Source organism: Amphritea sp. GJ51-11, assembly GCF_055808735.1.
Window position 1 is genome coordinate 3,728,566 of record NZ_CM147881.1, and the last position, 230,686, is coordinate 3,959,251.

The window sequence follows — 230,686 nt, forward strand, 5'->3', positions numbered from 1 at the left end:
TGGTATTTAGGGGGAGTGTCCGTTGCCCTGCTGTTTACACTGCTACACAACTGCGCCCCCCGCATCGGCGGATGGCTCGGCTGGTGTTACGGTTTAGGCTTCTTCGGCAGCGGAGTTTCTTGGGTGTTTGTCAGTATTCATGAATACGGCAACGCATCGACGCTCTTAGCCGGCTCGATGACGGCCCTGTTTGTCGCCGCATTGGCTATTTTATTTGCTATACAGATATGGCTTTATACTCGTCTATTTCGCAACCTAATCGGTTTTTGCGCCCTCTGGCTACTATTTGAATGGCTACGTAGCTGGTTGTTCACCGGTTTCCCTTGGCTCTACCTAGGCTACGGCCTCGTAGACACCCCTCTAGCGGTGTTTGCACCACTAGGCGGCGTCTGGCTACTCAGTCTCTATGTTGTGCTCAGCAGCACCTTAGTGGTTACCTTTTTAAAACGTCTAAAACATCCACTACAGGCTGCTGCTATTCTGATGGTGCTAGGACTCCCCTGGGTTGCGGTTGATCAAAACCAGATTCCCCATAACTGGACCACCGCCGTAGGCGAACCTATTGACGTCATGGTGGTACAAGCCAACATTCCACAACAGCTAAAGTGGCGACCCAGTGAACTTGAGGCAATTTTACAGACCTACACCAACCTCAGTCAGGATAGTGACAAGGTTGACCTACTGATCTGGCCAGAAACCGCCATTCCAAGTTTCTATCGTACCGCTAGCGTGATGCTCAGCCCACTGATAACCCATCTCGAGAACAACAATACCGCTTTGATCAGTGGCATCCCGTCGATCCACCGTGATTCAGATGCTCCTAAAGGGCGGCGATACACCAATAGCCTCAGGTTGTTTGCCGGCGGTAGTGGTAGCTATGATAAGCAGCGCTTAGTGCCGTTTGGCGAATATGTACCACTGGAAAATCAGTTACGCGGTATGATTGATTTTTTCGATCTGCCGATGTCCGAATTTAGCCTTGGTGCACCGAATCAGCCGTTGCTAGAAGCCGCCAACAGTCAGATTGCTCCTTTTATCTGTTATGAGATCGCCTATCCAGAACTGGTGAGAGAACAGAGCTTACACAGCGATCTATTACTCACCGTCAGTAACGACACCTGGTTTGGCCACTCAAGCGCGCCCGCTCAGCATCTACAGATAGCCCAGATGAGAGCATTAGAAACCGGTCGCTGGGTGATTCGCTCAACCAATAATGGTATCAGCGCATTGATTTCACCTGAGGGTAAAATTAACGCAACAATACCTCAGTATGAACAAGCCGTTTTGACCGGTGAAGTTCAGCGTATGCAGGGCCTCACTCCTTATCAGGAGTGGGGCATTAAGCCATTACAGATTGTTATTGGCTTGCTGTTATTGATCGGACTCTTCACTGCTCCACGGAGCAGACTGGCGCGTAAAGGTCTCTGAACCACATTTTGGACAGACCTCTAATCGGCTAGTGCTGGTATGCACTACCAATTCGCCACAGCTAACACAGGTAAAACTCCCCGCGGCGGCTGTGTCGCCCGCATGATAATGATCTTCGCCTTCAGCTAGACGCTGCTCTAATTCGGTAATACCAATGCGGGTTCGATCAGCCAGATCCATCAATTGAGCAGCTACCGTTTGTTCCAGAGCATCCAGATCGAAATTCAACCAGGCAGCAATCCCCTCACCGGTTTCATGGGCGTAATAACCCAACTGCTTGAGATCGCGTTTAAGGTAGGCACTCAATAGATCCATCTCATCACGGGTCATATCTTCAGCAGCTAACTCTAACGCGACCGCTTCTTCAATTTTCTGCTGCAGATAATCCCATGACCAATGCTCTGCGGATTCTAATTCTTGACGTAAACGACCTAATACCCGGTCATATTGTGCACTACTGTCTTTGCCGCGACGCTCTTTATTACCCTTGTTACTCATATCACTCTCCAAAGCGGACTTAAAACTATATGTAGCATTGCATATATTGTATCCTATGCAACACACTTGAAACTATCCTTTGACCGGCATCCCATAATAGCCGGTTTTTTATCATCAGAGTCAAAATGAACGAACAATATAATCCGCAGCATATTGAGCCTGAAGTACAGAAACACTGGGTCGACAACCAGAGCTTCAAAGCCACTGAAGACCCGTCAAAAGAGAAGTTCTACTGCCTCTCCATGTTCCCCTACCCGAGCGGTCGGCTACACATGGGACACGTACGTAACTACACGATTGGCGATGTGGTTTCCCGTTACCAGCGAATGCAGGGCAAAAATGTCCTGCAACCGATGGGATGGGATGCGTTCGGCTTGCCTGCGGAAAACGCGGCTCTGAAAAACAATGTACCTCCAGCCAACTGGACCTACGAAAACATCGATTACATGCGCACCCAGCTGAATCTGATGGGCTTCGGCTATGACTGGAACCGTGAAATTGCCACCTGCCACCCCTCTTATTACCGTTGGGAACAGTGGTTCTTTACCCGGCTGATGAAAAAAGGCTTAGTCTACAAAAAAGACTCTGAAGTTAACTGGGATCCCGTTGACCAAACAGTATTGGCTAACGAACAGGTTATCGACGGCCGCGGCTGGCGCTCCGGTGCCTTAGTTGAACGCAAAAAGATCCCTCAATGGTTCTTAAAAATCACCGATTACGCCGATGAGCTATTGGATGATCTCGACAAGCTAGATGAGTGGCCTGAGCAGGTTCGCACTATGCAGCGTAACTGGATTGGCCGCTCTGAAGGGGTTGATCTAAGTTTCCACGTGGAAGGTTTCGGCGAACTCGAAGTGTTCACCACCCGTCCCGACACGCTCATGGGTGTAACTTATGTAGCAGTCGCTCCTGGCCACCCACTGGTGCAGCAGGCTATCGCCGGCAATCCTGAGCTGAGCGCCTTTGTCGACGAATGCAAAAACATGAAAGTGGCCGAAGCCGATATGGCCACCATGGAGAAAAAGGGCTTTGCCCTGGGTATTGAAGCAACTCACCCGCTCACCGGCGAAAAAGTACCGGTTTGGACCGCTAATTTCGTTTTGATGGACTACGGTTCAGGCGCGGTCATGTCGGTTCCTGCACACGATCAGCGGGATTACGAATTTGCTAAGAAGTACAACTTGCCAATCAAACAGGTCATCCGTCCGGCGGATAATCGTGACATCAACATAGACCAGGAGGCCTTCACCGAAAAAGGTGTATTGGTTAACTCTGGCGATTTTGATGAGCTAGACTTTGAAGTCGCCTTTAAAGCGATCTCGTCTGAACTGCACAGCAAAGGCAAGGGCAAAATCACCATTAACTATCGACTGCGTGACTGGGGTGTCTCCCGTCAGCGTTATTGGGGTACACCTATCCCAGTGATTAACTGCGATAGCTGTGGCGCCGTACCAGTACCCGAAGACCAACTCCCTGTCGTATTACCTGTAGATGTGACGTTTGACGGTGTTGGCTCACCAATCAAGAAGATGGATAGCTTCAAGAAAACCACTTGCCCTACCTGTGGTGGTGATGCCGAGCGGGAAACCGACACCTTTGATACCTTTATGGAATCCTCTTGGTATTACGCTCGCTATGCCTGCCGTAATGCCGATACCATGTTGGATCCGGAAGCGGCTAACTACTGGTTACCGGTGAATCAATATATTGGCGGTATTGAACACGCTATTCTGCACCTGCTTTACTCTCGCTTCTTCCACAAGTTGATGCGTGATGAGGGACTGGTTAACTCTGACGAGCCGATCGAGCGACTCCTGTGCCAAGGCATGGTACTAGCAGATACCTATTATCGCGATGATGAAAACGGCGGTAAAACCTGGATTCCACCCACTGAAGTAAAAGTTGAACGCGACGAGAAAGGTCGAGTGACGCAGGCTGTTCATATCGTCGATGGCCAACCGGTGGAATCAGCAGGCATGGGCAAAATGTCCAAGTCGAAAAACAACGGTATTGACCCGCAACTCATGATCGATAAATACGGCGCGGATACCGTGCGCCTGTTTATGATGTTTGCTGCGCCGCCAGAACAATCCTTGGAATGGTCTGATTCCGGTGTCGAGGGTGCTCACCGCTTCCTCCGTCGCCTGTGGAAACTGGTGTTCGATCACCTTCAATTCCCCGGTGACGTGGTTGCACTGCAACCGGATAGCCTTGATGATCGCCAAAAAGAGTTGCGCCGTAAAACACACGAAACCATCAAGAAAGTATCCGATGATGTTGAACGTCGTCAGACATTCAATACCGCGATTGCCGCAGTGATGGAACTCAGCAATGCCATCAGCCGCTTTGTTGATGCCAGCGATCAGGGTCGTGCCGTCGTACGTGAAGCCCTCACCGCCGCTGTGCAACTACTCGCACCGATTGTGCCGCACATCACCCATCAACTGTGGGCTGATCTCGGCAACAGCAATAACTTACTGGAAGCACCTTGGCCAGTGGTCGATGAAGACGCATTGACCCTCGCTAATGTACAGATGGTGGTACAGGTCAACGGTAAAGTGCGCGGCAAAATCACTCTACCCGCCGACTCTGAAGAAAGCATCGTCCTGCATACAGCTTTGGCCGATGAAGGTGTTCAGCGTCACATGGATGGCAAAACAATCCGCAAACAGATTGTTGTGCCAAATAAACTCGTCAACATCGTTGTAGGTTAAAGGATAAACATGACTCGCTGCCACAGCCGGCTATCGGCCACTGTATTTCTGACTGTTTGCTGTCTGCTGCTATCTGCCTGTGGGTTTCACCTCAGAGGCAGTGCAGATATAGCCGAACCACTGCGGCAGCTAACGCTGGTAACACCGGAACGTTCCCGCAGCCAGCTAGCACCGGTTCTCCGGCGGCTACTGGAAGCAAACGGTGTCAGCGTTAATCACGGTGCGACAGGCTATCTGCTCCAAATCACTTCAGAGAAACGTGAGCGAAGTGAAGCCACCCTCGGGGCAGATGCGGACATTGATGAATATGAACTGTCCACCACCGTGAGCTTCCTGATTAAAGATCCACAGGGTGAAATCGTGCTCGAACACAGTCTACAAATCGAACGCATCTACGATTACGATGCCGATGAAGAGACGGCTAGTAACGCACAGGAAGCCCAGCTCTACCTCGAGATGGATCAACATCTCGCAAACCAGATCCTGCGGTTCTACACCAACGTAAAACCTGCTACACCCTAGACGCTAACTCCAGACATCAGGTCCTATGAAAATAAAACCGGAGCAACTTGCCAGCAAACTCAGCCAGCACCCGGCTCCGGTTTATCTCGTCACCGGGGATGAAACCCTGCTGATTGAAGAGAGCTGCGATTTACTACGTCAACACCTGCACGCGATCGGCTTTAACGAACGAGAAACCCTACATGTCGAAAGCGGCTTCAAGTGGGAATATCTACTCGAATGCGCTAACGCATTATCACTGTTTGCCGAACAGAAAATCATTGAACTAAGACTCGGTAGCCAAAAACTCAATAAGCAGGCCAGCGAAATTTTACGTGAATACCTGCAACGCCCCGCCGAAGATAATGTATTGCTCATTATCGCCGACAAGCTTGATGCTTCAGCTAAGAAAAGCGCCTGGTTTAAAGCAATCGACCAACAGGGCATTATTGTCGAAATTTGGCCTGTCGATTTACAACAGCTGCCCGGTTGGATTAATAATCGCGCCCAACGGATCGGTTTGACGCTAGAAAACGATGCGACACAGCTACTGTGCGAACGTATCGAAGGCAATCTATTGGCCGCTAAACAAGAGCTCGATAAACTCAATCTACTCTATGCCGGCCAAAACGTCAGTGTCGATATGGTCATGGACAGCGTTTCAGACAGCTCCCGCTATGATATCTATGGCCTAACTGAAGCCGCTATTCTACAGCAGGTGCCCCGCTGCACTAAAATCATTGAAGTACTGCGCCAAGAAGGCACCGAAGCCTCGGTCGCCCTCTGGGCCGTCGCCCGCGATATTCGCTCACTGGTCGCCATCCAAAACGGGCTTCAAAAGGTACTCCGTTGGACACTCTCTGTCAGCGAGAACGCATCTGGGGCAACCGTAAAAACCAGATGCGTAATGCTGCCCAACGACTCTCCGCCGACAAACTCAGACAGATGCTCAGCCGCTGTTCCGAAGCGGATGCTCAAATTAAAGGTGAACTCGGTGATGCATGGCTAACACTCACCGGAATCATTCTACAACTAGCCGGAATCGAGCTGCTCCAGTACTAAAAACCGCCAACTAGACACACAGCTAATTAAACAGACGCATTTCTCTAGTCATGCGCTTCAAACAAACAACCCCTTCTCTGTAACAACGACTACACTCAACTCACTGAGAACCACTGAGCCAACCGGGCCGATACAGTTCTAGCCGCTGAAGGCTTGAGCTCTGACGCTCGAACTAAAGCAGACCAGCCCAAATCGATACCTTCCTCACCCAACCCGATCGCTGTAACGCTGCCATTTTTAATCGCTGATTGAACCGCCCAACGAGACAAAATACTGACGCCAAACCCTGCGGCAATCAATTCGATAATGGCATCGGTCACTTCAACTACCGTCACCAGATGCGGTACCACCCCTGAAGGACGAATAAAGCGCTCATATTCAAACCCTGGTTGAGTCGACTTGCTATAGGTCAAGTAGTGCTCGCCTTGTAAGTCAACCGCTTCGATAAAGGGTTTACGGGCCAATGAATGGCTTGAACCGGTTATCAACACCAACTCATCCCGAAGTACCGCGATCGAATCAATACCCGGAATCGCCAAATAACCCGGTGCCAACACAACATCAACCGTACCGTCCTGCAAATTACTAAGCGGATTTTGGGTAGCCGAAGCAACGAGCTCTAGCTGTATATCGGGCTCTTGTTGCGATATCGCGTGTAGAAATGCTGGCAACCAGTGATAACAACTATAAGCGGCAACACCAAAGCGAACCACCGTGGTTTTATTCACCGCCATCTGCTGAAAATCAAACTCCGCACGCTGCAGCGCCGGAATAACTTGATTCGCGGTCTGCGTCATCGCACGGCCCGCTGCGGTCTGCCTTAACCGTCGCCCTTCCCGTTCAAACAGTACGCCACCAAGACGCCGCTCAGCTTCAGCAAGCCGGTGGCTTAACGCCGATTGGGTAATACCAAGCACATAAGCGGCTTGCCTTAATGTTCCAGTATCATCGATCGCTTTGAGCATCGCCCAATGCTTGATATCCAATCGCATCTATTTTCCTCAGCGTTTATATCGATAGCGCGTTAATAAAGCCCACAACATGCACAAAACTCATCAATAGCGCACCTTATTCACTTTTTTCCTAATCAAACTCGCGCTATTGTGCAGCCAAATAGAGGGAATGTTAATAACGTGGACAATAAATCAACTATCAATGGTCAATATCTAGTCGCAATGTCGGCCTGTTTATATGGCTTAAACCCCTTTTTTGCCCAACTCCTCTTTCAGCAGGGGTTAGGGGCAGAGATGGTCAGCCTGTATCGGTTTATTCTGCCGGCACTCTTTTTCATTTTCTTCCTGCGCACTCCCCAAGTAAATCGAACTGAAGCTTGTCGCTCCTTAGTACTTGGCATTATCAGCGGCGTGGCCATTTTTGGTTATTTCCATGCCCTAGAAACCATTCCTGCGGCCACGGCTATCTTGATCTATTACAGTTATCCCGTGTTTAGCGTATTAATCGGCTGGTTAGCATTTCATCGCACTCCCTCACAAAACGGGTTGATCTCTGCAGCGCTCGTCGCCATAGCAGCATCATTAACTATCCGCCCTGAAATTCTGCCGCCGGGCACCCTATGGGCGATGATTGGTTGCTTTCTAGCCCCTCTCACCGTAGCCACTCAGGTACAATACCTGTCGAGCCCTAAAAAACAGATACCGACCCTCAATAGAATGGCATGGATAACAATCGGACATATTCTGGTCTTGCTGCCAATCGCTATCTGGACGGCTCCGGTGCATATATTGCCGGCTTCATTCTCGGGAGTTATCGCTGTCTTAGGTATCGCACTGCTCGCTGCAGCTATTCCTCAGATCTTATTTATGAAAGGTGCACCCCGATCTTGCGCCGATAAAAACGCCTTAACGGGATCATTAGAATTAGTGGTGGCGTTACTCACAGGGGCCATTCTATTAGGACAGCAACTCGACCGTTTAGAACTTACCGCGATGACATTGATTGTGTTAGCGTTGTTTATCAAACAGGTCAAAAAAGAACCTAAGATTGAGGCACTGCCGGGTACACGGCAGACATAGAGAGGTTGACGCTCAAAAATAGCATTAGAAAAACTAACCATCAACGGCCAAGTCAATAGCGGCCTGCGTTATCGGCGTCGATCTATTTAATCCGAAATAATGCCGAATTGAAGGCTCGACGCCGTCGCACACCCTTTAGGCTAAATGATGGCTGACCTCTGTTTCAAGCATAATATTGTCATCTAGCGGACAACGATGGCAAACCTCTTTAAAGAATTTAGCTTTTTCGACATCTGTTAAATCAGCATCTATAGTCGCTTTAACAACGATGGACTGAAAACCGATCCGATCTTCAGTCGGCTTACCCAGCAGACCCGCAGGGTTCATCGTACCATCAACCTCAATATCCATCCCCCGCAGCTCGATCTTTTGCTGAGTTGCCGCCAGACGAGCGATACTGGCAATACAGCCGCCTAATGAAAACAGAAAAAATTCGAGTGGTGTCGGGCCTGCATCACTACCACCGGCTTTTATCGGCTGATCAATGGTCACTTTATGGCCACGAATATCGGCATTGATCTGACAACCCGCTTGCATCGATGCCCGAACAGAAATCACTTTATTAGCAGACATAATCACCACCTTAAATTAACAAAGACTATATAAGAAAAACCTAATGTTAATTATTATCGCACAAGCTCATCGCCAAGATGAAGAGGAGTAGTCAAACACAAGCGTTTATAGTCCACCGGCACTGAGTTTAAACAGTGGCAGGAGGTAATCGAGAGGTTTTTATCAGATACCCGCGCGGCTAAAACCGATCGTCTAATATATTATCGCTTTATCGAAGCAGGGTACGCAGGCAAGATAGAAACATAAAAGCGCCGCTCACCACCTTTCAATACCTCCTGAAAAACTCTCATAGAGATAGAAACGGTATAGTGAGCAGCTATCTTTTATTGCAACAGGTTACTTTAGCTCCTCTTCATCATGACCATCAGATTCAGCCATGACATGTGGCTGAGGATCAAACCAGCGACCCTCTTCATCATTATTAAGCGTTTCACGCAGGGTGTAACCACGGGTATTTGAGGTTTCGAAAAAGATTCGCGACATCATTTCGGCCAACACACCGGTGGTGATAAATTGCAGTGATACCACCAACAGGAAGATACCGATCATAAAGAGTGGCCGGCTACCAATATCCTCACCCAAGAACAATTTAACCCCCATCAACCAGGTCATAATCAATGAGCCGACAACCCCCATACCTAGGCCAAGGTAGCCGAAAAAGTGGCCGGGACGCGCCTTAAATTTAAGGAAAAAGAACACCACCAACAGATCAAGAATAACCCTGAAGGTACGCGACAAACCGTATTTTGACTCACCGAACTGTCGAGCATGATGGTCCACAACGGTTTCACCAATGCGTGAGGGTTTCGTCACTGAGGCAACCCATACCGGAATAAAACGGTGCATCTCACCAAACAGACGTACCTGTTTAATCACACTGGCACGATAGACTTTAAGACTGCAGCCGTAATCATGTAAATTAACGCTGGTTACTTTTGCAATCAATCGATTAGCTTGTCGGGAAAAGAACTTACGGGTCGACTCATCTTCCCGTTGTTTACGCCACCCCTGCAACATATCCAGGTCGCGCTCTTCCATCTCCACGATCATCCGTTGAATATCCGCAGGATCATTCTGCAAATCGCCATCCATAGTGACAATAATCTCACCACGGGCAGCATCAATACCCGCTTGCATCGCCGCGGTTTGACCAAAATTACGCTGCAGCTCAACAATCCGCAGGTGGTCGCCCCACTGCTCCTGAGCCTCAATTAAACGCCCAACAGTTTGATCCGGGCTTCCATCGTCGACGCAGATAAGCTCCCACTTACCGGAATAATCACTAAGGCACTCATGCACCCGCTCTACCAGCGGAAACACACAGTCCTCTTCTTTATACATCGGTACGACGATCGATAATGATTTCATAAATTACCCGGATTCAGGACATTAAAATAGTGTTTGGACTCTATCACAAAGCCCTTTTTATATGAAGGAAAGGCGGTAGTATCTGCACTGCAGCTCATTCAGTTTCAGCTCACAGATCCTTCACGATGAAATACTTTAGCCACCAGCCAGCCTAATACAAAGGCGACAAATGACATTAATAATAGAAATAGATGTAACTGCACCGCTACTTTTAGTAATGCAGTGGTATCGATCGCATAAAACTGACCCGCTAGCACAAAGGCTGCTTCAAACGTGCCAGAGCCCGCCACTCCGTGAATCGGCAAGATAGATGAAAGATCGGCCACAGCCACACTCGTCACCGCTTGCGCTAAGGTTAACTGAGATAACTGCAGCACCACCCCAAGGAACGCCAATAGCTTGGTCAGCCACACCGCATAGGTAGTTATCACAATGGCACCGAAGTGCCCGCCACGGGTCGGCAGGTCGCTGAATGCTTGCGCTAGTTTAGCCAGTTTTACATGACTAAAACGGCCTAACAACCACACCACTAACCTTTTGCCCTGATTAAATAGCAACAGGCCCGACACCGTTATGACAGCCAGCCCCAATGAAGCCCAAGGACTAAACTGCCAGAGCGCCAAAATACCCGCCACCGATAGCAATGCCACCAGATCAAGCAATCGATATAACAGAAGATGAGAAGATGAGTGCACCACCCCAATGCCGAAATAGCGTTTGATCAACACCGGAAAAGCGACTTCACCGGTACGCATCGGTAACAGATTATTGAGTAGGTTATGATTGGTGCTGAGGTAAAACATCTGCGGATAACGCGTGCTGGGTAAGGCAAAACTCACCTTAATCCGCAACGCTCGTAAAGCATTACTGGTTAACGATAACACGACTAATAATGTCAACGTTGCACCGTCAAACCCCTGCCAAGAGGTTAACAGGCTATACCAACCGATCTGATATTCCACTACCGCCAGGGTGATTAAAAGAATCACCACTGACAGCAGTAGTTTAAGCAGTTGTGCTCGACGCATCAGCTGATTGTTTCACCTTTGGCTTGCAGATCAGCATGATAAGAGGATCTTACCAACGGACCGCTGGCAACCTGAGAGAAGCCCAGTTCTTTGGCGACCTTAGCATATTCATCAAATTCAGCTGGCGTCACATAGCGATCAATCGGCAGATGATCACGGCTAGGCTGTAGATATTGGCCGATGGTCAACATATCCACATCATGAGCGCGCAGATCTTTTAGTACTTCAAAGATCTCCTCCTTAGTTTCACCCACACCCACCATCAGGCCGGACTTAGTACGGACATCAGGACAGCGTTGCTTATACTTCTGCAGCAGATCGAGTGACCATTGATAATCAGCACCAGGGCGCACTTTACGATACAAACGCGGTACCGTTTCCATATTGTGATTAAACACATCAGGCGGTGTCTGCTGGAGAATATCCAGTGCAATATCCATCCGACCACGGAAGTCTGGCACTAGGGTTTCAACCTGAATAGACGGCACAGCCTTACGCGTTTCTGTAATACAACGGGCAAAGTGATCGGCACCACCATCACGCAGATCATCCCGGTCTACCGACGTAATTACCACGTAGCGCAAACCCATATCAGCAATGGCTTCCGCTAACTCTTTCGGTTCATTCTCTGGTAGAGCTTTAGGACGACCATGGGCCACATCACAGAAGGGGCAGCGACGGGTACAGATGTCGCCCATAATCATGAACGTCGCCGTCCCATGACTGAAACACTCGCCCAAGTTAGGACAACTCGCTTCTTCACAGACTGAGGCAAGTTTATGCTTGCGCAGTTTATTCTTAATTCCCTGCACTTTAGGCGTGGTACCCAGCGAGACTCGCAACCACTCGGGTTTACGAAGAATCTGATCCCGCTCAGTGGGGATAACCTTGACTGGGATACGGGATACTTTTTCAGCCCCCCGCAGCTTTACACCCGCTTCCGCGCGTTTCGGCTTATCGTCCGCAGACCCTGCACTTTGCACATTTACGCTATTTTCAGACATCTATACCTTCCAACGAGTTAGCATTGGCGCGCTCGTTATATTCGAGTCTTTTCACCAGTATTTCTATAAGTGAATCCTTAACGGATTCCCTGTCGAGGGTTTCGACCAGGTTTTTCAGCCGGGTAACTGATAAACCGGCATAACCACAAGGGTTAATCCGATTAAAAGGTTCGAGATCCATATCTAGGTTAAAAGCTAGTCCGTGAAACGAACAACCTTTACGTACTCGCAATCCCAGCGAGCAAATTTTTGCTTCATTAACATAGACACCCGGGGCATCGGCCTTCGCATACGCCTCAACACCATACTGTGCCAGTAACTCAACAATACTAGCCTCCATACGGGCGACCAGTTCTTTAACGCCAAACTTCTTACGGCGGATGTTCAATAAAAGGTAAACCACCAACTGCCCTGGGCCATGATAGGTCACCTGACCACCGCGATCGACCTGCACCACCGGAATATCACCGGTGCTTAACAGATGTTCTTCTTTACCGGCATGCCCTTGAGTAAACACGGGCTGATGTTCCAGCATCCAGATCTCATCAACCGTTTCGGCAGTGCGGGCGGCAGTAAAATCCTGCATGATTTGCCACGTCGGCTGATAGTCCACCAGCCCCAAATCACGAATAACAATCTGTTCAGCCAAATCCATCATATCACCATCGTGACACGGCCTGTCTCTAACAGATCCTCATGCAGTGCTTTCAGTTGCTCATGACCTGTGGCCGTAATTTTCATACGAATCGATGTAAAGGTGCCTTTGCTGCTCCCCTGTAAATCAATTTTGGTAATATCGAGATCAGGCGCATGGATACGCACAACATCAATTACCAATGATTGAAAATCCGGCCCATCTCGACCGATCACCTTAATAGGGTAATCTGGACAAGGGAACTCAATTTTCGGAGCTTCTGGTTTCGTTTCTTGTGCCATAACTATCTCTCGACTACTCAGCCGTTCATCAGATCATTTTGATAACGCGTAAACAGCTCAAACATTCTCGCCCATAAAGGGCCTTTTTTTCCATCAGCGACGGGTTGACCATCGATTTCGATCACCGGCACCACCGCCCGGGTTGAACTACTTACCCAAACCTCGTCGGCCGCTAGCAATCGAGCATAGCTGATATCCGCTTCCCGCATCGCAATGCCATCTGCAGCCGCCAGCTCGAGGATCAGTTCTCGGGTCGTTCCACCGAGAATCTCTGAGCCGCGTTTAGGCGTAAAGATAACGCCCTGCTCTACTAACATCAGGTTACAGGAAGCACCTTCCGTCAGCAGGCCGTCGCGGATCATCAACGCCTCCTGCACACCCATCTGTTTCGCCTGTTGCATCGCTAATATATTGGGCAGCAAGCCGGTACTTTTAATGTCACAACGTCCCCACCGCAGATCCTCGGTAACGATTGCTCGAACGCCAGATACCGCATCAGGCCCCGCATTATAAATATCCTTGATCGGATTACAGCAAGCAAAGATAGTCGGCACCATCTCGGCATCATAGATATGGCTACGACGCCCCGAGTTACCCCGGCTAATCTGTAAATAAACCGACAGATTACCACCACCATTCAATGTCACTAAGCGGGTAAGAATGGCCTCCCAATCTTGCTCAGCCACAATCTGTATGGCCTGCAAGCTATGCTGCAATCGCTGTAGATGCTCATCCAAGCGAAAGCCGACACCGCGATAAAACGGAATCACTTCATAAACACTGTCACCAAACAAAAAGCCTCGGTCAAAAACCGATACTTGGGCTTGGTCTTCTGCAATATAGTGACCGTTCAGAAATACTGTCTTCATCTTCCCTTAACGACAGAAGCCCGAACTCAGAAACAGAGTTCGGGCATCCGTGCCTCAAAACCTATCGATCAGTTGATCAGGTTATAAAAGAATAACGCTATGGCATCCCATATACGTTGCAACAATCCAGCCTCAGCAATACTTTCCAAAGCCACCACTGGCGCTTCTGCGACGACTTTATCTTCCAGCATAACTTTCAAAGTACCAAAGCTCTGACCTTTTGCAATCGGCGCCTTAATCACTTTATCCAGATCTAAAACGGCTTGTAACTGTTCGCCTTCACCACGCGGAATAGTAATCGCCATCGCATCGGTCAAGCCGACTTTCAATTGACTTTGCTGACCCGCCCACACCTTGGTAGTTTCCAATACTTGACCGGCATCATACAGCTTGTGAGTACGGAAATAACGGAACGAATATGCCAGTAGTTTCTGGCTTTCCTGGGCACGGGCCTCTTCACTGCTAGTGCCCATCACTACGGTAATCAGGCGCATACCTTCCCGTTTAGCCGAGGCGACCAAACAATATCCTGCCGCATCGGTATGGCCGGTTTTCAAACCATCAACAGAATCGTCACGCCACAGCAGTTTATTGCGGTTTGGCTGACGAATCTTGTTGTAGGTAAAATACTTTTCAGAATAAACGCCATACTGCTCGGGATAATTCTGGATAATGGCCCGTGCTAGCAAAGCCAAATCAAACGCCGATGAGTAATGATCATCCGCGGGCAACCCGGTCGCATTCAAGAAATGGGTATTCTCCATCCCAAGCTGTGCGGCATGCTGATTCATCATATCGGCAAACGCCGCTTCACTACCGGCAATATATTCAGCCACCGCCACGCTGGCATCATTACCCGATTGAATAATGATACCTTTGAGTAGGTCACTCAATAGAACCTGGGTACCTTCTTGAATAAACATCCGTGAACCCGGTGCGCGCCACGCTTTTACAGAGATAGGCACCAGATCATTCTTACTGACATTACCTTTGGTCAGCTCACCTTCGAGGATATAGCTGGTCATCATCTTCGTCAGGCTCGCGGGAGGGAAACGCTCGTTCTCCCGGCTGGCCATGATAACCTTACCAGTATCGGCATCCATAACAATATAAGCCCGGGCGGCCACTTGCGGTGGTGCAGGGGTAATCTTAGCCGCCTGAACCGGCAGCGCAAAGATGCACATGGATAACAACATAAGGCGAATCAGAGTAGAGCGAAAAACTAATTTTCTAATCATAGTGTTATAGATACTTTTTTACGGTTACAGAAGGTCTAGGTACTGCTCAGACCTAAAAACAGGCTAAAGGTTCGCGAACAATTCAGCGGTTTCCCATAGCAGATCCATTTAAGCGCGCCTAGTCTACCAAATGTGGACGCAGATAGCCTGCCGCTTCAATCCTTGATACGATTTCTGCCAAGTTTGCGTTTAACTTAACCGGCCCAACTTGAACCCGATACAGTGTTCGGCCCGGCCGCTGCAACGGCACAATTCTCACTTGATACCCCGGCAGCATTGTCTGCAACTCTTGCTGCGCTTCAATCGCCGTTGTTTCCAGTCCAAAAGCCCCCACTTGCAGATAACGCGTACCGTCCCCTGGGGTTATCTTTTCCGGAGCGGCTGGTGCAGCACTAATAACCGCTGCAGATGAATGACTCCAACTGGCGGGATCAATTGCTTCAACCTCGACATTGGCCGTGCCTTGACCCAACATATCCAGTTTCGATGCCGCCGCATATGAAAGATCAATGACCCGCCCACCATGAAACGGGCCTCGATCATTAACCCGCACAATCACCTTTCGGCCATTTGCTAAGTTAGTCACCTGCACATAACTCGGCAAGGGCAACGACTTATGCGCGGCCGTCATGGCATACATATTGTAGGTTTCACCATTCGAGGTTTTATGGCCATGAAACTTCTTGCCATACCATGAAGCAACACCACGCTCTTTATAACCATTGCCAGAGGCCATCACATGGTAGGTTTTACCCAGTACCGAATAGGGGCTCTTATTACCCCCACGGCTTTTAGCTTCGACTCTAGGCACGGCATTCGGCACATGGGATACATCAACCTCGGCCGATGGGCCGTAATCCTTATCCACAGCATAGCGCCCTCCCGATGAAGAACAGCCCGCCAATAGTGCGATCAATGACAGCACCAGTAGATTGAGGATAACTCGGCTCATGTTAATTAACCTGCGTTTGCTTTATGTTTTTCAGCAACAGCCTGACCCAGTTCATAAACAGCCATGGCATATAACCGACTATGATTGTAGCGGGTAATCACATAAAAGTTATGTAATCCGAACCAATGTTGAAACTCGCCGTCTTTTTCTAACCGCATCAGCGTCGCTTTGCTATCAAGATTCAGGTCTTTACGGGTGCGAATACCCCGCTCGGCCCACTCGGCCAAGGTCACTTCTGGTTTCAGGCTACTATTGATCCAAGCCTCATCCGCCATTTGCTGCATGACCACATTAGAGCGTACCGCTTCACCTTTTTTCCAGCCGTGGGCGCTAAAATAGTTTGCCACACTACCAATCGCATCAACCGGATTGTTCCAGATATCTTTTTTACCATCGCCGTCAAAATCAACCGCAAAACTTCTGAAGCTACTCGGGATAAACTGACCATAACCCATCGCTCCGGCATAAGAACCTTTCAACGCAAACGGGTCGGCTTTTTCTTCACGTAACAGGTAAAAATACTCTTTTAACTGCCCTTGGAAAAACTTACCACGCGGCGGGTAATCAAATCCGAGGGTCGATAGTGCATCAATCACTCGATAGCTGCCCATATTACGGCCATAACGGGTTTCAACGCCGATGATCGCAACAATGATATGGGCCGGAACACCATATTCTTTCTCAGCCCGCTGCAGAGCAGCACTGTATTGATGCCAGAACTCAACACCCTGCTTAATGCGCGCATCCCGCAAGAAAATATTACGGTATTCACCCCAGTTCAGTCGCTTTTCAGCTGGCCGAGTGATCGCCTTCAGAATGCTTTCTTGACGTTCAGCCGAGCGCAGAATCGTTTTAACCTCAGCCTCGTCAAAGCCCTCTTTTGCCATATTGGCAATAAACTGTTGTGCAGCAGGATGATCACCATAGCCATGAGCGGCAACCTGTGTACCCCATGCCAAGCCGCTACAGAGCACAACGCCAGCTAGCAATCCTGAAAATTTAGTTCTGAACATATCACCCTACCTTAATTTGCCACCATCTTCATGATGGCATTCCTAAACATTTGTGGCGCTATTAAAAGTACTCTCAGCAGTATCCTGACTTTATCACAGAGTCACAACAACAAAACGGCTGAGTTATTATGTTTATTTATGCCCCGGCTTAATGACTGATCATCTGCCGGTGTGCTTGCACCGACATTAGCAGCCCAAAGCCCGCCATGAGCGTCACAATGGAGGTACCACCATAACTGACCAACGGTAGCGGCACACCAACCACCGGCAAGATGCCACTAACCATACCGATATTAACAAACACATAAACAAAAAAGGTTAGCGTCACACTGCCAGCCACTAATCGACCAAAGCTGTCCTGCGCTTTCACCGCGATCACCAACCCGCGGCTGATAATCAATAGATAGATAAACAGTAACAATAAGATACCGATCATTCCGAACTCTTCGCCCAATACTGCGATAATAAAGTCCGTATGACTCTCGGGAAGAAAGTCCAACTGCGATTGGGTGCCAAGCATCCAACCTTTACCCTCAATCCCCCCGGAGCCAATAGCCGCTTTAGACTGGATAATATTCCAGCCAGCGCCTAGCGGATCACTCTCCGGGTCGAGAAAGGTCAATACCCGCTGCTTTTGATAATCTTTCATCACCATCCACAATCCCGGCAGCCCTGCCGATGCCACCAGCAAGGCGCCAAAGATATACCGCCAATAGATCCCCGAGAGTAACAACACAAATACCCCCGATGCGGCAATCAGCAAGGATGTACCAAGATCTGGCTGCTTCATGATCATCACGACCGGCACAAAGATCAGTACCAGCGAAATCGCAATATGACGAAAGCTCGGCGGCAGTGGCCGACTGGCCAGATAACAAGCCACCATCAACGGCAGCACCAGCTTAACAATCTCGGCCGGTTGGAAACGAAATCCGGGCAGGGCAATCCAGCGCTGCGCCCCTTTAGCGCCTACGCCAACTAGCAACACCGCCAATAACAAGCCGATACAGACGACATACATCGCGGGAGCCCAACGGGCGAACAGCTGCGGTCGCAACTGCGCCAGAATCGTCATAATCACCAATCCGGCCCCCATGCGAATTGCTTGCCGGATGACATAGCCCATATCGCCACCGGATGCGCTATACAGCACCAGCAAACCATAGCCACAAAGAATCAAAATAAACAGTAACAACCAAGCATCTAACCGAGTATAGGACCAAAAGCCTCGACGTCTGGCTAGATGGGGTTGGGCATCGGGCATAGTACGTTGGAAATCAGCCACCGGTTAAACCCTCTGTTACCGCGTCAGCTTGCTCTGTCTGATCGTTGTTTGCGGCTTCAGCATCCTGCTTTTTAAGCGCCATAAAAGCATCAATGACCTTGCGCGCTAAAGGTGCCGCGGTGCTCGAACCACCACCACCATTTTCAACGATCACCGACACCGCAATTTCCGGTTTATCTGCCGGCGCAAAAGCGAGAAAGAGTGCATGATCCCGGTGCCGTTCAGCCAAGCTTTCTGCATCGTAAACTGCATCCTGTTTAATACCGACCACCTGAGCGGTGCCGGTTTTACCCGCGATCTGAAAATCCAAGCCACGGCCAACCTTGCGCGCCGTGCCTCTCGGCCCATGCACAACCGCCACCATCGCATCGATAATGCGCTGCCAATACTGATTATTTTTCAATTTAATATCCGGTAGCACCGCACTGGTTCCCTCCAGCCCGCTAATCTCAACAACACTGCCCTCAACTACCTTGTGATCCCGGTTTTCATTATGAGTCATCACCCCTTTGAGCATCCGAGGCTGTTTCCAAACACCACGATTGGCCATCACCGCCGAAGCCGTTGCCAGTTGCAATGGGGTTGTCAGCATCCAGCCTTGACCGATACTCAAGTTAAGGGAGTCACCAGAAAACCAAGAACCACGCCCGGTGCGTTTTTTCCAAGCTTTAGAGGGCAGAATGCCCGGCAAGGCTTCCGGCAGATCCAGACTCGTCACCTGACCAAAGCCAAAACGCCCCAAATAGTCGGAAATAATATCCACCCCTGCGCGGTTGGCAACATCGTAAAACCAGACGTCACAAGATTGATAGATCGCCATCTCTAACCCAACCTTGCCGTGACCGCCGTGTTTCCAATCACGATAGCGTCGCCCGCCATTGGTTAACGTATAGAAGCCCGGATCAAACACCGTGTGAGAAGGACTCACTGCCCCACTGTCAATAACGCCCATGGCAACCATTGGTTTGATAGTAGACCCAGGCGGGTATTGCCCTCGCAAAGCCCGGTTAAACAACGGCAGATCGGGAGATTCACGCAGTGCTTTGTAAGCTTTGGTACTAATACCGGTAACAAACAGATTAGGGTCATAGCCGGGATTACTTACCAGCGCCAAAATACCGCCAGTTTTCGGATCGATAGCCACGATCGCCGCCCGCCGCCCCTCGACCAGTTTTTCTGCCGCTTGCTGCAAGCGAATATCGAGGTGCAGAACAATATCTTTACCCGGCACCGGGTCGGTCTGCTCAAGCACCCGCATCACCCGCCCACGGGCATTGGTTTCAACCTTGTGATACCCCACTTCACCGTGCAACAGTGGTTCATAAAAGCGTTCAATTCCCAGCTTGCCGATATAGTGCGTACCACTGTAGTTTTTGTTATCGACCCGCTTCAACTCTTTCTCGTTAATACGGCCAACATATCCCAGTGCATGCACTAAGCTGGCGCCAAAGGGATAATAACGAATCAGATCTGCTTCGACCTGAACCCCCGGCAAACGCTGATAATTAACCGCGATACGGGCAATTTCATCATCGGTCAGACGAAAACGTAGCGGTACCGTTTCGTAAGGACGACGCCGCTGTTTCAACCGCTTACGGAACGACTCTAGCTCTCGCTCTGAAATAGGAATCAGGGTTTGCAACTCGGCTAAAGTCGCCTCAAGATCGCTCACCTTCTCCTTCAACAGCGTAACACTGTAACTCGGTCGATTTTCAGCCAACAACGTGCCATTACGATCGTATATCAGCCCCCGCGTCGGTGCGACCGGTTGTAGCTGAATACGATTATCGTCTGAAACAGCGGCGAGTTGATCATGCTGTACGACTTGCAGGAAATAGAGTCGGCCAATAAGAACACACAGCAGTAATAGCACGATCACAAACGCAACCACCGACCGTGCCAAAAACACCCGTCCCTCTTTGGTATGATCTTTCAGGCTATCAAAGGCTGACATCGAAGTAACTCGTCACAGAATGGGATTCACAGGTAGGTAATAATCGGTTATTTATGATAAGGGTGGCCCTGCAAAATACTCCAAGCCCGGTAAAGCTGTTCAGACAGTAGAATGCGCACCAAGGGATGCGGCAGTGTCAGGCCGGACAACGACCATTTCTGATCAGCTATGGCGACACACTCAGGCGCCAGCCCCTCAGGCCCACCGACCAATAAACTGACATTTCGCCCAGACATCTGCCACTGTTCCGCCTGTTCTGCCAGTTGCTCGGTGCTCCAGTTGCGGCCACCCACTTCAAGAGCTATCACCTGATCGCCCTTAGGGATCGCCGCCAGCATCAGTTCGCCTTCTTGACGTTTCGCACGGGCTAAATCAGCCCCTTTGCCTCGATGTCCCAAAGGGATCTCCACCAGTTCCAAAGAAAATTCGTGCGGTAGGCGTTTCTGATACTCATTAAACCCTTCGGTGACCCAGCCAGGCATCTTGGTGCCTACGGCAATAAGGCGTATTTTCATTCTAAGACCAGTATCCTTCTCTCTCTGGTGACAACTCGACTAAGTCAACCTGAACTAAACAGTTTCCTGCTCAGCCACGCTATCAAAGCCCCACAGTTTCTCAAGGTCGTAGAAGCTACGAGCATCTGGCATCATCACATGAACCACTAGGTCTCCGAGATCCACCAACACCCATTCACCGGTGTCCACACCTTCAATACCCAACGGCATGACACCCTGACGCTTCATCTCTTCTTGCACATGTTGTCCTATAGACATCACATGACGCTTAGAGGTTCCGCTGGCAATCACCATCCGGTCAGTCACTGTTGATTTATTGGTGACATCAATCTCGACAATATCCCGGGCTTTCATATCATCAAGGGCTTCACGTACAGCGATGATCATCTGATCCATTTCCATTAGTAATTATTTACCTTCAGTTGGTTGCTCATAATCATAGAGCTTGTTTTGTTTTATATAGTCCCACACCGCATCCGGTATCAGATAGCGAGGCGAGTGGCCGGCACGGATCAACGCTCTGATCTGTGTCGCAGAAATTCCCAGCGGCGTCAGTTCACGAAAAATCACTTGGCCAGCCGGTAACTGCAGCATGGTATCGATATCATGAACTTCGTGATTCATGCTTATCTGCTGCATCTGTTCGCAGGGCTCATAAATCCATCCCGGACGTTTGACCACCACAATATGACAAAGATTAAGGAGTTCCTGCCAGCGATCCCATTGTGGCAGAGAAAGATAGGCATCCATACCCAGTATCATACAGATCGGGACCTTTTCACCCAGTTCACGACGAAAAGATTCCAGCGTCAATACAGTATAGGAAGCATCAGCCGAGATAACCTCTCGATCTTCGGCCACCAACGCTCGTTCGTCAGCAACGGCCAAACGCACCATATCGAGACGCTGCTGACCGCTACGCTCGGGTTGTTTGCGATGCACCGGTGCCTTTGATGGCATCAATGTCACCTGTTCAACACCTAACCACTGTTGAATTTCCAGCGCAGTGCGCAGGTGACCATTATGGATAGGATCAAAAGTCCCACCCATAAAGACCTTTACCGATTGGCTCATCACGTATTATTGACGGACATGACCATCACCAAGCACCACATATTTTTGCGAGGTTAAGCCTTCCAGCCCAACTGGGCCTCGGGCATGTATTTTGTCGGTAGAGATACCGATCTCAGCCCCTAGGCCATATTCAAACCCATCAGCAAAACGGGTCGACGCATTTACCATCACGGAGCTGGAATCAACTTCGCGTAAAAAGCGACGGGCGCGGGTGTAATTTTCAGTAATAATGGAATCAGTATGATGGGAGCCGTAACGATTAATATGCTCAATCGCTTCATCCATATCGCTAACCAGTTTAATCGACAACACCGGCCCTAAGTATTCGGTTTCCCAATCGGCTTCGGTGGCAGCGTTAATACCTGGCAATATTGCACAGGTTTTCTCGCAGCCACGTAGCTCAACCCCAAGTGAGCGATACTGGCCTGCTAACTCGGGCAAAATATCTTCAGCCCGGGCCTCATGTACCAGCAACGTTTCCATGGTATTACAGGTACCGTAACGATGTGTTTTAGCATTAATCGCCACATTGATCGCTTTAGTTTTATCGGCATCATTATCAATATACACATGACAAACGCCATCAAGATGCTTGATGACCATCACCTTCGCATCACGACTCACCCGCTCAATCAGGCCCTTTCCACCTCGCGGCACGATCACATCAACATATTCAGGCATGGTAATAAGTTCACCCACTGCCTCGCGATCCGTGGTCTTCACCACCTGGACGGTATTTTCTGGCAGCCCAGCAGCCTTCAAGCCCGCTTGAATACACTCAGCTACCGCTTTATTACTGTGAATAGCTTCGGAGCCGCCTCGCAAAATGGTTGCGTTGCCAGATTTCAGGCACAAACTAGCAGCCTCAACGGTCACATTTGGCCGAGATTCATAAATAATACCGACCACTCCGAGTGGCACTCGCATTTTACCCACCTGAATACCACTCGGCAGATAATTCATATCGGTGATCGCACCGATCGGGTCCGGTAGTGTCGCCACCTGACGCAAACCTTCGATCATCGTGTCGATTTGAGAGGGTTTCAGTTCCAAACGATCCAACATAGCATCATCAAGACCATTCACACGGCCCTGTTCTAGGTCTTTAGCATTCGCCGCAACCAATGTTTCGCGGGCAGCATCAATCGCCTCCGCCATCGCCAGTAGCGCACGGTTCTTTATGCCGGTGTCAGCTTTCGCGATTGCACGTGAGGCGACACGCGCCTGCTGCCCCAGTTCTGCCATATACTCTTTAACGTTCATAACCTTCCTTCCCCCTCGAGACCGGGCATTATAACCTGCCCGACAGCGGGGGTCATCGACAGAGAAAGCAAAACAGAAAAAAACCCGTTTTTGCAGGGTAACTTAGCTGCTATCATCTGCAGGCTCTACTACCCCGGAATAATTACCGTCGGAATATGGATAAACCGCTACGCTTTTCAGTCATGATTCATCAGCGCACCCAGTTGATGATCACACTCGCCTGCATTTTGCTCGCAGGCTTGCTGCTGTCTGGCATCTACCTATCCGTTGTGGCAGGCAAGATAGCCCAACAACAAACCCGACAGCAAGGCACGCTGCTAGGCCAGCAAACAGTAACGATGATCAAACCTGCCCTGATGGCAGGCGACTCGGTGAGTCTCAATTTCATTCTCAACCAACTTGTGCAACAGCCCAGCATTGACGCCATTATCCTTAATGACCCTAAAGATCGCCTATTAGGCCGGGCTGGCGATATCAAACACGATAATCTTATTCACCAAGAAATACTCATTCGGCAGCAACAAGAGACCCTCGCAATTCTGGAACTGCGTCTTAACCCCGCATCAAACAAAGCCAATCTCAACGCCATTCTGATGCAAGCCGCCATCCTAGCCCTAATTACCGTCATTTTAGCGCTGCTGGGCTGCTGGCTTTTCCTTAATCGCAACAGCAAGCTTGAGCAAGCCAACAGTCTGCCAACAACTCATACGGGCAATACTCCAAACCACAGCCCGAGCAACATCCCTAACAGTACAGAACACCCCCTAATAGCGACACCTCAGCAGAAAAGCAAAAAGAAAAAGAAGAAAACGCCTGATAACGAAGCACTCGTTGATCTACTCAGACCCGCAGATGACGCCCCCCATATGCCAGACTTCGCGCCTTTTTCTGATCATAAAGAGAGTGCGCCAGAGGAAGAATATGACGCCGATATAGAGTTCACTCTGATCGAAGAGGTCGAACTGGAAGCGCCACCGCGTCACAAACGCAACCCACTATTTGAAAACAGCAAGCATGAAGTTCAGCTCGACCTTTATGCCTTTGAGCAGGAACTGGAGCTAATCGTCCCGGCTGACCAAGCCGGCTACCTACTCTATCTCGACCTATCATCCGGCCACTCCGATAACCTGCAAAGCGAAGAATTACAAACGTTACAGGCATACTATTATCGAATGCTCGATATGGTAATCACCATTTACCAAGGCGAAGTCGCCCGCCTCGATAACGGCGACCTACAATTGGCCTTCCTAAAACCACATAAAGATGATGCCCACGGCATCAACGCTATCTGCGCTAGCCAACTATTTAACCGTCTATATAAACTATTTAATCAGCAACGCATTCGCAGTTTTCAACCTGTGCTCAATTTACATATGGCATTAGTGCGGGGGCATTACCAAAAGCTCGCTCGCATGCAGGAAGAGGCTCGCTACCTCACCCACAGCACCGACAGTAATGAACTGATCACCCACACAACGCTGAGCGAAGCCCCTGACCTAAAAGTGAGCTTACTGGCGGGTGCCGAGATCGTCCGTGCCGAAGAAGATAAGGTATTGGTTAAATCCGTTAACGAGAACTATCAAAAACTGCTAGATAAACAAGCACGACACCTGCTTAGCAAGCTGCTTCCATAGACGCTAACGCAGGTCAAGAAGCCTAACAGGCTAACCTTGGAGCAACCCCAATCACTGCTTATGCTATACGATTAAAGCAGTACAGATCGACCTCGTTTTTTATTTATCGTGTATCTGTATCGTTTACTTAAGCTCACCTATACTCACCCCTCTTCATTTGTACGCTCTGACCTAAGGTAACACCATGTTAAACGACCTCATTATTCTCTTTATCGCGGGTTTTCTTGGCGGTATCTTAAATTCAATTGCTGGCGGCGGCAGCTTTATCACCTTTCCCGCTCTACTATTTGCCGGCGTACCGCCGATCAGCGCTAATGCCACCAACACCTTCGCCTCATGCTCTGGCTACATGAGCGGCACCTGGGCCTTTCGCAAAGACCTTGCAGAGATCAAAGATCAACTGCCTCACTTTATTATCATTAGCCTACTGGGCGGCATCAGCGGCGCTTGGTTGCTATTACAAACACCGGAAGCCTCATTCGAAATGGCCGTGCCTTGGCTGCTACTATTTGCCACCTTGCTGTTTATTTTTGGCGGCCACCTCAATCGCAGCCTCAAAAAGCTCAGCACCAAACATCGCCACGCCTCCTCAGCCGGTGCTGCGCTGCTGATCATTCTATTGTTTGGCGTCTGCCTGTATGGCGGTTTTTTTAATGCGGGCCTAGGCATTATTTCATTAAGCTATCTCGCCCTCGCCGGGCACACCGATATCAACCGGATGAATGGATTAAAACTGCTGATCTCAACCTTCGTCTCACTGATCGCTATCGTTTTGTTTGCCTATGATGGCGTCATTGCTTGGTATGAAGGCTCAATTGTTCTGGTCGGAACTGTGCTTGGCGGCTATATGGCTGCTCACCTGTCTCGCAGACTGCCACAACAACTCGTGCGCAACTTCGTTATCATCGCCAGTATCGGTATCACCCTATACTTTTTCTATGATGCCTATCTGGTCAAACCGGTCTTAGGGGGCTAGCATAACGCTAAACAATAAAGGTCTAAAAAGACCGGGCATTCAACCATGGAAATGATAACACTGCTGCTGTTTATACCCACCTGCTTTGCATTAAATATGTCACCGGGGCCTAACAACCTGCTGGCAATGAGTAACGCAAAACGCTATGGCTTTCGCAGCGCTGTTATCGCCGGCGCAGGCCGCTTACTCGCTTTCTGCGGCATGATTTTCCTCGCCGCGACTGGGTTAGCGGTGGTGCTACTGGCCTCGGAAAAAGTATTTATTGCTGTTAAGGTCGCCGGGGCCTGCTATCTGTTCTGGCTAGCCTTTAAGCTCTGGCAAGCCGACACAAGCCAATCGAACGAAATACCCAACAGCACAAAAAAAACACTGTTCGGCTTAGCCCAGCAAGAGTTTTTGCTGGCGGCCGGCAATCCTAAAGCGATACTGTTCTTTACCGCCTTTTTGCCACAATTCACCAACCCGGCGGCGCCTACAGGCCTACAGTTCTTCCAGCTCGGCATCACCTTTCTGATACTGGAATCCATCGCAATAACCTCCTATGCACTGTTCGGCATCTATCTGCGCCAGTGGTTTGCTCAACCCCACAAAAGACGCTGGTTTAATCGTAGTTGCGCCACCTTACTTGGCAGTGCTGGAATCGGCTTACTAGCCAGCCGCCAACACTAAGACAACCCTGCTAGAACGCCAAGATATAGCCTTTCGCCTAGCTCGACGGGGTATTCAATGCCAACAGAACACCTGCACATTAGTAATATAAAGCACAAGAGACTCTTAAGATGAACCTGATGAATAGGCTAGCAAGGAATTCATAAAGACGGATAACGAGGCGGGTACACAGGCACAAGACCATCGCGATAAAAACACAGGAAGGAACTGAAATAGCTGAACAGGGAAACAACAAGTACTGAGGGTTTTACAAACAATACCGATGCTTGGCAGCCCGGTAAAAAATCAAAAAAAGGAGCGCATCAGCGCTCCTTTTTTATCAGCTTAGAAGTCTTACTTCTTAGCAGCCATCTGTGCCTTGATCAGGTCACCGATAGTAGTAGGTCCAGCCGTTTCAACCGGTGCATCAGCAACCGCTTTGATTGCCGCTTTCTCATCTGCCTGATCTTTCGCTTTAATAGACAGAGTGATTGAACGGTTACGACGATCCAAGTTAACGATCTTCGCTTCAACTTCTTCGCCTACTTTCAGGACAGTAGAAGCATCTTCGATGCGATCGATGCTGATGTCAGACACTTTCAGGTAACCTTCGATGCCTTCAGCCAGCTCGATGTTAGCGCCTTTAGCGTCTACAGACTTAACAATACCTTTAACGATAGTGTTTTTGTCATTGGCAGCAGCGTACTCAGAGAAAGGATCGCTTTCCAGTTGCTTGATACCCAGAGAGATACGCTCTTTCTCAGCATCAATAGACAGGATAACGGCTTCAACTTCTTCGCCTTTCTTGTATTCGCGCAGTGCAGTTTCACTATCCGCATCCCAAGAGATGTCAGACATATGAACCAGACCGTCAAGATCATTTTCCAGACCAACGAAGATACCGAAGTCTGTAATAGTCTTGATAGTACCAGTCACTTTATCGCCAGCAGCGAACTGCTCAGCAAAAGTAGACCATGGGTTAGGGATGCACTGTTTCATACCTAGAGAGATACGACGACGCTTCTCATCAACATCCAGAACCATAACTTCAACTTCGTCGTTCACTTGAACAACTTTAGAAGGATGGATGTTTTTGTTTGTCCAAGACATTTCAGAAACGTGGATCAAACCTTCAACGCCATCTTCAATAGAAGCAAAGCAACCGTAGTCAGTCAGGTTAGTCACACGTGCAGGAACTTTAGTTCCAGCAGGGAAACGAGCCAGGATAGAAGACCAAGGATCTTCGTTCAGCTGTTTCAGGCCTAGAGACAGACGGTTAGTTTCTTTATCAAACTTGATGATCTGAACAGTGATCTCATCACCCGGAGTCAGCATATCGCTAGGGTGAGAAATACGCTTCCAAGCCATGTCAGTGATGTGCAGCAGGCCGTCAACACCACCCAGATCTACGAATGCACCGTAGTTGGTCAGGTTCTTAACGTAACCCTTAACTTGCTGACCTTCTTCCAGAGTAGCCAGCAGCTCATCACGTTGAGCGCTGTTAGCTTCTTGAAGAACAGCACGACGAGATACAACGATGTTGTCGCGCTTCTGATCCAGCTTGATCAGTTTAAATTCCAGCTCTTGACCCATCAGGTGGTCAACGTTTTTAACTGGACGAACATCTACCAGTGAACCTGGCAGGAAGCCGTTGATCTTGTTAACGGTAACGGTGAAGCCACCTTTAACAGTACCACTGATGAAACCTTTAACCGTTTCTTCAGCTTCGAATGCAGTTTCCAGAACGCCCCAAGACTCAGCGCGTTTAGCTTTTTCACGAGACAGACGTGTTTCACCGGAACCATCTTCAACGCTTTCCAGTGTAACCTTAACCATGTCACCCACTTGAACTTCAAGTTCTTGGGCATCATTAAGGAACTGGCTGCGGGCAATAACAGCCTCAGATTTCAGGCCAGCATTTACGGTAACCCAGTCACTATCGATGTCGATAACTTCACCCATAACGAGGGTGCCTGGCACCATAGCAACGAGTTCAAGGGATTCTTCAAATAAGTCAGCAAAGCTTTCGGTCATGCTTTTTCCTATACAGCAAATCCGTAGGTAAACAGGATTCACAGGGGGTCAACCTGTATTGTCAGTTGATACAGGGCAGTTTAATTATCTTGTTAGGTTGCACAGACTGACTAAAAAACAACCAAACAAGAGAGGTAGGGGCGGTATTATACAGATAACTTCTGCAATAAGAAAGCAGGTAGGTGATTGCAATAGTGCTGCCGCTGTCATCATCGCACACAAAAACCACACAGGCCTGCATTTCGATAAACAAAAAAAGAGCCCTCGATCATGGCTCTTTCTACTTAGGCTTTATCTTCTGTCTTGAGCTTAGGTACGACTCAGCAGACTCAACTCAGCGGCTAGTCCGGTTCATCGGATGAATCCGTAGACGGCTTCACGATCACTTCCAGAGAATCCACCCGTTGATAGCCCCGCGGCAGTTTATTACCTCGGCGGCCACGCTCACCACGGTAATGCTCCAAATCAGACGGTTTCATTTTCAGATGCTGACGACCAGAGTTCACCTGCAGAGTATCCTGCTCAGACAGCGTCACCATCGCAATCAGTAACTCCTCCCTCGCAGCGGCTCTGGCAGATGGAATGTTGATAATTTTATTACCCTTGCCACGACCTAACTCAGGCAGGTCTTTTACTGGGAACACCAGCATCCGACCTTCGTTTGTCACCGCCACCAGCAGATCACTATCTTTGCTAGACAAGGCCATCGGCGGCATCCCTTTCGCGCCTTTCGGCAATGTCAGGGCCGCTTTACCGGTACGGGTTTTACTAGTCATATCGGCAATCTTGGTGACAAAGCCATAACCGGCATCCGATGCCAGCAGCACCGCATCATCATCCTTACCCGCAATCGCGCCATCTATCGTCGCCCCTTTTGGAAGCGTTAGCTTACCGGTCACCGGCTCGCCCTGTCCTCGTGCAGATGGCAGCGTATGCGCTTCCAACGAATAGGCACGCCCGGTACTGTCGAGTAGAATAATCGGTTGATTCATCCGCCCTAAGCAAGCCAGCTTAAAGCCATCACCGGATTTATAGCTTAACCCTTCAGGATCGATATCATGCCCTTTCGCAGAACGAATCCAGCCCTGCTTGGAGATCACCGCCGTAATTGGGTCGGCCGTCAGCAGCGCTTTCTCATCCATGATTTTCGCTTCTTCACGGGCCACGATCGGAGAACGACGATCATCACCATACTCTTTCGCATCAGCCTTCAGCTCATCACGAATCAATTTACGCATCAGCTTTTCAGAACCCAAAATCTCTTCTAGGTAGTTGCGCTCTTCGGTGAGCTCATCAATCTCCCCGCGAATTTTAATCTCTTCTAGCTTGGCTAACTGGCGCAGACGAATTTCGAGAATAGCCTCGGCCTGCGTCGCGGTAATGCCAAAGCGTTCGATCATCACCAGTTTAGGCTTCTCTTCGGTGCGGATAATCTCAATCACTTCGTCGATATTGAGATAGGCCACCATTAAGCCTTCAAGAATATGTAATCGGGCCAGCACCTTGTCCAAGCGAAACTGCAAACGGCGGCGTACGGTTTCTGTGCGGTACACCAACCATTCAGACAGGATCTCCTTGAGGTTTTTCACCTTCGGGCGACCGTCGATGCCGATCATATTCATATTGACGCGGTAGGTACGCTCTAGGTCAGTACTAGCAAACAGGTGCGCCATCAACTGCTCAACATCGATGCGATTTGAGCGGGGTACGATTACCAAACGAGTCGGGTTTTCATGATCCGACTCATCCCGCAAATCAGACACCATTGGCAGCTTTTTCTGCTGCATCTGCTGGGCGATCTGCTCCAACACTTTTGCCCCAGACACCTGATAAGGCAGCGCAGTAATCACAATATCGCCCTGCTCTCGACTATAGACTGCACGCGCTCTGAGACTACCTTTACCGGCCTCATACATCTTCTGCAGTTCTTTGCGAGGAGTGATCAGTTCAGCATCGGTGGGCATATCCGGGCCGGGAATAATTTCGCATAACTCATCGATGCTCATACTCGGCTTCGATAGCAGCTTGATACAGGCTTGCGTGACTTCGCGAAGATTATGGGGCGGAATGTCGGTCGCCATGCCCACCGCGATACCGGTGGTACCGTTTAACAAGATATTCGGCAGCCGAGCCGGCAAGGTCAATGGCTCATCAATGGTACCATCAAAGTTTGGCCCCCACTCGACGGTGCCCTGCGCTACCTCTTTAAGCAACACCTCGGCGTATTTCGCCAATTTAGACTCGGTATAACGCATCGCCGCGAAGGATTTCGGATCATCCGGTGAGCCCCAGTTACCCTGACCATCGATCAGCGGGTAGCGATAGGAGAATGGCTGCGCCATCAACACCATCGCTTCATAGCAGGCGCTGTCGCCGTGTGGGTGGAATTTACCCAACACATCACCCACGGTACGGGCCGACTTTTTGTACTTAGCGGTTGATTTCAACCCGAGTTCAGACATCGCATAGACAATGCGTCGCTGCACCGGTTTCAGGCCGTCGCCGATATTTGGCAGCGCCCGATCAAGGATGACGTACATGGAATAATCCAGATACGCCTTCTCGGTATATTCTTTCAGTGACAGGCGTTCAATGCCTTGATCAATATGTACTGTTCCGCTCATTTCTTATCCCGGCGCTCATCAAACTCAACTATTGCTTCAGCGTACGCATCAATATAATCACGAGGTCACTAAACCCCGACATTATACGTCTGCCAGATTACCCTTGCTCTCCAACCACTCTTTACGGTCCGGGGAACGTTTCTTCGCCAGCAGCATATCCATCACTTCATTGGTACCATCGCCCGGCTCGATGGTCAGTTGAACCAAACGACGGGTATCACGGGACATGGTGGTTTCACGCAGTTGCAATGGGTTCATCTCACCCAAACCCTTGAAGCGCTGCACGCCGATCTTGGCATTTTTGCGCTCCTTCTTAATCCGCTCAACGATACTGTCTTTTTCGTTATCATCGAGGGCATAGAAGACATCTTTCGCCACATCGATACGATACAGTGGTGGCATCGCCACATAGACATGACCAGCGGCCACCAGCGGTTTAAAGTGACGCACAAACAGCGCACACAATAGCGTGGCGATGTGCAATCCATCGGAGTCCGCATCGGCAAGGATACAAATTTTGCCATAACGTAAACCGTCAAAATTATCGGTGCCGGGCTCTACGCCAATGGCGATGGAGATATGGTTAACCTCCTGAGACGCCAACACATCATGATGATCGACTTCCCAAGTATTAAGGATCTTACCCCGTAGTGGCATCACCGCTTGGTATTCACGATCCCGCGCTTGCTTGGCAGAACCACCTGCCGAATCCCCTTCCACTAAGAAGAGTTCTCCTTGCATCGCATCGTTACCGGTGCAGTCTGCCAGCTTACCCGGCAGCGCAGGCCCTGAGGTGACTTTCTTACGGATGACTTTCTTATTTGAACGCAACCGCTTCTGCGCATTGCTGATCACCAATTCGGCGATCTTTTCGCCGTCTTCAACATGACGGTTAAGCCACAGGCTGAAGGCATCTTTCACCGCGCTGGAAACAAAGGCCGCGATTTCTCGGGACGACAGACGCTCTTTGGTTTGCCCGGAGAACTGTGGGTCCTGCATTTTCACTGAGAGGATATAGCAACAACGTTCCCAAATATCTTCGGCAGAGATCTTAACGCCACGGGGCAATAAATTACGGAATTCACAAAACTCCCGCATCGCTTCCAGCAGTCCGGTACGCAAACCGTTCACATGGGTGCCGCCCTGTGCCGTCGGAATCAAGTTAACGTAGCTCTCGCCGGTCAGTTCACCACCTTCCGGCAGCCACTGAAGTGCCACATCTAAGCCGTCGCGTTCACCTTGAAAAGACACCGTAAACGGTTCTTCCGGCAGAGTATCAAATACCTGAGTGGTACCTTTAAGGTAATCCACCAAACCATCTTCGTAATACCACTCATCTTTTTCTTTGGTGCTACCTGAAGCGTCGGTAAAGGTCACCCGCAAACCGGAACAAAGTACCGCTTTTGCGCGCAGCATATGCCGTAGTTTAGTCAGATGATATTTAGGCGTATCGAAATATTGAGGATCGGCGAGAAAGCGAACTTCGGTGCCGGTATTACGCTGCCCACAACTATCGATAATTTCAAGATCAGATACTTTTTCGCCGTCGGCATAGGTCATACGATAAACATTACCGCCGCGACGAATGGTGACTTCTAAGAGTTTCGATAGGGCATTAACCACCGAGACCCCCACGCCGTGCAAACCACCGGAGTAGTTGTAGTTTTCATTGGAAAACTTACCCCCAGCATGCAACCGAGTCAAAATCAGTTCAACACCGCTGACGCCCTCTTCGGGGTGGATATCCACCGGCATGCCCCGACCATTATCTTTAACACTAATGGCGCCATCTTTATGCAGGGTAACATCCATCTGGGTCGCATGACCGGCCAGTGCTTCATCCACACTGTTATCGATCACTTCCTGGGCCAGATGGTTGGGGCGATCGGTCTCAGTATACATACCTGGACGACGACGCACCGGGTCCAGCCCACTCAGTACTTCAATTGCATCAGAGTTATAGGTATTACTCATCGGAAGTTTCAGTCCTTATTTGCTCGGCGGTCAGATCAGTGATCGCTGGCAACTCAATCCGGCCTTCGGCAAATGCCAGAATCGCCGGAATAACAGATTCAAATTGGTCAAAACCATGACTGCCACCCGTCTGAACCAACATGGGTGACGCCTTAAATTTACTCACCGCTTCGCGATAATCGAGCGTTTCATCGCCGGTTTGGGTCAGCAGTAGATAGCGGGATGGATCTTGCAAATTGTCGCAGTTAATCGCTAGCAACTGCTCTAGATGCTCTCCGGTTAGCTCATATTTTTCATCGCTATAATAGTTGCCCTGCTCACCCAGCATCTCCGCCAATAGTTCAAACGGACGTACCGCTGGATTAATCAACACCGCCCGCAGGCCATATTTTTCGACCAACCAGGTGCTGTAATAGCCCCCCAGCGAGCTGCCCACCAGCACAATGGTGCGTTCAGAATGATTTTCGATGAGTTGCTCAAGCAGCGCGATGGCCGCAGCAGGCCAATGGGGCAGCGCAGGCACTATGACCTCATCCCCACGCCCGGCCGCCATCATCCAGTCGACAAAAAAACGCGCTTTAAAAGAGTCCGGCGAGCTGTTGAAACCGTGAATATAGATAAACAGTGGTTGGGCCATTAATAACCTTTACTCTCTGCTATAAACTTTATCTGTATATATATACATGCTTTCAGTAAATTACCGGAGAGCGCTGAGTGTTGCAACCTTAACAGGCGACTCTTTTGACCGAGGTCGTTATCCGGCCATCAGGATAAAGCTGCAATAATCGATAGCCCGGCAACTCTAGCACCGGGGAATCCTCGAGGGTCATTTGCCGACATCGCGCCTTAAACTGCACCGAACTCGCGGGAGTCATCAACACACGAACCCCCTGATATAAGTGATCACCCGGTTGGTGAACATGGCCATGAATGACACCTTTGACCTGTTGATGCGAGGCCAGAATACGCCAAAAGGCACCGGCATTCGCCAGCATGATACTATCTTGCCATTCGCTATCGACCGGTAGTGGGTTGTGATGCAACCCGATCAGGCAATGATAATCCTTATACAGCTGCAGTTGCTGCTCCAGAAAACTCAACTCCAGTGACGCTAAACATCCACCACCCTGACCGTCTGGCTCAGAAGTACTATCGAGCAGAATAATCGCCCATCCCTGCTTAACAAGCGTCCGCTGATTCAGTTTGCCACCCAGCTGTCGCATCAGATCAGCATCATCATGATTACCGGGAATCCAATAGCTCGGCAACGGCAATGCAGCAAGCCGTTCATTTAAACGGTGATAACCCTTCTGCGCACCGTGATGGACTAAATCACCGGTCCATAGGATTAACTCAGCTGCGGGGGTTTGAGCCAACAGATCATCGACCACACAATCGAGCTGCTGCTCGACATCCCGGCCTCGGTAATCTTGCCTTGGATCATTTTGCAGATGACAATCAGTAATCTGCGCAACAGTGATCGGGTTCATGAAAAGCTATACGCCGCTTCAGTGGCTTGCCCATGACTGAGACAATGGCTCAGCCATTCACCAAGATACTGATTCAGCTGCGCTTTCTCATCTTTTTGATGCATCTGATCATTCGGGTAACTATAAACGCCACGAAAGTGACGCTTACTTTTCAGGCAGATAACTTCCGCTGCACGGGCATCATGATACATCCTCACGATCAGACTCGGAGCTTCCAGCCAATGGTGATCGAAGCTCTGCGAGACCAAGACCGTGGTCGTATAGGTAAAACGTTCCTCAACCTGCAGGCGAACAGTGCTCTGCTGTTGATGACAATGAACATCGAACGCACGCTCATCGCGCTGCTCGATATCCGGCATCAACCGCATTAGACGCAGATAGTTGGCCTCACAATCGGCCATCTGCTTAACCAGATCAGGAATATAACGTTTTTTCATTTTCGACAGCTCTTAAATCTACAGCGTTTAAAATTTAAGTTTTACTCTTCACCGCTCATGCACAGTCATCATTTAGCTTCTAGGGGTGGCAGATAACCCCAGCCTTGCAGCAGCGTTTGCCGGTTCAATTGTAGCCATTGTACCGCAATGATGGTGGCGGCATTATCGATCACGCCGCTGGCTACCAATTCACAAACCTCAGCAAAGGGTAGCACATGCACTCGAATATCTTCGCCTTCCTCAGCAAGCCCATGTACGCCACCGACGATCGTGCTATCCACGCGGGCACAGAGTAGATCAACATATTCGTCACATCCCCCAGCGCTAGGCAAATAACGGGTAATCGATACAATATTATCAATATAGGCGCCGGCTTCCTCTTGCGACTCACGCAGAGCGACATCCTTCGGCGTTTCACCCGGCTCAACAATACCCGCCACCAGTTCTAACAACCACGGGCTATCAGCTTTACCCAACGCGCCAACACGAAACTGCTCCACCAGCACCACGGCATCATGATCGGGATCAAACAACAACACACAGACAGCATTTCCGCGCTGAAACTGCTCCCGCACAATCTCAATCTCTCCACCTTCAAAAAGCGCATGACGGATAGTTAAGCGACGGATTTTAAAAAAGCCATCACAGGTACGCTCCTGCGCAATGATGGCTGCATCCGCAGCGGTAAAGGTAGGTTGCCAGTTAGCCATCGCTAAGCTCCCAGTTAAGTGCTAAATGTTACGTTTGAGTGGAATGCTAGGCTGAGGACCGAACACTGGCACGACTCAACTCAGCGCCAACAGTGTGTATCGAGCCTTAATAAGGCTTGGGGCTAGAGCACCTCAGTGCATCAACAATGCAGCCATGATAAACAGTGCGCCAATATACCATGACTGGTCAGGCACTCTGAACAGGAGTTATAATGTTGAGCAATATCGATATTCTATTTAGTACTATCAACCATTCAATACAAGGTCTGTCTCGATTTAATGCCATCACCCCAACGCTTAGCAACATTACGTCATTATTTTCCGCTGACTCGCTGGTTAAGCGACTATCAACGGAGCGACTTCATTAGTGACCTTATCGCCGGGATGGTCGTCGGGGTACTACTGATCCCTCAAGGCATGGCTTATGCTTTTCTGGCCGGCCTACCGCCGCAATACGGTTTATATGCGGCGATTATTCCGTTGCTAATCTATGCCCTACTCGGCTCAAGCCGAAGTTTAGCGGTCGGACCCGTGGCTATCGCCTCATTAATGGTCGGTTCCACTATTGCCGATGCCACCGCTAGCGGTCTGGGTGATCCGGTATCGATCGCTATCAATCTATCACTCTTGGTTGGTACGATTCTTATCTGTTTACGGATTCTGCAATTGGGATCGATTGTGAACTTTATGAGTCACTCGGTCATCTCAGGTTTTACCAGTGCTGCCGCCCTATTAATCGGCGTTAGTCAGCTACGCCACCTGACCGGCCTAGCGATCCCCAACGACGGCTTCATCACCGACTCCTTAGGCTTTCTACTACAACACCTCAGCAGCATCAACGGCATCACCCTATTGCTGGGTTTACTCGGTTTATTGGTACTATGGTTTTGCAAAGCAAAGCTGGCCGGCATCCTCAGTCGATCGCCGTTGCCAGACTGGCTGATCCAACCACTCTGTCGTGCCGGGCCAATGTTTGCCATGATCATCAGCATCCTATTCGTTGCCAGCTCCGGCTTGGCTCAACACGACCAGATCGCCATTATCGGCAAAATACCGCAGGGACTCCCCGTTATTGGACTGATCAGTATCGATCTACAGCTTTGGCAACAGCTGTTAACCCCTGCCATATTGATCGCCCTGATTGGCTTTCTCGAAAGTGTTTCCGTGGGTACCACACTCGCCAGCCGTGAACGGGAAAGGATCGACCCCAATAAAGAGCTCGTCGCACTCGGTGCAGCCAACCTAGGAGCGGCTTTTAGTGGCACCTACCCGGTTGCCGGCGGTTTTGGTCGTTCAATGGTGAACTTCGCCTCAGGGGCGCGTACCACAATCGCTTCAATCATAGCGGCACTGATGGTGGCGATAACGGTTAGTTTTTTAACGCCGCTGTTTTATTACTTACCCAAAGCCATTCTGGGAGCCGTTATCATTATGGCGGTTCTACCATTGATCGATATCCACGCCTTTCGTGCTAGCTGGACGTTCAATAAAGCCGATGCACTCACCATGTTCAGCACCTTTATCGCCGTACTCACACTGGGGGTTGAGCTTGGTATTCTCTGCGGTATCGGGATCTCTTTCCTATTGTTCATCTACCGTAGTAGCCAACCCCATATCGCCGTTGTCGGCCGTGTTGGCAACAGTCAGCATTTCCGTAATGTTGCCCGCCACGAAGTAACCACTGATAAACATATACTAGCGATTCGTGTGGATGAAAGTCTCTATTTTGCCAACACCCGCTTTGTGGAAGACTTTATTCGGGCACAGTGCGCCACGCAACGAGAGGTCGAACATGTCATTATGATCTGTAATGCGGTTAACTTTATCGATGCCAGCGCTCTAGAAAGTTTAGAAAACCTAACCCTGCAACTCGCTTCAGAGGGTGTCACCTTGCACCTCGCCGAGGTCAAAGGCCCGATTATGGACCGCTTACAACAAACCACCTTTCTACAACAACTCAGTCCTGGGCAGGTGTTTTTTACCGCGGATGAAGCCATGTGTGCACTGACAAAAACGACCGCCGAGGGACAGCCGAGTAAGGGTCAACTCAGTTAGGACGTATTTTTCGCCGTTGAGAGATAAACAGATAACTACCCTCACGCTTTTTAGCTTCTTTCTTAGCCTGCGCGGCCAACTCAGCGACTTCATGATAACTGACGCAGCAGTAGGGGTCGGGATGCACTACACCACAGGAAAGACTAAGTACCGGGTAGAAGGTTGAATCACCGTTACGACTAGCCGCCCAAATTCCTCCCTGCTCTAAATCTTTTGGGTTATAAAACTCCCGAATGGCTTGATCAAACTCCTGCAAAATCAACTCACAGCAGGCCTGCCAATCGTCCGTGCGAAACACGACCACGAAGTCATCACCGCCCACATGACCGGTAAAATTTTCGCCGTTCGCATGGCGAGTCAATAGCTCACCGAGGAGCTGAATAAGGCGATCCCCCTTCACATAGCCATAGCTATCATTGAATGGTTTAAAGAAATTGATATCAAAATAGGCAACACGGAAGTTTTCCGTCTGTTTTAGTAGCCCATCAATCTCTCGGTTGATCGGTACATTACCCGGCATTAGGGTTAACGGGTTAGCATAGCGGGCATTGCGAATTTTCAATTCAGTGATATTTTTCAACAGATCCCGAACATTACCAATACCCTGATAATGACCATCCTTGGTAATCACCAACCCCTGATGCAGATACACCGCATCCTGCTCGGTGATTAACCGCGACACCTGCTCTAGACTGGTGTCCGATTCAATAATAATCGCCTTGCTATCCAGAATTCGAGTAACCGGACGGTTTTCATATAAAGCGCGACCGTACTGGGTGGAAAACAGTTCTAGCAGGTCAGAACGATGAACAGTCCCGATCGGACGCCCCTCTTCCAAAACCGCCAAAATATCATACAGGGGATTATCGCTAAACAGCTGAGCGGTATATCCCATTTGATCATCAAAACTAAGTGCAGGCGCTGGGTGAATCAGCACCGCAGCGGTCTCGGCCATATCTTTTTCACTGCCCGCACGGCGTTTACGGGGTAGCCATTCTTCGCTATCGCACTCCATTTTCGGCTGCTGTGTGGGCATCCCAAGATAAAAACCTTGCCCGATTGTTGCCCCTAACTCTTTTAGGGTGACTAGCTCTGAGCGGGTTTCTACCCCCTCAACAATCACCTTCGAGCCAACCCCATTGGCAATGCTACAGATCGATTTCACAAACTGTCGCTTAATCGGCTCGCGGTCGACATTGTGGATAAAATGACGATCAATTTTGACATAATCTGGCTGCAGTTCAGACCAGAGCTTCAACCCTGAGTAGCCCGTGCCGAGATCATCCACCGCGACTTTAAAACCCATCTGTTTATAATAGTTAATCGCGTCCAGCGTTAGCCCGTAATTATCAAACGGATGCTGCTCGGATATCTCAATAACGATGGAATCTAATGGGATATTAAGGGATTTAAGCCACTCAGCAGTTAAACCCTTGCGGTGTTCTGGCGTCCCCAACAGAGAAGCACTGACATTCAGAAACAGCTTACCTTCCAACTCTTGGCGCGCATAGGCTTCCAGTGAAAGCCGACGACACAGCAACTCTAGCCGATGCTCCAAGCCACATGCCATGGCGGTGCTAAACAAGACCAAGGGTGAATGCAGCTCACTATTTTCCGGCCCCCGAATCAGCGCTTCATGGCCCAGTACTTCGCCCCGACGTAGATCCACGATGGGTTGAAAATGAGGATATAACTGTTCCGTTTCAATCAGTTCCTGAAGCTGGGCATAACGGTCGGGTATAATCTGCGAAACGGTCATATTCAAAGTGTCGGCAATGGCGGCTAGTTCCGACAGCTTATTAAGCGCAGGTGACAGTAAGATGACAAGCGGAGCTTTTACGCCAGCGGGAAGCACACTTGCTAGGTGCTAGGCGGGCCTCCCGCCATCAGAACACCCCGTTCAAAGCGTCCGCTACTCGCCTAAAGAAAAGCTCCGGAGCATCTGAATCTCCTCAGTCCAGATAGTCTCATCTATTGTTTCTAAAACTAGCGGAATACCTTGAAAGCGCTCATCAGACATAATAAAACGAAACACTTCCAAGCCTATTTCACCCATCCCCAAACTATGGTGGCGGTCTTTATGGCTATCGAAAGCCGCTTTTGAATCATTCAGATGCATGCCTTTGAGATACTCAAAACCGACAATACGAGAAAATTCAGCAAAGGTGTGCTCGCAATCCGCCCGGTCACGCAGATCGTAACCCGAAGCAAAGGTATGGCAGGTATCAAGACAAACACCCACTCGGCTTTTATCTTCAACCCGGTCGATAATATGCGCCAGATGCTCGAAACGACAACCTAGGTTACTCCCCTGCCCGGCGGTGTTTTCAATGACAGCGGTCACACCGGTTGTTTTATCCAGCGCTAGGTTGATCGACTCGGCAATAGTATTCAGGCAGGTCTCTTCATCCACCTTACGCAGATGACTGCCCGGGTGAAAATTCAGATAACACAACCCCAGTTGCGCGCAACGTTGCAGCTCATCAATAAAAGCGGCCCTCGACTTGGCCAACGGTTCGGCTTCAGGATGACCTAAATTAATCAGATAACTGTCATGGGGCAGAATCTGCTCTGTTTTAAAACCTAACCGTTCACAATTATCACGAAACGCTTTGATACTGGCGGCGGTAAGCGGTTTCGCCTCCCAGCGACGCTGATTTTTAGTGAACAGAGCAAAGGCATTCGCCCCCAATTTGGCCGCATTCAGCGGAGCATTTTCAACACCGCCGCTGGCACTGACATGAGCGCCGACATAATACATCGCTAACACCTTACAGAGTTTATTAAATGGCCGTTAAACGGCAGAGGCAACGTTTAAATAGGCTCAATAGTACGCAACCGGTATCCCCGATTGCGCCGAGACATTGATGGTTACAGCTTGCAGCCGCCGCCGAGGCAATCATCAAAATCCATGCTTTCCAGTTCGGCACGTTCCGCTTGTGCGGCTTTAACACGACTAAACATCAGGGCTTCAGCACTACCATCATCACTAATACCGGCTTTCTCAAATACAGTAACCAGTGTGTTTAGTTCGTCTAGGGTAAAATCATTCATCGTTTTGCTCTCATTAAAAAAATAGCCGCCTTAAAGTGGCAGCAGGTGATCAATCATTAATTGCAGGCTACGCTGCCCGCGAAATTCATTCACATCCAACCGATACACAGCGCGCACCCGCTGCACGCTATCATTCGGCCAGATCTCCATATCAGCATTAAAGTGGATCGCATCGATGGCGGTGCCACTTTCGGGCTCCATCAACACTAATTTTAGATGGCGCTGCCCTACGATACGTTGCTGCAACAGGGAAAACTCACCATCAAACAACGGCTCCGGAAACTGGTGCCCCCAAGGGCCCGCTTCGCGCAGTAGCTCGGCCATCTCCATGGTCAACTCTGCTGCGGATAAACTACCATCGGTCAGCACTGCATGCTGCAGTTGTTCGGCACTCAACTGCCGACGCACTTCGGCATCAAACGCTTGCTGAAACAAACCTAGATTTTCCGCCGCAATGGTCATTCCCGCAGCCATCGCATGGCCACCAAATTTCTTCAGCAATTCGGGATGTTTTGCTGCAACGGCATCAAGACCATCTCGAATATGAAACCCGTTAATCGAACGGGCCGAGCCTTTCAGTTCGCCGGCATCACCTACCGCGAAAGCAACCACCGGGCGATTAAACTTTTCTTTGATGCGCGAGGCCAAAATGCCGATAACCCCTTGATGCCAATCCACATCATAGAGGCACAAACCAAACGGCAACGCACCTTCGGCCTCCAGTTCCAGCTCCTCGAGCAGAGCATTTGCCTGCTGCTGCATCTCTTGCTCTATCCCTCGACGCTCTTGATTGAGACTGTCGAGTTGCAATGCAAGTTGCTGAGCCCGCTCAGTGTTATTGGTTAACAGGCACTCGATACCGATCGACATATCATCTAGGCGCCCAGCGGCATTCAAACGCGGCCCCAAAGCAAACCCCAGATCGGTCGCCGTTAAACGGCTACGTTGCCGACCACTGATATCAATTAACGCCATAATACCGGGGCGCGCTTTAGCCGCACGGATGCGCTGCAAGCCTTGATAAACCAGTGTACGGTTGTTCTGCTCTAACGGCACCACATCCGCCACGGTCCCCAAGGCAACAAGGTCGAGTAAGGCCGCAAGGTTAGGCTTAGCCAGCCCGCGTTTCTCAAACCACTGCTGTTCATCCAGCACTCGACGCAGGGCAGTCATTACATAGAAGATGACGCCCACACCACAGGTCGATTTTTCACTAAACTGACAGCCCGGCTGATTAGGATTAACAATGGCACATGCCGCCGGCAGTATCTCACCAGGCAGGTGATGATCGGTAACCAGTACATCGATGCCAAGACTGTTGGCTCTGGCAACGCCCTCGACGCTGGAGATGCCATTATCTACCGTAATAATCAGATCCGGCTGTTGCTTGGCGGCAACATCAACAATTTCTGGGCTAAGCCCATAACCATACTCAAACCGATTGGGCACTAGGTAACTCACCCGGTTCGCCCCCATCATCCCCAGCCCAAGCATAGCGACGGCAGTACTGGTCGCACCATCGCAGTCAAAATCGCCGACAATCAGAATCTGCTGATCCTGCTCTAACGCCAACACCAAACGCTCGACTGCTGCGGCTAACCCCAGCATATCCCGACCAGTTTGCAACTGCTGCAAACTACGTCCTAATGCGGCAACATCATCCAACCCTCGACTGGCGTAAATACGCGCTAACAGCGGATTCACCTGATTAAAAATAGGGCTGTTCGCGTCCGCCTCTCGGCGACGAATGATGATGTCACTCATTAACACTGATATCCAAATTAGCTGATGGAAATAACGAATCGGTTTTTGCTGTTACATAGTAAGCCACTAGGCCAATCCACTCGCGTACACCGATTGAAAGTTCATAAAGGTTACGCCCTAAGTCGGCACGCCAACTACTTAAGCCGATAGGCCGGGAGTAATAATCCACAGGATAGGGAATAACATTCCAGCCCTGCAGCCTAAAAATTCCCACCGAACGCGGCATATGAAAGGCCGAAGTGACTAACAACCAACCACGAGGGTCATTAAAATCGACACCGGCCGGGATTACATCCTGACTGTAGATCGCGTTTTCGAAGGTATTACGTGAATCCCGTTCAAATATCACCCGATGATCAAGCTGCTGCGCAGCAAGCCACGCTTGTTGAACATCTGCGCCGCGATACTCGGCGTTAAGCACCTTGCCCGAGCCTCCGGTCAGAATCACCGGCGCATCACTATAACGCTGTAACAGCGGCAAAATAGCCATATCTCGTTCGGCAGCCATATTAAACTGTGGCTGCTGCCAAAGGTGGCTTAATTCCGCCTCTTCGGCACCGCCGAGCACCACAATACCGGCGATCTCTTGCGGCATAGACGTCGGGGCTGAAAAGCGCTTTTCCAACGGTTGCAAGAGCAGATCCCCTGCCGGATAGAAGGTGATCAATAGCAAACAGACCGCGACCCCAGAAGAGAGAGCACGCCAACCTTTCAATAGCCCAAGGGCCAACAACAGAATGAGAAAGTTTCCCGGATTGGCTAACACCCAAAAACCTTTCGACAACAGAAAAAACAGGTCCATGCTTGTTATCCCCCAATAAAAAGCCCGTTAAGGTCAGAGACTCTAACGGGCTAGTATCAAAGCAGCAAGCACTTAGTCGCTGTGGACATGCTCAGCGACAAACTGCTGTACGGTCGTCAGTTCATTAGGCAGCACGGTGAACTGCTCTTCACGCTCAAACAGGTCCGCCATATGGGCCGGCAACTGAGGTGACTCCAACCCTGCCTTTAGCACTGCTTCGGGAAATTTCACCGGATGCGCCGTCGCCAACACAATCATCGGCACACTAGCATCTCGCTGACAGGCACGACCGGCAGCCACACCAATCGCGGTATGTGGATCTAGCAGATAACCGGTTTCAGCGGCCACCGTGGCAATAGTATTGCAGGTAGCTTCATCATCACAGGCAAAGCTATCAAACAATTCACGAACTTTTTCCCAGCGCGGCTGATCGAGCTGCACTGATTCCGTTTTAAACTTGGCCATTAAGTCGCTAATCGCCGCACCATCGCGACCATAGACATCAAACAGCAGACGTTCGAAGTTAGACGACACCATGATATCCATAGAAGGCGACAAGGTATGAACCAGCTCACCTTTACTCATATCATTACCGGAAATCACCCGATGAAGGATATCGTTTTTATTGGTGGCAACCACCAACTGACTGATCGGCAAGCCCATCTGCTTAGCCAGATAACCGGCAAAGATATCGCCAAAGTTACCGGTTGGCACTGAGAACGCTACATCGCGATGCGGCCCACCCACCGCCAGAGACGCCGAGAAGTAATACACGATCTGCGACATAATACGTGCCCAGTTGATCGAGTTTACTGCCCCCAGCTTACGACCACCGAGGAAATCCTGATTTGCGAAGCTGTCTTTAACCATCTCCTGACAATCATCAAAATTGCCTTCTAGGGCAATATTGAACACATTATCTTCAATAATCGTGGTCATCTGTTTGCGCTGAACTTCCGACACTCGGTTGTAAGGGTGCAGAATAAAGATATCCAGATGCTCACTATGACGACAACCTTCGATCGCCGCAGAACCGGTGTCTCCAGAGGTTGCCCCCATGATAACCAGACGCTCTTGACGCTTAGTCAGGGCATAATCCATCAACCGGCCTAGCAGCTGTAGCGCAAAATCTTTAAAAGCCAAGGTTGGGCCGTGGAACAGCTCCAACACCCATTCGTTAGTACCCAGCTCTTTCAACGGCGCAACAGCAGTATGATTAAACCCAGCATAGGTTTCATCGATCATCTGTTTTAGGTCAGCATCGGCAACACAATCACCGACAAATGGCTTAATGATCTTATACGCTAATTCGCTGTATGGCAGACCCGCCCATGAGGCGATCTCCGCTTTACTGAAGGTCGGCAATTCCTCAGGGACATACAAACCACCATCGCTGGCAAGACCTGCCAACAACACTTCTTCAAAATTCAGCGCTGGGGCCTGGCCCCGGGTAGAGATATATTTCACGATCTAAATTCCTACTTTTGCGGTTGCCTTACAGATGTTCAACGCGGATACGAGTCACCGCTTCATTCACGTCAGCCAACGCTTCAATTTTAACAATCGCTTCGTTCATCAGTTTTTCTTTCACATCCTGGGTCAGGATAATGACGGGCACTTGGCGCTGATGAGTTTCTTTCTGCACAATCGCATTAATACTGATTTCAGATTCGCTAAGAATAGAGGCAACCTTAGCCAACACCCCGGGGCGCTCATTAACAGTCAAACGCAGATAATATCCACTCACGACCTCTTCGACCGGCAGGATTGGCATCTCAGACAGACTACCCGGCTGGAAGGCCAAGTGCGGCACACGGTTATCACGGTCTGCCGTTAATGTCCGGACCACATCGACGATATCCGCCACGACCGCAGACGCAGTCGGTTCAGCACCGGCACCGGCACCGTAATACATGGTTTGACCGACCGCATCGCCATCGACCAACACCGCGTTCATCACGCCATGTACATTAGCCAGCAACGCCTTCTCTGGAATCATGGTTGGATGCACCCGCAGCTCAATACCGTTTTCGCTACGACGGCTAACACCTAAGTGTTTAATTCGATAACCCAACTCTTCAGCATACTGCACGTCGGCCGCGGTAATGTTGCTGATACCTTCCGTATAGGCCTTATCGAACTGCAACGGAATACCAAAGGCGATTGAAGCCAAAATAGTCAGTTTATGGGCAGCGTCGATGCCTTCCACGTCAAAGGTTGGGTCCGCTTCCGCGTAGCCCAGCGCTTGAGCTTCCGCCAACACATCGGCGAAATCACGGCCCTTGTCGCGCATCTCGGTCAAGATAAAGTTACCGGTGCCGTTGATAATACCCGCCAACCAGTTGATTTTGTTACCTGACAGTCCTTCACGGATCGCCTTGATGACGGGAATACCACCCGCAACCGAAGCCTCAAACGCCACCATCACATTCTTTTTCTGCGCGGCTTCGAAAATCTCGTTACCGTGTACCGCGATCAACGCTTTATTAGCCGTAACAACGTGCTTACCGTGCTCGATAGCCGTCATCACCAACTCAAGGGCGATGTCATAACCACCGATCAGTTCAACAACAATATCTATCTCGGGATTGCGGGCAATCTCAAAAATATCCGCTGTAATATGGGTACCCCGGGTGTCGCAATCAGGATTTTCACGACGGGCGCCAATCGCTTCTACAACGATGCTACGACCCGCACGACGGGAGATCTCTTCCGCGTTGCGTTTGAGTACATTGAACGTACCACCACCAACGGTGCCAAGACCACAGATACCAACTTTTACAGGTTTCAAACCATTACCTCACGCTATTACTAGGCTATTCGAGCGACAGACATTTCTGCGGTTAAAAAATAGGCACGCATTATAGCTAAATCCAAGCCTAAGCTCTACGCAGCGCCTTATCTCTGGCCAAAAAAAATCATCTTTGCAAAATCTAAAGACAGAAAAAGGAGCCTAAGCTCCCTTTCTATTGAAATTGTTATCTCAACGGCGACTACACCCCTTAGTTAACAACCCCCATCCGCTTAGCTAAATCAGCGGCAGGCATATAACCCGGTACCATCGTACCATCTTCCAACACCAGCGCAGGCGTACCGGTTACCCCAAGTTTTTGCCCGAGCAGATATTGGCTCATAACCGGGCTATCTTCACAACTAAGCATCGGGATGGTCTGCCCAGACTTCGCTTTATTCATCAGCATGGCTTGATCTGACTTATCAGCACACCAGATTGCATCCATCACATGCTGAGTTTTAGACCCCTCACCCGCACGAGGGAAGGCTAGATAACGCACTTCGATACCGCGCTTAGTAATCTCTTCCATCTCACCGTGCAATTTACGGCAGTAAAAACAATCGGTATCAGTGAATACCGTCAGATGAGCTTTGGTTTCACCTTTAGCAGGGAAAATAATCATATCGTCCCGGCTAATAGCATCCAACTGATCAATACGGCCAGACTTGCGCGCCTCTTCTGTCAGGTTCATCAACTGACCATCGGCCTGAACCTTAAATACCTCACCAACAATAAAGTGACTACCAGTATCATTTACATACAGTGTCTCGCCGCTAGCCAATGTGACCTCGTAAAGCCCAGGAAAAGCGGCATCCGCAACAGCAACAATCGGCACTTTGCTGTTCAGCGCGCTCAATGCAGCACGAATAGTGGCTTCTTTATCGGCGTCAGCGGCTGACACATTGAAACTCAGCAGTGCCATCGCCACTAAGCTGAAAAATAATTTTCGCATAATATCCTCTAATATCCGGCACTTGCGGACATCTTGATCAAAAAAACTTTACTCTACAGGCTCTAATGACAAACCCCAACAAAAAGACCTGCTTTTAAGACGCCAAAAGCGCCGCTTAGTTTCCAGCCTAACCCTTAAAACTGAAAATAACCTGAAAAACGCGCAGTTTCATCCGCGTGGGTGATGCTGCTTATGCAACGATTGTAAACGATGTTGGGCAATATGCGTATAGATCTGAGTAGTCGATAAGTCGCTATGCCCCAACAACAGCTGTACGACCCGCAGATCGGCCCCGTGATTCAATAGATGAGTAGCAAAGGCATGCCGCAACACATGAGGGGATGGCAACTGCTCTATACCCGCCGTTAAACCATGACGTTTAATACGATGCCAAAAAGTTTGCCGCGTCATCTGCTGCCCTCGACGACTCGGAAATACCACTTCATTGGCATCATCGTGTATCAACGCAGGGCGCGCCTCCTTAAGATAACGCACCAACCAATCAGCCGCTTCATCTCCCAAGGGCACTAAGCGTTCTTTATCACCCTTACCTACCACTCGAATAACACCTTGGCGAAGGTTTATCTGTGATAACTGTAGCCCTACCAATTCACTGACACGCAAACCCGATGAGTACAGCATCTCTAGCATCGCCCGATCCCGAAAACCAAGGGCATCGCCGGTATCAGGAGCCTGCAACAGCGACTCAACATCAACCTCACTCAGGCTTTTCGGTAGAGGCCGGCCTCGCTTGGGACTTTCAACCTGCAAAGTCGGGTCTTCACTTAATACCCCTTCTCTTAACAGATAACGATAAAACCCCCTTAAACAGGAGAGGAGACGGGAGGTAGAGCTCGCTTTCATTCGCTGACGAACACGCCAGTTGAGATAACTCAGTAGATCGGTACGACTCGATGGTAAAAGAGAGGATTGACGACTATTGAGCCAGCAGGCATAGATACACAGATCGCGACGATAGGAACTCAACGTATTCTTACTTAACCCCTTCTCCAACCAGAGCGCATCGACATACTGCTCTATCCATTCAACATCAGCAGGGGATGGACGTTCTGCGGTCTTGCGACCATCAACCGAAGGCTCAGCTGTGGATAATTCGCTCGTCACTCAGGTGCATCCTTTAACAAACAGAATCAGCGTAAGACTTTGAGGCGGGACAATTTGGTTTTATTAATCGGATAGGTCGCGTTGCCTCGCTCGACATACTCATCAATATAAAGAGTATCGCCTTTCACACGCCGAAGCACACCTTCAACCTTGCGGCCGAAATAGGTTTCAAGCTTTACCCAGCAACCGATATATTGGTCAACTTCTTCATGACTGATCGATTCATAACGCTTTTCAAACACGGCGGCATCGGTAACATCGCCCCGCACAGCCCGTCGAATCGCTTCACGGGTCGCCTCTCGGCGCAGCTTCTCTTCTGTCACCTTTACTTTTGGCGGCTCAACCTGCATCGCTTGTTTATCGTCGCCCGCATAAGCGCCGCCGATAACTACCAGCAATAAAGCAGAGCTTAGTCCGATCAATAGTCTCTTCAAAGCCTCAACCTAAAAGCGATAGTTTAGTTCATAATCTGGCAGTGCCATATAACAACAACAGCACAACACTATATACAGCAATCATACCATTTTACTGTGAGTTCACTCTGAGCGCGAATTTCAAACGCAAAAAAGGCGGCCTAAGCCGCCTTTTCATACTCAAACCGGGTAAGTGATTACTTAGCCAGTTTCTCTTTGATACGTGCAGACTTACCACTACGCTCACGCAAGTAGTACAGTTTAGCCTGACGTACGTCACCGCGACGCTTAACTTCAATGCTATCTACAGTAGACGCGAAAGTCTGGAAAGTACGCTCAACACCAACACCGTGAGAGATTTTACGTACAGTGAACGCAGAGTTAACGCCACGGTTACGCTTACCAATCACAACACCTTCAAACGCCTGCAGACGCTGACGGGTGCCTTCAACTACTTTTACCTGAACAACAACGGTGTCACCCGGTGCAAATTCTGGCACTTCTTTATTCATCTGTTCAGCTTCAATCTGCTGAATGATAGAGTTTTTGCTGCTCATCGCTCGCTCCTAAATACTAACCCTGAGACGCTTCTGTCTCACGGATAAATTCGTTTAACAATGTTTGCTGCTCTTTGTTTAACTCAAGATCTTCCAGCAGCTCAGGACGCCTTTTCCAGGTTCGACCCAATTGCTGTTTCAGACGCCAGCGTCTGATCGATTCATGGTTACCGCCAAGCAACACATCAGGTACGGACATATCGTCAAGTTTTTCCGGTCGGGTATAGTGCGGACAATCAAGCAGCCCATCACTAAAGGAATCTTCGGCAGCTGAATCCTGATGGCCAAGCACGCCAGGAACCAAACGGGATACCGCATCGATCATTACCATTGCTGGTAGTTCGCCGCCACTGAGCACAAAATCACCCAACGACCACTCTTCATCGATTTCGGTTTCCACCAGACGCTCATCAATACCTTCATAGCGCCCTGCAACCAGAATTAACCGCTCTTCAGCAGCTAACTCCTTTACCCCGGCATGATCAAGTCGGCGCCCCTGCGGTGATAGATAGATCACTCTAGCCTTACCACCAGCAGTCTGTTTCGCTGCCTGGATCGCGTCCCGCAGCGGCTGCACCTTCATCAACATACCGGGACCACCGCCATAAGGACGGTCATCCACCGTACGATGCTTATCCTGTGTGAATTCCCTAGGATTCCAACACTGCACATCCAGCAAGCCGTTGCGCACTGCCCTACCGGTAACGCCGTGGCGGGTGACCGCCTCAAACATCTCCGGAAAAAGGGTAATTACACCGATCCACACCGGTTAAAACTCCGGATCCCAATCGACCCGAATCGTACCTTCTTCAAGGTTTATCTCTTTCACCACCTGATCGGGCAGATAGGGAATTAATCGCTCACGGCGATCAATGCTGTCTGCGTTACCCTTCACTACCAATACATCGTTAGATCCGGTAGCGATCAGATGACTTACCTTACCCAGCTTTTCGCCGGACTCGGTTAATACATCAAGCTTTTCTAACTGGCTCCAGTAGAAATCACCCTCTTCCAATTCAGGAAGCAGACTGGTTTCTATCGCGATATCAACGCCACAATACTGTTTCGCGAGATCCCGATCATCGACTCCGGCTAGTTTTGCGACCAGCCCCTTACCATGTTTTTTACCATCCGCTATTTTGAACGGTAACCACTGACCATTAATATTCAGTAGCCATGGTGAGTAATCGAGGATGCTCTCCATCGGCTCGGTATGGGAATAAACCTTAACCCATCCCTTGACACCATAAAGTGTGGTGATGCGCCCGACGGTTGTTATATCTTCAGACGTATAGCCACTCATCACTCAAACCCGACTGATTGCTTCAATATGATTACTTAGCTTCTTTCAGCAGCTTAGCAACACGGTCAGACATCTGAGCGCCTTTAGCAACCCAGTACTCGATGCGCTCTTGATTGATGCGCAGAGTCTCTTCCTGACCCTTAGCCAGCGGGTTGAAGAAACCAACACGCTCAATAAAACGACCGTCGCGCGGATTACGAGAATCAGCCACAGTCAGGTGATAGAATGGACGCTTTTTAGCGCCGCTACGAGCTAGACGAATAGTTACCATGCGTAGGTCCCTTTATTAAGTGAGTTTTGATATCGCTCACAGTTTACAGATAACAGTCTCATTCCGACTTTTAAGAAAGCCGACGCAGACTGCACCCATTTAAAAAACAGGCCGGCATATTACGTGAATTTGCCGGCCCTGTGAAGCTTTTTGATTATAAAATAAACATTCGAGATGAGCGCAAAAGAGCGGTTACATCCGCGGGAAGCCACCTGGGCCGCCCATACCACCTGGCATCATACCTTTCATGCCGCGCATCATTTTGGCCATACCGGCTTTAGAGGAGAACTTCTTCATCATTTTGGCCATCTGCTTATGTTGTTTCAGCAGACGGTTAACATCTTGAATCTGAGTACCTGAACCCATCGCAATACGTTTTTTACGTGAACCGGAAATAACATCCGGGCGTTTACGCTCATGCGGTGTCATTGAGTTGATAATCGATTCGAACTGTTTAAAACCTTTCTCGGCACTCGACAGATTAGCCCCTTGCATCGCTTGGCCCATCTGCCCCATACCCGGCAGCTTATCCATCAGCGAAGCCATACCTCCCATATTGTTCATCTGTTCCAGCTGATCACGGAAATCTTCCAGATCAAAGCCTTTACCTTTCTGAACTTTTTTCGCCAGCCGCTCAGCTTTTTCTTTGTCGACTTTCTGTTCGACTTCTTCAATCAGGGAGAGCACATCCCCCATACCGAGAATTCTTGAGGCGATACGATCGGGATGGAACGGTTCAAGAGCATCAACTTTTTCACCCACACCCAAAAACTTAATCGGCTTACCGGTAATATGACGCACCGATAACGCAGCACCACCACGGGCATCACCATCGGTTTTGGTCAAAATCACACCGGTCAGCGGTAACACATCATTGAATGCCTTAGCCGTATTGGCAGCATCCTGACCGGTCATCGCATCGACCACAAACAGTGTTTCAACAGGCTTAACCGCCGCATGCAGCGCTTTAATCTCATCCATCATGTCGCTATCGACATGCAAACGGCCAGCGGTATCGACGATCAGAACATCGAAGTGCTTAATCTTGGCATGATGAATTGCCGCATTAACAATATCGATCGGCTTTTGCTGGATATCCGACGGAAAGAAGTCCACCTCAACTTCAGCGGCCAAGGTTTCCAACTGCTTGATCGCAGCAGGGCGATAAACGTCAGCCGACACCACCAATACTTTTTTCTTTTCCCGCTCTCGCAGGAAACGAGACAGCTTCGCCACCGAGGTCGTTTTACCCGCCCCTTGCAAGCCTGCCATCATCACCACGGCAGGCGGCTGAACCGCAAGGTTGAGACCTTCATTGGCCTCACCCATGACTTTTTCCAGTTCCTGCTGAACGATCTTAACGAATACCTGACCCGGACTCAGACTCTTGCTGACCTCGGTTCCTACGGCACGCTCTTTTACGTTGTTAATAAATGCTTTAACAACCGGCAACGCTACGTCGGCTTCCAGCAATGCCATACGCACTTCACGCAGAGTGCCTTGAATATTGTCTTCGGTCAGTTTTGCCTGGCCCGTCACCGCTTTAAGCGTTTTCGCCAGACGATCCGTCAGATTCTCAAACATAGTTACGCCTTGAGGTGTTAATCCGCTACTGTATATGCCAGAGCCAGCCTTGAATCTGCTCTGTGACAGTAAAATAAAGTCGGCTATTATACAGCAGCCGCGCCCTTTAGGAACCTGATAATAGTGCCCGACCGACTATTAAATAACCAGCGAGCCCGAACAACGACTAATTGAGCCCGTATCAATATTTCATCACACTGATATTTATGACACACTTAGCTCCTGCAAATTCTATGGAACTGACGAGCTAATCTCTGATGCACACTCTGCCCGCAATTATCGCTATTATCTGTTACCTGATCGCTGCTGTTTTACAGTGGCAGAATGTAAGCGGACGCAGGATAAACCCACTTACCATTCGTTTGATCGGTTTGGTTGCTGTTATCTCTCACGGTTATTCCGCTTATCTAGACCTACATCGCCCTAGCGGAATTCATTTAGAATTTTTCAGCGCCGGCTCACTGATCGGCTGGCTGGTTGCCGGACTGGTGTTGCTAAGCTCTCTGCGGCAAAAAATCGACAACCTGTTTATTGGCATTTTTCCGCTCGCAGCCATAGCCCTCTTCTTTACTCTGTTCGGCCTCGATGACTCAGTCGGGCGGCACTACGATGCCGGTTTGGTTATCCATATCCTGATCTCCATCTTAGCCTATAGCATCTTTACACTGGCAGCCTTTCAAGCGGTTCTACTGGCCAAACAGGAATATCACCTTAAGCATCATATGACCAAGGGATTACTGCGTTCACTACCGCCCTTACAAACAATGGAAGCCCTGCTATTTGAGATGATCTGGACCGGGCTTATCCTGCTAACCCTGTCATTAATTACCGGCGCCATCGTTTTCGACGACCTTTTTGCTCAGCATCTGGTGCACAAAACGATCCTGTCCATCTTCGCTTGGCTACTCTACGCCACACTTCTGGTAGGGCGTCACTTCCTCGGCTGGCGCAGTCATAAGGCGATCCGCTGGACGGTCGGCGGCTTCATTGTGCTAATGCTCTCCTTCTTCGGCAGCAAATTTGTCGTCGAACTGCTGCTATAAAGCGCTTTAATTCACGAAAAAGCCCTTAGAAACCCTCCTATGCTTGACAGTTTCAGGGGTTAACCCGACAATGTCTTTCCTACTAGCAACCAAAGGTTTACCGTCTTGGAAGGCGCATCGATTGAGTCCCTTGTGGGACTGCTTTTTTTTCTGATCCTCTGTTCAGCTTTTTTCTCGAGTTCTGAAACAGGCATGATGTCACTTAACCGCTATCGGTTACGACATCTAGTCAAGAACCGGCACAGAGGAGCCATCAAGGCTAATAAGCTTTTGAAACGCCCAGATCGACTGATCGGCGTGATTCTCATCGGCAACAACTTCGTTAATATTCTAGCCTCTGCAATTGCCACGATTATCGCGGTGAAAATCTGGGGAGAAAGCGGCATCTTTATCGCCACTGCAGCACTTACGCTGGTGATTCTGATCTTTGCGGAGGTCTCGCCAAAAACGGTTGCCGCACTACACCCTGAAAAAGTGGCTTTTCCCGCGGCTTATGTACTCCAGCCCTTGCTGAAACTACTTTACCCGCTGGTATGGATGGTCAACTTGATCACCAATAACCTGCTCAAACTACTGGGTATTAAAGTCACCACCGGCGAGAATCATCACCTCAGCACAGAAGAGCTGCGCACCTTAGTGAATGAATCCGGCGCGGTCTTGCAACAGCGTAACCAATCGATGCTGCTTGGCGTACTAGAGCTAGACGATGTCACCGTTAACGACATTATGATCCCGCGCAACGAAGTTGGCGGCATCGACATGGACAATGACCTCGAAGAGATTATTGACCAGCTCAGCAAAACCGCCCATACCCGCATGCCGGTTTACCGTGGCGAGCTGAATAAAGTTGTCGGCATCCTGCATATGCGTAACCTAGCACAGGTGTTCCGCCAAGAGTCGGTCACCAAAGCCGCTATTCTGCAGGTGATTCACGAACCCTACTTTGTCCCCGAAAGTACTCCGCTGCAAACCCAGCTGCTAAACTTTCAGCAGGAAAATCGTCGCATCGCTCTAGTGGTAGATGAATATGGCGACATTCAAGGTATTGTCACGCTCGAAGATATTCTCGAAGAGATCGTTGGTGAAATGTCACTCAACGGTAAAGAAGATAATCAGGACATATATCCGCAATCTGACGGCAGCTTCTTTATCGACGGCACGGCTAACATCCGTGATGTTAACAAGTCGCTCAATTGGAGCCTGCCCACCGATGGGCCAAAAACCATCAATGGTTTGGTAATGGAAATTCTAGAAGCCATTCCGGATGCCAACATCTGTATGCTAATAGGCAACTATCGGATCGAAACGCTGCAAGTCTGCGATAACCAGATAAAAACGATTCGCGCGATGACTCACGACAGCGAATATGAGGAAGAGGAGGAGTAACGCTCCTGTGACACTACTCCGCTAACTTAGATTTAACGCTGTTGATCTTATCATCAATGGTTTGCTCCCGGTCGGTGCGGGTGCCGATACGCATACTACTGCTAATCCGCACCGCACCCATTTCATGCACCACTTCATGGCAACGTTTTACCGCCGCAAACACCTCATCCCACTCTCCTTCGATATTTGTGCCATAACCATGCATTTGATGGGATAACCCCGACTCCTGCAAAACCCGCTGACAAGCGGTGACATAAGCCGACACCGAAGTGCCTACCCCTAACGGGATGACACACAGATCAATCATTACCTTCATTATTATCTCCCTTTCAGGTGAGTTTATCTTCCGCTTCACGTTGGCGAATCAAAGCCCATACCGCTCGCTTTTCCTCATCCGTCAAACACCCCCACTCAGCGATCTCCATGCCACTTCGGCGACAGGCGATACAGAGATCTTTTTCATCAAGGGCACATACACCAATACAGGGTGAGCGGATAGGACGAGAGGGTGTATTTTCAGTGGTCATATTTTCAGTTTTATCATTTTAGGTGGTGCCATACTCAAGCTACATGGCTCAGGCGATACTGTGTTCCGGCCGCACCTTCATAGGAATCTGCGCATCAAAACCAACATTTAAAAGTTCAACCAGCATATAGGCCGTCAGCCCCCAGATGATATCACCCTCAAATTCATAGGCTGGCACATAATGGGTCATACCGCGAAACTTGATCTTATCAGTATGGTGACGGTGATCTTCGAGAAAAAGCTCAAAGGCACCCGGTGAATCCGATCCAGCTCATCCAAATTAGGAATCAACTCCGTTTCCATCGGAATAATGCCCACATAGGGCCTGACCTGAAGTTTGTGTTTCGACAACACATCCCCCAATGGACCAACGATATCGACCCGGGCAGGGTTCAACCCAACCTCTTCTTCAGCTTCACGTAAGGCAGTAAATAGCAGATCCGGATCGGTCGCATCGCGCTTACCTCCCGGAAAGGCAATTTCACCACTATGGGTGCTGAGGTTATCACTGCGACGGGTCAGGATCACTTCCGGGCCGGCAGGGTTATCCGTCAACGCAATCAACACACTCGCCTGAGGGCCAGCGCACTGAAGCGTCCTCGGGGAATACAGGGCTAATTTTCGTTTCAACTGATCTATCATGGGACGTTAGACTAAATACCAATGCGTATAATGATTATTGTCACAACATCATACCGTTGCTTACGGCGAAAGTTTAGCGCTGTTGCGCAATTTCAACGCATTTCGGTTCAACTCGGCGCGTATAATTCGGCCCAAAAGCCGACGATTTTACTGCCAAATATCATATTTATGCCATAGATCATTTGAGCCACTGACCACAATTGCAGTACAGTTGAAATAAAGGCGACGCCATAACAGTGCGTTTCTATTATCGCCCTGTATTTTGAAGGACATACTATGAAGTACTGCAACCTGTGCGGATCGACGGTCCGGTTTGAAATTCCCCCCGGCGATAACCGTCCTCGGCACATCTGCAACCAGTGCGGTGAAATACACTACGTGAATCCAAAGGTCATCGCCGGCTGCCTCCCTGTCTATGACGGCCAAGTACTGCTATGCAAACGCGCCATTGAACCCCGCGTTGGCTTCTGGACCCTCCCCGCAGGCTTTATGGAAAACGGCGAATCCACCCGCCAAGCCGCCGCGCGCGAAACCCTCGAAGAAGCGAATGCCCGGGTGAGCGAATTACAGCTGTATACCCTCACTTCCATCGTGCCGGTTAGCCAAGTCCAATTCATCTACCTGGCACAGCTTGATAACCTAAACTTCTCAGCCGGTGATGAAACCACCGATGTACAGCTATTTACAGAAGAGAATGTTCCTTGGGACAATCTAGCCTTTCAAACTATCCGCAACGCCTTAAGGTTTTATTTTGCAGACCGCAAAAAAGGCCACTACCCATTACATCACGTTGACCTTGAAACACCACCCGGTCAATATGTTGATAAAGTCTAATCCCAGCATAAAAAGAGCAACCCATGGATAACAAACTGATTCTTATTATTCTTGCCATCTTACTACCACCAATTGCCGTTTTTCTGAAAGCCGGCCTAGGCCTGCAGTTATTCATTAATATTGTGCTCTGCCTGATTTTTTATATTCCGGGTATTCTGCATGCGCTCTGGCTGGTGTTAAAATAACCGCATCCTGTTTCCATAACGGCTTAGCCTAGGTTTCAGCGACGAATAACGGCCCATCAGGCCGTTTTTTTTATTTGACGGCACCTACCCGGCGCACATAATGAGATTCATCAATGACTCTGTTAATCACCACCTGGATTAAGTTCTTTATCCTTTTTGCACCCTTCTTTGTGGTGTCTATGTTTCTATCGCTGACGCGTGGTGACACACCAGCAGAGCGTCGTAGCACCGCTAACAAAGCAGTGCTGGCCGCCGCTTTAGCAGCGCTCGTCTTATTTTTCTTCGGCTCACCGCTGTTTGAACTACTCGGCATTACCATCGATTCATTTCGCATTGGCGCTGGTATTTTGCTATTCCTCTCAGCTATCAGCTTGGTCAAAGAAGGAGTGCGCACCAATGCTCAGGTGCCTGATGCTATTCGTGAAGATACTTCGGTCGTGCCCTTAGCCATCCCCACGATTATCGGCCCAGCAACCATCGGTGCCATATTGGTGTACGGCTCAGAACTTCATGGGGTCGATATGCTGTTCGGCCTCAGCGGCATGTTCCTCGCCCTGACTTCGCTGTTGCTGCTGCTCCATGTCGCCAACCGATTAGAGCGCGTACTAGGCAAAACAGGCCTGAACATTCTCAGTAAGATCACTGGCCTAATTCTGGCCGCTATGGCATCGGAAATTGTGCTGACAGGTATCACGGGGTTTATGACCCGCATCGGCCACTGAACGATATTACAGCAACTTCGCAGACCCCAGCAGCCACGGGGCCTGCGCGCTTTACCCCACTGATACCCAAGCTTAATCCACAAATTTATCCACAGAATTTGTGGCTAGTTTTGAGCCTTTTTAACAGGTTATTTTTTACCCTGAACAAATTTAACACACTACAAATTAAGCCAATAATAACAATAGCTTAAAAGACTACCGCAATGGTTATCCATACTTAACTAACCGCTTTACCCACAGGATATGTTCATAACTATCTCAGTTATAATCATGATCATAAATCAGCCAGCTGCCAAACATCATAGGCCACCTCTTCATAAGGGTGCGCCTGCTTGAGTGCCGCAATCGCCGCATGAATCAGATCATCCTCGCACACTAATTCAACCTTCCACTCCGACAGCTGCTCTAAAGTATTCTCCCGACCAATATGAGGCTGACTGCCCGGCATGGGCCGAAACTGCCCCAACCCTTTAATCTGCCAGCAGCAACTCTCGTACTGCCCTATGCGGCCAGCTCCACTCATAAACACCGCTTCTTTAACGACTTCTAAAGCCTCATCCGGAACAAAAAACGCTAACTTATACATCGCCTTTCCTCTTCTATATTCATGATTTCTATACGCCATAGGCGGCGAATTAAGCCAAAAAAAGCGGCCAGTGATTGCTCACCGCCGCTTATTGATAATCATGGTTTGATTTATAGATCTTCCACGAGCCGGCGCAGATCTTCCACCTTACGAGACACTACTTTTTCAAGGTGCTCGATCTCATCCAGCAGATGCTGCTTTTTGTCTTTAACCGTTTTCTCTGCAGACACCAGCATTTCCAGCTCGTCGATCGCCCGCAAGAAATATGGCGAAGGTTCGGTGCTTGCACGGTATGGTACCAAGCCACCCTCAACCGATACGTTGGTATGCTTACGCTTGAATTTGAATTTTTTACTTTTCGTCATCCACTCACCATGATGACGATGTAAATACACCTTCAGCACATCAACATCATTTTCAGTGCGGGTGGTGAATTTTTCAATTTCATGGGGATTCTCAAATCCCATTTCTGTTAAAGTCCGAAATTTATCGGCAGACATTGGTTTACTCCATAAGCCATTAGCGGAAAACTTCCTTGAATATAGATGAAAAAATCTAAAACGGGAGTTTTTCTTAATCCCATAATGGGATGTTAATACAAGGTTGCTATCACGGGATAAAAAAAACCGCCGGACGGCGGTTTTAATAAGCCATCAATAAACGATGTTAATTTTTCAGGTTGAGCACATCCTGCATATCGTACAGCCCATTCTCTTTACCGGCCAGCCAACTAGCAGCACGCATAGCACCTTTTGCAAAGGTCATACGAGAACTCGCTTTATGGGTAATCTCAACGCGCTCGCCTTCAGTCGCAAATAATACCGTATGATCACCCACCACATCACCTGCGCGGATAGTCACAAAGCCAATTTCCTCTTTGCTACGGGCACCTATCTGCCCCTCACGACCATAGACAGCACACTGGCGTAGATCACGACCTAACGCATCGGCAACCACCTCACCCATGCTCAGAGCAGTGCCAGAAGGCGAGTCCACTTTGTGATGATGATGCGCTTCGATTATCTCGACATCATAATCATCACCCAACGCCTTAGCCGCATCGGCCAGTAGCTTAAAGCAAAGGTTCACCCCCACGCTCATATTAGAAGCAAAGACCAACGGCATGGTTTCACCAAAGCTGCGCAACTCATTACGCTCTGCTTCATTCAAACCGGTGGTGCCAATGACCATCGCTTTTCCATTAGCGGCACAGAGCGCCAGATTTGCGAGTGTCGCTTTCGGGGCGGTAAAGTCGATAAGCACATCGAAGTCATCGATCACCTGCTCTAGTGAGCCGACAATCGCCACACCTAGTTTACCCACACCGGCAACTTCGCCAGCATCGGCACCGATAAGACTACTGGTCGACTCAACGATGGCCGCCCCCAATGTTAGCCCATCGGTTGCCTGAATAGCTTCGATATTAGTTTTTCCCATACGCCCAGCGGCGCCGGTTACGGCAATTCTAATCATTCTCACTTCCTGATCTGATGCCGGGCCTTCGTTAACTTCAGCCCCGCTCATGAATCTTAACCCTTCGAACGACTGACACTCTGGTCCATATCAAAGGCCGGTTTTTCACACTCAGGCCGACCAACGATCTTAGCTGGCACACCCACCACCGTGGTATGAGGAGGTACATCTTCGAGCACCACAGAACCGCCACCGACTTTAGCGCCGACACCGACTTCGATATTCCCGAAGATCTTCGCGCCCGCGGCAATCATAACCCCTTCACGAATCTTAGGATGACGATCACCGGTCTCTTTACCCGTGCCACCGAGTGTCACTGATTGCAGAATAGAGACATCATTTTCAATAACGCAAGTTTCGCCGACCACAATACCGGTCGCGTGATCAAACATCACTCCACAGCCAATCCGCGCCGCCGGATGAATATCCACCTGAAAAACTTCACTCACGCGGCTCTGAATATACAGTGCCATTGAGTGCCGTCCCTGCTTCCACATCCAGTGAGCGATACGATAAGCCTGCAGAGCATGAAAACCCTTTAAATACAGTAATACCGTGGTAAAACTAAACACAGCGGGGTCGCGGATACGTACAGCACTGATATCTTTACAGATGCACTTGAGGATTTCAGGATCACCACTCAGGGCCTCTTCAATCAACTCACGCAGGGTAATAGCGGCCATCACCTCATCAGACAACTTATTAGCCAAGAGGTAACTCACCGCCTCGCAGAGGCTGTTATGCCGGATAATGGTGCTGTGAAAGAAACTCGCCAGAAATGGCTCAATAGCCATCTCGTCACGTGCTTCTTGTTGAATCAGCCGCCACAACTCTTCCGGGTGAGTGGGAAAATCACTCATGTAAGACTCCTAAAAGTCGAAGGGGCTGCAATGCAGCCCCTTGGGATATTAGGTCATATCCTCAAAAAATTTCTTAACGCTATCAAAGAACCCATGTTTCTTTGGCCCATGGTGTTTTTGGCGTTCATCCATCGCGGTTTCAAACTGTTTCAGCAACTCTTTCTGCTTGCTGTTCAGGTTCACCGGCGTTTCAACAATCACCCGTACTAGCAGATCACCAACACTACCACCACGAACAGGCTTAATACCTTTACCTCGCAGACGGAATAGCTTACCGGTCTGGGTTTCAGCAGGTATCTTCAGTTTAACACGTGATTCTAGCGTCGGAACTTCTAGTTCACCGCCAAGCGCGGCATCGATAAAGCTGATTGGCACTTCACAGTATAGATGCTTGCCATCACGCTCGAAAATCGCATGATCACGTACATTAACCTGAACAAAAAGATCACCTGATGGGCCACCATGGCCACCCGCTTCCCCCTCACCTGAGAGACGAATACGATCGCCGGTATCCACACCCGCCGGAATTTTAACCGACAGTTTCTTGGTTTGTTGCTTACGGCCCTGACCATGACAGCTAGTACATGGATCAGAAACCACTTGGCCTTCACCATGACAGGTTGGACAAGTCTGCTGCACAGAGAAGAACCCTTGCTGCATACGTACTTGACCAATACCACCACAGGTACCACAGGTTTTAGCACTGGTGCCGGCTTTAGCGCCACTACCATCACAAACATCGCAGGGTACTAACGTCGGTACGGTAATGGTTTTTTCACAGCCACGTACCGCTTCTTCCAGGCTCAAGTCCATGGTGTAGCGGAGGTCGGCGCCGCGCTGTACATGACTACGACGACCGCCATGACCTTGCTGGCCAAAGATATCGCCAAACACATCACCAAAGATATCGCCAAAGCCACCCTGACCGCCGCCAAAGCCCTGACCACCCATGCCATTCTGATCTATACCTGCATGCCCATATTGGTCATAAGCAGCTTTCTTCTGCTGGTCGGACAGTACTTCGTAGGCTTCGTTAACCTCTTTAAAGGCATCTTCCGCGGACTTATCATCAGGATTACGGTCCGGGTGATATTTCATCGCCATACGACGAAAGGCCTTTTTAATATCCCGGTCAGAAGCGTCACGGTCAACGCCTAACACATCATAAAAATCTTTCTTCGACATAATCGGTATCGCAATCCGGTTAACTAATTCTTTAAATCAGCTCAGAATAAAAACAAGACAACGCGGGACCGGCCCGCGCTGTCAATTTAAGCTTGATTCACTTCAATCCGACTTATTTTTTGTCGTCGTCTTTAACTTCTTCAAACTCAGCGTCAACAGCGTCGTCAGCCGGCTCAGCTTGAGCCTGCTCACCCGGTTGACCTTCAGCCTGTTGTGCAGCTTCAGCATACATCTTCTGAGCCAGTGCAGAAACGGCTTCAGTCAGTGCGGCTGTTTTGCTTTCGATGGCGTCTTTATCGTCTTCTTTAAGCACGCCTTCCAACGCTTCGATTGCACCGTTGATCGCTGTTTTCTCTTCTTCAGTTGCCTTATCACCGGCATCTTCCAACGTTTTCTTAGCGGAGTGAATCATCGCATCCCCCTGGTTACGGGCTTGACTCATCTCTTCAAACTTCTTATCCGCTTCAGCGTTGGCTTCAGCATCACGAATCATTTGTTCAACTTCATCATCACTCAGACCTGAAGACGCTTTAATGATAATTGACTGCTCTTTACCGGTCGCTTTATCTTTCGCAGACACGTTCAGGATACCGTTAGCATCGATGTCGAATGTTACTTCAACCTGTGGCATGCCACGTGGTGCTGGCGGAATATCGGCCAGGTCAAAACGACCCAGTGATTTATTGCCTGAAGCTTGCTTACGCTCACCCTGTACTACGTGAATGGTTACAGCAGTCTGGTTGTCTTCCGCCGTAGAGAACACCTGAGACTTCTTAGTTGGGATAGTCGTGTTCTTCTCGATCACTGGTGTAGCAACCCCCATAGTCTCGATACCCAAGCTCAGTGGGGTAACGTCCAGCAGCAATACGTCTTTAACATCACCGGCCAGAACCGCAGCTTGGATAGATGCGCCAATCGCAACCGCTTCATCAGGGTTAACATCTTTACGTGCTTCTTTACCGAAGAATTCTGTTACTTTCTTCTGTACCAGAGGCATACGGGTCTGACCACCGACCAAAATCACTTCATCGATATCAGCAGCAGACAGATCAGCATCTTTCAGTGCCATACGGCAAGGCTCAAGAGAACGATCAACCAACGCTTCAACGAGGGATTCCATTTTTGCACGGCTGATCTTAACATTCAGGTGCTTAGGACCCGTTGCATCAGCAGTGATGTAAGGCAGGTTAACATCAGTGCTCTGTGCAGATGACAGTTCAACTTTGGCTTTCTCAGCACCTTCTTTCAAACGCTGCAGTGCCAGTGGATCACTGTGCAGATCGATACCAGATTCTTTCTTAAACTCAGCCGCCAGATATTCAATCAGACGTGAGTCGAAATCTTCACCACCCAAGAAAGTGTCACCGTTAGTCGCCAACACTTCAAACTGGTGCTCGCCATCAACTTCTGCAATTTCGATAATAGAGATATCGAATGTACCACCACCCAAGTCGTATACAGCGATCGTTTTATCGCCTTTAGATTTGTCCATACCGTAAGCCAGTGCAGCAGCTGTTGGTTCGTTGATGATACGTTTAACATTCAGACCCGCAATTTTACCGGCATCTTTAGTTGCCTGACGCTGAGAATCATTGAAGTAAGCTGGAACGGTAATAACCGCTTCAGTCACCTCTTCACCTAGGTAATCTTCAGCAGTTTTCTTCATCTTCTTCAGAATTTCTGCAGATACCTGTGGTGCAGCCATTTTCTTATCGTTTACTTGAACCCAAGCATCGCCGTTGTCAGCTTCGATAATTTTGTATGGCACCATTTTAATATCTTTCTGTACTACATCGTCTTTAAAACGACGACCGATCAAACGCTTGATCGCGTACAGTGTATTGTTCGGGTTAGTCACAGCCTGACGTTTAGCCGGCTGACCTACCAGAATTTCACCATCATCCGCATAAGCAATGATAGACGGGGTGGTGCGTTCACCCTCTGCGTTTTCAATAACCCGTGGCTTATCACCGTCCAATACTGCGACGCATGAGTTTGTAGTACCCAGGTCAATACCAATAATTCTACCCATCTCAATCACTCCAATCATTCTGTGCCCGATCTAGCGGGCAAATTCTTTTTTCTTGCTAGCTATATTGGTGCATATTTATCAGTTTCAAGGCCTGACTTATTCAGCACCTTTAGAAACAATCACCATCGCTGGACGAATCAAGCGGTCATTCAAGGTATAGCCCTTCTGCATCACCGCCATCACATGGTTAGCCGGCACATCGGGGTTCGGCACCATTGACATTGCCTGATGTAATTCAGGATTAAACGCTTCACCCACTGGGTTATGCTGTTCCACCTTAAATTTACCCAAACCAGTGATAAACATATTCAGCGTCATCTCAACCCCTTCACGCAGGGCGACAACCGCTTCATCATCACTATTAGATGCTTCAATTGCCCGTTCCAAGCTGTCCACGACCGGCAGCAGCTCATTGGCAAATTTGTCCAGCGCAAACTTATGCGCTTTCTCAACATCCATCTCGGCCCGACGACGCACGTTCTGCATCTCGGCTAAGGTCCGGAGTTCCTGTTCTTTCAGTTCGGAAATCTGATCCTGAGCCTGCGCCAATTGAAGCTGCAATGCGTCCACATCAACCTCGGCTGCGGTAGCGCCTTCAGCGGCGGGCTCAACGGTTTCGTCAGCGGCTGCGGTTGCATCAACCGCATCCGTTACTGTGTCCGGCTGCTGCTCGTCAACCTGAGTCTTATCTTCGCCTGCCATCACTTTCTCCAACCATCTGATATGTGAATTTTCTGTTGAGCTTTATATGGGGCTAAGCCAACAGGATTCAAGTGGTTATTTTTGATTTTTTTATGCAAAGGAGTAGTTATTGATTGCGCTAGGGTAATTATTGGCTTATATATTAACTACTGTATAAAAACACAGGCTTGAGGCCATGCTGACTCAACTCAATATTCGCAATTACGCCATCGTTGAACAACTCGACCTAGAACTAGACAAGGGTATGACCGTGGTTAGCGGTGAAACCGGTGCCGGTAAATCGATCATGCTCGACGCACTCGGCCTTACCCTTGGTGATCGCGCCGATATGGGCTCAGTGCGCAAAGGCGCGGAACGGGCTGAAATTATCGCTAGCTTCGATATAACCGATATCCCCACGGCTAAACAGTGGCTAAAAAGCCAAGAGCTAGACGATAGCGAGTGCATACTTCGCCGGGTGATCACCAGCGAAGGGCGCTCTCGTAGCTATATTAACGGCAGCCCCTGCCCTATTAATAAGGTCCGTGAACTCGGTGAACATTTGATCGAAATTCACGGCCAGCATGAACATCAGCGACTACTAAAGAAAGATCATCACCGGCACCTTCTCGATGCGTACTCCGGCAAAGGCGAACTGGCCAGCAAAACCCGTACATTATTTCGTCACTGGCACAGCCTGAATCATCGCCTACATCAGTTATCGGCTCAGAATGAAGAGCAAACCGCTCGCTTACAGCTATTAAGCTACCAAGCCGAAGAACTAGAGCAACTGGCCCTCGATGAGGGTGAATATGAGAAGTTGGTTGAAGAGCAAAGCACCCTAGCCAATGCTGAAGATATTCTCCATTCAGGTCAGCAAATACTCTTGCTCACCAGCGACGGCGAAGAAGTAAGCTGCCTAAGCCTACTAAATCAGTGTCAAAACCTACTTAGCAAGATGAAAGGCACCTCCCCTTCTGTGACACAAACCATCGAAATGCTGAGCAGCGCACAGATACAGATAGAAGAAGCGTCGCAGGAGATCAGTCACTATATGGACCGGGTTGAGCTTAACCCAACCCGTCAAGCCGACGTCGAAGAACGCCTCGGCACCATCTTTGATTTAGCGCGCAAACATCGTATCCCGCCCGAGCAACTACCGCAGTTCCAACAAGACATTCAACAAGAACTAGAAAGCCTCAGCATGTCAGACCAAGCCTTAGAGGCACTGCATCAAGAAACCGAACAGGCGCGTCAGGCATTTCTAAGCAGCGCCAAGCAGCTCAGTAAAACTCGTCACAAAGCCGCATCGAGCCTCAAAAATGAAGTCAATAAGCAGCTACATAGCCTAGGTATGACCGCTGCCGAGTTAAGCTTGTCGCTGACCCCTTATGCCAAAGACCAACTTAATGCCCACGGCCTCGAAGAGGTCGAGTTTCTGATCACCACCAACGCCGGTCAACCGCCTCGCCCACTAAACAAAATAGCCTCTGGTGGTGAATTATCACGCATTTCACTGGCGATTCAGGTGATTACAGCTCAGTCCTCTAGCACACCAACGCTAATCTTCGACGAAGTTGATGTCGGTATCGGCGGTGCCATTGCTGAAGTTGTCGGACGCTTGCTCAGACAGTTAGGCGAAAATAATCAGATTCTGGTGGTCACTCACCAGCCTCAGGTCGCATCTCAGGGGCATCAGCACCTATTCGTTAGCAAGAAAACCGTTAAAAACAAAACCATTACCCATATCGACCCACTCAGCATCGATCAACGGATCGGTGAAGTGGCCCGGATGCTGGGCGGTATTGATGTCACCGAAACATCACGGGATCATGCCCGCGAGATGCTCGGCCTCGAAATAGCGCGGTGCTATTAATAGCCTTATGGCTAAACTCAACACCAAAAAAACCGGCGATGCCGGTTTTTTTAAGGTTTTGTTATTCTTACTTTTTAAGATTACTTCGGTTCACAACCATCGGCACACTCACCATATAGGTACAGTGTACGATCAGTGATTTTAAATCCCAATTCACGAGCAACTTCATCCTGACGCTCTTTCAGCCGACGATCGCTAAATTCCCGCACCTTACCGCACTTCACACAGACGATATGGTCATGCTGCTCATCCTGAGTCAGCTCAAATACGGAATGTCCTCCCTCAAAGTGATGGCGGGACACCAGCCCGGCGCCTTCAAACTGAGTGAGTACACGATACACGGTGGCCAGCCCAACATCCTCGTTATGTTCCAGCAGAAGCTTATAAATATCTTCAGCACTGAAATGATCACCTTCACCAGCCTTCTCAAGAATCTGATAAATTTTTACCCGCGGCAGGGTAACCTTCAATCCTGCGTTACGTAATTCCTGATTTTCAAGTCCCATAATCTTTCTCTATGATGTTTATCTAAACGAATGTTAGACTTGCGTTCTCAATTATCTGATTTTATACGCGAAAGTGGAAGTCATTTACTAATGCAAAAAATTCTTATTAGCGTTATCACTGCTATTTTACTAACCGGGTGCTCTGAATTCCCTGGTGTTTACAAGATCGATATTCCACAGGGTAATGTGGTCACTCAGGAAATGGTCGATACACTTCGCCCCGGAATGACTCAAAACCAAGTTCGTTACGTGCTAGGCACCCCGCTGATTACCGATAGTTTCAACAGCAACCGTTGGGATTACATCTACCGTAATCAGTCTGGCGAAACCGGCATCATCACACAACAGACACTAACAGTCTTGTTTGACGAAAGCGGTAAACTCTCTGGCCTCGCTGGCGATTTCCGCCCTGGTGCTACACCTCAGCAGTAACTCCATTCTGCACTATCAAAGCCAACACCGGACAACCTCCCGTGTTGGCTTTTGTCGTTTCAGTTTAGCACTAGCCTTGCCGTTCTGCTTTCGCTTTAGCCGCACGGCGGGCGCGTACCTCTTTTGGGTCAGCAATCAACGGACGATAGATCTCCACGCGCTGATCAGGCTTGAGAATATAATTCTTTGGGTCAGCAATGGCCTTACCAAAAATTCCCATAGGATCATGTTCAATATCAATCTGAGGAAAAATCTCGGCAATGCGCGATTGCGCCACCGCGTCATAAGCTGAACACCCTTCTTCCACCTGCAATGAAACAATCTTCTGCTCATTCGGCAAGGCGAATGCCACCTCAACATTTATCATGCCTGTCACCTTCGACTATTCTCTACTCAATGTTTAGCCATACACCTGATCAGCACGGCTAACAAAGGCCTCAACCATGGTCACTGCCATCTGGTTAAAGACTTTACTCATGGCCAGGTTGGCCAATCTGCCTGAAAAATCAAACTGCATACTCAAGCTCACCTTACAGGCTTCATCACTCAACGCTTTAAACGTCCACTCGCCGGTAAGACTCGAAAAGGGCCCCTCAACCAACGCAATACGAATAACGTTAGGACGCTCCATCTCATTACGGGTGGTGAAGCTGTACTTAAGACCCGCCTTCGCCACCCGCAGCGTTGCCTGCATGGTCGTATCAGTAGACTCGATTAAGGTACTACCGGAACACCAAGGTAAGAACTCGGGATAACGCTCCACGTCATTAACGAGATCGAACATCTGTTCTGCCGTATGGAGCACCAATGCGCTCCGGTCTACCTGTGTCATGCTATGAACCTAGTTTGTCGATCAGGTTGAAAATAAAGATCACCGCCACCGCGAGTGGTGCCACATAACGGATCATAACAGACCAAGCCCGATAAACGCCCGGCGACGCAATCGCCAACTCATCTTGTTTAATACGCTGAGTCAAAACCCAACCGACAAAGAGGGCCACAAACAAGCCACCGAACGGAAGGAAGACATTCGCGGTAATGAAATCAAGGAAGTCGAAAATATTCATCCCCAAGAGGGAGATATCGCTGCCAAAGTTAAATGAGCTCAACGCCCCAATACCTAACAGCCATACGATTAGACCCAACATAATACAAACCGGCCCACGCTTCAGGCCGAACCGCTCGACCATCCAGGCAACACCCGGCTCCATCAGCGATATTGCCGAGGTCCAAGCCGCTAACGCAACCAGTACAAAGAAGAGAAAGCCAAATACCTGACCGCCCGGCATATGACCAAACGCCACCGGCAGAGTAATAAACATCAACCCTGGGCCTGCTGCCGGATCCAACGAATTAGCAAAAACAATCGGGAAAATCGCCATCCCTGCAACCAATGCCACCACTGTATCCAGAGCAGCAATCGTCAACACTGTGCTGCCGATAGAGGCACTCTTCGGCATATATGAGCCATACGCCATAATCGAACCCATCCCCAACGACAGGGTAAAGAACGAATGGCCTAAAGCCACCAATACCGCATTCCATGATAATTCAGAGGGATCGAAATGAAATAGGAAATCCAGCCCTTCACCAAAGGAACCAGACGACATCGAATAGCCCAACAGTAACAACAACAGCACAAACAGTGCCGGCATCATGATCTTAGTGGCCCGCTCGAGGCCCTTATTAACGCCGCCCAGTAAGACCGACATCACGAGCACCACAAACACCGTATGCCAGATTAATAACGCCTGCGGATCGGCCAACAACTCATTAAACACTTTACCGGCCTGATCACTGCCGATCTCCAGAAAATCACCGTTAGCCATCGCTGCAACATAAGCCAACACCCAACCGGCGACCACAGAATAAAACGAAAAGATCAAAAAACCCGCCAGCGCACCAACCCAGCCGACCAAAGCCCATTTCGGTGAGTGATTTGCTTCCATCGCCACTTCGCGCATCGAATTGATCGGGCTTTGACGGCCACGGCGCCCCACCAGCACCTCTGCCATCATGATGGGCACACCGACCGCTAAAATACATACGAGGTAGACCAACACAAACGCACCGCCACCATTCTGACCTGCGATATAAGGAAACTTCCAGATATTACCCAAGCCAACAGCTGAACCGGTCGCAGCCATTATAAAGACCCAGCGACTGGCCCACGAACCATGAATATTTTGACGATCTTTCATGTAAATCTCTTCAAGTAGACGGATATTTCAAACAACGAATAGAAAGCACTCACTCAAAGCACTAAATAGCCCGGCATTGTCCATATTTTGGCCACCTAATTCAATGATTCACATTAACCGCTGCCAAAAAAGCCCTTTTATCAACACCAGGTAAACAACAACGCCTCTTGTCGCTCAATTCTCTTTCCTTGAACTGTAACGCTCTATATAATCCCGCTCCATGGCAAAGAAGAAAGCAAAAACCAGTGGCAATACCATCTGCCAGAACAAGAAAGCCCGACACGAGTATGCAATTGATACTAAGTTCGAGGCTGGACTGTCTCTCACCGGATGGGAAGTAAAAAGCCTCCGCGAAGGTCGCGGCCAGCTTGTAGACTCATATGTAGTTCTACATAACGGCGAAGCGTGGCTCGTTGGCGCCCATTTTACACCACTTAAAACTGCAGCAGCCCATGTTGTTGCTGAACCTACTCGACAGCGTAAACTGCTGCTGCATCGGCGTGAGATTGATCGCCTAATCGGCGCAGTTCAAGCGAAAGGCTTCACCTGTGTCGCACTCGCCCTTTACTGGAAGAACGACCGGGTAAAATGTGAAATCGCATTGGCCAAGGGTAAGAAGCAGCACGACAAACGGGATTCTGAAAAAGAGCGTGACTGGAACCGTCAGAAGCAACGCGTACTGGCGGCAAAATAACGTTTTATTGCGGTAAAGCTATACTCTTGCTGTAAACCGGCTATAATGCCGGCCCGTCTTACATAATTATCTAACGATGTTGCTGCAATAGAACTCTTAAGATAATGTGTGGTCGGAAATACTATGGGGGTGACTTGGCTTCGACGCCGATTGCGAACCCTTTGGTGCATGTCGTGAGTGTAGTGAATCACGTAAATCAATTACTACACAGTTATAGTTGCAAACGACGATAACTACGCTCTAGCAGCTTAAGTCTGCTTGCGCTGCTCCTTCAGGTGTCTATAACTAGAGGATTTTGCAGTGTCATTCGAGATAGAATCGCCCGGAAGCTTTGTCTCAAGACGAAGGGTTAAAACTAAAGAGGCTCGCCCTAAACGCCCTGACCTTCGGGCCGTGCTGGGTTAACTGAGTAGAAGTGTCTAAACATGTAGATCTAGAGGCAGAGGATTGGCGGACGCGGGTTCGAAACCCGCCACCTCCACCAAATTGATAAACGAAGACGTCCTAGGGCGTCTTTTTTTATGCCTGAAGCCCTTGAATTTCCTCACTTTCGTGCCTATTCTCTTTCCTACGGGTTCCGATCAACCTTCATAAAATACCCCCATATCAAGGGGTACTTCTGGGGGTATTTAGGGGTACTTAAAACAGGTACCCCCAAACGGCATACCCCCAACCAAAAGGAATGGGTTAGTTATGGCGATTACTCACAAGCAGGTTCAAGCAGCGAAACCAAAAGATAAAAGCTATAAGCTCACTGACGAGAAAGGCTTATATTTACTGGTTAAGCCTAACGGGGTAGGTACTGGCGTTTGAAGTACCGCTTCAATGGTAAAGAAAAACTGTTATCTATCGGCGTCTATCCTGATATCACACTAGCCAAGGCGAGAGAGGTACGCACCGAGGCGCGACAACAGCTAGCCAATGGAATAGACCCCTTAGCTCAAAAGAAAGCACTTAAGGCCGCTGACAAGCTCAACACTGAAAACAGCTTTCAAGCTATCGCCCTTGAATGGTTCAATACCAAGCAAGCAGACAAAAGCGAAGGCCACCAGCGAAGAGTTAAGCGCAGCATTGAAACCTATTTATTCCCTGTTATCGGCCACCACCCTATCAAAGACATTACCGCCCCTATCATTCTTGACGCCCTTCGACAGATTGAGCAGCGCGGCACAATAGAAACCGCACACCGCACCAAACAGATTGCTGGCCAAATATTCCGTTTTGCCATTGCTACCGGCAGAGCTGAACGCGACCCCACCCCCGATCTGAAAGGCGCATTGAAAACCCCAGTTAAACGTCACTTTGCAGCGATCACCGAACCAAAAGACGTTGGCCGCTTGCTGGTGGCTATTGATACCTTCACCGGCACCTATACCGTTAAAGCCGCTCTTCAGCTTTCAGCCCTGTTCTTTTGCCGCCCTGGCGAGTTGCGCGGCATGAAGTGGAACGACATTAACCACGATGAGCAACGGATAGAGATCACCGCAGAGAAGACCCACCAGCAGCACATCATTCCCCTAAGCCAACAAGCATTGGCAATACTGGAAACCTTACATCCAATCACGGGTAACGGAGAGTTTATTTTCCCGTCAGCCCGTGGTCGTAGCCGCTGTATGTCTGAAAATGCCGTTAGAGTCGCTTTGCGCTCAATGGGGTATGACAACGAGACAATGACACCTCACGGCTTCAGGGCAATGGCTAGAACACTTCTCGATGAGGAATTAGGCTTTCGCGTGGAATGGATAGAACAACAGCTAGCACACGCTGTTAAAGACGCTAATGGGCGAGCCTATAACCGCACCAAGCACTTAAAGCAACGAACAGAGATGATGCAGAAATGGGCTGATTATCTGGATCAGCTAAAAACACAGTCATTAGCTGGAAACATCATTACAGCCAACTTTAGAAAGGCTTAACAACTTATCGACTGACTTTCAAAAAGCCAATCATTACAAAATTATTTGAAAAATATTTTTTACGTTAACAGACACCCCCTGGAAACTCATGTTTTTATAGCCCTGTATTCCGATAACGAAGCAGGACATTCGAGCATGACCATACGCATCTTACGCCGCCCCGAAGTTGAAAAGCTGGTGGGCCTATCCCGAAGCACTATCTATTCCAGACTCGAACAGGGAACCTTTCCTAAGCCGGTACCTTTAGGTGGCCGCTTGGTTGGCTGGGTAGAGCAGGATATACAAAACTGGCTCAAAGAACGCATAGAAGAAGCAGGGAGGGTGTAACGATGAATAAGCTAGCAACTCCCGCCACAGGAGCCACCAGCTATAAAAAACAAACGAAGCTAATTGTAGCACTAAAACTACTATTAACGCGCTCTCTGATTCAGCCAGAGGCCCACAAAATATATGGAGAAACTTGCCTTCATTCAACGATCAGCACCTTGTCTAACAAGCATGGTATAGCCTTCTCTCGAAAGTCTGAGAAATACGGGCTGTATGACTCTAGGTTCACTCGGTACACCCTTCAGGAGGATAGCCGTAACAAGGCATTGGAGCTGGTGGCTCTTTACGAAAGAGAGAAAGCCGCATGATGTCAAAAACCAATACCGACTATGTGCGCCTATGGCACCTCAATATTGGTACCCATCAAAGATAAAGATTCTTTATTTTTTATAGGCCGTATAAAGCACGATAGGTCAACAGCTACAAACCGACCCCAGTCGTTTTTAAGGCCGGGCGGGAGTTCTATTTATGGGTTATAAAACAGTCGATCACATACTTGAGCAGCAGCTTGATATTACATCCAGCCAAAAGATGGTGTTCATAGCATTAGCTCAACATGTGAAAGACAACAAGAAATTTCAGAATCTTGAGTGCTGGCCGGGCATTGATCGCCTGTCCAAAATGGCGAGTATGAGCCGACGAACGGTTACAAGGGCAATTAATGATCTATCCGAGCTGGGTTATATCTCAATAACTAAAGCTGGTGGAGGAAGTAAAAGCCATCGATATAAGCTTAACATCAAGCCAGCTAAAGCGGCCGATCCCGCTTCTGCACCCATGACAAATTGTCACCCCTCGACTTCTGCACCCATGACAAATTGTCACCCCTCGACTTCTGAACCCATGACAAATTGTCACCCCTCGACCTCTGAACCCATGACAAATTGTCCAAATACCCATGACAAATTGGCGCAACCCATGACAAACTGTCCAAATACCCATGACAGAATGTCATATGAATCTATAAAAGAACCTATAAAAGAATCTATAAGTGAAGCTGACACACAACTAAAACAAAAAACGGCTATCAGTTTCAATTCTAACCGACCAAACAAAACACCAAAGAAACCGCCACCCGCTGAATGGGGAGAGCTAAAAAAATCAATGAAGTATAGTGGCTAAGTCTTATCTGATTACCATAGCAACACCTGACCACCAGCAAATATAAGATCAAATGCCTGTTAACAGTACGTGACATGTCACGATTGCAGAACGGAGAAAGAACAGCGTTGAACACTAAGCAGCGCTAGTAACACACCAGCCCAACCACAACGAACCAACAGCAGGAACTACCAAAAAAGGTAGGGAAAAGAATCTCTACTACCTCGGGAAAAAATCCCCACAAGGTAGGGAAAAATCTCCCACATATCATATTACCAATGATCAGTTAAAAAAGAGCGAACCAGAACCGGTAAAAGCGGCTGATCGATTCGCGCTGGATCAATCAAACCTTGCAGTATCAAAGCCTGATAACAGTCACATTAAATTTAGAATGGATTGGGGATGGGTACTAGGCAACGGCTTTCTTGATCGGTGCCGCATGATGGGTATTAACCTGTCTAACTTTTCTGAAGAAGATCAAACAGCAGCTCAACAATAGTCAAAGCGTCACAACGAGCCACAGAAGACAGCCTTATATCACACCGATCACCACAACGGATAGCAAGGCCCAAGGCCAATACCAGCAAGCACCACGGCATCAGCACAGCGCAATATAGGAGCAAGGCAAATCATAGGCGCGTAGCGTTAATGTGGGCGCGCTTATGAATATTTTACTAATGCGTAGCCAATGACATTGGCTGCTATGTTATCAGCTCGTATACGTTATCTGACGGGGTATGGTGGGCATCTCAAGCCTACCCCTCATTAGGTTCTATTGGAGGAAATGACCTCACTGCGAGGGCGTAGACCCGCAGAGAGTTTAGAGTCAGGTGGCAACGATAGGTTGCCAATCCCATCCCCTCAAAACAAAAAGCAACTTGAACGTTTTTGTCATTAATTATTCGCTTTTATAGCATCAAAAAACAACCATTAAGGATGGCAACATTATTAATGCGTTGACCAGAAATGTCTGACCGGCTGCCCCCTTTTGAGGAATGTTAAAAAATCAGACAAGCTCTAAAGGCCGCTCATCCAGTGTACGCCACCAGCGCATCCCCCCTTGAGTTTTGAAACGCAGGGGCTAATTATTAGCCCTAGCAGATAACTGTAATTTTATTTACTTACGATCCACTCTAAAGCTCTACCGTGCGTCTAAAGCGGACGTAAAAATACCGTGGTTCACTCTCGAGTAAAGCAAAGAAAAACAGCAGATGTAGTCATCAATAGGGCTACTAGGGTATAGTTAATTCAGGTGGTAATTGGAGTACCCGTATGTAGTCTATAATTTTGATTAGCCTGTGTAGCTCGGCTAGGCACTTAAGACAGATATTCAGGATGAATACCATTGATCCTTTTTCCTCTCTAGCAGCCCTGCCTTTCCATATTTAGTCAAATATTTCTGATACTTACGACTGCTTCGATACATCTTTTACCCTTCCCTAGATATAGATATAGATATGCCTTACAAGACAGAGCTTGTCTGGGCCCAATAATAAATTGTTAGGAGCTTTTCTTATGAGTAATTCTGCATTTGAATATGCTATAAAAATTGATAAAAGAATTGAGGAGCTATCAAATGAAGATTTTCATCTTAAAAAATCACAAGGTAAAGTATTGTTAGAAGAGTTATATCCTCTGAGCCGTCTTGCTCTTTTCTTTAAACAACCTGGCCTTGATGTTCTAGTTGAAGGATTTGAAAATTGCGGGCGTGCTGATGGAAAAATTATAATCACAGGTTTTAAATCTCTAGAAGCTGAAATCCAATTAACTTTCGCTGGTTACATTCACGAAGACCACTTGCGCTCAGAACTACTTTTTTCGAAAGGATGCTCACCATGTTCAGGTGAAATAAAAAGAAGAAATGGTGAAATAGAAGCAACAATAGGAACCGTTAATCTTGATGAAGATATTGGATCGCTTGCGGATTCAATCGTCTCAAGATATGAAGGTAAGTCTAAAAAAAATTATTCATATGGTACTATTTTGTTAATAGCATTTGATGATCCAAAGATATTTAGCAATAGAAAATGGAACGAGCTATTTTCTAAATCAACAGAAAAAATAACAACAAATGGAACGCCATTTTCCGCTATTTATCTTTTCAACTGTTGGACTAATCAATTAAGATTGGTTTCTGGAAAACCACAATATAAAACAACAGCACTGTAAAACCTCCTAACAAAAAAACAGAAAGGAATTAACTATATAAGGCTTCAAGTCGGAACAAAACCGTTGGCTACGCTACGCAATTTTAGCAAACAACTTTTTGCCCGCTTCAGATTGTCAGGCAATCTTTTTGGTTGAATTTTGATCAGTTCCGTTAAAATCATCGAAGGTTACTTAATCGTAGATATCCTAACAAGTGTAACTTGTCGATACCTCGAGAAAGGCTAGAAGCACCTTTACCGCAGACATGGAAAAACTGCTAATTCGACCTAAACAGCGCGTTTCTTGCCCTGAATAAGAAAAAATAAACTTTAAGCTATTGATATTTATGAATAGCAATATATTATTTAATAACAGGGATTGGTTATATTGAGCAAAGGAATGGCTCGTTTTCGTAAAGTTCACGTCTGTTCAAACACTCCTATCTCTTTGAATCAATGCGTATGTGTTTGGTGATCCAGTCACCTTTTTCACTGCGAAAAAAGAAAGAAAAAGTCATAAACGTCTCCCTAACGGGAGAAGAATGATGTTAGATATTCAAAGGATATATTGATGGATGAGATTCAATTTGGTTTTGATATAGCAACTTCTGTTTCCGTAATCGCGGCAGCACTAGGCTTTCTGCTGACACTGATTACACAAACAAAGTCCACAAGGGCCCTTGCGGTAAGACAGCAGAGAATTAAGCAAATGTCACGACTTGTAGCAGACTTATCAACTATTTTGGAAGCAGGAGATGACATAATCTTAAAAGTTCTAAAAGCGCAAGCAGGAAGAAACGTTCCTATATCACCTGACGACTATACTGATTTTTGTATTAAAATAGACAGCTATATCAAAAGAAATAGCAAATTACAGTTTGAGGTATGGGCCACCGAGGAAGAGAAGAACGTATTGAAATCAATTGTCGACCTTATTAATAAATGGCATAAAGAATTTAATGATGCTCATGAAAAACAGGATCCGTCGTCTGTCCCAAGCTTCGATCAACTTGTTGATGACATAGGAGAAAAGGTGGCAAAACTATCCTCTCTTTTAAGACAAGAGGTTGAGAAAGTAAATACCTAACTCGGCTTAGCTTAGTGTTGAAGTTATGCTATAAGCCTAGGGAGGGTACGAATAAGTCCCTAATTCAGTTTTCAAATTCCTAACTACCTGGCCTGTAGAGCTAAGGCTAGCACTTGCTCACAGGCTTTTTAGTGGATTTCATATACCCTTTACCAACTGAATCAAGCATAAACCTTGGTTCATCATAATTACCTATGATTTAAAGCAGGAAGACCCAAAACAAAATCTCCTCACAGATTCTCCTAGTTTTAACACTGATTATTAGGGGGTACTTCTGGGGGTACTTGCAGCAAAAACAAAAACCATAATCCATATTTATCAATCACTTACAAAAACTATTCAGTAGACGCCACCCCACCATACGCTTATAAGTCTTTGTTTTATAAAGAAACAAAGACTTGCTAAAGGCTTCGAGTGGCACAATGGACGATTCCGTGTGCCACTCGAGGCTTTTTTTATGTCTGCACATACACCACATCTTTTTCGTCGTCCGTCCGGTATTTACTACATTCGGCTGACAATACCCAAACCCGTGCTCACCAAGTTCACGCGGAGCTCGCGGGATATCCGCCTTTCACTCAAAACGACTGACAAAGCAGAAGCTTCCACCCTATCCTGCTTATTGAGATACCAGTTCCCTCAGATACTTGACTGTATCAACAAGGACAGTTTTACTAACACAGCGATCAACATTACGCAGTTTGTAACGCTAAAGTTCAAAGAACTCATTCTCAAGTATCACGTTAAGGACAAGGATATGTCAGACGAGCTATCTAACCTCATCCTCCCCGACATTGAAGCTGCAGCAACAGCCTCACAGCGAGAGACGGTGGAAGAAACGCGCGAAAACACCGTCACTGTGACGACTTATAGCGAAAAACGCCGCCACGTAGCCCCGAGTAATGAGATCGTTATTGAAGTTAACGGTAACCCTGTCACCATCAATCACCCCGGCAATCCTGACTTAGAGCTCGAACAAGCCACCAAAATACTCCAGCGGTTCGGCGGCGGTGGTGGCAATGGACCGGATAATCAGGACACTGAATATCCGGTTCGCTTTGTATTCGATGTCTACATCAAAAATAAAGTGCGTACCAATCTCAAAGCAAACGCCCAAACACAGAAAGAACACATCCAAATGCTCGAAACATGCGTCGAGCTATTAGGCCCAGAGACTAATTATTACACCCTGACGTTTGATGATGCTGAAGAGCTCAGAGACAAGCTCTTAACCTTGAAAGACGGTCGCGCAAAAAACTCAGCAACGGCGTCAACCATTCATCCATCGCGGGCGAAAAAAATACTCGACCGGTTCAAACAACTGGCCAAATACGCGAAACGGAAAAAATATAACCCCGAAGACCTCGGAGAGGATCTTCAGATCATCTTCAAGCAAACCGAAAAGTTAGATGAAGATAAGGTCTACAGCGAAGAAGATCTGAAAAAGCTGTACGCAGGCTACCCATACTCTCAAGTAACGCTCGACCGCGCGAGAAACCTATTTGATTATCACTTTTGGCTCATTCCTGTACTGATGTACACAGGTGCACGCTTAAATGAGATCTGCCAGCTAAAGGTCCGCGATATCAAGCAAGAGATCCAAAAGACCAATAAAGACTCACAGGAAGCCCTAGCCCCTATCCATTACATACACATCAAGAACGAGTTTGACGAGCAAGGCAATAAAACCCAATCAGTAAAAACCGACTCATCAAGACGTAAAGTCCCAATTCACAAAACCCTTATTGAGCTAGGATTCCTAGACTGCGTATTTCGGAGCATTCCGAACAGCCATTTCGGTATGACCCGAACACCTATTTCGGTTTAATCCGAACGCACATTCCGCGATTATCCGAACACTTTTAAGCGAACTCCGAAATCAGCGTTCGGAATAGCGAAAACCGCGTTCGGAATGCCCGAAATCCTTCCTTTTTCTCTTTTAAATCAATAGCTCGCTATTCTTTACTTCTTAAAAAAGAACGTAAGGAAGCGACAATGGCTAAAAAGAGAACGCCAATGAACAAAATCAAAGAGGTATTACGCCTTAAGTACGAGTGTGGGTTGTCCTACCGTAGTATTGCCAGTTGTCTCAATGTCAGTCTTGCAACAGTCTCAGAACTTGTCGCTCGCTTTAAGCAAAGTCAGATAGGCTGGCCTCTCCCAGAAGGTTGCAGTGATACAGACCTTACTAAAGCTCTTTATCATTCGAAGAAAGCCAGTCGACACAAGGTCATGCCAGACTTCGCTCAGTACGCTGTCGAACTCAAGCGTAAAGGCATGACAAAGATGTTGTTGTGGCAGGAATACCATGAGCAATATCAAGAGCAGGCTTACGCTTACACTCAGTTCTGCGAGCACTTCACTCGCTGGTTCAAAACCCAAAAGCGCAGCATGCGTCAGCTCCATGTTGCAGGTGACAAGCTGTTTATCGATTACTGTGGGCCTCGGCTTCAAGTCGTCAACCCTGATACAGGTGAAGTGCGCGAAGCCGAAGTGTTCGTAGCGACCTTAGGCGCGTCAAATTACACCTATGTTGAAGCCTTCCCTAGTCAAGGTAAGTCTTACTGGTTAGAGGCGCATGCGAATGTGTTCGAACACTTCGGCGGTGTACCACAGCTCTTGGTTCCCGATAACCTGCGTAGCGCGGTCACCAAAGCTAATCGCTATGAGCCGAGACTTAATGACAGCTATCAAAAACTGGCAAATCACTATCAAACTGCTGTGATGCCTGCTCGCCCCTACAAACCGAAAGACAAAGCCAAGGCAGAGAATGCCGTGCTCCTAGTGGAACGTTGGATCATGATGCGGCTACGACACCAAACCTTCCATACCTTCAAAGAGCTGAACTTGGCCATCCGTGAGCTTATGAATGACTTAAATCAACGTGAGATGAAACAGTATGGTGCAAGTCGTAAAGCGCTGTTCGACAAACTCGATAAACCTGCATTGAAGCCACTGCCTAAGCAGCGATACCTATATACCGAAACCAAACGAGCCAAAGTGGGGCCTGATTATCACATCGAATATCGCCGCCATTACTACTCGGTTCCTCATCAGCTTGTTGGCCATCATGTCGAACTGGAAGCTTCCAACCGTTTGGTGCAAATCTACCATCAAGGTAACTTGGTCGCTCAGCACCCACGTAGCCAAAGGGAGCACGGAAACAGCACTCAACCAGAGCACATGCCGAGTCATCATCAACATCAAAAGTGGTCGCCTGGACGCTTACTCAACTGGGGAGCCAATATCGGCCCAGCCACACGAGAAGTTGTCAATAAGATGCTTAACTCCAAGCCTCATCCAGAGCAGTCTTATCGTTCTTGTCTGGGGTTACTCAACCTAAGCAAAGCCCATGGTGAATCGCGCCTAGAGCAAGCCTGTAAAGATGCACTGATGCTGACAAAACCCAATTACACCTTCGTCAACAATCTACTCAAGAACAATCGTGAAGGGCAACTGAGTAAAGACAAAGCGAATACGCCGAACCTTGTTCACAGCAATGTTCGAGGCCCGACCTGTTATCACTAGGAGAAAAGATATGAACGCACTTAATGATCAACTCAAAAGCCTCCGCTTGAGCCATGCGGCGAAAGCGTTAGAGCAGCAACAAGAGCAACTGACCACTTACGCAGAGCTGAACTTCGAGGAGCGGTTAAGCTTGCTTCTGGAAAGCGAGATCTTGAACCGTAATCAGAGCAAAATACAACGCTTAAAACGACAAGCTAAGCTGAGAGTGGATGCGCAACCGAGTCAACTCATCTACAAGGAGGGACGAAACCTCAATCGCAAACAGATGAGCGAACTTCTGACGGGGAGTTATCTGCACAAGCACCAGAATATCTTGATTACAGGCCCAACAGGTGCAGGAAAAACCTATCTTGGTTGCGCTCTGGCAACCAGCGCCTGCGACCAACAGCAAACCGTCAGATACTACCGCTTAACTCGCTTGCTTGATGATCTGACCGCAGGTCGTCTGGATGGTAGCTATCAAAAGCAACTTCAGTCTCTCGCTAAAAAAGCCCTGCTTATCCTAGACGACTGGGGGATGGAAAAACTGACTCAAGAGCATGCTGGTCACTTGTTAGAAGTGCTTGAAGACCGCTACCAAAACAGCAGCACAATCGTCATCAGTCAGTTACCTGTCAAGGAGTGGCACAACATGATCGGCAACGCCACCGTCGCAGACGCTCTAATGGATCGTCTAGTTCACAATAGTCATCGAATAGAACTGGGAGGAGAGTCAATGAGAAAACTGGCGCAATCCGAACACTTAGAGTAAAAATAGGGAAAGAGAAAAAGTGCTGGTTCAGGTGTTCGGAATAAACCGAAACAAGCGTTCGCAATCACCGAAATACGCACTAGACTTTGTGGCACAACGAAAACAACAAGTCGGGCCAGCAGAGCAACTGTTTGAGGGCCTGTATTACAGCACAAAAAATAAGTGGGCGAAGAAAGCCAGCGATTGGTTTAACGGCAACGGTAAAATGAAGTCTTACCGTGAAGAGTGCCACATTGATCATCCCAAACTGAAAAACCTACATACCTTTAGGCACACATTCATTGGCGCGATGACCGACTCCATCGGCGTTGAAGTCGCCTTAATTTCTCGCATCGTAGGCCATGAACTCAGCCAACAAACCGCCAAGTATGGGCGCAAACAAGTCTCGTTAGAGCGTTTAAAATCCGAAATCGACCAGCTTGATTATGATATCGATCTATCGCATTTGGATTACAAAGCGTTCCTTGCTTATAAGATGAGGAAGGGTAAATAAAAACGACATCCATAAATATGACGGATGTGGAATTTACCCCGACACGACAGCCCCATACTTAGCTCGCTAAAAAAACTGAGTATTGGACTTGTTCGTACCTTCCCTTTACTCTACCTCTCCTATTTTTATTAGCGGGTAGAGTAAAGGCTTAGTCTCAAGGTTCATATTGGGCACAACTAGCGTTAAACAGATCATATGATCGCCTAGTCTAGCGGCCTTATTCCACAAACCTCATCCACCACACTGATACAATTTCATAAGGACTATCCATAATGGAAGTACGAAATAAGCACAACCGCCGCCTACGCAAAAAACTGTACCTAGGTGAATTTGCCGTTAATCTCTTTGAGATACATGTAAAGCTATCCACTAGCAAAGAGAGTGATCTGGACGCATTCATTGCGAGCTTTGTTGACCAACTTGAAAAGCAGGGGCTGACCTACTTTGGTTACTCAGATCCTGATGGCATTCAGGGACATGTACTCTCTCAACAGCGCTATGAGTCCCCAACAGAGAACCAGAAACAAGCGTTATCTGAATGGTGTGGTACTTACCCTACTATTGAAAGTTACGAACTGGGCGAGTTGGTAGACATTAACCAAGCTTAACGTTCTGCCTTCTGCTGTATTAGAGGGCAAAGCCACCGACTAAGCGGCAGAATCTAAACCGCATCCCTGTAGAACAGCAAGAACCCTACAATGGGTGTCGAATTTTACGACCCCATTTTCAAAAGAATGACTCTTCCCGACTGATTAGCTGCACCTATTTCAACCAGGAACAGGCTGAGCGGTTAAGAGCAGATATTCTCTTTGGCGCTATATCACAAGTGACGGCAGCCAAATGGTTACTCACAAATCCTGTGGATAACTGTGTGGGGACGCTCTGGACTTCTCTGTTATAACCTTGCTGCATAGTCGCTATAAGGGACTGGATGAAATCCAACCAACGCCAACTCAATAACCTCTAGCTTTTGACTGGTTTCTTTTGCTGCTCCACAGCTTTAGCAGCCATAACCGCAGCACCTCCAATCAAAAGAGCCCCACTTAAGAATTTGATTAACTTAGGGTTTTCAGATAATAGAGCTACCCCTGCAAGGCCGACAGCCGCTCCAGTTACACCGGCTTTAACTTGAGTAGAACTAACGTCAAGCCCTCCAGCCCATTTAGCAAAATGTTCGCAGTTCTTAGATGTAACGCTATATTTCCACTGACCTATTTGGCTACGTGCTCTTTGTAACACAACCGGAAGAGGATCTTGAATATCTACGGCTATAACGTAAGTTCTTCGCCCCTGTGTAACTGTATCCCAAAGCTCTTCGGCAACAGTTCCAAGCCTTTTTGTAGCAGAAATTAACATCAATTTCCCATCACTGCCGATACGATCAGTCGCTAAAGACCAGTGTTGATAAGCTCCAAAATCTGTAGCCACAATGTGCCCGGGTTGTACTTCAATCTCATCCATACGTGGTAATTCCTTTTATAAATAGCAAGTCGTTAAAGTAAACTGAAGATTCTATATATCTGCACGGAAGACATAAGCTTCAACCCCAACGTATTATTAAATGCTACTTTTAGCATTATGACTTACTCAGATAATCTTAAGAAGGTTCAGAAGCACTCGAAGTGACAGAACCGCAACGCCTATAGTTCTAGCTGATGGCTCTTTTGTAGGAGGCTCGCCTCCTACCGATTAGATAGCGGACAACCAAGCCCGTGGCGCTATGCCAAGTGCTTCATAGGCTGCCAATCATCAACGGTGGGTTCGCAGGCTCACCAAGCACCCTGCGCGACAATCCCCAGCTTGAGCGGTTTATCCAACGGCTTGTTCCACCAGCGCATCGGCCAAGTTAAGTTGGGCTTGCTGGGCTTGTTGCAGACGGATTTTAAGCTGGTCACAGAGAGTCATAAGTTGATCGACTTTGGCGACAATCTCACACTGTTCCTCTATTGAAGGAACTACTACCGGTACACCTTCTACTACTTTCTTACTAATTTTCGGCATTGTTCCTGATGTGCCAGTCATACGGCTCCACATAAAAGCCCTAGATTCTGGTGACAACAACCACATAGAAATATATTCGGGCCTTACAGATTCATTAACGCAAATCTTCATCATTAAATCTGGATATATAACCCCAACGATATCTGAAGGTATAAGTAAGTTAGAGCCAACATAATTAGCAGAGTTACCCCGTTGTATTAGGATATCACCAGCTTTCAGCCATAGATGAGAATTTTTTCCCAAATCAATATCAACAAATTTTGTCTGTTCTAAATCTAAATAACCATATGTTGTAGCGCCAAGTTTAAGTACTTTAATATCGGTTGCAACCGGTGATTCTTTAGGTGAGAGTCCATTCCTTGGCCCGAAGGATAAACATTCTTTTAATTGCACCTTTTTAGCGCTAGATCCCCACTTACAAAGTTTGCCCATCACGGCCAATTGCAGGACAGTTTGTTTCAGCTGGTCGATGCTCTGTTCGGTGGTGAATAGGGTATCGAAGTGGTCGGCAAGGCGAGTCCAGTTCTGTTCCAGCTCGGCAGCATCGGCGCTGTTGGTCAGGGTTGTGAGCAGGGTTTCGACCAGTGTGGCGTGGGCATCGATACTGACTTCTGTTTGCTGTTCCAGTTGATCGCATAGCGCCATCAGCTCATCGACTTTGGCGACGATGCGGTTCTGCTCGGCTAGAGGTGGTAGCGGAATTGGAATTTCTTTGAGCTTAGATGCTTTTATGCCCATTGCTGTCATTCCTGTCGCATTCAAAAGAAGCTGCTTTTGAAATGAACGAGACATGAGGAATATCTTTAGGAATACAGTGCATGCAGACTCATGCAACTGAAAGCATATGGCTCGTTGTGCCAAAGCAAACTTCTCAGTGAGATCAATAATAGCAACATTCCCTAAGGGGGCTTCTGGAGTGAACAATAAATCCCCCTTTCGGGGAAATCCTCGAGTCATCCAAGCAGTAAATTCATCCTCCGAAATAAACTCTTCAGGCTGAAGAGATATGTGCCCAAACCTAACGTTTTTAGCAGTAATCAGACGCACCCCCTCAGATATTTTAGTTGGCGTCTTACCTCTATAGTCAATAAACTTAGCTAAATTTCCAAGACGGATATACTCCCACGTCTCAGGCACCTCTATATATTTGTCTTTATCTGTAATCTCAAGCTTAGCTTTCGTCCTAAGCCCTTCTTCCTGTACAAGTCTCTCCCGCTCACTATTAATACCTCTCAATAGAATAGCCGCAAGTTCATCGTTGGAGTCTTGCGGCACCAGCTTGCCGCGCACCGCCAATTCCAGAATCAATTCACGCAGTTTCTTGATGCCATACAGATCGAGTTTTTTACTGCTGCCCCGCCCCGCGGATGATCGGGTTTTAATGGCCGAGGTCCAGATATCAATATTGTCGGTAATCATATCCATGCTCACTCACCCTTACCGAGGGCATCACCCAGAATCGCTTTAAGCTGATTGCGCAATTCGCCGATCTCTTGTTGCTGTGTGGCGAAGTCAGTCAGCAGTTGATCGGGGTCGTGAATAATCTGTTCACCGACGTGGGGGTTTTTAATATCGAGGTTAAAGTTGCGGGCGATCACCTCGTCGATACTCACCTTCCACGCCTGTTCGTTTTCGACCCGTGCGACAAAGCCATCAGCTTCATCACCCCACCAGTCGATCTCGGCCTGAAACTCTTCAAAGCGCATCGGCTTGGTTTTGTTGTAGTTCTTTACGCCTTCTGGGTAGGGATGTTCATAGAACCAGATATCTTTTGTCGGCTCGCCTTTGGTAAAGAACAGAATATTGGTCTTGATGCCGGTATAGGGGTTAAACACACCGTTCGGCAGGCGCACAATGGTGTGCAGATTGCACTCTTCGGTGAGTAGTTTTTTGATCTTGGTTTTTACGCCTTCGCCAAATAGCGTGCCGTCGGGCAGCACCACGGCTGCACGTCCGCCCTTGCCATTCGCCGTGCCTGCTAGCACTTCGATAATCAACTGCAAAAACAGATCGGCGGTTTCACGGGTTTGTAGTTCAGCGGGAAAGTTCTTCTCGATACCGTCCTCTTCCGTGCCACCAAAGGGCGGGTTGGTGACGATGACATCGATCTCTTCATCCCAACTGGAAAGCGGTTTGTTCAGGGTGTTGCCATGGCGTACTTGTACCGGCACTTCGATGCCATGCAGCAGCATATTGGTGGTGCAAAGCAGGTGCGGCAGCTGTTTTTTCTCGACCCCGTGAATCTGCTGTTGCAGGGTTTGATGATCGGCAGCGGTTTTGACGTAATTCGCTTTGACATGATCGAAGGCACAGGCCAAAAATCCACCAGTACCGCAGGCCGGGTCCATAATGCTCTCACCCAGTTTAGGATCGATGCGGTTGACCATAAAGCGGGTGACAGCCCGTGGCGTATAAAACTCACCGGCGTTACCGGCGCTTTGTAGATCACGCAGAATTTGTTCGTAGATATCACCGAATAGATGACGTTCGCTGGAATCGGTAAAGTCGATCTCGTTGAGCTTATTGATCACTTGGCGTAGCAAGGTGCCGTTTTTCATGTAGTTAAAGGCATCGCTAAACGCCTCTTTCACCACAAAGCCTCGTGGGTTTAGATCCACCGGCGCGGCTAGGTTTTTCAGATCACCGAACAAATCATCGTTGACGAAATCGAGCAGTTCATCGCCGGTGATACCTTGATCGTCAGCGGCCCAATTACGCCACAGATATTTCTCGGGAATAGGAAAACGGTAGTTATCCAGCTCCATCTCTAGCTCCTCTTCCTGAGCATCAAACACCTTGAGAAACAGCATCCATGAAAGCTGGCCTAAACGCTGGGCATCGCCATCAACGCCGGCATCTTTACGCATAATATCTTGGATAGATTTAATAACAGAACTGATCGACATAATTCTCTCTTAGAAAGCTTTCTTTTAAATAGCCACGTTTAAGTAGCAATAACCCACGTCGCCTGATGGCTGCCACGTGGGATGTAAAATAGATTGTTAGGCGGTACGCGGTTCGGGGCTATAGATCTCAGCCTCTAATTCACTCACCGCTTCGAGGTAGGTTTGTTTGTTACCAAAACCCTTTTTGAGGATCTCGATAGGCCGCCCGAGCTGATCAAAGGGCTTCACCTTGAGCACATGGATGTTTTCGATCTCCTGCACGCCTTCGTCCGCGTACTTCTCCAATAAGGTGCTGAGCACGGTCTGAGCGGTATCGCTGTACTTGGTGAAGTAGTTGCGTTTTTTAACGTTATCGGCCCGCTCTTGACGGGTGAGCGGCGGCTGATCATAAACCACATGGCAAATCAGGTCGAATGGATCGAGGTCTTTGCCGACCTCTTGTGCCAGTACATCCCAGAGAATCCCCTCGCCTTCTAACTCATCGATGATCACCTGCTTACGTTCGGCGTCATTCCAGCGTTTGGTAAACTCATCCAGCGAGGTAAAATGCTTGGCCATTGTTTTACGGGTGTAATCTTTAAATGACTCGGTGACTAATTTCCCATCGGTGTCGTAATACTGCACCCGTTCGGCAATGGCTTTTACCTTGACGCCATTGACGTAGTATTTGGTGATTTTAGGTTCGTCATCATCCCATTCGCCATTACCATCGTTATTGCCCTCAAGAGATGAGTCGTAAACGCTTGGTGGTTCACTCACTAGGCCTTCGTCCTCATCGACGGTGCTATCGGTATGTTCCGTATCAGTCCCGTTAATGATGTCATCCAGCTCAGGGCTGCCCTCGATAATATCTTCTGGCTCGGCAGTCATGACCCGCTCGGGAATGCCATCGAATCGTTCATCGGCAAATAGCTCGGTAGCCTTTTTAAAGTCGAGGATGGTAAACCACAGCTTGTTATAACGATCATCAATACGGGTGCCGCGCCCGATAATCTGCTTGAACTTGGTCATCGACTGGATCGTTTGGTCCAACACCACCAATTTACAGGTCTTGGCGTCCACACCGGTGCTCATCAATTCTGAGGTGGTGGCGATCACAGGATAGGGTTTTTTAGGGTTGATGAAGTTATCCAACTGCGCTTTACCGATCTCATCATCACCGGTGATCTTCATCACATACTTTTCATTTTTGGCGACTTGCTCGGGGTTCAAATTCACTAATGCACGGCGCATTCGGTCGGCATGGTCGATGTCATTACAGAAGACGATGGTTTTAGCCATCGGATCGGTGCGTTGTAGATAACTGGTGATGGTTTGCGCCACCAACTCGGTGCGCTCATCAATCACTAACGTGCGATCAAAATCTTTCTGATTGTAGATTCGGTCTTCGAGTATTTCGCCCTTTTTATCCACCTGCCCTTTGGTTGGCCGCCAACCTTGCAGATCGATATCGATATCCACCCGCACCACCTTGTAAGGCGCCAGAAAGCCATCTTCGATGCCCTGTTTAAGGGAATAGGTATACACCGGCTCACCGAAATAATCGGTGTTAGACACCTCTTCGGTCTCTTTAGGCGTAGCCGTCAAACCCACTTGAGTGGCGCTGCTAAAGTATTCCAGAATCTCACGCCATGCACTGTCATCCGCTGCACTACCACGATGGCACTCGTCGATGATGATCAAATCAAAGAAATCGGGATCAACCTGCTTATAGGCTTTCTGTGATTCTTCTGGGCCGGTGAGTGCTTGATACAAGGCAAGGTGAATTTCATAGGCCGGATCAACTGTGCGACCGGTAATTTTGGTCATCGCCTGACCAAAAGGCTGAAAATCATTGATGCGGGTCTGATCGACCAAAATGTTTCGGTCGGCCAAAAACAAAATGCGTTTTTTATAGCGTGCCTTCCACAAACGCCAGATAATCTGGAATGCGGTATAGGTTTTACCAGTGCCCGTGGCCATCACCAACAACACACGGTTTTGACCGAGGGATATCGCTTCTAGCGTTTTATTGACGGCTTGCAACTGGTAATAACGGGGCGACTTGCCACTGCCGTCATCATGGTAATCTTGGGTAATAATCGGTAACTGAGCTTCAGTGAAGCCGCGCCATGCACAGAATTTTTGCCAGAGTTGAGCGGGGGTTGGAAAATCGTCTAGGCTGATCTCGGTTTCTAGAGACTCGGGATTGGTTTTATCGTGGAAGATAAAACCATCACCATTGCTAGCAAACACAAAAGGCACTTCCAGCAGGCCCGCATAATCCAAGCCTTGCTGCATCCCCTTGCCAATCTCATGTTTATTCGCTTTGGCTTCAATCACCGCCAATGGCAAACCCTGCTTGTGATAGAGCACAATATCGGCTGACTTAACTTTCTTACGTGCCGCTGCCTGACCACGCACAACGACCTTACCATCACGCAGCTTCACCTCTTGGCGAATCTGACTCATATCGTCCCAGCCTGCCGCTTTGACTGCCGGTAAGATAAACTTACTGATGATATCCGTTTCGCTAAGTTGCTTTTTATCCATGCCCAACGTCCTGTTTGCTCACAACACTACCCTAGTCGATAGATGAATATAACACTGGTTGATGCCAATCTAAATTACTCGACAGCAAATAGCGCGACCACTATTGTTAACCAAGGGACTGGCACAACGGTTAATCAGCTTGAGTGGAATCAATCAGCCCCCTGCTGACTGAGTTCACTCAAGCTGATAACCATAATACGGCAGACGTTTACGCGTTAAAAATTAGCGCGGGTAGCTTGCCAGCCAACAGTCGGCAAGCTACTGTCATTGGCATCAACAACGACAAAATTTTGCCATCAACAGGCATACTTGCACCCAACCGCTCTACCCATACTTGCCTTGGCAAGTATGGGGGTGTTCGGCGGGTACCGACGACGGAACCCCCGTAGCGACGGAGGAGCGAAGAGGGGTGAGAACCCCCGTAGCGACGGAGGAGCGAAGAGGGGTGAGAACCCCCGGCCCTGGATGTAAATAGCGCTGTAGAGGGTCAAGCTGGAACGCAAAAAATCACGCTGTTTGTGATTTTTGAGTAGAGCTTGACACTCGGAATCGCTATTGAAAGGAAGGGCGCAGCTCACAGAGCTGCTGGTTGAGTGCAACAAGCGGTTGAAAGCAACGAGATCATTGAAGACAACAAAAAACGATTACATTAGGCGTACGATTTAATTTTTCAGAGCGGCAAAGGCAACACCTGTGCCAGTGACCATGAGCCCTTGAACATGTATTCATCCAAAAATATTTGGTTTTGAATATAGTCCGATTTTGTAATCTCTGTCATTGCTGGCAAGCTGAAATCATATTTGTATCCCAACATCATCAAGTCATCGGTGAGCTTAAACAGCGTACACAATTGATAATATTGCTGCCTAGTGAGTAACTTATTCGCCATCTGAATAAACCCTGTCACTTCATGCAATGCGAATGGTTCAGGTCTCGAGAGTCGCCTAGAAGAGTGGGTCATAAAATAAAAGCGGTTGCCATCGAGCCTGCAAACCTCTTTCATAACATGAATTAGTTCCGCATAAACGATACGCTCATATAGATCGCGCAATTCAGGACATATCCAGGCATTACTTGGAAATTTTGCCTTTTTTATACTGTCAGACAGCGCCTCTATATGCGCAGAGTCAACGCTACGCACAAGCGTAACCGTACATTCGCCATCTCTGTAGTTGTGCTTTTCATACATGTCATCTTTATAGTGAACCAGCCCTTTTTCTGTGGCGTGATCAATAAGGTCATAGAAATACGCTTCAACCGGTGTAATACGACGCCGATTGAGTTCGTTCACCGTCAAACATCGGTCGTTAGGACCAAATGCCCTTAACAGAGTCAATTCATTAATTCTCTCGATCAACTTTAATTGCTTAGCGCTCAATACCCTTCTCCAAAACTGCTCCGATATCGGAGCAATTAAAGCAACATTTATTGCGACAATCAAGCTCCGCTATCGGAGCAATGAAATTGAATATTATTGGCCCTAACGTTCGAAAATTAAGAGAACATCAACATTTGACCCAAGACGAGCTAGCTGCGAAATGCAATATATGCGGTTGGGATATCAGCAGAGGGACGCTGGCAAAAATAGAGTCTAAAGTTCGCAAGGTCAGTGACTATGAAGCACTGACATTAGCACAAGCATTGAACGTCAACATTGACCAGCTATTTTAATTGAGCTGTCGCGTATTGTTGATTAGCAACTACGACCTCTTTAGTAAAACAGTTCCCCACCCACGTTATTTGATGCACCAGCAATGCTCCTCAAGCAACAGATGCTATAACGAAATAAATTTATTAAAAAAATCCAAGGCATTGATAATTAAGCACTATACTAGTGTACAACGACAAGGATTGTTGCCAAAAGCTTAATGACAAGGAGTGTCACGATGAATGAAAAAACGAAAAATGAATACAGAAAGCGAGCAAATCACTTTTACAATATAAATGGAATCGAAAAACCGACTGCAAAAACCGTAATCGATGCGCTACAACAATGTGCAGCAGACTATCGTCCTGATTATTGGCGTCGCCTGCGTACCGCTCTAGCGCTCGTTGCAGAAGAAAGCGGCTTTTACAAAGCAGCCGATAAGATTAGAGCAACCGTTAACCCCATCACCGCCGATCGCAAAAAACGCAGTCAAATCAAACCGAAGCAGAAGCGGCAAAAAACCGTTAATACCGCCGATCAAAAGCAACTTCTCGATTATTTAGTAGATAAAAAAGAAAGAACGGTTTTTGCCGGAGTCGAGCTCGTTAGCCTCCTAGGTTGTCGCCCAGCGGAGCTCAGAAACCTCCAGTTCGTAGGGAGCTGCTATATAGCTATCTCTTCCGCTAAAAAAACCGAGGATGGTACAAGAGGGCTTGATCGCATCCTTGAGATAAAAGACAGCTCGATTTTTAACAGTCTCAAAGAATGCCATGAGATGCTCATAAACGCGCCTTACACAGACCCCATCCGCTATGTGCAAAGACGGTTAGACACGCTGACTCAAAGATTATGGCCGAAACGTAAAGTACGCCCGTCTCTATATTCATGGCGACATCAGCTTGGGGCAGATTTAAAAGCCAGTGATATCCCCCCAGAAGAAATTGCCGCCATCATGGGCCATCAATCTATAAGCAGCGTAAAAGTCTATGGAAACCCTCGTAGCGCGCAGTCTTCACGTAGTTACATGAAACCAGACAAAAAGGCCGTTGAAAAAGTAAAACAACGCAATAGCCATAGGCTCACTCAGCAAATTGGAGAAGAACTGACCTTACAAAAGATAAGCGAAGAAATTAAAATTAAACAAAAAAAATACTCCGCAAGGCACACATCGGTATCAGGCAGTGGACCGGATCAACTTCTTTAATTCCGCCGATCGCAGTAACCCGTTGACGCCTATCTGACGAGCAATGCTCGCTTGTGAAAAACCCTGAATGATCCGTAACGGGTGCTCTACTTTCGCTCGGATACTGGCTCGGAGATATTCCGTTCGGATGGATTGCTTATTCTCGGGTGTTTCTTGATAAAACGCACCTTGCTAGGCCCTTTCTTTTTATAAATAGCGCAATTAGCCAATCCGCTTCGATGTCTTTCAGTTCTCGCTTTTGTGCGCCCCGATAACCTGAATCCGCCGAGATAAAGGTCTCCTCGCCATGAAGCAGATTTTCTGTTTCTGTGATGTCGTGTACGTTGGCGGCTGTCGTACTTAGGCTATACGTCAGGCCCGTTCTTGCGTTTACTCCAATATGGTTTTTATCCTGCCGTCAGACAATTGATCATGCATGAAGTCGATTGACCATACTTGGTTTGAACGCAACGGTTACTTTAATAGTTCAGACTTGTGACTTTTAAGGCGTCTGCGGGGCCGCATTCTCAGATTCAAAGCCAGCTCACAGTAGATGCGATAAATCCGCTTATGGTTCCAACGAAAGCCTTTAACGTTGCAAAGATAGTCAAAGCGGCTCTAGCGCTCTTTGCACAAGAAAGCCGCTTTTACAATGCAGCCGATAAAATCAAAGCAACGAACAACCCAATTACAAATCAGCACTCACCCGCCGACGGCGGAACTTTGCTGGAGGCTCACCGTAAACTTTTTTATACCATTGAGAAAAGTGCGACGCGTCTGAAAAACCTGTCTCGTAGGCTATGCTAGTAATTGGCTTCGAGGTATTGAGCAGTAAATTACGACTATGTTCTAAACGAAGTTTTCGCCAATAAGCTGCCGGAGATGAGTGCATAAACACCTTAAATAGACGGTTCAATTGACGTTCAGTAGTATCAATCTGCTCCGCCAAATTACGAATAGGATATGGCGTACTCAGATTTTGCTGCATCAGTAAAATTGATTTCTCAATAAGCTGATTTTCATAGTAGACATCACCTAAGGGCACCGATTCCTGCTCTACAGCATCACCTTCATTAGGAGAAACTAACAGGTAATCTAACCCCTTCTTCGCCCGAGACTGTCCACAATGACGGCTGATAATATCTGCCGCCAAATCGATAGCAGTGCCGCCTGGACAAGTGGTTATATTCTGGTCAGAAATATGGCCTGAATCCACTACAGCCATAACACTCGGATAGCGCTTCTTAAAGTATTCCCAAATTGTAAAATGTACAGCGCAGTGGTGCTGATCCAATACACCCGCCTCTGCCAAAACGACAGTACCAGAGCAAAGCCCAATAAGAGGCACCCCCTTTTCTACAGCAAGGCGCAGGTAAGCTTTAATCGCTTCTGACGGATGGGTTGCTGTTTCCAACAATCCTGCCGCTACCGCAATATAGTCAAACTGAGTAGGATCCACCAAACCGAGCTGTGGTGTAATTTCCATTCCACAGCTCGCCAAGACCGGCTGCTTATTTTCAGACATCCATGACCAACGACAAAACAGCTGGTTACTACGAAAAGAGTGATCTGCTGCAAAACGAAGTGATTCAACAAAGCCTGCAACCGGCATCATCGTGAAGTCGGGAATAAGCAGAAAACCTACTGTCAAATCAGGCTCTAACGTTGGATCTATAACTCCAGTATCAAATACTCCTGGATGATGAAACGCCACTAAATATTACTCCGAAGATATAAAAACATGCCTTGCCCGTTCAAAGCTACCGCTCCGAACCGGCACACCATTGCTTAAATTTCAGTGTGGCATTAACACCAACAGAGAGCAAAGGCTCTGGTGGATTTACCGCAGGGTCTGCCAGAGAACTGATGTAACTCAACAAACCAGAGGGTTGATCACAGATCAGATCTGCCAGCAGCTTACCGGTGATCGTTCCCTTAGTCACTCCCAGACCATTATGGCAAAATGAGCCAAAAACATTATCCCGTAGTTTGCCAAAAAATGGCGCATGATTTCTGCTAAGACACATCACCCCACCCCAGGTATGCTCAAGTTCCGCCCCTTGCAGAAACGGAAAACGCTTATCAAAACTCATCTGATGATGAACTTTGACTTTATCCCGTGTGCTCTGGCTACTCTTTCCCGTTGGATTAAAAGTAAACGAGTTACGAATCAAGACTCGCTGATCCGCTGTACGACGTACTGTTGATCCAAAGGGATCTGCAGGTATCACTCCCCAATAGGGGTCTCCTCCAAACAGAGACTGCTCTTTTTCATTAAGCTTTCGGCTCATACTGGAATAGGTAAAGACCGGCAACAATCGCCCTTTCATAAACCCAAACTCTTTAGCAAATGCGTTATTTGCAAGAATCAGGTTTGATGCTGTGATTGTCGCTGCCTTGCTCTGCAACTTGATCTTATCCCCGTACTCAATGGTATTAACCGGAGACTGCTCATACAAAGTCACATTCTCAGGTAAAGAATCAGCCAACCCCCGTGCCAGAGCAGCCGGCTGAACCAGCACAGAGCCAGGTGTATACATTCCTTTAAGATAGTATTCAGTCCCCAGTTTGCGTTTCATCGCACTCGCATCCATCAGAGAATACTCTGCACCTAGTCTATCTAAACCCTGCCGGTAGGCTTCTAATACTTTTACGCCACGTGCATTAGCCGCACCTTGAATCTTGCCACACTCACGCCAATGGCATTCAATACTGTGCTCGTTAACTAAGCGTTTAAGGTAGCTAATACCAGCCTCATTCAAAGCCATCTCATTACGAGCAGTTTTCAAGTCACCTATATAATCAGAAGCCCCAAGATTATGAGGAAGATCTATCAGAAAACCCGAGTTACGACCTGAAGCGCCCTCTGCCACTTGCTGTGCATCGATAAGAATAATTCGATCCTGAGGACGATGTTCAGCCAACTGTCTGGCAATTCCTAGCCCAGTAAAACCTGCACCTACAATAACCCAATCTGCCTGTTCATCCCGATCTAAGCTCTGAATGCTACGCACTGGCAAGGATCTTAACCAGCCGCAGCTTTTATCGTCTGAAGGTAAATTTATAATTTGCTGCTTCATACTTATCTCAACCACTTCAGCAAACTTTATGCTTGGACTTTATGAATGACATAGTGTTTTTTCATTGGTGCAGTCACTTGCCAACAACCAACAAAACCCGCCGGTATAACAAAGGCATCTCCTGCTGTCAGCTCAGTGCGAATACCATCTTCACGAATAAGCGCCATGGTTCCTTCCAGCAGGTAGCAGAACTCATTGCGATCGTTGTAATCTACTTTCCATGTACCTACGTCCGAAGACCATGTCCCGGATAACAAGCTTTCGCTGCTATCAATAAACTTATTCCATAACACCTGCTCAGGCGCGCCTTCAACTCGACGTTCACTCGCGACTACAGAGACCTGTGGCTGTTCAGTGGTGGTTTTAAAATTAATTACTTGTACTTGATTCATCATCGACACTCCGTGTGTTGGATTGGATGACCCAACACACTTAAAAAATACTTACATTGGCAGCTGGTAAGCGGTTTTCACTTTGGTATAGAAATCGACAGCATAACTACCTTGTTCACGAGGGCCGAAGCTGGATGCTTTAGTACCACCGAAAGGCACGTGATAATCGACACCCGCAGTTGGCATATTCACCATTACCATGCCCGCAGAGGCATGTCGTTTATAGTGTTCAGCATGCTTCAGCGAACTCGTCACTATGCCCGCCGACAGACCAAACTGCGTATCTTCGGCTTGGGCCAGTGCGGCCTCATAATCGGTAACCCTAGACAGGGTAACAACAGGACCAAACACCTCTTCCTGACAGATTCGCATACTGTTATCTACATCACTGAACAGAGCAGGTTGCAGGAAGTACCCCGGCGTTTTCGCATTAACTAAGCCTCCACCAGCTATCAAGCTTGCGCCTTCCTCTTGCCCTAAGCGGATATAGCTCAGATCTTGCTCCAACTGTTTACTATCAACGACTGGGCCGATTTGTGTCTGTGGGTCTAGCGCATGCCCTACACGTAAAGCTCGGGTACGCTCGGCAAAGAGTTGTGCAAAGTCCTGATAGATACCATCAGTCACAATAACTCTAGAACTGGCAGTACAACGTTGACCTGTAGAATAGAAGCTTCCCTGAACAGCGATATCAACAGCCAATTCAAGGTTGGCATCATCCAGCACGATGAGAGGATTCTTTCCTCCCATTTCAAGCTGAACCTTTGCCATACGAGTGGCACACTGTTGCGCAATGCTGGCCCCAGTTCCTGCTGACCCGGTAAAACTTACCGCATCCACGGATCTGTTTTTAATGATCGCATCGCCTACAGCGGAACCTGGACCGATCAGCATATTAAATACACCATCGGGCAGCCCTGAACGGGAAATAATCTCCGCTAACGCCCAAGCAGATGACGGTACTAATTCAGCCGGTTTAAATACTACTGAGTTGCCGTAACACAGGGCTGGCGCGATCTTCCATGCTGGGATTGCGACAGGGAAGTTCCAAGGCGTAATAATGCCAATAACGCCTACTGCTTCACGAGTAATATCGACCGTTGCCCCTGCTCTAACAGAATCGAGGCGCTGTCCAGGAATGCGTAACGCTTCTCCGGCAAAAAATTTAAATAGATATCCAGCCCGAGTAACTTCACCGGTGCCTTCAACCAGCGTTTTACCCTCTTCACGAGAGAGCAACTCACCTAACTCTTGTTTTCGAGATAAGATTTCTGAGCCAATAAAATCCAACACATCAAAACGCTTTTGTGGATTTGACTCTCCCCAATCAACCGCCGCTGCCTTTGCTGCACTTATTGCTAGATCAGTTTCTTCACGGCCTACTCGAGCAAATTCATCAATCAGATCATTGGTGTCGGATGGATTGATATTACGTAGGACATTGTCGTTTTGGCCCTGAAAAGCACCATTTATGAAGCTTGTTTTCATCATTAATCCTGAACTAAAACCTAAACCAGGTTGGTTGGAGTCTTATCAAAAAAGTTATTGATATTATCGATCGCTCGATCCATCAAACCCTGCATCGCCTGCTGACTACTCCAAGCGACATGAGGTGTCATAAGGAAGCTAGGATGCCCGAGTAGCTCTAATAGAGGCTCATCTGCAGTCAAGGGCTCATTTTCAGTCACATCCAGCGCAATGCCCGCAATCAAGCCTGACTTTACGACTTCGACAATATCCTTCTCATTGATCAACCCACCCCGAGCAGCATTAATAATAACGGCCCCTGGCTTCATCCTTATCAGTTCATCTTTACGGAACATATCGCGGGTAGAGTCAATTAACGGACAGTGCAATGAGATTGCATCGGACGTCTCTAGCAATTCATCAAAGGAAACAAGATTAATATCGGTATTCGTTAATCCTGGATTGTAATAAACAACCTCCATACCCAGGCCTGAAACAATTTGGCCCATGGCTCGACCAATTTCACCAGCACCCACAATACCCAAACGGCTGCCTTGCAGATCTCTAATGGGATAATTCAAAAACACATTGGTTTGCCAATCATCGCCATACCACTGATCCGTTTTTAATAAATCATTGTATGAACCGATCTGACGGCGTAGCGCTAGCAATAAACCCAGCGCATGCTCAGCCACCGTTTGTGGCGAGTACGCAGGGACATTACAGACAGCTATTCCATTCGCTTTGCAGTACTCAAGATCGACATGATCAGTGCCTGTCATCGCTACAGAGATCAACTTAAGGTCCGGTAACTGAGCTAATTCAGTTGCTCTAAGCGGTGCTCCACAAGTGATAGCAACAGTCGACCCCTGCATCCGCTCAACCAATTGTTCGGGTTCTGTATACGAGTACTCATCCCAATAATGCTCAAAGGATGGACTCTTGAGGCTAACCGTATCTGCTACCGCCTCTTTATCTAGAAATGTAATTTTTTGCATCGTTTTTCTTCTATTTATTATAAGGACGAGTTACTTCTTCTTCGTCGGTACATAACCTGCTGGCGCTAGCGCTGCAAGCTGACGCGTAATAAATCCAGCATCCCCGCCGGTGTCTTCAATAGCCTCTTTACGCACCAACGCATCGCGCACCATCCGGCCACCGACATAACGGAATGGCTCAATAGGGAAACGTTTGATACGCGTATTAACCAGACCACAACAGGCCCATTCATCATCTTTTTCTAGTACAAGAGAAGCGACAATTCGACTAGCAAACACCGTTGTACCCACACCGTTACCGGAAAAGCCAATGCCATAGACAATATTTTCATGGCCATTAAGGTGACCAAATGTCGGCAAACCTTTCATGGTTCGATCGATCGGGCCTGTCCAACTACTAACAATTGGGATATCAGATAAATGAGGGTAAAGCTCATTAAATGAATCAGTAACTGGGCCCACAGCGGGTGATGGTTTTTCATACATATTGCCCACTCGGCCACCAAAACCAAATTCCCCCAAAGGCTTTCCGAACACCACTCGGCCATCTGGCGTATTTCGATAGTAGTTCAGTACAATACGAGAATCTGTCATACACTCCCCACCAACAAAACCGGCCTCTTTCAAACGCTCAGGTGCTTTTGCAGTGGCGATCATGTCGCTGGAAACTAGGGCAATGTTACGACGCAGTTCAGGGAAGATTGCACCCCAAGCGTTCATGGCAATGACAACTTTCTGGGCTGTCACTCTCCCCTTTTCAACTTTAACAACGGGAGTTTTGGAACGTTCTAGTGTTTTCATTGGCGTATTTTCATAAACCTCAACACCCATTTCTAAAGCATGACGGCGTAGGCCCCGCGCCAACATCGCAGGCTGGACCGTTGCAGCATTCGGGTCAAAGATACCGGCCAAATTCCGTGGAGTACCTGTACGTCGCGCTACATCCTGTGGGTCTAATGTTTCAAAAGGATTAACTTGATACTCGGTCAGTTCTTTAACCAACACATCCCAAGAGCCTTTCTGTTTCTCAGAACTGGCAGACCAGATCCACCCTTCTTTACGGTATTGAGCATCGATATTGTTCGCTTCACAGAACTCACCAATTTCATCAATAGCCGACTCTGCAGCAGAACAGATTCGAAAAGCTTCATCACGTCCGCACAGATCAACCAGTGATAAAAACTTAGCCCACCAGTTAGTCGCAATACCACCATTCCGACCACTAGCCCCGGAACCACAAAGGTCGCGTTCAACAATAACGACTTTAAGATCAGGATTTTCACGTTTCAGACGGATACTGGTCCAAAGGCCCAAATAACCTCCGCCAATAATGCAAACATCCGCTTTGATATCCGATCGCAGCTCAGGCGCAACTGCATTATCATAATCCAACGCCTGCGCGTACCAGTAACCTCTGTACATACCCTTCCTCATTCAGTCTTTAACTTGCTTCACGTTTGACCTGCAACGACAACTAGACATCCTTACAAATGATTCAATCCGCGAATATCTAATTGGAAAACAGATATACGCTTTCATCTCAGATATCGAATATAGAGAAGAACAGACACTCAAAGATAGAAACAATCAGACAATAAAGTGTAGATTTAGGCAGAATTGACACATTTAGACATTGAAGATCCTTTTGACTACACATACTTAAGACTAGGTTAACCCCAAAATACCACTTGTCTTAAACATACAAGAATCAGACATAAACCTCATATCGCCTCATCCAAACTAAACATAGAATTTAAGCAGAATTTAGTTATCACAATCATTGCTAGTGATCACTTAATACTAAAAATATTTAACTCAGATGAATATACCGTCTGATTATAAAAATATTTGATCCATATAAAACAAAAACAGGATGAAGTTTTTATGTTTAATAATAAGTTATCCATTTTAAAATACCTCACTCTATCAACTGTTTTCGCCTTTTCCTGTAGCCAGCTGGCACAAGCGGAGACTCTTAAACTCGCGATCGGCACCTCACCTAAAGATGCTCCAGCAGGACAGGCCCTTTATGAGTGGAGTGAGTTAATTGAAAAATATTCCGATGGCGAAATTGAAACAATTGAATATTACCAAAATGAATTAGGCGGTCAGCAAGAAGTATTTGACCTACTCGTCAGCGGTGAAATCGATGGCATGTTAACCTGGCCTATGACCTCTTATGATAAACGTATTGGAGTCATCTACACGCCATATATGGTTACCAGCTGGGACGAAGCTTTAAAAGCTTACTCAGATACAGGTTGGTTGAGTGCTACCCTGAATAGCGTTTATAAAGATATCGGTCTGAAATTCATGGGCCCATGGCCAGAGGGCTTCAATGGCGTAGCAACCAGCAAGCATTACGCCACCGACAGCGCAGCCGCTAAAGATATTAAAGTACGTACTATTCCTGCGTTCCCATTCCCTCAAACTATGCAGGCTCTGGGATACCAGACTGCTTCTATCGACTGGGGTGAAGTCTATACAGCACTTCAGACAGGCGTTGTTGATGGTGATGCTGGCAACGTAATCTACTGGGACTACGAATACTTCCGCGACACCCTAGATTACTACGTTCGCACCAAGCACATGTTTATGACTGCTATGTTCCTCATGAACGATGAGACCTTCGCTGACCTTACTGAAACTCAGCAAGCGGCAATCCGTCGCGCATCTAATGAGATGGTTGCTAAGCAGTTTAAAGAAGCTAAGAAAGTAGATAATTTCTATGTCGCTGAAGCGGTTAAATCCGGCATGAAGTACATAGAGCTGAATGATGAAGAACTTAAAGCCCACGCGACACTAGCCCGTGAAAAGGTATGGCCTGTAATGCGTGAAGAGTTAGGTGCTGAAATCATGGATATCGTTACGGAAAACGCTGAAAAACTGTGACAGGTTTAATACTCCTCCCTTGGCAGCTCTGTTTTTCAGAGCTTCCTTATCTTTGAGAGAATAACTATGCAGAGCAACAATTCCACAAAACATAGTTTCATAGATAAACTCCTTAGCAGCATCGTAATCATTTCCAGCTTAAGTATCGTCGTACTCATGATTTTTCTTATTCTGAGTCGTTATGTTTTTGGCTGGTCTGTCGTCGGTGTTCTAGAAGTTATTATGATATTTGGTATCTGGTTATATATGACCGGCTCCCTTATTGCCAGTAAGCGAGATGAACACTTAGTTGTTGATCTACTATCTTTAAGTCTCAAATCAGATAAAGCAAGAGTTATTCATCAAGTTATTGTTTATTCAATAACAACGATCATCTGTGCTTTCTTTATTTTTTGGTCATACAAGATGCTGGCCTGGGGATTAAAAAGACCACAAGTAACACCTGGCTTATCCATTTCTTTACTGGTTCCCCAAGCATCAATCATGGTTTGTGCTGTTGGTACTTTTATTTATTCCATCAGAAACATCTTGATAAATATAAAAACTATTAGATCGTTAGGTTAATATTATGGAAGCACTACTGGGACTCGTTTTATTACTCGTATTCATGGGCATTGGAATACCAATAGCTTGGTCATTTGCCGGCGTTCTGGCTTTTCTGACTTTCAGCTACGATACCGGGCTGAACACCTTAATGATGCAAGGTTTTCGTTCTATTAATTCCGTCGTTTTGATCGCATTGCCGCTGTTTGTCCTAACCGGTTACCTGATGCAAAGTGGTGGTATTGCCCGGCGACTCGTTGAATTTATCGAAACGCTAATGGGCCATAAGCGGGGTGGAATGGGTACTTCAATGATCCTTGCCTCAGGTATCTTTGGCGCGATTGCTGGCACTTCAACGGCAGCCGTTGCCTCCATTGGCAAGATCATGATCCCTCCCTTAGAGCAAAAGGGTTATCCTCGAGGATACTCTTCTGCACTGCTGGGTATCTCATCTCTATTGGGTATATTGATCCCACCTTCGATAATTATGATTCTGTTTGCCGTAGTTACCCGACAATCGGTGGCCGCTTTGTTCGCAGCATCAATCGGGCCTGCATTACTACTTATTGGTTTTCTAATCCTGCTGAACAGATTTTTCTCTAACACTTGGTTTAAAGAGATTAACGATGAAACTAGAAAAGCCATTGCAGCTAACAACTCTAAATCCAAAGCCTCGTTAAAAGCGGCCCCTGCCCTTTCATTACCCGTGATTATATTAGGGGGTATCTACGGTGGTATCTTTACACCAACTGAAGCTGCTGCAGTTGCTGCTTGCGCAGCAATATTTATTGGCTTTTTCATCTACAAAGATCTTACGATGCGATCCTTTGGCCGAAGCATTGTTGATGCTTCAGAAACCACTGGCTCAATCATGATGATTTTGCTGTTCTCGTTTATGATCGGTCGAATACTCTCTGCTGAGAAAATCCCTCAGGAGCTAACGAAATCCATCAGTAATCTAATCACAGACCCCATACAGATACTGATTGTGATCAATATATTCCTGATCATTGCTGGCGCTATCCTTGATGATGTCTCAGTAACGGTAGTTATTGCTCCTCTGTTTCTACCACTAATGGTTAGCAGCGGCATTGACCCAATCCATTACGGTTCTATTGTTGCCTGTTCAGTCGTAATCGGAGCCAACAGCCCACCGGTTGCACCGATACTCTATATGGCCTGTCGGATAGGTGATGTCTCGATTCACAAGGCTGTTGTTCCAGCGCTGGCGTTTATTGCATTTGCCGGTATCCCGGTGATGCTAATCACTACCTTTGTACCAGAACTATCCTTGTTTATCCCCCGACTACTAGGCCTGATCTAACCCAATATATAATTTATATTTGCCAACCCATAGCGGCCTCACCGCTATTCTTTACCGCCCTAATCCCAGGGCGGTTTTTTTGTAATTACGATGATGTGCGAAGCTATAAAACACAATGAAAAAAAGACAGTACATCAACACTGTGTACACATGTACGATGTAGATACAAAGTTTTGCTGAGAGGCAAAGTCACTACCTACGCCAGTGAGTATGTGCCCTTGAACATGTATTAATCCAAGTAATATTTGACTTTAAATCACAGAGCTTATGCTTGACTGGTCGAATTTTGAACTTTAGTATCCAAAAAAGATGTAAATAAAAAGGCCACTCTAATACAGCAACCTGAGTATTCAGGGAGCCAAAACACTTATGGGTTTAAGGTTTAGATTATGAAACCAGCACTGAATTTTCGTAAGACCGCCTCAGTAAGTCTGCTTCTCGTGCTATTCATATTACAAACAGGCTGCTCAATAAACGCAAGAGATTATGCTTGGTCTTCGTATGAAGGACGTGATCCCTCGATAGACAAATGGGAAATGCTTGAGCCTCGTAGCCAACGTACGCTGCTGCTCGCGACCTATGCATCCACCAAATATATTCGCTCCAATAAACTTGCCTCAGATGCTGAGCTGGTTTCCGGAGACACACCAGTATTACTAGCATGGATAGAGTTCAAAAATGAAGAGCAACTTATCCCGCTCTACCGATATATTATTATTCCACTCAAATCGATCACTACAAAAGAGTTACTCACACAAGGAAAGTACATCGCCAACTTAACACTCTCTTCAAAAAGCCTACCGGCAAAAACACCCAAAAAGGCAACCAATGGAGCCCTAATAACTGATTGGCAATATTGTTACGACTGCGTTACAGCACGACCTCTGGAACAACTTAACGCAGCAAATATTGCCTACATTCGTGAAGAAGTAAAGAAAATGATGCGAAGTAAACCTCTCGATCATCTCTACTTTATCAACGATCCTAAGCAAGCTCCCTATTTGAAATCCCGCTCATCGATAACTGTGTATTCAGGCAGTGAAGCTCTACAGCAACAAGAACTACTTGCTAATTATATTGCAGAGCAAGCGGGAATGATCGCCGAGGCGAAAGAATACGACGAAGCCTATCGTCATTTTACTGAAACCCAACATAAGCCCCTCACGTTTTCTTATTGGGCAGAACAAGCAGGATGCCCTTCAGAAATCGCCAACCCTCGAGAAATACACGGCGATCGGCGCAGTCAATCTAACGCTATTATCAAGCTGAACAAACACTATATCGAATGTAATTCTAAGGTGCTCGAAAACTATGACCTTACACCTTATGCGGCAGCCTATGAAAGCCTCTATACCCGCGAGAAAACCTTATGGCAGCGCTCCAGCAAACCTAAGCGCTATATTGTCCGCAGCCCCAACGATACGATTAACAGTATCATCTACGATATGAACCAGGCAGCTCAAGCGATTGAGTCGGCCTACAACGAACTTGACCTTGCTGATAGGTTAGATGCCCGCAATCGACAACTCGACACCTACAGTCAGCAAATGTGGAGTAATACTCTCAAAAATATACAGGCGCGTACAAACACCATTCAAGCACGACTACAGCAAACTCAAAATATCATACACAATGCAAAAACACTTCAGCCTAAGACCACCACACCAACTAGGTCTTCGTTTGAAAACAAACCTTCGAATAACGCTAAGTTAGAGAAAAGCCATCCAGCCAGTAGCGCTAAAGCCTCGTCAACATCGATAAAAGCATCCACAGCGAGCACAACAAAAACACAACCTACAACTAATAACACAAAGTCACAACCGACAAGCAAACCCGCTAATGCCACAGAAAAACAGAATAAGTACGTCGGCTCAGCCCGTGATTACAAATTTACAGGCACTTCGCAAGCATACCACGCCCGCGAATTGTCCGAAGACTTAGCGAAAGACAACCTTATGAATCAAGCATCTAAATTCTGTGGTAGCGGTTTGAAAACTGAAATACTCTGGTCCGATCAGCCTTATTGCAAACTTTCCGCTTCAGAGAAAGACAATTATAAATGCTCAATAGATGCGTTGGTAAACTGTTATGAGAACTTCTGTGATGAAGCGTTTTGTGGTACGGCAAAGTAAATTGATGCCACCCGCCTTGATAAAGTTCAACGCTAGACTTGGTAAGTTGCTACGTCATCGTCGAAAAATAATCGATGTTGTACAGATATCTCGTCCAGTTTCCGTTTTGCTAAACCCCTTGTAAGTATTTCTTGATACCTTCGCTTGGATCTATCTTCAGCATGTCGCAATATTAAACATATTCATAGATATCTAGCTTTCGCTCAAGCGTCTCTACTTTCTGTATATAGCTGTGTGGCTCGCATACTCAACCCTTGATGCTGACGAGCATTTTTCAGCCAAGTGACGTAAGCGTCCGGCAAGCCCATCTTGAGCCTGGTGCGACAGGCGTCATGAAAGTGTCCACTTATTCGTTAGTGGACACTATAAATGAACAACGTAAGCGTAACTCGCCCATACCGCAAACGCCGTCAATACCCCCCTGAATTCAAAGCCCAACTGGTTGCTCAAAGCCAGCAGCCCGGCACGTCTGTTTCACGCATCACTTTGGATAATGACCTTAACACTAACCTGCTTCGACGCTGGATCAAGGAATCAAAGATCATGGATCAAGGCTCGTCGCCAGCCTTTGTACCCATTCGTTTGCCGGCAACGGTTGACAATGCAGCCCATCCTATCAGCAAGACGCACACTATCTGAATTGAGATCCCCCGTGCCGGCGGCCCAGTGGTGGAGTAGCCCGCCGACCAAGCCCAACAGTGCGCGACGTTTCTACGCGAACTGCTGCCATGATCCGTATCGACGTGATCTGGCTGGCCACCGAGTTAATGGCCTCGCTGGAATCTCAGGAACACGCAATGAGCCAGAAAGATCGGGCGCTGGTGCGCAGTAATGCCATCATCGAGAAACTGACTCACGAAGTGGCCATCCTGAAACGTCACAAGTTCGACCGACGTAGTGAACAACTGGGCGCAGTTCAAGGCACTTGCTGGATGAGTTGATCGATAGCGATCTGGCCGCTATCGAAGCTGAACTGGCTCAAGCCATGTCTGATGAAGAGAGAGCGGCTCAATCCAAACAATCACCTAAGAAGTGGTCAACGTACGGCGGCGGTGATGACGTTGATCCAGTCGGCCAAACTAAATGGGCACGATTCGTATGCCTACCTGAAAGACGTGTTGTCGAAGCTGCCAACGCAGAAAAACAATGCCATTGGTGAGCTGCTACCGCACAACTGGGCGTCGGCGGTTCTTAGCAAAGTGTGATAACCGGCCGCTTACAACCAATACATATGAAGGTAAGCAGCACGACGATTACCCACTTACTAAAATGTCCGGCAATTGATTAAGCGCACTGATCCGCTGAGTATTCCAAGGATGAGCGTAACTAATACGTAAGCAATGACTAAACTGCCCTGAAATAGAAAATAGTGGCCCAGGAGTAATGACCACCCCTGCCACTAAGCCAGCACCATAAGCGATTAGGGTATCTATCTGCTTGGGAAGCTCTACCCATACTGCTAAACCACCCTTGGGCGTACTCACACGAATATCCAGCGGCCAAGCATGAAGCGAAGCAATTAGCTGATCACGATTAAGCTTAAGATCATGCCGCTGCCTACGTAAATGTGTCTTTAATCCCCCTCTTCCATGAAGTCAGCAACACCTCTTTGCAAATATCGACTACTCGCTAGTTGTGTTACTAACTTAAGATGCAAAATCTTCGCATGCCACCTAGCGCCCGAAATCCACCCTAAGCGTAAATCACGAGATAACGATTTTGAAAAAGAGCTGCACAGAATAACACGCTCATTTTCATCTAGGGCCTTGAGTGGGTCAGGTACTAAGGACAACGCTGTATCCGCGTAAATATCATCTTCAATTATCGCCAGATCGTGTCGTTCAGCTAACGACAATAAGCGTTTTTTATTTTCGAGAGGCATTAGCGCACCTCCTGGTGTAGAAAATGACGGCGATACGAAACACGCTTTAACCTTCCAACGTTCTAACACCTCTTCAAGTGCATCCATATCCATGCCAGAACTCATAGACGTTGGTACCTCAACCACGCGCAGACCCAGTTGTTCTAATAATTGAAGCACGCCATAAAATCCTGGCGATTCAACAGCAACCACATCGCCTTTCTCACAACTCGCCATCAAAGCTAAAAAAAGTGCATGCTGACAACCTGAAGTAACACACAGCTGATCGTTAGGAATCGTCCAGCCACGACGTGCATAGTGAATAGTGAGTTGCTCTCGTAAGCGCTCATCGCCGGCGGGTTCATCGTAATACTGATAATCCTCACCTCTCTGACGCCGAAGTGAGCGCCCAATAGATCGATTAAGTGCCACTATGCCGGGGGGCAAATCTCCCGAACGAAATGTGGGAAGTAAATCAAAAGCAGCACTACGGCGCATGATGTCTTGCAACAGAGCACTCACACTTACCTGTCTTGGCGCATCAATGATGGCCCTAGCCTGCGGCTTTCTTACAACATCAGGTTGAAGAGTCACAAAGTAGCCCGCTTTCGGGCGTGCCTCAATCAGTCCCTGCGCCTCAATCCGCTGAAGTGCATGCTGAACCGTTGCCTTAGAAAGCTTTTGTTCTTGACACAATGTCCGAATCGATGGAAGACGCTCTCCCAAACGCCACCGCTGCTCTTGAATGCCTTGTAGCAACCATTTTTCTAACTGCTGATAGCGGTATTCCGATTCCACTTCACTCTCGATCTGTATCTATTAAATTTTACTTTTTTAAACCTGACCCTATTAACTACACGAGTTTACTTTAGCCAAGACCTAAAAGTAAACGGGTTATCTCTCGTTGAAAACATACCAAGTAGTAAGCGAGAAAATGAAGCAACAAGGTCATGATCTAGACATAGACAGAATAAACACTTTTAGTTGAGAAACTTTAAAATGCTAATCAAAAATACGTATCTGTGCTTAACCTATCGAGCGACAGCCCAACCCAAGAGCTTAGCGCCGAAGCATCTGGCACTTTCTGACGATGCATCATTGTAATCTTCAACATGCATAGACGGATGCACCTGCCCTTTTTAGCTGGCTCTAAAAGTAATCTCCGATGCCACCCATACGATGGTGCTCGGCTGTGCAGAAGTTTTGATGCGCCCATACTAATCTCTCAGCATTAATGACGCAGACGATACGAAAAAAGATGGAGTGGGTCGGTAAGACTAGCTGGCCAAACAGAAAGTAGTAGTAGATATGCACAATATAGATTTCTTCCTACACACATCCTTATTTGTCATGAGAACGTGAACCCACTAAAAACGTCAATGGAGTATTACGGCAGTTCATTCAAATGAGGATCCACGCCAGATGACAGATAAAGATGCACGACAAGCAGAATAACCACTATCTTAATAAGGATAGAAACTTCAGGTTCGCAGCCTGTTGCGATCTTTCTGAAATCAATTTTGGCTGCATGAGAGCATCACTCCCCTAGAACCTTTTAAGTAGCATTCTTTCGCCTAATGAGAATCATGAGTAACGGAATAGTCATACTCATAACCAACATGCGAAACAACTGATGGGTGGCAACAAACAATGCATCGACATCCTGATTCATCGCAATGGCGATCATCACTTCCATGCCACCAGGCGCATAGGCCAGCATGGCCTGAGTCCAGGGAATGGCGGCAACATAGTGAAGAATAGCCGCGAATCCTGCAGAGACCATCAGGGTAATAAGCAAGCCGACTGAAGCGGCCTTAATCTCCGCGATTGACTCATGGATATCGATATTATTAAAACGTGACCCAATTGCACAACCAAGAAACACCATTAAGGAAAGCAGAATCATATCAGGGAAACGCCAGTCCCAATCCATACTCTGTTTCAACAACAAGGTTGCCAGAATCCCACCCACCAGCATCGGGGCGGGGAGTTTAACATGCTTCAGAACCCAGCCAATCAAGGCGGCCAGCGCGATAGTGATGAGCATTCTTTCGGGATGCTCAATATGGAACCCCTGCAGGGAGACGCTGCGTTCTGCGACGGGCAAGAACAGCGGTATACAGAACACCAAAAATAATAAGCGTATGCCGTGTATCAGCGAAATACGGCGTACATTGGCATTCATTTCAGCGGCCATGCTTAGCATAATGGCCAGATTTCCAGGCACTGAACAAAACAGCGCTTCATCTCGACGCCAGCCATGCTGAGCCGCATAGAAACGATATAATATCCACAACAGCGAAGCCAGCATCAAACACATAAGTAAAATCGAACCGGCCCAGTGTAGCAACTGATCTACCAAACCACTTTCTATATTGAGTGCGACAGAGATCCCTAGAAATAGAGTAATTACCGAGGAGGTTGAGGCGGGCATCACCACCTGAATCTTAGTCGCCCCGACCAGAACGACTGCCAGTAGAGCGCCAATAAGCCAAGCCGATGGCAGTCCGAGCCAATAGGCGACACAGCCACCTAGGGCACCAATAATTATCGTTCGAATAACGAGCAACATATTGATAACGTCCAAAAAAATGGGGGGGCCGTAGCCACCCCCGAATATTACATGTTTTACCTAACAATCATGCGTAACTCAGCAAGCAGGTTCAATCCTCAACCTCATTGGCTTTTGCCAGCAGTTTACGCATTTTGATTGAACGCATCAGACTCGGTGCAACAACCGCAACGATCGTAGCAATGGCCATGACATAGGTTATCGGCCCATCAAGTAGTACTGACCAGTCTCCGCCTGAAATAGACAGCGCACGACGCAGATTAACTTCCAACACCTCCCCAAGAACTAAGCCCAGAATGACAGGGGCAAGCGAGAAATGAAGCTTACGCAAAAGAAAGCCAACCACGCCCAGCAGCACCATAAAGAACAGGTCAAAACTATCGCCATGAATGGAGTAGATACCCACAAAAGTCAGCATCGCTATCACGGGTACCAGATACGCCTGCCGAATTGAAAGTAAGCGAACAAATAGTCCGATCATAGGCAGATTCATCACCAGCAACGCGATATTACCGACAAACATCGAAGCGATCAGACCCCATGCAATGTCAGGCCGCTGCTCGAACAACAATGGTCCCGGTGTGATGTTAAACATCATCAACGCACCCAGCAAAATCGCCGTCGTGCCACTCCCCGGAATCCCCAGTGTCAGCATCGGCACCATCGCCCCCACCGCAGACGCATTATTGGAAGCCTCCGGTGCTGCCAGACCGCGGATATCGCCTTCACCAAAGTGTTCGTTTTTACCTTCGGCAAAACGTTTCTCGGTGCCATAAGCAACCGCACTGGCAATCGAAGCCCCCGTACCCGGCAATACGCCAATCAGGAAGCCCATAACCGTAGAACGAAATACCACCCACTTAACCGCCAGCAGATCAGCGACCGTTACAAAGCTTTTGCCTAGCGGACGGACACCGAGGTCATTACGAGCCCAAGATTCAAGCAGAACAAAAATTTCACTGATAGCAAACATACCGATAACCACGACTAAAAAGTCGACGCCATCAAAGAAGTTCGGTATCCCCATGGTGAAACGTAACACGCCACTGCCAGAGTCAATGCCAACGGTTGCCAGTACCAAACCGATGAGCACGCCCACAATGGTTTTAACTGGCCGAGAGCCGACCATCGTAGCAAGACAAGTAAAGGCAAAAATCATCAGCCAGACATATTCTGATGGCCCAAATTGAACCGCAAACTGACTCAGAATCGGCGCGCAAATCACCATCATCAGCAAAGCGCCCATACTACCCGCAAAGGAGCTAATCGCTGACAGCGCCAGTGCACGACCACCTTCCCCTTTACGTGACAGCGGATAACCATCAAGGGTTGTCATGATGGCCCCTGCGTCACCGGGAACATTAAGCAGAATACTTGAAATACGGCCACCATACTCAGCGCCATAATAGACGCCCGCCAACAGAATCAGTGCAGATTCCGGTGGCAACCCGAGGGCATAGGCCAGCGGCAACAAAATCGCCACACCATTAATTGGACCGATCCCCGGCAGAGAACCAATCAACGTACCAATAAAACATCCCAACAAAACCAGTAATAGGTTGAGCGGGAGGAAGGCAACACTAAATCCGGTTGCCAGATGACTGAAAACATCCATAGATCTACTCCCTAAAAAACGCCGGCCCACCAAGTGCCAGAAGGTACATTAAGCTGAAGCAGCAAGGTCAGCAGAAAATAGCTGATGACGCTCATAACCAGCGCAAATAACGCAGCACGCTTCGGCGTTTCGCCAAACAACCAGCTAAAGACACTCCCCACGAGAAAAGTGGCCAGAATAAACCCGGCTTCTTCAAATAGCGCTGCATAGACAATCATTAACACCAGCCCGGCCAGCAGTTTCTTCAAAATGTCGGCGGTCGGATGCCAGCTGTTTTCATCAGGCTTAATAATTAACCAGACGGAGAAAATCGTTAATAAAATTCCCAGAATAACCGGGAAGGCTTTTGGCCCTAGGGGCTCATACTGGAAGGGTACATCAAACTGAAGGGCCGCCCAGACGATCAGTCCGGACAGCACCAGCAATATACCCGCAAGAATACGGTCATACATTGCAAATCTCACTTAATAAGGCCTGATTCTTTTGCCAGATCACGCATGTAACCGACACGGTTTTTAACGTAGCTGTCGAACTTCTCGCCAGACATTTTAAAAGGTATCAGTCCTTTTTCATGCACCGTGTCAAGGAACGCTTCGTTTTCATACGCCTTATCAAACTGACCGGCCCAATAGTTGTAAGCGTCATCAGAGACATCTGGCCCCAGATAAAAACCACGCAAGATGGTCCACTCAGCATCAAAACCCTGCTCTTTTGCAGTAGGAATGTCAGCAAACTCACCTTCAAGGCGTTCAGACGCCATAACTGCCAGCATTTTCAGTTTCCCGGCATCCATCTGTCCAACCATCTCACCCACATCACCAGGATAGATCTGAATATGATTGCCCATCAGTGCAGCAGTCGCCTCACCGCCACCCTCATAAGGCACATAACGCATCGTTTTTGGATCAACACCGGATGATTTCATCAGAATAGCCGCTTTCATCCAATCCTGACTGCCGACACCTCCGCCCGCACCGAGAACATATTTTGTCGGATCAGCTTTGACTGCAGCCACCAACTCAGCCAGAGTATTCCAAGGCGCATCGGCTCTCACAATAACGGCACCGTAATCGACACCGGCAGCACCGACCCAGCGGGCAGCGTTTTCATCAAGCTTTTTGCCAAACTTACCTTGAGCAATATTCAGCAAAGAACCGGAGCTGAACGCCACCAGCGCATTGCCATCATCACGACGGTTAGAGTTGATATAGTTGTACGCTACGGCACCAACACCACCCGGCATAAAGGTAACCGCCATTGGCGTACTCAGCAGATCCGCATTTTTGAAGCCGTTGGATACGATACGACAGGTTAAATCAAAGCCACCGCCGGGTTTTGCAGGGGCGACACACTCGGGTTTAGATGGTTCAAATGCAGTAGCTTGCATTGCAGTTGCCAAACCAGCAGCCAGTGCTAGTATACGAAGCTTGAACTTCATGGGGCTCTCCAAATCAGGTTTTTTGTTATTTGTTTTTTTAACAGCGCTCCTAAGAGTCAGTGAAATATAGCCCTGTTAACTGACAACGGTCTGACACGAGCAAAAAAAACACACTGAGAGGTTGCTTGTTGTTACCTCCCGACAGAGATTATTAGCGTTATGCGCATACTCCTTATAGAAGATAATGAAGCGCTGGCCGATGCTACTCAGGAATACTTCCGGCAGATTGGGCATCCTCTTGACTGGACAGTGTCAGTCGAACTAGCAGAACGCACCCTGTCATGGGATGATTTTGATATGCTGATTCTGGATATCAATCTCCCCGGCCGCAGCGGTTATCAGTTATTACAATCGCTGCGTAAAAAAGGCCGGACGATTCCCGTACTTATTCTGACAGCCCGAGCTGAAATTGATGATCGGGTTAGTGCCCTTGATCTGGGCGCTGATGACTACCTAGTCAAACCAGTAGACTTCAGAGAACTGGCCGCCCGCTGCCGAGCGTTATTACGCAGAGAGCGCGGTGCCGCCAGTAATATAATGCTCTGCGGCAATCTGATTTTTAATCTGGCAACCCATCAGATAACGGTCAATAATCAACCTGTCGAGCTTCGGCTGCGGGAACGACAGCTGCTCGAGCTGTTTTTGAAAAACCTAGATCGCGTATTGACCAAAGAAGATATTGCTAACAAGTTATATACCTTTGATGAAGCCAATACCCCCAATGCAATTGAGCAAACATTAACTCGCCTGAGAAAAAAACTCTCAGAATCATCCCTGCATATAAAAACGATTCGCGGCCTTGGATACTTAGGTCACATCGATGACTAAAGCCGTTTACTCTCTGCAGCAACACCTAATTACCCGCACTGTGCTGTTAATGATAATTGTATTTGCAGTTCTGAGTGCAGGTGTATGGGATTACGCCAGACGTGCTGCAGATCTTTCCTATAACCGACTTCTGAACAGCGCCAGCTTATCGATTATAGAAAGAATCTCTGTTCAGGAATCTCAGATTGACCTTGATTTGCCCTATGCCGCCTTATCGATGCTGGAATTAGCGCCTGATGACAAAGTCTACTATGAAGTCATTGATCATACCGGCCAACACCTGACCGGCTATCGTAAAACCCCCTCTCCGAGAAATTATCAGCCTCACAGTGATCCCCAGTTTTTTACCGCAAAGTACAAAGGCGAAGTGGTTAGCTGGGTCGCCCAGAGCAAACAGTTGATTGCACCAGCCGCCAACGGCTGGGTGGTGATTAAACTGGGACAAACAAGAAAGGCCCGCAACGAGCTGTCTGGCGAGATTTTTTTCAGCTCGCTGGCGACACTCTCTGGCATTTTATTGTTAACAACCTTACTGGTGTGGCTGGGTGTCAGGCGGGCTTTACAACCATTGAGTATCATCTCTGAAAACCTGAAAAACCGTTCGCCAAACGACCTACGCCCGCTAAATACCCCTGCCATTAAGGAGGTTGTCCCGTTGGTAGACGCGATCAATAGTTATCAGCAACAACTGCTGCACAATCTGGACACGATGAAAGTCTTTATTGCCGATGCCTCCCACCAGATACGCAGCAGTTTAGGTGGCATACAGGGACAGTTGGATGTAACGCTGCAGGCCTCTGATACTGAGGAGATCAGAAGCCGGTTAATCAACATTCGCCAGCAACACAAAAAGCTGACACGCCTGACTAATCAATTACTGGCGCATGCATTAGTGACTCACCGAAGTGACAGCATTGAGCCTCGTTTGATCTCACTAAACGCGCTTGTCGAAGCGTTATTAACGGAGACGGTCAGAGATCAGGCGCATACTCAGATCGATTTTTCATATACTGCCAAGACTGACGACATTCGTATTCCGGGCGATAAGGTCAGCTTGAAAGAAGCGCTCAAAAACCTACTTGAAAATGCGGTGCGCTATGGCCCTGACATTAATCAGATTGATATCACCCTGCGCCCCTGCGATGAAAACCTAGTCGAAATTATCATTGATGACAGCGGCCCCGGCATTCCGGGTCATCAACGCCGTCAGGCGATACAACGCTTTTCTCGTCTAAGTTCCGATGTCTCCGGTTCAGGTCTTGGCCTCGCCATTGTCGAAACCGTTATTCAGGCGCATCAGGGCATTCTTAAACTTGAACGCAGTCCATCCGGTGGTCTGCGTGTCCTCATTCGCTTACCCGGTGCACCTCTATGAAACTGCTGTTGCAACGCCTTGCCCTGATTATGGCCCTGATTCCCTATGCAATGCTGAGTCATGCAGAGGAAGCGACCGACCAGCCGTCATCACTGGTCATCTTCAGCGCCACTGATACCTCCGCCATGCAGCCGATCATTGATGCATTCAAACAAATCTCACCGGCGATAAAGATTCACTACCACGAGTTTCAAACCAAGGAACTGTTTCATGCGATTCAGCAGTTACCGGAGGATCAGTTACCGGATCTGGTCATCAGCTCAGCGATGGATCTACAGATCAAACTGGTGAATGATGGTTATGCTCAGCCATTTACTGACCCAGTCACCGAAACTCTCCCCCACTGGGCTAACTGGCGAAATGAAGCCTTTGGCTTCACCTATGAACCGGTGGTGATGGTCTATAACAAACCCGCTTTTCAGGGTATACCTCTGCCAAACACCCATGAAAAGCTGGCACTGGCGATTCGCAGCAACAACGATTTTTTCATGAATCGTATCGGCACCTACGACATTCGGTTATCTGGGGTGGGCTACCTGTTTGCCTCACAGGATGAAATCAACTCCAGTATCAGCAGCCGACTGAAAGAAAACTTAGGTCGTGTCGTCACTAACTTACACTGCTGTAGCAGCAACATTATCGAAGAGATCGCATCGGGAAAACTCGTATTTGGTTATAACGTGATCGGATCGTACGCTATAAAGTATGCCCAAACGGACCCGGCAATAGGTATTATCTTTCCAGAAGACTACACCCTAGTTATGAGTCGAGTCGCCTTCATAACTCGCCAGGCTCGTCATTCAGAAAACGCTCGATCATTCCTTCGTTACCTACTATCGCACGAAGGTCAGCAAGTTATTGCTGATAAAAGTGGTCTCATTGCTCTCCACCCCGACGTAAAGGGACCTCTTACTTACAACCATCTCCAACGAGACTATCCGCTGCGCTTTAAACCCATCCCATTAGGTCCTGCGCTGATGGTTTATCTAGATCACCTGAAACAACGGCGATTTATCCATGAATGGAATAATGCGATCTTATATGATGTATTTGTTCCCTAAAAAACCACGGTGACGCCCTCAACTCCGTAAGCATACCGCACCATTTTGCTTTCAAGGCGGGATACACACCGAATGAGTGCGGGTTTTGTCTAGCTACATTGTCACGACGCGGCTATTTGGCTGCTATACCCCAAGCCCAATGTACTAACAGCCAGGTTCATGTTTTCATCAATTATCTTCTCGAATAAATAGGTAAACATGCCGTTTAAGTGTGGATCTGAATAATTAGACAAGGCTAAGGGATGAATAGCTCCTCACACCGGCGTAAACCGCTAATGCACAGCTTAAAACGGGGCATAGTCGTCAAGCGCTACTGTTGGCAACGTCCAGCGTTTTTCGGCATCGATAGCAACACGCGCAGCCGGTTGAGGTGGGAGTTGCCCACGATCCCCATACAACCAAAATATTAAGTTAGTGCGTTGACCACTTGTTATCGGTTGAGCAGCATGAGCAACTCTGCCACGGTGAATCATAGCAATGCCCGGTTTGAAATTTAGACCGTTCATTTTGTTCGTGGTTGGGTCGAAAAAATCGACCGATGAACCGGTAAACTCTTCACCTGGCAGGTTCAGATTAATGTTAAGAGTAACGGCAGAAGCATCGGTATGCAGCTGAATTGATGCATCCGTGCTTGGCTGGTAATGAATAGAAAAACCGAGGGTCTGTGTGTCGTAACCCATCGTTTCAGGGAACAAAAGGCGGGCGATCGGGCGCATATAGGTATTCAGCAGTTCACCATAAAAGGCTTGAAAACTTGGTGCTGCAAGATACCCCTCAGATCGGCGATCAAGCATCGCTCCGCCCCGGTTGAGCACAATACCATAGGGCGGTCTTAACGGAATTTGCGCATCCCATACATGGTCTAGATAGCCTCGTAAATCTGCAAGACGATCCGGGTCGAAGAATTGGCACTGAAAAACATCAGGAGCAACTTCCTGCCACAGTTCTTGCACACCAAGCTCTTTCTCTGGATGTTCCCACGCCAGCATAACCGCATTGTGCAAATCTTTATTCAGCAGCGAGCTGTCCAGAGGAATCAAATTACCTTTCTCATCGCCCTCCCACTCTTTCCACGCATGGCTGAGTAATTCTCGATTTTTATTCCAAAACTGCTGTACTGACGGTTCGCGGTAAAGCATTGCTGCTCTCGAAGGCAGATCTAAAGCCCGTGCACGCTGTAATTGTTTGAGTGACATAGTCAGTTTTGCTCCCGATAGCTCACTAGGCAACCGCTCTTGCCTCAGTGGAAAACGCCATACTACATCGACTACTACGAATAAAAACCGCCCCTTATGAGAAACAGAATTAGGATTTTACATATAATCAATCTGTAACAAACATTCTCATTCTGGAATCTAGGGAACCAGTGATAAAAGCCCAGGTTTACTTAATTCGCTAACGTCTCTTCTGCGAATAACTTTCGAGCTAAACCTTTGCCTGCTAGCACATGAGGGAAGTTCATAATGATTGCGTAGGCCAAATCGAGGGAACCCCAGCAAGAGTACACATAGAAGTAATTTCGTAAACGTATATCCTTTACGGGCTCTCAGACTGTACCCGTTCGGCATGCAATGAACCCCCAGTATCGTGGAGAGTGTATATGGGCGCTGACCATTTCCAGCCTTAAGATAATGTGATGTAATCGTTTTCTTAGAGCACCCCAGGAGGAGGGGCTTATTCACAACGTGCCTAGCGTCGAGATATTCACATTGATCTGAGCTCTATTAACAACATGTAACGCCTAAATTAGTTAGCTATAACAACGATATTTCGTTAATATCAACAACATAATACGGCGATATATCTTTATATCAGCTATCAATAAATAGCGTTTAGGCTCAAAACATGGACAACTCAAGTCTCAACTATTTAAAGCTACAACAATTAATCGCGTTTAAACTTACCACCTTGGCCAACACTATTACCCGTGCTGTTAGCATTGAACTCGAAAAAGATTTCAGCATCGGTATTACCGACCACCGAATCTTAGCGGTAATTGCCCAGAACACGACCGTTTCAATCTCAGAAATCACCAACCTGACTAAAATCGATAAAGGCTGGATTAGCCGATCAGTCAACAGTTTATTAGAACAGGGCATGATTACCAAAATGCCCGATCAAAAAGATGCCCGTCGTGTAAAGCTTGCATTAACGGATAAAGGTCGAGAGTTACAGCAACAACTTTACACACAAAGCGTTAGACGCCATGAGCTCTTACTGGAAAAATTCACCCCCGGCGAAACAGCCATGCTATTTGAGTTAGTTGAACAGTTGCAAGGGCAATCAGATATTCTATTGAAAGAAGCTGAAGAAAAGTAAAACGCTCGTATCACAGGCGCGCAATGCGCCTGTACCTCGCTGTTATTCGGCCATCCCCTCCTTCGTTAATACACCTTACCGCTAGCGCCTCTCTCAACCATAATGATGTTTTATTCAATCATTTTCATATCAAAAAATATTGTTGACAAAACAACCAATAACCAACTACACTTTTTGTTGTTAAGACAACATAATATCTATCAATACACTCCGCTATCTTTTATGAAATTTCTTAGGAGCCCGTATTAATCTGAAGGATGTAGAGGCTACATAACATGCAAAAAAAACAACCCAATATATTAATCATCACCTCCGATCAGCATCGAGGAGATTGTTATGGATTTGAAGGCCGAAAAGTTCGTACTCCCCATCTAGATGAGATGGCCAGTATGGGTACGCGTTTCAACGCCTGTATAACTCCCAATGTTGTCTGTCAGCCATCGCGCGCATCAATCTTAACGGGGCTTCTGCCAAGAACTCATGGCGTGCATGACAATGGGATCGACCTCAACCCGGCAATCGGCGAAAAAGGATTTGCCGGCGCACTCGCAGCCGCAGGCTATAACACAAGCTTTATTGGCAAAGCCCATTTTGCGACCTATCATACGTTTCAGCCGACCGGTACACCGGAATGCACCACCACAACTCGCTCCATGTCTGAAAACTGGAACGGCCCCTATATGGGCTTCCAGCATGTTGAGCTGATGATGACCGGCCATAACTATTTTCTTCCCAATAAGCCTCCTGAAGGCCAACACTATGAGCGTTTTTTCCATGCCAACGGCATGGGCGAACGACGCATTGAGCAATACCATACAAAACTGCCGCCAATATCAACGGCTGCACAAACATTCAATTCAGCCCTACCAGAAGCCTTTCATAACACTACCTGGGTTGCAGATAGAACTATCGATTACATTAAAGACGCGGCAAAAAGCGATCAACCGTTTTGCATGTGGGCCTCTATCCCCGACCCCCATCATCCTTTCGATGCGCCTGCCCCTTGGTGCTATATGCACCACCCCGACGAAGTAGACATCCCAGAACATAGAACCCGGGATTTTGACAAACGCCCTTGGTGGCACCGTGCATCCGTCGAAACAGATCCTAAAGGTGGTACTGCAGAGTCAAGACGAGTTCGGCGAGAATTTAGCCGGATTGACCCACAAACCGATCAGCAACTTCGAGAGATGACCGCCAATTACTACGGCATGATCTCTCTGATTGATCATAATGTAGGACGAATACTACTGAGCCTTCAAGAGTCCGGGCTAGAAGAAGATACCATCGTTATCTTCACCACCGATCACGGTGATTTGATGGGTGATCACGGTCTCTATCTAAAAGGACCAGCTCATTATGAAGGCTTGTTAAGAGTTGGAATGATTGTCAAAGGCCCAGGCGTACCAAGCAATAAAGTGGTAAGCGAGCCCGTATCAACAATGGATTTGAGTCCGACACTCATTGACTATGCCAATGCGTCTCCACTATCTGAGCAGCATGGTCAATCGCTACGCCCGTTAATTGAAACAGACAATGCATCCCGTGATTTCGCCTTAAACGAATGGGACCTGTTACCAGGACGTATCGGTTTAAACCTAACCCTGCGACTGGCCAGAACCAAAACCCATAAGCTAACTCTTGAACAACAATCAGGCGCTGGTGAAATGTATGATCTGGTTAATGATCCTCATGAGATGCAAAACCTTTTCGACAACCCCGATTACAAATCAGTGCAGCAAGAATTAACCGATATGATTAACGCTAGACCCGATGATATGTTGCCACTTGGAACGCCATCAGGTCCTGCCTAAACGACTAGCAAATCGATTCACAGGGTGGATATCCACCCTGCCTTTTAACTACTTGTTTAAGCACTCCCACATTAAAAGCCCTTAAACTACTCAAACCTGTGCGGTAATTCCCACGACCTCTGACACTATGGCAAAACTAAACTCGAACAGCTAGAAGCATCTGTCAGCCATGCAGGTGGTAGGAAGGATGAGCTAGAAAGGGTAAACGCAGTGTTAAAATACGGGTGATATAACCCAATACTCGTTTGCCCGCACGCCCCAGATTTCTTAGGTTTATAAGTTGTTGCCGTAGTTCAGGATTAGCACGCAACACCCTCATCATATTTCGGTTATGATTATCCATATAGTGACCACTTTTGAGTTTATTCAATAACTTGATAATACCTCTATTTCTACGTATAAAAAGCGAGCTATTCTTACTTAAGACATTAAAAAAACTAATCTATAACACCGATACTATTTTTCTTATAAACTAACGAAAGATGACATTTCAACAGAGTTTAAAGACAGTTGAACAGAAGACCAATGATAAAAGCGGTAAGAATAGAAGGTTGAACAACAAATAAAACAGAAAACAGAAACGCCTATTTCGACTCTACAACATATAACCTGAAACAACGTTAACTTATAACTCTATTTTTTTCATATAGATAACTCATTTTTATCCCAAAAAAAGCCCTACATGAGCAGGGCTTCAAAAATAGTTGCTTGATCAATCATTAATACGTTTGCGAATATGCTGAGGACCAATTTCTTCCAGTGAAGAACAACCGGCTAAGATCATACAACGCTCAAATTCAGACGTGAGAATATCTAATGCTTTCTCAACGCCTTCCTGCCCGCCAGCTGATAGCCCCCGCACATAGGCTCGACCAATGCTGCAGGCATTAGCACCTAACGCAATCGCTTTAAAAATATCGGTTCCACGACGAATACCGCCATCAACTATAATTTCCATATCAGGACCAACAGCGGCGCGAACCTCTTCAACAAGCTCAATTGGCGCCGGTGTACCATCAAGTTGACGCCCACCATGATTCGATAAAATCACGGCAGTTGCTCCGACCTCTTTTGCTTTAAGCGCATCAGCGACTGACATAATCCCCTTAATGGCAAAGGGCCCTTCCCAGCTATCAATCATCTTCTTCGCATCGTCCCAAGTTAGGTCTTTTTTGAACAGCGTGCCAAGGGCTTGCGTAAAGGCTTGGGAGTCACCCATTGATGGTTGTGGCAACTCGGGGAAGTTCCCCAATGACATTGAGTTCGAACTCAACAAGTATTTAATCGTCCATGCTGGACGCATCATATACTGAAACATTGACTTCAAGGTTAGTCGCGGCGGAATAGCCAACCCACTTCGGGCATCCCGTTCGCGATTCCCCCCACGACCGTATCCACTGTTAAGCAGAGACCTTTATATCCCGCTTTCTCAGCCCGTTCCAATAATTTACTACTCAATGCTTGATCATTAAGAACATACACCTGAAATAACTTGTTGCATGGGCTAGCCTCGGCAATATCCTCAAGTGGCAGATTGGAAAAAGTAGATGCTGTGTATAACGTGCGACGAGATGCTGCAGCTCGAACTCCCGCTAATTCAGCATCCGTTGGACACATCATGCCAGAGAAGCCGGTTGCCGAAATATAAAAAGGATGCGGTATCTTGCAGCCCATCACCTCTGTCGCAGTGGTCAGCGCACTGATATCCTGTAGCACCTTAGGCACAATTTGATAACGACTAAATGCAGAGATATTATTGGCCAACGACACCTCATCATCAGCGCCTCCTTCCACATAATCAGTCACCGGAACCGGAAGACGCTTTCTAGCCAGACGTCCAAGATCATCAATATTGAAACAGTTTTTTAGTGTTGTCATAATTAAAACCTAAATACTAATAATGGTTAAAACGCCCAGCTAAATAGCCATCGCGTAAAGTCAGTCAATCCGGATTCCCTATCAACCCTAAACGAATGCCTCGATCATATTTATTGCTCGTGAGGCCTCAACGTTGGTACCGGTGTCGCCCCTTTTGGTCCACCCTCAAGACATGCCTCGCGACCTCCATATTGTTCGATCAAAGCTGCCTGATCTGACTTTGCTTTGGCATCAATCGCTTCTGGGCTGAGCATACTTCTTAACTTTTGCTCAAAAAACATAAGAGTTTTTGCATGTTCAGCTAAGCCGGCAAGGTTATCCTCCTCGCCTGGATCATTCTGCATATCAAATAACTCAGGTTCGTAATCGAGGTAATAGATATACTTATACCGCTTGTTGCGCAGCATATAGGCAGCAGAGCGAGAGCCCACTGCGTGATATTCAGCTAATATAAGGCGGTCTGCGTCATCGGAATCATTTGCCATTTGTAACAACGAGCGGCTATGGCTACGATCGTATTGATCCGGGGTTCGGTCTTCTACCCCGACCGCCTCCAATACCGTCGGGTATAAATCCACCAGCGTAACTGGCGTATCGACTTTATGCCCTCTGGGGATGCCTGGGCCACTAATAATCATCGGAATCCCCGCCGACTCATCATTCATAGTGCACTTACCCCACAAGCCTCGAACCCCCATATTGTCACCATGATCACTGCTATAAATGATTCGGGTATTATTTACCAAACCCGTCATTTCTAGCTGATCAAGAATCAAGCCCACCTGACGATCCATAAATGAGATCAAGCCATAGTAGCTAGCCAACGCCATTCTTCGCTCATCAGCAGACAGGCTTTCATCTACCGGTTGGCTGTAAGCCATATCAGCCACCCAGTGGTGGCGTACATAACCAGATTCTGGACGTAATCTCGGCTCGGGGAGGTCCATCGCCAAATAGGGTTTAATAAATGATTCGGGGACGGTCAATGGAAAATGAGGCGCAACTAAGCCAACAAACAGAACCCAAGGTCTCTCCGTGTTTTCACGACTCACCTGCTCAAGCCAATGACAGGCTTTCGCAGTGATGCTTTCGTCATATTGATTGTATTCCGAATAACCAGCCCCAATAGGCCTAAGCATGCCTCCCGCTTGTTTTTCAAATACAGGAAGCGGGTTACGTAATAATCCCCAGAGCATTCCTGGACCTTTAACGTGCATCGGCAAATGTTGCTGGTCAAAACCACAAGGATCTTCTGCACTTTTATAATGAAGCTTTCCTATCGATTCGACCCTCACACCTTCTTGCTGAAGCACATGACCCCATGATCTTTTCTTACCATCATAGCCAAAGGCATTATCCCAGTACTCATTCTGATGAGTATGCAAACCGGTCGCTAACGCTGCACGAGCAGGCACACAAATAGGTGAATTACTGTAAGCCGCTGTAAAGTGCGTTCCCTGATTTGCTAAGCGATCTAGGTTTGGCGTAGACACAAAAGGATCATCACGAAAACCAGAGACCAAAGGACTGTGCTCATCGGACAATAATATGACTAAATTTGTGTTTTCCATGATTCACCAGATAGCAAATAAATTAAGAAAGGCGCTGTTAAGGAAAGCAATCAACACTATATTTAAGTTGTCTTGACAACTATTATCACCTAATTAAGTACTGACCGCAACATTTATCGCTTGCCTGCTCATACGAGCGCTATGTGTAGATAAAGAAATTTAGCGCCCAAATACTTAATAAATCGCCGTCACCAACGTGAATATCGCATACAGGCCACAAACGCCTAAAATAACAGGTCTGAAACGTTGATTAACAAAGTGCTCAACCAGAGGCGCCATTTTCATTCCGATCAACAGTCCAGGCAATAACCCCACGGCATAGACAAGGCTTTTCAAGGTAATTAAGTGATAAAACACCAGCACAACCAACGAGACAACACCACCAAAAGCAAGAATCGCATTCAATGTACCTCTTACTTTTTCACCCGAACCATGCTGGTAAATCAATCCCATAGGCGGGCCTCCAAGCCCAGCAACTGTTCCGGTAATACCAGAGACTAGACCTGCAGCGAAAAGATTGCGAAGACTCAACACTGGCGATATACGAAAGATGCTCAGCAGTACAATCAATAGAATTACAACCGAAAAAAGCACCTTAAAAGACTCGGGGCTAAGCAATGACGCCATTAATTGCGCCGCAACCAACGATCCAACTAAACGGCCGATAAGTGCTGACTTCAACTCGCTTACAACAACAAAAGCTCGATCTCGCCAAGTCACCCATATGCCTAATGGCACACCAATAATCAATATGACACCCGGTACTAGTGCCGGATCAATCAACAAGAATACGGGTGCCGCCAGCATGCCAAATCCCATCCCAACGGCACTTTGCATAATAGTTGCTAAAACAATCACTATAAACGCAATGCAATAGAGTAAAGGGTCAAACTCAATCAAGCTTATTACGGTGCTGTAGGTCATTGATAAATTAACCTCTTAATGTGACATCAATACTGGAATATTCGCTTTTCTAACCAGAGTATCCGTCACACCGCCGACTAGATCTTCTCTAAACATACTATGTTCATAAGCCCCCGTTACGAGCAACCGAGCACCTACCTGATCACAGTAATCGAGAATACTGTCGCCAACCGAGCGTCCCTTTGGTGAGATAGTCACCAACTCAACCTCAACATCGTGTCGCCGTAACGCTTCGACAACATCGATGCCCTGCAAAGGCTTACATGCCTTCCCTGTTGCCACCGTCAAAACGGTAATCCTTTTTTTGGTTTCAAGAATCTGCATGGCATCAGCTAATGCTCGAGTTGCTGTACGTTTTCCATCCCAAGCGAGCACCGCATGATCCGGTATTTCGTTTTGATCCCACCCCCTTGGAAACACCAACACCGGACGGCCACTTTTTAAGGCGATCTGATCGGGGTGTAGCTCGAGGTGTTCACGGCCGAGTAGCGGATCGAACTGGCCAACAACGGTAACATCAAATAAACGGGCATATTCTGCCACAGTGGCATCTGAACGGCCTTTCTCAGAGATCCAGTGCAACTTATCCGGCGCAACCTGACCTTCAACACTGGCCAAAAACTGCTGCTTAACTTTCGCATTAAAACCCGACTCAACCTGCAACACAGATTCACATAATGCTTGAGGCATCCATGAACGCAGCCCGGTATCAACACTCAAGCAACCATGAGCAAAAAAACCAGTCAGATGTGCCGCATATTTTTTATGCATCAAAATTGACGCTTTCAAAGCCGCTTCAGATGCTGGGCTTCCGTTATATGCGCACAGAATATTCTTAACAGGCATAAGACCTCCTTAAGTGACGGTATGCAGAAACACTCATAACAGAAAGAGTCTTCCAATCAATTGCCTCTAAAAATACCAGCCATTAAGTTGTCCAGTCAACAAATAAACCTGCTATGATTGACAATATGTAGTTAATTAATCGTAAAATTAACGACTAAACATGATCTAATATTCATTTAACAGCACACTTTCAGAGCAAATAAAAACAAACATAAGCACTTGATTTATTTAAAATATATTATAAAAAAATCAGAATATATCTAAAACAATACTAACTCTAATATGCTGACAACATACCCCACCATAATTATTGGTTGACAAAACAACAGTTAACATCTAAATTGATTTACAACGTGATTGCTTAGGCGTGGCCCGCAATCAGTAACCTAAACAAAAACGCCATTGATAATGGCGACCTCAACGTTTTAACTTAACAATAAGAAATAAAAGCGAGAATAAAATGAAAAAACTACCGCTTCTCTCAGCCGCTCTATGCCTCTCATTCTCATTACTACTAGGTATGACAAGCACTTCAGCCATGGCCGACTGGCAACCATCAGGCCCCATCACATTAAAAATTGGATTCAAAGCTGGCGGCGGTGCCGATACGCAAGCGAGACTCATTGCAGAAGCACTAGAATCCCGTTATGGCTGGCAAGTCATTCCGGAACAAGCGACCGGAAAAGGCGGCTTAAACCTGGCCGCGTCCCTAAAAAAATCACCCAATGATGGTACCGCTATCGGGATGGTCGTTGCTGAAACGATGGGATACAACATGCTAGCAGCGCCTCGAGCTAAGTTAAAACTTGAGGACTTTACTCCACTAGCCTCAACAGCAAGTTTCCAAACCGGCATTGTGGCCAAATCTAATCGTGGCTGGAACAGCATGCACGATGTGATTGCTGACGCGAAAGCCGGTAAACAAATCAAGTTTGGGGTTATGGCTCCCATGCTAGCCGACCTCGCGTACTTATTGGGCAAAGCCAATGATGTAGAATTTAATATCATCAGTGTTAAAGGCGGCAAAGCTGTCATGAACGGTATTAATGCCGATGATATCGATGTGGGCTTAGTTGCAGGCATTCAAAATAAAGCTGTTGCCGCCGGAGACATGGTCAACCTCGCCTCAGCCATTGGCGAACCGCTGAGCATTTCACCAAATGCGCCATTGTTAAGCGACCTTGGATTAAAACGGTTCAATGCCTATGGCTACTTCCTATTTATTGCCCCAGCAAACCTGCCTGAAGAGGCCCGCATTGCACTGTCTGAGGCGATAAGCACAGTTGTTCAAGACCCATCAACCAAAGCACATCAGTTCATCACCAAGGTGTTTTCTAAAACCACAGTATTAGTCGGTGACGAGCTCAATAATAGCCTCGCTACAACATCAACTAACGCTAAAGCCTTGCTGGCCGCCGCTGCAGAGTAATCGATCTCGGGTTTTATTCACTGTTGTACTTTGCTAATCACCATTGGCAACGTACGACAGTAATTAACCGATATCGCACATTATTGTTCAAATATTTTCATTAGGTAATCATATGATCAGCCTGTTTAAAAGAAATCCAAATCTGGCAATAGGACTCTTAACAATTGCTCTGGGCTGCATAATTTTATTTGTTTGGATCCCCGCAGATGTTGAAACGGGCCTGTTCGAAAAGGTTCGTTCAAGAGTCCGTCTAGGTGACGCATTAGCTCCTTCTATAGCTGCAGCATTACTAATCTTTGCCGGTCTACTCTTGTTCTTTCAATCGTTACGAGCCAATACCGATATCGAGCTGTCTTTCGATAACATGAAATATCTACTGCTATTGTTCTGTCTATTTGTCGTAACGATTAATGTCATGCATTGGTCGGGAACCTGGATCGTCGAAACGGCTAAGCTACTGGGGATTTTAAACGAAGAGAGCAGCTACCGCCTGTTGCGCGATAGTGCACCATGGAAGTATATCGGCTATGTCACCGGCGGACTCTTTATGCTGTTCAGTCTAATCTGTTTGATGGAACGCAAGTTCAGCCTAAAAGCGATGTTTATCGCCCTTGCTGCCGTAGTGACTCTGATTCTCATCTATGACGTGCCTTTTGATAATATTTTGCTGCCTCCTAATGGTGATTTTTGATGGATACTCTAGATTATATTTGGATGGGTGTGCTCGCGGTCTTTCAAGGTCCAGCCATGTTCGAGCTATTCGGTATCGGCATCCCAGTTACTATCGTGATGGTCTTTGGCGGCCTACTATTAGGCATCTTAGTGGGCGCCACACCAGGACTCGCCGGGCCAATGGCAATGGCGGTTTCGCTACCAATACTCATCTCCGTGTTTGGCTATAATCCTGATGCGTTACTACCCGTGATGGGTTTTTTGATCGGGATTATGAAAGGTTCTACTATCGGAGGAGCAGTACCGGCGATTCTATTTAATACACCAGGAACGCCCGATGCTTACATGACCACTCTCGATGGCTATCCTATGACCACCAAAGGACAATCCGGAAAGGCGCTACGGGTGGCTCATTTTTCATCCGTCTCCGGTGATACCTTTTCTGACCTAGTACTTTTTACCTGCGCACCGTTTTTAGCCATTTTGGTCGAGTCCTATCTAGACTTTCCAGAAAAAACAGCATTAATCATTTTGTCGCTGTCGTTTATCGCCGCAATTGTGGGTAACTCAGTCGCGAAAGGACTTATTAGTATGAGCCTAGGTATGCTCATCGCTTATATTGGAACCGGTGAGGATTTCTATCCTCGGCTAACCGGCGATATAGAGTCCATTTCATCAGGCTTCCCAATTGTCTCTGTTATTTTGGGGGTACTGATTATCGGCGAAGTATTTAAAGGTATTGAAGAACTATGGTTAGATAAATACCCACGGACCAAACCCCAGAATGCTGTTAACTCAACATCAAACAAGCTCACCCTCGCTGATATTATTATCATTCTGCCCTATATTCGCAATTCAGCCATTATTGGCACTATTATTGGGGCTCTGCCTGGTATCGGCTCGACATTAGCAGCAACTCTGGGCTATGCAACCGGTAAAAAACTTTATCAAAACAGAAAGCACGCCGATGACCCCGAGTTTGGTGAAGGCGCCATCCAGGGCATCGCGTCAACCGAAGCGGCAAATTCGGCAGTGTCTGGTTCGAATCTGATTCCTGTCTTATCTTTAGGTATTCCAGGTAATGCTGCCGCCGTATTTCTCATCCTAGCAACAGAGACCATAGGCGGCTTCAATCCTGGCCCCTCAGTCTTTAGATTCACGGTAGAAGAGATTAATCCAGAACTGGTGATCGCTTTTGGCTTATTTACCATCATGCTATTCGCAAACTTTCTAAACTGGACCATTGGCGGTGCCTTCATGCGCGCCATGGGCATTATGACCAGAGCCCCAAAACAGTACATTTTACCGATTGTATTGCTGCTCTCGCTCACGGCAATCTATTCACAAGAAACCGATATTAATGCTATCTGGTATACATTGGGCTTTGGCGTACTGGGTTATCTATTTAGAAAAACTGGTATCTCACCACTGCCATTTGTTATCGCTTATATGCTTGCAGGCAAGTTAGAGTCAGGTGCCCGACAAGCTTTCGATTCAACCGGCGGTGACCCATGGTTTTTATTCAACAGCCCAACGTCTATTGGATTATTAGCACTGTCCGTTTTTGTCATTTTCTTCTTTGCTAAAAGCTCAAAGAATTAACCCTAGTAGCACCCCGCACCAACGGGATTTTTGGCCAGTACAGAACGATCTGTACTGGCCTTTTTATTGTAAACTGATTAATCAAGCCACTAACCACAGTGCCTTTCCATCGATGAGCTCGACAGAGACCTAAAAGACCAATCGATAATATCCTCTAGTCGCTCCTTTAGTTCGTTACATCTCACAGTAGCAATAATCGATTATCCACAACGCTATTCCGACATCTCAGCGGATACAATAACGCTCGAGCGAACAGGTAACCCTGATCGAAAAGCACATTAATCTCGCCAGTAAAGTGTTAGGTGAGCCCAGCACCAATTTAGTCTCTAGCGGCTTAGCCCCATGACATTAGGCTACCTACATATTTGTGCCTTTCCTTAAATACAGGCATACCAACGACACCAAAGCATAACGATTTAACCGACTCAAATGTCATCAAGAGTAAGTGCGTTTTCAGCCCCCCCCAAAAAAAACTGCCACCCCTAAAATGTCGGTAAACGATAACTTCAGCACTAATGAAGCGCCTTAAGGTTTGCCGGTTAAGCCTTCTATTGGAGACGTAACATCCACCTGAAAGGGTATTCATCTATATCAATAATACGTTCTGGTAACGCTCGGTTTTGTGGTTGAGCATTTTAGTGAAACACTCTATTAGGATTGCGGATAATAGCTTCTCGACCAATTAAACCGTTATTCAATAAAGTATTATTGTCAAACAATCGACACAGACAGCGTAAGTTTCTGGAGGCAAAACAGAGGATGCGAACCAATAAGATCAAGGCAGGATAATCAAGAGAGATGGTGTTTATCGATGGTATCGCATGGCTTAATTTGGCAAAGCAGACCTAATAGATCTAGTGTCAGTGGCCAGAAGAGCCGGTATGGGGTGGATCATAGAGGGAAGCATGCCCCCGCTCAGCAGGAAGGTCGATGCTATAGATTATGGTATCAGTCTCACTGTTTGGATAAAACACGGCTTCGGCTAAAAAGTTCGCTCTTCAAACAATGCCACCTGAATTAAAGTTTTCGTCGTTCCCGACAGTCAATACATACTTATTGCTTTTGTATTAAAAAGCACCTGCCCAAAGGGATGAACCAATCGACAGGTGAAACCAAGAAATCGAAACTAACGCTGAACTTTAATCGTTTGTATCGTAGTACACTCGTTAAGCCCGTAACTGCCGAACTCAACACCTATACCCGATTGTTTTACCCCACCAAAGGGAGCATCCGGCTGTAAACCACCATGGCCGTTAACCCAAGCAATACCACATTCAAGCTGTGCAGCTATTTGTGCTGCAGCTCGCTCATCTGAAGACCAGACAGAGCCCCCTAAACCATTAGGGTTGTCATTTGCCAATTGAACGGCCTCTTCAATAGTGTGATATTTAATCACCGGTAAGATGGGACCAAACTGCTCTTTATCTACCAGTTCACTGCCGTTGGTCAATCCCGCAACAATAGTCGGTTGATAGAAGAAGCCATTCCCTTCTATTCGCTTCCCCCCGGCAAGAAAACGTCCACCATCAGCTTTTGCTGATGCAGCCAAGGCTTCAACAATTTCAAGTTGCATCTGATTTTGTAACGGCCCGAGCGCAGTCGTCTCATTAAGTCCATCACCTACTCTCACTTGGGACGCCAATGATGCCAAGCCTGAGCAAATTTCATCATAAAGAGTTTCATGAACATACAGACGCTTTAAGCAGGCGCAGGTCTGACCGTTATTGTGAAAAGCCGCCGCAAAAAGGTCTGCCACCACCGCTGCAGGCTCCACATCCGGCAATACAATCGCCGCATCGTTACCACCTAATTCCAAAACCATACGTTTGAGATTACTGGCACCACTGGACATTATTTTCTTGCCCGTGCCGGTAGAGCCTGTGAAAACAACTTTATTCACATCCTCATGACTTGTAAGCGCATGACCAATATCGCCATAACCATTCACTAAATTTAAAACCCCAGGCGGCAGCAACGTGCTAGCCAACTCAACAAATCGAGAGGTCGCTAGTGGTGTATTCTCTGAGGGTTTAATAACGACCGTATTCCCCACTCGTAAGGCTGCCACTATATGCCAGATAGCAATCATTAGAGGCCAGTTCCAAGGGGTAATCGAGGCAACTACGCCAATCGGTTTACGATGCACCTCAACTAAGGCCTCATCGTCATCCTGAATCGTATCAACCTTAAGTGTTAAATCAGCAGTAGCATGACTCCAACCAATCGCGCCCATCAGTTCCATATTAGCGCCCACACCATTCAGCCCTTCCAATGGCTTACCTGTTTCCAACGTAAGTAGTTCCGCCAACTCAGTTCTATGCGCTTCAAGCAAATCACCGAGTTGATGTATTAAAGCCTGACGGTCTTCATCGGGTAACTTATTCCAAGCTGGAAACGCTTGACGCGCAGCCATAACCGCCTGTTCAACTGTCTCAGCAGTCCCTTGTGCACAGGTTGCAAAAACGTTACCCGTTGCAGGGTTAATAACACGAATAGACTCATGACTATCCAGCGACTGCCCATTCACTGTCATCCGATAATGCTTCATATTGGCTCTCTCTGGTGGTTTAGCTATATTGACGCTCTAGTAAAAGTCAAAACTGACGTTTACATCCGCATATCTCGTCTCTATTTATTTATCCTGGATACGTTTATTCATATGGATAAACTCCCAAGGAGAGGTTTCAGCACCTCGCTCAACGACTACCTCAATTAACGCCGGTTTATTTGCATTAATACAACGCTCTAGCACCGGTTTCAGTGTTGCTGGTGAGGTAACCCGATAACCCGCAACGTTAAAACTCTCCGCCAACTTAACAAAATCTGGCGTTTGCAGTTCAGAGCCACAAAGACGACCACCAAAGCCCATTTTCTGATCCCGACGAACATTACCGTAGGCCTGATTATTAAATACGATTGTCACCAAACCTATATTGTTTTCTGCTGCCGTTATCAATTCCTGTACGCCGAACATAAAGCCTCCATCACCACAAATAGACAATACTGCCTTATCCGGATGGGCCACCTTAACCCCAAGAGCTGTTGGAAAACCGTATCCTAGAGTTCCTTGATAACCACCTTCAATAAAGGTTCTAGCACCTAAAATAGGCAAAGCTCCGGTGTAGGCCGTAAAGCCCATCTGCGATAGCTCAGGAATAAACAAACCATCTCTAGGCATAACCTGACGAATAACATTAAAGTAATCCAACTGCGGACTAAGCTTCTGAATGGCATCCCAAGCAACTGCTTTAGCAGTAGCAATCTCATCGATGCGATTGGCATCCGGTGAAACACGATTCGCCAATTTATCCACCAGCAACCGGCAGACTTCAGCCGTATCAGCAACCACACCGACGTCTGGGATAAACACTTCCATTTGATGTGCGTCGATATCGACACGAATTAGCTTAGGGCCACCATCAGGTTTCTGTTTATATTCAAGATAGTTTTGCCAGCGCATATAGGGCATCTCTAGACGTGTGCCTAAGCCAATTAATACATCCACATCGTCCCATAATTCTCGGGCTGCAACCGGCGCAACCCCCAGTGGATGGTCTTCCGGTACAATCCCTCGTCCACTTCTGAAAGCAGACACTGGTGCATTCAATAATTCAGCCAGCGCCATCACTTCTTCAGCCGCATGTTGTGCGCCCGAACCGCACATAATCATTGGTTTTTTAGCTCCGGCCAACAACTCAACAGCAGCATTAACTTCGTCAAGGTTAATAGCCGGATACACTGGAGTCTGATCCGCAGCTTCAATGGCAACATCATAATCCGCCGCCATCGTATCCCAGCACATTTCAACTGTGACCGGCCCAGGCCGCCCACTACGTGCAGTATGAAAAGCACCATTTACCTGCCGAGAAATAGATTGGTTATGATCGATATGTACGGCATCTTTAATTAATGTTTTCAGCGTGCCAGCTTGATCACTCAACTCATGCAGATGGCCACGGCCCTTACCCAGAAAAGAAGTTGGCACATGACCGGTCAGCCCCACCATAGAGGCGCAGCCGCCCATTGCAGTCACCAGTGCAGCGGTGGTGTTGAGAATCCCAGGTCCCGGCACAACGGAAAACACACCCGTTTTACCCGTAGATTTGGCATACCCCATCGCCATATAGGCAGCACTCTGCTCATGTCGAGGTACAATCAAATTTAGGTTGGCTTTAAAAATCCCGTCATACAGAGGATAGATTTGCGCACCAGGTATACCGAAAACAGTATCAACACCATTCTCGACAACCGACTGAATAATCGCTTCGCCACCCGTCATTCGCTTTGTCATGTCATCTAATCCGTTTGTTATTCTAGCCTGAAGAGTACGCGATAGATTGAGAGTATCTATCGCCAATAATTAGATGTTAAAACAACTAAATAATTTACACAAGTCTAAGTCTTAAGATGACTTTCAAGCAATCTCATATATAGAGCCAAACATAGACAGAGCTACTTCAACAGATGGACTACCATTTACAAACACAGAGACAATCGAGGATAAATGACTAAATACGATCCGAAAAAACAAATAAATAATTGATAAATATATATTAATAGTGAATCGCCACAGCCTACCAAAAGACCTATGCACATTAATATTATGTGGTCAGTTGCTACCGAATCGAAAGTATACGCATTCAAAGCCACTGCTATCTGAATATCAGCATTTACCAGGCCCAATAGTTTTATAGTTGGTAGAACAACTTAAAATAAATATTTTAAGATAACCCCCTCTCAATAGACCGCTCTGCTTAGGTTTAAGCGATAACGGAGCCTCCTTCCGAATCCATCACAGTCACAATCATGCAAAATCCACATTTGATATCCAGATCATAGAGTGATAAAAATAGTTGTCTTAACAATTAAATTAATTGATCATCCCTCCCTGAACAGCTTTTTAGAGAAGACCGAGATGAAAAAAAAACCAAACATACTCTTTATTATGGCTGATCAGCTACGTGCTGATTACCTAGGTTGTAACGGCCACCCCACGATAAAAACACCGAATATCGATAAGTTAGCGCAGCGGGGAATGAATTTCTCCAGAGCCTATAGCCAGGCCCCCGTTTGCGGCCCATCTCGAATGTCTTTCTACACGGGCCGATATGCATTCAGTCATGGGGCAAGCTATAACAATGTGCCATTAAAATTAAGCGAACGTGGATTAGGTGATTATTTAAGACCTGAAGGCTACCGTGTTGCGGTTGTCGGTAAGACCCATATGCGGCGAGATGAAGAGGGAATGTCTCGTCTAGGCGTAGATCCAAATTCTTCACGAGGTGTATTAATCAGTCAGTGTGGCTTTGAACCCTATGAAAGAGATGATGGTCTTCACCCTGATCAGATAGTTAACCCGGAACTAAAATACAATAAATACCTCAGAGAACAGGGTTTCGAAGGCGCAAACCCGTGGCATGAATGGACAAACGCAGCAGAGGGTGCAGACGGCGAGATCCTAAGTGGCTGGTATATGCGTAATAGCCATTTACCTGCCCGTATCCCCGAACAATACTCAGAAACAGCATACACCACCGATCGAGCGATGGCCTTTATTGAAGAAACAGGTGATCAACCTTGGTGCTTACATCTGAGCTACATCAAACCCCATTGGCCTTATATCGCCCCCGCCCCTTACCACAACATGTACAACGTAGATGATGTTATTCCCCCCTGCCGCAGCCAGAATGAGCTCGATAATGTACATCCGGTCATAGAAGCCTTTATGCACCATGAAGAATCCGTCGAGTTTTCAAAAGAGGAGGTTCGCAACAACGTCATTCCGACCTATATGGGCCTGATTACGCAAGTAGACGATCATATTGGACGAATGGTTGCCTTCCTAGAAGACAAAGGAGAACTCGATAACACCATCATCGTGCTCACCTCTGACCACGGTGATTATCTTGGCGACCACTGGCTCGGAGAAAAAGAACTTTTTCATGAAGCCAGTGCACGGATTCCACTGATTATTGCCGATCCCTCTCGTAATGCCGATTCCACTCGTGGAACCATCTCCAATGATCTTGTGGAATCAATCGACCTTGTACCTACATTTTTAGATTTTGCCGGCGCACCAAGCTACGATCATATTTTGGAAGGACGCTCGCTACTCGACCACTTACATAACAAGCCTATCGATTCATGGCGTTCCTTTGTCTTCAGTGAGGCTGATTATGCATGGCGTGCAGCGCGTCTTGAGCTTGATATGAAAGCTGATGAAACCCGCGCATTGATGGTCAGAAATGAGCGCTGGAAATACATACATTATGAACACTTCCGGCCACAACTGTTTGATATGCTCAATGATCCACAGGAGCTATCTGACCTAGGCAGTTGCGATGAGCATGCAAACGTTAGAGAACTAATGGAAACCGCACTCAATTCTTGGTTACGACACCTAAAAATGCGTACCACTATCAGTAACCAGACAGTTGAACAACGCACTAATAAATACCGAAACAAAGGGATGTTGTTTGGCGTTTGGTAGGTGTATGGACACCAACCCCTAATTTTTACCCCCTCATATAAAAAGCTAAAGACGACCCGATAACCAACACACCTTTTGATGACAAACAACGCGACAACAGCCTCGTTGTTTGTCATTACCTCTAAAAAGCCAGTTATAACCACACAAAAAAATAGATTGTTAAAACAACTATTTTTTAAGAAGTATCAAAAAAAACACAACAGATAATATAAATCTAAAGCAATTAAATAAATTTAATATATATAACAACAACTTAAAAGAACAATGCAATACTCTAAAACATATAAAGCCTTCTTTGTATTGTAAAAATCGCTAGAAAAAATGAATGAAAACTGATCAAAAAGCTTAACAAGTTAACTTTATTTGTTGACCAGACATCTATTAAGTGCATAATTGTTGCTTAGACAACTTAGATCATCGATATCCATTAGGACCCCTTCAACCTGAAATGGCATACCGATTGTGACGTACTGAAACATCAAATTGTCAGTCAAGCGGTCTAGTTCAACTACAAAAACAACAAAGGTTTAGTCATGATGAATGTAAAAACACTCACTAAAGCCAGCATACTCATCGGTGCTACAGCACTCTCTTCTACCGCCTTCGCTGGATTATCAGGAAAAATTAATGATACTGAATGGAAAGTTGGTGGCTTTGTAGAGCTAGAAACAACGGTTCAGGACACAAAAGGTGCTGGAAGTGTCTCTGATATGACCGCCAGACGGACCCGAGTTGATCTGAGAACTTCAACCGATACCCCAGAGGGCAAAGCCACGGGGCGTCTCGAGTTTGATTTCGCAGGCAAAACAAAAGATAAAGATTTAGTCCCCCGTATTCGTCATGCAGTTATAAACTGGAATGGCTGGACCTTTGGTCAAACACTGAGTACCTTCAGTAATTTTGAGGCGTACCACAAGTCAGTAGATGATGCGATGCCCGCGCCACTAGTGCCGAGTACTGGGTACATTCACTCGTCAAACCCTCTCGAACGTAATCCACAAATAGCCTACGGGCAAAAGTTTGGCGAAGGCTTTAGCTATAAAATTGCTGTTGAGAAAGCAGATAAGCCCTTAAGAACTGAATCATCGACGGATTTCTTTTATGCTGGCCGCTTAGCCTATAACAACAAAGGTCCCTTTGCCGCGTCTATCGCGCTCGCATCTTATAAAGATACCAGCGACGAAAACCAATGGCGTGCTGCTCTCGGTGCCCGTTATCAATTAGGCAAGGTCAGCTTTCGCTTAGGGCATAACTATGATGATGGCGTTGACGGTACAGTAACCTCTGGCTCTGTCCGCTATAACTTTGATAAAAACAACTGGGTTAGCGCAATCCATGAACATGCGGAAATCGACGGCCCCATCGGCACTGGCGAAGGAGACCGTAGCTACCTCAACTATTATCGCCAGTTAACCAAGACTGTACAGGTTGGCTTTGAATATATGGACTTTAATGGCAGCACAACCGAATATGATACTTACCGTGTTGATATTAAAAAGACTTTCTAATGATTAAGGTCTTCAATGAAAGGGGGCCGTTGACAACGCGCCCCCTTTTCCCTTATTCCATACACTAACCTCTCTTTTTGATGAGTACTAAAAGCAAACATTAAACGGCATTAATAGTGGCCTGCGAATATGAGTCTCACGTGATCATTCCAGTTACTTTACTGCTGTACTAACCAGATCAGACATCCTGTTTTTTTGGCCATAGCAGCCATTTAATATCGTTTTTCATGATGGCAAGGCTTTCGTATGATGTCTGCCTCAGCTTAGGTACACACCAACAGCCCGTCCGACCAACCCAAAAAATGATAAGCCGATAGCAAGTATGAGCCATAAAACTGTGACTTCTGATCGTTCTAAACGCCCTGCATATCGCACTGTGCAAAACTGGATGCCGTTTCTCGTCTGGGGACGTCGTATCAACCGTGAGTCACTCATCGCAGACCTTCTCGCTGGGCTTACCGGTGCCATTATGGTGTTACCTCAGAGTGTCGCCTATGCCATGATTGCCGGCTTACCGCCAGAGTTCGGACTGTACACCGCTATCATTGTGCCCATTATTACCGGCTTATTTGGTTCATCTCGACATATGATTTCGGGACCTGCCGCCGCTATTTCTATCGTTGTGCTCAGCGTGGTCAACAATATTGTGCCTCAAGGCACCGATGCTTATATACCCGCAGTGCTGACTCTCACCTTACTTGCTGGTCTCTTTCAATTTGGCTTTGGCCTCGCCCGGATGGGCACGTTAGTCAATTTTATCTCTCATACCGTGGTGATTGGTTTTACCGCCGGTGCCGCGATTCTTATCGCCTCTAGTCAGTTTAAGCATATTCTCGGGCTGGCTGTCCCTTCGGGTATGCCTTTTTACGCGGACTGGGACTTTATATTTGATCATCTGTCATCTTTTAATGGTTATTCACTCAGTATCGCTCTGGTCACCATTCTCAGTACCCTATTGATCAAGAAAATCAGTAAGAAAATCCCCGCCATGCTGTTCGGTATGATTATGGGCAGCCTGTGTTGTTGGCTCTTAAAAGGCGAAACCCAAGGGGTGCCGATGGTGGGAGAATTATCCGGCCAATTGCCGACTTTTTCCTGCCTGACTTATCCGCCAACACCCTCAGTGCTTTGCTACCCGGCGCTTTGGCGATCGCCATTCTAGGGCTAGTCGAAGCCGTTGCCATTGCACGGGCTATTGCGATTCATTCAGGACAGCGTATCGACGGCAATCAAGAATTTATCGGTCAAGGCTTAGCCAATACGGTTGGCAGTTTTTTTACCTGTTTTGTCAGCTCGGGCTCATTCACCCGCAGTGGCGTGAATTATGATGCAGGGGCCAAAACACCGTTAGCGGGGATGTTTGCCGCACTTATTTTAGTATTGATCCTACTTTTCGCACCGCATATCACCCGCTATTTGCCCTTACCGGCAATGGCTGGCGCAATACTGCTGATCGCTTGGAATTTAATTGATATTCAACATATTCGGCAGATTCTTCACAGCAATAAACAGGAAGCATCGATTCTACTGGTAACCTTTGGCTCGACGCTCATCGTCGCCTTAGAGTTTTCAATCTATCTCGGCGTACTAATCTCACTGATATTCTATCTGAAACGTACCTCTACCCCTACCATCATGGAGGTCGCCCCAAAATCGATTTCACAGGGAACGGATCTACGCAGCGTCCAACGTTTTCAGTTACCGGAATGCCCGCAACTTAAAATCATCCGGATTGATGGTTCTATCTTTTTTGGCGCAGTGGATCATATCCAGAAGAATATGCAGCGCTTTAGTGAAGAGAATCATGGTCAAAATCATATTCTGATTAACTGCAGCGGCATCAACTTTATCGATTTCGCCGGAGCGGAGATGCTACTAAAAGAAGCTAAGCTGCTTCAGAAAAAAGGTTTCAGCCTTAGTTTCTGTGCCCTTAAAAACACCGTAAAAGACGAACTAGCCGCATTGAACTTCCTTGATAAATTGGGGGAAGAGAACTTTTATGCAACCGTTGATGATGCGCTAGCCGGCCTGACACCCCGCTTTAACTCCGATATCTGTAGCCAATGCCGCCACAAAGTATTTAAGCAATGTCCTTAAGTATCCGCTTATTAATCAAGAACCGCCTTAATTGAGGCTTGTCGTTTGCAGAAGAATATCTGCTCTGTAAGGTAAAGGCATCCGGCCCTAATAGCTACACTCAAAATGTAATTGTCAGAAATGAAGTAATCCTGCTCTTGCTCTCCCCCCGTAGCTCTTCGAGAACGGCTCACTCAGCCAGATTAATGTCATTAGAAGCCGCAACAAATCCAACCTGCATAAATTTTTAGAATACAAAAGCAAAGTTAATAATATTTTAACAATACAGGCGATTCTCATAATCTAAAACTGCAGGGTGAGAGGCTCTTAAATTTATATTTTTGAAATCGTGTTAAACGCTCCCGCAATTCCTCTTATTACTGCAGCAAGAGTCAGTGGCGTAACAAACGGATTGATAGATTGAATTATCTCGATGAAATAATCCAAATAATCACATCCTAAGCCGCTCAAATTGGCCAAACGAGCAGATAGTGGCGATTATGCGGCCGGACGGCTTTGATTATCGATATCGCTCAATAAGCAGGACTTAATAACAGTATCCCTAGTCGAATTTGTGTGGCAGTTCTAGCCCCTGCACCACGGGTAGCCTTTACTTAACTAGAAATTACCTGAAAGCTCACTAAAGATCGTTTGCCCCCTGTATCTCCGTTATTGCATCATCGGCTGTATCAAACCTGAGCACTGCGATTAACGAGGATAAAAATAATGCGATTCAAAAATCAGATTACTGTGATCACTGGAGGTGCCGGTGGCGTTGGCCGCACTCTGGTAAAGCTGTTTGCCAGCGAAGGGGCGCGCGTCATGATTGCCGATATGGACGAAGCCATTTGTCGCGACGTTGCAGAAGAGGCTCGTAATACAGGTGCTGAAGTTGCCTTTTATGCCGGTGACCTGCGGGATAAGAACTACTGCGCTCAACTGATCGAAGCCACTGTAGAGACTTTTGGCGGTGTGGATATTTTACTTAACAATGCCGGTATCATTCCACGGGGCACTATAGAGGAAACTACTGATGATATGTGGTCTCTGGCGATGGACGTCAACCTCAACGCAGTCTTCTACCTGTGCCGTGCGGCTATCCCCCATATGAAAAAGCGCGGCGGCGGGGCCATCGTTAATACCTCTTCCGTCTGGGGCACCCATCCGGGTCCTGCCCACGTTGCCTATTGCACTAGTAAAGGCGCAGTCGCAGCACTGACCAAAAATCTGGGCCGTGATTGTGCACCACTGCAAATCCGGGTAAACGCGGTCTGCCCCCACGAAATCAATACACCGATGATTCGTAGCGGCTTTGAACGCCGCGGCCTTGATCCTGATAAGGCAGTAGAAGAACTGAATAAGACGGTACCTTTAGGTCGTATTGCCGAGCCGGAAGATATCGCCGATGTGATCGCATTTTTAGCGTCAGACCAGTCCCGTTATATCGCCGGTGAAACCATTGAAGTAACCGGAGCAAAACCGGTATCCGGTTGAGGATTTAGAATGAATTTACAAAATAAACTCGCCATCGTCACAGGCGGTGGCCGAGGTATCGGTCGTGGCATTACTGAAAGACTACTGGCCGCAGGCGCCAGAATACTGATCGCACAGCGCCAAGCGCTGGATGTTGAATTGAGCAGTCGTGAAAATGTTTTTTTTATACAGTCTGATCTGATGGAAAAAGACGCACCTTATCAGATCGCTGCCACAGCTGCTGAGTTAGGTGGCGCCGATATTCTGGTAAATAACGCCGGTTTTATGTTCGAGCAACACATAGAGGATATGGATGAAGCAAACTGGGACAGGATGATGATCGTCAATATGCGGGCACCGGTATTCCTTGCCAAGGCAGTACTGGAACAGATGCGAGCCAAAGGTGCTGCCAGCATCATCAATATCGGCTCTATCGAAGGCATCAGTGCTAATCCTTACCATGCCGCCTACTGTGGCTCAAAAGCTGGCGTTCATGGCTTCACCCGCGCTCTGGCAGTGGATCTGGGTAAGGACGGGATTCGTTGTAATACTATCGCTCCAGGTTGGATCAACTCCGACCTAAGCAATGACTACATCAATGCTCAGGATAACCCACAGCAAGCCCGACAAGATCTACATGCTATGCATCCGATCGGACGCACCGGTGAACCGTCGGATATCGGTAATATGGTGGCGTTTCTGGCGTCTGCTGAGGCAGGTTTTGTAACCGGACAAACCTTCGTCGTTGATGGCGGCAGGACGGCTAAGTTACCCTTGCCTTTCTAATTTCCAGTCATAAACAACCGGTAATAAGCATTACCGGTTGTTTTATGGAAAGAAGTCCAGGCTGACCTTTTAGATAAGTTCTTCAGTTCTGAAAATTGCGGTTTGTTCCAGCAGCCAGCGACGTAATAACTTTATCTCTGGCTTATCCACCAGGTCATTCCGACAGACAAAATAATGTTTTCGACTTGGTGCCGAATAGCTTTCTCTCACTGGGCGAATCAGCTGCCCTTCATCTAATAGATTCTGCACCAAATGACACCAACCAAGACCGACACCCACATCCTGTAATACTGCATCAAGCAGCATTGGAAAATGGCTGAAAGACATCTCAGCGGTTACCGCTTTAGCGCCCAAGCCTTGTTGATCTAACCAGAATGGCCAGTCCACCGCAGACCACCATTTTGCGTTCCAGAACTTAGCATCCAACTCAAGCAGTGGTTGTTGCATCAACCCCTCTAGGGTGCAGGCAGCTGGATTGGCTTCAATAAACGCCGGCGTACAAACAGGAAAAACCTTCTCTGAAAAAAGAAAGTCAGACTGATAACCCGCATTATCCTCCAACCCAAGGGTAATACCGGCATCAAATTTATCCGCCATTGCTGGGCTTTCTTCTACGCTGGTCAGGTGCAGGTGAATCTCTGGATGCGCCCTGCGCAACTGGCTAAGTCGCGGTACAAGCCACAATCGCGAGAAAGAACTGGTAGCATACAGATTAAGATGATTCAGGCTAGAATCAGACTGAATTTCCCGGGCTGTAGTGGCGATATCGACCAGTGATCGGTTCACCGTGTGAAACAGTTGACGCCCCTGTTCTGTCAGATCGACCCGGCGATGAGTGCGCAGAAACAGGTTAACCCCCAGCCGCTCTTCCAACTGTCTGATCTGCCGACTCACCGCTGCCTGAGTAACGCATAATTCACCCGCTGCTTGTTTGAAGCTGCAATGACGAGCCGCCGCTTCAAAGGTTCGCAACGCCGTCAGTGGTGGTAAATTTGTCAATTCATGTTGCATAATTCATCCAGTGTAAGACCCTGTAAGGCATCCCCAACATATCAACATTCTATCCCAGCGGGTACTGACAAGTTAACGTCATCACCCAAACCAGAATCAAGCGAGAAGCCTTAAGCGGTAACTTCCCCCCATTCATTAAACGCACCTTCCCTAAAATTCCGATAGTTCGATATTGAAACCATCCCTCTACCAAGATTGAAAAGGTTATAACACAGCATAAGCACTTAAAAATCTCTGCGCCTGACCTATTGATTTAAATCGCCGCATACCACGTTCTCTTACCCTAACGGTGACGTTTGTACTTGGACAGAGGTGCATTCACCTCTAGATTATCTCGTAGTTCGAGTTAACCTGTCAGCACCGTTCTATTTTAAGTATGAAACAGCGGCAATACTGATTTACCGATCTGTTCAAAGGTTTCCTCCAGCAGTCGCTGGTTGCGACGGAAATGTAATCCAATATGATCCACCCCCGCTGCTTTCATGGATTCCAGTTCTTGAATCAACCCTTTCACACCGGTACTGACACCAAAACGATGGCGTCTAATCGGTGCGTCCGGGTTATCCACAAGATCAAGATGAATAAAGCTGATATAAGGTTTGTCTCCGGCAACGTCGCGCCATAACCCAACGCGTTTAACATGGTCCTCTGGGGCGCCCGGATAGGCCAACCAGCCCTGCATGTTATCCCCAACCCAAGCGGGATTTTGCTGAGCTAAACCGGCAACCAGTAAAGGAGGCTGCGGTGCATCCGGTAATACCTGCATACCACTGGCCAATTTGTTGTCCTGTTCCCCGCGCAGAATCTCTACAGCCTGGCGGAAGCTTTCACCCCGACTATGAAAATCAACGCCGAAAACCGGATATTCACTAGGACGGTCACCACTGGCAACCCCCAACAACAAACGCTGATTACTTAACGTTTGTACCGTTGCGGCGGCCTTACGCACCAGCCATGGATTACGCAATGGCAGTACCACAGCCGCAGTTCCCAGTAGAATATTTTGGGTATGGGACGCTAAATAACCCAGATAAGTAAAGGTTTCGAATATTTGTGCAGCATCACCAAAATCAGGGTCATACAAGGGTACATCACGCACCCAAGCCGCGCGGAATCCAAGATCATCAGCCTGTTTAATCAACTCCGCATGGTGTTGCATATCCGGAACACCAAAGGGACGTCCATCGCGCTTTCGATTAGCATCGCCGCTTGTTGACCAGTCATTATCTAGAGGCAGTTCCACTCCGATGGAAAAGCCGCCCTTAGTCAGTTTTTCAATATTCATTTAAACAACTCCCGAGCGAAGCTAGGCTTCGCCCTTGTACTCTCATATCTTCAGATGGTCTTGGTCTGCAGCTGGTCACGCTTGTCGAGAAAACCGGACAATCGAGTAAGCACGAGTGCCAATGCAACGATCAGCGCTCCAATCCAAGCGGTATCCATCAGCGTCATTCTTTCGATAACAACCCCTCCGAGGATTGAACCCAATGCAATACCGACATTGAACGCTGCGATATTCAGCCCCGAGGCCACATCAACTGCCTGCGGGGTGTACTTCTCTGCCAACTGAACTACATACACTTGCAAGCCAGGTACATTGCCGAAGGCAAAGGCTCCCCAGATTAAAATGGTGATAACCGCAGCAATCTGATTTCCGGCGGTAAAGGTAAACGCTAACAGTACAAGTGCTAGTGCAGTAAAGATTATATGTAATGCCTTAATCGGTCCCATACGATCCGCCATACGACCACCCCAAATATTACCAACGGCAACCGATACACCGTAGACCAGCATGATTAGGCCTATAGCACCCGATTCAAAGCCAGATACCTGTTCCAAAATCGGAGCAAGAAAAGTGAAAGCGGTAAAAGTGCCACCGTAACCAACCGCAGTCATGGCATAGACCAGCAGCAGGCGCGGTTGAGTCAATACGCTTAGCTGCTGGGCAATACGTGCTGGTGGTGCCTGCTTGAGATTCTTTGGCACAAGCAATGCACTACCGATCAGCGCAATTAACCCCAGAGCAGCCACAACCATAAAGGTCGCACGCCAGCCGAAGTTCTGACCAATCCAGGTCCCCAAAGGCACACCCGTGACCAACGCGACCGTCAAGCCAGTAAACATGATAGCGATAGCACTGGCCTCTTTTTCACGTGGTACCAAACTAGTTGCGATGGTTGATCCAATTGAGAAAAACACCCCATGGGCCAAGCCGGTCAAGATACGCGCAGTAATCAGTGAGCTGTAGGTAGGCGCCATCCAAGCCAGCAAGTTACCGACTACGAACAATGACATGACCGCCAACAACACACTTTTACGCTGCCAACGCCCAGTCAAAGCGGTGAGGACAGGTGCCCCAATAGCAACGCCCAATGCATAAAGACTAACTAGCAGCCCCGCAGAAGGCAGGGAAACGCCCAGATCTTGGGCGATAGTAGGTACCAGACCAACAATCACGAACTCGGTGGTACCGATTGCAAATGCGCTGAGTGTCAGCGCAAAAAGAGCAATAGGCATTTAAATCTCCTTGTATGTTTTAGTTGCTGCGGAGTATGCCTACTGCTATCTTTTACAGAAACAGCATTAGTAGCAAAATACCTTTGCATATATGACAATAATATCCCGTACTGAAGATCTTGAGATCCTGCTAACCGTGATTGATAGCGGCAGCTTCTCAGCCGCCGCACGCATCCTAGATATTCAAGTTGCCAAGGTGTCGCGCGCTGTCAGCCGACTAGAAAAGGATTTAGACTGCACGTTGCTGAATCGCACCACCCGCAAGCTGGAACTCACCGAAGAAGGCCGTATTTTTACCGAGCAGATCAGAAACGGACTACATCAGCTAGCAGAAGCGGAAGAAAAGATCAGAACTTTAAAAGGTATACCGGCAGGTCGGCTCAGAGTGGACGCAGCTACTCCCTTTATCCTGCACCAGTTGGTTCCACTGGTACCGGGTTTTTGTGAGAGCTATCCAAAGATTGAATTAGAACTCGTTACCAATGAAAACATCATTGATCTGATTGAGCGCAAGACGGATCTGGCCATTCGCATTGGCACCCTGCAGGATTCAAACTTGCATGCCCGCTTTCTCGGACGCAGCCCTCTGCATATCGTCGCTTCGCCTTCATATCTTGCTCAACAAGGCACACCGGAAACCCCCGAAGCGCTAGAGCAGCATCAGATCATCGGTTTTGCCGATGCGCCCCATCTGAATCGCTGGCCTCTGACCCGTCATGTTGCATTGCCCACAACCCTAAGCAGTAGCAGCGGTGAAACCATTCGCCAACTTTGCTTGGCCGGACAAGGCTTGGCACTGCTATCTGAGTTTATGATCTGTGAAGACTTAGCCAACGGACAGTTGGTTAAAGTGCTAGATAACCATATCACTAGCCCAAATAACCGCGAGTTGGTACATGCGGTCTACTACCGTAACACCACCCTTTCCAGCCGCATTACTGCTTTTCTGGACTATATCCACCCTCGAATGCAGTTGTAAGGCAGTGAAACCAAGCAGGCTTGCCTCGCAGAGATAGAATCACTGGGGCTTTGAACATAGGAAAGCCCTCCACCAGCTTGATTGCAGAAGGTTAAGTCATCTACCCCTCGCGAAACAGTTTGTTTTACATCAACACCGTGTACACATGTATGATGTAGATATACATCGACAGCCGTGTTAAATAACATCATATAAATGTTAAAAAGTCGGCGCAGTTCAACAACTTCTCTTTAGTGTCGCCTGCTCACAAATACTCATCTCTACCGCAAAAAAAAACAGAATGTAGTGGCCCAATAAACTTGGCCACCTAATTCGAGGTGATAGACTCATCTTCATGGATGGGCTTACCGGACGCTTACCCTTTTTTGAGGCGCTGATTTAAGACGCTGGCACAACAGTTCAATATCAGTTCGCAAACACTACGGCGCAAACTTAAACGCGAGGACTGTTCTTATCCACAGATTAAAAATGAGATCAGGCGGAATCTTGCCCTTGAAAAACTGCTTATCCAAAAACTGAGCATATCAGAGATCGTACACACATTAGGTTATAGTGAATCACGCTCTTGTACCCCGGCATTCAAAGTGTGGACGAGGCGAACGCCAACCAATTACCTGCTATGAAATGTGAATAGACCAACGAACTAAACACATCAGGAAATGAAAGTGCATAACGGTGTTCGGTCTAGGCATTCGGGGGCAGTCATGAACCACTGTCGACGATGCGACAGTGGCTGAACAACTATAGTCCTAAATGCTTCTGAACCGCGCTCAAACCGTTTTCGCCATCCATGGTAGTAACCCCTGTTAACCAAGCATTCAGTACGCTGGGGTTCTGCTTAATGTATTTTTGTGCGGCGTCAGTAGGCGACTGTCCATCATTCATGATGAATCCCATCATCTGATTCTCCATTGCCAGAGTAAACTTCAGATTCGTTAGCAGCTTACCTACATTACCGCATTCCTCCCGATAACCTTTACGCGTCACCGTCTGAATGGTAGCTCCGCCGAAATTGGCACCAAAATATTTATCACCACCGGTCAGATAGACTATATCAAAATTAGAATTCATCGGATGAGGCTCCCACCCTAGGAACACGATGAACTGTTGGCGCTTGATCTCACGTTTAACTTGGCTCATAACGCCCTGCTCGCCGGATTCAACCAGACGCCACTTGTGCAGACCAAAATCACCACTATCGATCATATTTTGTAATAACTGATTAGCCGGCGCACCGGCCTCAATGCCGTAAATACGTTGACGAAACTTTTCGCTAAACTTAGCTAGATCAGCAAAGTCTTTTACCCCAGCATCATATGTATAACGGGATACCGCCAGCGTAAATTTAGCACCAACCAGATTTTCACCAACAATATCTATATCACCCGGTATTGCGTACTTCTCGATAAACTTTTGTTGCGCAGGCATCCAGTTACCCAGAAACACGTCGATCTCGTTACTTTTTAGCCCCTCAAAGCCGATCGGCACCGCCAAGGTATTCACCTCAGTGCGATAACCCAACCCCTCTAACACCGTGCTAGCCAGAGCGTTTGTAGAACTAATATCAGTCCAGCCGGGGCCAGTGAATCGCACCGTTTCACATTGTGCAGGTTCTGCGGCTACGACATGGCCCGTCGACAAGCAGCTTGCAAGAACGATAGCACTAACTCGTTTGTTCACTTTGGAATATGTAAACATAGAACATTCCTTTCATTTTTATTGAGTCTCTTAAGGGCCGGCATCAATTACACCGTAGGTTTAAGCTGAACTCGCGCAAGCCTTTCCCTCTTTCGTTACACGTTGTTAATCGCTGACCTGAGGAAAACGCGCACGTTTTTCAAGATCATCTAGGTCAACGTTATTGCGCATGTACATCGTGCTGGCATCAAAAATTGGCTGATAATCCCACTTAGGCTCTTTACCCTGCTTATGGGCAGCCGCGATCAGGCGACGGCGCTTCTGGCTGATAATGACATCGCGAGTAATAGCATCAGAATCCCAACGCGCCTCGGCCTCTTCTCTGAACGCATTCAGCAACGCTACATGCGTTGAGGTGTCTGCCAGATTAACGCGTTCCTGAGGGTCTTCTTTCAGGTTAAAAAGCTGATCAGGGTCCGCCTGGCTACAAATAAACTTATAATCACCGCGCCGAATCATAAACATCGGTGCAATAACACCTTCACCCATATATTCACCTATCACCTCATCGTGACCTTCACCACCGGTAAGGTGCGGCATTAAACTACGGCCATCAATTGGCATCGCATAATCTGGAGCATTCCCCTTATTAGCAAGTTCAGCAAAGGTTGGTAGTAAATCCATAGTGGAAACAGAAGCTTCAACACGCTTAGCATCAAAGTGTTTAGGCGCACAAACCAACATAGGTACGCGAGCAGACCATTCGAAATAACTCATCTTGTACCATAGGCCTCTCTCTCCGAGCATATCCCCATGATCGCCAGAAAAAACTATGATGGTATTATCAATAAGCTTGGTATCCTCCAACGCTTTCATCAACTTACCGATCTGATCATCGACGTAGCTGATCGCCCCATAATAGGCACGACGGGCGTTACGAATTTGTTGATCACTGACATTATTACGGTCCATCTGGTAAACGTGTAATAAACGTTTAGAGTGCGGATCCTGCTCTTCTGGAAGTAGCTCAAAGGACGGTAGTTCAATCTCTTCATTCGTATAGCGATCCCAGTATTCCTGTGGAATCGCATAAGGATCATGAGGGTGTGTCATAGACACGGTAAGGCAGAAAGGACGCTTATCAGGCCCTCGGACATGATCGAACAGATAGCGTTCGGCGTGAAAAACGACTTCATCATCGAAGTCCAACTGGTTTGTGCGAAGGGTCGGCCCAGCCTGAGTGACCGATGACATATTGTGATACCAAGTTGGGCGATTTTCAAAATCGTCCCAATTTGGAAACCAACCATAGTCGGCCGGATAGATATCCGTGGTAAGACGATCTTCAAAACCGTGCAACTGATCTGGGCCACAGAAGTGCATCTTGCCGGAAAGCGCCGTGCGGTATCCAGAAGAGCGCAAATAGTGTGCGAAAGTAGGAATATCGGCAGGAAACTCCGCTGCGTTATCGTATGCACCGATCTTACTCGGTAGTTGCCCACTCATCAGGACGTAACGACTAGGTGCACACAATGGGCTGTTACAATACGCAGAATCAAACACAACCCCCTTTTCAGCTAATGCATCAAGATTAGGTGTTTTTGCCGTTTTTCCGCCATACATTGACAGAGCTGGGGCCGCCAACTGGTCCGCCATGATAAATAAAATATTTGGTTGATCCTGACTCATACCTTTTAAACCCCGTATACAGTGTGTCGATAGCTTTTTAATTTACGATCAGTTTTCATGTTGATGAGTTAGATTTTTAACAGAAAAAAAGATACTGTAAACGGGTTGAAATTTAATAATAAATATAAGTTGTACTTATGTTATTTTCAGAACGTTTACCATCAGCTCAGAGCTTACTCATCTTTGAGGCCGCCGCTCGCCACAAGAGTTTTACTGGGGCCGCACACGAGTTAAAGTCCACTCAATCAGCCGTTAGCCAACAAATAAAAGGGCTTGAGACCCGTTTAGGCCTCACACTATTTCGTCGCATCTATCGAGGTGTCGCGTTAACTGAAGAAGGAATCCAGCTATATAACGCAGTTCAGGAAGGCTTTCAGACGATAGTTACCTGTCTGGAAAAACTGCAAAAAACTCGTTTACATCAAGTAATAAATGTCGCAACTGATTTTGCTTTTGCCGCATTTTGGCTATTGCCTCGGCTGCCTCGTTTCAGGGAATTACACCCGACAATAGATGTACGAATCATTACATCTCAAGGGCAGTACGACTTTACAGGGCAGAATGTCGACGTTGCAATTGTCTTTGATGGACCTCAACCAGTACAGCCATATTCATTTAAGCTCTTCAATGAAGAAGTATTCCCCATCTGCAGCCCATCATTTCTGCAAGATAATAGCCCCGTTGCTAGTCATAAAAAGCTAGCATCCATGCCTTTACTAAAGCTGAAAAGCGATGCTGATCAGCAATGGCTTGACTGGCACAGCTATTTTCAGAAGCGGCGCAGCCAGATCGTTCCGGGGGAGCCAGTCCTGACCTTTAATAACTACACCTTACTTATACAAGCAGCCATTGCCGGCCAAGGGTTGGGGTTAGGATGGGGCACGCTAGTCGATGATCTAATTGCAAGAAAAGTTCTGGTTGGATTGAGAGAATTTAGCCTGAGCTCTGAAAGTGGCTACTATGTCATCGAGCCTAAACCGGGGGAGCAGTTGAATGCTAAACAGCACTTTCTTGATTGGTTGCTGACAGAAAAGCCTGAGAGAATAAAAAGCGAGCTAGATTAAGCGGCGCAACAAGGCAAAGTTTAATCGTCCAAAATCAAAAACCATCTAGTGAAATAGAACAGGTCCACTTTTCGTAGCCGTTAATCACTTATGGCGCATAACGAATCTAGTTACAGTGCCCACTACTCATCCCCTCTCTATCAGAGAACCGTCAAATCAAAAACGCTCCCTATTGGATAATCAAGGAGTACGCGCAGCGTTAGTTATGATAAAAATAAGGACGCCCTAATAGAAAAGAAGCATAAATAGCTAAAAACCATTTAACAGAAATCGACTGAAATCGCAGGCCTTCTTAGCGTAATCGGCTACGTCCGTGTAGAGCCGTGAGTCACGATCAGCACGATAAATTGCAGCATATCGAACCTGAGGGAGTTTAGGGTGGATGTCTAAGGTTCGAAGCTGCCCTTGCTCAATTAATGAGTTCATGGCCTTTAATGGTAAATAGGTAATACCGAAACCGGATAATGTCAGACCAAGCTGTGCAACTAGATTACTGCTAATTAATGCCTGGCTGGCTTGTACTTTATTTTGTGAAAACCACCGATCGTAGATAAGTCCTGTACCAGACCGCGCACCCTGCATAAGCACGTTAAACTGAGCAATATCTTGCAACGCTATTGGCGCCTGAATATCAGTGTAATCAGGTGTACACATCCAAGCATTTTCTACGGATCCGAGTGGTTGCACCTTAAAACGTGCATCCTCATGAATATCAGGGACAATAATAAAGTCTAGTGAATCATCGCTCATCTTATCGAACAACACAGAACTCAGTTCAACTTGCGGCTCAAGAATTAAGCGTGGATAGTTCTCTTCTATCAATTTTACCAGTTTTGGTAACCACGTTAGTGCTGTCAATTCCGTAACACCAATCCGGAAACGCTTATGCAGTACTTGCGGATTAGCCATACGCTCAAGCATTTCGTCTCGCATCTCAATTAGATCTTTTGCCATCAGCAATAGCTCACTACCTTTTTCTGTAAGCCTGGCATTGCGGCGGGAACGATCAAATACTGACATACCGAACGTCGCTTCTAACTCATTGATTCTTTTTGAAATTGCAGACTGCGTCGTATGTAGTTTTTCAGCGGCTGCTGCGAAATTACCCAACTCTGATATCCAGAAGAGCGCTTCAATTTGTTTGAATGTAATCATTATCCGATCGCCTTTTTCTCTAAAAACCCCACTGCGCAACGAGGATCAAGACACTGAATATTTTGGTATATGTCTCAATATTATGGAATCTAGCTATAAGTAGCAGTTCTTTTCCCTAAAGAGATGCTTAAGGATAAATATATATCACTTTTTTCGATGATTAGTCTAAGGCTAATTGTAAGGGTTATGGGTAAAGGTGATATTACAAAACCAATATATGAAAAAAAGACTCAAAAAATATTCTAACTATTCGCTTTTTTTATGCATTAGCTTTTTTAGACTGATTACCAAGGTTATACAGCATTCGGAAAATCTCAGTTGAGTACTTGCTTTATATCCACCATATCAGTCAGCAGGGTTTATCCATGAAAAACGTCCACTCGAAAACTAATGAAGAACTTTATACCTCTCCGTTAAACGCCGACCTGCTAGAGCAGGTTCGTTCCCAATTCCATTATGTTGATCATTGCCCTTATGCCGGTAAACGAGTCTATTTTGAAAGCGCGGGCGGCTCCTTAACCTTGAAGTCTGTCATTAAACGTACGGCTGAGATAGGAGCAGTACCGGATAATGAGCACCGGAACAATGCAGCCTCAAAAGCGATGAGTACTACGGTTGAGGAGGGGCTAGATAACCTTAGAATGCTTTTTGGTGCAAAAAGCGGCGTCGTCTTTGGTGGGGAAACGGGTACAGAGTGTCTATTCCGGTTGGTACAGAAGTGCAGCAATTGCCGCTGCCGCTGGAGGTTCCATTCTATCCAGTCCGGTCGAGCACCCTTCAACTTATAGTGCGACACAGCTCTGGGCCGAGAATACTTCACGAGAATGGATTGAGGTCCCGTTTGATACACAAACCGGTGTTGTCAGTGCCCAAGACTACGCCTCTTGTGTAAGACCCGATACTCGTGTTGCCACAGTTATCCACACTAACCCGGTAACAGGAGTGGTAATGGATGTTAAGTCTATCATTGAGGCGATTCGAGCCACGGCCCCTGAGTGTTTTGTGATCGTTGATGGTATACAGCATGCTCCCCATGGCTATCTAGATGTGGAAGATTACAACGCTGATGCTTACGTCATATCGCTATACAAAGTGTACTCCAAATTTAATAACGGATATGCGTGGCTCTCCGATCGAATGAGCCACATTCCTCATGATCGGCTGATAGGCAAACCAGATAATGTCTGGGAGCTTGGTAGTCGTGACCCGTCTGCTTTAGCGGCTATTACAGAGGTCGTTAAATATCTATCTTGGTTAGGCAAACAGTTTACCCAATCAACAAATACAAGAGATCAACTTCGTGCTGCGGGTAAAGCAATGCTCCAGCATGAGCATGTACTTATTTCGACGCTTCTGCACGGCAATAAAAAGCACAAAGGTCTTTTAAATATAGAAGGCGTGACGGTCGTTGGCACCACCGATATTAATCAACGTGAAGGGGTTGTTTCATTTGGTGTCGAGGGCTGGGACGCTGTCAATCTTGTCTCCGCACTGGATAAGTATGGGATACGTATCCACGCACGATCAAATGATCTCTACTCCGGAAATATTCTGCGGCCCCTAGGCCTAGAATCTGTAGCTCGATTTTCCATGGCTCACTATAACACCGAAGAGGAGGTAGAGTTTTTTCTAGCACAGCTTCTAGAAATTATAAAAAAATAAAAACACATCTTTTTTTGTTAATAATAAGGATAAATTTCATGACTACAATAAATAAACTTTCAAAACTAATCATCTCAACCGCTATTAGTTTAACCGCCGCTCTCAGCACTACGACAGCCAACGCTGAGCAGAACTACATGACTATTGGTACGGGTGGTCAGACAGGCGTCTACTATGTTGTTGGTCAATCAATGTGTCGCTTGGTTAACCGAGGCACTGAAGATCATGGAATCAAATGCACAGCTCCATCAACTGGAGGGTCGGTTGCAAATATAAATGCTATCCGTCAAGGCCAACTAGATATGGGGGTAGCCCAATCAGATTGGCAGTTTTATGCCCTTAACGGCACTAAGCATGACTCTTTCATTGAACAAGGAAAGTTCGAAGATCTACGCGCCTTATTCTCTATTCATAGCGAACCATTCACCGTAGTTGCTCGTGCAGACTCCGGTGTTGAAACGTTTGATGATCTGGTAGGCAAGCGAGTTAATCTGAATAACCCAGGATCGGGCACTCGCGGTACGATGGAAGTGATCATGGCGAAAAAAGGCTGGACCCGCGATTCTTTCAAGTTGGCGGCTGAGCTGAAATCATCTGAGCAGTCACAGGCGCTGTGTGATAACAAACTCGACGTCATATTATCAAATGTAGGTCACCCATCCGGTATCATCAAAGAAGCAACAACGTCTTGTGATACAAAACTGATTCCAGTGACGGGGCCGATCATCGATAAACTAATCGCTGAAAATGACTTCTACGCTCCAGCCATAATTAAGAGCGGTCTTTACAGAGGAAATGATGACGATATACAGACCTTTGGCAACGCTGCAACAATGGTTTCTTCAGCAAAGGTTGATCCCGATACTGTTTACCAGATAGTTAAAGCGGTCTTCGATAATTTTGATAAGTTCAAACGCCTTCACCCTGCGTTTGCCAACTTAGATCAGAAGCAAATGATAACAAACGGTTTGTCTGCACCTTTACATGAAGGCGCAATTCGTTACTACAAAGAACAAGGCTGGATGTAATTTATAACTAGCCAAAGAAGGGGTTCCGCACCCCTTTTTTCTTGTTCCTGATTCCAACGCTGGGAGATGAATATGACGAATTTGAACAAGCAAAACAGTAATATGCAAACAGCCATTGATGAAACAGAACTGCAAGAAATGGTGGCCGCTAATGATACCGGCGCACGTGTTCCGCACGGCTGGCAGGGTAAAATTCTGTTAGGAACCGCGCTGGCGTGGTCTCTTTTCCAGTTATGGATAGCATCACCACTTTCCTTTTATGATTGGCCATTGATTGGTAGTTTTGGTATTTTCAACGACACAGAAGTCCGTGCCATTCACTTAGGCTTTGCAATATTTTTAGCCTTTACAGCCTACCCGGCCTTCACCCGCTCGCCACATCACCGCGTACCACTCAACGATATGATACTCAGCCTTGTGGCTGCTTTTTGTGCTTCCTATATCTTTCTGTTTTATGACCAGCTCGTTAGCCGCCCAGGCCTTCCGAATACACAAGATTTAGTAATCTCTGTCGCTGGACTTATCTTATTACTCGAAGCTGCACGCAGAACGCTGGGACCACCATTAATGATGGTGGCTGTTGTGTTCTTAACCTATTCGCTAGCCGGCCCTTATATGCCGGATATCATTGCTCACAAAGGCGTAACGCTTAAAGAACTTATCAACCACCAATGGCTAACCACTGAAGGCGTTTTTGGTATTGCACTCGGTGTGTCTTCTGGTTTTGTATTTCTGTTTGTTTTGTTTGGCGCACTGTTGGATAAGGCGGGTGCCGGTAACTATTTTATACAGGTAGCATTTTCCTTATTAGGACACATGCGTGGTGGCCCAGCCAAAGCGGCGGTCGTTGCTTCAGGTCTTACTGGTCTTATATCAGGTTCATCCATTGCCAATGTGGTAACCACCGGCACGTTCACCGTTCCGATGATGAAACGTGTTGGATTTTCTGCTGAAAAAGCCGGCGCAGTAGAGGTTGCTTCATCTGTTAACGGACAGATTATGCCTCCGGTCATGGGTGCCGCTGCATTTTTGATGGTTGAGTATGTAGGTATCTCTTATGTAGAGGTTATTACACATGCATTTTTGCCAGCACTCATTTCATATATCGCGCTGGTCTATATTGTGCATTTAGAAGCGCTAAAATTAGATATGCAGGGTCTACCTCGTCGCGGCGCGATCAAACCTTGGCACCTTCGCGTTATCGGCTTATTAACAGGCTTCATGGTAACGGCCGCCCTCGCCGCTGTCGTATATTATGGCATTGGCTGGATCAAACCAGTCTTTGGTGAAAATGCGGGATGGATAATCGCTGCATTATTAGCGATAACGTACCTTTACTTGATACGCTATGCCGCAAAAGTGCCCAGCCTGAAATTAGATAGCGCTGATTCGCCTATGATTGAGCTCCCAGAAGTGGGGCCGACGGTTAAGTCCGGTCTACATTTTCTACTCCCCGTGGTTGTGCTGGTATGGTGTTTGATGATTGAACGCTTGTCTCCAGGGCTATCTGCTTTCTGGGCAACGGTATTAATGATCCTTATACTCGTGACTCAACGACCTCTCATAGCTTACTTTCGTCAAGAAGGAGCGTTACTTGATCAACTAAGGAAAGGCGGTAACGAACTTGTTGATGGGCTGATCGTAGGGGCTCGCAACATGATTGGTATTGGTATCGCGACAGCAACGGCCGGTATCATTGTGGGAGCCGTATCACAAACCGGCGTTGGTTCTGTGTTAGCCGACTTGGTTGAGATTCTTTCGATGGGTAACTTGTTACTCATGTTGATACTGACCGCAATATTAAGCCTGATTCTCGGGATGGGATTACCCACTACCGCTAACTACATTGTGGTTTCAGCATTATTAGCACCCGTTGTTGTTACCCTAGGTCAAGAGTCTGGTTTAATCGTTCCGTTAATTGCGGTCCATTTGTTTGTGTTTTACTTCGGTATTATGGCGGATGTTACACCGCCAGTCGGCTTGGCCTCATTTGCTGCAGCAGCTGTTTCCGGTGGTGACCCGATTCGTACAGGCTTTGTTGCCTTTAACTACAGTATGCGCACCGCAGTTCTACCTTTCTTATTCATTTTCAACACCGATCTTTTGCTGATCAATGTGACATGGTCTCAAGGAATAATGATCTTTATTGTTGCCACAGCCGCCATGCTGATATTTACCGCAGCCACTCAAGGGTTCTTTCTTGTTCGCAGCCGTTGGTATGAGTCGATGGCGCTAATGCTAGTCGCATTTTCTCTTTTCCGCCCCGGCTTTTGGATGGACCAGATAATACCGCCTCATAAACAAATAGCGCCAACAGAACTTATTCAAGCGGCTAACTCGATGGTAGCAGGCACTGAATTACGGTTATGGGTTCAGGGTGAAGATGACGTGGGGGACAACCGTTTATTTATGGCTAGCATGGCATTAGGTAATGGAACAGATGGCGCAGCACGGATAGAGTCATCCGGATTAGCCTTGCTCACCAATAATGGCAAAACGGTAGTTGATTACGTCGGTTTTGATAGTCCTGCAGAAAAAGCTGGGCTGGTCTTTGACCAAGTCATTACTTCAGTGGATATACCCCAAGTACAGCCTGCTAAAGAGTGGATCTACATACCTGGATTAGCTTTATTTGCATTGATTTTTTTGCTTCAACGTCGCCGTAAAACAGCTAGAGTAGTGTTCTCCAATACAGTGAATGCTAACTAACGTTTAACCAACCTGACAGATAAGAAATCTGATAACCAGCTATCCACGCTAGGTTGTCAGGTTTGCAGGAGATATGAACGATGTTTAAAAAAGTACTCGTTCCCATTGATTTAAATGAACCCGAATTTGCAGAACATGCATTGAAGCTAGCACTACGTGAAGTAACAGAAAACGGATCTGAGCTACACATGCTCACCGTTGTGCCCGGCTTTACTAACTCATTTATCGCAGCCTATTTTAGTGAAAAAAATCACATCACCGCAGTTAAAGATATCGCCCGTAAATTACAGGATTATTCGCATAGAGTGATACCAGAAAGTGTCCATCCCGTCCTCCGTGTATACGAGGGCTCTACACCAGACACTATTATCAATTACATCACAGCTAAAGAGATTAATCTGGCGATTATGGCGGCTCATCATCGCCCAAAAATCGATGATTTTTTCTTGGGCTCGGTATCTGCCAGAGTGACAGAGCGGGCTAAGTGTTCGATCATATTACTTCGAGATTAAAGACAATCAAATGGACTATACAAGGTCTATCAACGTCGCATATACCCTTACTATTGTGCTTGAAATCTAGAGCGTATCAATGATGTGAGAAAGATAATCACCTTTAAGTTACTGCTATCCAGGATAAATAATGAAGATCATAAATACTGAAAATGCGGAGCGCTATAAATGGGGAATTAACTCCGTTGGCTGGCACTTGCTTAAATCTGATAGTTTAAGTGTAATCGAAGAGGAGGTGCCTCCAAATGAAAAAGAAGAGCGACATTATCATAACGAATCCCAACAGTTCTTCTATGTGCTTTCGGGCGTAGCCCATATAGAAATATCAGGCAATATTGTCGAGATCAATTCTGGTAGTGGTATTCACGTTCCAGCTCAAGAACCTCATCAATTAATGAATAATGGCACTGAGAGCTTACGTTTCTTGGTGATATCACAACCCAAAAGCCATGGAGATAGAATCAATGCAGAACCTGAATCTACCTAGATCCTTTCATCGAAGTCGACTCAATTTTTTCTGCAGCCTGATGTAGTCACAACAGACCACTTCTAACTGACCAATCCTGAGTAAACATCTCTTCGAAACACCGGATGAAGGTAAGCGTGGACTGCTCACACGTTGCCTGAAAATAAGTGAGATGCGAAGTTCCCATTTAAAAATAGATGGGAACGTAACATGCATAAACCCACACTACCGCCACGACGTCGATATGTAGTGGCACAATAAATTTAGCCACCTAATTAGAAGTGATAGACCCACCATTACCACTATCAATGATTCCAAGCTCAAGCGGAAAATACCGCCAAAATACTTAGTCCCGCTTTACGGGAATATAGAAGTTTATAACAGCTAACCTTCTGAAAAACCTATCATTTCCCGACTTAAGCTTATTTATTTTTTGTTTTTAACAAATATCTATAGGTACAGTCTGGAACTATTTTTCTTATTTTATTCATTTCGTTATCTCGAAGAAGTTTACGTACATGTGATGCACTAATAACAGAATCTTCAAAAGAAACTCTAGGAATTATATCTACTTCTATTTTATGTTTTGGCAATATTTCTTTCATTTGCTGATTGTACTGATTGGTTACTTTGCATATAGGCTCCTCTCCTAAAAATATAACAGATATATCCAAGGCCTTTGCTATATATTCACAAAAAAACCATGCCTCCATAGAAGCATCTGCAATAACATTAGGGGACTCTTCTTTAGAGTAATATTCTGGATAAGTAAATTGGGTGCAAATATAACGCCCTCCACGAAGCACAGTTACATTCGAAAGGTGTGCAAGCCCTTCTTGAACTAATTGCAATCGTACTCGAAAAGGGAAAAATGATAGATCTTCCTCTATGACAAAAACATACAAATGGTCTACATTACTTGCAGCGTATTCTAGTAGGTGAATATGTCCACTTGTTAGGGGATTACAATTTACAGCTACACTTCCAACTTTACCATCAACATTAATTTTTATATTCTTGATATAGTCAATATAATTTTTCACTTCGCCTTTTTCACATGTTTCAGAAGACTTTTTATATATAAGATATTTTATAAGTTCTATACTAGCGTTTGCAAGATCCAATTTCACACTTGGTTTAAAAGTATAATTTTCAAAATTATTTTCATCTTTTTGACTAAATAGATACTGGAAAATTTTATTCGCAATTACTTTATTACCATTCCATCCTGGGTGACAGTAATCAATGAATATTTCTCCATGAGAGTGCGGCCTGGATAGGTTACAGTGAAAGTTTTCAAGTTTTTCTAGCTGAGGAGGAATACTTTTAAGCTTTGGGTAACCAAATAGAACAATAATATCACCCTGAGATATCTTTTGCTGTAACAGGCTATTTATACAAATCAGAAGTGGGTGTCCAAGTAACCCATGATTTTCAACTTTATATGTATCAACTGAGCTATCTTCTAACAGTTTCTGCTGTAAGAAACTTGAAATAGTATGAGCATCTTCGCAACCAAAGCCAAAAACATCAGAGCCACCCAAAATTTTAATTTTGTTAGAAGCCTTTTCAAGGGAAGGGCTTGTTTTACGTAAATTTTTCTCTACATTAACAAATTTCGAGGTAAATGAAGCTGGTACAATTTTAGTCCCTTGAACAATATTAGATGGATTAGGAAGGATATTATGGATATAGTCGATAGAAAACTGAGGTAACTCTCCATACATCTCTATCATATGTGGTGGACAACTCCGCAACCATGGGAACCATGCGAAGTCTGGCTTAGGATCCCATATTTTTAGCGCCAATAATTCTTTTTCAGTTGAGCTCTTATTCTCAACCATAAACACGTTGTCCATACTTATATAAACAAAACGTCCACCGTGATCAGTAACGTATTGATTAGCAATTCCAATATATTCGTGAAAAAGACTTCCCATGAACACATTAGAAATCTTATATAAAAAATCTACATTATCTTGAACAGCATGCTTAATGAAAGACAATTCTGAAAAATCAACACTAGAGAAATATGGAAAAGCCTTTGTTCTAATTAGTCTTTCTATAAGTATAAAAGCATCATCAGAGTTTAACTTTTGCTGTGGATAATCCTCAAACCTTTGACAATATAGAAGTTCAACTTCCTCGAAGTTTTCAAGTGCAATTAAAGCTTCCATGCGACCTAAAAATCCATCGTTATTTTTGGGAATGTTATTTGACATTTCCTCATAAACACTAAGAGCCTCAAAGTAATCTCCTCTTTCCATAGATTTTTTCCCAAGCTGTAGATAGGGCCATGGATGATTCGGAAACTCTTTTTTAGCCGCTAATAGAAGTACCTCTGGAGTTTCATAAGAATGTGAAGGAAAGCCTTCAGGGGTCTCAGAATCAAAATATTTATTAAAATATGAAATGTAAGCAGAAATATCATAAAAATTGGACATAGGCATCTCAAAACTGTAGGCAATAGTTTGTCATTTCATTTTTAATAACTAAGATCTATTATAATTATCTCTAAAATTTCCAATAAAACAGGCCATAGTTTTTTAGTTATTCTAATATGACTTTTTACTAGTAGATTCAACTTTTATTGTACCTACAATTATCTACCAATCCTAGGTCGAGATCGCCATACTTGTTAGGGAAGATGCGAATAAGTCCTTCTCATGAGACAATTAATTTTTAATCTTCGAGCTTGACCATGTCACATCAACTTACTTTTGCCGACAGTGAATTCAACAATAAGCGTCGTAAAACACGCAAAGAAATTTTCTTGACTCGAATGGACGAACTGATGCCGTGGGATCAGCTTGAAGCCGTTATTGAACCCTTCTATCCCAAAGCAGGGAAAGGAAGAAGACCGTATCCGCTGTCTACTATGTTTCGTATTCACTGCATGCAGCATTGGTACAACATGAGCGACCCCGGGGAAGATGCACTTTATGAAATCTCTTCAATGCGTTTGTTTGCCAGGTTGTCATTGGACAGTGCAATTCCTGACCATGCTACCATTATGAATTTTAGGCACTTATTGGACAAGCATAAGCTCTCCCGTCTGCTGTTCAAGGAAGTAAATAAATGGTTATCCAATGCAGGAATTTATTTAAAAGAAGGGACGATCGTTGATGCCACTACTATTGAAGCGGCTAGCTCAACGAAAAATAAGACGAATACACGCGACCCTGAAATGCATCAGACTCAGAAAGGAAAACAGTGGGTTTTCGGGTTAAAAGCTCATATTGGCGTCGATGCCAGAACAGCAGTTTAAGCACGACAGCCGCCAAAGTACACGACATCACAGAAACAGAAAAGCTGCTTCACGGGGAGGGAACCTTTATCTCGGCGGATTCAGGTTATCGAGGCGCACAAAAACGAGAAGAGCTCAGAGATATCAAAGCGGATTGGCTGATTGCAGAAATGCCAAGCAAGGCGCGAATTCTCAAGAAACACCCGAGAATAAACAAGCAACCCATCAGAACGGAATACCTCAAAGCCAGTATCCGAGCAAAAGTAGAGCACCCGTTTCGGATCATAAAGCGTCAGTTTGGTTTTAGGAAAGCCATCTATCGAGGACTGGCTAAAAACGATAACAAGTTGGCGATGCTGTTTGCCTTAGCCAATGTGTTTAGAATTGACCAGATGATACGAGCCGCAAGGGGTTAATTCGTTCAAAATCCACTAAACAAGGCTAAATTCGCTTGTTTAGTGGTGAAAAGCATCAAAACAAGTAGCATCCTGTGCTTTTTTATTCGAAAGAGAGAGGTTGAGTGTTCTGCGACTTCTTAATCGTAGTTTCCTTAATACAATCCTCCTATTGATTCAAATCGAATGACCCGTGCCTTCTTTTAATAACTCTTTAGCAAAATACTTTCGGTACCGACTTTAATAAGGCTTCCGCCCGCTTAATCAGAGGCAAATCAATCATACAACCATCCACTTTAAACACACCTTTACCCTCAATAGCTGCTTGCTCGGCAGCCTCAAGAATACGCTTTGCTTGGCTAATCTCCTGCTCAGTAGGGGTAAACACTTTATTGAGCACTACTACCTGACCTGGATGTACAGCATAACCGCCCACCGATCCCAAGGCTTTACCATACTCAGCCGCTCGTTCCAGTGCCTCGAAGTCACTAAAATTCGCCATTGAAGCCGGTACGACCAAGGGTGATACCCCTGCCGCTCTCGCCGCTTGGATCACGTTATAAGCGGCAGGCCTTAACAGGCTTTCGGTGGCCTTGGTACCCATTTCAGTGGCGTAATCTTCAACACCCAGAGTCAGGGCTACAACTCGCTCGGAAGCTGTAGCGATCTCATAAGCTTGTCGTACTCCAGCCGGACTTTCCAACATCGCCACAACCTGAATGGCTCCGGGTTTAAGTCCTCTGACCTGTTCCAACTCAGAGATCAGGCCATCAATGGCCTCAATCTCAGCAGGGGACTGGCAGTTAGCCAGATGTACGGCAGAAACCCCTTCAATTATGCATGCCTCTAAGTCTTTATAGGCATCCAACCAACAAGAGTTTATACGCACTGTCACTTGAGTATGGGGTCGTAAATGCTCCACCGCAGTAAATAGAGCTGCTCTGGCCTCATCTTTGCGCTCATGTGCGATACTGGCTTCCAGATCCAGAACGATGGCACTGGCACCCCGCTCAGGGGCTTTGGCTATAAAACGTTCCTCAAGCACAGGAATAAAAAGCAGAGAATTCCACATCAGATAACACCTTGATCCACTAACTCAGACTGTTGTGCTGTACTAAAGCCCAGCTCGGATAAAATCTCACGATTATGCTGTCCCAGAGATGGAGCAGGAGCCCGTACAGCACCAGGGGTTTCACTCAAGCGAGGAAAAACGTTATGCATGGACACCTGCCCCATATCAACATCGGCGAAGTCCTGTAATACCCCACGACCCCGCACATATTCATGGTTCATCAGATCCGAAATATCACAAATAGGCCCCACGGTGACGCCTGCTTGTTCGTAGTAGTTCAGGTTCTCTTCCAGGGTCCGGGTTGCCATAACCGCCGAGATAATCTCATCCAGCACTTCGGCGTTGTCGATACGAGCACCAGGGGTAGCAAAACGAGGATCATCCAACAGATCAGGCCGATTTATCGCCTGAGCTAGTTTCTCCCACATGGATTGCATCGACGCTGACATCGCTAGATGTTTACCGTCTTTACAGGGGTAAACATTACGCGGGGCTGCCACATCACTGCGGTTACCCTGGCGCTTGGGCACTTCTCCTGTGACCTGATAGGTCGCTGCCCAAGGCCCCAGAATGCCAAATAGCGGTTCAAACAATGACAGATCGACAACCTGTCCCTTAGCTTGACCCGACTTGATCGCCAACAATGCCGCCAAGGTGCCACCAAAGCCTGTCATGCCGGAGACCATATCTGCCAGTGCCAATGGCGGTAGCAGAGGATCACGATCTTCCCAGCCGGTCATAGAAGCAAAGCCCGACATACCTTCAATCAGGGTACCAAAACCCGGTTTATGGGCATAAGGACCTGTTTGCCCCCAACCGGAGATACGGGCAATCACCAGATTCTCCTGATGCTGCCAAAGCTTTTCCGGGCTCAGGCCCCACTTTTCCAAAGTGCCTGGTACGAAGTTTTCCACCAGTACATCGGCGGTTTCGACCAGTTTAAGCAATAAAGCTTTACCCTCATCACTGCGGATATTCAGGGTCAGACTCTTTTTCGAGCGAGCATAAACTTTCCACCAGGTCCCCCCGCACCAAAGTAACGTAGATCATCACCCTTGCCAGGGCGCTCAATTTTGATCACATCGGCACCAAAATCTGCCAGCATATGGGTCATCATGTTACCGGCCGCCAGACGTGTCATATCCAGCACTCGAATGCCCTCCAGAGGGCCTTTAGTGTCAGGTTGATAAGGCGTTATCATGTTTTTTACTCCTTTTGGTTGCTTCCCGCGCGCTTACGGTCTCGAATAAGAATCCAAGCCACCATAGGTGTGGCACATAGTAGGGATAGCGCAAAAACATAGTCAAAAATGGAAGATGGGCTCTGGCTTAACAGCACCACAGACTGACGAATCGACAGCTCAATCATGGGACCCAAGACCAGACCGATAAGAAAACACACCACCGAGATATCCAGCTTGATCATCAGATAACCTAACACTGCAAAGCCCAGCATCAGCCATACTGCAAAAAAACCGCCCTGAGAGACATAGATACCCACCACACAGAGCAATAAAACAACTGGGTAAATCACGTAAGGCGGTACCTTAGTAATCAGAGCAAAAAACTGTAGCCCGGTACGACCGATCAACAGCACCATCACATTAGCCATAATCATGGCGGCAAACAGGCCGTAGATCAGATCCGTATCCCGCTCAAAAATCAATGGTCCCGGGGTCACACCGTGAATCAGAAAAGCCCCCACTAACAAAGCCGCGGTTAAATTGCCAGGAATTCCCAGGGTTAACAGAGGGATCAGGTTAGCTCCTGACACTGCTGAGTTGGCACTCTCCGTAGAAGCAATGCCTTCTAGTGAGCCTTTACCAAACTGTTCCGGCGTTTTAGAGAAACGTTTGGCCGAAGCGTAACTTAAAAAGGCTGCCAGCGTAGTGCCTAGTCCAGGTAATGCACCAATTACTGTACCTATGGCAGCACCGCGAAAAATAGTTTTACGTAAGCCGAAAAACTCTTTCGTTTTTAATTGATCCTCACCTTTATGTTGATCATGTAGAGTTGGCTTATGTTTGCCGTAATGTCGACCCTCTTCTAGGCGCATAATAATTTCAGGTACGGCTAAAACACCAATCGCAATGGCAGCCAATGGCAAGCCATCAAACAGCTCAACATAACCAAAGGTGAAACGCGGTGTCGCCGTCTCAGGATCCATCCCCACTGTAGCCAGCAATGCACCAAAAGCGGTCGCAAAAAAACCTTTTGCTAGGGAGTTTCCCGACAGCGAGGCGATTAAGGTCAGTGACAGTATTAGAATCGCCGCTAACTCAACCGGACCCGCTTTCAAAGCAAAAATAGCTAGGGTAGGTGCCAATAAAATCAGCACAATATCTGAGCAGCTATCACCAATCACCGAGGAGTAAAGCGCAGTTTGCAACGCTTTACGGGGCTTACCAGATCTAGCCAATGGATAACCATCCAAGGTGGTGGCTGCCGAATGAGGCTCACCGGGGGTATTTAATAAGATAGCCCCTACCGCACCACCAAAACCGCCGCCTTTCATCACCCCGATCAACATACCAATGGCAGACAGCGGTGACATGGTAAAAGTCAAAGGGATCGCAATGGCAATCGCCATAGGAGCATTCAAACCAGGAATGGCACCAATTATAATGCCCAGCACTACACCCAATGCCACGGATAGTAAGGTTGCCAGAGATAGGGTGTCTAAAATCGCATTAATCATAACGTCCATCAGGCAGTTCCTATGGTAATGGCAGGCTTAAGCCCAACCAGAAAACAGAAAAGATCACCAAGGGCATCACAACCGAGTTAAACAGGTAGGCTTTCAGTGGTGCGCCACGGTGAATTGCGGTGAAAGCGATCAACCCCAGAGGAGCTGCTATCAAAAAGCCCCAGTTGGCTTGCCCTGATATATCTCCAATCACCTTCATCAGCAGTAACATTCCAACCCCCGAGCCGATACACAATGCTAGATGTGCTAGGTTGGCCAGAGTCAGCTCCTGTGCTTTTCCTGTTTTATCAGATATCTGGTTTGGTGTTTGTTGCAGCGCTGGCTGCTGTCTCGAGCGCTGTGGTATCAGAGCCCAGAAGTTACTCAACACTAAATAACTACCCAGAATAAGAATCAAGCCACTGAGTACCCGTGGTGCAAAGCTGGGTGGTACGCCAAAGCTACCTCGATCTGAAATCTGTGCCGGTATCCCCCATAACAGCATTAAGCCAGAAAACAAAATCATAACGAGACCAATCCAAGCATCTCTTTTTGATCCTGATAGCTCCCTACGGGGGCTATCAGGTGGTAATGATGCGGAATCGTTATACACAACTTACTCCTCCGTCGCTTTAAGCAGATGACGGAAGTCCTTTGCTTGCATCTCAAGCTCTGCCTTTAACTCATCACCGGAAAGAAATATCTCACGGCCACGGAATTTATTACGCACATAATCAGAGTAAATCGGGGAACGCACGGCACGAGCCATAGCCATTTCTAGCTTTTTACGGGCCTGTTCATCGATATCTTTTGGACCAAAAAATACCGCATAGTTACGAGAGTAAATGTCATAACCCAGGGATTTTAGAGAAGGGATATCAGGATAATCAGGCATCCCCGTCGGTAAAGCAGATGCGACAATTCTTACTGCGCCTTGTTCGTGCATTGGCAATGCATTTGAACCTGAGAAGCTAACATCCACATGTCCACCCAGTACTGCCTGACGGGCACCAGAGCCACCTCGGGTCGGTACGATATTGACCTTCAGCCCCTCTTGCTTGCCGATATAATTCATGATCATACGATCCAGAGGAATAATAGAAGCGTAGTTCAGCCATCCGCGCTCTTTTGCGTAGCTGATCATTCCTTTAAAGTCCTTGTAAGGGGCATCAATCGGACTGACAAACACACTACGATAACCATGGGGAGCCGCAATATAGCTAAAATCGTTTAAACCGTGAGCCACATTACCCAATAGGGGGTCAAATGCAAAGGTCGTCGCGACGGCAAAACCTATAGTGTAACCATCTTTGGGCTGCTGGCGAATATAGGCCGCCGCGACACCGCCACCAGCACCGCCTCGGTTGGTAACAATAATTTTCTGGCCCAGGGATTTTTCTAACTCAGAGGCCATTAAACGGGCTGCCGTGTCACTTCCACCACCGGCTTTAAAACCTACGACCATAGTGATCGGCTTTTCTGGAAACTCAGCCAACGCAGGGGCAGCCATACCAAGAATTAAAGAGGTACCCAGTACACCCTTCATCAATGTCATTAGTTTCATTTTTATTATCCTTCTATCTAATGGGAACGATGCATTAGCTCAGCATCTCACTTCTAAACTATATAGAGTTATCTACATATAAAGAAATACAATATTAAAATACTAATTATTTTAATTTGAAATAATAGATCGATCTGATAATTTGAATAAATTAACCAGAAACTAAGGGGAAGTGGAATGGAACTAAAACATATCAAGAGCTTTTTGCGGGTACTGGATCTGGGTAGTTTTTCCCGTGCGGCACGCTCACTTAACATCGCCCAACCCGCATTGAGTCAGCATGTTCGTATCCTAGAGGATCGTTTAGGAATCAAACTACTAAAAAGAAGTCCCAGAGGGGTAAGCGCAACACCTGCCGGACAAAAATTTTCCATTTGTGCTCGACAGATTGTAGCGCTAGCTCGTTCCGAAACTCTCTAATCCAGTTCGACAACATATTTGCGTTGATGTCATATTCACGCGCAATCGCCGCCTTAGACTCAGGGCCTGTAATCGCTTCATGAACTATCTTGAGTTTCAGTTCGGGGGGATATCGACGTCGTGGTGGTAGTGTGGATTTACGCATGTTACGTTCCCATCTATTTTTAAATGGGAACTTCGCATCTCACTTATTTTCAGGCAACGTGTGAGCAGTCCACGCTTACCATCAAAAAGAGAGGTTAGTGTATGCAATAAGGGAAAAGGGGGCTCGTTGTCAACGGCCCCCTTTCATTGAAGACCTTAATCATTAGAAAGTCTTTTTAATATCAACACGGTAAGTATCATATTCGGTTGTGCTGCCATTAAAGTCCATATATTCAAAGCCAACCTGTACAGTCTTGGTTAACTGGCGATAATAGTTGAGGTAGCTACGGTCTCCTTCGCCAGTGCCGATGGGGCCGTCGATTTCCGCATGTTCATGGATTGCGCTAACCCAGTTGTTTTTATCAAAGTTATAGCGGACAGAGCCAGAGGTTACTGTACCGTCAACGCCATCATCATAGTTATGCCCTAAGCGAAAGCTGACCTTGCCTAATTGATAACGGGCACCGAGAGCGGCACGCCATTGGTTTTCGTCGCTGGTATCTTTATAAGATGCGAGCGCGATAGACGCGGCAAAGGGGCCTTTGTTGTTATAGGCTAAGCGGCCAGCATAAAAGAAATCCGTCGATGATTCAGTTCTTAAGGGCTTATCTGCTTTCTCAACAGCAATTTTATAGCTAAAGCCTTCGCCAAACTTTTGTCCGTAGGCTATTTGTGGATTACGTTCGAGAGGGTTTGACGAGTGAATGTACCCAGTACTCGGCACTAGTGGCGCGGGCATCGCATCATCTACTGACTTGTGGTACGCCTCAAAATTACTGAAGGTACTCAGTGTTTGACCAAAGGTCCAGCCATTCCAGTTTATAACTGCATGACGAATACGGGGGACTAAATCTTTATCTTTTGTTTTGCCTGCAAAATCAAACTCGAGACGCCCCGTGGCTTTGCCCTCTGGGGTATCGGTTGAAGTTCTCAGATCAACTCGGGTCCGTCTGGCGGTCATATCAGAGACACTTCCAGCACCTTTTGTGTCCTGAACCGTTGTTTCTAGCTCTACAAAGCCACCAACTTTCCATTCAGTATCATTAATTTTTCCTGATAATCCAGCGAAGGCGGTAGAAGAGAGTGCTGTAGCACCGATGAGTATGCTGGCTTTAGTGAGTGTTTTTACATTCATCATGACTAAACCTTTGTTGTTTTTGTAGTTGAACTAGACCGCTTGACTGACAATTTGATGTTTCAGTACGTCACAATCGGTATGCCATTTCAGGTTGAAGGGGTCCTAATGGATATCGATGATCTAAGTTGTCTAAGCAATAATTATGCATTAATAATTTTCTGGCCCAGGGATTTTTCTAACTCAGAGGCCATTAAACGGGCTGCCGTGTCACTTCCACCACCGGCTTTAAAACCTACGACCATAGTGATCGGCTTTTCTGGAAACTCAGCCAACGCAGGGGCAGCCATACCAAGAATTAAAGAGGTACCCAGTACACCCTTCATCAATGTCATTAGTTTCATTTTTATTATCCTTCTATCTAATGGGAACGATGCATTAGCTCAGCATCTCACTTCTAAACTATATAGAGTCATCTACATATAAAGAAATACAATATTAAAATACTAATTATTTTAATTTGAAATAATAGATCGATCTGGTAATTTGAATAAATTAACCAGAAACTAAGGGGAAGTGGAATGGAACTAAAACATATCAAGAGCTTTTTGCGGGTACTGGATCTGGGTAGTTTTTCCCGTGCGGCACGCTCACTTAACATCGCCCAACCCGCATTGAGTCAGCATGTTCGTATCCTAGAGGATCGTTTAGGAATCAAACTACTAAAAAGAAGTCCCAGAGGGGTAAGCGCAACACCTGCCGGACAAAAATTTTCCATTCGTGCTCGACAGATTGTAGAGCTAGCCAATCAGACACAACGGGAGTTCAGTGCGTCATCTGACACCTTATACGGAGAGGTTAAAATAGGTCTACCGGGGTCGATCTGTCCTATCTTTGTGCCAGAGCTAATCGTCACAGCAAAGAAAAAATACCCAGATATCAAGTTAATCGTTTCCGAATCAATGAGTGGTGATTTAGCAGGCTTACTGCGAGAAGGACGGCTGGATTTGGCCGTATTATTTAACGTCAGTGAAACCGACGATTATTATGCGGAGAGTCTTCTGAGTGAAAACTTACACTTAGTTGGACAACTCAATGACCCCCTACTGCAAAGCGGCAGTATTGAAGCCAAACAACTGATTCAATTACCCATTGTATCGACTCGCTCTCCTCATGGTTTGCGTCTGGTTCTGGATCGTTGGGCTAACGATGCCAGCATTAATCTCAATGTTGTATATGAGATGGATACATCCTATGGCCTATTAACAATGGCGTTAGAGGGCCATGCCTACTCCATTCTCTCTCACGCACCAATTCGTAACTATATAGAACATAACCTACTTTCTAGTGTGGCCATCGAGAATCCACCTGTACAACGTAAGGTCTGTCTGTGTGAAAGCAAACGCCTAATGACAGATTCACCACGACAAGCCATCCGTGACTTAATGAAGGAAATTATGCTCAACATTACTGAGAACGAAGCCTGGCAGTTTGACCGCATCACAGAAAAAGAGTTTTGATCCACACTCTTTCAGCCTGATATTACCGACAGGAATCGCCAACAGCTTAGATAGGATCTAAAACCTCATTAATGTAAGCGTAGACTGCTCACACCCTAGATCGCTTCGGTTACCTGAGAGTCATTGAGATTGATATTCCAAGGCAGCAGACTTTCAATATCTGTGGTCTTGATATTGTTGATCCGTTTTAGCACGGCTGTCAGGTAGGCTTTTGGGTCGATACCGTTGAGCTTCATGTGTAGACATGTAGCATGCTATATGAACGATTGGCTTCCTGAATTCCGTCGTCGGTACCCGCTGAATACCCCATACTTACCATGGCAAGTATGGGTAGACTGGTTGGGTGCAAGTATGCCTGTTGATGCCAATGCGGGTAGCTGGCCGACTGTTGGTTGGCAAGCTACCCGCGCCAATTTTTAATGCGCCAACAGCTGTCAGATCATGCGGTTTTTATGTCTGCATCATCGACTAAGTGAACAAAGCTCGAGGTGTCTTTCCATCACTGCAACGGTATAAGAATTATCTCTATAAGTTACTAAGTTAGAAGTGGATTGATTGTTCTTAGTTGCTGGCTTTGCTGTCTAGTAGTTCTCGAATAATCTTCAGCGCCTTCTCTAACTCGAAGCAGCTCTTGGCTGAACTGATGGCGATTCTTATATGGTGGGAGGCAACATCTCGTGATACGGAGAATGCGCTACCGGGTTTAACTAATACTTTTCGGGCTTTCAAGGCTTCACAAAAGTCATGTTCGCTCCAAGGAGAAGGCAGGGGGAGCCAGATTTGGGGGGCCGTTGGATAAAGTACCTCGACATAGTCCCCTAGGCGCTAAGGCTGGAGCCGTTGGCGTTCCTCTGGCTGCGGTGTACCTTTCAGGCTCTGTTGTTGGAATGTCGGCTGCTGGCCTTACTTCTGGTTTGGCGACTATTGGTTTAGGAGGTGTTTTAGGCTTTTCAAGTATGGCCACAGGTATTGGCGTTGCTGTCTTAATCGGGGTTGGTGCATACAAAGGCATTAAGCACCTGACTGGTGCGAATGAGCTCGATAAAACAAAGCGCAGGGAGCTGATGTTGAATGAGGTAATCAAACAAACTCAGACAACCGTCACTTACTTGATGGAAGACATTAATTTCATCGCTATAAAATTGAACGATGCCATTGTTGCTCACGGTGCTCAGGATGAAAAAGTTAAGCTACTTCTGAAAAAAGTTAAGCTATTAACTTCTGCGGGTAATGTACTGACACAAAAAGGCGAAAAAACGCAAAGAAAATGTTTTAAATTGAAGTGTCCTTCTGAACTTAATCACGAAAAGCTCCAATCGCTCACTCGAGAAGCTACCAAGCAGCAAATTTACACTGTGGTTATGTCTTTCTATGAAGAGAAAACCGTTGAAAGGGAAAAAGATGGTGAAACGGTTACAGTGAATGTTCTGGTTCTGAAAGAAGACATCTCGACCATGGAAACGGAGAAGCTGGCAAAAATATTTGAAGCGATAGGGTATTACAAAGCCGCAGATGTTATGTAAGCGTCGACTGCTCACACGTTGCTTGAAAATAAGTGAGATGCGAAGTTCCCATTTAAAAATAGATGGGAACGTAACATGCATAAATCCACACTACCGCCACGACGTCGATATCCCCCCGAACTGAAACTCAAGATAGTTCATGAAGCGATTACAGGCCCTGAGTCTAAGGCGGCTATTGCGCGTGAATATGACATCAACGCAAATATGTTGTCGAACTGGATTAGAGAGTTTCGGAACGAGGCTCGCTGGGTGAAGAAAGCAAACTCGCCCATGATACCTATGATTGTTGTTGATGATTCAACTGATCAGCACGCGCCAAATCACCAACCATGTGCGCAGACACCAGAGTCGACACGGCCCTCTATGTCAGTTATGAGTATCCGGTTTAACTCAGGCCATCAGCTCAATTTGAGTAATCCGACGGATACCCAGCTCGGTCAGATCTTGAGGGCACTGGTATGATGGGGTTACCTTCAGGTACACGTGTTTGGCTGATCGCCGGTCATACGGATATGCGCAAAGGCTTTGATGGTCTTGCTGGTGTTGTCCAATATCAGATTGATAAAGATCCCTTTTCAGGGCAGCTCTTTGTGTTCAGAGGAAGGCGTGGTGACCGGATCAAAGTGCTCTGGTGGGACGGTCAAGGACTCTGCCTGTTTTATAAGCGTCTTGAACAGGGCCGATTCGTTTGGCCTCAGGCGAAAAATGGCGTTATTCACCTATCGACTGCGCAGCTCTCTATGCTGCTCGAAGGGATAGACTGGAGAGCTCCCAAACGTACTAATCGACCACATTTGTCTGCTTGAAAATCTAATAAATACGGGGATTTCAGAGGGTATTCTGATAAAATATACCTCATGAAAATGACCGCTGATTCCCTGCCCAATGATCCTGAACTGCTCAAGCAGATAGTGCTTTCTATGCAGCAGAACCTGACGATGGAGCGGACCCGAAATGAGCATCTTGAGCTACGTCTTGCTGCGCTGCTTCGGAACCGCTTTGGCCGTTCCAGTGAACGCACGGATAGTACTGATCAGCTTGACCTTCTGATCGAAGATACCGAAACAGCGATCGCTCAGATATCGCCAAACTCCATAGTGTCTGCGCGGTCATCTTCCACCTCGCGCGGCCGTAAACGCTTTAGCGAATCACTCCCGCGTGAAGAGCGCCGTCATGAACCCGCAAGCTGTCACTGTCCTGACTGTGGAGGGAAGATGAAACTAATCGGGGAAGACCTCTCTGAGATGCTGCACGTGGTGCCGGAACAGTATGTGGTTCTGCAACAGGTTCGCCCTAAGTATGGCTGTAGTGCTTGCGATCAGATCGCTCAAGCACCTGCGCAAGAACGCGTCATTGATAAAGGGATCGCCTCGGCTGCACTGATCGCTCAGGTCATCGTTGATAAATACGCAGATCACTTGCCACTCTATCGTCAGGAAGGACGCTTCAAGCGTTCAGATATCGAACTGGATCGTTCGACGTTAGCGGGTTGGGTTGGCCGTGCCGGTGCGCTGTTAGAGCCCTTGGTGCAGGCCATCCGCACGCATGTGATGTCAGCACACAAACTCCATGCAGATGATACAACGGCACCAACGCTCAAGCCCGGAAATAACAAAACCCTAACGGGGCGCTACTGGAACTACGTACGAGATGATCGTCCCTGGGGCGGTGATGCAGCGCCTGCTGTTTGGTTCCAGTACAGTACCACCCGGTCAGGAAAAGAACCTGCCGCTCACTTGAAGGGTTATCGCGGGATCATCCAGACTGATGCTTATGCGGGTTATAACCTTGCCGTTCAGTCCGGCATCACGCGAGCGGGTTGCTGGGCTCATGTCCGCAGAAAGTTCTTCGAGCTTGCTGAATCGACAAAAAGCCCTGTTGCGCTGGAAGCCGTTGAACGAATAAACGCGTTGTATCAAGTTGAAAAACAGATCAAGGGTAAACCGCCGGATGAACGGCAACATGATAGGCAGAAAAATGCCAAACCTTTGATGGACGATCTGTATACCTGGTTAGATCAGACCCTTCGACAATGCTCTAAAGGCTCGGCTTTGGGACGAGCGATCAACTATGCTCGCAAACAATGGGATAGCCTGACGCGGTATCTTGATGATGGCCGTATAGAAATAGACAACAACGCCGCTGAGCGGGCTATTCGCCCACTAGCGCTGGGGCGGAAGAATCACCTATTCGCCGGTTCTGAGGATGGGGGGCATTATGGTGCTGCGCTTTATAGCATCATGGGCACAGCGAAGATCAACGGTATCGACCCAAAGGCTTACCTGACAGCCGTGCTAAAACGGATCAACAATACCAAGACCACAGATATTGAAAGTCTGCTGCCTTGGAATATCAATCTCAATGACTCTCAGGTAACCGAAGCGATCTAGGGTGTGAGCAGTCTACGCTTACGATTACTAAGTGTAGCTCCTTGGAAGAACTGCTCGCGATATCTGATATTATTTCTCTTCATACGCCACTATTACCTAAAACAGAGAACATGATAAATGAAGAAACATTCTCACAGATGAAAGATGGCGCCATTTTAATCAACACAGCGCGCGGTGGACTCATTGATGAAGAGTCATTAATCAAGAACCTTCGATCTAAAAAAATATCGGCAGCTGGATTAGATGTGCTCGCGGATGAAGCCAACCACAACAGTCAACTGATCTCGCTAGAGAATGTCATTGTAACGCCTCATGTCGGTTTTCTATCGCAAGAATCTCTAATGGAGAGCCGAAGAATTGCGCTTGAGCAGATAGTCATGAGTCTCTCTAAAGGGCTAAAACCAACCTACGCTGTGAATAAAAACATCGTCACTCGAAAATAGGTCAGGGCCTAGATGCGTATGAATTATGCCCATATTAATGATCTAAATATTGTCAATATAATATCAATTTTCGAATTCAACGCCGAAGTGTGACACATTTATGCAGTCTATGACTTGAAGGAGCACTCAGCGTAAGTTCAACCGACGCTGATGCTCTTCATTCATTGGGTTGTCTGCTAAGTAACGCGGCCAATCCAAACATATCTCAAACTCGTAATTCAAAGGATCACGCTCTCCTATTTTGTTCTTCCTCGAAGTCGGCGCTTCAACGATGGTCGTATCAACCAGCTTTCCATCCTTTACCAAGCACTCACGACGAACAGCTATAATGAGACATGCCCCCAAGTTCAAAAAACTCAGCCGGTTTCAGCCTATAGTATTTATCTTCCACCGCTTGCGATTGTTCAGCATAAGGCTGAGTCATCACCTCTTGCAGTTCTCTTAGCAGCGCATAGTTACCCACAGCGGCCTGCTGATAAGCGGGCACCACTAACCACTCACGCAAGCTGTATTTTGGATTAACGCGCTTCATCTGCACTGAGATCTCATCACGGGAGAGAGACTGACTGTCGATCAGTGCATTCCACGCTGTCAGCCACTCAGCCCAGCGCTGATCCAACACTGCGGAGTCTGTCTGATAGCTTGGCCCTTTATAAAAGCTTTTCTGGAGTGGACTAATATCGTCAGGCAGATGCGACAGTTCACGAAAGAGGATGGTGTAATCCACCGATGTTTCCATCATCAGCGCCGCTAGCTCTCTAAACAATGGCATATCAAATGTGTCGAGACCCAACTTTTCAGCCCACATCTTTCTCATTTTCGTTTGCATCACGGTTTCAAAGTCGCCGCGAATCTCATCGAGCTGCTGCAGGGCCGCTTCATCCGCAGCAAGCAGAGATCGTAGGGCGGTCCAGAACATATGGAAGTTCCGTTCTGCGGCTACCGGTTGATTAAGAAAGGAGAAATGCTGTCCGCCACCGGTCCAAGGCTGATATTGGGGGTCGAAACGTTCACAGAATCCAAAGGGACCGTAATCGAGAGTGAAACCACCAGCGGCACAGTTATCACTATTGAAATTGCCCTGACAGAAACCCACACGAACCCAGTTCGCCACCAACGAGGTCAAACGGTCGCGGAACACATCTGCGAGCAACACCACTTTTTCAGCAAGGGGCAGAGTGTTATCAATAACATCGGCGTACTCACGTTCGATGAGGTGTCGCACAATCATCTCCAGTTCCTGCAGCGCGTGCGGATGCACCTGCCTGCGGGCACGGCGACTAAAGAGTTCCAACTGACCGACACGCAGGAACGATGGTGCGACACGGGTCGAGATAGCAACAGCCTCAGATACCATCGTGTCAGGATCCATCGAATGCGAACCTTCGGAATACCAGGGACGTCTAACTTGCTCAGTCTTTGACACATACAGACTCAGTGAGCGTGAGGTTGGCACGCCAAGGGCATGCATATGCTCCTGCGCCAGAAACTCTCGTACACTGGAACGCAGCACAGCACGACCATCACCGCCGCGGCAGTACGGTGTCCTGCCGCCGCCTTTGAGTTGCATCTCCCAGCGTTGACCGTTAATAACCGCCTCAAGCACGGAGACTGCGCGGCCGTCACCGTAACCATTTCCGGTTTTGAACGGGCACTGCTGATCGTATTCGGTGCCGTAGATAGACAGCGCGTAACCACAGGCCCATCCAACTTTTCGCATCGGCTCCGGCACCTGAGAGATATCACCCGAGAACATCCGCACAAAATCGTCAGACTGAGCCATGCTGTCAGCGAAACCCAATTCGTTAAACAGTCCAGAGCTATGAGCGACGTACTCTGGATCGGCAATCGGCGTGGGTTTTACCGGTACATAGTGACCCGAAAATACTTGGCGCTGATAGTGATCATCCCCGTGGGGTGTTGCGTCCGGATCGGCATTGAGGCAATCCATCAACGAATAGCTTACCAGCGGCGCCAAATCGTCGAGAGTCGTAATGGATGGCAAAGTTTGCTGGGGTTGTCGATTATGCATTGGAACTCCTCATGACGCGGTCAAAATAACGGTACCCCTCGATGTGAGGTGTATTATCAGGATCGATTTTTCCATACACCTATTCAGGGCGCACATCATTCATCCATTCTCTCATATTAAACCGGTGTACTGATGCTGAGTAAATAAAAGAAAAGAGTAACGTTTTAGCCCAAGTTTTTCATAAAGGTCTAAATACGGCTGAAAGCCCTATGTAGTGGCTCTTAATTCATAGCTTTTTACGCAACGCCATCGTGCTTACAAATCAGTTTTCTATGAATTATTTCTATAAGCTTTCTGCCGTTATCGAAGAGACACCAAACCTAGACTAAAAAGTGGCACTTTGTGTTGATTTGTGCCACTTTGGTGTGCCATTATTGAATTACAGCTTCAATTCAACTCAATGAAAACAAGTAGTTAGCTACACGGGGTCGCCACCCGCCGCTTCCACCAACACAAAGGAAAGATACTTATTAAGTACCTTTTTCACTTTTCCCAAAACCACCATCTTTAAAAACCTTGCCTAAAAATATCGCGTTCACTGTGCGTTGTTGTGAATTGGTTTATTGAATAGCTGCTTGTATGACATCACTGAATGCTTTTCCGCCAATTTAGCATTGTGTAGCAGCACAATAAATTATCCCGCCCCCCATAAGAGCATCTATTTTGTCGTGATAGATCTATTGCTGAGTAAATATAGCCTCATAAGAAAGAGCGTCTGGACTATCAATGACAACTAACGAGCCACCTTTTTTTGAGTAAACCGCCCTAATAAATTAACGATTAAATCTCGATGTTCGCCGTGCAAATTATAGGCAGCATAGGCTTTCATCTCGATTATCGGCGCGCTATCAACACGATAAAGCCGCCCATCGTCTAGCTCTGATTCAATCGTCGGTAATGGTAAGTAGGCTGCTCCTCCACAACTTAGAATCAAGTTCAGTGCCACCCTACCACTATTCACTCTTACCGGTGCTAAGGGCCGCTGAGGAAAATGTGCTTCGTGAAGCGCAGCGAAAGTTGTTCCCCACTCTACCCGCACATAACCTTCAGACACCGCCTGTTCAACGGTTATCTCCTGTTGGCTCGAGACTAACACCAGCGGCACACTAACGACCTCTTGTACTGCCATCCCTTGCAGTTGAGGTGGCTCATACATAAAGCCGACATCTATCATCCCTTGTTCCAACTTCTCGACCACCCTAAGCGGTGTGCTCTCTTCTGCCCGTAAGCCTAACGCTGGCACATTTTGATAAATATCGTTGAGCCAATCCTGCAGAAAAATATCCCAAAGACTCGAAACTCCGGCAATCACCAACCGTCGCTGGTGTCGCTCACTCAGGGCTGTATCTTCGTAGGCTCGTTCCCAAGCGCTAAGAATGAAGCGTGCGTGACGCTCCATACGCTCTCCCGCCGGCGTCAAACCAATCTCGTGGTGTCGGCGAACAAACAGGGTCAGACCAAGAAGCTCTTCTAATTGCTTAATTCGCGCGCTGATGGTCGATGAAGAAACACATAGATTGCCTGACGCCTTATTGAAGTTGCGGGTGCGGGTTACTTCCAGGAAAGTCTCCAGCAAAACGGTATCCATAGCTAATATCCAGTTTTTTTGGTCATTCTTGCCAGTTTATATCGTTTTTCCGGATTATCAAAAGGTCATAAGGTTCGTGCTTCAAAGACATCCGCTGCGATTCACATGAAAAGTCAGTTAATGAGCACTATTATTTTTCGAGGATATGGTGAAGCGGTGATGACTCGCTTTCAAAACGAAATAAGAGTTTGGTTGTTCAGCTTCACTCAAAGGTATCGGTAATATTAGATCCGCTGCAAAATGAAACAACCTGGACTTAAAAAGACGCTTAAGCCAAAAGTGGCTAACTTCTGACTTAAGCGGTAAAAGCCTACATAACGTAGGGGGGCAGACAAAACTATTGCGGCCTGTGACATAACACGCCACCATCCTGCTAAGTGATTTTTAAACCGGCACTCAAGGTAGTAACACTTAGCCACTAGAAACAAAGCAATCCGCTTTAGTCTCTTAGTAACTCTTTCCAATTTCCCGGATAGACGGCATAAAAAACAGTCGCGTTTTCACCTTCATACCGCAGCTCCGTTCCTTCCGGTATCCAAATAACATCGCCAGCTTCCCCTTCGAGTACCGCATCAGGCGTAACCAAACGAAACAGCCCCTCAACCACATAAACCACCTCATCATAGAGTACTGTCCATGCAATCGAGCAGTTATCAAAACGGGCGATTCCAGCCCCCATACTAGAACTTATATCGGTTGAGATTGCCCGCCCGACTTCAGCATGTCCCGGCGGACCACCACGATGAGTAAAACTGATCTCGCTCCCTTTAACTAAACGCGCCTTTGTCATAAATTACTCTCTAAATAACGATTAGACTTCACTGCGGCTTTGCCACTCAGCCAACTTCAGGCGGGCACGCACACCGATACCCAGAAAAGGTTGCGGTGGCACCAAGGCAGGCATTCCTGAAACCTCTTGCATATGCCGCTGCAACTCAGAGTCTCCGCCTGATGCCAACTCGGCTAATAGCTTTCCGGAAATCGTGCCCCGCGCGGCCCCTACACCGTTATGACAGCATGACGCGAATAACCCAGACTCCAGCTCACCAAAGAACGATGTGTAATTACGCGACAGAGCACAAACACCACCCCAGGTATTTTCGAAAGGCACATTTTGCAACATCGGGTAGCGAGCGACCATGGCATGCCGGTGTAGGTCATGAATTTTGCTACGCTCCTCTGCATGACTACCGTAATTAGGCACAAAACGATATTGGTTGCGTACAATCAACCGTCGGTCTTGAGTCATTCTCAACGTCGTACCCGCATGGTCTGCGGGCGTCAGCCCCCAGTCTGTCGTACCGCCATATGCCTCAAACTCGGCATCCGTTAGCGGTCTCGTCATGCTGGCAAACGTCATGATCGGCAGCATCCGCGATTTCAAAAAGCCCAGCTGCTCAGTGAATATATTGGTACCAAGAATCACATTCTTCGCATGAATTTCGCCCTCAGCGGTCTTTGCAACCCACTTTCCACCAGCAGCTCGTTCCAGCTTAAGTACGGGCGTATTCTCCCAACAAGTGACATTTTCCGGCATGTGCATCAACAAACCACGCATTAATGCCGCGGGTTGCATCAGAATACAACCAGGCGTAAAGAGGGCCTGTTCATAATAGCTAGTACCCACTTTATCTTTCAGACTCTGCCCATTGAGCATCTGATAGGGTTCATCTAGTTCTTTTAACAGATGCTGAAAGTGCTCGAGAAATTTTACTCCACGCTCACTAACCGCTCCCTGTAGCTTACCGGCATGGGACCACTGACAATCAATACCGTATTGGTTTACCTTCTCTTCCATATAGCTAATCGCAGCTCGGTTGAGTTGGATAAACTTCTTCTTCCGCTGAAGATCTGGCCCTTCCAAGTCGCCTTTGTGCGGCAGGTCGATCACGAAACCCGAGTTACGGCCGGAAGTTCCGTGGCCAATCTTCTGCGCATCCACCAGCACCAGCCGTTGTTCAGGATTCAGCTCAGCCAACCGACGGGTGGCAGCCGTTCCCACAAAGCCACCACCGATCACTAGCCAGTCCGTTTGCTCAATATGGGTAACAGGCGTTGTAGCCGATAAATGTTGTCTGTATTCCGGCGGCAGAATTTCAAACCAGCCACAGCTACTATCATCAGCAGGTAGTTTTATCTTTTTCATATGACGATCCAGCTATCTAATTTTCTAATTATTGTTCATAACCTGTTACGACCTTCAGCATAGAACTGGACAGTAGGCGCTAACGCCCACTATCGAATCGACAGGTATCAAATCATCTAAACTCAGGGCTAAAAGATTAGGCGACCGATAGTGCATCGGCGGCGGCTACTTTATCTGTCCACTGCTGGCGCTCTCCAATAAGGTCACCCGCCAATGCATAACCCAGAACCCGACCATCACTCGAAACATACAAGCCACGCATCCCCGTTTCGGTCGATTCAACCTGCCATTCGCCCGTTTGATTCGGTGCCGGTGTTAACAACGTCAGCGGTAGAGCGGGCGTTTTCACCATGACCGGCATCAACGGATACTGCGCCATGGTTGGACGCCCTAAAAGACAGTCGGCCAGTGCCCGCACCCCAAAATTGATCGGTGCGATATACGGCAACAACTGCCCCTGAATCTCCGCGCAATCGCCCAAGGCATAGATATCAGCAACGTTAGTACGTAACCCGCCATTAACAACAATCCCCCGATTGCAGGTAACGCCCGCCGTTTCAGCTAAGTCAGTACGAGGTTTAAGCCCTACGGCAGAGATAACCAGCCCGGTATCAATGACCTGTCCATCTCTCAGGGTCAGACGATATCCTTCGCCCTGCTTAGCAACGTTCTCAACCGTATTGTCCAAATACCAGTCAACGTTCTGTGCTGACAGATTGGTTTGAAGTTTTTGCCCAATCTCTTTCGGTAGCAAACGATCCATCGGCCAACCGGTCAAACCGATCACCGCCACCGAATAGCCTCTACTAGAAAGGTCATTCGCAAACTCACATCCAATAAGGCCATTACCAATAATGGTGACATGCTGACACCCATCCAACTGATCACGAAAATGGCGATAGTCATTCAAATCATTGATACTCAAGACGTCTTCAGCCCCACTACCTTGCAGCGGTAACCTAATCGGTGCAGCGCCTTGCGCCAGAATTAACTTACTGTACTGTTGTACGCCTAAGTCGGTATGCAACAGATGTTGATCCGCATCGATATGCGTTACTTTACAGCGAGCATGTATGCGTATATTCAGTCGCTGTTCGATCTCCAATACCGTTTCAGAGATGAGGTCGACTGCACGCTTATCCCGCGCCAGTGCATTCGATAGCCCAGGCTTAGAATAGTTGGCGCCATCATCAGCAGTGAACAGCAGAATGTCCTTATCGGGAGAACGCTGACGTAGCGCCTCTGCTAAGTTATATCCCGCATACCCACTGCCAATGATAACGACCGGTGCTTGTTTCTGTGGCGCTGCTTCAGCCACCGCAACCGCTGCTGCATCAGCGGTTATTTCTATCATTTCAAAATCGGCTTTACCGACACCACAATCAGGGCACAGCCAGTCTTCTGGAACATCTTCCCAAGCGGTTCCCGCAGCGATACCATCCGCCGGCCAACCTTTCGCTTCATCGTAGATAAGACCACAGATCACACAGAGCCATTTTTTCATCGGTATTCTCCTGCTTTCGACGACGTGGATTTATTGAGAAGGATTAGTAACGCGGATCGCGACATTTTTAGTGTTAACGTAGCTATAGAGTGCTTCCTGGCCTTTCTCTCGACCAAAGCCGGACAAACCTAGCCCGCCAAAGGGCGTTTCGACACCTCCGGCATACCACTCATTAACGAACACTTGCCCCGCTCTCAGCGCCCGACTGGCACGAATCGCACGCGTCAGATCATGGGTGAAGACACCCGCTACCAAACCGAAGTCTGTCCCATTGGCAAGAGCCCACGCTTCCTCTTCAGTATCAAATGGCGTGATGGCCAATACCGGACCAAACACCTCTTCGGTAAACAGATTCATCTCAGGTGTTACATCGGCAAATACGGTTGGCTCGATAAAATACCCTTTCAAGTCAGCAGGCGCCTGACCTCCTGTCACTAGGCGAGCGCCTTCACTGGCAGCCCGGTCACAAATACGTAATATCTGCTGTTGCTGTTGTCTTGATACCACGGGCGTTACCTCAGCATTATCCATCCCGGGACCAATACTCAGCCCGTTGCCCAGCTCGGCTACTTTAGTCACGACCTCTTCATAGATATCACGATGAACCAGCAGGCGAGACATGGCTGAGCAGACCTGCCCTGCGTTAAAGAAGATCCCCCAGCGGACACTGTCCAATAGCTGATCAATATCCGCATCCGGGAAAACAACTGCTGCAGATTTACCACCCAACTCCATAACACTGGGTATTGCGTTTTCTGCCGCCGCTTTAAGGATGGACTGACCAGTCGGAACCGAGCCAGTAAATACAATTTGGTTAATATCAGGGTGAGATACCAGCGCATTGCCTACTTCACGACCGGGTCCGCAAAGAATACTCAGCGCTCCATCAGGCAGCCCCGCCCGTTTGCAGGCAGTGGCCAGCCAGGTCATCGCCAGCGGTGTGATTTCTGGGGATTTAACAATGACGGCATTCCCTGCAGCCAGAGCCGGTGCCAATGAACGAGCACAGATATCCACAGGGAAATTCCAAGGTACTATTTGAGCCGAGATGCCAACCGGTTCGTAATAAGTGAAATCAATATAATCTTTACCCAAAGGGATAGATTTACCTTCAATTTTATCGGCCATGCCGCCGTAATAATCAAAATAACGGGCGGCGATCAGAAACTCTTCCCGGGCATCATTCAGTGACTTACCATTTTCACGCGCCAGTAACGGCGCCGCTTCATCGGCGATATGACGAATCTCATCGGCAATGCGAGACATCATCTCAGCACGTTTTACCGGACGACAGTCGGTCAATACGCCGGAATTCACACAGCGGCGAGCCGCAGCGACAGCACGCTCAACATCATTTGTGTTAGCGCGTGCAATGGTGGCAAACACTTCATCAGTAGCAGGGTCATAAACCTCAATTTTATCGGCCGCATCCACCCAGTCACCGCCAATAAAATTAAGCCAGTTTTCAGTCATCTTAGTCATGGCATCAATCACTTTGTTGTTATTATCAGGAAGGTACGCAGTGGCGCACCTCCCTCAGCACAGTCTGTATAAAACTAATTATTGCTCGGCATCACGCCCATACTGCTTCGCGACCCACTGATGAAAGTGATGCGTCGGGCCATCCAATACCGGCGAGAAAACACCGCCTTGGAAGGCTGGAGATTTACGCCCATTTTGCATCCCTTCAACCGCGAATACGTCTTCGCCAAACACCACTTTCCAGCTTTCAAGAACAGCAGAGCGACAAGCTTCATAGCGGTCACCAGTTGCCTCTTCACCGACATAGGCCAGTTCAAGTTTTTCCAAAGTACGGCTATTCGTTTGCGGCTGCAGAATGATCGAGAAAACATGGTCTGCTTGCACACCTAATAGAACATTGGGATACAGAGAGATATACTCAGCCTGACGGATTTTATCGGCAGGCCAATCGCTGAATTGTGGCAAACTAGTGCCCGCAACATCAGACAAGTTATAGGTATAACTACCCTGTCCCGACATATCATCGTTAACAATCAGGTTATAGTGCTGATCGAGTGGTGAGTAAGTATTCAGGCTCGGATGAACCCATGGCAGATGATAAGCTTCGCAGTAGTTTTCCACCGCGAGTTTCCAGTTGGCCTCAACCGTCAACTCCATATTGCTACCCGTATGGGCAACATTGACCAGATCAAAACCACCTTTACCGGTAAATTCTTCCCAGCGCTGAATCAACGGTTGGATAAAGCTATCGAAGTCCTGCGCATCACCAGACAAGTTAATGAATACAATGCCATTCCAAACACCCGCCCGGATCTCTTTCAGACCATGCTTCTCACAGACAAAACCCTCGGCGGTATGTACACCGACACCACCGATATGCGGTGTGCCTTTCAAGTTACCGTTGAGGTCATAAGTCCATGAATGGTAAGGACAACGAACCATGCCTTCTACTTCAGTCTCTTCACGCAACATAATCATGCCGCGATGGCTGCAGATGTTATGAAACACTTTCAGCTCACCATCACGGTTACGCATTACCGCCAGCGGCAACCCCATAAAATCGACCGGCTTCGCAAATCCGTTCTTGGGTAGTTCACTGGCAAATACCAGTCCCGCCCAGTTTTTGCCCAGCACGTTATCACGTTCATACTCAAACAGAGATGGGTCGTCATACACAGCATTAGGCATACCATTAGCTTGGGCTATTGGCTGGCGCACTGCATCTAGGGCAGTCATAGGGATACGATGTTTTACTGTAGTCGTCATCTTAAGAGTCTCACCTTAAGTACCATCCGCACTGGACAGATAGAATTTATTTTTATGGTTAACGGCTCATTACGATTTCTTAAACTAGCTTATGGAAACCGGTCAAAGCAGCGTTTTCAGAGTGGATAATACTGACGACAAAAAGCCTGAGACAAACGACTTTTCTGACAGGGATACATGACTAAAACTCATTACCTCTCAACCCAGACAACTTAAACGAGGGAATAAAACCTTTAAAATGGGTAGCTTGAAGTCACTAAACGCAGAAAGTACAACATAAAAAATCAACCTATCTTTATCTCCCCTCACTCATATTTTTTCAACTTTAGCGGATGTTTCGTTGTTCTGAAGCAATAAGTTAATGAGCATTGGTAATGAGGCGATGAGTAGTTGTCGTTTTACAACCACCCAGCCAATACACCTAAATACGCGCATAAAAATAAATCCTATTTCTATGCGAGATAAAACAATGACCTTAACGCGTAACGATCATTACCAAAACGAATCAAACCTGATTAATCCTGTCACTGATGCCTGCCATAAGGCAGCACGAAAATACCGACTAGAAAGAGTCAAGAAACAGCTCATAGAAAAAAACTGTAGTGCCATCTTGCTCTATGATCCGGTCAATATTCGTTATGCCACCGACAGCTCGAATATGCAGGTCTGGACAATGCACAACTTTGCCCGCTACAGCTTAGTTTTTGCAGAAGGGCCCGTCATTCAGTGGGAATTTCACAACTGCGAGCACCTCCTCGAAGGAAATGAACTCATCGATGAAATTCGCACGGCGATTAACTGGAGCTATTTTGGTGCAGGCTCTCGTATCAACGAAAAGGCTCAACAATGGGCTAGCGAGATCACGAAACTTGTACAAAAACATGGGGGTGGCAATCTAAACTTAGCGGTCGACAAGGCGGACCTTGAGGGATTAGAACTTCTTCAACAACAAGGCCTTACCCTAATCGAAGGCCATAGCCTGATGGAGGAAGCCCGCAAGATAAAATCCGATGAAGAGATTCAATTAATGCGCTGGACCATCGAGGTGTGCGAACAAGGTATCCAGCGGATGCATGACGAACTACGGCCAGGCATGACCGAGAATGAGCTCTGGGCTTGGCTGCATTTTGAAAATATACGCCATGGCGGTGAATGGATAGAGACCCGCTTGTTAGCCAGCGGCCCACGCACAAATCCATGGATGCAAGAATCCAGCGACAGGGTAATGCAGGAGGGTGAAATACTCTGTTTCGATACTGACCTGATTGGTCCCTATGGCTATTGTGCCGATATTTCACGCGCTTGGACCGTCGGCCATGTGCCACCGACCGATGAACAACGTCGCCTCTACTCACTCGCCTATGAACAAGTTCAAACCAATATTGCACTATTAAAAGCGGGCCTCAGTTACCGAGAGTTCTCTGAAAAAGCGTGGCAAATCCCAGCTGAGTTCTATCACAACCGTTACTGTTGCGTCAGCCACGGCATCGGTATGTGCGATGAATATCCAGCCATTGCCAATCAAGGTCACGACTGGGACAGTGCCGGATACGATGGCGTATTCGAAGAGAATATGGTGGTCTGTGTCGAGAGTTATATTGGTGCTGAATGTGGCAAAGAGGGCATAAAACTTGAGCAACAAGTGCTGATCACGTCACAAGGTGTCACTGAGCTTTCTAGCTATCCATGGCAGGAAAATTGGCTCCTCTAACGCCCTAACAAATCGGCACGTTTATTTAATTCATTACAAAACCTCATCTATACAAGCCCAAAAAGTAGTTTGATACATATCAAGCTTTTCAAGAATATACGTTGCACTTCTGAAATGGCTCCGGCTTCTATGCGCCGGAGCTATCTTCAGCAGAAGCTGATATAGACCTCACTTTAGTGGATCAGTATCAACAATCAATAACGCACAAGAATCGACTGTCTTACAACAAGTCAAATAATAACGGAGACTTCACAATGCGTACTGATAACGGGATGTTCCGAGGAATCGATCCTACGGTAACCCTCATTTCAAAAATAATCATCATCGGTTTTGTAGTCGTTTGTGGTGTTTTGGCCGATAAAGCCGGCGCCCTCTTTACTCAGATGTCCGGTAATATTCTGCACCACTTCAAATGGTTCTACCTGGTCATGGCATCAGGTATTCTGCTGTTTCTGCTTTATCTTATGATGAGTCGCTTCGGCAATGTAACACTGGGTAAAGATGGCGAAAAGCCTGAATTCAGTATGGGTTCATGGCTTTCAATGCTGTTCAGCGCCGGGATGGGTATCGGGCTACTGTTTTGGTCAGTTGCTGAACCGATGTGGCACTATGCTGGAAATCCGTTTTCAGTCACCAGTCTAAGTGAAGAGTCAGCTCACACCGCTATGCGGGTAAGCTTCTTCCATTGGGGTCTACATCCTTGGGCGCTCTATATTATGACCGCCTTAGGCCTCGCTTATTTTTCCTACCGTAAAGGTAAACCGCTCACCATTCGTTCAGCCCTGATTCCACTTTTTGGCGAAGAGCGTTTGAACGGCTGGTTCGGTAACGCCATCGATATCATGATCGTTGCAATCACTGCATTCGGTATCGCCACCTCTTTTGGTCTCGGTGTTGTCCAGATGAGCACCGGTATGGAGCGTTTACTCGGCATCGAGGTTAGCATCGTTAATCAGATTATTATGATTACCGTGATCTCAATGATCGCTATTTTATCTGTCATGTCAGGCGTCGGCCGTGGCATTAAAATACTTTCCGTCTGGAACATGATCCTGTCATTAGTCATTCTGGTCGGGGTTTTACTGTTCGGACCCACTCGCTATATTCTGCATACCTATCTTGAGGGTACCGCTGACTATGTGCAGAACATTGTCGGTTTGAGCCTCTGGAGTGATGCACAGGCCGATTCTCAATGGCAAAACTGGTGGACCGCGTTCTATTGGGCATGGTGGTTAACCTGGGCTCCTTTCGTCGGTATGTTCATTGCTCGCATTTCCCGTGGACGTACGATTCGTGAACTGATTGGCGGTGCGCTGATTGCCCCAACACTCTTCGGCTTCTTCTGGATCGCAACCTTTGGCGGTGCCGCCTTAAACTATGAGCACGCGGATCGTAAGGCCCATGAAACTCAGGTTGTGGCACAGCAACTGACTGGAGAAGCCGCTGAATTCACCGGCGGTGATATTCTACTGGCAACCAAGGCCGACTCGACTCAAGCCATCTTCACCATGTTCGACAAAATTGAAGAGGCGTCTGGTGCAAGTGTCAGTACTATTTTCAGCGCACTGGCCACCTTACTGCTGATTACATACTTCGTCACATCAGCCGATTCAGGCACCTTGGTACTCTGTACCCTATGCTCACGAGGTAGCTTAGAACCACCCCAAGCCAGTCGCATCGCATGGGGCATTATGGTCGGCGCTATCGCGGCAGGCTTGCTCTGGGCCGGTGGTCTCAAAACGGTACAAACAGCGACTATCTGCGCGGCCTTACCTGCTGCAGTATTGGTCATCATGATGGCTATGTCGATACAGCGAGCGTTACGCGATGAGCCGATCGCCCAGCTCAATCAAGCCATAAAAGAGGAGGCCAACGCACCAACCCTGTAATTTCATCTAGAAATACAGCCCGTCGCTTGAGGCCACGGGCTTTTCTGCGTATAAGCATTACTAATAAAAATAATGATGGCGCAGATCATACTGCCCAGCACCTGCCATTCTAGGTGAGGATACATAATGTCGATTAAACCATTACCGCCTTTAAATAGCCTAGTGGCATTCGAGGCTGCTGCCCGTCACCTTAGCTTTACCCGCGCTGCAGATGATCTCTGTGTCACACAAGGTGCGATCAGTCGGCAAGTCCGCCATTTGGAAGACTATCTTGGCCGAGAACTTTTTATTCGTGACAAACGTTCGCTCTCTCTTACCCAAACCGGGAACGAGTATTATGTCAATATTCAGCAATCCCTATTACTGATAGCCAATGCAACCGGCGACATTCTTCAATGGCAGGGTGACCAGCAAGTGACCGTTATCACGACAAATGCGATGGCGTCGTTCTGGTTATTACCCCGCTTTACTAAGTTTCAAGAACTCCACCCAGAAGTCGATCTGCGCATACTCGCGGTCGACTCAATCGGAGATGTGAAAAACAGTGAATTTGATATCGCACTGTTCTACTGCCGCACGCCGCCCCCGTATTTAGAAGCCTCACCTCTGTTTAGTGAAACCGTGTTTCCAGTCTGCAGTCCTACATATCTGGATAAGCATCCTGATTTTAAGCAACCTGAAAATCTGCTTAACGGCACTTTACTGTCATTAGAAATTAACGAGGAATGGGTGACCTGGCAGGACTGGTTCAACGAGTGTGGAATCAAGCATATACCCGATACTTGCCGACGGTTAAATATCAATAATTATCCCTTGGTCATTCAGTCTGCGTTGAATGGCCAAGGTCTGGCGCTGGCATGGGCCAACCTAGTCGATGATTATTTAGCCAGTGGCTTATTGGTGAGGCCTGTTGATAAAGCGATGGCAACCACCTCACAGTTTTATATGTTGCAGAAGCCACAATCCATTCGTCCTAAAAAAGGCGTCGTCTGCTTCAGGGAATGGCTGCTATCTAACATCGGTGAACAATAACCCGCTTTACGAATCTTCTTAAAACACGAAAACGGCGGTTTAATTCGTTAAACGAGCAAAATCCACGCTGACTTCAAAGCCATCGGTTCGCCCCCTCGCGGGAGAGTTAAATGTCATCGTTGCGCCCACGCCTGTGACGATGGCATCGGCAATCGCTAAGCCGAGCCCTAAGCCTTGCGCCTTGGTCTCTGATCTAACAAAACGGTGCTGCAGTCGTGCCAAAGTTTCAGCAGGAATCACCCGGGCAGCATTAACAATATTTAATATCCCGTTGGCAGAAAAGCTAACCTCGATCGGCTGGTCTGAGTCCCCATGTTTGATGGCATTGTCGATTAAATTGCGCACTAAAATAGCAAACGCATCGGGATCTATCGCCGATTTAAATTCGCTGGGCGGTAGCGTTAACCTAATGGTTGCCGCGGGAGCCGATCGCTGGCTGTCATCAACAATCAGCTGCAATAGGTTTATGAGATCATTCTGCTGCGTTGATAACAGACCGCCCCCTTCCGCCTTGGCTAACTGCATCAGTTTTTCTGACAAGCTGGATAAACCTTTTATGGTTGCTTCCACTTTCTGCACTTTATCTTTGAGGGGGCCTGCCGTGACGTCCTGTTGTAGATATTGAATCTGGGCCAATGCCGTTGCAATAGGCGTGCGCAATTCGTGGGCACTATTTGCAGTAAAGGATCGCTCCGATTCTAAGGCTCGGCGTAAGCGTTCCAATAAGTCATTTATTGAGGTAGCGATTGTGTGAAGCTCGGTTGGCAGGTCTTTGGTTTCGATCGGTGAGAGGTCGCCACTACCACGGAATTCAATGGCTTTTCTATACACCAACACGTGGCGCAAACTGTAACGCACAAAGGCCCAGGTCCCGATAAAACAAAGTGGGATCAACAAGATGAGTGGCCAGAATAAACTAATGCCCATTGCAAAGATGGCTTCTCGCCTTTGAGTTAGAGGCTCGGCAACCTCGATGTGTAATGTATTTTGCACTGCCCACGCCCCATAGAATCGGTAATTTGCCGATGAGCTAAAACCTTCCAGTAGGGTTTTATTGAACATCAGCGGATCCGCATTATGGGATTGCAATAAAATCGTGCCTGACGCATCACGTACAAGGTATACCAGCGGCTCATCGTGGGTTTCGAATGACATGATTTGTTGTAATTGCCCTGGCTCCTCTCGGTTGGTTATCTCAACCACTGCGAGGGGCATGATACGTTGAGCAGTTTCGGCCAATGCGCTATCGAAGAGGGTATTCAGCTTATTCTGTGATACATAAACGGTGCTCAATAGCGCCAATAACCAGAGAAAAGTCACACCTACGGTTAAGCCAATACCTAAGGTTTTTTGGAGGCTTTTTGGTGCCTTCAACTGCGTTGATCTCATGAGGCCCTCATGCGATAGCCTAGTCCGCGCACCGTTTCTAACTGACCTTTATCCAGTTTTTTCCGTAGCCGACTGACATAAACTTCAATGGTATTACTTTCGATCTCGCCGCCAAAAGCATAAAGGTGATCTTCCAACTGTGACTTCGAGAGGACGTTGCCTGGATGTTGAACAAAGGCTTCAAACAGCGCCCACTCACGGGCCGTTAAATTGATGGCCACACCCTCACGAGAAATACTGTGCTTGTTAAGATCAACATCTAATGTGCCGACCTTAATGATAGGGTTTGGGTTGCCACTGTAACGCCGAGACACTGCCGCGATGCGAGCGGAGAGCTCTGATAGGTCAAAGGGCTTTACCAGATAATCATCTGCGCCAGCATTTAACCCTGCGATGCGATCAGATAGCTGATCTCTGGCGGTTAGAATAATCACGGGCGTTGTTTCACCGGATCTGCGTATCTTTTTTAACAGATCGATACCGTTGCCGTCCGGCAACATGAGATCAAGCAGAATCAAATCATATTGGGTGATCTGTAGGCTGGCGTCTGCATGGGACAGATTTTTAACCCAATCGACCGCGTGACCTTCATCGGTTATCTGATCTCGTATGACTTCCCCTAAACCCTCGGCATCCTCTACCAGTAATAATCGCATCTCTTATCCTTAGATCTTTGCAGTCAGGCTGATCATAACCAAAATTCCTGACAATAAACTGAAAGCGCCGTGATTAATAATATCAACACATAAACTCTCTTACAGTTTACGCCTCACTGATTGATTAGGCTCGATTAATCCAGCTAATGCCTTCAGCTGATTGTCAGGAATAGGCGATAACATACGTACTAAATGCAGTACTGGATGGCTAAGATGAAACCGAAAAAACTCAACATTACGCTGGCATTGATTACCGCCGGCATTCTGATTATCTGGGGCTGGAGCTATCAGATGAGCACGACGGCAAAGGCTACACTGCCTTGGGAAATTTATGACAACGGCCTCTATCTGAGCGGCTTGTTATCCATCGCATTCATGTCAGTGACCATGATGCTGGCTACTCGCCCAGCTTGGTTAGAAACCTCCTTTAATGGTCTCGATCAGATCTATCGTCTGCATAAATGGGCCGGTATTCTAGCGGTTATTTTTGCCCTATCTCATTGGTTAATTGAGATGGGTGACGATCTAGTTAAAGCGCTCTTTGGCCGAGCGGGACGTTTGCCTGATCAAGACTTTTCAGGTTTTACCCATATGATGAGAGAGGCGGCAGAAGGGATTGGCGAATGGGGCGTCTATCTGGTGTTTGCCATGCTGATACTGACGCTCTGGAAACGCTTTCCTTACAACCTCTGGCACTATGTACACCGAGCGATGCCGCTGATTTATCTAGCACTCGTATTCCACTCTGTCTGGCTGGCCCCTTTGGTTTGGTGGCAACAACCCATTGGCTGGCTGATGGGGTTATTACTCGCAGGCGGAAGTTTCGCGAGCCTCTTATCGATCAAAGGGCTGATAGGCAAATCACGACGGGTGCAGGGCAGCATTACCTCGATCTCAACATCAACCATGGGTATCACCGAAGTGAAGTGTCAGTTGGAGCACCCATGGAAAGGTCACCGTGCCGGCCAGTTTGCATTTGTAACCTTTGAGCCTAGCGAAGGCGCGCACCCTTTCACCATTGCCAGCGCAGACCATGGTAATGGTCAGATCACCTTTTACATTAAAGGGCTGGGCGACTATACGCGGCAGTTGGGTTATCGGTTAACAATCGGCGATCCCGTCACCGTTGAAGGGCCTTATGGTCAGTTCAACTTCAAACATCGTAAACACAATGCGACACAAATTTGGATCGCCGGCGGGATTGGCGTCACCCCTTTTTTAGCATGGCTTGAAGCACTGCAAAACCAGCGGGAAGACTCTCTCGAAGCTGAACTGCATTATTCCACCCATGATGGCGCGGCAGATCCTTTTGTTAAGCGATTACAGGCAGCCTGTACCGGCTTAAGCGGCATCCAGCTTCAGATACATGACAGCAGTCAGGGCCACAAACTCACGGCTGAGCAACTCCTCACACAACACCCTAAGGCAAAAGCGATGGAGGTCTGGTTTTGTGGCCCCTCAAGCTGGGCCAATACCTTAGAAAAAGAGCTACGTGAAAATTTACAAGGGTCTCTCTCGTTCCGACAGGAAGCGTTTGAACTGCGCTAAACCTATAACACTGACCGCCTTCAGCTGAATGTCAGCAAAGAGGTTTAGGATAAACACTGAAGCCATTAGGAGGTACCAACATGAAAAACACACTAATTACTGCCTTTTTAAGCACCTGCTTGATCAGTGGTGCCGCGCTAGCCAGCGATGATTGCACCGACCCAACCGTCGATTGGCAACCTAAAGAACGTCTCCGTCAGATGATGGTAGACAATGGCTGGGAGGTAAAGCGCATCAAAGTGGACGATGGCTGTTATGAGCTCAAAGGACGTGATCGCAAAGGTCATCGAGTTGAAGCGAAATTCTCACCCGCTTCACTAAGGATTATGGAACTTGAAATAAAATTTGATGATTCAGATGACGCATCTGACTACCTGAACTTAGGTAACCAGGCCCAACCATCATCAACTAGCGACTTAAACTCCGGTAGTAACACGCCAACAAACAAACCAAAAGTCACGATCGAATAAGTGTAAGGAAGATAAAATCATGAAACGTTTAGCAATAACCCTGTGTTTGATGGCTGCAGCTTTACTATCTTCACAATCCTATGCACGTGATGTCACCTTGACCACTCAGCTAAAAAACTATGGCGGTGACGGTGCTTATCTAGCCATTTATTTAACCAATGCCGACGGTCAGTATCAAAGAACGTTATGGGTGGCTGGCAAGAAATCAAAATATTACAAGCACTTGAGCGGCTGGGCGCGGGGGAGTGGGCAGCGCAAAAGTGAGTACGATGGACTATCCGGTGCCAGCGTTACCGAGGGTAAGACATTAACGGTCACCCTTGATCTGCCCGACACCTATATTGATGCAGGGTTTCAGCTCCACGTTGATACCGCTGTCGAAGATATGCGAGACAACCGTAATGATGTTGTCGTGCCATTCACCAGCGAAGGGGTCGATAAACCCAATAATGGCCGCGGTTATATCAAAACGTTCACCTATTCGTTTTAAATAACTGCCTAGGAACCCCGTTATGTTACGTCAGTTTCACTCCCTGTCTGGCTTGATAGCAACACTGTTCGTTGTGCTGCTCACCATCTCCGGTGCTGTGCTCTCGCTTGATCCGATTCTCGAACGCTCACAGGCTAAAATCGCAGGCACATCGTCAATCAGCGTGGCGGAGTTAGCGGGAAAACTTATCACTCGCTACCCTGGCACCGAGCAAATACAACGACATCCGTCAGGCAGTATCATTGTTTACTTTACTGACGGCGACCAAACAGGAGCGGACCTAATCAACCCACTAACGGGGGCAACGATTGGCGCCTATTCCAGCTCACCCATTATGGTGTGGATAAAAAACCTGCATCGGTCTTATCTGTTGGGGACACCTGGACGAGTTGTTGCTGGGGTCGCCGCTTTTTTTATGCTGCTGTTAACCTTTTCCGGTGCCGTCATGTTGATCAATCGACTCGGCGGTTGGCGTCATATTTTTCGACCGATCCAAGGGCCCTTTAAGCAACGTCTGCATACAGAGGTAGGTCGAGTGGCGGTACTGGGCCTGATATTATCAGCTTCTACCGGCCTGTATATGTCAGCCATGACTTTTGAGTTGATACCCGACTACTCATCGGCTGAGCCCGACTTTCCAACCCATGTAAATGGCGGTGCGCCTGCACCCATTGATACCCTATCGGCATTAAAAGCAATCCCGATTACCGAGTTCAGAGAGCTGGTTTATCCCTATCCAGACGACCCAATGGGCGTTTACTCAATTACCACCAATCAAGGAAGCGGCTTTGTTGATCAAGCAACCGGTCAATTACTCTCTTATCAAGCTTACGGTAACCCACAAAAACTCTATGAGTTTATCTACATGTTACACACCGGCGAAGGGCTATGGTGGCTTGGCCTATTGCTTGGTTTGAGTGCGCTCGCTGTGCCATTGATGGCATGGACCGGCATCCAGATCTGGTGGAGCCGTAAACAATCCGCCACAACCATTAACCATAATAGCGCTGCTCGCCTTGCCGATACCATCATTCTGGTTGGCAGCGAAAGTAACAGTACGTGGGGCTTTGCCAAAACCTTGCATGACGCCCTTCATCGCTTAGGATTTCAGGTTCACACCGCCCCCATGAATCAGATTGACCATCATTATCCACAGGCAAAACGGATGTTTATGCTCACCGCCACCTATGGGGATGGTGACACACCTGCATCGGCGAATCATTTTCTGACACGATTAGCGAAAATGACGAAGACACCTGATGTTCCTGTTGCTGTATTAGGTTTTGGTGATCGACAGTTCCCTGAATTCTGCCAGTTTGCAAAAGAGGTTGAGGCCGCGCTCATCACCAAGGGCTGGCCACAGCTACTACCACTCGAAACCATCCATCGACAATCGCCACAGGAATTTGCCCGCTGGGGGCAGGCGGTGAGTAGCGTTCTAGATAAGGAATTAACACTCGTCCATATCCCGGTTCATCCCGCTAGCACGACGTTGACGCTTGTCGAACGCGTCGATTACGGTACAGCGGTGCAGGCACCAACGGCGGTATTACGCTTCAAGTCACCGGAAGGGAGTCATAAAGGTCTATTAAATCGTTTACTGAGACGCTCCGGCTTACCGCATTTTGATGCAGGCGACCTTGTGGGTATCTTACCGCCAGGCAGCAGTGTGCCGCGATTCTACTCGCTGGCATCCGCATCGAAGAATGGCGTGCTCGAGATCTGCGTTCGTCATCATCCTGACGGGGCATGCTCCGGCTTTCTTCACGGGCTAGCTATCGGCGACACCGTTGAGGCTTTCATCAAGCTTAATCCGAGCTTTCGCCCAGCATCGGGCAAGGCACCGATAATACTGATCGGCGCGGGCACCGGCATTGGGCCTTTAGTCGGTTTTATCCGCAACAATAAAGCACATCACCCGATACACCTTTATTGGGGCGGTCGCTCTCCACAGTCTGATTTTCTCTATGAGACCGAACTCAAACGCTACCTAAAAGATAAGCGGTTAACTAAATTAAATCCGGTTTTCTCCCGCATCAACCAAGGCGCATATGTGCAGAATAAGATTACTGAAGATGACGTGGTGCTACGTCAATTGATCGAGGAGGGGGCGCAGTTTTTAATATGCGGCGGTCGTAACATGGCGGGTAGCGTTGCGGTTGCAGTGGACAAGGTAATTGCCCCGCTGGGGATCGATGTCGCGACACTGAAAGCTCAGGGGCGCTACCGTGAAGATGTGTACTAGCCTATTCAGACTGAATCAGTCTCGCACTAAGCGGCTTCTTAAACAGGTGCATTCGTTGAGGTGAGGCTTCCTTTCCGCGCCATCGGTACGGTTCACCAACTCCTTGACTGCTTGCTATCTGCAGAGGTTAAGCATAGAAGCGCAGCCACCCCCAATGATGACCTGAAAGCGCTAGATCGGTGGGTTATCAAAAAATCACACCGATTACCAACTCAGCTGAACGCCGCAATGAACCAGGATAAGAAAACCAACAAATGGGGATAAGTGTACCTAAACGATATAATATCAACGAAAATATTGATTCAAGCGCTAGCCAAAACGCTCTGCGATGATCAGAATACTATACATAAGCGCTTAAGCCGCGTTTGATTCAACGATATACGCCAACTATTGGAGTCGACTGTCGTGCTATTTGGACTATTTGGTAGAAAGAAAAAGAAAACCGCTGACAAGAGGCCGAAGACCACCAGGCAGTCTAGTGAGTCAACATCGAAACCCTCGAAGCCTCTGGGAAAACTTTTGGATGAGTCGGGTCATTGGGGCACGGCTGAGTTACCTCAAGTACCACAAGAGGAACAAGCGTCTCTCATCGATTTCGATCTGTTAGTTGCGTCACAGATCGATGAAACACAAGCCGCTAAAGCACAACAGTTGTGCGAAAAGTTGCCAGACCCTCACCCCGTGCAATCAAAGCTAGCCAGTGGCTTAGATACATCTAAAGAATTGGTTGAAACACTCGCGGCGGATCCCGGTCTAACAGCGACGGTATTGCGAACGGTCAACTCTGCAGCCTTTGCCTTAACCTCGCCGATTTCAAGCGTCCAGCATGCGGTTAATTACCTTGGGGTCAGCTTTGTTAGAAGTTTAGTCTCCCAAGCCGCTACAGCTAACCAAACTAAAGACTGTTCTGAAGCACAAAAAACAGCATTACAGCGGGTGTGGATATCTACCGCTGTTGCAAGTGCTTTTGCCAGTTTATTAGGACAAAACGCTGGCCACTCCCGCCCGTCGGTCCTCGCAACCAAAGCGTTATTTTTTAATCTCGGTGACCTAGGTTTGATCCTAGGAGAGGACGGTGCAGACGCTTGGTATACAGAAGGTATGACGGTCATGGACAGAGTTAAAGCGCAGCAACAGGGTTGCGGTTTAAACTCCTCTATCGTTGGCTCGACGTTAGCTCGAAATTGGGGTTTGCCCGAAGAGATTGAACGCGCCATTGCCAACTCACTGCTCCCACTAGCCAAAGCCCCAGGGCAGTTGGCTTTAAAAGATGATGAGTTAAAAGATACCGTGTTACTTTACTTAGCTGGACGTATCGGTGACCGTGTCGCGTATAGAGGCCTTCGTGACCTGTCTGAATTCAATCTCGAAGCAGCAGAAGAACCTGGCACTCATTTTCTAAAAGGCCATTTAGAAGCGTCTGACCAAAAGCTCGTTCTTCAGCTACTGTCAGATACCGCATTCCGTAAGAAATTTAATCGCCTACTGGCATCATTAGCTATTTGATTAAAGGTTGAACAGAGCCTGCTCTGAAGCGGTATAAGCTGGAAGCGCGTTGCAAATGTTAAAGACATAGGTTGCGTGGCATCCAGCGCTCTGTTTGCATCACTGCAACAGAGGCATCAGTATAATCCCAGCAATATGAACGTTATTAAGTTATGTTTACTATATCACCAGACATAGTGATCACTAACAAACCATCGCCATTACCACCTTTTATGCACGAGTCTGCCGGCGAATTTCACTGTTTAAGGCAGCCCCCAAACGATTAAAATAACGCTGAAAGGCTAGATTAATACGTTCACGTTGCTCGCCTCGCGGATACAACCCCTGCTCCGCCTCAGCCGTCATTTTAGTCCCCGAAACCAAAAAGTTATTGGTGATAGCCGCATCTTGAACAAAGGCTTCAAACGCTCTCGCGCATAACTCCTCAGCCTGACTGTAATACACTTGATTCATCGCTCTATCGACCCGCGCTGATACCTCAAATAACGGGCTAGGGGAATCGCCGTCTTCAGCTAACATAATATGCCTGAAACAGGCGTACAGATCATCATTCAAAGGATGAACCACAGGCGTTGCATCTGCTAGCCAAGCTTTTGAGGCAAACATGCCTGCCGGCGCATCGTCAAAAGCAGTACCACCGAGATAATGATCGAGTGCATGAAACCACTCATGTGCAATGCTGCCTGGGCCTGCATTTTTGGCCAAAGAAAAGCACCGCATCGACGGTTGATAATGGGCGGCAACACCGGGACGTCCACCGATACCGTATTGTAACGACAAGGTTCCGCGCAATGAGATCAGCGGTTCGGGGCATTTCAGGATGGTCATCAGGTCAACCAAGGCATCGTAAAACAATCCCGCCGCTCGGTTTTGTTCCGCCTGCGTCACCCAGCGACCAATACCGATAAACCTGAAATCAAACCGCTTCCTCACTTCAACAAAGCTAACGGGATTACCTTGCCGTACATCCGGCCCGTGGCGATAAAATTCACGCGATAACGTCATACGACTACAATACCCGCTCTACCCTATTTCTAAATCAGAGGGGTCATTGTACTCCCGTAACGAGATCGTGAGCAGTGTTTCATGCCAGAACCTAGGCTTAATCTAAAGTGTCAACAACTTGCATATCTGTCCTTAAACACAAAAAAGACAGCCTAGATAATATTACCTAATCCGCTCAATAATCAGTGCGATGCCTTGGCCACCACCAATGCACATCGTCACCAATCCATAACGTCCTTCGGTACGTTCCAGCTCCGCCATTGTTTTGATAATAATAATCGAGCCTGTCGCCCCCACAGGATGACCTAATGCGACAGCTCCGCCATTCGGATTAACCTTAACCTCAGGCATCCCCAATTGTTCAGTCACCGCCATCGCCTGAGCGGCAAAAGCTTCGTTGGATTCGATCACATCGATATCCTGCATTTGTAGCCCAGCATTTTTTAGCGCTTGTTTAACGGCGGGTATCGGCCCCAAGCCCATCAACTCCGGAGCAACACCGGCAAAGGCATAACTAAGAATACGACAACGGGGAGATAATCCACGGCGTTGTGCTTCAGCCATCGTCGTCATAACCATCGCCGCCGCACCATCATTTAGGCCCGATGAGTTACCGGGGGTCACAATGCCATCTCGCTTAAATATTGGCTTCAGTTTTGCCAAGCTTTCGACAGTAGTGCCTGCCCGAGGATGCTCATCGGTATCAAAGATAAATTCTTGACGGCCTTGTTTAACAGTAACAGGAACGATCTGATCGCGAAAATGCCCCTGCTCTATCGCCATTAATGCGCGTCGATGACTCTCTGCAGCGAACCGATCTAGGTCGTCTCGTCCATAGCCCTGCTGCGCAGCAATATTTTCAGCTGTCACGCCCATATGACCACTGCCAAACGGATCACTAAGAATCCCTTGAGTCATATCGACCACACGACTGTCGCCCATCCGCGCGCCATAACGAGCATCCGGCATCAGGTAAGCACCACGGCTCATACTCTCGGCGCCCCCAGCCAACGCGATCTGGCTATCCCCCATCAGCAACAGCTGGGCGGCAGAAATAACCGATTGCACCGATGAACCACACAGGCGATTCACATTAACGGCGGCGGACGACGCGGGTAACCCTGAATTAAGTGCAATATGGCGAGACAGATAAACATCCTGCGGAGCCGTGGTGATGATATGGCCAAAGACCGCATGATCGATCGCCTCAGCGGGAATTCCTGAGCGACGAATCGCTTCGGTGGCCGCTACGGTTCCTAATTCCGCCGGCGATAAACTCGACAGGCTGCCACCAAATGTACCAATCGCGGTACGTACCCCATCAACAATTACGATATCACTTAATTTCATAGTGTTTATTCCTTCGTGGTCCGGTTAACGACCGAGCATCGGGCGCGCAATTACCTCTTTCATAATCTCTGAGGTGCCGGCGTAGATAGTCTGAACCCGGGCATCAACATAGAACCGGGAGATAGGATATTCGGTGGTATAGCCATAGCCACCGAACAACTGCAAACATTGATCGGCAGCCTGACACTGCATCTCGGTGGCACTTAGTTTAAGCAGGGCAGCCTCTTCAATGGTCATCTTGCCGTGATTATAGTGATGCAGACATTGTTGATAGTAGGCGCGGCATAGTTCTAGCTGGGTTTTAACTTCGGCTAATTTAAAGCGAGTGTTCTGAAAGCTGCCCACCGTTTGACCGAATGCCTTCCGCTCCAGAACGTAGTTGAGGGTGAGCGCCAAGGCACCATCGGTCGCGGCAATAGCTTGCGTGGCACAGCCTAGCCGCTCTCTTGGTAACTCATCCATGAGGTAGAAGAAGCCGTGATTTTCCTCGCCCAATAGAGCATCGGCAGGGAGCCTAAGGTTATCGAAAAATAGCTCGGCAGTATCGCTGCAATGCTGACCAATTTTACTGATGCCTTTGCCCCGTGAGAAACCGGGTAACGAGGCATCCACGAGAAACAGAGAGATTCCCTTCGCCCCAGCAGCAGGATCGGTAGAGGCACAGACAATCACCAAGTCAGCCAATAAGCCGTTGGTGATAAAGATTTTCGAGCCATTAAGCACCCACTCATCGCCGTCGCGAACCGCGCGGGTACGCAGGGCTGCCAGATCACTGCCAGAACCCGGCTCGGTCATGGCAATAGCCCCCACCACCTCGCCACTGACCATCTTCGGTAACCAGTGTTGCTTTTGCGCATCGGTTCCCCGATGCAAAATATAGGGCGCGACGATATTTGAATGAATATTAAAACTACTGGCAAGACCGCCATACCCTAGCTGCGCCATCTCACCCAAGACTAGCTGCGCCACCTCAAAGGGAGCGCCCGCCGCACCATACTGCTCTGGCAAATCAACACAGAGCATACCCGCCTGTCCCAATGTAGGCCAAATAGTCCTAGGCATAATGCCGGCACGTTCCCAATCATCGTAATAGGGGGTTACTTCTTGTGCCAAAGCTCGCTGGGTCATATCTCGAAACAGGGCTAATTCAGCGCTATCCGCTGCAGTATATGAAGCATTCATGGTTAGGCTCCTTACTTCGATTCCATCCGAATACCCGCATCGAGACGGATCACTTCAGCGTTAAGATAGGGGTTAGTAATAATGTGGCAACAAAGATCGGCGAACTCTTCCGGCAGACCAAAACGTTTCGGACACTGCACCATCTCAATCAACGGCTCGCGAACTTTTTCCGGTAACGATTGCATCATAGGAGTATCAAATAGCCCGGGAGCAATCGTCATTACACGAATATGGTGTGGGCCTAAATCCCGAGCCAGTGGTAGCGTCATACCAGCAATAGCCGCTTTACTGGCACTATATGCAGCCTGACCCGTTTGACCATCGAACGCAGCCACCGAGGCAGTATTGATAATCACGCCCTGCTCTTCGTCTGCCCCTTTTGCCGCCATCTTTTCGGCGGCGACCCGCAGCACATTAAAGGTGCCGTTAAGATTGATATTGATCGCATGGCTAAACTGCGCCAGTGGCAGCGCGCCTTCACGCCCCAAGACCTTACCGGCAGCGACAATGCCGGCGCAATTAACACAGATATCCAAACGGCCCCACTGGCTTACACCATCGCTAAGTGCTTGCTCAACCGCATCGGCATCGGTGACATCCACTGGGTAAAAACGCACTTGCTGCGGATACTGCGCTTGTAGCGCCTGGCCCGCCTCATTATTCATATCCAGTACTAAAACCTGCGCCCCTTCTGCTAATAGACGTAGGCTCGTTGCCAACCCTAATCCGGATGCGCCGCCACTGACGACCGCCACTTTATTTCTGATATTCATCGCCACTCAACTCTCGTATTACTTATCTTTATTGTCCGAGGAGTATCCGCTGAACGTCGACAACTGTGCTATGACCAATACAGACAATCGGTTTGATAAAAACGACCAACCACGACCTCTGAGTGGGCGGCGCCACTTTTTGTACCATAGGCAGCGATAAGGTATGCTCACTTAACTAAGGGAAAACCATGATTAACCATGAAAAAAAACTGGTCTCCAATCACTACATACAAGCGAGCCTACGAGGAGCCATCAACCAGGGAATTGATCCGCTGCCGCTGCTTGAGCGAGCCGCCGTCCCCAGCGAACTGCTGCATAAACCCCGGGCCCGCATCACCGAAGTACAATTAGCCAACCTGATCAGAGCCGTTTGGCGCGCCACCGGCGATGAGTTTATGGGCCTAACCGAGCACCCCAGCAAAAACGGTGTGTTCGCCCTGATGATGGAATCGTTATTCCAGTTGAAAACGCTCGGGGCGATGTTGCAACAAAGTGTGCGTTTCTATAATGCCGTGCAGTCTGAGGCTAATTTTGCCCTCCATATCGAAGCCGATAGCGTCAACATCGATATCACATTGATGCAGCCAGAATTAGATCCAGACCACCTATTACAGGAGTTTTTGTTACTAATGTGGCAACGCTTCAGTAGCTGGTTGGTCAATAGTCAGTTGGCGATTCAGACCACCCGCTTTAATTACTCAGCCCCCGCCCATCAAGATGAATATCCACCAATGTTCGGCGAGCATTTACTGTTTGACCAACCCACCGCCGGCTTCAGCTTCAGCAGTAAATTGCTGATGCTGCCTCGGGTGCGAGACCCACTTGAGCTAGATTCTTTTCTGCGCCGTTCGCCCCTTGAGGTGCTTCGTCGCGTTGGGGATAACAATAGCCTTAGCATTCAAGTTCAACGCCTTATGCTAAATAAGGGATTAGAACAGGCAGCGACACTGGAAGATATTGCCCACGATCTACATATGACCTCCCGCACATTGCGCCGCAAACTCAAGGAAGAAGGCCATAGTTATCAACAGATCAAGGATCGAGTTCGTTGCGATACCGCGATCCGCTTACTCACCGAAGAATCCCTCAGCGTTGCCGAAACCAGTGAATTGGTCGGTTTCACCGAACAGGCCGCATTCTGCCGAGCATTCAAAGGCTGGACCGGTGTCGCACCCAGTGCCTATCAAGCGACACACCATTAGAGCAACGCCCCACTGACCGCTTTTATCAAATGCTTTGGACAGTTTAATCATTGCTTCCAACGCGGCGAAAAAAGACACTCTAAATGACAAAACAAAAATAAGAAGGTCTGCATCAATGCTATCCGACATCCAAACCGCCACAGTGAACACCATCGGTGATGGACTGCGCCGCGCCGCAAAACGCTTTGCCGCTAAAGAAGCCATCATCTTCCAACAGCGCCACTGGACATATCAGCAGCTCGACCGCGCCGTTAACCGCGTGGCCAATACCCTGTTGCAAAGTGGTTTACAACCCGGCGACCGTATTGCGGCATTTGGTAAAAACTCTGATGCTTACCTGATTCTCTTTCTGGCCTGTACCCGTGCTGGCATGATCCATGTACCGATCAACTATGCTCTCGTCAAAGACGAACTGCTTTATCTATTGAAGCAATCCGGTGCAGCAGCAATTTTTATGGATGACGATCTGGCTGTTAATGTCGCTGCCGTTGTACAGGATACCGCGATCACCACTACCGGCTCACTGCACACACCGACACCCGATTCACTGCTCGATATTCTGCAGATAAGTCAGTCAAATGCGGATCATCAACCACCCGACGTCAAGGTGCAGGATACCGATATCGCCCAAATTCTTTACACCTCCGGCACCACCTCGCATCCCAAAGGTGCGATGCACACCCACCGTGGCTTTATGGCCGAATACAGTAGTTGCATCCAACATCTTGACCTGACCGCTGATGATCGTTGCCTAGCGGCGTTGCCGCTGTATCACTCCGCGCAGATGCATGTTTTTACCATCCCCGCACTCATGATCGGTGCCATGAGCTATATCCTGCAAGCGCCACTACCGGAGCTAGTCTTTACGGCGATCAGCAGTGAACGGCTCAATTCAGTGTTTGCACCACCAACTGTTTGGATCGGGCTGTTACGTCACCCAGGTTTTGATCAACACGACCTCAGCTCACTGGTGAATATTTACTACGGTGCCTCCATTATGCCGGAGCCCATCGTCGCCGAACTGCAGCAACGCCTTCCCGGCTGTCGTCTGTTTAACTGCTATGGCCAGAGCGAAATGGCACCACTGGCCACCGTGCTGGCACCGGAAGAACAAACAGGCCGACTCGCCTCGATAGGTAAACCGATCATGTCGGTGGAAACTCGGATTGTTAATCCACTGACAATGGAAGATTGCTCGCCAGGGGAACAGGGTGAGATTATTCATCGCTCTCCCCATGTGATGGTGGGCTACTGGGATAAGCCGGAGCAAACAGCCGAGGCCTTTGCCGGCGGATGGTTCCATTCAGGTGACTTGGCATATGCCGATGAAGAGGGTTACATCTTTATCGTCGATCGAATCAAAGATGTCGTTAATACCGGCGGCGTGTTGGTGGCCAGCCGCGATGTCGAAGAAGCGCTATACCTGCATCCCGCTATCGCAGAAGTTGCGGTCATTGGCACACCCCACGAAAAATGGATCGAAGCGATCACCGCTATCGTGGTCTTCAAACAGGGAGAAGATGCGGACAACGATGAACTCACCCGCCACTGCCAACAGTATTTGGCTCCGTTCAAAGTGCCTAAAGCCTTTATTGTGGCCGATGCGCTACCGAAGAATACAGCGGGGAAATTGCTTAAGCGAAAATTACGTCAACAGTACAACGAAGCACAACTAGATGCCGCGTTATCGGTTTGAATAGGGATAGCTATAACGAAGATAAAACACAAAAAACCAAAAGTGTGCGTTAACCAGAGGGGTCATCAAGCGGAATAGGGTTATCTCTTCAAGCGGATGTAAAACAGATTAGAAGACGTAAAAAGCAGGGATGCAAAAATGAGCTCTTGGCTCGGGTTTGCTTTAAAAAAACGTTCATACTAAAAAGATGAATACTTGCGGTAATCACTTTAGAGCAGGCGCAGGTTGCTAGGATATTTTATCCCAAGCAACATGCTTAGTTACCGCAGATCAACAATTTATGGCCGTAGCTTTTACCCGGAATATTAGGCCCATCAACGATTTTCACTTCTTCGTTGTTGTACAGCCCGGTCATTTGAGCGTCGATATAAACAACTTGGTCTGAATCAAAATTAGCTGAAGCACCGGCTGCGCCGGCAACCAGTGCTAATGCGATGCTAACCGTAGTAATAGATGTTCTCATAGGCCATTCCTCTATAAATGGTTTCAGTAAAACCCTCTTTCTTCATGATTTTACGATGACTAACGAATTACTACTTAGCGGCTACTTATTTATTACCGACAAACAGATCTGAGCTATAGCTGCTGCCTGGCAAATTAGTGGTCTTAACGACTTCACCCATTGCGTGATGACGAGATGCGCCTTGAGTATTAACGCTGTCACCCAGTTGGCCCACATTGAAGTTAGTTGCAGACGCTGCGCCAGCGGCCAGAGTCGTTGCCAGTGCGATCGATGTGATAAGTGCTTTCATGATGTATTCCTCAAACAATTAAATGAACAATGGTTACCAATAGATGGCGAGTGCTGACTTATTTATTACCAACAAACAGATCTGAGCTATAGCTGCTGCCTGGCAAGTTAGCGGTTTTAACAACGTCACCGGTTGCTTGATGGCGAGATGTACTTTGAGCATTAACGCTGTCACCTAACTGACCTACATTAAAGTTAGTAGCGGCAGATGCTGCGCCAGCGGCCAGAGTCGTTGCCAGTGCGATCGATGTGATAAGTGCTTTCATGATGTATTCCTCAAACAATTAAATGAACAATGGTTACCAATAGATGGCGAGTACTATCTTATTTATTACCAACGAACAGATCTGAGCTATAGCTGCTGCCTGGCAAGTTAGCGGTCTTAACAACATCACCGGTTGCTTGATGGCGAGATGTACTTTGAGCATTAACGCTGTCACCTAACTGACCTACATTAAAGTTAGTAGCGGCAGATGCTGCGCCAGCGGCCAGAGTCGTTGCCAGTGCGATCGATGTGATAAGTGCTTTCATGATGTATTCCTCAAACGGTTAAACTTAAAAATATTTACAAACGGTGATTTGGGCTGACTTATTTATTGCCAACGAACAGTTCAGAATCGTAACCATGGCTCGGCAGGTTAGCGCTATCCACCGTGACGATCTCTTCGCTGCTATAGTGGGAAGCGGTCTGAATGGTTGTGCCACCACCCAATTGGTCTACATTAAAGTTAGTAGCAGCAGACGCTGCGCCAGTTGCTAAAGTAGAAGCCAGTGCGATGGTTGTGATAAGTGCTTTCATGATGTATTCCTCAAACGGTTAAACTTAAAAATATTTACAAACGGTGGCGTGTGCTGACTTATTTATTGCCAACGAACAGTTCAGCATCGAAACCATGGCTCGGCAGGTTGGCGCTATCCACCGTGACGATCTCTTCGCTGCTATAGTGGGAAGCGGTCTGAATGGTTGTGCCACCACCCAATTGGTCGACATTAAAGTTAGTAGCAGCAGACGCTGCGCCAGCAACCAGAGTAGAAGCCAATGCGATGGTTGTGATAAGTGCTTTCATGATGTATTCCTCAAACAGTTAAACTTAAAAATATTTACAAACGGTGGCGTGTGCTGACTTATTTATTGCCAACGAACAGTTCAGCATTGAAACCATGGCTCGGCAGGTTGGCGCTATCCACGGTTACCAGCTCATGGCTGCTATAGTGGGAAGTGGTCTGAATGGTTGTGCCGCCACCCAGTTGGTTGACATTAAAGTTAGTGGCGGCAGACGCTGCGCCAGTTGCTAGAGTGGAAGCCAGTGCGATAGTTGTGATAAGTGCTTTCATGATGTGTTCCTCAATATTGGTGCAATCATATATTCATGCTAAGATCTGGTTATTGATTGAGCACTATTAACTTGTGCGCTATCAACTTGCAAACAATGTTATTTCAACTTAAGCTTGCATGCAAGTTAATTGTGAACAATCAATATATAAAAATTAGGAATAAACTAATGACAAAAAAAATAGAAGAGTCGACGCCACTACTAGAAAACTTAGCCTGCTTCTCACTTTACAGTGCAGCAAACGCGATGGTCAGAGCCTATCGGCCTGTATTGGATGAGCTAGACCTTACCTATCCACAGTATCTAGCTATGCTGGTGCTCTGGAGTGGCGATGCACTTAATGTGAAAACATTAGGTGAACAGCTGCATATGGATTCAGGTACAACCACCCCTTTGCTTAAACGAATGGAGGCAAAAGGCTTAGTCTTACGGGAGCGTTGTAAGCAGGACGAGCGTTCGTGCATTGTCCATCTGACTCAATCAGGTAGAGATTTAAAGCAACAAGCATTGAAAATACCTGCAGCGATGGGCGGTAAGATCTCGATCACCCAAGAAGAAGGGGAGAAGCTGAAGTATTTGTGCGATAAGTTGCACGATGGGCTTGTCGCTAACTAAGGCTAATCTGAGACCAAAGCTAGATTAGTCTTAGTGCGTATTGATACCAACCTCATCTACAGCTGAAGCCTGATAGTAGTAAACACTAACTATCTGTCAATGTGATAGATCACTTCAGGCATGGACGCTTAATTATCAGCTCGGGGTTCTCTTTCTCTCGATATGGATCATGAAATTCACTTGATGAAAGGTGCTTGGGATACAGCATTAGAGCGCTTCTATCGGCAGCAATGCCGCCCGTGGGATGATTGCAGATACCTTATTGCATGAGGCATGCGTACATAATTTTGCACGCAAAATTGAAAATTTGATCGTTGAATAACGATTGGTAACTGCGTTTAGAAGAAAAGCAAAAGAAGATCTCCCTCACTGCAACATCATAAGCGCTGACAAATGGCGGCAAACAATATGGCCGTTGATAACAGCCTGAACTAAACGGATGCCTCGGCTAACGACTTTACCGACAGCCCAGAGGGCCGTCGATTTATCCATTCTCTCCGTTGTTAGGGGCAATCTTTGCGCTTACCCAGAGTATAGTTTTGTGTTTGATCTGAACTAATGGCGGTATATGTCTTGGGATTATCTGCGGGGCTACAGACAGTTTGATTGGTTGACACCGTAATATTCCCCGTCCAAGTATCACCAGCATCTATAGAACCAACGTAACATGCATAATAATTAGAGGTATTAGTACATGATACGGCGTAATTACCACTACCGGACACACCGTTAAATTTCACTCCGTTACTCATAATTGCCACACTACCGCTGATAATCAAACTGTAATCCGAGTCATTACTATTATCATCACTCTCCTCAGTCTCTCCGTCATCATTGCTCCCACCGGTATTGTCATCAGTGGGTGTATCATCGCTGTCGTCAGCGTTGTCATCACTCGTAGTATCATCGCCGTCGTCAGTGGAACCACCGCTCGATGAGCTTGGTGGAGAACCGCTGAGTGAGAAAAGTAACTTCCCGGCTTCAACCGGATCATCTTGCGCCACAATAGAAGATAACTGCACCGACTGAGCACCAAAACGATCTTCCCAGCTGACAGTCATCTCAATCGTTTTATAATCAGGTGCAGTATGGTTTGTCACCACCCAGTTGTCGGTATAGATCGCATTCGTGCCGGTCACCGATGAGCTACCCGTGACAATGCCAGAATTATAATCACTCAAGGTGGCAAAGTTGCGCATCTCTTCAAGCTTTTGCTCGGCAATCACCAAGCCCTCGGCCATCGCTTTACTGTAGGTACTTTTACCCATGGTTTTGTTTTGCATAGCACCGAGTGCTATCACACCAAAAGCTAGAATAAGCACAGCAATAACGAGTTCTAGCATCGCTATGCCTTGTTGCGAATGAATATTACGTATGTTTTTCATAAACCCTCTTAGAAATCTTTCCAGGTACCCGGAAACTGCGGGGCTGTTTCTGTTTTAAGACCGCCAGTATCTCCGTTACTGACTTCACTCCAATCATAAATTTCAGTATTCGCGGTCATTTTCGATATACCACCGTTAACACCAACCGTGCCATATACGGTGGTTCCGCCCCAGCCATTGGAGCCCGCACAATCACTATCAATGAACACAACACCATAAAATGTTGGGTTGCCATTAATTTTTGGACAATCCGCTACAGCATCAAAAACAACAATAACGGGAGATGTCGCAGATCCCCATGAGGTATGATAATTTGACGTACTCGTGACCCATACAACGGTACGATCAGCATCAGCAACACCATCTGCGACCTCCTGATCGGCGATAGCTTTCATTCCGCTTCTAGAAACACTGAACAAGCTATCCCAAATATCGCCGGTAAAATCACTTGTGGCTATCCCGCCGCCATGCACATCTAAATGCCCTAGCTCGACACAACTACTGCCATCGGATTCTGTCGCTGACTGTGAGGTCACAATCGCATCCCCATAGGGGCCAGCCCCCGAACCACTATCATAACCAGCAGGATAAATATCCGGGTTGCCTTTAGCATCATCAAAACAGCCATCAATCATCATCGGCGGCCCGGTCGTGCCAGGGTTGGTTAGCAGACTGTTCGTGTATATATATCGCTGTACCTGCGCGGTAATATTCGCCTCGCTCGTAGCTGACACCACGGCGGTTACCAAAATGTAATTTGGCTCAGCCGTAGCTCTTTGGTAACGAATGACCGCCGAGTAAATATCTGTATTTGAACTACTAATCGTCGGCATCGCTATCGTTGGACTCGCCGTTTCAACGCTCCCAGAAACGGTCCAGCTAGGGCTATTCTCGGTATACCAAGCAATACCGAAATCCAAAGCAGAATCTGCAGCGTGGCGAACCTCTTTAGCCCGCAGGTCGTTAACGCTAATGCGCTGCTCCATTCGGCTGGATTTAACGAGGGCAAACGAGGCTAACGAGGCCGCAAATAAGATAATCAAGCCGATCGTCAATGTCGTAAAGCCCCGCTGAGCACCAGTCGTGCCGCGAGCGCGATAGAGTATAGACTGTCCAGATTTTTGTTTTTGCATCATCACATGCTTACTCTATGGGGCCGAAGAAGTGTATTTATCGTTACGAATTTTCACCGTGTCCGTCAGCGAAACCGAGCTTTCAGTATGGCTCTTTAACCTACCAGACAGGTTCATATCAACATCCCGGATATACTGACAAGGATCACCTGAGGTACATGGGCAGCCCACTGTTTCTGTATTGATATTTAAACAACTGGTATTAACCGTGAATGTCAGCGATGTCACCTCAATTTCAGGCGTCGTTAGGTCTTCCCACCCCGCCGTATCTGTACAGGCAAAGGTGTTACCGCTGGTTCTCATTTGCAGTACTGAAGCATTAAGTCGATAACCAAACTGCTCCATATCACTCGCGGTAACCGTGCCGTCATCAACCGTTTTATCACCGTCGAGATCATAGCTAAGCAAGACACACGAATTGGCTGCCTCGCCGGTAAACTGTGCGACTGACAGATCATTCACGCCACTAACAAAGGGATTATTCGTAAAGTCATCGGTGCCCGGCACTCCGCCAAAATACCCCGCTCGACGAATATCCTGAGCTATCACAGTCGCCGCCGTGCGGAGTTCTTCTACCAACCGTGTTTGGTTGATGGTATTTGCGCTAGCAGTCACCATCGATACATACACCTGCAATATAGAGCTGATAACCAAGAGTCCCAGCGTAATACTGATCATTAACTCAACGAGTGAGCTACCTCGTTGTGCAGCCATAGGCTTCAACATGCGGAGTACTTCGTCATCGAAGCATTAGGCGTACAAATGCGAACCCGCCCAAGCGCGGTCACAGAGATCTGTAACTGTTCACCGGAAAGGGTTGCTAAACTAACCAGACCACTTGTGGCTTTACTTCTAATCGCCGAAAAACGAGTGAAGCTATCTGCGCCAAACACAGAAGACGTCATATTCACGCCATCAAAGCTGCTACTGTTAACCGTTTTAAGTGTACTCACACCGCCACGATCCAAAACACAGGCATTCGCATCGGTGATATCGGTAAGAGCGCAATTACAGTTGCCATTAACACTCAAGCCATAACACCAATTATTGGCACCATCAGTGGTAAAACTAACGCTGACTTCCGCGCCACTACCCCGCGTTATCACCTCAGTGCGAGCAAAGTTCAAATCACTATAAATAGCTTCACCAGCCACTTCTAAACGATGTTGGCCGATAAAAGTGCTAAAAGAGGGAATCACCGCTGTTATTAAAATGGCCAATACAGTTATGGTCACTAACAGCTCGATTAATGTAAAACCGGCATTTAGAGGCCGATTTATGGGGTTAATCATATACATTTCAGTGAGTTACCAAATCAATAATACTACTCAACCAAGTGATCCAAATACATATTGGTTAAGTAAAAGAAATTAGCGTAGTCTTCACGTTCCTTGTTAGGCGTATATGTGGCCCGAGAATGGTGTAACACACAAGGACGCGCCCATTGTACCCTTTCTCGTGCCAAAGTAAGGTGTAGGATCTGACATTTTGAGTAGTAAAGGGTGAGTTTAGTGCGTTTGAGAAATCAACAATCCGGTTTTACATTGATGGAACTACTGATTGCCGTCGCCATTGTCGGCATTCTTGCAGCAATTGCGCTGCCGAGTTATCTGGACAAGGTGCAGCAAACCCGTCGGGTCGATGCCATCAATAGCTTGATGGCCATTCAGCTAGATCAAGAAGAGTGGCGGGCTAACGATATAAACTATGGCACCTTAAGTGAGATCGGCTGGTCTGCATCTTTAGATGGCTACTACAGCATGGCCATCGTTTCTCAGTCAGCTGTGGGCTTTATTGCCACCGCGACACCGGTTGCTGGCAGCAGTCAAGAAGATGATGACTGCGGCACATTTGCCATCAACCAAGACAATCCACTCCATACCGGCAGCTACGCCAGCACCTCATGCTGGAATAGATAACAGCCACCGCTAATTAATACTCAAGCAGATATGCGGGCTGGCAGCATAAACAGGCGGTTAGCCGATGGCCTATAGCACCTCATGCTTAGGCGATATGCCGGCGATAACCAATCGCCATTAATGCTCTTCAGGCTCCAGTAGAAACTGGGTCACAAAGAGGCGAACTGTCGGCGCCACTACCACGAAAAGCAGCAGAGCATAGGGGATAATCTGCCCTATCACCGCTCCCCAAGTCGCCATAAAATCCCCTCCTACCGGCAACATCCGATAACTCATAATGGCTGTCATTCCCAGCAACATCGTTGGTAACACCATTGATGCCATCAACGGGTATTGAAATTTTCTAGGAAATTTTTTCATCGGATCGTTCCTGTTGTTTAAATAATGATGAAAATATAACATCGGCCATATCGTTTCAAAACAGCCAATAAAGAAACCCAAGCGTGCATATATGAAAGCTAAGGATATGACCAATTTATATTGGTTTTGCCAATCAGTAGAGTACGGTAGTTTTGCCGTGACCAGTCTGCATACAAAGGTATCAGCGCCAACGCTTTCCCGTGCGGTAGCTCACTTAGAGGAACAATTAGGGGAAAAGCTACTACACCGGCATGCCAAGCAATTTCAGCTCACGACCGCCGGTAATGAGTATTACCAACGTTACGCACCCATTTTCAAACAGCTACACGAACAGTGGCAGCAGTTATCCAATCGGCAGCCAACATTAACCGGGGATATTCGGGTCTCTTGTCCAGAAACCTTTGCCGATAGTTTCTTACAGCAAGCCGCCATTGAGTTCATGGCGATTCATCCTGAAGTCAATATACATATCGACTTTTCCTCCGACACTGAGAGTTTTTTTGATGATCAAATCGATTTAAGCATATCGACTAATCCGCCCAAAGCCCCACATCTTGTGCAACGCCGCCTGTTTGATATGACATTGACCCTAGTAGCATCACCAAGCTACTTAGCTAAACACCGATCACCAACGTGCGTTGAAGATCTGCTGCAACATGATTTATTGGCCGGCAACACTATCCCCTATTGGGAGTTTAAACAGGCCAACAAGCCCCTGCGCATCCCATTAAAGCCCAAGTATTCGATCGATAGTTTACGGCTTATCATTCAGGCCACATGTGCTGGGGTTGGTATCTGTATGATACCCAGCATTATTGTCGCTCCACTGGTCGAGAATGGCCGCTTAGAGATATTGCTGCCGCAAGTCGAGTGCCCAACCGGTATTGCCTATATCGTCTGGGCTGATCGCAAACTACTCTCAGCACGGGTGCAGGCATTCCGAGATATGATCATTGAGCGGATGAAACAACCGGCAAACTTTTTATCGACCATCTCCCCTCAACAGCCATGATCATCACCGCTTCAACCGATACAGCGGCACTTCATCTCGCCCGGCCATTGAACCTCGCTAATGAAAACCTGAGATAGTGAGCCGGGCGATACCATCCATAAAGCGAATGACTAGACGGTCTGTGCTTGTTCACGTTTATCGAGAGTGCCCGATAACCAGGTGAGTAGCAAAGCCACCAGCACGATCAACGCGCCAATCCAAGGAGTATCCATTAGCGACATAGTATCGATAATAAATCCGCCCAGTAACGAGCCTAAGGCGATGCCAACATTAAACGCTGCAATGTTAAGGCCGGATGCCACATCCACCGCCTGCGGTGTGTATTTTTCCGCCAACTGCACAACATATACCTGCAATCCCGGCACATTACCAAAAGCAAAACCTCCCCACAGCAACACGGTTAGTACTGCAGTCAATGGATTTCCAGCCGTGTACGTAAAGGTCAGCAACACTAATGCGAGTGCACTAAAGATGATATACAGCGCTTTGATCGGCCCGATTTTGTCGGCTAAACGACCACCCCAGATATTCCCCTCCGCCACCGAAACACCATACACCAGTAAAATCAGGCTAATCACGCCGGTATCAAAACCAGATACCTGCTCCAAGATCGGAGCCAAATAGGTAAAGGCAACAAAGGTACCACCATAACCAACAGCGGTCATTCCATAGACCAGCAACAACCTTGGCTGGGTCAAAACACTCAACTGTTGAGAGATGTTCGCAGGTTTCGCCTGCTTTAAACTGGATGGCACCAACCATGCGCTACCCAGCAACGCAGCAAAACCTAAACCGGAGACAACCAGAAAGGTAGCCCGCCAGCCAAAGTGCTGGCCAATCCAAGTGCCCAATGGGACACCGGTCACCAAAGCGACGGTTAGCCCGGTAAACATAATCGCAATGGCACTGGCTTCTTTCTCCTTGGTTACTAGGCCGGCGGCAATCGTTGAGCCGATAGAGAAAAAGACACCATGTGCGAGACCGGTAATAATCCTAGCGGTCATTAATGAACCATAATTTGGAGCTAACCAAGCCAATAAATTACCCACCACAAACAGTGACATAATCGTCAGCAAAACCGTTTTACGATTCCAACGGCCCGTCAACGCAGTTAATACCGGCGCACCGATAGCCACACCCAAAGCATATAAACTAACCAACAAGCCCGCTGATGGTAGAGAGACGCCCAGATCCTGAGCGATCGTAGACACCAATCCGACAATCACAAACTCGGTGGTGCCAATAGCGAAAGCGCTGAGAGTCAGCGCAAATAGAGCAATAGGCATAAAATGTTCCTCTTGATTTAGATTGCAGAGGATTATGCGCAGCGATAATTTTGCAAAAAACAGTAATAATCACAAATTACTTTTACGAATATGACAATAGTGTCCCGCACCGATGATCTCGAAATACTATTAGCCGTGGTCGACTGCGGTGGATTCTCTGTCGCGGCACGCAGGCTAGATCTTCAAATTGCTCGGGTCTCACGGGCGGTCACCCGACTGGAAAAAGAACTCGATTGTACATTACTGAATCGCACCACTCGCCAGATTGATCTCACCGAAGAGGGGCGTTTATTTATCTCCGCGATACACGACGGTCTCGGCCGATTAGCAGAAGCGGAAGACCTGTTACACACTCTCAAAGGATCGCCCAGCGGCAGGCTTAGAGTCGATGCCGCCACGCCCTTTATCTTGCATCAGATGATCCCTCTTATGGCAGGCTTTAGATCCACTTATCCTGACATCCAGCTGGAATTGATCTCCAACGAAAATATAATCGATCTTATTGAACGACGTACCGATATCGCCATCCGCATCGGTGCACCTAGCGATTCCAACCTGCATGCTCGACAGCTCGGACGAAGCCCCGTGCATATTGTCGCCAGCCCGGATTACTTCGCTTGCGAGGGTCAACCCGCCAGCGTAGATGATCTCTCTCGTCACCAACTGATCGGCTTTACCGATAGCCCCACGTTAAACCGCTGGCCATTACAAACACCTCTCACTATTCAGCCGACCCTCAGTGCCAGCAGCGGAGAAACCATTCGTCAACTCTGCTTAGCCGGCCAAGGTATCGCCTTACTGTCAGGATTTATGATTAACGATGACCTCAAAAACGGTCGACTCATCGAACTTTTTGATCGGGCCATTATCAGCCCGAATTCACGTGAGCAGGTGCAGGCAATGTATTATCGTCATACGGCCTTATCGTCTCGCATTAGTGCTTTTCTCGATTATATTCAACCTCATCTAAGCCTCTAAAATAACGACATAAAAACAGCAACATAGCCGGTCAAGATAGCCGACTAGCAGTCAGTATTTCTGTCCCCCAAAGCCAGCCACCGCCCTATTGCACTAGTTCATATCTCGCAAGCTAAGACCATTGTTTAACCCCTCTGCATTGACTCTGTGTACTTTTTGACCTTATATTAGATATATCTAATAAATATAAAACTGACAGTTTCTCTGGAGACAATGTATGGCACATATCATTATTCTCGGTGCGGGTCTTGGCGGTGTTCCCATGGCCTATGAAATGAAAGATCTCGCAGGGCCAGACGATACAATAACCGTTGTGAGCGATAAAGATTACTATCATTTCGTACCGTCTAATCCATGGATTGCGGTCAACTGGCGTAAGCGTTCAGATATCACCGCTGCCCTAGCGCCACCGCTAACCAAGCGCGGTATTAAGTTGGTCGTTAACGCCGCCAAACGTGTCCATCCCGAGAGCAACGAATTAGAGCTTAGCGACGGCTCCAAACTGTCATATGATCATCTGATTATCGCCACCGGCCCCAAATTAGCCTTCGACGAAATCGAAGGTCTCGGCCCGCAAGGTTTCACCGCCTCTGTTTGCCATATCGACCATGCCGAAAAAGCCTGTGATCAATGGATGGCATTAGCCGAAGAACCCGCCCCCATTGTGGTCGGCGCCGTTCAGGGTGCCAGTTGTTTCGGCCCGGCCTATGAAACCGCCTTTGTCATGGATGCCGACCTGCGCAAACGAAAAATCCGTGATCAGGTTCCCATGACCTTCGTCACCTCAGAACCCTATATCGGGCACCTTGGCCTAGATGGCGTGGGGGACAGCAAAACCATGCTCGAAAGCGAGCTACGTAAACACCATATCGACTGGATCTGTAACGCTAAGATCGACCGTATTGAAGATGGCCTCATGCACGTTATCGAGTGCGACGAACAGGGCGAAGAAAAACAGCGTCATCAACTACCCTTTGGCTATTCAATGATGCTGCCCGCCTTTACAGGTATCGACGCCGTGCGAGATATTGACGGTTTGGTCAACCCTCGCGGCTTTATTATTATCGACAAGCACCAACGTAATCCCGCCTATCCCAATATTTGGGGCATCGGTGTGGCCGTTGCGATTGCACCGAAAAAGCCCACTCCCGTCCCTACCGGCGTGCCCAAAACCGGCTTTATGATTGAGAGTATGGTGACCGCCACCGCCCGCAATATCCGCGCAACCTTGGATAACCAGCCGCTTGAAAATGAAGCTAGTTGGAACGCCATCTGCCTAGCGGATATGGGTGATAATGGCATCGCCTTTGTCGCCATGCCGCAGATCCCCCCAGAAACGTCAACTGGATGAAATCTGGAAAATGGGTTCATCTGGCCAAAGTCGGCTTCGAGAAATACTTTATGCACAAAGTCCGATCTGGCGTTAGCGAGCCCGTTTTTGAGAAATTCATTATGAAAACGCTAAGAATTGACAAGCTAAAGCACGAGCGTCACAACCCTTAATAGCTAGAGGTCACTGGGCCTGAGGCGAACTAACCCTTGCAATATAGGCCGATGGCCGAAGATCGCATAGCTGCTCTAAACAGCCCTGTAAGGTAAATACGCGAGGAGCATCTCTAAACCGGAATACCCGATACAAGTGATAGCGCGTTGCATGTTGCTGCGACAAACGAAGCTCATTCGGTGTGATATAAAAAAGTGTGCTTGGCTGTTTTGACTTCAATTAAGCGATCAGAACCATCTTCCCCTGAGAAGCGAATATCAGAAAGTCATTCTGATATTCGCAAAACAGCGTTATTAACGGCTGCTCATGATGTATCCCATGCGTTTCATAAGCCTATAAAACAATCAGCACCAAAATGGAGCAAATCAACCTTACCTCCATCAACCTTCGCACCAAAACAAACCATTCAATTTATCCGGAAGATTGTTTCCACACGCAGCCGCCCTTTTTGCTATGACGGCATAATAATTGCTTAAAATATCTCATATATTTTTTATACACTGTCTGAGGGTAGTCGTCGTCATGGCTCAGCTTAAAAGTAGTTCAATGAACCTCAGCGCGCAGGAAAGAAAGTGGCTTAACTGGTTTGGCAGCACCGGTAAATTAGCGATGTATAAATCCTGCTTTCTAAACCGTCATACCTATTCATCGGTGGAACAAACTTTTGAAGGCATTGCCGCCACTCGGGTGAAAATTCTCAACCAGTGGGTCGAGCATCAATGGGATCAGTTAGCCTTTATCGCTGAACATCTGGCACCAACCCTTGCCAATATCGATCTGTCTTGGCTCAATCAGCGCCTGTCATCGAGCCGTGATTTTTCTGAGCTGTTTGTTATCGACTTGCAAGGCAAGGTAATCAGTTCGACCCATAGCGCTCATATCGGAGCCTCCGATCTTATCCACGCCGCTTGGTCTGAAGGAGTTAAAAAACCGTTTCTGCACGGCCCTTACACCGACTCTCTAACCTTAGATATCGGCGCCTCTAGCTCTAACTTCCACGATGAAGTTACCCTGATGTTCTATCAGCCCATCGAGCAAAATGGCGAGTCTATCGGGGCTATTTGTGCCCGCGTCCCGAACGATGTGCTCGGCGACCTAATCCAACGGGAAGCCGGCCATATCTATCCGGAATCCGGTGACAACTATATTTTTATGGTCGATTCTCATTTCGACCGAAGTATTCAGCAGGGCACCGCGTTATCCCGCTCCCGCTTTGAAGATGATACTTTTTCCCACGGCGAAAATTTAAAAAGCGGTGTCCACACTCGCTGGGGCACGGTCAGCGTCAGACGCCATACCGAGCTAGAGTTACGCTTTACCGATCCCGCCACCGGCCAACTCCATCCGGGTGTGCGCGAAACCATTCGCAACGGTGACAATCTATTTATCACCTACCCGGGTTATTCTGATTACCGCCACATTCCGGTGATCGGCAAGGGAGTCACCTTTCAACTAAAAGGCTCACCCGACCGCTGGGGCATGATGTGTGAGGGTGATTTAGAGGAGGTCTATCGTCGTCGTTCTATCAACCTTAGTTTAATGAAAGGCTTTGGCTTTACCGCCGCGGCGATTCTGGGTATTAACAGTGCCCTGCACACCTTCACCGAGCTGCCGCAATATGCGATTGATGTTTTGTCGCTGCTGCTATTGCTGGTAACCACTCTGATGTTTCCTAAACTCAGCACCAACCGGCTAGCATCGCGACTCGATGGTATGACCGAGGTTATTCGCACCATTGCTGAGGGTGAGGGCAACTTACGACAACGTATCGCGCCCCACCAGCTAGTCGCTGATGAGACCGGTGATATGGCACGCTGGATTAATAGCTTTATTGATAGCCTCGATGGCATCGTCGGCCAAGTAATCACGTCCAGTAGCCATGTGAAACAGACCAACCAAGCGATGCTTGATACCAATAAAGAGGCCTACCAAGTGTCGGCGGAGGTAAGTGACGCGATTCAAGAAATATTGGTACTGCTCGAAGAACAACTGACTGAGATTAGTCAGGCCTCAACCACGGCAGAATCCCTCAAAGAGGCGATGGACAGTGTCGTTTCAGAGGCACGCCAACAATTTGAATCGGTGCGGGCAGGCACCGAAGATATCCGTAATATTGTTGAAACATCGGCAACCAAGGTTAATTCACTGAATAGCCGCACTGTCGAAGTCGGAAACATTATCGGTGTGATTAGTGATATCACCAACCAAACTAATTTATTGGCCCTCAATGCGGCTATCGAGGCCGCCCGAGCCGGTGAACATGGCCGGGGCTTTTCGGTGGTCGCTGAAGAGGTACGTGGCTTGGCCCACCGCACCGCCGCCTCGGCGAATGAGATTCAGCAGATGATCGAAGGGATTCAGCAAGAAACTCAAAGCGCCGTGGATTTTATGGAATCGGGGGTGCAGGATGTTGATCGCAGTTTAAGAAAGACCGAACAAGCCTCGAGTGAAAACACCCGACTGCACAATCTCGTGGAACATATGTTCCTAGCCATCAAACAGTTAGATGAGAACAGTCAGCGCCACGGTGATGCTGCTCGGCGGGTGGGTGTCTCAGCAGAACAGATGAATGGCTCGATTGGTACGCTACAAGAACGCTCCACCTCGGTGAAAAACACCGCCCATAAGCTCAATCAATTGGTCAGTGTGTTCCAAGTCAGTGCACACTAAAGTGCAACTCAAACAACCCCCGTTGCAGCAAGCTATTGCAACAGGGTTGATGCGTTTAATCCTCTTCGCGATAACGATCATGGCAGGATGAACAATTATCAACCAGCATCTTGAACACCGCATGAGAGGACATCTGCCCTAGGATTTGCGGATCTTCCATCCCCTGTTCAGACAGATTCGCTGATGCCATGTTGTTACCGATCTGATTATCGGCGGCGAGATACAACCCTTCAGCTATGCGAGTCTGGCGCTCGGCCAAGGTTTTAAAACGCTGCCACTCATCCCAGATCAGTGGTTTAGCTTCCGAGTGCCTCGATAGACTTCCTTCGGGAAACAGCGCTGTAATAGCATCACCCGAGTGAATTTTAATCGTCTCAGCCGCCTTACGGATGGTGTCTGCGTTATAGTCGCGTCTACCCTTAAAAATAGCCCCTGCCGCTTTCACCGAGTCTTTCATCTCTTCCATCGAATCCATGCGCTGCTTCACTATGCCCGTGGCACCGCCATGGGCCAGCACCTGCTGTGTCGTAAGCGCGGCAAATGCCATAAGGCAGATGGATAAGATTATTTTTTTCATGGCTCTATGCCTTCCTTTATCAATCAAAACTCGACCGTCGACAATGCCGACCAGCAAACAAAATAGTGGTGAGTATAAAGGTTTAAGTCCTATCAATGCCAATCGAATCAAGGCCTCACAGCCTTAATCCGTGCGTCGTTTAATCGCCACCGCGGTTCTCAGCCGACCACTACCAAAGGCAGACATCTTATCAAAATCCTGACGGGTGATAGGTAGGTATTGGCTGTCGATGGCTAATTGGCTAAGTTCACCGGCATCAGGGTCATGCACATAGAAACAGCGTTCATCAATACCGGTCACCGCGACCCAATGGGGTGCCTTCTTACCATCGAGCCTAAAGGTGCTGATCAACACAATCACGGCATAGTCCGCCTGCAACCAGTCAGAGATCCGCTGCGGCCCCACTTCATCATAGATCACATCGATATGCGCATCGTTAGCCGCTTTTTCGACAAACTGCTGATGCACCACTTCCATAACCTCTTTCTTATGCGCCGAACGAACACCGTCAACAAACAGTGGCGCTTCGGTATTCATAAACACTTCAGCACTGAAGCCCCGCTGGCTTGCGGCTAAAGCCAATCCCAACGGATGACAACCGCCGTGTCCGGTCGTCATAAACACGGTTGTCGCTTCTCGCCAGATATCCAGTTCTTCCTGCTGATCCACCAGCCGTGTCTCATCGAGACTGGCCATCGCCATCATCAGCGCCGCTGGGCCACAGGTAAAATGGGTGGTTTGCTGATACCAGGGTGTTAAACGCTGGGTTTTATCAACACTGAGGTACTGAATTGTTTTCTGCATCCGCAGGGCATCGGTGTGATCTTCGTAATAATCATGATATTCACCGAACACTCGATAACCCCGGCGGCGATACAACTCCATGGCCGCTTGATTCGACTTAGCCACCTCTAGCCGCATAAACAGATAACCCCGTTCAGCCGCTCGCGCCTCTAACTCACCCACCAGCCGCGTCGCAATGCCCAAGCCTCGTTCATGGGCTAGCAACGCAAGGGAGTATAGACGCGCCAAGCGGGTGCCTTTATGGCACCAAACTAGCCCGTAACCCACCACTTTCTGCTTTACTAAGGCCACGATCAAGACCCCATGCGGGGCTTTAATCCAATGGCGCAAGCTACGTCGATGCAGGCGGTCGCCAACAAAACAATCATTCTCGATCTGTTCCAAGCGATCTAAATCATCGAGATTAGCCAGACGAAACAAGACCGCTGTTGCCTCTATTGCGGGCACTGCCGCTATTATCGTCATCGCTTAACGGCCCCGTAATTCAAAGCGCCGCAGAAACTCATGCATCACCTGCATATACAGTTCTTCCCCTAAGTAAAGATCTTCCACACCGCTATCAAGGCTAGGGTTATCGTTAACCTCAATAACATAAGCACAATCATTCACCTCTTTAATATCAATACCGTACAGGCCATCACCCACTACAGCAGCAGCTTTTAACGCAGCATCCAACACCGTCCGCGGCACTTCAAAGGTTGCCAGGGTATCGAAGCCACCGGAGAAATTACGCTTCGATCCGTGGTTATAAATCTGCCAATGGTTGCGCGCCATATAATACCGACAAGCATAGATTGCCCGGCCATTTAGCACCCCAATGCGCCAGTCATAATCGGTAAACATATACTCCTGCGCGAGCAATAGTGCAGACTCTTGGAACAGCTGATCCAACAAGGTTTTCAATTCATCACGGTTGCCAGCTTTAAACACCCCCTTGGAGAATGAACCCTCCGGCAATTTAAGCACCAGTGGATAGCCAAACGCCGTTTCAAGACCGTTTAGAGTCGCCTCATTCGCATCGGTAATAAACTGCGTTTTCAGGCTCGGAACCTGTTTGTAATTAAAGGCATCATGCAGATACACCTTATTACAGCACCGCAGTATCGAGCTGGGATCATCCAATACCACTAGGCCGTTTTCCTCCGCTTCGCAGGCTAAACGATAGGTATGATGATCGATCGCCGTGGTTTCACGGATAAACAGACCATCAAAACGATTCAGATGGCTTAACTCATCCGCCGTGACCGTTTGCGCTCGAATACCAAACTTTTCTGCCGCTTTAACAAACCGGGAGATCGCCCGCTTATCGCTGGGGGGAACCTTCTCCTGTGGATCCACCAAAATCGCTAGATCCCAGCGATACTTTTTACCCGGGCCTTTTTTGTGCCAGCTGATACGGGCATAGTCATCCATCACCCGTAATGCAAAGTTAAGCTGCTCAGGGGTCAGCGAAGTCAGGGAGCAACGACTCAAGTGAATACCGTTGCCCGCATCACTCACATCACAAGTCATTTGCAGCAACGGTGCCGGAAACTGCTGAAAAGCGTGGCGGGCGATTTTTTTAAACCGTTCATCGGCGATTTCCCCCATACAGATTAGCTGTGTGCCCAGTGCTGCCAATTCACCATCGTACAATGAATGACTTATCCACAGCGGAGCATCACCACGACTTCGCAATGCATTGATCACCTTAACGCTGGGCAACACCTGATGTTGACGAGCTTCGGCCAATAAAGAGCAGTAATAGCCCTTACTCAGATAGCGCTCGGTATCACAAAGGTTAATGATGCGGATTTTGGGTTCGCCCCGTTTAGGGTAGTCCCGCAAATAGGTTTCAAAGGTTAGAGTGTTGGATGGCAAACCGGATAACGAAACGTCATCATCTACCACAAAAAGCGTTTTATACATCTGTCAGTCCAAAAGTTTAGGGTGATGCTTGAGCACATCATTAACTGACGGTTTGGGCACCCCACATTCACAGGGTTGTTAAGTCGTTTTGATTCGCGTATTTCAGAATCGATTTGTATGCGCGTTACGATAGTTGACCGACAACGCGCAGATCCAAAGCGCAGTTACTGCGCAAATTTTTTAAGGTGAGCCAGCACTTCGGCTAATATCGCAATGCCCTCATCCACCTCTTTTTCAGTCAATGTCAGCGCCGGCATAAAGCGCAGTGAATCTTCCCGGGGTGCGTTCAATAACAGGCCGGCGTCTCTGGCTAATTCCACTATTTTTGACGCACTAAACGCGCCGGTGTTAATGGCCAACAACAGCCCCTTACCTCGCGTAGCCCCCAACCCAAAGTCGCTTGCTAGCACCGCCAACTGTTCGCAGAAATAGTCGCTAACCCGCGTAACCTGAGTTAAAAAGTCAGCCGCCAAGACCTCCTGCAAAACCGCACCCGATACGGCACACATCAATGGGTTACCGTTATACGTACCACCCTGATCGCCATAATCAAAACAACTAACTGCTTCATCGATCACCATGGCGGCAATCGGCACACCACCACCCAAGCCTTTACCCAGGGTCATAATATGTGGTTCAGCCTGGTACTGCTGATAGGCAAACAGACTACCGGTACGGCCAATGCCGGTTTGTACTTCATCGACAATCAATAACACATTATGCTGTTTGCACAGCGCATCGAGACCAGCAACAAATTCAGCATCAGCCGGAATCACCCCCGCCTCGCCCTGAATCAGCTCTAACATAATAGCCACGGTTTGCTCATCAATAGCCGCTTCAGTGGCAGCTAAATCATTATAGGCAATCTTGGTAAAACCACTGACTTTCGGCTCAAATAAAGGGCCGAAGGCCTCTTTGCCGGTGGCCGACATGGTAGCCAATGTCCGGCCATGGAAACTATGGTCGAAGGTAATGATTTTATAGGCGCCTTGTTTGTGTTTTTGGCCCCACTTGCGAGCCAATTTAATCGCCCCTTCATTGGCCTCTGCACCGCTATTGGTGAAAAACACCTGATCAAACCTTGAGTTGTCACACAACAACTCGGCCAGCGCCAACATCGGCTGATTATAAAAAGCCGGGCTCGGGTTAATCAGTTGTGCCGATTGCTTGATCAATGCCTGCTGCATCACCTCAGCACTGTGGCCTAACGTATTCACCGCCCAACCCTGTATCCAGTCAAGATAGCGTTTACCATGTTGATCAAACAGATAGTGACCTTCGCCGCGCATAAAGCAGAGTTCCGGCCGTGGGGTAATGGGAATAAGGTAGTGCTGCTTCTCTGACCATCCATCTGCAGATGAACTGTTCATCTAGGTATTCCTTTTCAATCATTTATTTAAGACAAAAAAAACCGCAGGGGTTACCTGCGGCTTGTTTAGAATTTCGTGGGCTTAGACGGTTATCGTCGTCGGCCTTCAACACCCCAACAGACACAGGTAATCGATACACGGCGTCGCAATGTATTGAGGTAGTCGGTGACTGATATCTGTGTGTTGCTCTGTGATTTCATCATTCTGCGAGTATCGGACTAATTATGTTTGCGGTCAATACTATTTTGGGGATTTTTTAACCTATTCTTGCAACGCTGTCATCGACAAACACCGCAGCTTTATTTAGCCATCGGCATGGTTAACTGATCCTTTAAGACACTCTGCATCAAGGCGGTAAAGTCCGCTTGAGGGTAATACCCTAAGGTTTCCGCCGCAACAGCCAGTGAACAGCTATCCTGATGTGCCTGATGCACAATCGCCGAAGCAACATCATAGCCAAGCTGTGGGGCCAGCAGTGTAATGACCGACAGGTTATCCGCCATGTGCTGTTCAATCTGTTCCCTATTTAACGCTAACCCCGCTATACAGTTGTCGGCAAAGGAAACCATCGCGTCAGTTAGCAATTGCAGGCTTTCCATCAGGTTATGAATAATCACCGGGCGGTAAGTATTCAACTGTAGCTGCCCCTGCGAGGCCGCCATTGAAACGGTCAAGTCATTACCGAAGACCTGCAAACACACCATACTCAGCGCTTCGCACTGAGTTGGATTAACCTTACCGGGCATAATCGAACTACCGGGTTCGTTGGCAGGCAGTTGCCACTCATTGAAGCCACATCGAGGGCCGCTACCTAATAGGCGCACGTCATTAGCCAGTTTCAGTAGCGCCGCAGCTAACTGCTTTAATCCAGCGCTAAAACGTAACGAAGCATCTTCGCCGGACACCGCCGCATAGCGATTTTCATGAGCACTGAAGGGCCAACCGTACTGTTGTGCCAGCACCTTGGCGACCTGCTCGCCAAACTTAGCCGGGGCATTACTGCCTGATCCCACGGCAGTGCCGCCTATCGCCAATTTATAAATAACGCTAAGGCTATCATTCACCGCGTCTCGTGCTTCTGTCAGTTGGGTAATATAGGCAGATAACATTGCGCCGATCGTCAGCGGCAACGCATCCATCATATGGGTACGGCCTACGGCGTAAACAGCAATAAATTCTGTTTGTTTTTCTTGCAAGCGCTCGATCAGGTGATCGATGGCAGGTAGCAATTGATGATGACTCTGCTGCGCCACTACCAGATGCATCCCACTGGGAAACACATCATTAGATGACTGTGACATATTGACGTGATCATTGGGATGAACCGCCTCGCCGGCCGGTTTATCCGTGCTCGCTTGAAAACGGTTTGCCAGGGTGCAGATCACCTCATTGACGTTCATATTGGTCTGAGTGCCGGAGCCGGTTTGCCAAACGCTTAGCGGAAACTGATCTCGATGCTCGCCTTGCAATAAGGTATCACAGGCTTGAATAATAGCCTCATAGTGCCCCATCGACAAACGCCCTTCGCGATGATTCACCTCGGCGCAAGCACGCTTTATCGCCACCAGCGCGATTATAAAGTCCGTCTCAAAACATTGTTTACCAATATTAAAATTGATCAGTGAACGCTGCGTCTGTGTGCCCCAAAGCGCTCCTTTATCGACCACGACTGGGGCGAAATGATCCTTGGCTTGCCCCTGTTGATGGCTATCCTTGCTATTTTTACGCTTGCTTTTCATAGTCTCGCCTCAGTTTGTTAGCCACACGCTAAATCGCAGTTTGCTAACGCTTTAACTATAGGCTAGACGAGCCCGTTTCTCTATTTAATCGCATGGGTAATAAACTGTTGAATAGCATCATTTTCGACCGGATTGGAGATCGCCGGACTGATCAATTTAGGCTTAATCAGATAGCCCTTATCGATAAGGCGAGTAACCAGTGACAATTGGGCAATCGACACCTTACCGCTCAATAGATTGCTAAAATCTTCACGGGTTTCATAGGCGTTGAGCATCTGGTGCAACCCTTGCAGATAGAGATAGTCTTTAGTCAGGCCGCCACCTCGATAGACCCGCGCAGTGATAGTGAAGGCTTGCTCATCGGCAACATGGTGTTGCTCTTTTAGTAACAGGAAGGTTTTTTTAAAGTCGTTCTCTTCAATCATCGACTCAACCGCCAGTACCCGTAGCGCCAACACTTTCAAACGGGGCAGCGTCATGAAACCAGCCAGATATTCGCTCAGAATTGCCAGCCCTTCTTGGGTCATGGTATTGACCGGGCAACCCATCGCCAACACTCGCAGGGGCTGACTGCGCGCATTGAGTGTCGTCACCAGATGCACGCCTAGCTCATGATGCGCTAAGGCATTAACCTCGGTAGACGAGATCAATGCCGAACTATTCACCTTAACTGTGGTGCCCGACACCAGTGCATTAGCGATCAGGCTATCGTCCAGTTTAATCTGATATTGATAGCTTTCCCGCTGCGCGAACGCTTCAAGGTTGGCCACAATATCCGCCGCACCGAGCAGCCTATCGCTGCTCTCTTCCGTATCAGGCAAGTGCAGTATGAAGTTGGCATTGCGACTATCTTTCTCACTCGGTTCACCGTAATAACGCAACGAATCATAGAGAAAGTCTGGCGTGCCGATCGATTTATATTGATCGATTTTATCCACATAGGATTCAATAACACTGCTGTAGAGCGTGAATAGATCTTCGTCGCCCAACTTATCTACCGGTAAATTAAATAGATCCCGCTTCAGCCGGAATGAATCGATTGGCCTCGTTGCGTAACTAAAATTTGGGCTTTGGGAAAAATTAGAGGCAAAAAAAGCCAGCTTCTCTTGGCGAAAATTCTGCGGTGATACCGCATCAAGAATATTGATCCCCTTAATCTGTTCAAACAGGGCGGTATCTAAGGTTTGTATCCGAGCCATCTCTACTGTATCGACACTCATTATTTGATCCTTGCTGAACGCGCTGACGAGGCGTCGACTTTACGGTGAACTCCGCGGGTAAGCATGGTCAGCCGGGCTTCAAGCAGCTCGACCCCGGTCAAAATAATCACCACGAGAAATGACAACTTCACTGCCGGTAAGCGATACCCCAAACCAATCAGCACCCCTAAAGCCGCCAACATCCAGATAGTCGCCGCCGATGTTACGCCGATGACCTCGCCATGCCGGGCAAGCATCACACCCGCACCAAGAAAACCAATACCGGTAATCACCTGCCCGATAATCCGGGTTGGGTCTATCGTTTCGCCTTGCAGCAAAAAAGCGCTGGCAAGAAACAAGTAAGTGCCCACGACAATTAACGCCGAAGTACGAATACCGACCGGTTTGCCGCGAATCTGACATTCACAACCAATCAGGGCACCACAACCAATGGCGGTGCCAATAGAGCCCCACTCAAACGGTTCAATACGCACTAGCGCATACAGGATTTGCAGCCATTCTGATTGGATATCCATCACCGTTATCGTTGCCCGATGTCATTGAACAACAACTGCTTCGAGGCTAAAAACTGCTGCCCCAACTGTCGAATAGCGGTAGCATTATCCTGCTGTAACACCTGCGCCAATAGCTCTTGCGCTTCAGTTTGAGAAATCTCTCGAACGATCCATTTAATCAACGGAATTTTTGCCGCACTCATGCTCAACTGTTTAATGCCCATCCCCAGCAATAACACCACCGCCACGGGATCGGATGCCATCTCACCACAGACACTGACCGGCAAGTTCAACTGTTTAGATGTGGTGGCGATCCGCATCAGCTCATGTAAAACAGAGGGGTGCAAAGGATCATACCATTTACCCACCAGCGGACTATTACGATCCAGAGCCAGCAGGTATTGACTCAAATCGTTAGTGCCAATGGAGATGAAATCCAGTTTTTTACGCCAGAATGGCAGTAATGCTATACAGCTAGGCACCTCGACCATAATCCCAATCTTCGGTAAACAGACCGGCACACCTTCATCCACCAGCTGCTGATGAACCTCATGAAGTACCGCCAAGCACTGATCTAACTGTTCGGTTGAAGCGATCATCGGCAACATCAGATGGACCTGCGGGTTGCCAGCGGCAGCGGTTAAAATAGCCCGAAGTTGAGTGATCAACAGGGGTAAGTTATCCAGTGTATAGCGAATGCCACGCCAACCCAGTGCCGGGTTATCCTCTTTCACCACCGGCAGATAAGACAGCGGCTTATCGGCACCGATATCTAATGTCCGGAAATACACCGGCTTATCCTTATAGTGGCTAATCAGGTTGCGATAGATAATCTCCTGATCATCTTCCGATGGCAGGCTCGAACGGATCATAAACGGCACTTCGGTACGGAACAGACCAATCCCTTCTGCACCATATCGCAAGCCGGGCAACACATCTGCTTGTAAGCCCGAGTTCGCCAACAAAGTAATTCGAACACCATCGGTGGTCACTGCGGGTAACTGACTGTCCGCCTGTAAGCGCGTTTCCAGTGTGCGTCTTTCGAACAGTGTGCGCTGATACTCTTTGAGCGTGCTCGGGCTCGGGGAACAGATCACCTGCCCAGCATCACCATCGACAACCAGTTGATCTCCGGTCAACACCGGCACTTCCCCGATCCCCATGACCGCAGGGATACCTAAAGCATTGGCAAAAACGGCAATATGCGATAGTGAACCGCCGGCAAAACAGACAATACCGGCTAACTGTTCGGTGGTCAGGTTAACGATATCCGACACACTAATATGATCACCCACCAAAATCAGTGGTTCATTACCGGCGGGCATCTCCGGTTCAGCGGTTTTCTGCCAGATCTGATACAGCTTAGCGCCTAACTGCTGTATATCCTCATGCCGTTCGCGCAGATAGGGGTCTTCCATCGCCTTAAACTTATCAGAAAAGAACCCAACCGATTGTTTAAGTGCCCAAGGTAGCTGAAATCCCGCCGCTATCTCGTCGAAGATCCGCTGTTCAAACGTAACATCTTGCAAAAGCATCTGATAGGCGTCGAGCACCGAAGCGAGGCCTTCGCCTAGGGTATCCTTAATCGTATTGCGTTCGTCCTGAAGTTGCTTAACAGCTTCAGCTTTGACACTCGCCCAACGGCTATATTCCAACTCGGCATTCGAGGCTTTTAGCTTTTGAATATCGGCAAGCCTTGGTAACTTGCGCATAAAAGCACGGCCGATAGCGACGCCCTGAGCACCACTGATACCGGGATAATGCTTCGCTTTAGAACGGCCAGGAAACACCTCTTTCGGATAGGTGGCCAGCAACATCGCCAGATGGGTCGCTAGGGTTGAAAGTAACGCCACATAATCAGAGGGCAACACTTCGGCACGACGGCTTTGTACCACCAAGACACCGTACACTTGGGCACGGTAAACCAACGGCACACCGCAATAACTATGAAAACGTTCCTCTTTAGATTGGGCGACGAAATAATATTCAGGATGCTCGTGAGGCTCTTTAATATTGATAACACTTTGCAGCTGCATCACGTGACCAACCAAGCCTTGCTTAGCCGGGATAACCACCGAATGCTTACGCACCAAGCCGTGACTGGCGACCAACCGCATACTCTCATCCCGCTGTTTGAGATAGAGACTGCAGACATCGACCAACAGCGTTTCACTGATCGCATCAACAATATGTTGAATCTGCGCCTCGATAGTATTCGCTTTCGCTGCTGATTGAATAATTTGAGTGAGTTTGACTAATGCACTCTCACTAGAATCCTGATTCATAACTCCCGCCTTGATGCTGTCACCGACTCTAATTCGACACCCAAGCTAGCCCACACCTAGATAGCATCATCAGACCGACTAAAATGAGCACAGTTAATGCTGTGCTATAAGCTAAAAAATACGTCTCTCATCTCGGTAAGCTAACGTGGCTTAATTTACCTCGATATTGCAGGTCGCTTCCGAGCTAAACAAGAAGTAACCGATACGATGTTCGCCACGCTCAGTATACTGATAGGGCGCACTGACATAATGCTGTTTTGCTGCGCCGACAACAATCCCTTGATGACGAAGATAAGCCGCCAGCGAGGTGGGCATCTGTTCATCTTGCTTCACATGCCAAGCGATCAAGCACTGCCCCAGGTCCTCTGCGGGTCGATTATCCGCAATGAAAAATTCGGTTTTAGGGCTTAATAAGCGCGCATCATCGAAGTAGAGGCCGATGTTCGCCACGGTTAAATTGCTATCACCAATGATAGTGCCGCCGTTAAATCCTTGCTCTCTGAGTTGCTCGGCGATATCAGCCGAAGGGTACTGCATGCGGTTCACATTGCGCTGCATATAGGGCGCCAGCCAAAACTGACTAAAACGCAACACAATAACGGTAACGGCGAAAAAGATAATCACCGAACGCAATAACATCTCCCGCCGGGCTGTTACCCCCATGGCATCGGCGCGACTGAGGAAATACAGCGGGAAGATAAACAGTAGCGGCTGAAACCAGCGGCTCTGAAAATGCGTCGCCCCCATCACCATAATCAAAGCAATACATACCAGCAAAGCCGCCAATAAAAAACGTGCCGTAAGTAACCGGTGAATATTCACATTATCAGCGGGTAATGCCCGATAGGCAGACGGAAATAACAAGGTCAACACCAGCCACACAAGGATCAAGAACTCTACGGCACTCTTTATCAGACTCGACAAACCACTGATCACCCCAGCTAGATAATCCGTTTGTTGTCCTTCACCGACCTGATTAGCGATAAAGCCACTAATCTGATCCTGATGCGCCAAAGCCCACAGCAGATGAGGTGTTACAAGTAGCAACCCCAGCACGGCAGATATGAGAATACGTCGATCTAACAATAAACGTCGATAGCCCGGCAATGACACGGCGGCCAACAGGAGACTCAAGGCAAACAGCGCAAAGCTGTATTTCGCCAACATACCACACGCCAACAACACACCCAGAGCCAAATAGCCACCGAGAGAGCGTTGTTGATAAATGCGGATAACCGTATAGAACGTCGCCGCGGCAATCGCAGTGGCCAGTACCGAGTGAGTCAGATCTCGCACGGATTCCCAAGCGATAC

The 230,686-nt window shown here is 47.6% G+C and carries 212 protein-coding genes, 1 other RNA gene and 8 pseudogenes (2 of these 221 running past the window's edge); 85 read left to right on the forward strand and 136 right to left on the reverse strand.

Going from position 1 to position 230,686, the window contains the following annotated elements; translation table 11 throughout:
* Positions 1-1,428: the 3' portion of an apolipoprotein N-acyltransferase gene (lnt, locus tag AC0L4K_RS16750; RefSeq protein ID WP_417223571.1), read on the forward strand. Its footprint begins 93 nt before the window's first position; only the last 1,428 of its 1,521 coding nucleotides appear in the window; its start codon lies off the left edge, out of view; the stop codon is at positions 1,426-1,428.
* Here lnt and AC0L4K_RS16755 read toward each other — a convergent pair.
* Positions 1,372-1,926, reverse strand: coding sequence for a zinc ribbon-containing protein (locus AC0L4K_RS16755; protein WP_473267274.1), 555 nt, complete (start codon positions 1,924-1,926; stop codon positions 1,372-1,374). The genes lnt and AC0L4K_RS16755 overlap by 57 nt on opposite strands.
* A gap of 125 nt (positions 1,927-2,051) precedes the next feature.
* Here AC0L4K_RS16755 and leuS point away from each other — a divergent pair, with 125 nt between their 5' ends.
* The 4 genes and pseudogenes from leuS (at position 2,052) to AC0L4K_RS16775 (ending at position 6,203) form a co-directional block, all read left to right on the forward strand.
* Positions 2,052-4,640, forward strand: coding sequence for a leucine--tRNA ligase (leuS, locus tag AC0L4K_RS16760; protein ID WP_417223566.1), 2,589 nt, complete (start codon positions 2,052-2,054; stop codon positions 4,638-4,640).
* A 9-nt stretch (positions 4,641-4,649) separates the two neighbouring features.
* The gene (locus AC0L4K_RS16765; RefSeq protein ID WP_417223563.1) at positions 4,650-5,162 is read left to right on the forward strand and encodes an LPS-assembly lipoprotein LptE; all 513 of its coding nucleotides are present in this window, start codon (positions 4,650-4,652) and stop codon (positions 5,160-5,162) included.
* 25 nt (positions 5,163-5,187) lie between these two features.
* A pseudogene (gene holA / locus AC0L4K_RS16770) lies at positions 5,188-5,919 on the forward strand (DNA polymerase III subunit delta); the annotation flags it as partial.
* Positions 5,920-5,990: 71 nt separating this feature from the next.
* Positions 5,991-6,203 carry a hypothetical protein gene (locus AC0L4K_RS16775; RefSeq protein WP_473267275.1) on the forward strand — a complete coding sequence of 71 codons (213 nt, stop codon included), beginning with the start codon at positions 5,991-5,993 and terminating at the stop codon, positions 6,201-6,203.
* A gap of 95 nt (positions 6,204-6,298) precedes the next feature.
* Here AC0L4K_RS16775 and AC0L4K_RS16780 read toward each other — a convergent pair whose 3' ends face one another.
* Complete coding sequence (locus AC0L4K_RS16780) at positions 6,299-7,195, reverse strand: LysR family transcriptional regulator (RefSeq protein ID WP_473267277.1); 897 nt, start codon at positions 7,193-7,195, stop codon at positions 6,299-6,301.
* A 141-nt stretch (positions 7,196-7,336) separates the two neighbouring features.
* Here AC0L4K_RS16780 and AC0L4K_RS16785 point away from each other — a divergent pair, with 141 nt between their 5' ends.
* Complete coding sequence (locus AC0L4K_RS16785) at positions 7,337-8,236, forward strand: DMT family transporter (RefSeq protein WP_473267279.1); 900 nt, start codon at positions 7,337-7,339, stop codon at positions 8,234-8,236.
* Between the two features lie 135 nt (positions 8,237-8,371).
* Here AC0L4K_RS16785 and AC0L4K_RS16790 read toward each other — a convergent pair whose 3' ends face one another.
* From AC0L4K_RS16790 to AC0L4K_RS16865, 16 genes are all read right to left on the reverse strand, one after another.
* Entirely contained in the window at positions 8,372-8,809 is a 438-nt protein-coding gene (locus AC0L4K_RS16790; protein WP_473267281.1) for an OsmC family protein, read from the reverse strand.
* Positions 8,810-9,145: 336 nt separating this feature from the next.
* Positions 9,146-10,177 (reverse strand): glycosyltransferase family 2 protein, encoded by a 1,032-nt coding sequence (locus tag AC0L4K_RS16795; protein WP_417223548.1) that lies wholly within the window; start codon positions 10,175-10,177, stop codon positions 9,146-9,148.
* 104 nt (positions 10,178-10,281) lie between these two features.
* The gene (locus AC0L4K_RS16800) at positions 10,282-11,205 is read right to left on the reverse strand and encodes a lysylphosphatidylglycerol synthase domain-containing protein (protein WP_473267283.1); all 924 of its coding nucleotides are present in this window, start codon (positions 11,203-11,205) and stop codon (positions 10,282-10,284) included.
* On the reverse strand, positions 11,205-12,209 hold the full coding sequence (gene lipA / locus AC0L4K_RS16805; RefSeq protein WP_417223543.1) for a lipoyl synthase: 1,005 nt from the start codon (positions 12,207-12,209) through the stop codon (positions 11,205-11,207). The genes AC0L4K_RS16800 and lipA overlap by 1 nt, the downstream gene beginning before the upstream one ends.
* Entirely contained in the window at positions 12,202-12,864 is a 663-nt protein-coding gene (gene lipB, locus AC0L4K_RS16810; RefSeq protein WP_473269243.1) for a lipoyl(octanoyl) transferase LipB, read from the reverse strand. Before lipB ends, lipA begins: the two co-directional genes overlap by 8 nt.
* Positions 12,864-13,145 carry a YbeD family protein gene (locus AC0L4K_RS16815; protein ID WP_417223537.1) on the reverse strand — a complete coding sequence of 94 codons (282 nt, stop codon included), beginning with the start codon at positions 13,143-13,145 and terminating at the stop codon, positions 12,864-12,866. Before AC0L4K_RS16815 ends, lipB begins: the two co-directional genes overlap by 1 nt.
* Before the next feature lie 17 nt (positions 13,146-13,162).
* Entirely contained in the window at positions 13,163-14,014 is an 852-nt protein-coding gene (locus AC0L4K_RS16820; protein WP_473267285.1) for a D-amino acid aminotransferase, read from the reverse strand.
* A gap of 68 nt (positions 14,015-14,082) precedes the next feature.
* Positions 14,083-15,252: a D-alanyl-D-alanine carboxypeptidase family protein gene (locus AC0L4K_RS16825; protein ID WP_417223532.1), complete on the reverse strand. Its 1,170-nt coding sequence runs from the start codon at positions 15,250-15,252 to the stop codon at positions 14,083-14,085.
* Positions 15,253-15,370: 118 nt separating this feature from the next.
* A complete protein-coding gene (locus tag AC0L4K_RS16830) occupies positions 15,371-16,204 on the reverse strand; it encodes a septal ring lytic transglycosylase RlpA family protein (protein ID WP_473267287.1) in 834 nt (277 codons plus the stop codon).
* Between the two features lie 5 nt (positions 16,205-16,209).
* A complete protein-coding gene (gene mltB, locus AC0L4K_RS16835) occupies positions 16,210-17,217 on the reverse strand; it encodes a lytic murein transglycosylase B (protein WP_473267289.1) in 1,008 nt (335 codons plus the stop codon).
* 148 nt (positions 17,218-17,365) lie between these two features.
* Positions 17,366-18,481: a rod shape-determining protein RodA gene (gene rodA / locus AC0L4K_RS16840; RefSeq protein ID WP_417224012.1), complete on the reverse strand. Its 1,116-nt coding sequence runs from the start codon at positions 18,479-18,481 to the stop codon at positions 17,366-17,368.
* 13 nt (positions 18,482-18,494) lie between these two features.
* Positions 18,495-20,456, reverse strand: coding sequence for a penicillin-binding protein 2 (gene mrdA, locus AC0L4K_RS16845; RefSeq protein WP_417223526.1), 1,962 nt, complete (start codon positions 20,454-20,456; stop codon positions 18,495-18,497).
* A gap of 47 nt (positions 20,457-20,503) precedes the next feature.
* A complete protein-coding gene (rlmH, locus tag AC0L4K_RS16850; protein WP_417223524.1) occupies positions 20,504-20,971 on the reverse strand; it encodes a 23S rRNA (pseudouridine(1915)-N(3))-methyltransferase RlmH in 468 nt (155 codons plus the stop codon).
* Positions 20,972-21,025: 54 nt separating this feature from the next.
* A complete protein-coding gene (rsfS, locus tag AC0L4K_RS16855; protein ID WP_417223523.1) occupies positions 21,026-21,373 on the reverse strand; it encodes a ribosome silencing factor in 348 nt (115 codons plus the stop codon).
* A gap of 6 nt (positions 21,374-21,379) precedes the next feature.
* Complete coding sequence (gene nadD, locus AC0L4K_RS16860) at positions 21,380-22,045, reverse strand: nicotinate-nucleotide adenylyltransferase (protein ID WP_417223520.1); 666 nt, start codon at positions 22,043-22,045, stop codon at positions 21,380-21,382.
* Between the two features lie 6 nt (positions 22,046-22,051).
* A complete protein-coding gene (locus AC0L4K_RS16865) occupies positions 22,052-23,308 on the reverse strand; it encodes a glutamate-5-semialdehyde dehydrogenase (RefSeq protein ID WP_417223518.1) in 1,257 nt (418 codons plus the stop codon).
* Positions 23,309-23,463: 155 nt separating this feature from the next.
* Here AC0L4K_RS16865 and AC0L4K_RS16870 point away from each other — a divergent pair, with 155 nt between their 5' ends.
* The 3 genes from AC0L4K_RS16870 to AC0L4K_RS16880 all read left to right on the forward strand — a co-directional run bounded on the left by AC0L4K_RS16870 (position 23,464) and on the right by AC0L4K_RS16880 (position 26,587).
* The gene (locus AC0L4K_RS16870; protein WP_473267290.1) at positions 23,464-24,942 is read left to right on the forward strand and encodes a hypothetical protein; all 1,479 of its coding nucleotides are present in this window, start codon (positions 23,464-23,466) and stop codon (positions 24,940-24,942) included.
* 184 nt (positions 24,943-25,126) lie between these two features.
* Complete coding sequence (locus tag AC0L4K_RS16875; protein ID WP_473267291.1) at positions 25,127-25,918, forward strand: sulfite exporter TauE/SafE family protein; 792 nt, start codon at positions 25,127-25,129, stop codon at positions 25,916-25,918.
* Positions 25,919-25,963: 45 nt separating this feature from the next.
* Entirely contained in the window at positions 25,964-26,587 is a 624-nt protein-coding gene (locus AC0L4K_RS16880; protein ID WP_473267293.1) for a LysE family translocator, read from the forward strand.
* Between the two features lie 333 nt (positions 26,588-26,920).
* Here AC0L4K_RS16880 and rpsA read toward each other — a convergent pair whose 3' ends face one another.
* The 7 genes from rpsA to AC0L4K_RS16915 all read right to left on the reverse strand — a co-directional run bounded on the left by rpsA (position 26,921) and on the right by AC0L4K_RS16915 (position 35,835).
* Complete coding sequence (gene rpsA / locus AC0L4K_RS16885) at positions 26,921-28,600, reverse strand: 30S ribosomal protein S1 (RefSeq protein WP_215953921.1); 1,680 nt, start codon at positions 28,598-28,600, stop codon at positions 26,921-26,923.
* Between the two features lie 341 nt (positions 28,601-28,941).
* Positions 28,942-31,224: a DNA topoisomerase IV subunit A gene (parC, locus tag AC0L4K_RS16890; RefSeq protein ID WP_473267295.1), complete on the reverse strand. Its 2,283-nt coding sequence runs from the start codon at positions 31,222-31,224 to the stop codon at positions 28,942-28,944.
* A gap of 81 nt (positions 31,225-31,305) precedes the next feature.
* Positions 31,306-33,198: a DNA topoisomerase IV subunit B gene (gene parE, locus AC0L4K_RS16895; RefSeq protein ID WP_417223508.1), complete on the reverse strand. Its 1,893-nt coding sequence runs from the start codon at positions 33,196-33,198 to the stop codon at positions 31,306-31,308.
* Positions 33,191-33,835 (reverse strand): YqiA/YcfP family alpha/beta fold hydrolase, encoded by a 645-nt coding sequence (locus AC0L4K_RS16900; protein ID WP_417223505.1) that lies wholly within the window; start codon positions 33,833-33,835, stop codon positions 33,191-33,193. The genes parE and AC0L4K_RS16900 overlap by 8 nt, the downstream gene beginning before the upstream one ends.
* Before the next feature lie 88 nt (positions 33,836-33,923).
* Positions 33,924-34,688, reverse strand: a complete 765-nt coding sequence (locus AC0L4K_RS16905; RefSeq protein ID WP_473267297.1) for a metallophosphoesterase — start codon at positions 34,686-34,688, stop codon at positions 33,924-33,926.
* Positions 34,685-35,125 carry a DUF1249 domain-containing protein gene (locus AC0L4K_RS16910; RefSeq protein ID WP_417223500.1) on the reverse strand — a complete coding sequence of 147 codons (441 nt, stop codon included), beginning with the start codon at positions 35,123-35,125 and terminating at the stop codon, positions 34,685-34,687. Before AC0L4K_RS16910 ends, AC0L4K_RS16905 begins: the two co-directional genes overlap by 4 nt.
* A 68-nt stretch (positions 35,126-35,193) precedes the next feature.
* Positions 35,194-35,835, reverse strand: coding sequence for an NUDIX domain-containing protein (locus tag AC0L4K_RS16915; protein WP_417223498.1), 642 nt, complete (start codon positions 35,833-35,835; stop codon positions 35,194-35,196).
* 279 nt (positions 35,836-36,114) lie between these two features.
* Between AC0L4K_RS16915 and AC0L4K_RS16920 the strand changes: the two genes are divergently transcribed.
* Complete coding sequence (locus AC0L4K_RS16920) at positions 36,115-37,890, forward strand: SulP family inorganic anion transporter (protein ID WP_473267299.1); 1,776 nt, start codon at positions 36,115-36,117, stop codon at positions 37,888-37,890.
* Here AC0L4K_RS16920 and AC0L4K_RS16925 read toward each other — a convergent pair.
* The 15 genes from AC0L4K_RS16925 to ffh all read right to left on the reverse strand — a co-directional run bounded on the left by AC0L4K_RS16925 (position 37,883) and on the right by ffh (position 52,509).
* The gene (locus AC0L4K_RS16925) at positions 37,883-39,649 is read right to left on the reverse strand and encodes an EAL domain-containing protein (RefSeq protein ID WP_473267300.1); all 1,767 of its coding nucleotides are present in this window, start codon (positions 39,647-39,649) and stop codon (positions 37,883-37,885) included. The two genes, AC0L4K_RS16920 and AC0L4K_RS16925, sit on opposite strands and share 8 nt — an antisense overlap.
* Positions 39,650-39,802: 153 nt before the next feature.
* Positions 39,803-40,651 (reverse strand): deoxyribonuclease IV, encoded by an 849-nt coding sequence (nfo, locus tag AC0L4K_RS16930; RefSeq protein WP_473267302.1) that lies wholly within the window; start codon positions 40,649-40,651, stop codon positions 39,803-39,805.
* Between the two features lie 110 nt (positions 40,652-40,761).
* Entirely contained in the window at positions 40,762-40,944 is a 183-nt protein-coding gene (locus AC0L4K_RS16935; RefSeq protein ID WP_417223489.1) for a hypothetical protein, read from the reverse strand.
* Positions 40,945-40,974: 30 nt separating this feature from the next.
* Positions 40,975-42,708, reverse strand: a complete 1,734-nt coding sequence (gene recJ / locus AC0L4K_RS16940; RefSeq protein WP_417223487.1) for a single-stranded-DNA-specific exonuclease RecJ — start codon at positions 42,706-42,708, stop codon at positions 40,975-40,977.
* A complete protein-coding gene (locus tag AC0L4K_RS16945; protein ID WP_473267303.1) occupies positions 42,701-43,510 on the reverse strand; it encodes a YdcF family protein in 810 nt (269 codons plus the stop codon). Before AC0L4K_RS16945 ends, recJ begins: the two co-directional genes overlap by 8 nt.
* A 72-nt stretch (positions 43,511-43,582) precedes the next feature.
* Positions 43,583-44,977 (reverse strand): threonine synthase, encoded by a 1,395-nt coding sequence (gene thrC / locus AC0L4K_RS16950; protein ID WP_473267304.1) that lies wholly within the window; start codon positions 44,975-44,977, stop codon positions 43,583-43,585.
* A gap of 28 nt (positions 44,978-45,005) precedes the next feature.
* Positions 45,006-46,301, reverse strand: coding sequence for a homoserine dehydrogenase (locus AC0L4K_RS16955; protein WP_473267305.1), 1,296 nt, complete (start codon positions 46,299-46,301; stop codon positions 45,006-45,008).
* 211 nt (positions 46,302-46,512) lie between these two features.
* Entirely contained in the window at positions 46,513-47,256 is a 744-nt protein-coding gene (locus AC0L4K_RS16960) for a DsbC family protein (RefSeq protein WP_417223476.1), read from the reverse strand.
* 168 nt (positions 47,257-47,424) lie between these two features.
* A complete protein-coding gene (gene xerD, locus AC0L4K_RS16965; protein WP_473267306.1) occupies positions 47,425-48,381 on the reverse strand; it encodes a site-specific tyrosine recombinase XerD in 957 nt (318 codons plus the stop codon).
* 26 nt (positions 48,382-48,407) lie between these two features.
* The gene (locus AC0L4K_RS16970; protein WP_417223474.1) at positions 48,408-48,815 is read right to left on the reverse strand and encodes a hypothetical protein; all 408 of its coding nucleotides are present in this window, start codon (positions 48,813-48,815) and stop codon (positions 48,408-48,410) included.
* A gap of 176 nt (positions 48,816-48,991) precedes the next feature.
* Positions 48,992-49,351, reverse strand: coding sequence for a 50S ribosomal protein L19 (rplS, locus tag AC0L4K_RS16975; RefSeq protein ID WP_215950319.1), 360 nt, complete (start codon positions 49,349-49,351; stop codon positions 48,992-48,994).
* Between the two features lie 16 nt (positions 49,352-49,367).
* Entirely contained in the window at positions 49,368-50,117 is a 750-nt protein-coding gene (gene trmD / locus AC0L4K_RS16980) for a tRNA (guanosine(37)-N1)-methyltransferase TrmD (RefSeq protein WP_215950318.1), read from the reverse strand.
* Positions 50,118-50,120: 3 nt separating this feature from the next.
* On the reverse strand, positions 50,121-50,654 hold the full coding sequence (gene rimM / locus AC0L4K_RS16985) for a ribosome maturation factor RimM (protein ID WP_417223468.1): 534 nt from the start codon (positions 50,652-50,654) through the stop codon (positions 50,121-50,123).
* Between the two features lie 31 nt (positions 50,655-50,685).
* The gene (gene rpsP, locus AC0L4K_RS16990) at positions 50,686-50,925 is read right to left on the reverse strand and encodes a 30S ribosomal protein S16 (protein ID WP_126157587.1); all 240 of its coding nucleotides are present in this window, start codon (positions 50,923-50,925) and stop codon (positions 50,686-50,688) included.
* A gap of 192 nt (positions 50,926-51,117) precedes the next feature.
* The gene (ffh, locus tag AC0L4K_RS16995) at positions 51,118-52,509 is read right to left on the reverse strand and encodes a signal recognition particle protein (protein ID WP_417223465.1); all 1,392 of its coding nucleotides are present in this window, start codon (positions 52,507-52,509) and stop codon (positions 51,118-51,120) included.
* A 257-nt stretch (positions 52,510-52,766) separates the two neighbouring features.
* Between ffh and AC0L4K_RS17000 the strand changes: the two genes are divergently transcribed.
* A complete protein-coding gene (locus AC0L4K_RS17000) occupies positions 52,767-53,552 on the forward strand; it encodes a cytochrome C assembly family protein (protein ID WP_473267307.1) in 786 nt (261 codons plus the stop codon).
* A gap of 105 nt (positions 53,553-53,657) precedes the next feature.
* A complete protein-coding gene (locus AC0L4K_RS17005; protein ID WP_417223459.1) occupies positions 53,658-54,938 on the forward strand; it encodes an HlyC/CorC family transporter in 1,281 nt (426 codons plus the stop codon).
* A gap of 13 nt (positions 54,939-54,951) precedes the next feature.
* Here AC0L4K_RS17005 and AC0L4K_RS17010 read toward each other — a convergent pair whose 3' ends face one another.
* Genes AC0L4K_RS17010 through AC0L4K_RS17025 form a run of 4 tightly spaced genes read right to left on the reverse strand, consistent with a single transcriptional unit; the run spans position 54,952 to position 56,094 of the window.
* On the reverse strand, positions 54,952-55,254 hold the full coding sequence (locus AC0L4K_RS17010) for an MTH1187 family thiamine-binding protein (RefSeq protein WP_417223456.1): 303 nt from the start codon (positions 55,252-55,254) through the stop codon (positions 54,952-54,954).
* Between the two features lie 13 nt (positions 55,255-55,267).
* A complete protein-coding gene (locus AC0L4K_RS17015; protein WP_473267308.1) occupies positions 55,268-55,465 on the reverse strand; it encodes a DUF1289 domain-containing protein in 198 nt (65 codons plus the stop codon).
* Positions 55,466-55,513: 48 nt separating this feature from the next.
* Positions 55,514-55,654 (reverse strand): hypothetical protein, encoded by a 141-nt coding sequence (locus AC0L4K_RS17020; RefSeq protein ID WP_473267310.1) that lies wholly within the window; start codon positions 55,652-55,654, stop codon positions 55,514-55,516.
* On the reverse strand, positions 55,651-56,094 hold the full coding sequence (locus AC0L4K_RS17025) for an NUDIX hydrolase (protein WP_473267312.1): 444 nt from the start codon (positions 56,092-56,094) through the stop codon (positions 55,651-55,653). Before AC0L4K_RS17025 ends, AC0L4K_RS17020 begins: the two co-directional genes overlap by 4 nt.
* Before the next feature lie 288 nt (positions 56,095-56,382).
* Here AC0L4K_RS17025 and AC0L4K_RS17030 point away from each other — a divergent pair, with 288 nt between their 5' ends.
* The 3 genes from AC0L4K_RS17030 to AC0L4K_RS17040 all read left to right on the forward strand — a co-directional run bounded on the left by AC0L4K_RS17030 (position 56,383) and on the right by AC0L4K_RS17040 (position 57,847).
* Positions 56,383-56,940 (forward strand): NUDIX hydrolase, encoded by a 558-nt coding sequence (locus tag AC0L4K_RS17030; protein ID WP_473267313.1) that lies wholly within the window; start codon positions 56,383-56,385, stop codon positions 56,938-56,940.
* A gap of 23 nt (positions 56,941-56,963) precedes the next feature.
* Complete coding sequence (locus AC0L4K_RS17035) at positions 56,964-57,125, forward strand: YqaE/Pmp3 family membrane protein (protein WP_417223446.1); 162 nt, start codon at positions 56,964-56,966, stop codon at positions 57,123-57,125.
* A gap of 113 nt (positions 57,126-57,238) precedes the next feature.
* The gene (locus AC0L4K_RS17040; protein WP_417223444.1) at positions 57,239-57,847 is read left to right on the forward strand and encodes a MarC family protein; all 609 of its coding nucleotides are present in this window, start codon (positions 57,239-57,241) and stop codon (positions 57,845-57,847) included.
* A gap of 274 nt (positions 57,848-58,121) precedes the next feature.
* Here AC0L4K_RS17040 and AC0L4K_RS17045 read toward each other — a convergent pair whose 3' ends face one another.
* From AC0L4K_RS17045 to grpE, 7 genes are all read right to left on the reverse strand, one after another.
* Positions 58,122-58,433, reverse strand: coding sequence for a YqfO family protein (locus AC0L4K_RS17045; protein WP_417223441.1), 312 nt, complete (start codon positions 58,431-58,433; stop codon positions 58,122-58,124).
* A gap of 110 nt (positions 58,434-58,543) precedes the next feature.
* Positions 58,544-58,933: a DUF3461 family protein gene (locus AC0L4K_RS17050; RefSeq protein ID WP_473267315.1), complete on the reverse strand. Its 390-nt coding sequence runs from the start codon at positions 58,931-58,933 to the stop codon at positions 58,544-58,546.
* Positions 58,934-59,099: 166 nt separating this feature from the next.
* Entirely contained in the window at positions 59,100-59,906 is an 807-nt protein-coding gene (gene dapB, locus AC0L4K_RS17055; protein ID WP_417223435.1) for a 4-hydroxy-tetrahydrodipicolinate reductase, read from the reverse strand.
* A gap of 56 nt (positions 59,907-59,962) precedes the next feature.
* Complete coding sequence (gene cysE / locus AC0L4K_RS17060) at positions 59,963-60,766, reverse strand: serine O-acetyltransferase (RefSeq protein ID WP_417223434.1); 804 nt, start codon at positions 60,764-60,766, stop codon at positions 59,963-59,965.
* Positions 60,767-60,814: 48 nt separating this feature from the next.
* A complete protein-coding gene (dnaJ, locus tag AC0L4K_RS17065; RefSeq protein ID WP_417223433.1) occupies positions 60,815-61,951 on the reverse strand; it encodes a molecular chaperone DnaJ in 1,137 nt (378 codons plus the stop codon).
* A gap of 112 nt (positions 61,952-62,063) precedes the next feature.
* Complete coding sequence (gene dnaK / locus AC0L4K_RS17070) at positions 62,064-63,983, reverse strand: molecular chaperone DnaK (RefSeq protein ID WP_473267317.1); 1,920 nt, start codon at positions 63,981-63,983, stop codon at positions 62,064-62,066.
* A 96-nt stretch (positions 63,984-64,079) separates the two neighbouring features.
* Complete coding sequence (gene grpE / locus AC0L4K_RS17075; RefSeq protein ID WP_417223427.1) at positions 64,080-64,685, reverse strand: nucleotide exchange factor GrpE; 606 nt, start codon at positions 64,683-64,685, stop codon at positions 64,080-64,082.
* Positions 64,686-64,860: 175 nt separating this feature from the next.
* On the opposite strand from grpE, the gene recN reads away from it, so the two are divergent.
* Positions 64,861-66,540, forward strand: coding sequence for a DNA repair protein RecN (gene recN, locus AC0L4K_RS17080; protein ID WP_473267319.1), 1,680 nt, complete (start codon positions 64,861-64,863; stop codon positions 66,538-66,540).
* 80 nt (positions 66,541-66,620) lie between these two features.
* Here recN and fur read toward each other — a convergent pair whose 3' ends face one another.
* Positions 66,621-67,046 (reverse strand): ferric iron uptake transcriptional regulator, encoded by a 426-nt coding sequence (fur, locus tag AC0L4K_RS17085; protein ID WP_417223422.1) that lies wholly within the window; start codon positions 67,044-67,046, stop codon positions 66,621-66,623.
* A 90-nt stretch (positions 67,047-67,136) separates the two neighbouring features.
* Between fur and bamE the strand changes: the two genes are divergently transcribed.
* Positions 67,137-67,478 (forward strand): outer membrane protein assembly factor BamE, encoded by a 342-nt coding sequence (gene bamE / locus AC0L4K_RS17090; RefSeq protein WP_417223420.1) that lies wholly within the window; start codon positions 67,137-67,139, stop codon positions 67,476-67,478.
* A 70-nt stretch (positions 67,479-67,548) separates the two neighbouring features.
* On the opposite strand, the gene AC0L4K_RS17095 is transcribed toward bamE, so the two are convergent.
* From AC0L4K_RS17095 to AC0L4K_RS17105, 3 genes are read right to left on the reverse strand one after another with little or no spacing between them, the layout of a single operon-like run.
* Complete coding sequence (locus tag AC0L4K_RS17095) at positions 67,549-67,845, reverse strand: RnfH family protein (protein ID WP_417223417.1); 297 nt, start codon at positions 67,843-67,845, stop codon at positions 67,549-67,551.
* 33 nt (positions 67,846-67,878) lie between these two features.
* On the reverse strand, positions 67,879-68,310 hold the full coding sequence (locus AC0L4K_RS17100; protein WP_417223416.1) for a type II toxin-antitoxin system RatA family toxin: 432 nt from the start codon (positions 68,308-68,310) through the stop codon (positions 67,879-67,881).
* A gap of 1 nt (position 68,311) precedes the next feature.
* The gene (locus tag AC0L4K_RS17105) at positions 68,312-69,679 is read right to left on the reverse strand and encodes a sodium-dependent transporter (protein WP_417223413.1); all 1,368 of its coding nucleotides are present in this window, start codon (positions 69,677-69,679) and stop codon (positions 68,312-68,314) included.
* 220 nt (positions 69,680-69,899) lie between these two features.
* Here AC0L4K_RS17105 and smpB point away from each other — a divergent pair, with 220 nt between their 5' ends.
* From smpB to AC0L4K_RS17165, 12 genes are all read left to right on the forward strand, one after another.
* Positions 69,900-70,373 (forward strand): SsrA-binding protein SmpB, encoded by a 474-nt coding sequence (gene smpB / locus AC0L4K_RS17110; RefSeq protein WP_417223411.1) that lies wholly within the window; start codon positions 69,900-69,902, stop codon positions 70,371-70,373.
* Between the two features lie 125 nt (positions 70,374-70,498).
* Positions 70,499-70,857: a transfer-messenger RNA gene (ssrA, locus tag AC0L4K_RS17115) on the forward strand.
* Between the two features lie 325 nt (positions 70,858-71,182).
* Positions 71,183-72,289, forward strand: coding sequence for a tyrosine-type recombinase/integrase (locus AC0L4K_RS17120; protein WP_473267320.1), 1,107 nt, complete (start codon positions 71,183-71,185; stop codon positions 72,287-72,289).
* A gap of 135 nt (positions 72,290-72,424) precedes the next feature.
* Complete coding sequence (locus tag AC0L4K_RS17125) at positions 72,425-72,616, forward strand: helix-turn-helix transcriptional regulator (protein WP_473267321.1); 192 nt, start codon at positions 72,425-72,427, stop codon at positions 72,614-72,616.
* A 468-nt stretch (positions 72,617-73,084) separates the two neighbouring features.
* The gene (locus AC0L4K_RS17130; protein WP_473267323.1) at positions 73,085-73,738 is read left to right on the forward strand and encodes a helix-turn-helix domain-containing protein; all 654 of its coding nucleotides are present in this window, start codon (positions 73,085-73,087) and stop codon (positions 73,736-73,738) included.
* Between the two features lie 1,494 nt (positions 73,739-75,232).
* The gene (locus AC0L4K_RS17135; RefSeq protein WP_473267325.1) at positions 75,233-75,886 is read left to right on the forward strand and encodes a hypothetical protein; all 654 of its coding nucleotides are present in this window, start codon (positions 75,233-75,235) and stop codon (positions 75,884-75,886) included.
* A 549-nt stretch (positions 75,887-76,435) separates the two neighbouring features.
* The gene (locus AC0L4K_RS17140) at positions 76,436-76,951 is read left to right on the forward strand and encodes a hypothetical protein (RefSeq protein WP_473267326.1); all 516 of its coding nucleotides are present in this window, start codon (positions 76,436-76,438) and stop codon (positions 76,949-76,951) included.
* 457 nt (positions 76,952-77,408) lie between these two features.
* Complete coding sequence (locus AC0L4K_RS17145) at positions 77,409-78,779, forward strand: DUF6538 domain-containing protein (protein ID WP_473267328.1); 1,371 nt, start codon at positions 77,409-77,411, stop codon at positions 78,777-78,779.
* A 167-nt stretch (positions 78,780-78,946) separates the two neighbouring features.
* Positions 78,947-80,479 carry an IS21 family transposase gene (istA, locus tag AC0L4K_RS17150; RefSeq protein WP_473267329.1) on the forward strand — a complete coding sequence of 511 codons (1,533 nt, stop codon included), beginning with the start codon at positions 78,947-78,949 and terminating at the stop codon, positions 80,477-80,479.
* A gap of 10 nt (positions 80,480-80,489) precedes the next feature.
* Entirely contained in the window at positions 80,490-81,230 is a 741-nt protein-coding gene (gene istB, locus AC0L4K_RS17155) for an IS21-like element ISVch3 family helper ATPase IstB (protein WP_473267100.1), read from the forward strand.
* 19 nt (positions 81,231-81,249) lie between these two features.
* Positions 81,250-81,723, forward strand: a complete 474-nt coding sequence (locus AC0L4K_RS17160; RefSeq protein ID WP_473267331.1) for a site-specific integrase — start codon at positions 81,250-81,252, stop codon at positions 81,721-81,723.
* A 272-nt stretch (positions 81,724-81,995) separates the two neighbouring features.
* The gene (locus AC0L4K_RS17165) at positions 81,996-82,331 is read left to right on the forward strand and encodes a 50S ribosome-binding protein YggL (RefSeq protein ID WP_473267333.1); all 336 of its coding nucleotides are present in this window, start codon (positions 81,996-81,998) and stop codon (positions 82,329-82,331) included.
* Positions 82,332-82,686: 355 nt separating this feature from the next.
* Here AC0L4K_RS17165 and AC0L4K_RS17170 read toward each other — a convergent pair whose 3' ends face one another.
* From AC0L4K_RS17170 to AC0L4K_RS17190, 5 genes are all read right to left on the reverse strand, one after another.
* Positions 82,687-83,184, reverse strand: coding sequence for a lecithin retinol acyltransferase family protein (locus AC0L4K_RS17170; protein WP_473267335.1), 498 nt, complete (start codon positions 83,182-83,184; stop codon positions 82,687-82,689).
* 348 nt (positions 83,185-83,532) lie between these two features.
* Positions 83,533-85,149 (reverse strand): restriction endonuclease subunit S, encoded by a 1,617-nt coding sequence (locus tag AC0L4K_RS17175; protein ID WP_473267336.1) that lies wholly within the window; start codon positions 85,147-85,149, stop codon positions 83,533-83,535.
* 2 nt (positions 85,150-85,151) lie between these two features.
* On the reverse strand, positions 85,152-86,630 hold the full coding sequence (locus AC0L4K_RS17180; protein ID WP_473267337.1) for a type I restriction-modification system subunit M: 1,479 nt from the start codon (positions 86,628-86,630) through the stop codon (positions 85,152-85,154).
* A 96-nt stretch (positions 86,631-86,726) separates the two neighbouring features.
* Positions 86,727-89,162 (reverse strand): EcoAI/FtnUII family type I restriction enzme subunit R, encoded by a 2,436-nt coding sequence (hsdR, locus tag AC0L4K_RS17185; protein ID WP_473267338.1) that lies wholly within the window; start codon positions 89,160-89,162, stop codon positions 86,727-86,729.
* Positions 89,163-89,832: 670 nt separating this feature from the next.
* On the reverse strand, positions 89,833-90,540 hold the full coding sequence (locus AC0L4K_RS17190; RefSeq protein WP_473267339.1) for a hypothetical protein: 708 nt from the start codon (positions 90,538-90,540) through the stop codon (positions 89,833-89,835).
* Positions 90,541-90,620: 80 nt separating this feature from the next.
* Here AC0L4K_RS17190 and AC0L4K_RS17195 point away from each other — a divergent pair, with 80 nt between their 5' ends.
* Together AC0L4K_RS17195 and AC0L4K_RS17200 are read left to right on the forward strand one after the other, a co-directional pair.
* The gene (locus AC0L4K_RS17195; protein WP_473267340.1) at positions 90,621-90,833 is read left to right on the forward strand and encodes a helix-turn-helix domain-containing protein; all 213 of its coding nucleotides are present in this window, start codon (positions 90,621-90,623) and stop codon (positions 90,831-90,833) included.
* A gap of 215 nt (positions 90,834-91,048) precedes the next feature.
* Positions 91,049-92,014 carry a hypothetical protein gene (locus AC0L4K_RS17200; protein ID WP_473267341.1) on the forward strand — a complete coding sequence of 322 codons (966 nt, stop codon included), beginning with the start codon at positions 91,049-91,051 and terminating at the stop codon, positions 92,012-92,014.
* Between the two features lie 48 nt (positions 92,015-92,062).
* On the opposite strand, the pseudogene AC0L4K_RS17205 reads toward AC0L4K_RS17200, so the two are convergent.
* From AC0L4K_RS17205 to AC0L4K_RS17240, 8 genes and pseudogenes are all read right to left on the reverse strand, one after another.
* Positions 92,063-92,402: pseudogene (locus AC0L4K_RS17205) on the reverse strand (transposase); the annotation flags it as partial.
* Positions 92,403-92,404: 2 nt separating this feature from the next.
* Positions 92,405-92,605: pseudogene (locus AC0L4K_RS17210) on the reverse strand (IS3 family transposase); the annotation flags it as partial.
* A gap of 76 nt (positions 92,606-92,681) precedes the next feature.
* On the reverse strand, positions 92,682-93,707 hold the full coding sequence (locus AC0L4K_RS17215) for a GlxA family transcriptional regulator (protein WP_417228566.1): 1,026 nt from the start codon (positions 93,705-93,707) through the stop codon (positions 92,682-92,684).
* Positions 93,708-93,753: 46 nt separating this feature from the next.
* On the reverse strand, positions 93,754-95,073 hold the full coding sequence (locus AC0L4K_RS17220) for an NAD(P)/FAD-dependent oxidoreductase (RefSeq protein ID WP_417228568.1): 1,320 nt from the start codon (positions 95,071-95,073) through the stop codon (positions 93,754-93,756).
* Positions 95,074-95,099: 26 nt separating this feature from the next.
* Positions 95,100-95,468, reverse strand: coding sequence for a cupin domain-containing protein (locus AC0L4K_RS17225; protein ID WP_473267342.1), 369 nt, complete (start codon positions 95,466-95,468; stop codon positions 95,100-95,102).
* A 48-nt stretch (positions 95,469-95,516) separates the two neighbouring features.
* The gene (locus AC0L4K_RS17230; protein WP_473267343.1) at positions 95,517-96,953 is read right to left on the reverse strand and encodes an aldehyde dehydrogenase family protein; all 1,437 of its coding nucleotides are present in this window, start codon (positions 96,951-96,953) and stop codon (positions 95,517-95,519) included.
* A 20-nt stretch (positions 96,954-96,973) separates the two neighbouring features.
* Positions 96,974-97,930 (reverse strand): NAD(P)-dependent oxidoreductase, encoded by a 957-nt coding sequence (locus tag AC0L4K_RS17235; RefSeq protein ID WP_473267344.1) that lies wholly within the window; start codon positions 97,928-97,930, stop codon positions 96,974-96,976.
* 30 nt (positions 97,931-97,960) lie between these two features.
* On the reverse strand, positions 97,961-99,352 hold the full coding sequence (locus AC0L4K_RS17240; RefSeq protein WP_473267345.1) for an NAD(P)/FAD-dependent oxidoreductase: 1,392 nt from the start codon (positions 99,350-99,352) through the stop codon (positions 97,961-97,963).
* A gap of 462 nt (positions 99,353-99,814) precedes the next feature.
* On the opposite strand from AC0L4K_RS17240, the gene dctP reads away from it, so the two are divergent.
* From dctP to AC0L4K_RS17275, 7 genes and pseudogenes are all read left to right on the forward strand, one after another.
* Complete coding sequence (dctP, locus tag AC0L4K_RS17245; protein WP_417228578.1) at positions 99,815-100,822, forward strand: TRAP transporter substrate-binding protein DctP; 1,008 nt, start codon at positions 99,815-99,817, stop codon at positions 100,820-100,822.
* A gap of 156 nt (positions 100,823-100,978) precedes the next feature.
* Entirely contained in the window at positions 100,979-101,386 is a 408-nt protein-coding gene (locus tag AC0L4K_RS17250) for a TRAP transporter small permease (protein WP_473267346.1), read from the forward strand.
* Positions 101,387-101,390: 4 nt separating this feature from the next.
* Entirely contained in the window at positions 101,391-102,689 is a 1,299-nt protein-coding gene (locus AC0L4K_RS17255) for a TRAP transporter large permease (RefSeq protein ID WP_473267347.1), read from the forward strand.
* A 389-nt stretch (positions 102,690-103,078) separates the two neighbouring features.
* Positions 103,079-104,821 carry a hypothetical protein gene (locus tag AC0L4K_RS17260; RefSeq protein ID WP_473267348.1) on the forward strand — a complete coding sequence of 581 codons (1,743 nt, stop codon included), beginning with the start codon at positions 103,079-103,081 and terminating at the stop codon, positions 104,819-104,821.
* A gap of 369 nt (positions 104,822-105,190) precedes the next feature.
* Positions 105,191-105,460, forward strand: coding sequence for a transposase (locus AC0L4K_RS17265; protein ID WP_473267349.1), 270 nt, complete (start codon positions 105,191-105,193; stop codon positions 105,458-105,460).
* Between the two features lie 89 nt (positions 105,461-105,549).
* Positions 105,550-105,762 carry a hypothetical protein gene (locus AC0L4K_RS17270; RefSeq protein ID WP_473267350.1) on the forward strand — a complete coding sequence of 71 codons (213 nt, stop codon included), beginning with the start codon at positions 105,550-105,552 and terminating at the stop codon, positions 105,760-105,762.
* A gap of 12 nt (positions 105,763-105,774) precedes the next feature.
* Positions 105,775-106,026 (forward strand): annotated as a pseudogene (locus AC0L4K_RS17275) (transposase domain-containing protein); the annotation flags it as partial.
* 48 nt (positions 106,027-106,074) lie between these two features.
* On the opposite strand, the gene AC0L4K_RS17280 reads toward AC0L4K_RS17275, so the two are convergent.
* The 6 genes from AC0L4K_RS17280 to AC0L4K_RS17305 all read right to left on the reverse strand — a co-directional run bounded on the left by AC0L4K_RS17280 (position 106,075) and on the right by AC0L4K_RS17305 (position 112,307).
* Positions 106,075-106,305, reverse strand: coding sequence for a hypothetical protein (locus tag AC0L4K_RS17280; protein ID WP_473267351.1), 231 nt, complete (start codon positions 106,303-106,305; stop codon positions 106,075-106,077).
* Positions 106,306-106,394: 89 nt separating this feature from the next.
* A complete protein-coding gene (locus AC0L4K_RS17285; RefSeq protein WP_473267352.1) occupies positions 106,395-107,480 on the reverse strand; it encodes an aminotransferase-like domain-containing protein in 1,086 nt (361 codons plus the stop codon).
* 757 nt (positions 107,481-108,237) lie between these two features.
* Positions 108,238-109,254 carry an AbrB family transcriptional regulator gene (locus tag AC0L4K_RS17290; RefSeq protein WP_473267353.1) on the reverse strand — a complete coding sequence of 339 codons (1,017 nt, stop codon included), beginning with the start codon at positions 109,252-109,254 and terminating at the stop codon, positions 108,238-108,240.
* A 91-nt stretch (positions 109,255-109,345) separates the two neighbouring features.
* The gene (locus AC0L4K_RS17295; protein WP_473267354.1) at positions 109,346-110,869 is read right to left on the reverse strand and encodes a tripartite tricarboxylate transporter permease; all 1,524 of its coding nucleotides are present in this window, start codon (positions 110,867-110,869) and stop codon (positions 109,346-109,348) included.
* A gap of 11 nt (positions 110,870-110,880) precedes the next feature.
* Positions 110,881-111,333 (reverse strand): tripartite tricarboxylate transporter TctB family protein, encoded by a 453-nt coding sequence (locus AC0L4K_RS17300; RefSeq protein WP_473267355.1) that lies wholly within the window; start codon positions 111,331-111,333, stop codon positions 110,881-110,883.
* The gene (locus AC0L4K_RS17305) at positions 111,330-112,307 is read right to left on the reverse strand and encodes a Bug family tripartite tricarboxylate transporter substrate binding protein (protein ID WP_473267356.1); all 978 of its coding nucleotides are present in this window, start codon (positions 112,305-112,307) and stop codon (positions 111,330-111,332) included. The genes AC0L4K_RS17300 and AC0L4K_RS17305 overlap by 4 nt, the downstream gene beginning before the upstream one ends.
* A gap of 159 nt (positions 112,308-112,466) precedes the next feature.
* Here AC0L4K_RS17305 and AC0L4K_RS17310 point away from each other — a divergent pair, with 159 nt between their 5' ends.
* The 3 genes from AC0L4K_RS17310 to AC0L4K_RS17320 are packed head-to-tail and all read left to right on the forward strand — an operon-like array spanning position 112,467 to position 115,571.
* Entirely contained in the window at positions 112,467-113,135 is a 669-nt protein-coding gene (locus tag AC0L4K_RS17310; RefSeq protein WP_473267357.1) for a response regulator transcription factor, read from the forward strand.
* Complete coding sequence (locus AC0L4K_RS17315; RefSeq protein ID WP_473267358.1) at positions 113,128-114,510, forward strand: sensor histidine kinase; 1,383 nt, start codon at positions 113,128-113,130, stop codon at positions 114,508-114,510. Before AC0L4K_RS17310 ends, AC0L4K_RS17315 begins: the two co-directional genes overlap by 8 nt.
* A complete protein-coding gene (locus AC0L4K_RS17320; protein ID WP_473267359.1) occupies positions 114,507-115,571 on the forward strand; it encodes an ABC transporter substrate-binding protein in 1,065 nt (354 codons plus the stop codon). Before AC0L4K_RS17315 ends, AC0L4K_RS17320 begins: the two co-directional genes overlap by 4 nt.
* Positions 115,572-115,855: 284 nt before the next feature.
* Here AC0L4K_RS17320 and AC0L4K_RS17325 read toward each other — a convergent pair whose 3' ends face one another.
* Complete coding sequence (locus AC0L4K_RS17325) at positions 115,856-116,767, reverse strand: 2OG-Fe(II) oxygenase family protein (protein ID WP_473267360.1); 912 nt, start codon at positions 116,765-116,767, stop codon at positions 115,856-115,858.
* Positions 116,768-117,416: 649 nt separating this feature from the next.
* On the opposite strand from AC0L4K_RS17325, the gene AC0L4K_RS17330 reads away from it, so the two are divergent.
* Positions 117,417-117,890 (forward strand): MarR family winged helix-turn-helix transcriptional regulator, encoded by a 474-nt coding sequence (locus tag AC0L4K_RS17330; RefSeq protein WP_417227804.1) that lies wholly within the window; start codon positions 117,417-117,419, stop codon positions 117,888-117,890.
* Between the two features lie 275 nt (positions 117,891-118,165).
* Positions 118,166-119,704, forward strand: coding sequence for a sulfatase-like hydrolase/transferase (locus AC0L4K_RS17335; protein WP_417227805.1), 1,539 nt, complete (start codon positions 118,166-118,168; stop codon positions 119,702-119,704).
* A gap of 163 nt (positions 119,705-119,867) precedes the next feature.
* On the opposite strand, the gene AC0L4K_RS17340 is transcribed toward AC0L4K_RS17335, so the two are convergent.
* From AC0L4K_RS17340 to AC0L4K_RS17360, 5 genes and pseudogenes are all read right to left on the reverse strand, one after another.
* Positions 119,868-120,047, reverse strand: a complete 180-nt coding sequence (locus tag AC0L4K_RS17340; RefSeq protein ID WP_417227806.1) for a hypothetical protein — start codon at positions 120,045-120,047, stop codon at positions 119,868-119,870.
* A 369-nt stretch (positions 120,048-120,416) separates the two neighbouring features.
* Positions 120,417-121,582, reverse strand: a pseudogene (locus AC0L4K_RS17345) (alpha-hydroxy acid oxidase).
* Between the two features lie 110 nt (positions 121,583-121,692).
* Entirely contained in the window at positions 121,693-123,153 is a 1,461-nt protein-coding gene (locus tag AC0L4K_RS17350; protein WP_417227808.1) for a sulfatase family protein, read from the reverse strand.
* 174 nt (positions 123,154-123,327) lie between these two features.
* A complete protein-coding gene (locus tag AC0L4K_RS17355; RefSeq protein ID WP_417227809.1) occupies positions 123,328-124,077 on the reverse strand; it encodes a TSUP family transporter in 750 nt (249 codons plus the stop codon).
* A gap of 15 nt (positions 124,078-124,092) precedes the next feature.
* Positions 124,093-124,923, reverse strand: coding sequence for a universal stress protein (locus tag AC0L4K_RS17360; RefSeq protein WP_417227810.1), 831 nt, complete (start codon positions 124,921-124,923; stop codon positions 124,093-124,095).
* Between the two features lie 460 nt (positions 124,924-125,383).
* On the opposite strand from AC0L4K_RS17360, the gene AC0L4K_RS17365 reads away from it, so the two are divergent.
* From AC0L4K_RS17365 to AC0L4K_RS17375, 3 genes are all read left to right on the forward strand, one after another.
* Positions 125,384-126,352 carry a Bug family tripartite tricarboxylate transporter substrate binding protein gene (locus AC0L4K_RS17365; RefSeq protein WP_473267361.1) on the forward strand — a complete coding sequence of 323 codons (969 nt, stop codon included), beginning with the start codon at positions 125,384-125,386 and terminating at the stop codon, positions 126,350-126,352.
* Between the two features lie 112 nt (positions 126,353-126,464).
* Entirely contained in the window at positions 126,465-127,043 is a 579-nt protein-coding gene (locus tag AC0L4K_RS17370; RefSeq protein WP_417227812.1) for a hypothetical protein, read from the forward strand.
* Positions 127,043-128,626, forward strand: a complete 1,584-nt coding sequence (locus AC0L4K_RS17375; protein ID WP_473267362.1) for a tripartite tricarboxylate transporter permease — start codon at positions 127,043-127,045, stop codon at positions 128,624-128,626. Before AC0L4K_RS17370 ends, AC0L4K_RS17375 begins: the two co-directional genes overlap by 1 nt.
* A gap of 1,126 nt (positions 128,627-129,752) precedes the next feature.
* Here AC0L4K_RS17375 and AC0L4K_RS17380 read toward each other — a convergent pair.
* Positions 129,753-131,174 (reverse strand): aldehyde dehydrogenase family protein, encoded by a 1,422-nt coding sequence (locus AC0L4K_RS17380; protein ID WP_473267363.1) that lies wholly within the window; start codon positions 131,172-131,174, stop codon positions 129,753-129,755.
* Between the two features lie 84 nt (positions 131,175-131,258).
* Positions 131,259-132,917 (reverse strand): thiamine pyrophosphate-dependent enzyme, encoded by a 1,659-nt coding sequence (locus AC0L4K_RS17385; protein ID WP_473267364.1) that lies wholly within the window; start codon positions 132,915-132,917, stop codon positions 131,259-131,261.
* Between the two features lie 624 nt (positions 132,918-133,541).
* Here AC0L4K_RS17385 and AC0L4K_RS17390 point away from each other — a divergent pair.
* The 6 genes and pseudogenes from AC0L4K_RS17390 (at position 133,542) to AC0L4K_RS17415 (ending at position 140,959) form a co-directional block, all read left to right on the forward strand.
* Complete coding sequence (locus AC0L4K_RS17390; RefSeq protein ID WP_417227816.1) at positions 133,542-135,116, forward strand: sulfatase-like hydrolase/transferase; 1,575 nt, start codon at positions 133,542-133,544, stop codon at positions 135,114-135,116.
* A 533-nt stretch (positions 135,117-135,649) separates the two neighbouring features.
* Positions 135,650-136,624, forward strand: a complete 975-nt coding sequence (locus AC0L4K_RS17395) for a DcaP family trimeric outer membrane transporter (RefSeq protein ID WP_417227817.1) — start codon at positions 135,650-135,652, stop codon at positions 136,622-136,624.
* A 469-nt stretch (positions 136,625-137,093) separates the two neighbouring features.
* Positions 137,094-138,100, forward strand: a pseudogene (locus AC0L4K_RS17400) (SulP family inorganic anion transporter); the annotation flags it as partial.
* A gap of 159 nt (positions 138,101-138,259) precedes the next feature.
* Positions 138,260-138,721 carry a sodium-independent anion transporter gene (locus AC0L4K_RS17405; RefSeq protein ID WP_473269245.1) on the forward strand — a complete coding sequence of 154 codons (462 nt, stop codon included), beginning with the start codon at positions 138,260-138,262 and terminating at the stop codon, positions 138,719-138,721.
* Positions 138,722-139,426: 705 nt separating this feature from the next.
* On the forward strand, positions 139,427-140,194 hold the full coding sequence (locus AC0L4K_RS17410; protein ID WP_473267365.1) for an SDR family NAD(P)-dependent oxidoreductase: 768 nt from the start codon (positions 139,427-139,429) through the stop codon (positions 140,192-140,194).
* Between the two features lie 9 nt (positions 140,195-140,203).
* A complete protein-coding gene (locus AC0L4K_RS17415; RefSeq protein ID WP_473267366.1) occupies positions 140,204-140,959 on the forward strand; it encodes an SDR family NAD(P)-dependent oxidoreductase in 756 nt (251 codons plus the stop codon).
* Between the two features lie 69 nt (positions 140,960-141,028).
* On the opposite strand, the gene AC0L4K_RS17420 is transcribed toward AC0L4K_RS17415, so the two are convergent.
* The 3 genes from AC0L4K_RS17420 to AC0L4K_RS17430 form a co-directional block, all read right to left on the reverse strand.
* Complete coding sequence (locus AC0L4K_RS17420) at positions 141,029-141,970, reverse strand: LysR substrate-binding domain-containing protein (RefSeq protein WP_473267367.1); 942 nt, start codon at positions 141,968-141,970, stop codon at positions 141,029-141,031.
* A gap of 370 nt (positions 141,971-142,340) precedes the next feature.
* A complete protein-coding gene (locus AC0L4K_RS17425) occupies positions 142,341-143,255 on the reverse strand; it encodes a TIGR03571 family LLM class oxidoreductase (RefSeq protein WP_473267368.1) in 915 nt (304 codons plus the stop codon).
* A 50-nt stretch (positions 143,256-143,305) separates the two neighbouring features.
* On the reverse strand, positions 143,306-144,487 hold the full coding sequence (locus tag AC0L4K_RS17430; protein ID WP_473267369.1) for an MFS transporter: 1,182 nt from the start codon (positions 144,485-144,487) through the stop codon (positions 143,306-143,308).
* A gap of 91 nt (positions 144,488-144,578) precedes the next feature.
* On the opposite strand from AC0L4K_RS17430, the gene AC0L4K_RS17435 reads away from it, so the two are divergent.
* Positions 144,579-145,466: a LysR family transcriptional regulator gene (locus tag AC0L4K_RS17435; protein ID WP_473267370.1), complete on the forward strand. Its 888-nt coding sequence runs from the start codon at positions 144,579-144,581 to the stop codon at positions 145,464-145,466.
* Between the two features lie 386 nt (positions 145,467-145,852).
* A complete protein-coding gene (locus AC0L4K_RS17440) occupies positions 145,853-146,089 on the forward strand; it encodes a helix-turn-helix domain-containing protein (RefSeq protein WP_417227845.1) in 237 nt (78 codons plus the stop codon).
* 118 nt (positions 146,090-146,207) lie between these two features.
* On the opposite strand, the gene AC0L4K_RS17445 is transcribed toward AC0L4K_RS17440, so the two are convergent.
* Together AC0L4K_RS17445 and betC are read right to left on the reverse strand one after the other, a co-directional pair.
* Positions 146,208-147,164 (reverse strand): choline ABC transporter substrate-binding protein, encoded by a 957-nt coding sequence (locus AC0L4K_RS17445; RefSeq protein WP_473267371.1) that lies wholly within the window; start codon positions 147,162-147,164, stop codon positions 146,208-146,210.
* 105 nt (positions 147,165-147,269) lie between these two features.
* A complete protein-coding gene (gene betC / locus AC0L4K_RS17450; RefSeq protein WP_473267372.1) occupies positions 147,270-148,793 on the reverse strand; it encodes a choline-sulfatase in 1,524 nt (507 codons plus the stop codon).
* A 137-nt stretch (positions 148,794-148,930) separates the two neighbouring features.
* On the opposite strand from betC, the gene AC0L4K_RS17455 reads away from it, so the two are divergent.
* Positions 148,931-149,857: a choline sulfate utilization transcriptional regulator gene (locus AC0L4K_RS17455; protein WP_473267373.1), complete on the forward strand. Its 927-nt coding sequence runs from the start codon at positions 148,931-148,933 to the stop codon at positions 149,855-149,857.
* Positions 149,858-150,106: 249 nt separating this feature from the next.
* Here AC0L4K_RS17455 and AC0L4K_RS17460 read toward each other — a convergent pair whose 3' ends face one another.
* Positions 150,107-151,012 (reverse strand): LysR family transcriptional regulator, encoded by a 906-nt coding sequence (locus AC0L4K_RS17460; RefSeq protein WP_473267374.1) that lies wholly within the window; start codon positions 151,010-151,012, stop codon positions 150,107-150,109.
* Positions 151,013-151,687: 675 nt separating this feature from the next.
* Between AC0L4K_RS17460 and AC0L4K_RS17465 the strand changes: the two genes are divergently transcribed.
* The 5 genes from AC0L4K_RS17465 to AC0L4K_RS17485 all read left to right on the forward strand — a co-directional run bounded on the left by AC0L4K_RS17465 (position 151,688) and on the right by AC0L4K_RS17485 (position 157,410).
* Complete coding sequence (locus AC0L4K_RS17465) at positions 151,688-152,674, forward strand: aminotransferase class V-fold PLP-dependent enzyme (RefSeq protein ID WP_473269246.1); 987 nt, start codon at positions 151,688-151,690, stop codon at positions 152,672-152,674.
* Between the two features lie 38 nt (positions 152,675-152,712).
* Positions 152,713-153,702: a TAXI family TRAP transporter solute-binding subunit gene (locus AC0L4K_RS17470; protein WP_473267375.1), complete on the forward strand. Its 990-nt coding sequence runs from the start codon at positions 152,713-152,715 to the stop codon at positions 153,700-153,702.
* A gap of 72 nt (positions 153,703-153,774) precedes the next feature.
* Positions 153,775-156,411 (forward strand): TRAP transporter permease, encoded by a 2,637-nt coding sequence (locus AC0L4K_RS17475; RefSeq protein WP_473269248.1) that lies wholly within the window; start codon positions 153,775-153,777, stop codon positions 156,409-156,411.
* Between the two features lie 80 nt (positions 156,412-156,491).
* On the forward strand, positions 156,492-156,923 hold the full coding sequence (locus AC0L4K_RS17480) for a universal stress protein (protein WP_473267376.1): 432 nt from the start codon (positions 156,492-156,494) through the stop codon (positions 156,921-156,923).
* 130 nt (positions 156,924-157,053) lie between these two features.
* Positions 157,054-157,410, forward strand: coding sequence for a cupin domain-containing protein (locus AC0L4K_RS17485; RefSeq protein ID WP_417227832.1), 357 nt, complete (start codon positions 157,054-157,056; stop codon positions 157,408-157,410).
* Positions 157,411-157,811: 401 nt separating this feature from the next.
* Here the strand turns inward: AC0L4K_RS17485 and AC0L4K_RS17490 are convergent, their stop codons facing one another.
* Positions 157,812-159,833 (reverse strand): hypothetical protein, encoded by a 2,022-nt coding sequence (locus AC0L4K_RS17490; protein ID WP_473267377.1) that lies wholly within the window; start codon positions 159,831-159,833, stop codon positions 157,812-157,814.
* Positions 159,834-160,090: 257 nt separating this feature from the next.
* Between AC0L4K_RS17490 and AC0L4K_RS17495 the strand changes: the two genes are divergently transcribed.
* Positions 160,091-161,052 (forward strand): IS5 family transposase gene (locus AC0L4K_RS17495; protein ID WP_473267378.1). Its coding sequence is split into 2 segments (ribosomal slippage): positions 160,091-160,639 and positions 160,642-161,052, totalling 960 coding nucleotides; the frame shifts between segments, so codons are not numbered across the junction.
* 193 nt (positions 161,053-161,245) lie between these two features.
* Here the strand turns inward: AC0L4K_RS17495 and AC0L4K_RS17500 are convergent.
* From AC0L4K_RS17500 to AC0L4K_RS17520, 5 genes and pseudogenes are all read right to left on the reverse strand, one after another.
* Entirely contained in the window at positions 161,246-162,103 is an 858-nt protein-coding gene (locus AC0L4K_RS17500) for an HpcH/HpaI aldolase/citrate lyase family protein (RefSeq protein WP_473267379.1), read from the reverse strand.
* Positions 162,103-163,304: pseudogene (locus AC0L4K_RS17505) on the reverse strand (CaiB/BaiF CoA transferase family protein). The gene AC0L4K_RS17500 and the pseudogene AC0L4K_RS17505 overlap by 1 nt, the downstream one beginning before the upstream one ends.
* Positions 163,305-163,309: 5 nt before the next feature.
* The gene (locus AC0L4K_RS17510) at positions 163,310-164,809 is read right to left on the reverse strand and encodes a tripartite tricarboxylate transporter permease (protein WP_473267380.1); all 1,500 of its coding nucleotides are present in this window, start codon (positions 164,807-164,809) and stop codon (positions 163,310-163,312) included.
* Positions 164,810-164,819: 10 nt separating this feature from the next.
* Positions 164,820-165,401 (reverse strand): tripartite tricarboxylate transporter TctB family protein, encoded by a 582-nt coding sequence (locus tag AC0L4K_RS17515; protein WP_473267381.1) that lies wholly within the window; start codon positions 165,399-165,401, stop codon positions 164,820-164,822.
* A 3-nt stretch (positions 165,402-165,404) separates the two neighbouring features.
* Positions 165,405-166,352, reverse strand: a complete 948-nt coding sequence (locus AC0L4K_RS17520) for a tripartite tricarboxylate transporter substrate binding protein (protein WP_473267382.1) — start codon at positions 166,350-166,352, stop codon at positions 165,405-165,407.
* Positions 166,353-166,529: 177 nt separating this feature from the next.
* On the opposite strand from AC0L4K_RS17520, the gene AC0L4K_RS17525 reads away from it, so the two are divergent.
* Positions 166,530-166,772, forward strand: a complete 243-nt coding sequence (locus AC0L4K_RS17525) for a LysR family transcriptional regulator (RefSeq protein WP_473267383.1) — start codon at positions 166,530-166,532, stop codon at positions 166,770-166,772.
* Here AC0L4K_RS17525 and AC0L4K_RS17530 read toward each other — a convergent pair.
* The 3 genes from AC0L4K_RS17530 to AC0L4K_RS17540 all read right to left on the reverse strand — a co-directional run bounded on the left by AC0L4K_RS17530 (position 166,663) and on the right by AC0L4K_RS17540 (position 168,395).
* Complete coding sequence (locus AC0L4K_RS17530; protein WP_473267384.1) at positions 166,663-166,917, reverse strand: transposase; 255 nt, start codon at positions 166,915-166,917, stop codon at positions 166,663-166,665. The two genes, AC0L4K_RS17525 and AC0L4K_RS17530, sit on opposite strands and share 110 nt — an antisense overlap.
* A gap of 162 nt (positions 166,918-167,079) precedes the next feature.
* Complete coding sequence (locus AC0L4K_RS17535; RefSeq protein WP_417227817.1) at positions 167,080-168,054, reverse strand: DcaP family trimeric outer membrane transporter; 975 nt, start codon at positions 168,052-168,054, stop codon at positions 167,080-167,082.
* Between the two features lie 140 nt (positions 168,055-168,194).
* Positions 168,195-168,395: a hypothetical protein gene (locus tag AC0L4K_RS17540; RefSeq protein WP_473267385.1), complete on the reverse strand. Its 201-nt coding sequence runs from the start codon at positions 168,393-168,395 to the stop codon at positions 168,195-168,197.
* Between the two features lie 177 nt (positions 168,396-168,572).
* Here AC0L4K_RS17540 and AC0L4K_RS17545 point away from each other — a divergent pair, with 177 nt between their 5' ends.
* Positions 168,573-169,511, forward strand: coding sequence for a LysR family transcriptional regulator (locus AC0L4K_RS17545; RefSeq protein WP_473267386.1), 939 nt, complete (start codon positions 168,573-168,575; stop codon positions 169,509-169,511).
* A 95-nt stretch (positions 169,512-169,606) separates the two neighbouring features.
* Here AC0L4K_RS17545 and AC0L4K_RS17550 read toward each other — a convergent pair whose 3' ends face one another.
* Positions 169,607-169,747 (reverse strand): transposase domain-containing protein, encoded by a 141-nt coding sequence (locus AC0L4K_RS17550; RefSeq protein ID WP_473267387.1) that lies wholly within the window; start codon positions 169,745-169,747, stop codon positions 169,607-169,609.
* A gap of 22 nt (positions 169,748-169,769) precedes the next feature.
* Between AC0L4K_RS17550 and AC0L4K_RS17555 the strand changes: the two genes are divergently transcribed.
* The 6 genes from AC0L4K_RS17555 to AC0L4K_RS17580 all read left to right on the forward strand — a co-directional run bounded on the left by AC0L4K_RS17555 (position 169,770) and on the right by AC0L4K_RS17580 (position 173,867).
* On the forward strand, positions 169,770-169,931 hold the full coding sequence (locus AC0L4K_RS17555; protein ID WP_473267388.1) for a hypothetical protein: 162 nt from the start codon (positions 169,770-169,772) through the stop codon (positions 169,929-169,931).
* A 371-nt stretch (positions 169,932-170,302) separates the two neighbouring features.
* On the forward strand, positions 170,303-171,034 hold the full coding sequence (locus AC0L4K_RS17560) for a hypothetical protein (RefSeq protein WP_473267389.1): 732 nt from the start codon (positions 170,303-170,305) through the stop codon (positions 171,032-171,034).
* A 75-nt stretch (positions 171,035-171,109) separates the two neighbouring features.
* Positions 171,110-171,496, forward strand: a complete 387-nt coding sequence (gene tnpA, locus AC0L4K_RS17565) for an IS66-like element accessory protein TnpA (protein WP_473266831.1) — start codon at positions 171,110-171,112, stop codon at positions 171,494-171,496.
* Positions 171,493-171,840 (forward strand): IS66 family insertion sequence element accessory protein TnpB, encoded by a 348-nt coding sequence (gene tnpB / locus AC0L4K_RS17570; RefSeq protein ID WP_473266752.1) that lies wholly within the window; start codon positions 171,493-171,495, stop codon positions 171,838-171,840. The genes tnpA and tnpB overlap by 4 nt, the downstream gene beginning before the upstream one ends.
* A 51-nt stretch (positions 171,841-171,891) precedes the next feature.
* Positions 171,892-173,424, forward strand: coding sequence for an IS66 family transposase (gene tnpC, locus AC0L4K_RS17575; protein ID WP_473267390.1), 1,533 nt, complete (start codon positions 171,892-171,894; stop codon positions 173,422-173,424).
* 41 nt (positions 173,425-173,465) lie between these two features.
* Entirely contained in the window at positions 173,466-173,867 is a 402-nt protein-coding gene (locus AC0L4K_RS17580) for an NAD(P)-dependent oxidoreductase (RefSeq protein WP_473267391.1), read from the forward strand.
* Positions 173,868-174,177: 310 nt separating this feature from the next.
* Here AC0L4K_RS17580 and AC0L4K_RS17585 read toward each other — a convergent pair whose 3' ends face one another.
* From AC0L4K_RS17585 to AC0L4K_RS17620, 8 genes and pseudogenes are all read right to left on the reverse strand, one after another.
* A complete protein-coding gene (locus tag AC0L4K_RS17585; RefSeq protein ID WP_473267392.1) occupies positions 174,178-175,899 on the reverse strand; it encodes a protein adenylyltransferase SelO in 1,722 nt (573 codons plus the stop codon).
* Between the two features lie 733 nt (positions 175,900-176,632).
* On the reverse strand, positions 176,633-177,487 hold the full coding sequence (locus tag AC0L4K_RS17590) for a LysR substrate-binding domain-containing protein (protein WP_473267393.1): 855 nt from the start codon (positions 177,485-177,487) through the stop codon (positions 176,633-176,635).
* A 439-nt stretch (positions 177,488-177,926) separates the two neighbouring features.
* The gene (locus AC0L4K_RS17595; RefSeq protein WP_417228409.1) at positions 177,927-178,277 is read right to left on the reverse strand and encodes an ethanolamine utilization protein EutQ; all 351 of its coding nucleotides are present in this window, start codon (positions 178,275-178,277) and stop codon (positions 177,927-177,929) included.
* Between the two features lie 21 nt (positions 178,278-178,298).
* Positions 178,299-179,633 carry an NAD(P)/FAD-dependent oxidoreductase gene (locus AC0L4K_RS17600; protein ID WP_473267394.1) on the reverse strand — a complete coding sequence of 445 codons (1,335 nt, stop codon included), beginning with the start codon at positions 179,631-179,633 and terminating at the stop codon, positions 178,299-178,301.
* A gap of 136 nt (positions 179,634-179,769) precedes the next feature.
* The gene (locus AC0L4K_RS17605; RefSeq protein ID WP_473269249.1) at positions 179,770-180,987 is read right to left on the reverse strand and encodes an NAD(P)/FAD-dependent oxidoreductase; all 1,218 of its coding nucleotides are present in this window, start codon (positions 180,985-180,987) and stop codon (positions 179,770-179,772) included.
* Positions 180,976-181,137: pseudogene (locus AC0L4K_RS17610) on the reverse strand (rubredoxin); the annotation flags it as partial. The gene AC0L4K_RS17605 and the pseudogene AC0L4K_RS17610, both read right to left, overlap by 12 nt.
* A gap of 30 nt (positions 181,138-181,167) precedes the next feature.
* A complete protein-coding gene (locus AC0L4K_RS17615; RefSeq protein ID WP_473267395.1) occupies positions 181,168-182,619 on the reverse strand; it encodes an aldehyde dehydrogenase family protein in 1,452 nt (483 codons plus the stop codon).
* 78 nt (positions 182,620-182,697) lie between these two features.
* A complete protein-coding gene (locus AC0L4K_RS17620) occupies positions 182,698-183,885 on the reverse strand; it encodes an aromatic ring-hydroxylating oxygenase subunit alpha (protein WP_417228406.1) in 1,188 nt (395 codons plus the stop codon).
* A gap of 469 nt (positions 183,886-184,354) precedes the next feature.
* Between AC0L4K_RS17620 and AC0L4K_RS17625 the strand changes: the two genes are divergently transcribed.
* From AC0L4K_RS17625 to gcvA, 3 genes are all read left to right on the forward strand, one after another.
* Entirely contained in the window at positions 184,355-185,596 is a 1,242-nt protein-coding gene (locus AC0L4K_RS17625; RefSeq protein WP_473267396.1) for a M24 family metallopeptidase, read from the forward strand.
* Between the two features lie 254 nt (positions 185,597-185,850).
* The gene (locus AC0L4K_RS17630; protein ID WP_417228404.1) at positions 185,851-187,485 is read left to right on the forward strand and encodes a BCCT family transporter; all 1,635 of its coding nucleotides are present in this window, start codon (positions 185,851-185,853) and stop codon (positions 187,483-187,485) included.
* A gap of 126 nt (positions 187,486-187,611) precedes the next feature.
* The gene (gene gcvA, locus AC0L4K_RS17635; protein ID WP_417228403.1) at positions 187,612-188,517 is read left to right on the forward strand and encodes a transcriptional regulator GcvA; all 906 of its coding nucleotides are present in this window, start codon (positions 187,612-187,614) and stop codon (positions 188,515-188,517) included.
* A 39-nt stretch (positions 188,518-188,556) separates the two neighbouring features.
* Here the strand turns inward: gcvA and AC0L4K_RS17640 are convergent, their stop codons facing one another.
* Together AC0L4K_RS17640 and AC0L4K_RS17645 are read right to left on the reverse strand one after the other, a co-directional pair.
* Complete coding sequence (locus AC0L4K_RS17640; RefSeq protein ID WP_473267397.1) at positions 188,557-189,906, reverse strand: sensor histidine kinase; 1,350 nt, start codon at positions 189,904-189,906, stop codon at positions 188,557-188,559.
* On the reverse strand, positions 189,903-190,562 hold the full coding sequence (locus AC0L4K_RS17645) for a response regulator transcription factor (protein WP_473267398.1): 660 nt from the start codon (positions 190,560-190,562) through the stop codon (positions 189,903-189,905). Before AC0L4K_RS17645 ends, AC0L4K_RS17640 begins: the two co-directional genes overlap by 4 nt.
* A gap of 213 nt (positions 190,563-190,775) precedes the next feature.
* Between AC0L4K_RS17645 and AC0L4K_RS17650 the strand changes: the two genes are divergently transcribed.
* The 5 genes from AC0L4K_RS17650 to AC0L4K_RS17670 all read left to right on the forward strand — a co-directional run bounded on the left by AC0L4K_RS17650 (position 190,776) and on the right by AC0L4K_RS17670 (position 196,821).
* Positions 190,776-192,110: a ferredoxin reductase family protein gene (locus AC0L4K_RS17650; RefSeq protein WP_473267399.1), complete on the forward strand. Its 1,335-nt coding sequence runs from the start codon at positions 190,776-190,778 to the stop codon at positions 192,108-192,110.
* 80 nt (positions 192,111-192,190) lie between these two features.
* The gene (locus AC0L4K_RS17655) at positions 192,191-192,580 is read left to right on the forward strand and encodes a PepSY domain-containing protein (RefSeq protein WP_473267400.1); all 390 of its coding nucleotides are present in this window, start codon (positions 192,191-192,193) and stop codon (positions 192,578-192,580) included.
* Positions 192,581-192,599: 19 nt separating this feature from the next.
* Positions 192,600-193,070 carry a DUF2271 domain-containing protein gene (locus tag AC0L4K_RS17660; RefSeq protein ID WP_417228499.1) on the forward strand — a complete coding sequence of 157 codons (471 nt, stop codon included), beginning with the start codon at positions 192,600-192,602 and terminating at the stop codon, positions 193,068-193,070.
* 22 nt (positions 193,071-193,092) lie between these two features.
* Positions 193,093-195,315, forward strand: a complete 2,223-nt coding sequence (locus tag AC0L4K_RS17665) for a PepSY domain-containing protein (protein ID WP_473267401.1) — start codon at positions 193,093-193,095, stop codon at positions 195,313-195,315.
* Between the two features lie 519 nt (positions 195,316-195,834).
* Positions 195,835-196,821 carry an HDOD domain-containing protein gene (locus AC0L4K_RS17670; protein ID WP_473267402.1) on the forward strand — a complete coding sequence of 329 codons (987 nt, stop codon included), beginning with the start codon at positions 195,835-195,837 and terminating at the stop codon, positions 196,819-196,821.
* A 210-nt stretch (positions 196,822-197,031) separates the two neighbouring features.
* Here AC0L4K_RS17670 and AC0L4K_RS17675 read toward each other — a convergent pair whose 3' ends face one another.
* From AC0L4K_RS17675 to AC0L4K_RS17690, 4 genes are all read right to left on the reverse strand, one after another.
* A complete protein-coding gene (locus AC0L4K_RS17675) occupies positions 197,032-197,826 on the reverse strand; it encodes a CLCA_X family protein (protein WP_417228505.1) in 795 nt (264 codons plus the stop codon).
* A gap of 162 nt (positions 197,827-197,988) precedes the next feature.
* Entirely contained in the window at positions 197,989-199,176 is a 1,188-nt protein-coding gene (gene bktB, locus AC0L4K_RS17680) for a beta-ketothiolase BktB (protein WP_473267403.1), read from the reverse strand.
* A gap of 24 nt (positions 199,177-199,200) precedes the next feature.
* A complete protein-coding gene (locus AC0L4K_RS17685; protein ID WP_473267404.1) occupies positions 199,201-200,358 on the reverse strand; it encodes an acyl-CoA dehydrogenase family protein in 1,158 nt (385 codons plus the stop codon).
* An 11-nt stretch (positions 200,359-200,369) separates the two neighbouring features.
* On the reverse strand, positions 200,370-201,131 hold the full coding sequence (locus AC0L4K_RS17690; protein WP_473267405.1) for an SDR family NAD(P)-dependent oxidoreductase: 762 nt from the start codon (positions 201,129-201,131) through the stop codon (positions 200,370-200,372).
* 188 nt (positions 201,132-201,319) lie between these two features.
* Here AC0L4K_RS17690 and AC0L4K_RS17695 point away from each other — a divergent pair, with 188 nt between their 5' ends.
* Together AC0L4K_RS17695 and AC0L4K_RS17700 are read left to right on the forward strand one after the other, a co-directional pair.
* On the forward strand, positions 201,320-202,333 hold the full coding sequence (locus AC0L4K_RS17695) for an AraC family transcriptional regulator (RefSeq protein WP_473267406.1): 1,014 nt from the start codon (positions 201,320-201,322) through the stop codon (positions 202,331-202,333).
* A 115-nt stretch (positions 202,334-202,448) separates the two neighbouring features.
* On the forward strand, positions 202,449-204,029 hold the full coding sequence (locus tag AC0L4K_RS17700) for a fatty acyl-CoA synthetase (protein ID WP_473267407.1): 1,581 nt from the start codon (positions 202,449-202,451) through the stop codon (positions 204,027-204,029).
* A gap of 256 nt (positions 204,030-204,285) precedes the next feature.
* Here the strand turns inward: AC0L4K_RS17700 and AC0L4K_RS17705 are convergent, their stop codons facing one another.
* The 7 genes from AC0L4K_RS17705 to AC0L4K_RS17735 form a co-directional block, all read right to left on the reverse strand.
* Positions 204,286-204,492: a hypothetical protein gene (locus tag AC0L4K_RS17705; protein WP_473267408.1), complete on the reverse strand. Its 207-nt coding sequence runs from the start codon at positions 204,490-204,492 to the stop codon at positions 204,286-204,288.
* Between the two features lie 85 nt (positions 204,493-204,577).
* Complete coding sequence (locus AC0L4K_RS17710) at positions 204,578-204,781, reverse strand: hypothetical protein (RefSeq protein WP_417228519.1); 204 nt, start codon at positions 204,779-204,781, stop codon at positions 204,578-204,580.
* A 58-nt stretch (positions 204,782-204,839) separates the two neighbouring features.
* Positions 204,840-205,046, reverse strand: a complete 207-nt coding sequence (locus AC0L4K_RS17715) for a hypothetical protein (RefSeq protein ID WP_417228521.1) — start codon at positions 205,044-205,046, stop codon at positions 204,840-204,842.
* Positions 205,047-205,104: 58 nt separating this feature from the next.
* Positions 205,105-205,311, reverse strand: a complete 207-nt coding sequence (locus AC0L4K_RS17720; protein WP_417228521.1) for a hypothetical protein — start codon at positions 205,309-205,311, stop codon at positions 205,105-205,107.
* 58 nt (positions 205,312-205,369) lie between these two features.
* Positions 205,370-205,579, reverse strand: coding sequence for a hypothetical protein (locus AC0L4K_RS17725; RefSeq protein WP_473267409.1), 210 nt, complete (start codon positions 205,577-205,579; stop codon positions 205,370-205,372).
* A 58-nt stretch (positions 205,580-205,637) separates the two neighbouring features.
* Positions 205,638-205,847, reverse strand: coding sequence for a hypothetical protein (locus AC0L4K_RS17730; protein WP_473267410.1), 210 nt, complete (start codon positions 205,845-205,847; stop codon positions 205,638-205,640).
* Positions 205,848-205,905: 58 nt separating this feature from the next.
* Complete coding sequence (locus AC0L4K_RS17735) at positions 205,906-206,115, reverse strand: hypothetical protein (RefSeq protein WP_473267411.1); 210 nt, start codon at positions 206,113-206,115, stop codon at positions 205,906-205,908.
* A gap of 167 nt (positions 206,116-206,282) precedes the next feature.
* Between AC0L4K_RS17735 and AC0L4K_RS17740 the strand changes: the two genes are divergently transcribed.
* Complete coding sequence (locus tag AC0L4K_RS17740) at positions 206,283-206,729, forward strand: MarR family winged helix-turn-helix transcriptional regulator (RefSeq protein ID WP_417226606.1); 447 nt, start codon at positions 206,283-206,285, stop codon at positions 206,727-206,729.
* Positions 206,730-207,095: 366 nt separating this feature from the next.
* Here AC0L4K_RS17740 and AC0L4K_RS17745 read toward each other — a convergent pair whose 3' ends face one another.
* Genes AC0L4K_RS17745 through AC0L4K_RS17765 form a run of 5 tightly spaced genes read right to left on the reverse strand, consistent with a single transcriptional unit; the run spans position 207,096 to position 210,545 of the window.
* Positions 207,096-207,221 carry a hypothetical protein gene (locus AC0L4K_RS17745; RefSeq protein WP_473267412.1) on the reverse strand — a complete coding sequence of 42 codons (126 nt, stop codon included), beginning with the start codon at positions 207,219-207,221 and terminating at the stop codon, positions 207,096-207,098.
* Between the two features lie 11 nt (positions 207,222-207,232).
* Positions 207,233-208,114: a type IV pilus modification PilV family protein gene (locus AC0L4K_RS17750; RefSeq protein ID WP_473267413.1), complete on the reverse strand. Its 882-nt coding sequence runs from the start codon at positions 208,112-208,114 to the stop codon at positions 207,233-207,235.
* 8 nt (positions 208,115-208,122) lie between these two features.
* Positions 208,123-209,250, reverse strand: coding sequence for a pilus assembly PilX family protein (locus tag AC0L4K_RS17755; RefSeq protein ID WP_473267414.1), 1,128 nt, complete (start codon positions 209,248-209,250; stop codon positions 208,123-208,125).
* Positions 209,251-209,262: 12 nt separating this feature from the next.
* Positions 209,263-209,961 carry a hypothetical protein gene (locus tag AC0L4K_RS17760; protein ID WP_473267415.1) on the reverse strand — a complete coding sequence of 233 codons (699 nt, stop codon included), beginning with the start codon at positions 209,959-209,961 and terminating at the stop codon, positions 209,263-209,265.
* 5 nt (positions 209,962-209,966) lie between these two features.
* Entirely contained in the window at positions 209,967-210,545 is a 579-nt protein-coding gene (locus AC0L4K_RS17765) for a GspH/FimT family pseudopilin (RefSeq protein WP_473267416.1), read from the reverse strand.
* Between the two features lie 213 nt (positions 210,546-210,758).
* Between AC0L4K_RS17765 and AC0L4K_RS17770 the strand changes: the two genes are divergently transcribed.
* Positions 210,759-211,166 (forward strand): type IV pilin protein, encoded by a 408-nt coding sequence (locus tag AC0L4K_RS17770; protein WP_417226597.1) that lies wholly within the window; start codon positions 210,759-210,761, stop codon positions 211,164-211,166.
* A 117-nt stretch (positions 211,167-211,283) separates the two neighbouring features.
* Here AC0L4K_RS17770 and AC0L4K_RS17775 read toward each other — a convergent pair whose 3' ends face one another.
* Complete coding sequence (locus AC0L4K_RS17775) at positions 211,284-211,526, reverse strand: DUF2798 domain-containing protein (protein WP_473267417.1); 243 nt, start codon at positions 211,524-211,526, stop codon at positions 211,284-211,286.
* A 106-nt stretch (positions 211,527-211,632) separates the two neighbouring features.
* Here AC0L4K_RS17775 and AC0L4K_RS17780 point away from each other — a divergent pair, with 106 nt between their 5' ends.
* Positions 211,633-212,538, forward strand: a complete 906-nt coding sequence (locus AC0L4K_RS17780) for a LysR family transcriptional regulator (RefSeq protein WP_473267418.1) — start codon at positions 211,633-211,635, stop codon at positions 212,536-212,538.
* 110 nt (positions 212,539-212,648) lie between these two features.
* Here AC0L4K_RS17780 and AC0L4K_RS17785 read toward each other — a convergent pair whose 3' ends face one another.
* The gene (locus tag AC0L4K_RS17785; protein WP_417226591.1) at positions 212,649-213,824 is read right to left on the reverse strand and encodes an MFS transporter; all 1,176 of its coding nucleotides are present in this window, start codon (positions 213,822-213,824) and stop codon (positions 212,649-212,651) included.
* Between the two features lie 90 nt (positions 213,825-213,914).
* Here AC0L4K_RS17785 and AC0L4K_RS17790 point away from each other — a divergent pair, with 90 nt between their 5' ends.
* Complete coding sequence (locus tag AC0L4K_RS17790; protein WP_473267419.1) at positions 213,915-214,802, forward strand: LysR family transcriptional regulator; 888 nt, start codon at positions 213,915-213,917, stop codon at positions 214,800-214,802.
* Between the two features lie 217 nt (positions 214,803-215,019).
* Positions 215,020-216,153, forward strand: a complete 1,134-nt coding sequence (locus AC0L4K_RS17795; RefSeq protein ID WP_473267420.1) for an NAD(P)/FAD-dependent oxidoreductase — start codon at positions 215,020-215,022, stop codon at positions 216,151-216,153.
* A gap of 162 nt (positions 216,154-216,315) precedes the next feature.
* Here AC0L4K_RS17795 and AC0L4K_RS17800 read toward each other — a convergent pair whose 3' ends face one another.
* On the reverse strand, positions 216,316-216,525 hold the full coding sequence (locus tag AC0L4K_RS17800; protein ID WP_473267421.1) for a protein NO VEIN domain-containing protein: 210 nt from the start codon (positions 216,523-216,525) through the stop codon (positions 216,316-216,318).
* A gap of 303 nt (positions 216,526-216,828) precedes the next feature.
* On the opposite strand from AC0L4K_RS17800, the gene AC0L4K_RS17805 reads away from it, so the two are divergent.
* Positions 216,829-218,976: a methyl-accepting chemotaxis protein gene (locus AC0L4K_RS17805; protein WP_473267422.1), complete on the forward strand. Its 2,148-nt coding sequence runs from the start codon at positions 216,829-216,831 to the stop codon at positions 218,974-218,976.
* A 55-nt stretch (positions 218,977-219,031) separates the two neighbouring features.
* Here the strand turns inward: AC0L4K_RS17805 and AC0L4K_RS17810 are convergent, their stop codons facing one another.
* The 9 genes from AC0L4K_RS17810 to AC0L4K_RS17850 form a co-directional block, all read right to left on the reverse strand.
* The gene (locus AC0L4K_RS17810) at positions 219,032-219,553 is read right to left on the reverse strand and encodes a c-type cytochrome (protein ID WP_473267423.1); all 522 of its coding nucleotides are present in this window, start codon (positions 219,551-219,553) and stop codon (positions 219,032-219,034) included.
* Between the two features lie 123 nt (positions 219,554-219,676).
* Positions 219,677-220,822, reverse strand: coding sequence for a GNAT family N-acetyltransferase/peptidase C39 family protein (locus AC0L4K_RS17815; RefSeq protein ID WP_473267424.1), 1,146 nt, complete (start codon positions 220,820-220,822; stop codon positions 219,677-219,679).
* A 3-nt stretch (positions 220,823-220,825) separates the two neighbouring features.
* Entirely contained in the window at positions 220,826-222,265 is a 1,440-nt protein-coding gene (locus AC0L4K_RS17820; RefSeq protein WP_473267425.1) for a RimK family protein, read from the reverse strand.
* Positions 222,266-222,429: 164 nt separating this feature from the next.
* Positions 222,430-223,635, reverse strand: coding sequence for an acetylornithine transaminase (locus AC0L4K_RS17825; protein ID WP_473267426.1), 1,206 nt, complete (start codon positions 223,633-223,635; stop codon positions 222,430-222,432).
* Between the two features lie 299 nt (positions 223,636-223,934).
* Positions 223,935-225,374 carry a class II fumarate hydratase gene (locus AC0L4K_RS17830; RefSeq protein ID WP_473267427.1) on the reverse strand — a complete coding sequence of 480 codons (1,440 nt, stop codon included), beginning with the start codon at positions 225,372-225,374 and terminating at the stop codon, positions 223,935-223,937.
* A gap of 80 nt (positions 225,375-225,454) precedes the next feature.
* Positions 225,455-226,594: a flavohemoglobin expression-modulating QEGLA motif protein gene (locus tag AC0L4K_RS17835; protein ID WP_473267428.1), complete on the reverse strand. Its 1,140-nt coding sequence runs from the start codon at positions 226,592-226,594 to the stop codon at positions 225,455-225,457.
* On the reverse strand, positions 226,594-227,109 hold the full coding sequence (locus tag AC0L4K_RS17840; RefSeq protein ID WP_473267429.1) for an MgtC/SapB family protein: 516 nt from the start codon (positions 227,107-227,109) through the stop codon (positions 226,594-226,596). The genes AC0L4K_RS17835 and AC0L4K_RS17840 overlap by 1 nt, the downstream gene beginning before the upstream one ends.
* 5 nt (positions 227,110-227,114) lie before the next feature.
* Positions 227,115-229,373 carry a phosphoenolpyruvate--protein phosphotransferase gene (gene ptsP, locus AC0L4K_RS17845; RefSeq protein WP_417226573.1) on the reverse strand — a complete coding sequence of 753 codons (2,259 nt, stop codon included), beginning with the start codon at positions 229,371-229,373 and terminating at the stop codon, positions 227,115-227,117.
* 150 nt (positions 229,374-229,523) lie between these two features.
* Positions 229,524-230,686, reverse strand: the 3' portion of a protein-coding gene (locus AC0L4K_RS17850; protein WP_473267430.1) for a glycosyltransferase family 39 protein. It continues 358 nt past the right edge of the window; only the last 1,163 of its 1,521 coding nucleotides appear in the window; its start codon lies beyond the right edge, outside the window; its stop codon occupies positions 229,524-229,526.

Coding starts and splice junctions, on each gene's coding strand:
- AC0L4K_RS16900 (WP_417223505.1), bottom strand. CDS start 33,835: ATGGCCCAACCACTGTTTATCTATATTCACGGTTTCAACAGCTCGCCG.
- AC0L4K_RS17010 (WP_417223456.1), bottom strand. CDS start 55,254: ATGAAGGTAATGATTGATCTGTGTGTCATCCCGTTAGGGGTAGGCACT.
- AC0L4K_RS17655 (WP_473267400.1), top strand. CDS start 192,191: ATGAAAAACACACTAATTACTGCCTTTTTAAGCACCTGCTTGATCAGT.
- AC0L4K_RS17230 (WP_473267343.1), bottom strand. CDS start 96,953: ATGAAAACAAGCTTCATAAATGGTGCTTTTCAGGGCCAAAACGACAAT.
- mltB (WP_473267289.1), bottom strand. CDS start 17,217: ATGTTCAGAACTAAATTTTCAGGATTGCTAGCTGGCGTTGTGCTCTGT.
- grpE (WP_417223427.1), bottom strand. CDS start 64,685: ATGGCAGGCGAAGATAAGACTCAGGTTGACGAGCAGCAGCCGGACACA.
- AC0L4K_RS17420 (WP_473267367.1), bottom strand. CDS start 141,970: ATGCAACATGAATTGACAAATTTACCACCACTGACGGCGTTGCGAACC.
- AC0L4K_RS17365 (WP_473267361.1), top strand. CDS start 125,384: ATGAAAAAACTACCGCTTCTCTCAGCCGCTCTATGCCTCTCATTCTCA.
- AC0L4K_RS17675 (WP_417228505.1), bottom strand. CDS start 197,826: ATGACGTTATCGCGTGAATTTTATCGCCACGGGCCGGATGTACGGCAA.
- AC0L4K_RS17830 (WP_473267427.1), bottom strand. CDS start 225,374: ATGAAAAGCAAGCGTAAAAATAGCAAGGATAGCCATCAACAGGGGCAA.
- AC0L4K_RS17370 (WP_417227812.1), top strand. CDS start 126,465: ATGATCAGCCTGTTTAAAAGAAATCCAAATCTGGCAATAGGACTCTTA.
- AC0L4K_RS17775 (WP_473267417.1), bottom strand. CDS start 211,526: ATGAAAAAATTTCCTAGAAAATTTCAATACCCGTTGATGGCATCAATG.
- AC0L4K_RS17270 (WP_473267350.1), top strand. CDS start 105,550: ATGATCCGTATCGACGTGATCTGGCTGGCCACCGAGTTAATGGCCTCG.
- istA (WP_473267329.1), top strand. CDS start 78,947: ATGGCTAAAAAGAGAACGCCAATGAACAAAATCAAAGAGGTATTACGC.
- AC0L4K_RS17425 (WP_473267368.1), bottom strand. CDS start 143,255: ATGAATATTGAAAAACTGACTAAGGGCGGCTTTTCCATCGGAGTGGAA.
- AC0L4K_RS17760 (WP_473267415.1), bottom strand. CDS start 209,961: ATGGCTGCACAACGAGGTAGCTCACTCGTTGAGTTAATGATCAGTATT.
- AC0L4K_RS17460 (WP_473267374.1), bottom strand. CDS start 151,012: ATGATTACATTCAAACAAATTGAAGCGCTCTTCTGGATATCAGAGTTG.
- AC0L4K_RS17725 (WP_473267409.1), bottom strand. CDS start 205,579: ATGAAAGCACTTATCACAACCATCGCACTGGCTTCTACTTTAGCAACT.
- AC0L4K_RS17645 (WP_473267398.1), bottom strand. CDS start 190,562: ATGCGATTATTACTGGTAGAGGATGCCGAGGGTTTAGGGGAAGTCATA.
- istB (WP_473267100.1), top strand. CDS start 80,490: ATGAACGCACTTAATGATCAACTCAAAAGCCTCCGCTTGAGCCATGCG.
- AC0L4K_RS17360 (WP_417227810.1), bottom strand. CDS start 124,923: ATGCCTGTTAAGAATATTCTGTGCGCATATAACGGAAGCCCAGCATCT.
- AC0L4K_RS17555 (WP_473267388.1), top strand. CDS start 169,770: ATGAACGATTGGCTTCCTGAATTCCGTCGTCGGTACCCGCTGAATACC.
- AC0L4K_RS17540 (WP_473267385.1), bottom strand. CDS start 168,395: ATGAAACTAATGACATTGATGAAGGGTGTACTGGGTACCTCTTTAATT.
- AC0L4K_RS17665 (WP_473267401.1), top strand. CDS start 193,093: ATGTTACGTCAGTTTCACTCCCTGTCTGGCTTGATAGCAACACTGTTC.
- AC0L4K_RS17305 (WP_473267356.1), bottom strand. CDS start 112,307: ATGAAGTTCAAGCTTCGTATACTAGCACTGGCTGCTGGTTTGGCAACT.
- AC0L4K_RS17260 (WP_473267348.1), top strand. CDS start 103,079: ATGAAACCAGCACTGAATTTTCGTAAGACCGCCTCAGTAAGTCTGCTT.
- smpB (WP_417223411.1), top strand. CDS start 69,900: ATGGCAAAGAAGAAAGCAAAAACCAGTGGCAATACCATCTGCCAGAAC.
- AC0L4K_RS17795 (WP_473267420.1), top strand. CDS start 215,020: ATGGCACATATCATTATTCTCGGTGCGGGTCTTGGCGGTGTTCCCATG.
- AC0L4K_RS17445 (WP_473267371.1), bottom strand. CDS start 147,164: ATGTTTACATATTCCAAAGTGAACAAACGAGTTAGTGCTATCGTTCTT.
- AC0L4K_RS17520 (WP_473267382.1), bottom strand. CDS start 166,352: ATGAAACTAATGACATTGATGAAGGGTGTACTGGGTACCTCTTTAATT.
- rodA (WP_417224012.1), bottom strand. CDS start 18,481: ATGCCCGATGCCCAACCCCATCTAGCCAGACGTCGAGGCTTTTGGTCC.
- AC0L4K_RS17040 (WP_417223444.1), top strand. CDS start 57,239: ATGACTCTGTTAATCACCACCTGGATTAAGTTCTTTATCCTTTTTGCA.
- AC0L4K_RS17660 (WP_417228499.1), top strand. CDS start 192,600: ATGAAACGTTTAGCAATAACCCTGTGTTTGATGGCTGCAGCTTTACTA.
- AC0L4K_RS17125 (WP_473267321.1), top strand. CDS start 72,425: ATGACCATACGCATCTTACGCCGCCCCGAAGTTGAAAAGCTGGTGGGC.
- AC0L4K_RS17255 (WP_473267347.1), top strand. CDS start 101,391: ATGGAAGCACTACTGGGACTCGTTTTATTACTCGTATTCATGGGCATT.
- bamE (WP_417223420.1), top strand. CDS start 67,137: ATGCAAAAAATTCTTATTAGCGTTATCACTGCTATTTTACTAACCGGG.
- rimM (WP_417223468.1), bottom strand. CDS start 50,654: ATGAGTGGCTATACGTCTGAAGATATAACAACCGTCGGGCGCATCACC.
- tnpC (WP_473267390.1), top strand. CDS start 171,892: ATGAAAATGACCGCTGATTCCCTGCCCAATGATCCTGAACTGCTCAAG.
- AC0L4K_RS17785 (WP_417226591.1), bottom strand. CDS start 213,824: ATGCCTATTGCTCTATTTGCGCTGACTCTCAGCGCTTTCGCTATTGGC.
- rpsP (WP_126157587.1), bottom strand. CDS start 50,925: ATGGTAACTATTCGTCTAGCTCGTAGCGGCGCTAAAAAGCGTCCATTC.
- AC0L4K_RS17240 (WP_473267345.1), bottom strand. CDS start 99,352: ATGTACAGAGGTTACTGGTACGCGCAGGCGTTGGATTATGATAATGCA.
- AC0L4K_RS16960 (WP_417223476.1), bottom strand. CDS start 47,256: ATGCGAAAATTATTTTTCAGCTTAGTGGCGATGGCACTGCTGAGTTTC.
- AC0L4K_RS16905 (WP_473267297.1), bottom strand. CDS start 34,688: ATGAACCCGATCACTGTTGCGCAGATTACTGATTGTCATCTGCAAAAT.
- AC0L4K_RS17820 (WP_473267425.1), bottom strand. CDS start 222,265: ATGTATAAAACGCTTTTTGTGGTAGATGATGACGTTTCGTTATCCGGT.
- AC0L4K_RS17310 (WP_473267357.1), top strand. CDS start 112,467: ATGCGCATACTCCTTATAGAAGATAATGAAGCGCTGGCCGATGCTACT.
- AC0L4K_RS17415 (WP_473267366.1), top strand. CDS start 140,204: ATGAATTTACAAAATAAACTCGCCATCGTCACAGGCGGTGGCCGAGGT.
- AC0L4K_RS17650 (WP_473267399.1), top strand. CDS start 190,776: ATGAAACCGAAAAAACTCAACATTACGCTGGCATTGATTACCGCCGGC.
- AC0L4K_RS17485 (WP_417227832.1), top strand. CDS start 157,054: ATGAAGATCATAAATACTGAAAATGCGGAGCGCTATAAATGGGGAATT.
- AC0L4K_RS17385 (WP_473267364.1), bottom strand. CDS start 132,917: ATGACAAAGCGAATGACGGGTGGCGAAGCGATTATTCAGTCGGTTGTC.
- AC0L4K_RS17705 (WP_473267408.1), bottom strand. CDS start 204,492: ATGAGAACATCTATTACTACGGTTAGCATCGCATTAGCACTGGTTGCC.
- AC0L4K_RS17355 (WP_417227809.1), bottom strand. CDS start 124,077: ATGACCTACAGCACCGTAATAAGCTTGATTGAGTTTGACCCTTTACTC.
- AC0L4K_RS17695 (WP_473267406.1), top strand. CDS start 201,320: ATGATTAACCATGAAAAAAAACTGGTCTCCAATCACTACATACAAGCG.
- AC0L4K_RS17745 (WP_473267412.1), bottom strand. CDS start 207,221: ATGGATAAATCGACGGCCCTCTGGGCTGTCGGTAAAGTCGTTAGCCGA.
- AC0L4K_RS17535 (WP_417227817.1), bottom strand. CDS start 168,054: ATGATGAATGTAAAAACACTCACTAAAGCCAGCATACTCATCGGTGCT.
- mrdA (WP_417223526.1), bottom strand. CDS start 20,456: ATGTCAGCCTTTGATAGCCTGAAAGATCATACCAAAGAGGGACGGGTG.
- AC0L4K_RS17805 (WP_473267422.1), top strand. CDS start 216,829: ATGGCTCAGCTTAAAAGTAGTTCAATGAACCTCAGCGCGCAGGAAAGA.
- AC0L4K_RS16915 (WP_417223498.1), bottom strand. CDS start 35,835: ATGGCTAACTGGCAACCTACCTTTACCGCTGCGGATGCAGCCATCATT.
- AC0L4K_RS17405 (WP_473269245.1), top strand. CDS start 138,260: ATGGAGGTCGCCCCAAAATCGATTTCACAGGGAACGGATCTACGCAGC.
- parC (WP_473267295.1), bottom strand. CDS start 31,224: ATGAGCGGAACAGTACATATTGATCAAGGCATTGAACGCCTGTCACTG.
- AC0L4K_RS17480 (WP_473267376.1), top strand. CDS start 156,492: ATGTTTAAAAAAGTACTCGTTCCCATTGATTTAAATGAACCCGAATTT.
- AC0L4K_RS17175 (WP_473267336.1), bottom strand. CDS start 85,149: ATGGATATGATTACCGACAATATTGATATCTGGACCTCGGCCATTAAA.
- AC0L4K_RS16765 (WP_417223563.1), top strand. CDS start 4,650: ATGACTCGCTGCCACAGCCGGCTATCGGCCACTGTATTTCTGACTGTT.
- AC0L4K_RS17020 (WP_473267310.1), bottom strand. CDS start 55,654: ATGACCCATTATGTGCCAGCCTATGAATTTGAGGGTGATATCATCTGG.
- leuS (WP_417223566.1), top strand. CDS start 2,052: ATGAACGAACAATATAATCCGCAGCATATTGAGCCTGAAGTACAGAAA.
- AC0L4K_RS17590 (WP_473267393.1), bottom strand. CDS start 177,487: ATGGATACCGTTTTGCTGGAGACTTTCCTGGAAGTAACCCGCACCCGC.
- AC0L4K_RS17165 (WP_473267333.1), top strand. CDS start 81,996: ATGGAAGTACGAAATAAGCACAACCGCCGCCTACGCAAAAAACTGTAC.
- AC0L4K_RS17325 (WP_473267360.1), bottom strand. CDS start 116,767: ATGTCACTCAAACAATTACAGCGTGCACGGGCTTTAGATCTGCCTTCG.
- tnpB (WP_473266752.1), top strand. CDS start 171,493: ATGATGGGGTTACCTTCAGGTACACGTGTTTGGCTGATCGCCGGTCAT.
- AC0L4K_RS16830 (WP_473267287.1), bottom strand. CDS start 16,204: ATGAGCCGAGTTATCCTCAATCTACTGGTGCTGTCATTGATCGCACTA.
- AC0L4K_RS17815 (WP_473267424.1), bottom strand. CDS start 220,822: ATGACGATAATAGCGGCAGTGCCCGCAATAGAGGCAACAGCGGTCTTG.
- AC0L4K_RS17620 (WP_417228406.1), bottom strand. CDS start 183,885: ATGACGACTACAGTAAAACATCGTATCCCTATGACTGCCCTAGATGCA.
- betC (WP_473267372.1), bottom strand. CDS start 148,793: ATGAGTCAGGATCAACCAAATATTTTATTTATCATGGCGGACCAGTTG.
- AC0L4K_RS17395 (WP_417227817.1), top strand. CDS start 135,650: ATGATGAATGTAAAAACACTCACTAAAGCCAGCATACTCATCGGTGCT.
- AC0L4K_RS17135 (WP_473267325.1), top strand. CDS start 75,233: ATGAGTAATTCTGCATTTGAATATGCTATAAAAATTGATAAAAGAATT.
- AC0L4K_RS16945 (WP_473267303.1), bottom strand. CDS start 43,510: ATGGACCTGTTTTTTCTGTTGTCGAAAGGTTTTTGGGTGTTAGCCAAT.
- tnpA (WP_473266831.1), top strand. CDS start 171,110: ATGCATAAATCCACACTACCGCCACGACGTCGATATCCCCCCGAACTG.
- AC0L4K_RS17810 (WP_473267423.1), bottom strand. CDS start 219,553: ATGAAAAAAATAATCTTATCCATCTGCCTTATGGCATTTGCCGCGCTT.
- AC0L4K_RS16825 (WP_417223532.1), bottom strand. CDS start 15,252: ATGATTAGAAAATTAGTTTTTCGCTCTACTCTGATTCGCCTTATGTTG.
- lipA (WP_417223543.1), bottom strand. CDS start 12,209: ATGTCTGAAAATAGCGTAAATGTGCAAAGTGCAGGGTCTGCGGACGAT.
- AC0L4K_RS17715 (WP_417228521.1), bottom strand. CDS start 205,046: ATGAAAGCACTTATCACATCGATCGCACTGGCAACGACTCTGGCCGCT.
- AC0L4K_RS17735 (WP_473267411.1), bottom strand. CDS start 206,115: ATGAAAGCACTTATCACAACTATCGCACTGGCTTCCACTCTAGCAACT.
- AC0L4K_RS16910 (WP_417223500.1), bottom strand. CDS start 35,125: ATGAAAAAACGTTATATTCCTGATCTGGTTAAGCAGATGGCCGATTGT.
- AC0L4K_RS17180 (WP_473267337.1), bottom strand. CDS start 86,630: ATGTCGATCAGTTCTGTTATTAAATCTATCCAAGATATTATGCGTAAA.
- AC0L4K_RS16880 (WP_473267293.1), top strand. CDS start 25,964: ATGGAAATGATAACACTGCTGCTGTTTATACCCACCTGCTTTGCATTA.
- AC0L4K_RS17835 (WP_473267428.1), bottom strand. CDS start 226,594: ATGAGTGTCGATACAGTAGAGATGGCTCGGATACAAACCTTAGATACC.
- AC0L4K_RS17720 (WP_417228521.1), bottom strand. CDS start 205,311: ATGAAAGCACTTATCACATCGATCGCACTGGCAACGACTCTGGCCGCT.
- AC0L4K_RS16755 (WP_473267274.1), bottom strand. CDS start 1,926: ATGAGTAACAAGGGTAATAAAGAGCGTCGCGGCAAAGACAGTAGTGCA.
- rpsA (WP_215953921.1), bottom strand. CDS start 28,600: ATGACCGAAAGCTTTGCTGACTTATTTGAAGAATCCCTTGAACTCGTT.
- AC0L4K_RS17390 (WP_417227816.1), top strand. CDS start 133,542: ATGAAAAAAAAACCAAACATACTCTTTATTATGGCTGATCAGCTACGT.
- AC0L4K_RS17235 (WP_473267344.1), bottom strand. CDS start 97,930: ATGCAAAAAATTACATTTCTAGATAAAGAGGCGGTAGCAGATACGGTT.
- AC0L4K_RS16870 (WP_473267290.1), top strand. CDS start 23,464: ATGGATAAACCGCTACGCTTTTCAGTCATGATTCATCAGCGCACCCAG.
- AC0L4K_RS17825 (WP_473267426.1), bottom strand. CDS start 223,635: ATGAACAGTTCATCTGCAGATGGATGGTCAGAGAAGCAGCACTACCTT.
- dnaK (WP_473267317.1), bottom strand. CDS start 63,983: ATGGGTAGAATTATTGGTATTGACCTGGGTACTACAAACTCATGCGTC.
- AC0L4K_RS17225 (WP_473267342.1), bottom strand. CDS start 95,468: ATGATGAATCAAGTACAAGTAATTAATTTTAAAACCACCACTGAACAG.
- AC0L4K_RS17755 (WP_473267414.1), bottom strand. CDS start 209,250: ATGATGCAAAAACAAAAATCTGGACAGTCTATACTCTATCGCGCTCGC.
- AC0L4K_RS17290 (WP_473267353.1), bottom strand. CDS start 109,254: ATGTTGCTCGTTATTCGAACGATAATTATTGGTGCCCTAGGTGGCTGT.
- AC0L4K_RS17625 (WP_473267396.1), top strand. CDS start 184,355: ATGACCTTAACGCGTAACGATCATTACCAAAACGAATCAAACCTGATT.
- nfo (WP_473267302.1), bottom strand. CDS start 40,651: ATGTATTATGTCGGCGCTCATGTCAGTGCCAGCGGCGGTGTTGAAAAT.
- AC0L4K_RS17525 (WP_473267383.1), top strand. CDS start 166,530: ATGGAACTAAAACATATCAAGAGCTTTTTGCGGGTACTGGATCTGGGT.
- AC0L4K_RS17375 (WP_473267362.1), top strand. CDS start 127,043: ATGGATACTCTAGATTATATTTGGATGGGTGTGCTCGCGGTCTTTCAA.
- AC0L4K_RS17475 (WP_473269248.1), top strand. CDS start 153,775: ATGACGAATTTGAACAAGCAAAACAGTAATATGCAAACAGCCATTGAT.
- AC0L4K_RS17130 (WP_473267323.1), top strand. CDS start 73,085: ATGGGTTATAAAACAGTCGATCACATACTTGAGCAGCAGCTTGATATT.
- AC0L4K_RS17710 (WP_417228519.1), bottom strand. CDS start 204,781: ATGAAAGCACTTATCACATCGATCGCACTGGCAACGACTCTGGCCGCT.
- AC0L4K_RS17455 (WP_473267373.1), top strand. CDS start 148,931: ATGTTATTTTCAGAACGTTTACCATCAGCTCAGAGCTTACTCATCTTT.
- parE (WP_417223508.1), bottom strand. CDS start 33,198: ATGAGTAATACCTATAACTCTGATGCAATTGAAGTACTGAGTGGGCTG.
- AC0L4K_RS16790 (WP_473267281.1), bottom strand. CDS start 8,809: ATGTCTGCTAATAAAGTGATTTCTGTTCGGGCATCGATGCAAGCGGGT.
- AC0L4K_RS17340 (WP_417227806.1), bottom strand. CDS start 120,047: ATGGATAATCATAACCGAAATATGATGAGGGTGTTGCGTGCTAATCCT.
- AC0L4K_RS17545 (WP_473267386.1), top strand. CDS start 168,573: ATGGAACTAAAACATATCAAGAGCTTTTTGCGGGTACTGGATCTGGGT.
- AC0L4K_RS17380 (WP_473267363.1), bottom strand. CDS start 131,174: ATGAAGCATTATCGGATGACAGTGAATGGGCAGTCGCTGGATAGTCAT.
- AC0L4K_RS17510 (WP_473267380.1), bottom strand. CDS start 164,809: ATGGACGTTATGATTAATGCGATTTTAGACACCCTATCTCTGGCAACC.
- nadD (WP_417223520.1), bottom strand. CDS start 22,045: ATGAGCCAATCGGTAAAGGTCTTTATGGGTGGGACTTTTGATCCTATC.
- AC0L4K_RS16925 (WP_473267300.1), bottom strand. CDS start 39,649: ATGACCGTTTCGCAGATTATACCCGACCGTTATGCCCAGCTTCAGGAA.
- fur (WP_417223422.1), bottom strand. CDS start 67,046: ATGGGACTTGAAAATCAGGAATTACGTAACGCAGGATTGAAGGTTACC.
- AC0L4K_RS17200 (WP_473267341.1), top strand. CDS start 91,049: ATGAATGAAAAAACGAAAAATGAATACAGAAAGCGAGCAAATCACTTT.
- cysE (WP_417223434.1), bottom strand. CDS start 60,766: ATGAGTGATTTTCCCACTCACCCGGAAGAGTTGTGGCGGCTGATTCAA.
- gcvA (WP_417228403.1), top strand. CDS start 187,612: ATGTCGATTAAACCATTACCGCCTTTAAATAGCCTAGTGGCATTCGAG.
- AC0L4K_RS16800 (WP_473267283.1), bottom strand. CDS start 11,205: ATGCGTCGAGCACAACTGCTTAAACTACTGCTGTCAGTGGTGATTCTT.
- AC0L4K_RS17170 (WP_473267335.1), bottom strand. CDS start 83,184: ATGGATGAGATTGAAGTACAACCCGGGCACATTGTGGCTACAGATTTT.
- rlmH (WP_417223524.1), bottom strand. CDS start 20,971: ATGAAAATACGCCTTATTGCCGTAGGCACCAAGATGCCTGGCTGGGTC.
- dapB (WP_417223435.1), bottom strand. CDS start 59,906: ATGATTAGAATTGCCGTAACCGGCGCCGCTGGGCGTATGGGAAAAACT.
- AC0L4K_RS17615 (WP_473267395.1), bottom strand. CDS start 182,619: ATGACTAAGATGACTGAAAACTGGCTTAATTTTATTGGCGGTGACTGG.
- AC0L4K_RS17685 (WP_473267404.1), bottom strand. CDS start 200,358: ATGAATGCTTCATATACTGCAGCGGATAGCGCTGAATTAGCCCTGTTT.
- AC0L4K_RS17195 (WP_473267340.1), top strand. CDS start 90,621: ATGAAATTGAATATTATTGGCCCTAACGTTCGAAAATTAAGAGAACAT.
- AC0L4K_RS16815 (WP_417223537.1), bottom strand. CDS start 13,145: ATGGCACAAGAAACGAAACCAGAAGCTCCGAAAATTGAGTTCCCTTGT.
- AC0L4K_RS17330 (WP_417227804.1), top strand. CDS start 117,417: ATGGACAACTCAAGTCTCAACTATTTAAAGCTACAACAATTAATCGCG.
- AC0L4K_RS17250 (WP_473267346.1), top strand. CDS start 100,979: ATGATTTTTCTTATTCTGAGTCGTTATGTTTTTGGCTGGTCTGTCGTC.
- dctP (WP_417228578.1), top strand. CDS start 99,815: ATGTTTAATAATAAGTTATCCATTTTAAAATACCTCACTCTATCAACT.
- AC0L4K_RS17530 (WP_473267384.1), bottom strand. CDS start 166,917: ATGCGTAAATCCACACTACCACCACGACGTCGATATCCCCCCGAACTG.
- AC0L4K_RS17050 (WP_473267315.1), bottom strand. CDS start 58,933: ATGTCTGCCGATAAATTTCGGACTTTAACAGAAATGGGATTTGAGAAT.
- AC0L4K_RS17335 (WP_417227805.1), top strand. CDS start 118,166: ATGCAAAAAAAACAACCCAATATATTAATCATCACCTCCGATCAGCAT.
- AC0L4K_RS17320 (WP_473267359.1), top strand. CDS start 114,507: ATGAAACTGCTGTTGCAACGCCTTGCCCTGATTATGGCCCTGATTCCC.
- AC0L4K_RS17000 (WP_473267307.1), top strand. CDS start 52,767: ATGCACACTCTGCCCGCAATTATCGCTATTATCTGTTACCTGATCGCT.
- AC0L4K_RS17145 (WP_473267328.1), top strand. CDS start 77,409: ATGTCTGCACATACACCACATCTTTTTCGTCGTCCGTCCGGTATTTAC.
- AC0L4K_RS17315 (WP_473267358.1), top strand. CDS start 113,128: ATGACTAAAGCCGTTTACTCTCTGCAGCAACACCTAATTACCCGCACT.
- AC0L4K_RS17750 (WP_473267413.1), bottom strand. CDS start 208,114: ATGAAAAACATACGTAATATTCATTCGCAACAAGGCATAGCGATGCTA.
- AC0L4K_RS16920 (WP_473267299.1), top strand. CDS start 36,115: ATGCCATCACCCCAACGCTTAGCAACATTACGTCATTATTTTCCGCTG.
- AC0L4K_RS17780 (WP_473267418.1), top strand. CDS start 211,633: ATGACCAATTTATATTGGTTTTGCCAATCAGTAGAGTACGGTAGTTTT.
- AC0L4K_RS17490 (WP_473267377.1), bottom strand. CDS start 159,833: ATGTCCAATTTTTATGATATTTCTGCTTACATTTCATATTTTAATAAA.
- AC0L4K_RS17430 (WP_473267369.1), bottom strand. CDS start 144,487: ATGCCTATTGCTCTTTTTGCGCTGACACTCAGCGCATTTGCAATCGGT.
- AC0L4K_RS17410 (WP_473267365.1), top strand. CDS start 139,427: ATGCGATTCAAAAATCAGATTACTGTGATCACTGGAGGTGCCGGTGGC.
- ffh (WP_417223465.1), bottom strand. CDS start 52,509: ATGTTTGAGAATCTGACGGATCGTCTGGCGAAAACGCTTAAAGCGGTG.
- AC0L4K_RS17740 (WP_417226606.1), top strand. CDS start 206,283: ATGACAAAAAAAATAGAAGAGTCGACGCCACTACTAGAAAACTTAGCC.
- AC0L4K_RS17595 (WP_417228409.1), bottom strand. CDS start 178,277: ATGACAAAGGCGCGTTTAGTTAAAGGGAGCGAGATCAGTTTTACTCAT.
- AC0L4K_RS17220 (WP_417228568.1), bottom strand. CDS start 95,073: ATGAAGCAGCAAATTATAAATTTACCTTCAGACGATAAAAGCTGCGGC.
- AC0L4K_RS17470 (WP_473267375.1), top strand. CDS start 152,713: ATGACTACAATAAATAAACTTTCAAAACTAATCATCTCAACCGCTATT.
- hsdR (WP_473267338.1), bottom strand. CDS start 89,162: ATGGATAAAAAGCAACTTAGCGAAACGGATATCATCAGTAAGTTTATC.
- AC0L4K_RS17730 (WP_473267410.1), bottom strand. CDS start 205,847: ATGAAAGCACTTATCACAACCATCGCATTGGCTTCTACTCTGGTTGCT.
- AC0L4K_RS17105 (WP_417223413.1), bottom strand. CDS start 69,679: ATGAAAGATCGTCAAAATATTCATGGTTCGTGGGCCAGTCGCTGGGTC.
- rsfS (WP_417223523.1), bottom strand. CDS start 21,373: ATGGAAATGGATCAGATGATCATCGCTGTACGTGAAGCCCTTGATGAT.
- dnaJ (WP_417223433.1), bottom strand. CDS start 61,951: ATGTCGAAGAAAGATTTTTATGATGTGTTAGGCGTTGACCGTGACGCT.
- AC0L4K_RS17790 (WP_473267419.1), top strand. CDS start 213,915: ATGACAATAGTGTCCCGCACCGATGATCTCGAAATACTATTAGCCGTG.
- AC0L4K_RS17045 (WP_417223441.1), bottom strand. CDS start 58,433: ATGTATAAGTTAGCGTTTTTTGTTCCGGATGAGGCTTTAGAAGTCGTT.
- AC0L4K_RS17550 (WP_473267387.1), bottom strand. CDS start 169,747: ATGAAGCTCAACGGTATCGACCCAAAAGCCTACCTGACAGCCGTGCTA.
- AC0L4K_RS17435 (WP_473267370.1), top strand. CDS start 144,579: ATGACAATAATATCCCGTACTGAAGATCTTGAGATCCTGCTAACCGTG.
- AC0L4K_RS16935 (WP_417223489.1), bottom strand. CDS start 40,944: ATGAATGATTTTACCCTAGACGAACTAAACACACTGGTTACTGTATTT.
- AC0L4K_RS17100 (WP_417223416.1), bottom strand. CDS start 68,310: ATGACACAGGTAGACCGGAGCGCATTGGTGCTCCATACGGCAGAACAG.
- AC0L4K_RS17265 (WP_473267349.1), top strand. CDS start 105,191: ATGAACAACGTAAGCGTAACTCGCCCATACCGCAAACGCCGTCAATAC.
- AC0L4K_RS17600 (WP_473267394.1), bottom strand. CDS start 179,633: ATGAAAAAGATAAAACTACCTGCTGATGATAGTAGCTGTGGCTGGTTT.
- AC0L4K_RS17640 (WP_473267397.1), bottom strand. CDS start 189,906: ATGAGATCAACGCAGTTGAAGGCACCAAAAAGCCTCCAAAAAACCTTA.
- AC0L4K_RS16795 (WP_417223548.1), bottom strand. CDS start 10,177: ATGAAATCATTATCGATCGTCGTACCGATGTATAAAGAAGAGGACTGT.
- AC0L4K_RS17295 (WP_473267354.1), bottom strand. CDS start 110,869: ATGGATGTTTTCAGTCATCTGGCAACCGGATTTAGTGTTGCCTTCCTC.
- ptsP (WP_417226573.1), bottom strand. CDS start 229,373: ATGAATCAGGATTCTAGTGAGAGTGCATTAGTCAAACTCACTCAAATT.
- AC0L4K_RS17765 (WP_473267416.1), bottom strand. CDS start 210,545: ATGTATATGATTAACCCCATAAATCGGCCTCTAAATGCCGGTTTTACA.
- AC0L4K_RS17585 (WP_473267392.1), bottom strand. CDS start 175,899: ATGCATAATCGACAACCCCAGCAAACTTTGCCATCCATTACGACTCTC.
- AC0L4K_RS17015 (WP_473267308.1), bottom strand. CDS start 55,465: ATGACCACTGAAAATACACCCTCTCGTCCTATCCGCTCACCCTGTATT.
- AC0L4K_RS17630 (WP_417228404.1), top strand. CDS start 185,851: ATGCGTACTGATAACGGGATGTTCCGAGGAATCGATCCTACGGTAACC.
- AC0L4K_RS17095 (WP_417223417.1), bottom strand. CDS start 67,845: ATGATAAATGTTGAGGTGGCATTCGCCTTGCCGAATGAGCAGAAGATT.
- AC0L4K_RS17500 (WP_473267379.1), bottom strand. CDS start 162,103: ATGTGGAATTCTCTGCTTTTTATTCCTGTGCTTGAGGAACGTTTTATA.
- AC0L4K_RS17700 (WP_473267407.1), top strand. CDS start 202,449: ATGCTATCCGACATCCAAACCGCCACAGTGAACACCATCGGTGATGGA.
- AC0L4K_RS16875 (WP_473267291.1), top strand. CDS start 25,127: ATGTTAAACGACCTCATTATTCTCTTTATCGCGGGTTTTCTTGGCGGT.
- AC0L4K_RS17030 (WP_473267313.1), top strand. CDS start 56,383: ATGAAGTACTGCAACCTGTGCGGATCGACGGTCCGGTTTGAAATTCCC.
- AC0L4K_RS16865 (WP_417223518.1), bottom strand. CDS start 23,308: ATGAACGTTAAAGAGTATATGGCAGAACTGGGGCAGCAGGCGCGTGTC.
- AC0L4K_RS16820 (WP_473267285.1), bottom strand. CDS start 14,014: ATGAAGACAGTATTTCTGAACGGTCACTATATTGCAGAAGACCAAGCC.
- AC0L4K_RS17035 (WP_417223446.1), top strand. CDS start 56,964: ATGGATAACAAACTGATTCTTATTATTCTTGCCATCTTACTACCACCA.
- AC0L4K_RS17350 (WP_417227808.1), bottom strand. CDS start 123,153: ATGGAAAACACAAATTTAGTCATATTATTGTCCGATGAGCACAGTCCT.
- AC0L4K_RS17605 (WP_473269249.1), bottom strand. CDS start 180,987: ATGATAGAAATAACCGCTGATGCAGCAGCGGTTGCGGTGGCTGAAGCA.
- recN (WP_473267319.1), top strand. CDS start 64,861: ATGCTGACTCAACTCAATATTCGCAATTACGCCATCGTTGAACAACTC.
- rplS (WP_215950319.1), bottom strand. CDS start 49,351: ATGAGCAGCAAAAACTCTATCATTCAGCAGATTGAAGCTGAACAGATG.
- lipB (WP_473269243.1), bottom strand. CDS start 12,864: ATGGATTTGGCTGAACAGATTGTTATTCGTGATTTGGGGCTGGTGGAC.
- recJ (WP_417223487.1), bottom strand. CDS start 42,708: ATGAGTGACATCATCATTCGTCGCCGAGAGGCGGACGCGAACAGCCCT.
- bktB (WP_473267403.1), bottom strand. CDS start 199,176: ATGAAATTAAGTGATATCGTAATTGTTGATGGGGTACGTACCGCGATT.
- AC0L4K_RS16780 (WP_473267277.1), bottom strand. CDS start 7,195: ATGCGATTGGATATCAAGCATTGGGCGATGCTCAAAGCGATCGATGAT.
- AC0L4K_RS17690 (WP_473267405.1), bottom strand. CDS start 201,131: ATGAATATCAGAAATAAAGTGGCGGTCGTCAGTGGCGGCGCATCCGGA.
- AC0L4K_RS17140 (WP_473267326.1), top strand. CDS start 76,436: ATGGATGAGATTCAATTTGGTTTTGATATAGCAACTTCTGTTTCCGTA.
- AC0L4K_RS17840 (WP_473267429.1), bottom strand. CDS start 227,109: ATGGATATCCAATCAGAATGGCTGCAAATCCTGTATGCGCTAGTGCGT.